Origin of the sequence: Streptomyces sp. NBC_00440, assembly GCF_036014215.1 — a bacterium.
Classification (GTDB): Bacteria; Actinomycetota; Actinomycetes; order Streptomycetales; family Streptomycetaceae; genus Streptomyces.
Genome location: NZ_CP107921.1, coordinates 3082672 through 3313357, shown reverse-complemented (window position 1 = coordinate 3313357; position 230686 = coordinate 3082672). Strand labels below are relative to the sequence as shown.

At 70.4% G+C, this 230686-nt stretch carries 201 protein-coding genes, 3 tRNA genes, 6 pseudogenes and 2 riboswitches (2 of these 212 running past the window's edge); of the genes and pseudogenes, 119 read left to right on the top strand and 91 right to left on the bottom strand.

Translation table 11 applies throughout. The features are described from left to right. Positions 1-24 carry the final stretch of an NB-ARC domain-containing protein gene (locus OHB13_RS14790; RefSeq protein ID WP_328377409.1) on the top strand. It extends 2535 nt beyond the left edge of the window, so only the last 24 of its 2559 coding nucleotides appear in the window; its start codon lies beyond the left edge, outside the window; it ends in the stop codon at positions 22-24. Positions 25-427: 403 nt separating this feature from the next. On the opposite strand, the gene OHB13_RS14785 is transcribed toward OHB13_RS14790, so the two are convergent. After that, the gene (locus tag OHB13_RS14785) at positions 428-637 is read right to left on the bottom strand and encodes an e9imm peptide (RefSeq protein WP_328377408.1); all 210 of its coding nucleotides are present in this window, start codon (positions 635-637) and stop codon (positions 428-430) included. Between the two features lie 20 nt (positions 638-657). Continuing rightward, on the bottom strand, positions 658-1113 hold the full coding sequence (locus OHB13_RS14780) for an NUDIX hydrolase (protein WP_328377407.1): 456 nt from the start codon (positions 1111-1113) through the stop codon (positions 658-660). Positions 1114-1143: 30 nt separating this feature from the next. Here OHB13_RS14780 and OHB13_RS14775 point away from each other — a divergent pair, with 30 nt between their 5' ends. From OHB13_RS14775 to OHB13_RS14725, 11 genes are all read left to right on the top strand, one after another. Further along, complete coding sequence (locus OHB13_RS14775) at positions 1144-1923, top strand: GntR family transcriptional regulator (RefSeq protein WP_328380290.1); 780 nt, start codon at positions 1144-1146, stop codon at positions 1921-1923. A gap of 135 nt (positions 1924-2058) precedes the next feature. Further along, the gene (locus tag OHB13_RS14770) at positions 2059-2403 is read left to right on the top strand and encodes an SCO3933 family regulatory protein (protein ID WP_328377406.1); all 345 of its coding nucleotides are present in this window, start codon (positions 2059-2061) and stop codon (positions 2401-2403) included. Between the two features lie 2 nt (positions 2404-2405). After that, positions 2406-3764, top strand: a complete 1359-nt coding sequence (locus tag OHB13_RS14765; RefSeq protein WP_328377405.1) for an FtsK/SpoIIIE domain-containing protein — start codon at positions 2406-2408, stop codon at positions 3762-3764. 86 nt (positions 3765-3850) lie between these two features. Further along, on the top strand, positions 3851-4558 hold the full coding sequence (locus tag OHB13_RS14760; protein ID WP_328377404.1) for a DUF2637 domain-containing protein: 708 nt from the start codon (positions 3851-3853) through the stop codon (positions 4556-4558). Positions 4559-4576: 18 nt separating this feature from the next. Further along, the gene (locus tag OHB13_RS14755) at positions 4577-4753 is read left to right on the top strand and encodes a hypothetical protein (protein WP_328377403.1); all 177 of its coding nucleotides are present in this window, start codon (positions 4577-4579) and stop codon (positions 4751-4753) included. Positions 4754-4756: 3 nt separating this feature from the next. Then, a complete protein-coding gene (locus OHB13_RS14750) occupies positions 4757-4948 on the top strand; it encodes a mobile element transfer protein (RefSeq protein WP_328377402.1) in 192 nt (63 codons plus the stop codon). A gap of 20 nt (positions 4949-4968) precedes the next feature. Further along, on the top strand, positions 4969-5127 hold the full coding sequence (locus OHB13_RS14745) for a hypothetical protein (protein ID WP_328377401.1): 159 nt from the start codon (positions 4969-4971) through the stop codon (positions 5125-5127). 11 nt (positions 5128-5138) lie between these two features. Next, entirely contained in the window at positions 5139-5465 is a 327-nt protein-coding gene (locus OHB13_RS14740) for a SpdD-like protein (RefSeq protein WP_328377400.1), read from the top strand. Between the two features lie 120 nt (positions 5466-5585). Further along, positions 5586-6977 (top strand): replication initiator protein RepSA, encoded by a 1392-nt coding sequence (gene repSA, locus OHB13_RS14735; protein ID WP_328380289.1) that lies wholly within the window; start codon positions 5586-5588, stop codon positions 6975-6977. Further along, positions 6974-7162, top strand: coding sequence for a helix-turn-helix domain-containing protein (locus tag OHB13_RS14730; RefSeq protein WP_328377399.1), 189 nt, complete (start codon positions 6974-6976; stop codon positions 7160-7162). Before repSA ends, OHB13_RS14730 begins: the two co-directional genes overlap by 4 nt. Further along, positions 7162-8313: a tyrosine-type recombinase/integrase gene (locus OHB13_RS14725; RefSeq protein ID WP_328377398.1), complete on the top strand. Its 1152-nt coding sequence runs from the start codon at positions 7162-7164 to the stop codon at positions 8311-8313. Before OHB13_RS14730 ends, OHB13_RS14725 begins: the two co-directional genes overlap by 1 nt. Before the next feature lie 76 nt (positions 8314-8389). Here the strand turns inward: OHB13_RS14725 and OHB13_RS14720 are convergent. Both OHB13_RS14720 and OHB13_RS14715 read right to left on the bottom strand, forming a co-directional pair. Continuing rightward, positions 8390-8465 (bottom strand) — tRNA-Arg (locus OHB13_RS14720). A 235-nt stretch (positions 8466-8700) separates the two neighbouring features. Next, positions 8701-9627: an RNA polymerase sigma factor SigF gene (locus tag OHB13_RS14715; protein ID WP_266855986.1), complete on the bottom strand. Its 927-nt coding sequence runs from the start codon at positions 9625-9627 to the stop codon at positions 8701-8703. Between the two features lie 354 nt (positions 9628-9981). Between OHB13_RS14715 and OHB13_RS14710 the strand changes: the two genes are divergently transcribed. Both OHB13_RS14710 and OHB13_RS14705 read left to right on the top strand, forming a co-directional pair. Next, positions 9982-10428: an ATP-binding protein gene (locus tag OHB13_RS14710; RefSeq protein ID WP_328377397.1), complete on the top strand. Its 447-nt coding sequence runs from the start codon at positions 9982-9984 to the stop codon at positions 10426-10428. 133 nt (positions 10429-10561) lie between these two features. Next, positions 10562-12382 carry a class I adenylate-forming enzyme family protein gene (locus OHB13_RS14705; RefSeq protein ID WP_328377396.1) on the top strand — a complete coding sequence of 607 codons (1821 nt, stop codon included), beginning with the start codon at positions 10562-10564 and terminating at the stop codon, positions 12380-12382. A 92-nt stretch (positions 12383-12474) separates the two neighbouring features. Here OHB13_RS14705 and OHB13_RS14700 read toward each other — a convergent pair whose 3' ends face one another. After that, on the bottom strand, positions 12475-13818 hold the full coding sequence (locus OHB13_RS14700; RefSeq protein WP_266855990.1) for a M6 family metalloprotease domain-containing protein: 1344 nt from the start codon (positions 13816-13818) through the stop codon (positions 12475-12477). Positions 13819-14144: 326 nt separating this feature from the next. Here OHB13_RS14700 and OHB13_RS14695 point away from each other — a divergent pair, with 326 nt between their 5' ends. Next, complete coding sequence (locus OHB13_RS14695) at positions 14145-14783, top strand: TetR/AcrR family transcriptional regulator (RefSeq protein ID WP_266855992.1); 639 nt, start codon at positions 14145-14147, stop codon at positions 14781-14783. A gap of 351 nt (positions 14784-15134) precedes the next feature. Beyond that, on the top strand, positions 15135-16664 hold the full coding sequence (locus tag OHB13_RS14690; RefSeq protein WP_328377395.1) for an MFS transporter: 1530 nt from the start codon (positions 15135-15137) through the stop codon (positions 16662-16664). A 145-nt stretch (positions 16665-16809) separates the two neighbouring features. On the opposite strand, the gene OHB13_RS14685 is transcribed toward OHB13_RS14690, so the two are convergent. Then, positions 16810-17325 (bottom strand): MarR family winged helix-turn-helix transcriptional regulator, encoded by a 516-nt coding sequence (locus OHB13_RS14685; RefSeq protein WP_266855995.1) that lies wholly within the window; start codon positions 17323-17325, stop codon positions 16810-16812. A 91-nt stretch (positions 17326-17416) separates the two neighbouring features. Here OHB13_RS14685 and OHB13_RS14680 point away from each other — a divergent pair, with 91 nt between their 5' ends. Next, the gene (locus OHB13_RS14680; RefSeq protein WP_328377394.1) at positions 17417-18196 is read left to right on the top strand and encodes a dioxygenase family protein; all 780 of its coding nucleotides are present in this window, start codon (positions 17417-17419) and stop codon (positions 18194-18196) included. Between the two features lie 184 nt (positions 18197-18380). On the opposite strand, the gene OHB13_RS14675 is transcribed toward OHB13_RS14680, so the two are convergent. After that, positions 18381-18908 (bottom strand): GNAT family N-acetyltransferase, encoded by a 528-nt coding sequence (locus OHB13_RS14675; protein WP_266855999.1) that lies wholly within the window; start codon positions 18906-18908, stop codon positions 18381-18383. Between the two features lie 183 nt (positions 18909-19091). On the opposite strand from OHB13_RS14675, the gene OHB13_RS14670 reads away from it, so the two are divergent. Next, complete coding sequence (locus tag OHB13_RS14670) at positions 19092-20072, top strand: sigma-70 family RNA polymerase sigma factor (RefSeq protein ID WP_328377393.1); 981 nt, start codon at positions 19092-19094, stop codon at positions 20070-20072. A gap of 147 nt (positions 20073-20219) precedes the next feature. Here OHB13_RS14670 and OHB13_RS14665 read toward each other — a convergent pair whose 3' ends face one another. After that, positions 20220-21719, bottom strand: a complete 1500-nt coding sequence (locus OHB13_RS14665; RefSeq protein ID WP_328380288.1) for an MFS transporter — start codon at positions 21717-21719, stop codon at positions 20220-20222. A 239-nt stretch (positions 21720-21958) separates the two neighbouring features. Here OHB13_RS14665 and OHB13_RS14660 point away from each other — a divergent pair, with 239 nt between their 5' ends. Then, positions 21959-22942, top strand: a complete 984-nt coding sequence (locus OHB13_RS14660) for a helix-turn-helix transcriptional regulator (RefSeq protein ID WP_266856022.1) — start codon at positions 21959-21961, stop codon at positions 22940-22942. A 194-nt stretch (positions 22943-23136) separates the two neighbouring features. On the opposite strand, the gene OHB13_RS14655 is transcribed toward OHB13_RS14660, so the two are convergent. Both OHB13_RS14655 and OHB13_RS14650 read right to left on the bottom strand, forming a co-directional pair. Then, a complete protein-coding gene (locus OHB13_RS14655; protein ID WP_266856024.1) occupies positions 23137-23883 on the bottom strand; it encodes a DUF6227 family protein in 747 nt (248 codons plus the stop codon). Between the two features lie 157 nt (positions 23884-24040). After that, positions 24041-25258 (bottom strand): P1 family peptidase, encoded by a 1218-nt coding sequence (locus tag OHB13_RS14650; RefSeq protein ID WP_328377392.1) that lies wholly within the window; start codon positions 25256-25258, stop codon positions 24041-24043. Positions 25259-25554: 296 nt separating this feature from the next. Here OHB13_RS14650 and OHB13_RS14645 point away from each other — a divergent pair. The 4 genes and pseudogenes from OHB13_RS14645 to OHB13_RS14630 form a co-directional block, all read left to right on the top strand. Then, positions 25555-25704: pseudogene (locus tag OHB13_RS14645) on the top strand (MFS transporter); the annotation flags it as partial. Further along, a pseudogene (locus OHB13_RS14640) lies at positions 25694-26266 on the top strand (ubiquinol-cytochrome c reductase iron-sulfur subunit); the annotation flags it as partial. The pseudogenes OHB13_RS14645 and OHB13_RS14640, both read left to right, overlap by 11 nt. Continuing rightward, positions 26263-26685: a DUF6755 family protein gene (locus tag OHB13_RS14635; RefSeq protein ID WP_328377391.1), complete on the top strand. Its 423-nt coding sequence runs from the start codon at positions 26263-26265 to the stop codon at positions 26683-26685. The pseudogene OHB13_RS14640 and the gene OHB13_RS14635, both read left to right, overlap by 4 nt. 90 nt (positions 26686-26775) lie before the next feature. Beyond that, a complete protein-coding gene (locus tag OHB13_RS14630) occupies positions 26776-27045 on the top strand; it encodes a hypothetical protein (protein ID WP_328377390.1) in 270 nt (89 codons plus the stop codon). Between the two features lie 176 nt (positions 27046-27221). Here the strand turns inward: OHB13_RS14630 and OHB13_RS14625 are convergent, their stop codons facing one another. Beyond that, positions 27222-27845 (bottom strand): RcpC/CpaB family pilus assembly protein, encoded by a 624-nt coding sequence (locus OHB13_RS14625; RefSeq protein WP_328377389.1) that lies wholly within the window; start codon positions 27843-27845, stop codon positions 27222-27224. A gap of 410 nt (positions 27846-28255) precedes the next feature. Here OHB13_RS14625 and OHB13_RS14620 point away from each other — a divergent pair, with 410 nt between their 5' ends. Then, entirely contained in the window at positions 28256-29032 is a 777-nt protein-coding gene (locus OHB13_RS14620; RefSeq protein ID WP_328377388.1) for an alpha/beta hydrolase, read from the top strand. Positions 29033-29181: 149 nt separating this feature from the next. Here the strand turns inward: OHB13_RS14620 and OHB13_RS14615 are convergent, their stop codons facing one another. The 4 genes and pseudogenes from OHB13_RS14615 to OHB13_RS14600 form a co-directional block, all read right to left on the bottom strand. Further along, positions 29182-30066 carry an S-methyl-5'-thioadenosine phosphorylase gene (locus OHB13_RS14615; RefSeq protein WP_266856034.1) on the bottom strand — a complete coding sequence of 295 codons (885 nt, stop codon included), beginning with the start codon at positions 30064-30066 and terminating at the stop codon, positions 29182-29184. A 98-nt stretch (positions 30067-30164) separates the two neighbouring features. Beyond that, positions 30165-30545 carry an FmdB family zinc ribbon protein gene (locus tag OHB13_RS14610; RefSeq protein WP_266856036.1) on the bottom strand — a complete coding sequence of 127 codons (381 nt, stop codon included), beginning with the start codon at positions 30543-30545 and terminating at the stop codon, positions 30165-30167. A 225-nt stretch (positions 30546-30770) separates the two neighbouring features. Continuing rightward, positions 30771-31991: pseudogene (locus OHB13_RS14605) on the bottom strand (MFS transporter); the annotation flags it as partial. Between the two features lie 245 nt (positions 31992-32236). Beyond that, positions 32237-33748, bottom strand: coding sequence for a potassium/proton antiporter (locus OHB13_RS14600; RefSeq protein WP_266861003.1), 1512 nt, complete (start codon positions 33746-33748; stop codon positions 32237-32239). Positions 33749-33937: 189 nt separating this feature from the next. On the opposite strand from OHB13_RS14600, the gene OHB13_RS14595 reads away from it, so the two are divergent. Continuing rightward, a complete protein-coding gene (locus OHB13_RS14595; RefSeq protein ID WP_328377387.1) occupies positions 33938-36694 on the top strand; it encodes a penicillin acylase family protein in 2757 nt (918 codons plus the stop codon). A gap of 78 nt (positions 36695-36772) precedes the next feature. Here OHB13_RS14595 and OHB13_RS14590 read toward each other — a convergent pair whose 3' ends face one another. Beyond that, on the bottom strand, positions 36773-37366 hold the full coding sequence (locus OHB13_RS14590; protein ID WP_328377386.1) for a 5-formyltetrahydrofolate cyclo-ligase: 594 nt from the start codon (positions 37364-37366) through the stop codon (positions 36773-36775). Between the two features lie 94 nt (positions 37367-37460). Between OHB13_RS14590 and galU the strand changes: the two genes are divergently transcribed. The 10 genes from galU (at position 37461) to OHB13_RS14535 (ending at position 46773) form a co-directional block, all read left to right on the top strand. Next, on the top strand, positions 37461-38363 hold the full coding sequence (gene galU / locus OHB13_RS14585; protein WP_266856041.1) for a UTP--glucose-1-phosphate uridylyltransferase GalU: 903 nt from the start codon (positions 37461-37463) through the stop codon (positions 38361-38363). Positions 38364-38366: 3 nt separating this feature from the next. Beyond that, positions 38367-39671 (top strand): molybdotransferase-like divisome protein Glp, encoded by a 1305-nt coding sequence (gene glp / locus OHB13_RS14580; protein WP_328377385.1) that lies wholly within the window; start codon positions 38367-38369, stop codon positions 39669-39671. Positions 39672-39731: 60 nt separating this feature from the next. Next, a complete protein-coding gene (gene moaC / locus OHB13_RS14575) occupies positions 39732-40232 on the top strand; it encodes a cyclic pyranopterin monophosphate synthase MoaC (RefSeq protein WP_266856045.1) in 501 nt (166 codons plus the stop codon). Beyond that, complete coding sequence (locus OHB13_RS14570; protein ID WP_328377384.1) at positions 40229-40756, top strand: MogA/MoaB family molybdenum cofactor biosynthesis protein; 528 nt, start codon at positions 40229-40231, stop codon at positions 40754-40756. Before moaC ends, OHB13_RS14570 begins: the two co-directional genes overlap by 4 nt. 17 nt (positions 40757-40773) lie before the next feature. Beyond that, on the top strand, positions 40774-41385 hold the full coding sequence (locus OHB13_RS14565) for a GNAT family N-acetyltransferase (protein ID WP_266856049.1): 612 nt from the start codon (positions 40774-40776) through the stop codon (positions 41383-41385). Positions 41386-41617: 232 nt separating this feature from the next. Continuing rightward, positions 41618-42682: a divisome protein SepX/GlpR gene (sepX, locus tag OHB13_RS14560; RefSeq protein WP_328377383.1), complete on the top strand. Its 1065-nt coding sequence runs from the start codon at positions 41618-41620 to the stop codon at positions 42680-42682. 84 nt (positions 42683-42766) lie between these two features. Then, positions 42767-42840: transfer RNA gene (locus OHB13_RS14555), tRNA-Ala, on the top strand. Between the two features lie 688 nt (positions 42841-43528). Then, a complete protein-coding gene (locus OHB13_RS14550; protein ID WP_328377382.1) occupies positions 43529-44587 on the top strand; it encodes a TauD/TfdA dioxygenase family protein in 1059 nt (352 codons plus the stop codon). A 389-nt stretch (positions 44588-44976) separates the two neighbouring features. Continuing rightward, positions 44977-45879 carry a hypothetical protein gene (locus tag OHB13_RS14540; RefSeq protein WP_266856055.1) on the top strand — a complete coding sequence of 301 codons (903 nt, stop codon included), beginning with the start codon at positions 44977-44979 and terminating at the stop codon, positions 45877-45879. A 78-nt stretch (positions 45880-45957) separates the two neighbouring features. Then, entirely contained in the window at positions 45958-46773 is an 816-nt protein-coding gene (locus OHB13_RS14535; protein WP_401602506.1) for an SAM-dependent methyltransferase, read from the top strand. A gap of 33 nt (positions 46774-46806) precedes the next feature. Here the strand turns inward: OHB13_RS14535 and OHB13_RS14530 are convergent, their stop codons facing one another. Next, on the bottom strand, positions 46807-47301 hold the full coding sequence (locus tag OHB13_RS14530) for a GNAT family N-acetyltransferase (RefSeq protein WP_328377381.1): 495 nt from the start codon (positions 47299-47301) through the stop codon (positions 46807-46809). 91 nt (positions 47302-47392) lie between these two features. On the opposite strand from OHB13_RS14530, the gene OHB13_RS14525 reads away from it, so the two are divergent. Continuing rightward, positions 47393-48196, top strand: a complete 804-nt coding sequence (locus OHB13_RS14525) for an exodeoxyribonuclease III (RefSeq protein WP_266856059.1) — start codon at positions 47393-47395, stop codon at positions 48194-48196. 85 nt (positions 48197-48281) lie between these two features. Here the strand turns inward: OHB13_RS14525 and OHB13_RS14520 are convergent, their stop codons facing one another. Both OHB13_RS14520 and OHB13_RS14515 read right to left on the bottom strand, forming a co-directional pair. Beyond that, positions 48282-49241 (bottom strand): calcium-binding protein, encoded by a 960-nt coding sequence (locus OHB13_RS14520; protein ID WP_328377380.1) that lies wholly within the window; start codon positions 49239-49241, stop codon positions 48282-48284. Positions 49242-49439: 198 nt separating this feature from the next. Then, positions 49440-50138, bottom strand: coding sequence for a MerR family transcriptional regulator (locus tag OHB13_RS14515; RefSeq protein ID WP_405912496.1), 699 nt, complete (start codon positions 50136-50138; stop codon positions 49440-49442). Positions 50139-50268: 130 nt separating this feature from the next. Between OHB13_RS14515 and OHB13_RS14510 the strand changes: the two genes are divergently transcribed. The 4 genes from OHB13_RS14510 to OHB13_RS14495 all read left to right on the top strand — a co-directional run bounded on the left by OHB13_RS14510 (position 50269) and on the right by OHB13_RS14495 (position 53984). After that, the gene (locus tag OHB13_RS14510; protein WP_328377379.1) at positions 50269-51885 is read left to right on the top strand and encodes a flavin-containing monooxygenase; all 1617 of its coding nucleotides are present in this window, start codon (positions 50269-50271) and stop codon (positions 51883-51885) included. Next, complete coding sequence (locus tag OHB13_RS14505) at positions 51882-52799, top strand: alpha/beta fold hydrolase (RefSeq protein ID WP_328377378.1); 918 nt, start codon at positions 51882-51884, stop codon at positions 52797-52799. Before OHB13_RS14510 ends, OHB13_RS14505 begins: the two co-directional genes overlap by 4 nt. Then, on the top strand, positions 52796-53677 hold the full coding sequence (locus tag OHB13_RS14500) for an SDR family oxidoreductase (protein WP_328377377.1): 882 nt from the start codon (positions 52796-52798) through the stop codon (positions 53675-53677). Before OHB13_RS14505 ends, OHB13_RS14500 begins: the two co-directional genes overlap by 4 nt. A gap of 94 nt (positions 53678-53771) precedes the next feature. Then, positions 53772-53984, top strand: coding sequence for a hypothetical protein (locus OHB13_RS14495; RefSeq protein WP_328377376.1), 213 nt, complete (start codon positions 53772-53774; stop codon positions 53982-53984). Positions 53985-54260: 276 nt separating this feature from the next. Here the strand turns inward: OHB13_RS14495 and OHB13_RS14490 are convergent, their stop codons facing one another. After that, positions 54261-57629: a S41 family peptidase gene (locus OHB13_RS14490; RefSeq protein ID WP_328377375.1), complete on the bottom strand. Its 3369-nt coding sequence runs from the start codon at positions 57627-57629 to the stop codon at positions 54261-54263. A 261-nt stretch (positions 57630-57890) separates the two neighbouring features. On the opposite strand from OHB13_RS14490, the gene OHB13_RS14485 reads away from it, so the two are divergent. Both OHB13_RS14485 and OHB13_RS14480 read left to right on the top strand, forming a co-directional pair. Continuing rightward, positions 57891-58484, top strand: a complete 594-nt coding sequence (locus tag OHB13_RS14485; protein WP_266856073.1) for a TetR/AcrR family transcriptional regulator — start codon at positions 57891-57893, stop codon at positions 58482-58484. Between the two features lie 147 nt (positions 58485-58631). Further along, entirely contained in the window at positions 58632-60827 is a 2196-nt protein-coding gene (locus OHB13_RS14480) for an MMPL family transporter (protein WP_328377374.1), read from the top strand. A 25-nt stretch (positions 60828-60852) separates the two neighbouring features. Here the strand turns inward: OHB13_RS14480 and OHB13_RS14475 are convergent, their stop codons facing one another. Then, positions 60853-61305 carry an SsgA family sporulation/cell division regulator gene (locus OHB13_RS14475; RefSeq protein ID WP_328377373.1) on the bottom strand — a complete coding sequence of 151 codons (453 nt, stop codon included), beginning with the start codon at positions 61303-61305 and terminating at the stop codon, positions 60853-60855. A 230-nt stretch (positions 61306-61535) separates the two neighbouring features. On the opposite strand from OHB13_RS14475, the gene OHB13_RS14470 reads away from it, so the two are divergent. Genes OHB13_RS14470 through OHB13_RS14460 form a run of 3 tightly spaced genes read left to right on the top strand, consistent with a single transcriptional unit; the run spans position 61536 to position 64121 of the window. Continuing rightward, positions 61536-62603, top strand: a complete 1068-nt coding sequence (locus OHB13_RS14470) for an energy-coupling factor ABC transporter permease (RefSeq protein ID WP_328377372.1) — start codon at positions 61536-61538, stop codon at positions 62601-62603. A gap of 1 nt (position 62604) precedes the next feature. Then, a complete protein-coding gene (cbiQ, locus tag OHB13_RS14465; RefSeq protein WP_266856079.1) occupies positions 62605-63366 on the top strand; it encodes a cobalt ECF transporter T component CbiQ in 762 nt (253 codons plus the stop codon). Further along, complete coding sequence (locus OHB13_RS14460; protein ID WP_328377371.1) at positions 63354-64121, top strand: energy-coupling factor ABC transporter ATP-binding protein; 768 nt, start codon at positions 63354-63356, stop codon at positions 64119-64121. The genes cbiQ and OHB13_RS14460 overlap by 13 nt, the downstream gene beginning before the upstream one ends. 74 nt (positions 64122-64195) lie before the next feature. Here OHB13_RS14460 and OHB13_RS14455 read toward each other — a convergent pair whose 3' ends face one another. Next, on the bottom strand, positions 64196-65428 hold the full coding sequence (locus OHB13_RS14455; RefSeq protein ID WP_328377370.1) for an MFS transporter: 1233 nt from the start codon (positions 65426-65428) through the stop codon (positions 64196-64198). Between the two features lie 335 nt (positions 65429-65763). Between OHB13_RS14455 and OHB13_RS14450 the strand changes: the two genes are divergently transcribed. Both OHB13_RS14450 and OHB13_RS14445 read left to right on the top strand, forming a co-directional pair. Beyond that, positions 65764-66921, top strand: a complete 1158-nt coding sequence (locus OHB13_RS14450) for a serine hydrolase domain-containing protein (RefSeq protein ID WP_266861008.1) — start codon at positions 65764-65766, stop codon at positions 66919-66921. 7 nt (positions 66922-66928) lie between these two features. Next, positions 66929-67708, top strand: coding sequence for an SDR family NAD(P)-dependent oxidoreductase (locus OHB13_RS14445; protein WP_266856084.1), 780 nt, complete (start codon positions 66929-66931; stop codon positions 67706-67708). Positions 67709-67920: 212 nt separating this feature from the next. Here the strand turns inward: OHB13_RS14445 and OHB13_RS14440 are convergent, their stop codons facing one another. Further along, positions 67921-69108 (bottom strand): S53 family peptidase, encoded by a 1188-nt coding sequence (locus tag OHB13_RS14440; protein WP_266856085.1) that lies wholly within the window; start codon positions 69106-69108, stop codon positions 67921-67923. Between the two features lie 317 nt (positions 69109-69425). Between OHB13_RS14440 and OHB13_RS14435 the strand changes: the two genes are divergently transcribed. After that, on the top strand, positions 69426-70238 hold the full coding sequence (locus tag OHB13_RS14435) for a TrmB family transcriptional regulator (RefSeq protein WP_266856086.1): 813 nt from the start codon (positions 69426-69428) through the stop codon (positions 70236-70238). A gap of 27 nt (positions 70239-70265) precedes the next feature. Here the strand turns inward: OHB13_RS14435 and OHB13_RS14430 are convergent, their stop codons facing one another. Beyond that, on the bottom strand, positions 70266-71645 hold the full coding sequence (locus OHB13_RS14430) for a chloride channel protein (protein WP_328377369.1): 1380 nt from the start codon (positions 71643-71645) through the stop codon (positions 70266-70268). 143 nt (positions 71646-71788) lie between these two features. Between OHB13_RS14430 and OHB13_RS14425 the strand changes: the two genes are divergently transcribed. After that, complete coding sequence (locus OHB13_RS14425; protein ID WP_328377368.1) at positions 71789-72898, top strand: NAD(P)/FAD-dependent oxidoreductase; 1110 nt, start codon at positions 71789-71791, stop codon at positions 72896-72898. A 34-nt stretch (positions 72899-72932) separates the two neighbouring features. On the opposite strand, the gene OHB13_RS14420 is transcribed toward OHB13_RS14425, so the two are convergent. The 4 genes from OHB13_RS14420 to OHB13_RS14405 form a co-directional block, all read right to left on the bottom strand. Beyond that, a complete protein-coding gene (locus OHB13_RS14420) occupies positions 72933-73295 on the bottom strand; it encodes a VOC family protein (RefSeq protein ID WP_328377367.1) in 363 nt (120 codons plus the stop codon). A gap of 99 nt (positions 73296-73394) precedes the next feature. Next, the gene (locus OHB13_RS14415) at positions 73395-74588 is read right to left on the bottom strand and encodes an acyl-CoA dehydrogenase family protein (RefSeq protein WP_328377366.1); all 1194 of its coding nucleotides are present in this window, start codon (positions 74586-74588) and stop codon (positions 73395-73397) included. Positions 74589-74664: 76 nt separating this feature from the next. Continuing rightward, the gene (locus OHB13_RS14410) at positions 74665-74889 is read right to left on the bottom strand and encodes a DUF397 domain-containing protein (RefSeq protein WP_328377365.1); all 225 of its coding nucleotides are present in this window, start codon (positions 74887-74889) and stop codon (positions 74665-74667) included. Next, a complete protein-coding gene (locus OHB13_RS14405; protein WP_328377364.1) occupies positions 74876-75700 on the bottom strand; it encodes a helix-turn-helix domain-containing protein in 825 nt (274 codons plus the stop codon). The genes OHB13_RS14410 and OHB13_RS14405 overlap by 14 nt, the downstream gene beginning before the upstream one ends. A 172-nt stretch (positions 75701-75872) precedes the next feature. On the opposite strand from OHB13_RS14405, the gene OHB13_RS14400 reads away from it, so the two are divergent. The 5 genes from OHB13_RS14400 (at position 75873) to OHB13_RS14380 (ending at position 78725) form a co-directional block, all read left to right on the top strand. After that, on the top strand, positions 75873-76151 hold the full coding sequence (locus OHB13_RS14400) for a hypothetical protein (RefSeq protein WP_266856098.1): 279 nt from the start codon (positions 75873-75875) through the stop codon (positions 76149-76151). Continuing rightward, positions 76151-76585 carry an ATP-binding protein gene (locus tag OHB13_RS14395; RefSeq protein ID WP_328377363.1) on the top strand — a complete coding sequence of 145 codons (435 nt, stop codon included), beginning with the start codon at positions 76151-76153 and terminating at the stop codon, positions 76583-76585. The genes OHB13_RS14400 and OHB13_RS14395 overlap by 1 nt, the downstream gene beginning before the upstream one ends. Positions 76586-76731: 146 nt before the next feature. Then, a complete protein-coding gene (locus tag OHB13_RS14390) occupies positions 76732-77508 on the top strand; it encodes an SDR family oxidoreductase (protein ID WP_266856102.1) in 777 nt (258 codons plus the stop codon). 23 nt (positions 77509-77531) lie between these two features. Continuing rightward, the gene (locus OHB13_RS14385) at positions 77532-77984 is read left to right on the top strand and encodes an SRPBCC family protein (protein ID WP_328377362.1); all 453 of its coding nucleotides are present in this window, start codon (positions 77532-77534) and stop codon (positions 77982-77984) included. 180 nt (positions 77985-78164) lie between these two features. Further along, positions 78165-78725: a DinB family protein gene (locus OHB13_RS14380; protein WP_328377361.1), complete on the top strand. Its 561-nt coding sequence runs from the start codon at positions 78165-78167 to the stop codon at positions 78723-78725. A gap of 325 nt (positions 78726-79050) precedes the next feature. Here OHB13_RS14380 and OHB13_RS14375 read toward each other — a convergent pair whose 3' ends face one another. Beyond that, positions 79051-79602, bottom strand: a complete 552-nt coding sequence (locus OHB13_RS14375) for a TetR/AcrR family transcriptional regulator (RefSeq protein WP_328377360.1) — start codon at positions 79600-79602, stop codon at positions 79051-79053. A 110-nt stretch (positions 79603-79712) separates the two neighbouring features. Between OHB13_RS14375 and OHB13_RS14370 the strand changes: the two genes are divergently transcribed. After that, positions 79713-80702, top strand: a complete 990-nt coding sequence (locus OHB13_RS14370) for an amidohydrolase family protein (RefSeq protein ID WP_328377359.1) — start codon at positions 79713-79715, stop codon at positions 80700-80702. A gap of 15 nt (positions 80703-80717) precedes the next feature. Here OHB13_RS14370 and OHB13_RS14365 read toward each other — a convergent pair whose 3' ends face one another. Continuing rightward, positions 80718-81641: an NAD(P)-dependent oxidoreductase gene (locus OHB13_RS14365; RefSeq protein ID WP_328377358.1), complete on the bottom strand. Its 924-nt coding sequence runs from the start codon at positions 81639-81641 to the stop codon at positions 80718-80720. A 214-nt stretch (positions 81642-81855) separates the two neighbouring features. On the opposite strand from OHB13_RS14365, the gene OHB13_RS14360 reads away from it, so the two are divergent. Beyond that, positions 81856-83241 carry an MFS transporter gene (locus tag OHB13_RS14360; RefSeq protein ID WP_328377357.1) on the top strand — a complete coding sequence of 462 codons (1386 nt, stop codon included), beginning with the start codon at positions 81856-81858 and terminating at the stop codon, positions 83239-83241. 71 nt (positions 83242-83312) lie between these two features. Here OHB13_RS14360 and OHB13_RS14355 read toward each other — a convergent pair whose 3' ends face one another. The 5 genes from OHB13_RS14355 to OHB13_RS14335 all read right to left on the bottom strand — a co-directional run bounded on the left by OHB13_RS14355 (position 83313) and on the right by OHB13_RS14335 (position 88436). Next, positions 83313-84035, bottom strand: coding sequence for a FadR/GntR family transcriptional regulator (locus tag OHB13_RS14355; RefSeq protein WP_328377356.1), 723 nt, complete (start codon positions 84033-84035; stop codon positions 83313-83315). 38 nt (positions 84036-84073) lie between these two features. Next, complete coding sequence (locus tag OHB13_RS14350; protein ID WP_266861010.1) at positions 84074-84694, bottom strand: bifunctional 4-hydroxy-2-oxoglutarate aldolase/2-dehydro-3-deoxy-phosphogluconate aldolase; 621 nt, start codon at positions 84692-84694, stop codon at positions 84074-84076. A 70-nt stretch (positions 84695-84764) separates the two neighbouring features. Next, the gene (locus tag OHB13_RS14345; RefSeq protein ID WP_328377355.1) at positions 84765-85745 is read right to left on the bottom strand and encodes a sugar kinase; all 981 of its coding nucleotides are present in this window, start codon (positions 85743-85745) and stop codon (positions 84765-84767) included. Beyond that, complete coding sequence (locus OHB13_RS14340) at positions 85742-86704, bottom strand: dihydrodipicolinate synthase family protein (RefSeq protein WP_328377354.1); 963 nt, start codon at positions 86702-86704, stop codon at positions 85742-85744. The genes OHB13_RS14345 and OHB13_RS14340 overlap by 4 nt, the downstream gene beginning before the upstream one ends. A 13-nt stretch (positions 86705-86717) precedes the next feature. Next, positions 86718-88436: an IlvD/Edd family dehydratase gene (locus OHB13_RS14335; RefSeq protein ID WP_266856121.1), complete on the bottom strand. Its 1719-nt coding sequence runs from the start codon at positions 88434-88436 to the stop codon at positions 86718-86720. 173 nt (positions 88437-88609) lie between these two features. Between OHB13_RS14335 and OHB13_RS14330 the strand changes: the two genes are divergently transcribed. Continuing rightward, positions 88610-89995 carry an MFS transporter gene (locus tag OHB13_RS14330; protein ID WP_328377353.1) on the top strand — a complete coding sequence of 462 codons (1386 nt, stop codon included), beginning with the start codon at positions 88610-88612 and terminating at the stop codon, positions 89993-89995. Between the two features lie 71 nt (positions 89996-90066). Here the strand turns inward: OHB13_RS14330 and OHB13_RS14325 are convergent, their stop codons facing one another. From OHB13_RS14325 to OHB13_RS14315, 3 genes are all read right to left on the bottom strand, one after another. Then, complete coding sequence (locus OHB13_RS14325; RefSeq protein ID WP_266856125.1) at positions 90067-90915, bottom strand: EamA family transporter; 849 nt, start codon at positions 90913-90915, stop codon at positions 90067-90069. 192 nt (positions 90916-91107) lie between these two features. After that, positions 91108-92787: a penicillin-binding transpeptidase domain-containing protein gene (locus OHB13_RS14320; RefSeq protein ID WP_328377352.1), complete on the bottom strand. Its 1680-nt coding sequence runs from the start codon at positions 92785-92787 to the stop codon at positions 91108-91110. 177 nt (positions 92788-92964) lie between these two features. Continuing rightward, positions 92965-94734: a dolichyl-phosphate-mannose--protein mannosyltransferase gene (locus OHB13_RS14315; protein ID WP_328377351.1), complete on the bottom strand. Its 1770-nt coding sequence runs from the start codon at positions 94732-94734 to the stop codon at positions 92965-92967. A gap of 61 nt (positions 94735-94795) precedes the next feature. Between OHB13_RS14315 and rsmI the strand changes: the two genes are divergently transcribed. From rsmI to OHB13_RS14270, 9 genes are all read left to right on the top strand, one after another. Beyond that, positions 94796-95692, top strand: a complete 897-nt coding sequence (rsmI, locus tag OHB13_RS14310) for a 16S rRNA (cytidine(1402)-2'-O)-methyltransferase (protein WP_328377350.1) — start codon at positions 94796-94798, stop codon at positions 95690-95692. 165 nt (positions 95693-95857) lie between these two features. After that, entirely contained in the window at positions 95858-96295 is a 438-nt protein-coding gene (locus OHB13_RS14305; RefSeq protein ID WP_328377349.1) for a hypothetical protein, read from the top strand. Positions 96296-96381: 86 nt separating this feature from the next. Further along, on the top strand, positions 96382-97266 hold the full coding sequence (locus OHB13_RS14300) for a TatD family hydrolase (RefSeq protein WP_328377348.1): 885 nt from the start codon (positions 96382-96384) through the stop codon (positions 97264-97266). 89 nt (positions 97267-97355) lie between these two features. Continuing rightward, on the top strand, positions 97356-98303 hold the full coding sequence (gene rsmA / locus OHB13_RS14295; RefSeq protein WP_328377347.1) for a 16S rRNA (adenine(1518)-N(6)/adenine(1519)-N(6))-dimethyltransferase RsmA: 948 nt from the start codon (positions 97356-97358) through the stop codon (positions 98301-98303). Next, positions 98300-99247 carry a 4-(cytidine 5'-diphospho)-2-C-methyl-D-erythritol kinase gene (locus OHB13_RS14290; protein ID WP_328377346.1) on the top strand — a complete coding sequence of 316 codons (948 nt, stop codon included), beginning with the start codon at positions 98300-98302 and terminating at the stop codon, positions 99245-99247. Before rsmA ends, OHB13_RS14290 begins: the two co-directional genes overlap by 4 nt. Positions 99248-99570: 323 nt before the next feature. After that, complete coding sequence (locus OHB13_RS14285) at positions 99571-101379, top strand: ABC-F family ATP-binding cassette domain-containing protein (RefSeq protein WP_328377345.1); 1809 nt, start codon at positions 99571-99573, stop codon at positions 101377-101379. A 230-nt stretch (positions 101380-101609) separates the two neighbouring features. Next, positions 101610-103469, top strand: a complete 1860-nt coding sequence (locus OHB13_RS14280) for an outer membrane protein assembly factor BamB family protein (protein ID WP_328377344.1) — start codon at positions 101610-101612, stop codon at positions 103467-103469. Between the two features lie 43 nt (positions 103470-103512). Then, complete coding sequence (locus OHB13_RS14275) at positions 103513-105429, top strand: outer membrane protein assembly factor BamB family protein (RefSeq protein ID WP_328377343.1); 1917 nt, start codon at positions 103513-103515, stop codon at positions 105427-105429. 209 nt (positions 105430-105638) lie between these two features. Beyond that, positions 105639-106349 carry a response regulator transcription factor gene (locus OHB13_RS14270; protein WP_328377342.1) on the top strand — a complete coding sequence of 237 codons (711 nt, stop codon included), beginning with the start codon at positions 105639-105641 and terminating at the stop codon, positions 106347-106349. A gap of 51 nt (positions 106350-106400) precedes the next feature. On the opposite strand, the gene OHB13_RS14265 is transcribed toward OHB13_RS14270, so the two are convergent. Both OHB13_RS14265 and OHB13_RS14260 read right to left on the bottom strand, forming a co-directional pair. Next, positions 106401-106697 carry a hypothetical protein gene (locus OHB13_RS14265; RefSeq protein ID WP_266856151.1) on the bottom strand — a complete coding sequence of 99 codons (297 nt, stop codon included), beginning with the start codon at positions 106695-106697 and terminating at the stop codon, positions 106401-106403. Positions 106698-106712: 15 nt separating this feature from the next. After that, the gene (locus OHB13_RS14260; RefSeq protein WP_266856152.1) at positions 106713-108383 is read right to left on the bottom strand and encodes a sodium:solute symporter family protein; all 1671 of its coding nucleotides are present in this window, start codon (positions 108381-108383) and stop codon (positions 106713-106715) included. 219 nt (positions 108384-108602) lie between these two features. On the opposite strand from OHB13_RS14260, the gene galT reads away from it, so the two are divergent. The 7 genes from galT to OHB13_RS14225 all read left to right on the top strand — a co-directional run bounded on the left by galT (position 108603) and on the right by OHB13_RS14225 (position 121974). Continuing rightward, positions 108603-109688: a galactose-1-phosphate uridylyltransferase gene (gene galT / locus OHB13_RS14255; RefSeq protein ID WP_328377341.1), complete on the top strand. Its 1086-nt coding sequence runs from the start codon at positions 108603-108605 to the stop codon at positions 109686-109688. Beyond that, positions 109685-110710, top strand: coding sequence for a UDP-glucose 4-epimerase GalE (galE, locus tag OHB13_RS14250; RefSeq protein ID WP_328377340.1), 1026 nt, complete (start codon positions 109685-109687; stop codon positions 110708-110710). The genes galT and galE overlap by 4 nt, the downstream gene beginning before the upstream one ends. 3 nt (positions 110711-110713) lie before the next feature. After that, positions 110714-111844, top strand: coding sequence for a galactokinase (gene galK, locus OHB13_RS14245; RefSeq protein WP_328377339.1), 1131 nt, complete (start codon positions 110714-110716; stop codon positions 111842-111844). Between the two features lie 345 nt (positions 111845-112189). Next, entirely contained in the window at positions 112190-116416 is a 4227-nt protein-coding gene (locus tag OHB13_RS14240; RefSeq protein ID WP_328377338.1) for a hypothetical protein, read from the top strand. Further along, positions 116413-119937: a hypothetical protein gene (locus OHB13_RS14235; protein ID WP_328377337.1), complete on the top strand. Its 3525-nt coding sequence runs from the start codon at positions 116413-116415 to the stop codon at positions 119935-119937. Before OHB13_RS14240 ends, OHB13_RS14235 begins: the two co-directional genes overlap by 4 nt. 27 nt (positions 119938-119964) lie before the next feature. Then, positions 119965-121005, top strand: a complete 1041-nt coding sequence (locus tag OHB13_RS14230; protein ID WP_328377336.1) for a hypothetical protein — start codon at positions 119965-119967, stop codon at positions 121003-121005. A 189-nt stretch (positions 121006-121194) separates the two neighbouring features. Continuing rightward, positions 121195-121974: a response regulator transcription factor gene (locus tag OHB13_RS14225; protein ID WP_328377335.1), complete on the top strand. Its 780-nt coding sequence runs from the start codon at positions 121195-121197 to the stop codon at positions 121972-121974. Here the strand turns inward: OHB13_RS14225 and OHB13_RS14220 are convergent. Next, complete coding sequence (locus OHB13_RS14220) at positions 121933-122430, bottom strand: MarR family winged helix-turn-helix transcriptional regulator (RefSeq protein WP_266856167.1); 498 nt, start codon at positions 122428-122430, stop codon at positions 121933-121935. The two genes, OHB13_RS14225 and OHB13_RS14220, sit on opposite strands and share 42 nt — an antisense overlap. 103 nt (positions 122431-122533) lie before the next feature. Between OHB13_RS14220 and OHB13_RS14215 the strand changes: the two genes are divergently transcribed. Continuing rightward, positions 122534-123322, top strand: a complete 789-nt coding sequence (locus OHB13_RS14215; protein ID WP_328377334.1) for a trans-aconitate 2-methyltransferase — start codon at positions 122534-122536, stop codon at positions 123320-123322. After that, the gene (locus tag OHB13_RS14210) at positions 123319-123681 is read left to right on the top strand and encodes a VOC family protein (protein ID WP_328377333.1); all 363 of its coding nucleotides are present in this window, start codon (positions 123319-123321) and stop codon (positions 123679-123681) included. The genes OHB13_RS14215 and OHB13_RS14210 overlap by 4 nt, the downstream gene beginning before the upstream one ends. A gap of 57 nt (positions 123682-123738) precedes the next feature. On the opposite strand, the gene speB is transcribed toward OHB13_RS14210, so the two are convergent. The 4 genes from speB to OHB13_RS14190 all read right to left on the bottom strand — a co-directional run bounded on the left by speB (position 123739) and on the right by OHB13_RS14190 (position 129094). After that, positions 123739-124722 carry an agmatinase gene (speB, locus tag OHB13_RS14205; RefSeq protein ID WP_266856173.1) on the bottom strand — a complete coding sequence of 328 codons (984 nt, stop codon included), beginning with the start codon at positions 124720-124722 and terminating at the stop codon, positions 123739-123741. A 70-nt stretch (positions 124723-124792) separates the two neighbouring features. Further along, the gene (locus OHB13_RS14200) at positions 124793-126256 is read right to left on the bottom strand and encodes a purine-cytosine permease family protein (RefSeq protein WP_266856175.1); all 1464 of its coding nucleotides are present in this window, start codon (positions 126254-126256) and stop codon (positions 124793-124795) included. A 118-nt stretch (positions 126257-126374) separates the two neighbouring features. Further along, positions 126375-127628, bottom strand: a complete 1254-nt coding sequence (locus tag OHB13_RS14195) for a D-arabinono-1,4-lactone oxidase (RefSeq protein ID WP_266856177.1) — start codon at positions 127626-127628, stop codon at positions 126375-126377. Further along, positions 127625-129094: an aldehyde dehydrogenase family protein gene (locus OHB13_RS14190; protein WP_328377332.1), complete on the bottom strand. Its 1470-nt coding sequence runs from the start codon at positions 129092-129094 to the stop codon at positions 127625-127627. The genes OHB13_RS14195 and OHB13_RS14190 overlap by 4 nt, the downstream gene beginning before the upstream one ends. A gap of 300 nt (positions 129095-129394) precedes the next feature. Here OHB13_RS14190 and OHB13_RS14185 point away from each other — a divergent pair, with 300 nt between their 5' ends. The 6 genes from OHB13_RS14185 to OHB13_RS14160 all read left to right on the top strand — a co-directional run bounded on the left by OHB13_RS14185 (position 129395) and on the right by OHB13_RS14160 (position 138037). After that, complete coding sequence (locus OHB13_RS14185; RefSeq protein WP_328377331.1) at positions 129395-130972, top strand: PucR family transcriptional regulator; 1578 nt, start codon at positions 129395-129397, stop codon at positions 130970-130972. A gap of 289 nt (positions 130973-131261) precedes the next feature. Next, positions 131262-131357: riboswitch (glycine riboswitch) on the top strand. A 151-nt stretch (positions 131358-131508) separates the two neighbouring features. Further along, the gene (gene gcvP / locus OHB13_RS14180; protein ID WP_328377330.1) at positions 131509-134370 is read left to right on the top strand and encodes an aminomethyl-transferring glycine dehydrogenase; all 2862 of its coding nucleotides are present in this window, start codon (positions 131509-131511) and stop codon (positions 134368-134370) included. 27 nt (positions 134371-134397) lie between these two features. Next, positions 134398-135225 (top strand): glycine cleavage system protein T, encoded by an 828-nt coding sequence (locus OHB13_RS14175; RefSeq protein ID WP_328377329.1) that lies wholly within the window; start codon positions 134398-134400, stop codon positions 135223-135225. Beyond that, entirely contained in the window at positions 135222-135596 is a 375-nt protein-coding gene (gcvH, locus tag OHB13_RS14170) for a glycine cleavage system protein GcvH (RefSeq protein WP_328377328.1), read from the top strand. Before OHB13_RS14175 ends, gcvH begins: the two co-directional genes overlap by 4 nt. 1 nt (position 135597) lies before the next feature. After that, complete coding sequence (gene lipA / locus OHB13_RS14165; protein ID WP_328377327.1) at positions 135598-136560, top strand: lipoyl synthase; 963 nt, start codon at positions 135598-135600, stop codon at positions 136558-136560. A 94-nt stretch (positions 136561-136654) separates the two neighbouring features. After that, positions 136655-138037, top strand: a complete 1383-nt coding sequence (locus tag OHB13_RS14160) for an L-serine ammonia-lyase (RefSeq protein ID WP_328377326.1) — start codon at positions 136655-136657, stop codon at positions 138035-138037. 88 nt (positions 138038-138125) lie between these two features. Here the strand turns inward: OHB13_RS14160 and OHB13_RS14155 are convergent, their stop codons facing one another. The 3 genes from OHB13_RS14155 to OHB13_RS14145 all read right to left on the bottom strand — a co-directional run bounded on the left by OHB13_RS14155 (position 138126) and on the right by OHB13_RS14145 (position 140509). Continuing rightward, on the bottom strand, positions 138126-138728 hold the full coding sequence (locus OHB13_RS14155) for a Uma2 family endonuclease (RefSeq protein WP_328377325.1): 603 nt from the start codon (positions 138726-138728) through the stop codon (positions 138126-138128). A gap of 111 nt (positions 138729-138839) precedes the next feature. Then, the gene (locus tag OHB13_RS14150) at positions 138840-139529 is read right to left on the bottom strand and encodes a TetR/AcrR family transcriptional regulator (RefSeq protein WP_266856195.1); all 690 of its coding nucleotides are present in this window, start codon (positions 139527-139529) and stop codon (positions 138840-138842) included. Then, a complete protein-coding gene (locus tag OHB13_RS14145) occupies positions 139526-140509 on the bottom strand; it encodes an acyl-CoA desaturase (protein WP_266856197.1) in 984 nt (327 codons plus the stop codon). The genes OHB13_RS14150 and OHB13_RS14145 overlap by 4 nt, the downstream gene beginning before the upstream one ends. 245 nt (positions 140510-140754) lie before the next feature. On the opposite strand from OHB13_RS14145, the gene ppc reads away from it, so the two are divergent. Further along, a complete protein-coding gene (gene ppc / locus OHB13_RS14140; protein WP_266856199.1) occupies positions 140755-143490 on the top strand; it encodes a phosphoenolpyruvate carboxylase in 2736 nt (911 codons plus the stop codon). A gap of 66 nt (positions 143491-143556) precedes the next feature. Here the strand turns inward: ppc and OHB13_RS14135 are convergent, their stop codons facing one another. From OHB13_RS14135 to OHB13_RS14110, 6 genes are all read right to left on the bottom strand, one after another. Next, a complete protein-coding gene (locus OHB13_RS14135; protein WP_266856201.1) occupies positions 143557-144021 on the bottom strand; it encodes a hypothetical protein in 465 nt (154 codons plus the stop codon). Between the two features lie 81 nt (positions 144022-144102). Then, positions 144103-144699 carry an aminoacyl-tRNA hydrolase gene (gene pth / locus OHB13_RS14130; RefSeq protein ID WP_266856203.1) on the bottom strand — a complete coding sequence of 199 codons (597 nt, stop codon included), beginning with the start codon at positions 144697-144699 and terminating at the stop codon, positions 144103-144105. 192 nt (positions 144700-144891) lie between these two features. Next, positions 144892-145482 carry a 50S ribosomal protein L25/general stress protein Ctc gene (locus tag OHB13_RS14125; protein ID WP_327297172.1) on the bottom strand — a complete coding sequence of 197 codons (591 nt, stop codon included), beginning with the start codon at positions 145480-145482 and terminating at the stop codon, positions 144892-144894. Between the two features lie 178 nt (positions 145483-145660). Further along, positions 145661-146638, bottom strand: coding sequence for a ribose-phosphate diphosphokinase (locus OHB13_RS14120; RefSeq protein ID WP_164266846.1), 978 nt, complete (start codon positions 146636-146638; stop codon positions 145661-145663). Between the two features lie 139 nt (positions 146639-146777). Continuing rightward, entirely contained in the window at positions 146778-148271 is a 1494-nt protein-coding gene (gene glmU / locus OHB13_RS14115) for a bifunctional UDP-N-acetylglucosamine diphosphorylase/glucosamine-1-phosphate N-acetyltransferase GlmU (RefSeq protein WP_266856209.1), read from the bottom strand. Positions 148272-148488: 217 nt separating this feature from the next. Beyond that, on the bottom strand, positions 148489-149331 hold the full coding sequence (locus tag OHB13_RS14110) for a hypothetical protein (protein WP_443062999.1): 843 nt from the start codon (positions 149329-149331) through the stop codon (positions 148489-148491). A 152-nt stretch (positions 149332-149483) separates the two neighbouring features. On the opposite strand from OHB13_RS14110, the gene OHB13_RS14105 reads away from it, so the two are divergent. Then, the gene (locus OHB13_RS14105; protein ID WP_266856213.1) at positions 149484-150803 is read left to right on the top strand and encodes a sensor histidine kinase; all 1320 of its coding nucleotides are present in this window, start codon (positions 149484-149486) and stop codon (positions 150801-150803) included. 60 nt (positions 150804-150863) lie between these two features. Here the strand turns inward: OHB13_RS14105 and OHB13_RS14100 are convergent, their stop codons facing one another. Both OHB13_RS14100 and OHB13_RS14095 read right to left on the bottom strand, forming a co-directional pair. After that, a complete protein-coding gene (locus tag OHB13_RS14100; RefSeq protein ID WP_266856215.1) occupies positions 150864-151382 on the bottom strand; it encodes an SUKH-3 domain-containing protein in 519 nt (172 codons plus the stop codon). A 10-nt stretch (positions 151383-151392) separates the two neighbouring features. Next, positions 151393-151953: a YwqJ-related putative deaminase gene (locus tag OHB13_RS14095; RefSeq protein ID WP_266856217.1), complete on the bottom strand. Its 561-nt coding sequence runs from the start codon at positions 151951-151953 to the stop codon at positions 151393-151395. A 263-nt stretch (positions 151954-152216) separates the two neighbouring features. Between OHB13_RS14095 and OHB13_RS14090 the strand changes: the two genes are divergently transcribed. The 3 genes from OHB13_RS14090 to OHB13_RS14080 all read left to right on the top strand — a co-directional run bounded on the left by OHB13_RS14090 (position 152217) and on the right by OHB13_RS14080 (position 157292). Continuing rightward, positions 152217-153200: an SMI1/KNR4 family protein gene (locus tag OHB13_RS14090; RefSeq protein WP_266856219.1), complete on the top strand. Its 984-nt coding sequence runs from the start codon at positions 152217-152219 to the stop codon at positions 153198-153200. Between the two features lie 7 nt (positions 153201-153207). Continuing rightward, entirely contained in the window at positions 153208-156003 is a 2796-nt protein-coding gene (locus OHB13_RS14085; protein WP_328377323.1) for an SUKH-4 family immunity protein, read from the top strand. Positions 156004-156395: 392 nt separating this feature from the next. Continuing rightward, positions 156396-157292 (top strand): cellulose-binding protein, encoded by an 897-nt coding sequence (locus OHB13_RS14080; RefSeq protein ID WP_328377322.1) that lies wholly within the window; start codon positions 156396-156398, stop codon positions 157290-157292. 58 nt (positions 157293-157350) lie between these two features. Here the strand turns inward: OHB13_RS14080 and OHB13_RS14075 are convergent, their stop codons facing one another. Then, positions 157351-157494, bottom strand: coding sequence for a hypothetical protein (locus OHB13_RS14075; protein WP_328377321.1), 144 nt, complete (start codon positions 157492-157494; stop codon positions 157351-157353). Beyond that, positions 157494-157634, bottom strand: a complete 141-nt coding sequence (locus OHB13_RS14070; RefSeq protein ID WP_328377320.1) for a hypothetical protein — start codon at positions 157632-157634, stop codon at positions 157494-157496. The genes OHB13_RS14075 and OHB13_RS14070 overlap by 1 nt, the downstream gene beginning before the upstream one ends. A 349-nt stretch (positions 157635-157983) precedes the next feature. Between OHB13_RS14070 and OHB13_RS14065 the strand changes: the two genes are divergently transcribed. After that, positions 157984-158772 (top strand): ABC transporter ATP-binding protein, encoded by a 789-nt coding sequence (locus OHB13_RS14065; RefSeq protein ID WP_328377319.1) that lies wholly within the window; start codon positions 157984-157986, stop codon positions 158770-158772. Then, a complete protein-coding gene (locus OHB13_RS14060; protein WP_328377318.1) occupies positions 158769-161342 on the top strand; it encodes an ABC transporter permease in 2574 nt (857 codons plus the stop codon). The genes OHB13_RS14065 and OHB13_RS14060 overlap by 4 nt, the downstream gene beginning before the upstream one ends. 187 nt (positions 161343-161529) lie before the next feature. Here OHB13_RS14060 and OHB13_RS14055 read toward each other — a convergent pair whose 3' ends face one another. Next, positions 161530-161976: a hypothetical protein gene (locus OHB13_RS14055; RefSeq protein WP_328377317.1), complete on the bottom strand. Its 447-nt coding sequence runs from the start codon at positions 161974-161976 to the stop codon at positions 161530-161532. Next, the gene (locus OHB13_RS14050) at positions 161969-162460 is read right to left on the bottom strand and encodes a SigE family RNA polymerase sigma factor (RefSeq protein ID WP_328377316.1); all 492 of its coding nucleotides are present in this window, start codon (positions 162458-162460) and stop codon (positions 161969-161971) included. Before OHB13_RS14050 ends, OHB13_RS14055 begins: the two co-directional genes overlap by 8 nt. Positions 162461-162751: 291 nt before the next feature. Here OHB13_RS14050 and mfd point away from each other — a divergent pair, with 291 nt between their 5' ends. From mfd to OHB13_RS14035, 3 genes are all read left to right on the top strand, one after another. Further along, positions 162752-166291 carry a transcription-repair coupling factor gene (gene mfd / locus OHB13_RS14045; RefSeq protein WP_328377315.1) on the top strand — a complete coding sequence of 1180 codons (3540 nt, stop codon included), beginning with the start codon at positions 162752-162754 and terminating at the stop codon, positions 166289-166291. A gap of 155 nt (positions 166292-166446) precedes the next feature. Then, on the top strand, positions 166447-168747 hold the full coding sequence (locus tag OHB13_RS14040; protein ID WP_328377314.1) for an MMPL family transporter: 2301 nt from the start codon (positions 166447-166449) through the stop codon (positions 168745-168747). A 52-nt stretch (positions 168748-168799) separates the two neighbouring features. Continuing rightward, positions 168800-169483: an HNH endonuclease family protein gene (locus OHB13_RS14035; RefSeq protein ID WP_328377313.1), complete on the top strand. Its 684-nt coding sequence runs from the start codon at positions 168800-168802 to the stop codon at positions 169481-169483. 55 nt (positions 169484-169538) lie between these two features. Here OHB13_RS14035 and OHB13_RS14030 read toward each other — a convergent pair whose 3' ends face one another. The 8 genes from OHB13_RS14030 to OHB13_RS13995 all read right to left on the bottom strand — a co-directional run bounded on the left by OHB13_RS14030 (position 169539) and on the right by OHB13_RS13995 (position 180281). Further along, complete coding sequence (locus OHB13_RS14030; RefSeq protein WP_266861012.1) at positions 169539-170699, bottom strand: MFS transporter; 1161 nt, start codon at positions 170697-170699, stop codon at positions 169539-169541. 58 nt (positions 170700-170757) lie between these two features. Next, positions 170758-171252, bottom strand: coding sequence for a GNAT family N-acetyltransferase (locus tag OHB13_RS14025; RefSeq protein ID WP_266856241.1), 495 nt, complete (start codon positions 171250-171252; stop codon positions 170758-170760). Continuing rightward, complete coding sequence (locus OHB13_RS14020; protein WP_328377312.1) at positions 171249-172499, bottom strand: type III PLP-dependent enzyme; 1251 nt, start codon at positions 172497-172499, stop codon at positions 171249-171251. Before OHB13_RS14020 ends, OHB13_RS14025 begins: the two co-directional genes overlap by 4 nt. Next, positions 172489-173796 carry a DUF6271 family protein gene (locus tag OHB13_RS14015; protein ID WP_328377311.1) on the bottom strand — a complete coding sequence of 436 codons (1308 nt, stop codon included), beginning with the start codon at positions 173794-173796 and terminating at the stop codon, positions 172489-172491. The genes OHB13_RS14020 and OHB13_RS14015 overlap by 11 nt, the downstream gene beginning before the upstream one ends. Further along, the gene (locus tag OHB13_RS14010; RefSeq protein WP_328377310.1) at positions 173778-174842 is read right to left on the bottom strand and encodes a phytanoyl-CoA dioxygenase family protein; all 1065 of its coding nucleotides are present in this window, start codon (positions 174840-174842) and stop codon (positions 173778-173780) included. Before OHB13_RS14010 ends, OHB13_RS14015 begins: the two co-directional genes overlap by 19 nt. 372 nt (positions 174843-175214) lie before the next feature. Further along, entirely contained in the window at positions 175215-176717 is a 1503-nt protein-coding gene (locus tag OHB13_RS14005) for a glycoside hydrolase family 3 protein (RefSeq protein WP_328377309.1), read from the bottom strand. 193 nt (positions 176718-176910) lie between these two features. Further along, positions 176911-178647 (bottom strand): thiamine pyrophosphate-dependent enzyme, encoded by a 1737-nt coding sequence (locus OHB13_RS14000; RefSeq protein WP_328377308.1) that lies wholly within the window; start codon positions 178645-178647, stop codon positions 176911-176913. A gap of 74 nt (positions 178648-178721) precedes the next feature. Further along, complete coding sequence (locus OHB13_RS13995) at positions 178722-180281, bottom strand: FMN-binding glutamate synthase family protein (RefSeq protein WP_266856253.1); 1560 nt, start codon at positions 180279-180281, stop codon at positions 178722-178724. A gap of 279 nt (positions 180282-180560) precedes the next feature. On the opposite strand from OHB13_RS13995, the gene OHB13_RS13990 reads away from it, so the two are divergent. From OHB13_RS13990 to OHB13_RS13960, 7 genes are all read left to right on the top strand, one after another. After that, positions 180561-180749 carry a hypothetical protein gene (locus OHB13_RS13990; RefSeq protein ID WP_328377307.1) on the top strand — a complete coding sequence of 63 codons (189 nt, stop codon included), beginning with the start codon at positions 180561-180563 and terminating at the stop codon, positions 180747-180749. 10 nt (positions 180750-180759) lie between these two features. Then, positions 180760-181446: a hypothetical protein gene (locus tag OHB13_RS13985; RefSeq protein ID WP_328377306.1), complete on the top strand. Its 687-nt coding sequence runs from the start codon at positions 180760-180762 to the stop codon at positions 181444-181446. Positions 181447-181490: 44 nt separating this feature from the next. Then, positions 181491-182558, top strand: a complete 1068-nt coding sequence (locus OHB13_RS13980; RefSeq protein ID WP_328377305.1) for a DUF6895 family protein — start codon at positions 181491-181493, stop codon at positions 182556-182558. Beyond that, positions 182555-183583: a DUF6895 family protein gene (locus OHB13_RS13975; RefSeq protein ID WP_328377304.1), complete on the top strand. Its 1029-nt coding sequence runs from the start codon at positions 182555-182557 to the stop codon at positions 183581-183583. The genes OHB13_RS13980 and OHB13_RS13975 overlap by 4 nt, the downstream gene beginning before the upstream one ends. Continuing rightward, a complete protein-coding gene (locus OHB13_RS13970) occupies positions 183580-184632 on the top strand; it encodes a serine hydrolase domain-containing protein (RefSeq protein ID WP_328377303.1) in 1053 nt (350 codons plus the stop codon). The genes OHB13_RS13975 and OHB13_RS13970 overlap by 4 nt, the downstream gene beginning before the upstream one ends. Before the next feature lie 38 nt (positions 184633-184670). After that, a complete protein-coding gene (locus tag OHB13_RS13965; RefSeq protein WP_328377302.1) occupies positions 184671-184907 on the top strand; it encodes a hypothetical protein in 237 nt (78 codons plus the stop codon). A 525-nt stretch (positions 184908-185432) separates the two neighbouring features. After that, positions 185433-185687 carry a winged helix-turn-helix domain-containing protein gene (locus OHB13_RS13960; RefSeq protein ID WP_328377301.1) on the top strand — a complete coding sequence of 85 codons (255 nt, stop codon included), beginning with the start codon at positions 185433-185435 and terminating at the stop codon, positions 185685-185687. 51 nt (positions 185688-185738) lie between these two features. Here the strand turns inward: OHB13_RS13960 and OHB13_RS13955 are convergent, their stop codons facing one another. Next, a complete protein-coding gene (locus tag OHB13_RS13955; protein WP_328377300.1) occupies positions 185739-186689 on the bottom strand; it encodes a class I SAM-dependent methyltransferase in 951 nt (316 codons plus the stop codon). 183 nt (positions 186690-186872) lie between these two features. Beyond that, complete coding sequence (locus tag OHB13_RS13950; protein WP_328377299.1) at positions 186873-189380, bottom strand: YfhO family protein; 2508 nt, start codon at positions 189378-189380, stop codon at positions 186873-186875. Positions 189381-189498: 118 nt separating this feature from the next. Here OHB13_RS13950 and OHB13_RS13945 point away from each other — a divergent pair, with 118 nt between their 5' ends. From OHB13_RS13945 to OHB13_RS13900, 10 genes are all read left to right on the top strand, one after another. Further along, positions 189499-189951, top strand: a complete 453-nt coding sequence (locus tag OHB13_RS13945; RefSeq protein ID WP_266856268.1) for a GtrA family protein — start codon at positions 189499-189501, stop codon at positions 189949-189951. Between the two features lie 113 nt (positions 189952-190064). Then, positions 190065-190736 (top strand): SurA N-terminal domain-containing protein, encoded by a 672-nt coding sequence (locus tag OHB13_RS13940; RefSeq protein WP_266856270.1) that lies wholly within the window; start codon positions 190065-190067, stop codon positions 190734-190736. A gap of 9 nt (positions 190737-190745) precedes the next feature. Then, positions 190746-191822: a nucleoside triphosphate pyrophosphohydrolase gene (locus OHB13_RS13935; RefSeq protein WP_328377298.1), complete on the top strand. Its 1077-nt coding sequence runs from the start codon at positions 190746-190748 to the stop codon at positions 191820-191822. A 49-nt stretch (positions 191823-191871) separates the two neighbouring features. Further along, the gene (locus OHB13_RS13930) at positions 191872-193137 is read left to right on the top strand and encodes a cytochrome P450 family protein (RefSeq protein WP_328377297.1); all 1266 of its coding nucleotides are present in this window, start codon (positions 191872-191874) and stop codon (positions 193135-193137) included. 136 nt (positions 193138-193273) lie between these two features. Then, positions 193274-194344 (top strand): LysM peptidoglycan-binding domain-containing protein, encoded by a 1071-nt coding sequence (locus tag OHB13_RS13925; RefSeq protein ID WP_328377296.1) that lies wholly within the window; start codon positions 193274-193276, stop codon positions 194342-194344. Between the two features lie 256 nt (positions 194345-194600). Continuing rightward, a riboswitch (cyclic di-AMP (ydaO/yuaA leader) is annotated at positions 194601-194787 on the top strand. A gap of 3 nt (positions 194788-194790) precedes the next feature. Then, positions 194791-195501 (top strand): transglycosylase family protein, encoded by a 711-nt coding sequence (locus OHB13_RS13920; protein WP_266856276.1) that lies wholly within the window; start codon positions 194791-194793, stop codon positions 195499-195501. 286 nt (positions 195502-195787) lie between these two features. Then, positions 195788-197077, top strand: a complete 1290-nt coding sequence (gene eno / locus OHB13_RS13915) for a phosphopyruvate hydratase (RefSeq protein ID WP_164260962.1) — start codon at positions 195788-195790, stop codon at positions 197075-197077. Between the two features lie 140 nt (positions 197078-197217). Continuing rightward, positions 197218-197694, top strand: a complete 477-nt coding sequence (locus OHB13_RS13910) for an FtsB family cell division protein (RefSeq protein WP_266856281.1) — start codon at positions 197218-197220, stop codon at positions 197692-197694. 168 nt (positions 197695-197862) lie between these two features. Next, a complete protein-coding gene (locus OHB13_RS13905) occupies positions 197863-198411 on the top strand; it encodes a DUF501 domain-containing protein (protein WP_266856283.1) in 549 nt (182 codons plus the stop codon). 58 nt (positions 198412-198469) lie between these two features. Continuing rightward, the gene (locus tag OHB13_RS13900; RefSeq protein ID WP_328377295.1) at positions 198470-199399 is read left to right on the top strand and encodes a Ppx/GppA phosphatase family protein; all 930 of its coding nucleotides are present in this window, start codon (positions 198470-198472) and stop codon (positions 199397-199399) included. 18 nt (positions 199400-199417) lie between these two features. Here OHB13_RS13900 and OHB13_RS13895 read toward each other — a convergent pair. Together OHB13_RS13895 and OHB13_RS13890 are read right to left on the bottom strand one after the other, a co-directional pair. Continuing rightward, positions 199418-199671: pseudogene (locus tag OHB13_RS13895) on the bottom strand (type II toxin-antitoxin system RelE family toxin). Further along, positions 199649-199732, bottom strand: a pseudogene (locus tag OHB13_RS13890) (type II toxin-antitoxin system Phd/YefM family antitoxin); the annotation flags it as partial. The pseudogenes OHB13_RS13895 and OHB13_RS13890, both read right to left, overlap by 23 nt. Before the next feature lie 493 nt (positions 199733-200225). On the opposite strand from OHB13_RS13890, the gene OHB13_RS13885 reads away from it, so the two are divergent. Together OHB13_RS13885 and OHB13_RS13880 are read left to right on the top strand one after the other, a co-directional pair. After that, positions 200226-201623, top strand: a complete 1398-nt coding sequence (locus OHB13_RS13885; RefSeq protein WP_266856287.1) for an NAD(P)/FAD-dependent oxidoreductase — start codon at positions 200226-200228, stop codon at positions 201621-201623. 205 nt (positions 201624-201828) lie between these two features. Then, positions 201829-203124: an SAM-dependent methyltransferase gene (locus OHB13_RS13880; protein ID WP_266856289.1), complete on the top strand. Its 1296-nt coding sequence runs from the start codon at positions 201829-201831 to the stop codon at positions 203122-203124. 131 nt (positions 203125-203255) lie between these two features. On the opposite strand, the gene OHB13_RS13875 is transcribed toward OHB13_RS13880, so the two are convergent. Both OHB13_RS13875 and OHB13_RS13870 read right to left on the bottom strand, forming a co-directional pair. Continuing rightward, a complete protein-coding gene (locus tag OHB13_RS13875) occupies positions 203256-205781 on the bottom strand; it encodes an ABC transporter permease (RefSeq protein WP_328377294.1) in 2526 nt (841 codons plus the stop codon). Between the two features lie 97 nt (positions 205782-205878). Continuing rightward, positions 205879-206649: an ABC transporter ATP-binding protein gene (locus OHB13_RS13870; RefSeq protein WP_266856293.1), complete on the bottom strand. Its 771-nt coding sequence runs from the start codon at positions 206647-206649 to the stop codon at positions 205879-205881. Between the two features lie 399 nt (positions 206650-207048). Between OHB13_RS13870 and OHB13_RS13865 the strand changes: the two genes are divergently transcribed. Both OHB13_RS13865 and OHB13_RS13860 read left to right on the top strand, forming a co-directional pair. Continuing rightward, positions 207049-207131 (top strand) — tRNA-Leu (locus OHB13_RS13865). Between the two features lie 128 nt (positions 207132-207259). After that, positions 207260-208141: a Bax inhibitor-1/YccA family protein gene (locus tag OHB13_RS13860; protein ID WP_328377293.1), complete on the top strand. Its 882-nt coding sequence runs from the start codon at positions 207260-207262 to the stop codon at positions 208139-208141. Positions 208142-208277: 136 nt separating this feature from the next. Here the strand turns inward: OHB13_RS13860 and OHB13_RS13855 are convergent, their stop codons facing one another. After that, positions 208278-208508, bottom strand: coding sequence for a DUF4287 domain-containing protein (locus OHB13_RS13855; protein WP_266856297.1), 231 nt, complete (start codon positions 208506-208508; stop codon positions 208278-208280). Between the two features lie 110 nt (positions 208509-208618). Between OHB13_RS13855 and OHB13_RS13850 the strand changes: the two genes are divergently transcribed. Further along, the gene (locus tag OHB13_RS13850) at positions 208619-208936 is read left to right on the top strand and encodes a hypothetical protein (RefSeq protein ID WP_266856299.1); all 318 of its coding nucleotides are present in this window, start codon (positions 208619-208621) and stop codon (positions 208934-208936) included. Between the two features lie 127 nt (positions 208937-209063). Here OHB13_RS13850 and OHB13_RS13845 read toward each other — a convergent pair whose 3' ends face one another. The 3 genes and pseudogenes from OHB13_RS13845 to OHB13_RS13835 form a co-directional block, all read right to left on the bottom strand. Beyond that, on the bottom strand, positions 209064-209915 hold the full coding sequence (locus OHB13_RS13845) for a hypothetical protein (RefSeq protein WP_266856301.1): 852 nt from the start codon (positions 209913-209915) through the stop codon (positions 209064-209066). Between the two features lie 473 nt (positions 209916-210388). Further along, positions 210389-211609: an acetyl-CoA C-acetyltransferase gene (locus tag OHB13_RS13840; protein ID WP_266856303.1), complete on the bottom strand. Its 1221-nt coding sequence runs from the start codon at positions 211607-211609 to the stop codon at positions 210389-210391. Positions 211610-212036: 427 nt separating this feature from the next. Beyond that, a pseudogene (locus OHB13_RS13835) lies at positions 212037-213002 on the bottom strand (SGNH/GDSL hydrolase family protein); the annotation flags it as partial. Positions 213003-213134: 132 nt separating this feature from the next. Here OHB13_RS13835 and OHB13_RS13830 point away from each other — a divergent pair. Continuing rightward, positions 213135-214526 (top strand): cystathionine beta-synthase, encoded by a 1392-nt coding sequence (locus tag OHB13_RS13830; protein ID WP_266861018.1) that lies wholly within the window; start codon positions 213135-213137, stop codon positions 214524-214526. Positions 214527-214924: 398 nt separating this feature from the next. On the opposite strand, the gene OHB13_RS13825 is transcribed toward OHB13_RS13830, so the two are convergent. The 4 genes from OHB13_RS13825 to OHB13_RS13810 form a co-directional block, all read right to left on the bottom strand. Then, the gene (locus OHB13_RS13825) at positions 214925-215359 is read right to left on the bottom strand and encodes a hypothetical protein (protein ID WP_266856305.1); all 435 of its coding nucleotides are present in this window, start codon (positions 215357-215359) and stop codon (positions 214925-214927) included. A 95-nt stretch (positions 215360-215454) separates the two neighbouring features. Continuing rightward, positions 215455-216876, bottom strand: coding sequence for a purine-cytosine permease family protein (locus tag OHB13_RS13820; RefSeq protein WP_266856307.1), 1422 nt, complete (start codon positions 216874-216876; stop codon positions 215455-215457). A 159-nt stretch (positions 216877-217035) separates the two neighbouring features. Then, on the bottom strand, positions 217036-217539 hold the full coding sequence (locus OHB13_RS13815) for a cysteine dioxygenase (protein WP_328377292.1): 504 nt from the start codon (positions 217537-217539) through the stop codon (positions 217036-217038). Then, positions 217536-218432, bottom strand: a complete 897-nt coding sequence (locus OHB13_RS13810) for an amidohydrolase (RefSeq protein WP_328377291.1) — start codon at positions 218430-218432, stop codon at positions 217536-217538. Before OHB13_RS13810 ends, OHB13_RS13815 begins: the two co-directional genes overlap by 4 nt. A gap of 206 nt (positions 218433-218638) precedes the next feature. On the opposite strand from OHB13_RS13810, the gene OHB13_RS13805 reads away from it, so the two are divergent. Continuing rightward, positions 218639-219655: a LacI family DNA-binding transcriptional regulator gene (locus tag OHB13_RS13805; protein WP_266856314.1), complete on the top strand. Its 1017-nt coding sequence runs from the start codon at positions 218639-218641 to the stop codon at positions 219653-219655. 148 nt (positions 219656-219803) lie between these two features. On the opposite strand, the gene OHB13_RS13800 is transcribed toward OHB13_RS13805, so the two are convergent. The 4 genes from OHB13_RS13800 to OHB13_RS13785 are packed head-to-tail and all read right to left on the bottom strand — an operon-like array spanning position 219804 to position 223274. Continuing rightward, positions 219804-220733 (bottom strand): ABC transporter substrate-binding protein, encoded by a 930-nt coding sequence (locus OHB13_RS13800; RefSeq protein WP_328377290.1) that lies wholly within the window; start codon positions 220731-220733, stop codon positions 219804-219806. A 16-nt stretch (positions 220734-220749) separates the two neighbouring features. Beyond that, positions 220750-221421 (bottom strand): ABC transporter permease, encoded by a 672-nt coding sequence (locus tag OHB13_RS13795; protein ID WP_266856318.1) that lies wholly within the window; start codon positions 221419-221421, stop codon positions 220750-220752. A 3-nt stretch (positions 221422-221424) separates the two neighbouring features. Further along, the gene (locus tag OHB13_RS13790; protein ID WP_328377289.1) at positions 221425-222084 is read right to left on the bottom strand and encodes an ABC transporter permease; all 660 of its coding nucleotides are present in this window, start codon (positions 222082-222084) and stop codon (positions 221425-221427) included. Beyond that, positions 222081-223274 carry an ABC transporter ATP-binding protein gene (locus OHB13_RS13785; protein WP_328377288.1) on the bottom strand — a complete coding sequence of 398 codons (1194 nt, stop codon included), beginning with the start codon at positions 223272-223274 and terminating at the stop codon, positions 222081-222083. The genes OHB13_RS13790 and OHB13_RS13785 overlap by 4 nt, the downstream gene beginning before the upstream one ends. 141 nt (positions 223275-223415) lie before the next feature. Between OHB13_RS13785 and OHB13_RS13780 the strand changes: the two genes are divergently transcribed. From OHB13_RS13780 to OHB13_RS13770, 3 genes are all read left to right on the top strand, one after another. Then, the gene (locus OHB13_RS13780; RefSeq protein ID WP_406072377.1) at positions 223416-224942 is read left to right on the top strand and encodes an aromatic amino acid ammonia-lyase; all 1527 of its coding nucleotides are present in this window, start codon (positions 223416-223418) and stop codon (positions 224940-224942) included. A 173-nt stretch (positions 224943-225115) separates the two neighbouring features. Then, positions 225116-225952: a MurR/RpiR family transcriptional regulator gene (locus tag OHB13_RS13775; protein ID WP_266856324.1), complete on the top strand. Its 837-nt coding sequence runs from the start codon at positions 225116-225118 to the stop codon at positions 225950-225952. A gap of 216 nt (positions 225953-226168) precedes the next feature. Beyond that, entirely contained in the window at positions 226169-226708 is a 540-nt protein-coding gene (locus OHB13_RS13770; protein ID WP_328380287.1) for a hypothetical protein, read from the top strand. A 30-nt stretch (positions 226709-226738) separates the two neighbouring features. Here the strand turns inward: OHB13_RS13770 and OHB13_RS13765 are convergent, their stop codons facing one another. From OHB13_RS13765 to OHB13_RS13745, 5 genes are all read right to left on the bottom strand, one after another. Continuing rightward, entirely contained in the window at positions 226739-227113 is a 375-nt protein-coding gene (locus tag OHB13_RS13765; protein ID WP_266856326.1) for a hypothetical protein, read from the bottom strand. A gap of 122 nt (positions 227114-227235) precedes the next feature. After that, complete coding sequence (locus OHB13_RS13760) at positions 227236-227658, bottom strand: roadblock/LC7 domain-containing protein (RefSeq protein ID WP_266856328.1); 423 nt, start codon at positions 227656-227658, stop codon at positions 227236-227238. Between the two features lie 38 nt (positions 227659-227696). Then, positions 227697-228449, bottom strand: a complete 753-nt coding sequence (locus OHB13_RS13755; protein ID WP_328377286.1) for a transcriptional regulator — start codon at positions 228447-228449, stop codon at positions 227697-227699. 77 nt (positions 228450-228526) lie between these two features. Beyond that, positions 228527-228955: a hypothetical protein gene (locus tag OHB13_RS13750; protein WP_328377285.1), complete on the bottom strand. Its 429-nt coding sequence runs from the start codon at positions 228953-228955 to the stop codon at positions 228527-228529. A 176-nt stretch (positions 228956-229131) separates the two neighbouring features. Further along, complete coding sequence (locus tag OHB13_RS13745) at positions 229132-230559, bottom strand: diaminopimelate decarboxylase (protein ID WP_328377284.1); 1428 nt, start codon at positions 230557-230559, stop codon at positions 229132-229134. A 119-nt stretch (positions 230560-230678) separates the two neighbouring features. On the opposite strand from OHB13_RS13745, the gene hutU reads away from it, so the two are divergent. Continuing rightward, positions 230679-230686, top strand: partial view of a urocanate hydratase gene (gene hutU, locus OHB13_RS13740; protein ID WP_328377283.1) — the 5' portion only. The gene runs 1657 nt beyond the window's last position; the window shows 8 of its 1665 coding nt (coding positions 1-8); its start codon is at positions 230679-230681; its stop codon lies off the right edge, out of view.

Genomic DNA, 230686 nt, shown 5'->3' with positions numbered 1-230686 from the left:
ACCGCTCTAAGATGGCTAGGTTAGGCATGGGGGGCGGCTCCGAGGTGCCCACGGAGGTCGGCGGAGCGGGTTTGGCCGGTGTCCTGCCCGGTTTGGGGTCGAGCATGATCAGGGGGCCGTACGCTGGCCGGCAACTCGGGCAGGCTGTGATCCTGCCCGGAATTTGAACGAGTGGCCCCCTGGTCTTGCTCGACGCGGGACCCGAACCGGGGAGGTGGCTAAAGCCGTGGAGCCGACCGCCCCAGCCACAGCGGGTTTCCCCACCTTCTGCCCGCAGCACGCAGCGCGCCGCCGGGCGCGGCCAGCCGTGGCGCAGACAGGAGGCAGGCCGCGCCCGGCGGCGCGCGCCCGCGCCGTGCGCGGGCCTTGATGAAGTAGAGAAACTCTTACCGCACCAGTCACTCACGTGACTTGGGTGCCCCAGTTCTCAGAGGGCGATCGGCCTGTATGCCAACGCCCGGTCGACAACCCTCTCCGCCGGCAGGTTCGGATTGAAGTCCCAGAAGATGTAGTCGGCGACGTGGGGACACGCCAATCCACGCGCCAACGCGTCGAGCAGCTCGTCTGCCCCCGCCTCGGTCGCGATGTCGGCTTCCATGAGGCGCCGTGCCAGTCGGACTGCTTCCTCGCGGCTCATTCTCCGCACCGGCTCCGCGCTCACGGGGTCGTGATCAGTCGGCGCCCGTCATGGCTACGTACGTGCGGCCCTGCCCCGTCGAGCGCGTCCAGAAGGCGGATCGCGTAGACCTCGGCCATGCACTCCTGGACCTCTTCCGGGGTGAGCCAGGCGACGGCCGTGGACTCGTCCGAGGTTCGCTCGTATCCACCTGACGGCTTGCAGCGGAAGACCAGGGCGACGATGCCGCGGATGGTGTTCTTGTAGACGCCGGTCAGCTCGTCGACCTCGACGTGGATGCCGGTCTCCTCCAGGACTTCCCGGGCGACGCCCGCTTCTGGTGACTCGTCCAGTTCGAGCACTCCTCCGGGAAGCTCCCACGTTCCGTTGTCCGCTCGGCGGATCGCCAGGAGGCGCCCGTCCTCGCGTACGACCACTCCCGCGACGGACACGGAGTGCAGTGGCGTTGACTGGGGATCGCGGACGCTGTTACTCATCTACAGGAGCATAGGAGAGTGAGTAGGACTGTGGGAACTCCCGTAGGAGGTGGCCGGTCCGTACCTCGGTACGTTCAGATCGCCGATGAGATCGTGCAGCAGATCCGGGCCGGTGTCCTCAAGCCCGGGGATCTCGTGCCCAGCGAGTCGGAGCTGGTAGAGCGCTACGGCGTGTCCGGGGGCACGATCCGCAAGGCGATGGCGGAGGTGCGGGCGAGCGGGCTGGTGGACACCCGGCACGGGAAGGGCTCGATCGTGAAGGACCGGCCGCCCGTACGGTTGCGGTCCTCCGACCGTTTCCGGGCCTCCCACCGCCGCGGGGGCAAGGCGGCGTACCTGGCGGAGTCGGAGAAGTCCGGGGCGACCGCGAAGGTGAGCGTCCTCTTCATCGGGCCGACGGAAGCGCCCGAGGAGATCGCCGAGCGGCTCGGGGTCGACGCCGGTACGCAGGTGCTCGCGCGGCGGCGGCTGTACTTCCGCAACGGGGTGCCCGTCGAGACCGCCACCTCCTACCTGCCGTGGGATGTCGTGAAGGACATCCCGGAGCTGTTCGCCGAGAACCCCGGCCCCGGCGGCATCTACGCCCGCCTGGAGGGCGACGGCCACACCTTCGCCGAGTTCGTGGAGACGCTCCAGGCGCGGCCGGCGACCAAGGCCGAGTCGTCCGAACTGGCCCTGAGCTCTGGTGCACCCGTCATCCATCTGGTCCGGGACGCGGTGACGGAGGAGGGGCGGGTCGTGGAGGTCTGCGACACCCTCATGGCCGCTGACCAGTTCGTTTTCAGCTACCGAATCCCCGCCGCCGACTGACGCTCGCTCAACTTCTCGCAGCCCGCCGTGATTTCTTCTCGCGGCGGGTTGACTCATGTATAGGAGTCGGGCACTCTTCTTCATGTCACTCATGTACATAAGTGAAGGAGTTCAGGACTTTCACAGGAGTAGCTCATGCGTCAGATCCCCGTCGACACGTCCACCGCGATGATGATGGTCGCTCAGCCGCCGGCCCCGAAGATCGCGAACCGCCAGACCGGCGAGGTCGCCACCGACCGCGAGACCGGCACCACCCTGATGACCGTCGACGTCATGTTCGTCATGGACGGCAACGCTGAGATCCTCAGCCTGACCGTGCCCCAGACCGGCGTCTCCAGCGAGCTGACGATGGGCACCCCGGTCGCCCTGACCGGTGTCGTCGCCCGCCCGTGGGAGAACGAGTTCAACGGCCAGAAGCGGCACGGCATCAGCTTCCGGGCGGTCGCCGTGACCTCGCTCTCCGACTCGAAGGCGGCCTGATCATGACCGCCTGGGCGGTCGCCTTAAGCCTCGTCATCACGGTCGCGCTGTTGCTGCGGTGGCAGCGTCCGGCCTGGTACTGGATGACCTTCGGTGTGCTGCTCGCGGTGATGCGAGTCCTGATCCGGTACGTGTCGGTCACGGACGCGTGCGGGCTGACCGTCCCGCCTTCACGCTGGCGCCTGGCACTGGCACGTATGACGAACCGGCCGGTCCCTGAGTCCCGGGCGCCCAGGATTCTGCGGCTGTGGCCGACCCGTACCGGGCTGGTGATGCGAGTCAAACTCCGTCCCGGTCAGGACGCGTTCGACTTCTCCGCCGCGTCCGACCGGCTGCGGCACTCGTGGGTCATGCAGAACGTCACCGCCCGGGAAGTCCGCTCGGGAGTGGTGGAACTGCGGATGACCGGCTACGACGTTCTCAAGCGCGTGCGGATGCCCGCCCATGCTGCCGGGGGCGGGGTGATGCGGGTCCCGGTCGCTGTGCGGGAGGACGGGGAGGTCTACTGCCGCGACTACCGCCAGACCCCGCACGCGCTGAACGTCGGCGCCACTCAGTCCGGCAAGTCCGTCTACCAACGCAATCTCGTGGCCGGCCTCGCGGCGCTGGACGTCGCCCTCGTCGGGATCGACTGCAAGCAAGGTGTGGAACTCGCTCCGCTGGCACGCCGGTTCACTGCCCTGGCCGACAACCCCGACACCGCAGCGGAGCTCCTGGATGCGCTGGTCGGACACATGGAGGAGGTCTACCAGACCATCCGCCGCGAACAACGGCTGAGCGCGGACGTGCCGGACGCAGAGGTAACCGCCGACATCTGGGACCTGCCCGACCACCTCCGGCCCACCCCGATCGTGCTGCTGGTCGATGAAGTCGCCGAACTCGCCCTGTTCGCCACGAAGGAGGAAGAGAAGCGCCGCGACCGGATCATCACCTCCCTCATCCGGCTCGCCCAGCTCGGCCGCGCCGCCGGGATCTACCTGGAGATATGTGGCCAGCGCTTCGGCTCCGAACTCGGCAAGGGCATCACGATGCTCCGCGCCCAGCTCACCGCCCGCACGGCCCACCGCGTCAACGACGAGACCTCGGCGAACATGGCCTTCGGCGATATCGCCCCGGACGCCGTCCTCGCCACCATCCAGATCCGCACCGACCGCCCCGGCACCGCCGTCGCCGGTGACTCCTCCGGCGGCTGGGTCCGCATCCGCACCCCGCACCTCACCCTCCGGCGGGCCGTGAACATCGCGAACCACCACGCGCACCGCACCCCGGAGATCCCCGCGCTGAGCGCCTTCCGCCCGGTGCTGCCGAGCCTCGCCAAGACCCCCGCCTCGGCGGTCGAATCCGCGTCGGCCCCGGCCTGACACACCCCTGGCCCATCCGGCTGGCGTGACCGCCTCACGCCACGTCCCTACCCCTCCCATGCCCGAAACCGGAAGGAGGTCCCGCGATGCGCCCCACACTCCGCCCGGACGCCGTCCTCGTACAGGCCGTGATCGCCGGTTCCCTGTCCTTCGCCCACCTGCACGACCTGGCCGGGGCCGCCGGACAAGCGGGCTGGAAGGCGTGGGCCTACCCGGTCTCCGTCGACCTGCTCCTCGTCGCCGCGTGGAGCCGCCTTCGCACCCTGCGCGCCGCCGGCGCCCCCGCCCGCTCGGCCTGGACGTGGTTCACCATCGCCCTGGCCGCGTCACTCGGCGCGAACGTTGCCACCGCGGGCCTGCTCGACCTCGACCACGTCCCGGGCTGGCTGCGCATCCTCGTCGCCGGATGGCCCGCCCTCGCGTTCCTCGGCGGCACACTCCTCGTCCACACCGCCACGGGCCAGGCAGACGGGGAACCCCTTGCGGAGGAATCCGCCGCGGACGACGCCGAACCCTCGGCAGGCAGCACCGACGTCGAGCGGGAGCCCGCCGCCGACTCCACCCCGGCCCCGGCTCTGCCGGCCGTCGAACCGGTACCGGAGCCGGACGCGCCTCCCGAGCCAACACCCGCGCCCGCTGCCGTGACCGTGCCCCCCGCCTTGGTCGCCCATGCCCGCAAGGTCGCCGACGACCACCACGCCCGCACCGGTACGCCGATCGACCCCGGCACCCTGCGCGCCCGCCTCGGTGTCCCGCCCTCGATGGCCGATGCCATCGCCGCCCAACTCGCCTGACGGACAAGGAGACCGACCATGCGCAACTCAACCCTGCACGCCCTGGAGCGCGCCGCCGAACTGACCCGCGACAACCGCCTCGTCGACGCCGTGGCCACCGCAGAACGAGTGATCGCCACCGCCGACGAGTTCGAGTCGGACGAGATCCGCCAGTGGCTCGACGACCACGCCGCCGACTTCACCAGGGAGGTCTGAGCGATGCCCGCACGCGACCACTTCCACTCCGTCATGCGGATCGGACCCGTGCAGCTCGGCACCCACCGCGACCGGCGGGGACGCACCAAGCACGCCGCCGCGTGCACGGCCGACGGCTGCGGCTGGTCCGCCGAGTACACCAGCGCGTCCGCCGCCCAACTCGCCGCCCGCACACACCGCTGCGGCGCCCGCTGACCTCGTAGGAGACCCGCCCCATGCACGTCCCGCTCTGGCTCGCGCTGATCGTCGTCGGCGCCCTCGGTATCAAGCTCGTCCGCCCGCCCTGGTGGCTCGTCGCCGTGGTCCTCCTCGGCGGCTACCTCCTCGCCGACAGCGTCCTCGCCCCGCTCATCGACAACGTCATCAACAAGTAGGGAGACAGCCCATGTTCCGCTCACGCATCCCCGTCAACCCGCTGCCGACCGGCCTCGTCACCCCGCCCCTCCGGACGACCACGACCGCCGACATCCAGCCCGCGCCCCACCACAACACCCCGGCGCCCGTCGCCTCCGCGACCCATGTCCAGGCCCCGGCCGTCCGCCTCACACCGGCCGGTCTCGTCACCGTCGTCGCCGGTGGGACCGGGCTCGTCCTGGTCGTCGGGACGGTCCTCGTCTCTTTGCTCCTGGCCGTCGCCGTGAGCGCCGCCTCGATCGCGGTCTGCGCCGTGGTCCTGCGCTCGCTCCTCAACGGCGGTCGACGCCAGCGCTGACCGGCCCCCGGGCGGCCTCAACCGCCAAGTCTCGTTCGCCCGGGAGCCGCGTCCCCTGCCCGATCCGCAGAACTCGATTCGCAGAAACCGACCCACAGACCTCGCAAGGAACACCCCATGATGACCGACACCGCATCCGCCGCGGGCCTGGACCCGGTCACCCTGACCGACGCACTCCGGGTGGCCGGCGCTCCGGGCTTCGACCGCTGGCAGGAACAGATTCACCGTACGAGCGGCTGCTCCCAGCCCATCCACCTCACCGGCTGGACCCTCACCCGGGACAAGGCGACCGGCGAGACCCTCCACCGCTACTCCACCGCCACCGAGCCGGGCGGGCGGCTCCGCCTCGCCTGCGGCAACCGCCGCGCCTCCCGCTGCCCGGCCTGCGCCTGGACCTACGCCGGAGACACCTACCACCTCATCCGCGCCGGACTCGCTGGAGACGATCGCCGCGACATCCCCGCCGACGTCCGCGACCACCCCCGCGTCTTCCTCACCCTCACCGCTCCGTCCTTCGGCCCTGTCCACAACCGCCCCGGAGTTCGGCCCTGCCGCTGCGGCGCCCACCACACCGACGACGACCCGGCCCTCGGCACACCACTCGACCCGGGCACCTACGACTACGCGTGCGCCGTGCTCTTCAACAACCACGCCGGGCAGCTCTGGCAACGCTTCACCACGCGCCTCCGTCGCGAGATCGCTGCCCACGCCGGGCTGTCGCAGCGGGAGTTGAAGGCAGCCGTCCGGCTCTCGTACGGGAAGGTGGCCGAGTTCCAGAAGCGCGGCGCCCTCCACTTCCACGCCGTGGTCCGCCTCGACGGCCCGGACGGCCCCGACACCGCGCCCCCGCCCTGGGCCACCACCGAACTCCTCACCCGCGCCATCCAGGCCGCCGCCGCCCACCCGTACACGACTGTCACCGTCCCCGCCGCCGGAGACCAGCCCGCCCGCCGGCTGCGCTGGGGCACCCAGCTCGACATCCGGCCCGTGAAGGCGTTCGGAGACGGCTCCGACATCACGGAACAGGCAGTCGCGTCCTACATCGCCAAGTACGCCACCAAGGCCGCCGAGACCACCGGCAGCCTCGACCGCCGCATCGGCAACCGGGAAGCTCTCGTGCTCCTCGGCGTCCCCGACCACCCCCGGCGCCTCGTCGAAGCCTGCTTCGACCTGAACCCGCTCTACCCCGACCGGCGTCTGACGGCCTGGGCCCACATGCTCGGCTTCCGCGGGCACTTCTCCACCAAGTCCCGCCGTTACTCGACCACCCTCGGCGACCTCCGCCGTACGCGCGCCGAGTATCGGGCCGCCGAGGAACGCACCGCCCGCGGCCTCGACACCTTTAAGCCGGACACGGTCCTCGTCCTCGCCTCCTGGCAGTACGCAGGACAGGGCCACACCCCCGGCGAAGCCGCCCTCGCCGCCTCCATCGCCCGCGACATCCGCCTCAACCGCGAAACCGCCCGCGAAGCCCTACGTGACCAACGCGCCCTGGAAGGAGCCACCGCATGACCACCGCCACCGCCGAACTGCTCACCGTGCCGGAGGTCATGGCACGGCTCCGGGTCGGACGCTCCACGGTCTACGACCTCATCCGCTCGCGCCAACTGTCCTCGATCACCATCGGGCGATCTCGGCGCATTCCCGCCGACGCCGTGAGGGACTTCATCGTCGACCAGATCGAGGAGGCGGCCTGATGGCCACCCAGCGCAAGCGCAACCCCAACGGCGCCGGCACCATCACCCAGCGCAAGGACGGCCGCTACCAGGCCGCCGTCTACGTCCTCCAGCCCGACGGCACCCGCGCCCGCAAGTTCGCCTACGGCAAGACCTGGACCGAGTGCGACACCAAGCGCCGGGAACTGCTCACCAAGGTGGATCACGGCGTGCCCGTGACCACCCGCTCGGCGAAGTTGTCCGAGTGGCTCCCGTACTGGCTGGGCAACGTGGTCAAGCCACGGCGGAAGCTCAGCACGTACGACAAGTACGAGTCGCACGTCCGCCTGTACCTGGTGCCCATGCTCGGCACCAAGCGGCTCGAATCCCTCGGCGTCACCGACGTCCGGCGCTTCCTCGTCCGCCTGGAGGAACAGACCACCGCGGCGACGGCCAAGGAGGCGCATCGTGTTCTGCGGTCGGCGCTCTCCTCCGCATGCCGCGAGGAGCTGATCACGCGCAACGTCGCGAAGCTCGTCGAGCCGCCTCAGAACAAGGCGCGGGAGCTGAGCCCGTGGACCCTGGACGAGACGCTCGACTTCCTCGCCGCGGCCCGTGAGGACCCGCTCTACGCGGCATTTGTGCTCGCTATCGCGATGGGCCTTCGGCGGGGTGAGTTGATCGGGCTCCGCTGGTCGGACGTCGACCTCGACAGCCGCGTCCTCTACGTGCGGCAGCAGACCCAGCGGCGCCGTGGGGTTCTCTACGATGACGATCCCAAGAGCCGTCGCCGTCGAACCGTTCCGCTGCCCGCGCTGTGCATCGCCCCGTTGCGCTGGCACCGGATGCGTCAGGCGGCTGCACGCGTCAAGGCGGGGGAGGGGTGGCAGGACTCCGACTATGTCTTCACCACCCGTACCGGTCACCAGGTCGAGCCGAGGAATGTCTACCGCTCCTTCACCCGCGTCGCCCAGTCCGCCGGGCTGCGCGTGGTCCGGCTGCACGACGCCCGCCACGGAACGGCGACGCTCCTCACGGCGGCCGGAGTCGCGCCCCGGGTGGTGATGGAGATCCTTGGCCACAGTCAGATCAGCATGACCATGGACGTGTATACGCACGTTGTGCAGGACACGCAGCGCGAGGCCATCAGCCACATGGACCGGCTGCTCAATAGGCGTCCCGGTCGTCAGTGACCGTGCCCGTTGATGTCAAAAGTAGATGTCAAAGGCCCCTCACCTACGGATTTCCGTAAGTGAGGGGCCTTTGACCTGGTGCCCCCGGCAGGATTCGAACCTGCGACACCCGCTTTAGGAGAGCGGTGCTCTATCCCCTGAGCTACGAAGGCGAGCCGTCAGCCACTGACCGACCCCGACAGGGTACCGGATGCGGAGTCGGCGGGTCTTGTGCGTCCTGCCTTCGCCGTCCGCGGCCCGTTCAGTGGCGGGGCCGGGGCGGTGAGGGGGACGCCACTGGGCCCTCCGGGTGGGGTGGGCCCAGTGTGCGGTGCGTGGTGTGCCCGGGGCTCGGGGCTGGTGGCGACCGGGTGCACCACACACCGCTGTGCGGATCGTGGGTGCGGGTTACTCCTCGACCAGCATTCCGCTGCGCAGGCTCTTCAGGATGCGCGACAGGAGGCGGGAGACGTGCATCTGGGAGATGCCCAGCTTCTCGCCGATCTGGGACTGGGTCAGCTCCTCGCCGAAGCGCATCTCCACGATGCGGCGTTCGCGGCTGTCCAGCTTGCTCAGCAGCGGTGCCAGGGCGTGCAGGTCCTCGACCGTCTCCATCGCCGGGTCGGCCTCGCCCAGGACGTCGGCGAAGGTGCGGCCGCTCTTGGTGGCCTGGCCGTCGCCGGTCGACTCGTTGGGCATGTCCAGCGAACCGGCGGTGTAGCCGTTGCTCGCGACGATGCCTTCGACGATCTCCTCCTCGGTGAGCTGGAGGTGCCTGGCGAGTTCGGCGACGGTCGGATCGCGGTCGAGCTCGACCGCCAACTTTTCCTTCCCCTTGGCGATCTCGACCCGCAACTCCTGCAGCCTGCGCGGGACATGGACCGCCCAGCTGGTGTCACGGAAGAAGCGCTTGATCTCGCCGACGATGTAAGGAACAGCAAATGTGGTGAATTCAACTTCGCGAGACAGATCGAACCGGTCGATGGCCTTGATGAGACCGATCGTGCCGACCTGGTTGATGTCTTCCATCTCGCCGCTGCCGCGGTGACGGAAGCGGCTCGCCGCGAACCTCACCAGCGAAAGGTTCATTTCAATAAGGGTGTTGCGGGCGTACTGGTATTCGTGCGTGCCCTCTTCGAGGACCTGGAGCTGGTCGAAAAAGATTTTGGAAAGCGCTCGTGCGTCCTTCGGTGCGACCTTCCCCGCATCCTCGATCCAGGGGAGATCTCCCACCTCCGGCGGCGCCGGTGCGGCAGCGGTAAGTGCCGGCTCGGCAGATACCGGCTCAGCAGGTGCCGACTCAGTCGTGGCGGCATGAGCGAATGTCTGCGTCATGTCTTTCAGCCTCCCCAAGTAGCGGACCCCGTTCAATGTCCGCTCCTGCCCGGAGGCCGAGGTTTCAATCCCCTCAGGGCAGGAGCGGAGAAGGGTGTGGTGGTTTGTCCGTGTATCTCCCTTAGGTCGGCCCCAGGTTCGCTTCGCGTCTGTCTCGTTCGCTGCCCCCCCGGTGCCGTCGTGCCTCAGGCGGCTGGGGTCTCTGGTTCCCTGCCCTTTCTGCTCCATGCGTGTTCCTGCATGTGAGTGAATGGCGGGCATTTCCGCTGGATCCTCTCGGCTGGGGTAAGCGCGCAGCTACACGGAGATCAACAGACGCGCCAAGAAGGGCGCTTCTATAGGCGGGTGAGTCATATGCATCAGGTGCATCAGGAATTCGGCGAGCGGAGCCTCGGTGTCGGTGTCGGTGTCGACGTCGATGGCCGTCAGTCCGTCGACTGGATCTGTCAGCCGCGTCTCGCGGCCGATGCCCGGGAGGCTGCCTTCAGGTTTCTCGCCGGGCTGCATCCCGCGCCGCCCGCGCACGTGTCGCAGAATCTGGTCCTCTTGGTCTCCGAACTCGTCACCAACGCCCTGCGTCATGCCGGAGGCGTGACCGTCCTGCGGCTCAGGGCCGACCGGTGCAGTGTCGAAGTCGCCGTCGTGGATCCCAGCCCGGCCCATCCGCAGGACCGCACCCCCGACCTGGCCGGGCGTAACGGTGGGTTCGGCTGGCCGATGGTCCAGCGGCTCGCCCGTACCGTTGCCGTGCGCAACGAGGTCGGCGGCGGGAAGGCGGTCTGCGCCACCCTGACGCGGTGACGCGGTGACGCGGTGACGCGGATTTCCTTTGGGCGGTGGGGCGCTGGAGGCCGGGGTGTGCTTCTTCTTGACCCGGTGCAGATGCGGGCATAGCGTCCCAGGGGACTGAGCAAGCGCTTAGAGAGGGACTTCAGTGCCGCAGACCGAGCCCCCCACTGCTTCGCACGACCCCGCCGCCCAAGCCGTCCCTGCTCCTGCTTCCGGCCCCGGCCCCGCCGCCGTCGAAGCCACGCTGTGTGCTCCCGGCGCCCCCTTCGCCGTGGTCGCCGCGGAGGACGGTTCTCCGGTGTACGCGAGTGGGCCCCGCACCCTGCGGGAGTTCGTCGAAGCCGTCTGGGCCTTCGGGGACCAGCCGTTCCTCGTCGCCGAGAGCGGCACGTACACCTATGGCGAGTTCTTCGCGGCCGCCTCCGCGCTCGCCCGGCGGTTCGTGGACATGTACGGGCTCCTGCCGGGTGACCGTGCGGTGGTCGCGATGCGGAACCATCCCGAGTGGCAGATCGCCTTCTGGGCCGCCGAGTTGGCCGGGCTCGTCGCCGTACCGCTCAACGCCTGGTGGACCGAGGACGAGTTCACGTACGCCCTGGACGACTGCCGGCCCCGTGTGCTGCTGGTCGACGGTGAACGGCTGGGGCGGGTCCTGCCGTGGGCCGAGCGACAGCGGGCGGAGCCGGACGGGGACGCCGGGCCGTGGATCGTCGCCTTCCACCACGACGGAAGCGGAACCGGAAGCGAGACCGGAACCGAGACAGGAACCGAGACCGCGTACGAGCGTTTTGAGCGCTACGACGAGCTGCCCGCCGCCGACCCCGCGCTCGGTCCGCCCGACGTGGAGGTCCGCCCCGAGGACGACGCCACGATCATCTACACCTCGGGCACCACAGGCCGTCCCAAGGGCGCGGTGGCGACGCATCTGGCGCAGGTCGGCGCCATGATGAACCCCCTCTACCACGCTGCCGCCTCCGCACTGGCGCGCGGCACGGTTCCCGGTCAGGGGCCCGCGCCGGTGGCACTGATGACCTTCCCCTTCTTCCATGTGGCCGCCTTCACCAGCGTTTACGCGGCGATGTCCGCCGGCGGCACCCTCGTCCTGATGCGGAAGTGGGACGCGGAGAAGGCCCTGACCGCCATCCGTGCGCATGGCGTCACGTTCTACGCGGGCGTGCCCGCCACCGCGCTGCAACTGCTCGACGCGGCCGAGCGCAGCGGCGACGGCCTGGAGAGTCTGGTCATGCTCAGCACCGGAGGTGCCGCCGCCCCGCCCGATCTTGTACGCACGGTCGTGGCCCGGCACGGCGGGCGGATCGAGCCCCGGAACGGATATGGGCTGACGGAGACCTGCGGCGGCGTACTGGCGAACTTCGGAGCCGAGTACCGCGCCCACCCGGAGAGCGTCGGCCGCCCGACGCCCGCCACCGAGGTGCGCATCGCGGACCGGTCGGGCCGGGCGCTGGGCGACGGCGACATCGGTGAGCTGTGGCTGCGCGGGCAGGCGCTCGTCCGCGGGTACTGGAACGCCCCCGAGGCCACCGCGGCCGCCTTCCAGGACGGCTGGTTCAGGACCGGGGACCTCGCGACCGTCCACGAGGGGCGGGTCAACGTCGTGGACCGGATCAAGGACATGGTCGTCAGGGGCGGCGAGAACGTGTACTGCGTCGAGGTGGAGGCCGCTCTGCACGCGCATCCCGATGTGCTCGACGCGGCCGTGCTCGGGGTCGCGCACCCGGTCCTCGGCGAGGAGGTCGCCGCCGTGGTGCAGCTGCGGGACGGCAGCGAGGCCACGCCTGACGTGCTCCGGGCGCATGTCGGGGAGACGCTGGCCGCTTTCAAGGTCCCCGCGTATGTCTTCGCACGGGCGGAGCCGCTGCCGCGCAACGCGACGGGCAAGGTGCTCAAGCGCGAGCTGCGCGGGCCCGTCCAGGAGCAGGTGTCGCAGGTGTCGCGGGCGGACTGAACCGCCGCGAAGGGGGGGGGCTGGGGGACCGGTCGGTCAGGTACGGCGGGGCGCGTCAGGAACGTCAGGCGCGTAGGTGCGTCAGGTGCGCGTCAGGAGCGGGTGATGCGTACCCGGTAGTCCCCGGACTTGTCCTTGCCGGTGATCTTGATGATGATCCCGTGCGCCGCGTCGGTGAAGGTCTGGCCCACCGTGTACGGGGCGTCCGACAGTTCGGCCTGCACATTGGCGCGCAGGGTGCAGCCGCCGCTGTCCGGGGTGCTGTCCCGGACGGAGACCGGGCCCTGGCCGGTGTCGACGTCGCCGTCGACGCGGTAGACGAGTACCCCCGGACGGCACACCGCGTCGTCGTTGCCCGCCCGGGTCCTGACCTCGACCACATAGGCGGCGGACTCGGACATCGGGATCACCGCCAGCTTGGTGCCGCCGCGCTCCTCCAGCGGGGAGAGCGCCGCCTCGTGGGTGCCGGGCGTCGACGCGCAGCTGACCTGGTTGTCGTCCAGCCAGCCGAGCTTCCACTTGTGCCAGCCCAGCATGTCGTTGTTGGCCCCCCAGTCCTCGGACATGATGTCCCAGTGCCCGACCGAGCCGCCGCCGCTGGAGGTGTAGAGGTCGGGGAGGCCGAAGGTGTGGCCGTTCTCGTGCGGCAGGACGCGGTAGCCGGTGCGGTCGTACGAACCCGATCCGTCGTCCTGACGGCTGTAGATGAACGACATGTTGGAGAGCTTGACGCCGTCCGCGACGGGCGCCTCGTCGTTGCCGGAGAACGTCACCGAGAGCACGGTGTCCAGCGCGGAAGGGCCCGCGTTCGGGGTGGCCAGCACGTTGATCAGGTCGTACTTGCGGAAATCCACCTGCCGGTCGGCGGCCTTCGCGATGTCCTGGGCGAGCCGCCGGTAGCCCGGCTGGTAGGGGGAGCCCCGCTGTATTCCGTACGAGCTGAACGGCGACGGCATCCGCAGCCAGCGCTTGACGGGGGCCTCGGGGTGGTAGTTGAGCCGCCCGTAGGAGCTCGTGCGGTACCAGTTCGAGGTCTGCGGGAAGAACTCGCCGTACCGCTTCATCGCGGGCTCGGACCCATGCGCGTCCGGGAAGTCGACCATGAGCGTGAGGGCGTGGATGGACCCGGTCGAGCGGGCGTAGCCCGGTGCGGTGGGCAGTCCCTCGGACATCTGGACGCCCAGCGCCCCGCCGATCCGGCACGGGCCGAGCGATACGGCGGAGTCGGCGCGTACGGCGAGCCGGCCGGTGGTGGCCGCGGGGCCGCCCGGCGGGGTCCGCTGGATCAGGGTGGTGCTGCCCGAGGTCAGCGCGGCCAGTGCGAGCGCGGCCAGGGTGACGACGGCCAGCGGACGGCGGGGGGAACGTATCCGGTAGCGGGGGGTCTGTGAACGGCCTGAGGGGCTGCCGCTCGACCTGGGGCGGGTCTGATGCATGCCTTCGCCTTCGGGCCGCGGCAGCCGACGGTTCCGAGCTGCACTCGTTCGATCACCCTGTGTCGGGCGCGGCGAGGGCGCGCGCTGGGTGGGCCGATCGTGGACATTCCGGGCGCTTGGGGCGTGATGCAGGTCACACGTGGCGCGGGAAATAACTGGGGACCGTTTCCCCGTTTGAACCGGTGTCACAGCGAACCGGGGACACCCTCCCCGGTTACGGGAACCAGAACTGTCCGGGAACGAACCGGAACCGTCCGCGATCGATCGGGGACGGGGATGGATCGGCAGAAACAGACCGGGATATCGGGAAAGGGAAGGGAAGCGCCGTGGAAACCGCCACCGCCGTCCGGCCGCGCACCAGGGCCGACGCCCTGCGCAACCGGGAGCGGATCGTGTCGGCCGCGCGTGAGATGTTCGTGGAGTACGGGCCGGATGTGCCGCTCGACGAGATCGCCCGCCGGGCCGGCGTCGGCAACGCCACGCTCTACCGCAACTTCCCCGACCGGATCGAACTCTTCCGGCATGTGGTTCTCTCCGTCATGGCCCGCGTCGCGGACCAGGTGGAGGCGGCCATCGCCGAAGAACCCGACAGTTTCGCCGCTCTCCGTCGTTTTGTGCACGCGGCGGCCGAAGAGAAGATCGGTGCGCTCTGCCCGATGCTCTCGGACGGCTTCGACCGCGCGGACACGGAGATCATGGCGGCGCGCGACCGGCTCTCGGAGTCCGTGGAGGACCTCATGGGCCGTGCGCGCGAGGAAGGGCAACTGCGCTCCGACGTCGCCGTCGGGGATCTGTTCGTCGCCCTCTCCCAGCTCACCCGGCCACTGCCGGGCGCGGGCTGCCTGGGTCTCGACCGCTTCGTCCACCGGCATCTGCAGCTGTTCCTCGACGGGCTTCAGGCCTCGGCGCGGACGGTACTTCCTGGGTCACCGGCGACTCTTGAAGACCTGCGTCGGCCGTCGTAACGCAGCCGTAATGCCCGGGCCCCACGCTTGAACACACGCTGAACACCAGCTTGAACACCCGCTAGAACACGCGCTTGAACACACCGAAGCCTGCACGCCGTTTGAACACGATGCTCGATCTCGACGTTTGATCACGACGCCTGAACAGGACGCCCGATGCACGCCTGACCTCGATGCCCGACGCCCGCGTACGCCGCTGAAGCGCACGCCCGGAGCGCACACCCGCTAGACGTACACCCGTTGAACGCCCACGCGTTGAACGCGCACCCGCGAGGCGCACGCCCGCGGGGGCTCTCTCGACTTCCGTTCTGACCTCTCCGCACCTAGGTGGCTACCACCATGTCAACATCCATGTCGAAAACTCCCGACATATCACTCCCTGATCCCAATCGCTGGAAAGCGCTCGTCTTCATCGCCCTGGCGCAGCTGATGGTGGTGCTCGACGCGACGATCGTGAACATCGCGCTGCCGCACGCCCAGGTCGACCTGGGCATCTCGGACGCCAACAAGCAGTGGGTCATCACGGCCTACGCCCTCGCCTTCGGCGGGCTCCTGCTCTTCGGCGGCCGCATCGGCGACCTGTGGGGCCGTAAGCGGGCCTTCGTCATCGGGCTGCTCGGCTTCGCCGCGGCGTCCGCCGTCGGCGGTGCCGCCGCCAACGAGGCGATGCTGCTCACCTCCCGCGCCGCGCAGGGCGTCTTCGGCGCGCTGCTCGCACCGGCCGCCCTGTCGCTGCTCGCCGTGACCTTCACCGATGCCAAGGAGCGCGCCAAGGCGTTCGGCATCTTCGGAGCCATCGCCGGTGGTGGTGGCGCCGTGGGCCTGCTGCTCGGCGGATTCCTCACCGAGTACCTGGACTGGCGCTGGACGTTCTTCGTGAACATCCCGTTCGCCGCTGTCGCCGCGCTCGGTGCGTACTTCGTGATCCGTGAGTCCGCGGGCGGCCGCAACCGTTCGCCGCTGGACATCCCCGGTGTCCTGCTCTCCACGACGGGTCTGGTCTCGCTGGTGTACGGCTTCACACGCGCCGCGTCCGACGGCTGGTCCGACCCGGTCACGATCGGCCTGTTCGTCGCCACCGTCGTCCTGCTCGGTGCGTTCGTCGCCGTCGAGTCGAAGGTCAAGGCCCCGCTGCTGCCGCTGCGCGTGGTCGCCGACCGCAACCGCGGTGGCATCTACGCCTCGCTCGGCCTGGCCATCATCGGGATGTTCGGTCTCTTCCTCTTCCTGACGTACTACCTCCAGGTCGTGCAGGGCTACTCCTCGGTCAGGACCGGCTTCGCCTTCCTGCCGATGGTCGCCGCCATGGTCACGGGCTCCACGCAGATCGGCGCCCGGCTGATGACCCGGGTGCCCGCCCGGTTCCTGATGGGTCCCGGCTTCGCCGTCGCGGCTGTCGGGATGCTGCTGCTGACCCGTATCGAGGTCGGTTCCTCGTACGCCACGGTGATCCTGCCGGGCGTGGTGCTGCTGGGCCTCGGCATGGGTACGGCGTTCATGCCCGCCATGTCGCTCGCCACGCACGGCATCGCACCGCGTGACGCGGGTGTCGCGTCGGCGATGGTCAACACCTCGCAGCAGGTGGGTGGCGCGATCGGTACGGCGCTGCTCAACACGATCGCCGCCTCCGCCACCACCGCGTACCTCGTGGGGCACGCGGCGGCCGGCGGCAACCCGAAGCTGATCCAGGCCCAGGCGCTGGTGCACGGCTACACGAACGCGATCTGGGTGGCGGTCGGCATCCTCGCGATCGCCTCGGCGATCGCGCTGACGTTCATCAACGCCGGTCGCCCCTCGGTCACTCCGACGGCATCGGGCTCCGGTTCCGGGGACTCCGGCGCGGTCGAGGACGAGGTGCGGATCCCGGTGATCGCGCACTGAGCCAGGTCGTCGCCCGGCGCGGGAGGTCTGATCCGGCGCGGGAGGTCTGACCCGGTACGGAAGGTCGTCCGACCCCGTACGGGAGGTCTGATCCGGTACGGAAAGTCTGCCCTGGTTTCGCAGGCGCGTCTCAGCAGTGGAGGCGTCAGCGGAGCCAGGGCAGATCCGCGTCCTCGCCCTGTGGCTGGAGTCCTTCGGCCATCACCCGCATGATCTCGCCGAGCTGGCCGATCTGTTCGGGCGAGAGCCGGTCGAACAGTGCCTGCCGTACGGCATCGACATGGCCGGGTGCGGTCCGCTCCAGCACCTTCGTACCGGCGGGCGTCAGGACCGCGTTCTGGCCGCGCTTGTCGGACGGGCAGTCCTCGCGGCGCACCCAGCCGTTCCGCTCCAGCCGTGCTATCGCGTGCGAGAGCCGGGAGCGGGTGATCTTCGCGTCCATCGCCAGCTCGGTCATCCGCATCCGCCGCCGGGGCGCCTGGGAGAGCTTCACGAGGAGCCCGTAGTAGATGTGCGGCATCCCGGCGTCCCGCTGCAACTGGCGGTCGAGGTGATCCTCCAGGAGCGTGGTGGCATGGAGGTACGCGCGCCAGATGCGCTGCTCCTCGTCGCTGAGCCAGCGCGGTTCGTCAGGGGGCGGTGCCGAGGTCATGTGCTCCACTGTACGACTCTTTCTTGAATATTAAACTAGATGCGGCTAAGGTCTGGTCCCGAGTAAGTGCTTGAGACTTCAATTAATGGAGTTGTCGCCCATGACCGCCATCGCCCCCGAACGTATGCCCGCCCTCTATCTCTCCCATGGCGCGCCACCGCTCGCCGATGATCCGGTCTGGCCGGGCCAGCTCGCCGACTGGTCCGCCGGTCTGCCACGCCCCAAGGCCATTCTGATGGTCTCCGCGCACTGGGAGGATGCCCCGCTGGCGCTCGGTGCGACCGAGACAGTCCCCCTTGTTCATGACTTCTGGGGATTTCCCGAGCGGTACTACGCGGTGCGGTACGACGCTCCCGGTGCGCCCCTGCTGGCCGAGAACGTAAGGAAGTTGCTGCGCGGCGCCGGTCATCCGGTCCAGGGCGTCCCGGACCGGGGCCTCGACCACGGTGCGTACGTCCCGCTGGTCGAGATGTTCCCGGACGCCGGCATACCCGTACTCCAGATCTCCATGCCGACGCTCGACCCGCGGAAGCTGATGGACATCGGGCGCAGGCTCGCCCCGCTGCGGGACGAAGGCGTGCTGATCGTCGGCAGCGGCTTCTTCACCCACAACCTGGCCGCGCTGCGGCACGAGGGCGTCCCCGGCTGGTCCGCCGAGTTCGACGCCTGGGGGCGGGAGGCGATGGCGGCGCAGGACATCGACGCGCTGCTCGACTTCGAGCACAAGTCCCCGTCCGGGCGGCTCGCCCATCCCCGTACCGAGCACTTCGCGCCGCTGTTCGTGACGCTCGGGGCGGCGGGGGACGGGCTGGAGAGCCGGCGCGACGTGATCGACGGCTTCTGGATGGGGCTGGCGAAGCGGTCGGTGCAGTTCGGGTAGGGGCTGCCGGCCGGGATCGGGGTGTGGTGGCAGGGGCCGGGCGCGGCCCGCGTCGAGAGCCTGCCCGGCCGTTGAGAGTGCTCGGCCGTCGAGAGCCTGCCCTGCCGGGGTGCCTCCGGCCGGCCCGGTTCCCGCCCGCCGGGGTTCCTCGGGAGGTAGCCCGGTTCCTGCCCGCCGGGCCGGGCTACCTCCCGCCGAGTTCCTTCTCGTACCAGGCGACGTCGTGGTACACGCCGAACTTCCGGCCGACCTCGCGGTACGTGCCCACCGGCGTGAAGCCGAAGCGGGCGTGCAGTGCGGCGGATGCCTCGTTGGGCATGGTGATGCCGGCGTACGCCCGGTGGACGTCCTCGTCGGCCAGCGCCTCGAACAGCGCCTTGTAGAGCATCGTGCCGATTCCGCGCCCCGCTGTGCCGGGGGCGCAGTACACGGTCACCTCGACGGACGTGGCGTACGCGGCCTTCGGCCGGAATGCGCTGCTGGTTGCGTACCCCAGAATCCGGGCAGACGGTACCTCCTGCGCAACCAGCAGCCGGTGTGGGCCGTCTTCAGGGTGGGAGAGCAGCCACGGACGGCGTTCCTCGGGGGTGAAGACATTCGTGTCAAATGTGATCGCAGTCTCACGGACGTAGTGGTTGTAAAGGTCGGTGAGGTCCTGGAGATCCGCCTCCTTGCCAGGCCTGACCTGCATTTCCGTACCCTGCGCAGGCATCCGGTCTCCCTTGGTGGCCGGACAGGGTACTGCATGATCACTAAAAACAGAGCGCGTCATGGGAATTCTGTCCGGATTCCAGTCGTTGTTTCCATCAGATGCAGGACACCGGAGAGGGTGTTCCGCACCACACCGAGCCACTGATTCGCGACCTCATCACGTTACTCACGTTAGGGAGCACGCATGGCAACCCGTGCCGTCGCCCGTCGATCCGACCGGGCAAGCAGCGTTCGCGCCGTAGGCGGGGAGATCGCCGACCGCGACCTGGTCGGCATGTACCTCGACGAAATCGCACGTACGCCACTGCTCGACGCCGAAAAAGAGGTCGAGCTGTCCCAGACCATCGAGGCCGGGGTGTACGCCCAGCAGGTTCTTGACGGTTCCGTGCAGAGTGAGGCGGGTGGGGCCTCGCATGAGGAGCTGGAGGCGCTGGTTGCCGCCGGGGAGCGCGCCAAGGACGTCTTCATCCGGTCCAACCTGCGGCTGGTCGTCGCTGTGGCCCGCCGCTATCCGCGAGCCGGTCTGCCGCTGCTCGACCTGATCCAGGAGGGCAACGCGGGTCTGGTGCGCGCGGTCGAGAAGTTCGACTACGCCAAGGGCTTCAAGTTCTCCACGTATGCGACCTGGTGGATCCGGCAGGCCATCACCCGGTCGATAGCCGATCAGTCGCGCACCATCCGGCTCCCTGTCCACCTGGTGGAGGAGCTGGGCCGGATCCGCCGTGTCCAGCGCGAGTTCAACCGCGAGCACGGCCGCGACCCGGAGCACGAGGAGATCGCCGCCGAGCTGGACGCCAAGCCGCAGCGTGTGAGCGATGTGCTGGACTGGGCCCGCGACCCGGTCAGTCTGAACATGCCGGTGGACGACCAGGGCGAGACGCAGTTCGGTGACCTCCTGGAGGACACGTCGGCGGTGTCGCCCGAGCAGTCCGTGATGACGCTGCTGCGCAGCGAGGAGCTCGACGAACTGATCGGCAGGCTCGATCACCGCACCGCTTCGATCATCAAGATGCGCTTCGGTATCGACGACGGCCGGGAGCGGACGCTGACCGAGGTCGGCAAGGAGCACGGGCTGACACGTGAGCGGATCCGCCAGATCGAGAAGCACGCGCTGCTCGAACTGAAGAAGATGGCCGACGACGTGGGCTTCGACGCGGCGGCGTGAGCTGCCCGCCCGCACGCCTGCCCGCACCGTCACGCTGTCACTTGTTGGATGTCCGATCGCCGGACAGCGCCTGCTGTGGCGCCGTCCGGCGATCGGTTGGACCCGGGCCGACTCATGCCGGCCCGGGTCGTGTCGGCGGCTGTTCGCTCAGACGCTGAGCGCCGGTTCCGCTGAGGCCGGTTCCCCGAGGGGCCCGCCCGCGTCGGAGTCCGTGTAGAGGTCGTCCCCCTTGATGCCCGGGGTGGTGTCCGCGCCGATGTCCTTTCCGCTGCCCGCGGGCGCCCGCTTCGGCAGGGCGAACATCAGCAGGAAGATCACACCGAGCACCCCGACCACCCACCACAGCGAGTGCATGAACGCGTGGACGAAGGCGGGCCCGGTCGCACTCGGTGCCGGCCGGTCGCTGATCGAGCCGAAGAACACCACGGACACCAGACCGAGCCCCAGCGCATTGCCCATTTGCTGAACGGTGTTGATCAGCCCGGAGGCCGACCCGGCGTGTTCCTTCGGGACGTCCGCGAGCACCGCGTCCGTCAGCGGCGCGACGATCAGCCCCATGCCGATCCCCATGACCACCAGCGGCAGCGCCATCTGCCAGGACGCGATCGCCGTCCCGTACCGGTCCGCCTCCCAGATGTAGAGCAGCAGTCCGGCCGCCATCAGCAGCGCGCCCGTCTGGAGCACCTTGCGGCCGAAGCGCGGCACCAGCTTCTGTACGGAGATACCGGCGGCAGCCGAGACCGCGACCGAGAACGGGATCCCCGTGGTCCCGGCCCGCAGCGCGCTCCAGCCGAGGCCGATCTGCATGTACAGCGTCCAGACCAGGAAGAAGATGCCCAGCGCCACACCGAACGTGGCCTGTACCGCGATACCGGCCGCGAAGCTCTTCACCTTGAACAGCTCCAGCTCGACCAGCGGCGAACCGTCCTTCCGCGCCTTCACCCGCTCGTACGCGACCAGCCCGCCGAACACCACGACGCTGCCCGCCATCAAGACGTAACCCCAGACCGGCCAGCCCAGCTCACGGCCGCGCGTCAGCGGATAGAGCAGCATCAGCAGGCCCACCACGACGAGCAGCACACCGACGATGTCCAGCCGGAGGGCCTTCGGGGCCTTGGACTCGCTGATGAACCTGCGCCCGAGCAGCAGCCCGATCAGCCCGACCGGCAGGTTGATCAGGAAGATCGGGCGCCACTCCAGACCGGCGATGTTCCACTCGGTGAGCAGCGCGCCGAGCAGCGGGCCGGAGACCGCGCCCAGGCCGATGACCGCGCCGAACAGCCCGAAAACCTTGCCGCGCTCCTCCGCCGGGAAGGTGGCGTGCACGATCGAGAGCACCTGCGGCACCATCAGCGCCGCCATCGCGCCCTGCAGGATGCGTGAGGCGACCAGCATTTCGGGGCTGGCCGCGAAGCCGCACAGTGCGGAGGCCAGCGTGAAGCCGCCTATCCCGATGAGGAAGAGCTTCTTGCGGCCGTGGATGTCGCCGAGCCGGCCGCCCGTGATCAGCCCGGCGGCGAAGGCGAGCGCGTAGCCGGCGGTGATCCACTGGATCTGGCCGAACGAGGCGCCGGTGTCCTTCTGGATGGACGGGATCGCGATGTTGACGATCGTGACGTCGACAAGGTCCATGAAGGCCGCCGTCATCACGATGGCGAGAGCGAACCATCGGCGGCGGTCCGCCCTGAGGACGGCCTGCGCGGCCTGTGCGGCTTGCCCGGCCTGTGTGGCGTGCGCGGCCTGCGCCGTCTGCGGGTGCCGTACGTCCGGCGCATCCTCTGCAACCGGTGCATCCTGCGCGGTGGGCTGGGGTGTTGAGGTCATGCGGGGAAGTTAGGCGGCATATAGGTCAACCTGTGTCCCAGTTCCCGGGCATCCTGACTGCCATGACGGACACTCCGGTACGGCTGCTGCACCTTCTCTCGCTGCTCCAGACTCCGCGCGAATGGCCCGGCGGTGAACTCGCCGAGCGCCTCGACGTCAGCAGGCGCACGGTCCGGCGCGACATCGACCGGCTGCGCGACCTCGGCTATCCGGTCCAGGCCACGATGGGGGCCGAGGGCGGCTACCGGCTGGTGGCGGGCAAGGCCATGCCTCCGCTGGTCCTCGACGACGAAGAGGCGGTGGCCATCGCGGTCGGGCTGCGCGCCGGGGCCGGGCACGCGGTCGAGGGTATCGAGGAGGCCTCCGTACGGGCCCTGGCCAAGCTGGAACAGGTGCTGCCGTCCAGGCTGCGCCACCGGGTCGCCACCCTCCAGGCCGCGACGATCCCGCTGACCAGCGGCGACGGCGCGACGGTCGACCCGGGCACGCTGACGGTGATCGCGGGCGCGGCCACTGGGCCCGAGCGGCTGCGCTTCGGCTACCGCGCGGGGAACGGTACGGAGACGAAGCGGCTGGTCGAGCCGTACCGGCTGGTCTCCACCGGGCGCCGCTGGTACCTGGTGGCGTACGACATCGACCGCGAGGACTGGCGTACGTTCCGGGTCGACCGGGTGAGCCGGCCGTTCGCGACCGGGGCGCGGTTCGTCCCGCGTGAGCTGCCGGTGGGTGACGCGGCGGAGTTCGTCAGCCAGTCCCTTTCACGGCGCCAGCTCTCGGTGGATCTCGACGTCACTTTCGAGGCCCCGGCCCAGTACGTGGCGGCCCGGCTGCCCAACGGGATGGGCGCGCCCGAAGTGCTGGACGAACGGCGCTGCCGGCTCAGGGCGCCGGTGGCGGACTCGCTGGAGTGGCTGGGGCTGCGGCTCGCGGTGGTGGACGCGGAGTTCACCGTGCACCACCCGCCCGAGCTGGTGGACTACCTGGCGGAGCTGGGGGCCCGACTGGGCCGTGCGGCGGGAGCAGGGGGCCGGCCGACGACTGGGTGAGCGGGGATGCTGAGCGAGGGGCCGGACACCCGGGCACCCGGGGACGCCGAAGGGCTGGGGCTCACGGTGCTGGGGCTCACCGAGCTGGGCTTACGGTGTCGGGGCCTGCGGTGCTGGGGGTTGCGGTGCTCGGCTTACAGTGCTGGGGCCTGCGGAGCCGCCGTGGTGCGGGGCTCGGCGGAGTTCGGCGGGGCTCAGCGCACGCGGGCGCGGAGCTCCATCGCCGCGCGGGCCTCGCTCTGTGACGCGTACACCTCGCACATATGGCGTCCGTCAGGCGTCGCCGTGTGCTCGACCTCCCAGAGGCTGATCTCCCGGCCGTCGAGCAGCAGAAAAGCGTGCTCGTAGAGGGTGAAGGCCGCTGGGCCGACGCTCTCGAACCGGCACTGGCTGCCGAGGGCCTGGCTGATCTGGTGGGCGAACGCCGAACGCAGCAGCCGGGCGACGTCCTCACCGGGGCAGTCCGGGTTCTCCGCGCGGCGCAGCACCCGGCGGGCGTGGTCGGCCGACCGGTCGGCCGCATACGTCCTGGCCACCGCGGGCGGCGGCGCCGACTGGAGCGCCGTGAGGATCCCGAGATCGTCCTCCGGGTCGTCGTCGGGGAACATCGCGGCGGCGTCCGCCCCGCGGATCCGGGTCACGGCGAGTCTGGCCTCCGCCTCGCCCGGATACAGCTCGTACTTCGGGCCCTCACCCGTACCCGTCTCGTACACCAGCTCCCACAGCGCCAGATCGGTGCCGTCGGAGAGGAGGAACGTGTGCCGGTACGTCTCGCGGTGCAGCCCGGCGCCCGAGCTGTGGTGCGAGGAGTGCAGCGCTGTGCTGTGCGCCAGCGCGAAGCCGAGCCGCTCGACGGTGGCGTCGGGCAGCTCGAAAGCGTTCAGTGCGCGGCCGAGGAGTCGCGCGAGGTGCTCCTCGGTCGTCTCATGCGAATGGCTCAAGGTCTCTCCAGGCCGTCGCGGCAAGTCATGGGGTCGGAACTCAACGTAGTCCCTGGGTCTGACAACGTGGCCTTCGTTCGGCAAAACGAAGGGGGCGTGCGGAAAGTTCCCGGGCGCCCCGCCAACTCACTTGTCCGGTAAGTCAGTAGATGCTGTGTCAGTTCGGATCGGTTCCCGCCCCCGTCCCGTACAGATCGCGGTGGGCCGGGAACCATCCGCCGGGGCCGTCCACCGATTCCGCTGCCCGGACGGCGCGCACCACGGCCCGGCTCAGTGCGTCGGCGCCCGCGGCCAGTACTTCGTTGAGGACACCCAGGTCGGGGCGGTGCCCTGTGCCGGTGGCAAGTGCGAAGACGGTATCGCCGTCGTGCAGGAGGTGGACGGGCCGCACGGCACGCGCGAGGCCGTCGTGCGCCGTGCCGGCCAGCTTCTGCGCCTGGGCGCGGGTGAGTTCGGCGTCGGTGGCCACGACGGCGATCGTGGTGTTCAGCGGGGGGCGCGCATTGCGCTCGCGCGCCAGAGCCAGCTGCCGCTGCGCCTCCTCGTGAACGGCGGCGGTGGGGTATTCGGGCCGCCCCTGACCGTACTCGCCGTAGAGCACGCCCGTCAGCGGATCGACCGGCGAGCCCACCGAGTTGACCACGGCGAGGGCGCCCACGGTGACGCCCGACGCAAGCGTGATGCTCGCCGAGCCGACGCCACCCTTGAGTCCGCCGGCCACCGCACCCGTACCGGCGCCGACGCTGCCCTGTTCGACCGGTGTGCCCGGTGCCGTGTCCGCCGCGGCTTCCACGGCCGCGCGTCCGGTCGACGCGTCCGGCCTGGCCCGCCAGTCGCCGCCGCGGCCCAGATCGAAGACGCACGCGGCGGGTACGACCGGGACGACCTGGGCGGGGTCGGGCCCGACCTGGAAGCCGCGGCCCTGCCCCTCCAGCCAGGCCATCACGCCGGATGCGGAGTCCAGCCCGTACGCGCTGCCGCCCGTCAGGACGACGGCGTCCACGCGCTGCACCAGGTTCCGTGGATCGAGGGCGTCCGTCTCCCGGGTGCCGGGGCCGCCGCCGCGTACATCCACTGCGGCGACCGCCCCGCCCGGCGGAGCCAGGACGACCGTGGTGCCACTCAGCGCACGCTCCCCGGCGACCCGTGCGTGTCCGACCCGGAGGCCGTCCACATCGGTGAGCGAGTCCGAGCCGGAGCCCGAGTCGGAGTCCGAGTCGGAGTCCGAGCCAGGCCCAGGGGCGGGTGCAGGCCCAGGGGCGGAGCTTGAGTTCGCGGGCGGGTGTGCGGGTGTGCCGTGCGGGGCCGGGTTGTGCGAGCCGGCTGTGCGGGTCGCGTCAGCAGGGCGCTCTGACGGGGTGTCTGCTGCGGTCATGCCCCCATGGGACCACTGCTGCCTGTGATGTGTGAGGTGACGTCCCTTGTTCTGCCCGCCGTTGCCCCTGCCCCGTTGCCCTTGCCCCTGCTGTCATTGCGTTGTCCCTTCGCCCCCCCCGTAATGGCCGGGTCGGCATCTGACGGAAATGCCTCACCCACCTGCGACACGAAAAAGGCACAAAAAGGACATCACCGACTACGGTGGCGCAGTGACCGAGCAGCCTTCCGCCCCGCCACGCCGCCGCGCTCCGACCCCGTACGACCGGTCCCCGTACGCGAGGCCTCCGGAAAAACATGATCTCCGGACACGCCGTCTCCGTACGGGCGACGGCCGCGGGCACCGTGGTCTCGCTCCTGCTCATCGTGGCCATCGTGCTGGGCAGCCGCTTCCTGCGAGACTTCGACTCGGCCCTGCTGCCGTACGCCGTCGCCAGCGTCTTCCTCCACCACGCGCCGCGACTATCTGCGGATCGTCACCACCGTCTCCGGGGGCCTCGCCGTCGGCGGCCTCGGTGTCGCCGGGGGAGTGCTGAAGCGGCACGGCGACAGCGAGACCGCCCCCACCCCCAGGAAGGTCACCGACCGGTTGCTGCCCGGTGAGTCCGTTGCCTTCCGCTTTCCCGGCGACGAGGACCGTGCCGTGGCCGTACGTCTCGCGGACGGCACCCTCGCCGGCTACTCCGCCGTCTGCACGCACCTCGCCTGCGCCGTTCTGTGGCGCAAGGACCGCGGTGCCGAGGGGGAGCTCTACTGCCCCTGCCACGAGGGTGCCTTCGACGCCCGGACCGGTGAGGTCACCGCCGGTCCGCCCCCTCGGGGACTGCCCCTGGTGCTCCTCGTGGAGAGAGATGACGGCAGTGCCTGGGCTCTTGCCACCGCCCGCTCCGGTGAGGACATCAAGCACGCGGTGTGCCGGTAGTTCAAGGACTCGGAGCCGGAGTCGACCGCGCGGATCGGTTGTCCCGGTGCGACGGGGGCGACACGCGAGAGAGGGGAGCAGACATGAGCGACCAGCCACCGCAGCCCGAACCACCGCAGCCTGAACCATCGCGGTCCGAACCACCGCAGCCCGTGCCACCCCGCCCCGAGTACCGGCCGGGCAGTGTTGAGCCCCGTCTCAACCGGCTGCTCGCCGAACGGTATCCGCAGATCCGCGCCACCAGCGGGTACGGCGACCCGCGGATCCGGCACACCGGCCCCGGCCCCGGCGCGGGGAGCGAACAGGAGTCTGAACGCTCCTCCAAGCTGACCGCCCGGCTCGTCCTGGCGATGACGGTCGTGATCGGCCAGCTCTGGGCGCTCACGATCACCGTCAACGAGTGGATGGAGGGAAACACGGGCACCGCATGGTGGGGCGCCGGTTTCCTCTGTCTGTCGTTTCTGGTGGTACTCGGGCTCTGGCGCCTCGACCCGAAGGACCGGTGAGGGGCAGGGCGGGCGACGGGCCACACCTGGCACAGGCCCTGGTGGGGGCAGGCGGAGCCGTACGGCAGCCGGGCGCCGTACCCTTGCCGTATGAGCACTGCCCCCGCTTCCGGCCCCGGCCCCCGTGACGACGAGGACCGCGACCCCGCGGCCCCCTCCGGCGCGACGCCACCGGAGTCCGGGCCGAAGCCCACGCCCACGCCGGTGTCCAAACCGGTGTCCAAGCTGGTCTTCGACGATCCGCTCGACCAGCAGTCCCCGGACGACACGGACCACGGCTGGGGCGACCGGCCGTCCGGCGGGAGCAGTGCGTCGGATCTGGCCCGCTTCCTCGACGAGAAGCCGCCGCACCACATCTGACCCGCCCCTGGGCGCACCGGAAGCGGAACGCTCCGCTCCGCCACCTGAGGCGCTGCGCCACCACGAAGCTGTCCAATTACCCCACTCCCGCAGGGGATATGACTGGGCATCCGTGCTGTTCGGCTCACGGTTCAGCACAGCCGGCGCAGGCTTCAGCACTGGATTCAGCACAGCGTTCAGCACAGGGTCACCGCCAGTTTGGACGTGGCTCCGGCGCCTGCCAGCGCGGTCGCCGTCGAGCGGGGCACAGTGAGCACGACGAGCGCTCCGGCGTCGGGGGAGGCGTCGTCCGAGGCGCCCGCATCCGGCACGTCGGCCACCCGTACCCCCGTCGCGACCACCCGCGCCGCTCGGGCGCTTCCCGGCGGACCTGACCCCGCCGAAGCGCCGTCGGCTGTGGCATCACCGGCCGAGGCAGCACCGATCGCGATGACATCGACGTGGTCGCCGGGGGCCAGCAGCCGTACGGTCGCCGCGTCGGCAATCCGTACCGGCGCGGACACCGGAGCCGACACCGGAGTTGCGCGGTCCGAGGCCGCAGGGGCGCCCGGCGCACGGCCCCGCCCGTCCGCAGCGTCGGCCCGGGGCTCCGCCCGGACGGCAATAGACGGCTCCCCGCCCCCGACGTCGCGAGGTGCCCAGGCGGCCAGGGCAGCAGCCGCGAGAACCAGCCCCGCCACCACCGTCCGGTGCCATCGACCCAGAGCCCGCCGGATACGGTGCCGTCCCGGGCGCACCCGCAGCGGGGCGAACTGCGGCACTCCGCGCGGCTCGGGCGCGGATACGACAGGTACGGGCATGGGGATCATGGCAACCACCGCCTGGTCAGAGGAGTCCGTGGCGAACTCCTCCCACGATCCGGCGTTCCGCGACATCCTGCTGAGAGCTGTGGATTACTCGCGAGTTGTGGACAACCCGTTGCCCCGCCGACCCGTTGCCCCGCGCTCATACCCCTGGCGGGAAGGGGCGGAAAGGAGCGGGAAAGGGCGGAAAAAAAGGGGTGGGTTGAACCGCGATCGGGCTGCTAGCTTTCAGTCGACCGCGACACCGGCCCGACGCGACATCGTCGGACCGAGACACCGTCCCGAGGAGGTGAGACCCATGAACGCCGTATCCACGTGGGTGCTCCCCCTCCCGTCACGGTCAGGCGATTGACGCAGGTGTCGCCGGGAGCGCCACGACAACAAGGCACTCCCGAAAGGCAACACTTATGCGATCTCTACAGTTCACCGCCGAGTCGTCACGGAACGGCCTGCTCGAACGCGACTTCACCGTCCCCGGAGTCCCCGGCGTCCCCGGCGTCCTCTGGTCGCCGGCCTCCGCCCCCGCCGAGCCCGCGCCCCTGATCCTGATGGCCCACGGCGGCGGCAACCACAAGAAGCATCCCGCGATGTCCGGCCGCGCCCAGCGCGTGGTGACCGGCTGCGGCTTCCACGTCGCCGTCATCGACGCGCCCGGTCACGGCGACCGGCCCCGCACGGCGCACGACGAGGAAGAAGTCGCCGAGCTGTTCCGGGCCAGGGCGGCGGGCGAGCCGGAAGGCCCGATCGTCGTGCGCTACAACGACCACCTGGCTCAGCTCGCCGTACCCGAGTACCGGGCGACCCTGGATGCCCTCCAGGAACTCCCGGAGATCGGCGCCGGCGGTCCCGTCGGTTTCTGGGGCATCAACATGGGCACCGCGATCGGCGTACCGCTGGTGGCGGTCGAACCCAGGATCACAGCCGCGGTATTCGGCCAGCACTGGCCCGATGTCCTTGCCGAGAAGGCGAAGCGGATCACCGTCCCGATCGAGTTCGACCTGCAGTGGGATGACGAGCACATCTCGCGCGAGGAAGGTCTCGCGCTGTTCGACGCCTTCGCCTCGAAGGAGAAGTCGTTGCACGTGAACTCGGGCAAGCACAAGGAGCTGCCCAGGTTCGAGGCAGACAGCGCGGTCCGGTTCTTCGCCCGGCACCTCGGCGGCGCAGTCACCGCACCGCCCTGATCCGAGCGGTTGCGGGCGCCGGGCCGGCCGGCCCGGCGCCGCGCAGCCTCGGCGGGCATCTCCTCGGATGCCCGCCGTCCTCACCACTCGGCGCCCACGCACTCGGCGCCCACGCACTCAGGGCCATTCCCCTCAGCCGGCCCCACCCTTCAGGGCAGCGTGATCCCCGGGTCGACCCCGTCCAGCGCACGCGCACAGTGGCACGCCTTCGACTGCTCCGCAGGCAGCCCGGCCACCGCGTCGAAGAGCACCGTGCGCAGCCGGTCCACATTGGCGGCGAAGACCCTCAGCACCTCGTCGTGGGAGACGCCCTCCCCTGCCTCGGCCCCCGCGTCCAGGTCCGTGACCAGCGTCATCGACGTGTAGCAGAGCCCCAGTTCACGGGCGAGGACCGCCTCGGGGTGCCCGGTCATGCCCACCACGGACCAGCCCATCGCCGCATGCCAGCGCGACTCGGCCCTGGTCGAGAACCGCGGCCCCTCGATGATGACCAGAGTCCCGCCGTCCACCGGCTCCCACTCCTGCCCGCGCGCCGCCGCGAGGGCGGCCTTGCGGCCGGCGGAGCAGTACGGGTCGGCCAGCGACACGTGCACCACGTTCGGGATGCTGCCGTCCGGCAGCGCCTGACCGTCGTAGTACGTCTGCGTGCGTGCCTTCGTACGGTCCACCATCTGGTCCGGTACGAGCAGCGTCCCCGGCCCGTACTCCGGCCGCAGCCCGCCCACCGCGCACGGGCCGAGCACCTGCCGTACGCCCACGGACCGCAACGCCCAGAGGTTCGCCCGGTAGTTGATGAGGTGCGGGGGCAGATGGTGGCCGCGCCCGTGCCGGGGGAGGAACGCCACCCGGCGCCCGGCGATCTCACCGAGGAAGAGGGAGTCGCTCGGCTTCCCGTACGGGGTGTCCACCGCGACCTCGGTCACGTCCTCCAGGAAGGAGTAGAAGCCGGAGCCGCCGATGACCCCGATGTCCGCCGTGGGGGCCGCGGTGTCTCCCGCGGTTGCCTGGTCTGCCGAGTTCGCCACATTCACCATGCCGGTCACACTATCCGGGGTTCCGGACGGGCCCGGGCCACTCCGGACATGCCGGAAACCCCACCGTCGGACGACGGCAGGGTTCCGGGAAACCGGTATCAGGCGGCGGAGCTGCCGCTGGAGGAGCTGCTCGACGAGGACGCCGACGATGCCGAGCCGCCGGACTTCGAGGCACCGGCCTTCGCGTCGGAGCCCGAGGAGCCGGACGAGCTCGAAGAGCCGGACGAACCCGAAGACGAGTCCGACGAGGACGACGACGAACCGGCGGGCTTGGAAGACGCCGCCGTGCTGCTCGACGAGGAGCCGCGGCTGTCGTTCCGGTAGAAACCCGAACCCTTGAAGACAATGCCGACCGCCGAGAACACCTTCTTCAGGCGTCCATCGCAGCTCGGGCATACGGTCAGGGCGTCATCGGTGAACTTCTGCACCGCCTCAAGGCCCTGGCTGCATTCGGTGCACTGGTACTGATAGGTCGGCACTTGCTCCTCCTGGCACTCTCACTCAGTGAGTGCTAACGACGTTCTATAGTGACGTATTCCGCTGGATCAGTCCACTGAGACCGGCACTCGGTGACCCATCCCACGCCCTGCGCCACGCTTGATGCCACGGCCTGCGCCCCGCGCGGTGTCGTATTCCGGGCCCGCTTCCGAGCCCTGTTCCGTGCCCTGCTCGGTGTCCTTCTCCGTGCCCTGTTCCGTGCCAGGTCCCGCGTCGCGGGGTGTCAGCCGCGACCGCAGCGCCAGCAGGGTGAGCAGTGCCAGTACGGTCCCGCCCATCGGCACCAGGAATCCGGCGCTGGAGCTGAACGAGTCGGTCAGCTCGCCCGCCACCGATACGGCCGCGGCCTGTCCCAGTGCCACCGAACCGGTCAGCCAGGTGAAGGCCTCGGTGCGCGCCGAAGCCGGCACCAGGGTGTCCACCAGGGTGTATCCGCTGATCAGCGCGGGTGCGATGCAGAGTCCGACCAGCAGTCCGAGTCCCGCTACGAGCGGCACCGTGTGCATCGCCCAGAGCCCGGACGCGGTGACGGCCAGCGCGGTGTACGCGACCAGCAGCCGGGACTTCGGCGCGATCTTCCAGGCGATGGCCCCGCAGACGATGCCCGCGAGCATGTTGCCGGCGGCGAAGACCCCGTACAGCACGCCGTTCACACCGGGCCGGCCGATCTCCTCGGCGAACGCGGTCAGTGAGACCTGCATACCGCCGAACACCGCGCCGATCCCGAGGAACGCCACGGCGAGCACCCGTACGCCCGGCACCGACAGCGCGGAGATGTGCCGCTCGGAGGTGTGGCTGTTGTCACGTACCCGGACGGACGGCTGGGTCCGGCGCTGCGCCGCGAAGACGAGGCCGCCGATCAGGGTCAGCGCGGCCTCGGTGATCAGCCCGGCCGCCGGGTGGATCCCGGTGCACAGTGCGGTCGTCAGCACCGGGCCGATGACGAAGGTGAACTCGTCCGTCACCGATTCGAAGGCGGCGGCCGTCGACATGAGGGGCGAGCCCTCCAGTTTCGCGGCCCAGCGGGCCCGGACCATCGGGCCGACCTGCGGTACCGACGCACCGGTCGGCACAGCGGCGATGAACAGCGCCCACAGCGGCGCGCCCGCCATCGCGAGCACCGTCAGGGTGATCACTGAAGCGGCGTGCACGAGGACACCGGGGAACAGCACGGCGCGCTGCCCGAGCCGGTCGGCGAGCTTGCCGCTCTGCGGCGCGAACAGCGCCATGGAGACACCCGTCACAGCGGCGACGATGCCTGCGTTTCCGTACGAGCCCGTCGTGTGCTGCACCAGCAGCACGATGCCGATGGTCAGCATCGCGAAGGGCTGCCGCGCGGCGAAACCGGGCAGCAGGAACGTCCATGCGCCAGGTGTGCGCAACAACTGCCCGTACCCCGGACGGGTCTCGGAGACCGTGGACACCACGGCCTAGCCTTTCTGCCGCCTGGTAGCACTCCCCTTGGTGTACAGGCATACGAAGGCATGCGTACGGGAGCTGCCGAGAGCTGTCCTCTTGCGCGGAACTGCGGTAGGCCGGGCCGTTTCGTCGTGCGGAACTCCTGCGCGGATACCGCGCACGCACCGCGACGGGGGGTGCCTCGACCGCCATACGGTCGCGCCAGCTCTGCATCAGGCAGAGTTGGTCGATCAGGTCAATCAAGTCAATCGGGTCAAGCCGATCGGTTCATGGTACCGCTACTCGCGAGCCATCCCGCCAGCTTGCCTCCCTGGCCGATCGCCCGCAGCCGTGCTTCGGCGGCGTCGCGCACCGGATTGGTCGCCACCACGAGCAGTTCGTCCCCGCGCCGCAGCACCGTCGAGGGCTGCGGTACGAAGCTCGTGCCGTCCCGGACGACCAGGGTGACGGCGGCGCCCTTGGGCAGCCGCAGCTCGCCGACCTCGACGCCGTGCATCCGGGACTTCTCCGGGATCGCCACCGACAGCAGATGCCCGCGCAGCCGCTCCAGGGGCGCCGATTCGATGCCCAGGTCCGCCGCGGCGTCGGCGCCGTCGCCGAGGCTGAGCTTCCTGGCCAGCCAGGGGAGCGTCGGCCCCTGCACCAGTGTGTAGACGACGACGAGCACGAAGACGATGTTGAAGACCCGGGAGCTGCCGTCGATGCCGGACACCATCGGGATGGTCGCCAGGATGATGGGGACGGCTCCGCGCAGCCCGGCCCACGACATCAGGGTCTGCTCCTGCCAGGGCACCCGGAACGGTGCCAGGCTCAGCAGTACGGAGACCGGCCGCGCCACCATCGTCAGGACCAGGCCCACGATCACCGCGGGCCAGAAGTCGCTGCCCAGCTCGTGGGGGCTCACCAGCAGTCCGAGCAGGACGAACATGCCGATCTGGGCGATCCAGCCGAGACCCTCGGCGAACCCGCGGGTGGCCGGCCAGTGCGGCAGCTTGGCGTTGCCGAGCAGCATCGCGGCGAGGTAGACGGCGAGGAAGCCACTGCCGTGCGCGATGGCGCCGGCCGCGTACGCCGTGATCGCGATGGCCATCACGGCGATCGGGTAGAGGCCGGAGGCGGGCAGCGCGACATGGCGCAGCCCCCACGATCCGAGCCAGCCGACGGCGAGGCCGATCGAGGCGCCGATCGCCAGCTCCAGGGCGATCTTGCCGATCAGTACGTACCAGTGGTCGACAGGACCGGCCGTCGAGAACGCGATGACCAGGATCACCACCGGGGCGTCGTTGAAGCCGGACTCGGCCTCCAGTACACCCGTGATCCGGGCCGGCAGGGGCACCTTGCGCAGAACGGAGAAGACGGCGGCGGCGTCGGTGGACGACACCACGGCGCCGATGATCAGGGCCTGGCGCCATTCGAGACCGACCAGGTAGTGCGCGCCGGCGGCGGTGATCCCCACGCTCACCGCGACGCCGGCCGTCGACAGCACGACGGCCATCGGCAGGACCGGTTTGATCTCTTTCCACTTGGTGCCCAGGCCGCCCTCGGTCAGGATCACGACCAGCGCGGCGTAGCCGATCACCTGGGTCATCTCGACGTTGTCGAACTTGACGTTGAAGATGCCGTCCTGGCCTATCGCCATCCCGATGCCGAGATACAGCAGCAGGCTGGGGAGGCCGCTGCGCGACGAGATGCGCACGGCGGCCACGGCGATCAGCAGGACGAGTGAGCAGATCAGCAGGAGCTCGTTGAGATGGTGGACAGTCAGTGGCCGTTCCTTCCCTCGTACGCTGCAAGTACTTCGTTACCCTACCTAATCCTTGACGCTTCCTTGACGCTTCGCTTACTTGTGCGATGCCGCTGGGGATACCGCGTCCGTAACGCACAGGCGCTGCGCCTATGGTTGCTCCAGCGCTCCGTCGGACCTACAGACCACCCTGCCCCTCGAAGGACAGCGATGCCCGCCGCCACCACCACAGCCGTCCCTTCCGGCACGAAATCCGGCACGAAATCCCGTAAGAAGAAAGGGCGTCGCGCCAGGCTGATCGTGATCGTCGTGGTGCTGGCGCTCGTTGCGGGCATCGGGTACGGGTCGTACTGGGGCGTGAGCACCGTGCGGGCGTCCCTTCCGCAGACGACCGGTGAGATCAAGGTCCCCGGCCTCTCGGGCAACGTCGACGTCAAGCGGGACAGCTACGGCGTACCGCAGATCTACGCGGACACCGACGCCGACCTCTTCCGCGCGCAGGGCTACGTCCAGGCCCAGGACCGTTTCTACGAGATGGACGTCCGGCGCCACATGACATCCGGCCGGCTCTCCGAGATGTTCGGATCGAGCCAGGTCAAGACCGACTCCTTCCTGCGCACGCTCGGCTGGCACCGGGTCGCGCAGAAGGAGTACGACACCAAGCTGTCGCCGGAGACGAAGAAGAACCTCCAGGCGTACTCGGCCGGGGTCAACGCGTATCTGAAGGGCAAGGACGGCAAGCAGATCTCCGTCGAGTACGCGGCCCTGAACCTCACCAACGACTACAAGCCCGAAGCGTGGACGCCCGTCGACTCGGTGGCCTGGCTCAAGGCGATGGCCTGGGACCTGCGCGGCAACATGCAGGACGAGATCGACCGTTCGCTGATGACCTCGCGGCTGAGCGCCCAGCAGATCAGTGACCTGTACCCGTCCTACCCGTACAGCCGGAACAAGCCGATCGTGCAGCAGGGCGGCATCGACCCGGTCACCGGGAAGTTCGACCAGGACGCGAACCCGGGCGGCACCGTGGGTGGTTCGGACACCGCGACCGGCGCGGTCCAGGGCATGCAGTCGCAGCTCTCCTCGCTCTCGGACACCCTGGACAAGATCCCGACGCTGCTCGGCCCGAGCGGCAGCGGCATCGGCTCCAACTCCTGGGTGGTCTCCGGGGACCTGACGACCACCGGCAAACCGCTGCTGGCCAACGACCCGCACCTGGCGCCGCAACTGCCGTCCCTCTGGTACCAGATGGGCCTGCACTGCCGGACCATCTCCAGCAGCTGCCACTACGACGTCGCGGGCTACACCTTCTCCGGCATGCCGGGCGTGGTCATCGGGCACAACCAGGACATCTCCTGGGGCTTCACCAACCTCGGCGCCGATGTCACCGACCTCTACCTGGAGAAGGTCACCGACAACGGCTATCTGTACGACGGCGAGGAGAAGCCCTTCACGACCCGCCAGGAGACGATCAAGGTCGCCGGCGGGAAGTCGCGGCAGATCGTCGTACGGGAGACGAACAACGGCCCGCTGGTCTCCGACCGGGACACCGAACTGGCGAAGGTCGGCCAGAAGGCGCCCGTGACCTCGGCGGCACCGGACCGCGGCGACGGCTACGCGGTGGCCCTCAAGTGGACCGCGCTCCAGCCGGGCAATTCCATGGACGCGGTCTTCGACCTGGACAAGGCCAAGGACTGGTCCGGGTTCCGGGCCGCCGCCAAGAACTTCGACGTCCCCTCGCAGAACCTGATCTACGCCGACACCAAGGGCAACATCGGCTACCAGGCGCCCGGCTCCATCCCGATCCGCTCCAAGGGCGACGACGGCACGATGCCCGCTCCGGGCTGGGACCCCAAGTACGCCTGGAAGGGCACGATCCCCTTCGATCAGCTGCCCTACGAGTACAACCCGAAGCGCGGCTACATCGTCACCGCCAACCAGGCCGTGATCGACCCGAAGAAGTATCCGTACCTGATCACCGAGGACTGGGGCTACGGCACCCGCAGCCGGCGGATCACCGACCTCATCGAGTCGAAGACCAGGGACGGCGGGAAGATCTCGACCGAGGACATGCAGAAGATGCAGCTGGACAACAGCAGCGAGATCGCCAAGCTGCTGACCCCGATGCTGCTGAAGCTGAACATCAAGGACCCGTACGTCCGCCAGGCGCAGAAGCTCCTCGAAGGCTGGGACTACACCCAGGAGTCGGACTCGGCGGCGGCCGCGTACTTCAACGCGGTCTGGCGCAACATCCTCAAGCTCGCCTTCGGCAACAAGCTGCCCAAGGAGCTGCGGGTCGAGGGTCAGTGCCTCAATGTGCCGCCCGCCGACAGCGCTTCGGGTCCTGCCGACAAACAGGACAAGCTGGTACGGGAGTGCGGCGAGCGCTCGGCCGACTCGGCGCAGCCGGACGGCGGCGACCGCTGGTTCGAGGTCGTGCGCAAGCTGCTCGACAAGCCGGACAGCGACTGGTGGAAGACGCCGAAGACCCGTCTGGACAAGCCCACCCACAACCGTGACGAGCTGCTCGGGCGGGCCATGAAGGACGCCCGCTGGGAGCTGACCGCCAAGCTCGGCAAGGACGTCGACACCTGGAACTGGGGCCGGCTGCACCAGCTGATGCTCACCAACCAGACGCTCGGCACCGACGGCCCCGGCATCCTCAAGTGGCTGCTCAACCGCGGCCCGTTCAACCTGGGCGGCGGCGAGGCAGCGGTCGACGCCACCGGCTGGAACGCGGCCGGCGGGTACGGCGTCGTCTGGGTCCCCTCGATGCGGATGGTCGTGAACCTCAAGGACCTCGACAGGTCGCAGTGGATCAACCTGACCGGGGAGTCGGGGCACGCGTACAGCGCGCACTACACCGACCAGGAAGGCAAGTGGGCCAACGGCGATCTGCTCGGCTGGTCGTTCAGCAAGGCCGCCGTGGACAGGAGCACGGTCGACACCCTGGTGCTCAAGCCGTGACGCGGGCGCGCCGGCTGTGACGTGAGGCGCCGGTCGCGCAGGGACAGCTGCGCGCCGGCGCTTGCCGGAGCCTCCGGTTCATGCGCCGAAGCGGCGGACTCCTTCCGGGGTCACCACTGCCTGTACGGGGTGGTCGTGCGGTTCCTCAGGGACCCGTGCGACCACCTCGTCGCCGTACAGCAGCACCACCAGGGCGGGGTGCGCGTCCGCCCGTGCGAGCCGGGCGAGGACCCGGTCGTAGCTGCCGCCGCCGCGCCCCAGCCGCATCCCCCGTCCGTCGACGGCCAGCCCTGGCAGCAGAACGGCGTCCGCGTCGAGCACCGCGTCCACGCCGAGCCGTGCGCCGTCCGGCTCACGGAGCCCGCGCCCGGCGGGCACCAGCGAGTCCGCGCCCTCGTACGCGCCCCAGTCGAGGTCGTTGTCGGGCAGCAGCACCGGAAGCAGCACCCGGACCCCGCGGGCGCGCAGCGCGTCCAGGAGCGGGCGGGTGCCCGGCTCGCGGCCGACCGAGACATACGCCGCGACCGTGCGCGCCCGCGCCAGCTCCGGGAGCGCGACGGCGTGCCCGGCGAGAACCGCGGCGGCCGATTGCACGTCCTCAGTGGACAGGAGGGCTCGCGCGGCCAGGAGTTGCTGCCGCAGGGACGCTTTGTCGAAGTTTGCGGGCACCATGGGAAGTTCGCAATCCTCTCGTAACCTCGGGTATGAGGATCTATTAACCGGAGCATCATCTTCCGCCTCGAAGTCAGCGGATATGGTGCTACGTATGACTCAGTTGCCACCCAGGATCAGCAAGGCTGTCATTCCGGCAGCGGGCCTCGGCACCCGGTTCCTGCCGGCCACCAAGGCCACTCCCAAAGAGATGCTGCCCGTGGTGGACAAACCAGCCATCCAGTACGTCGTCGAGGAGGCCGTCTCGGCCGGTCTCTCCGACGTACTCATGATCACCGGTCGGAACAAGCGTCCGCTGGAGGACCACTTCGACCGCAACTACGAGCTGGAGTCGGCGCTCACCCGCAAGGGCGACGCCGAGAAGCTGGCCAGGGTCCAGGAGTCCAGCGACCTCGCGACCATGCACTACGTACGCCAGGGCGACCCCAGGGGACTGGGCCACGCCGTCCTGTGCGCGGCCCCGCACGTCGGTGACCAGCCCTTCGCGGTCCTCCTCGGCGACGACCTGATCGACCCGCGCGACCCGCTGCTGGCACGCATGGTGGAGATCCAGGAGCGCGAGGGCGGCAGTGTGGTCGCCCTCATGGAGGTCGAGCCGGCCCAGATCCACCTGTACGGCTGCGCGGCCGTCGAGCCGACCGGAGAGTCGGACGTGGTCAAGGTCACCGACCTGGTGGAGAAGCCCGCGGTGGCCGACGCCCCCAGCAACCTCGCGATCATCGGCCGTTACGTCCTGGACCCCGCGGTCTTCGACATACTGCGCAAGACCGAGCCCGGCCGCGGCAACGAGATCCAGCTCACCGACGCCCTCCAGCAGCTCGCCCACGACGAGAAGGCGGGCGGCCCGGTCCACGGTGTCGTCTTCAAGGGGCGCCGCTATGACACCGGCGACCGGGGCGACTATCTGCGTGCCATTGTCAGACTCGCGTGCGAACGTGAGGACCTGGGCCCGGACTTCAAGGCCTGGCTTCGCCGTTATGTCACCGAGGAGATGTAGCACGTGAGCAACACCCCGATCTGGTCGGTGGACGAGCATCTGGACGACATCCTCGCGGCCGTCCGCCCCCTCGAACCGATCGAGCTGCAACTGCCGGACGCGCAGGGCTGCGTCCTCTTCGAGGACGTCACGGTCGAGATCTCGCTGCCGCCCTTCGACAACAGCTCGATGGACGGGTACGCGGTCCGTACGGTCGATGTCGAGGGTGCGAGCGAGGAGTTCCCCGCTGTCCTCACGGTCATCGGGGACGTGGCGGCCGGGATGGCCGAACTGCCCACGGTGGGGCCGGGCGAGGCCGCCCGCATCATGACGGGCGCGCCGCTGCCGCCCGGCGCACAGGCCGTCGTTCCGGTCGAGTGGACCGACGGCGGCACCGGCGGGGGAGCGGCCACCACCATGCGGGCCGCGAGCGGCGCACCCGAGGGCGCGAGCGGCGAAGTCCGGGTGTACCGCCAGGCCGGGCCGGGCGAGCACGTCCGCGAGTGCGGCAGCGACGTCCGCTCCGGCGACCTCGCGCTCGAAGCGGGCACGGTGCTCGGCCCGCCGCAGATCGGGCTGCTCGCCGCGATCGGCCGGGGCTCCGTGCGGGTACGCCCGCGTCCGCGCGTCGTCGTGATGTCGACCGGCAGCGAGCTGACCCAGCCGGGCGAGGTGCTCGCCGAGGGGCAGATCTACGACTCCAACAGCTTCGCCCTGGCCGCGGCGGCCCGGGACGCGGGCGCCATCTCGTACCGCGTCGGAGCGGTCACCGACGACGCCGACGCGCTGCGCGCCACCATCGAGGACCAGCTGGTCAGGGCCGACCTCCTGGTCACCACCGGTGGCGTCAGCGTCGGCGCGTACGACGTGGTGAAGGAGGCGCTGTCGTCCGTCGGCGACGAGGACGAGCACGGCAGCGGTATCGACTTCCGCAAGCTGGCGATGCAGCCGGGCAAGCCCCAGGGCTTCGGCTCGATCGGCCCCGACCACACCCCGCTGCTCGCCCTCCCCGGCAACCCGGTCTCCAGCTATGTCTCGTTCGAGTTGTTCGTGCGCCCCGCGATCCGCGCCCTGATGGGCATGAAGAACGTCAGTCGTCCGACGGTGCGCGCCACCCTGGAGACCGGCAAGGCGATCAGCTCGCCCGCCGGACGGCGCCAGTTCCTGCGCGGCCGGTACGACGCGGAGAAGGGAACCGTCGCCACCGTCGGGGGTTCCGGCTCGCATCTGATCGCGGCTCTCGCTCACGCCGACTGCCTGCTCGTCATCCCCGAGGAGACCGTCGTGGCCGAGTCCGGCACGGAGCTCGAAGTGGTCCTCCTGGGGTGAGGGCGGCGCCGTGGCGGTACCGTGTCTGACCACACAGGCCAGACCGGGAGCACCACAGCAATGAGTAAGCAGCAAGGGCTCACGCACATCGATGAGGTGGGTGCGGCCCGCATGGTCGACGTCTCGGAGAAGGACGTCACCGCACGCACCGCACGCGCGAGCGGTCGGGTTCTCGTCTCGCCGCGCGTCGTGGAACTGCTCAGGGGCGAGGGAGTCCCCAAGGGAGACGCCCTGGCCACCGCCCGGATCGCGGGCATCATGGGAGCCAAGCGCACCCCCGATCTGATCCCGCTGTGCCACCCGCTCGCGGTCTCCGGGGTGAAGCTCGGCCTGACCGTCGCCGACGACGCGGTCGAGATCCTCGCCACGGTGAAGACCACCGACAGGACCGGCGTCGAGATGGAGGCGCTGACGGCCGTCACGGTCGCCGCGCTCACCGTGATCGACATGGTGAAGGCGGTCGACAAGGGCGCGGTCATCACCGACGTCCGGGTCGAGGAGAAGACGGGCGGCAAGTCCGGCACGTACCGCCGCCCGGACCCGGAGGGGACCGGAGCATGAGTACCCCGACCACCCCGCCCACGGCACGGGCGTACACCGCACTCGTGGTGACAGCGTCGAACCGCGCGTCGGCCGGCGTCTACGCGGACCGGGGCGGCCCGCTCATCGCCGGGGCGCTCACCGGACTCGGCTTCACGGTCGAAGGACCGCAGGTCGTCCCGGACGGAGACCCGGTCGAGCAGGCGCTGCGCGCCGGGGTGGCGGCGGCGTACGACGTCATCGTCACCACCGGCGGTACGGGCATCTCGCCCACCGACCGCACCCCCGACGCGACCCTGCGCGTCCTCGACCGCGAGATCCCGGGCATCGCGGAGGCGATCCGTGCCGAAGGCCTGGCCAAGGTCCCGGCCGCCGCACTCTCACGGGGCGTCGCCGGGCTGGCCGGCACGACCCTCGTCGTCAACCTCCCCGGCTCCACCGGCGGGGTCCGCGACGGACTCGCCGTACTCGGACGGCTGCTGGTGCACGCCGTGGACCAGATCCGGGGCGGCGACCACCCCAGACCCGCCGGGAGCATGAGCTGAACCTCTCACCGTGGCCCGTGGAACTGGCAGAAGGCCCCGTCGCCCTGCGCCCCATAAAACTGCGGGACCAGAAGGTCTGGCGCGAGGTGAACCGGCGCAACCGCGACTGGCTGCGCCCCTGGGAGGCGACCGTTCCGCCGCCCGCACCGGGCGGCCCGGTCGCGCAGCGCCCCACCTACCGGCAGATGGTCCGCCATCTGCGCTCGGAGGCGCACGCCGGGCGGATGCTGCCGTTCGTGATCGAGTACCAGGGGCGGCTCGTCGGGCAGCTGACCGTGGCCGGGATCACCTGGGGCTCGATGTGCTCGGGCCATGTCGGTTACTGGGTCGACCGGGAGGTCGCCGGGCGGGGTGTCATGCCGACCGCGGTGGCGCTCGCCGTCGACCACTGTTTCCGTACCGTCGGGATGCACCGCATGGAGGTCTGCATTCGCCCGGAGAACGAACCGAGCCGGCGGGTCGTGGAGAAACTCGGATTCCGCGAGGAGGGGCTGCGGCCGCGTTATCTGCACATCGACGGGGGCTGGCGTGACCATCTGGTCTTCGCGCTGACCGCCGAAGAAGTCCCTGACGGGCTGCTCAACAGGTGGCGCCGGGCGCGTCCGGGGACGACACCGAAGCGGCCGTGAGTCTGTTCGCAAGCTGCCCGGGAGTGTTCCTGGCAGCTTGTCAGAAGACCCCGTAAATAAAATAAGTGTTCGAAATTGGCGCCCAATCGGGCATCATCCGTAGTGAACACGCCCACATTCGGAGACTGTTGATCCGAACAATCACAAAAAAAGTTCGAGATATCAGCCGGATCGTGCGACACACCGGGCCAATTGGCAGATGGCCCCATGCGGACCCCTCTACGGTGTGAGGGTGAGCAGCAGTGGCCTCATCTACGCAGTCATCGTCGGGGCCTGGGCCGCCTACTTGGTGCCGATGTGGCTCCGCAGGCAGGACGAGCTGAACGAGGCCCGTCCGACGGAACGCTTCAGCACCGCCATCCGGCTGCTGTCCGGACGGGCGGGAATGGAGCGCCGGTACGCCAGGGAGCTTCAGGAGCGCGCAGCCGGTGAGGGTGTTCCCGACGATGCGGTGCCGGACAGTGCGACGGATTCCCCGAGTTCCGTCGACGTCCGGTCTTTCGCCATGTCCTCGGAGGGCCCGGACGTGCCCGTGGCCCACCAGGAGCGGCCCGCTCCGAAGGCGCGCCGTGCCGGGCCCGCCGACGGCCCGGCCGCCGAGCGCGCCCGGCGCCTGAAGGTACTCGCGCGCCGCAGACGCACCACCGTGCTGCTCTTCATGGCGTTCACCCTCGGCGCGATCGTCGCCGCGGTCGGCGGCCTGGGGCTCCTCTGGGCGCCCGCCGCGCCCGCCGTGCTGCTGAGCACGTACATCGTGTACCTGCGGACCCAGGAGCGGCGCCGCTTCGCCTTCACGATGGACCGGCGCAGGGCCGAGGCTGCCGCACAGCGGCTGCGCGAGAACCGCCCCCGCCGCCCCGGCGCGGGTGCGGCCGAGCAGCGCGCCGACACCGACGCGCGCCACCCCGAGCCCGAGCCCGCCCCGGCCGTCTCCGCGCAGGAGGCCGGCCGCCGCGCCCTGGTCGAGCAGACGGACCACGCGGAGTGGGTCGACCAGCAGCGTGAGCGCGGCCGGGGCCGGGGCGACAGCTGGGAGCCCGTCCCGGTGCCGCTGCCGACGTACGTCACCGCCCCGGTCGCACCCCGCGCGCCGGGCAGTATCGACCTCGGCGCCCCTGACACCTGGAGCTCGGCCCGCTCGTCCAGCGTGCCCGAGCCGGCGTCCGACGAGACCCCGGACCCCGCCCCCGCCGAGGACCGGAAGAACCCGGCGGCCCGGCGCCCCCGCGAGCGCGGGCGCACGCCGCTCTTCGACCAGTACGAGGACGAGGACCGGCCGCGCGCGGCCAATGAGTGACCGGCCGGGACCGGCCTCCGTGACCAGCGGGGGAGCGGATTTCCGAGCACCCCGGCCGGGGTGCTAAAGTTTCACTCGTTGCAAGGGCCTGTGGCGCAGTCTGGTAGCGCACCTCGTTCGCATCGAGGGGGTCTGGGGTTCAAATCCCCACAGGTCCACCGCAAGGACCGTCTCCGGGTTCGTCCCGGAGCGGTTCATGAAATCCCGGTCAGACGGTTTCCGTCCGGCCGGGATTTCGTCGTTTCCACGGCCCTGCGGTCGCAACGTTACGGCGGCATGAATTCGCCCCGCCGCTGGGGACCCGGTTCGCGACGGCGCGCGCACCTCGCCCGGCCTGGTGAAAAGCCGCTGCTCAGAGGCGATTTCACGGTGCGATGGCGGTGCTGCCGCAGGCCCCGCGCAGACGCCGGTTCAACCGCTCCCGCGCACCGTCCGGCAGGCGGAGGGCCATTGACGCGGACGGAAGGGCGCTGGAAATCTCCGGGTCATGTTCGCGACGGCCGTTCCCGACGCGTGGCCCGCCCACGCCGCCCGCTCCGCTGTGCGGGCGGCGTGTCCGGACCGCTGTCGCTGTACCGCCGTCTGACCGGACGCCCGGCCGCGTCGCCCCGTAGGCCCTCAAGGCCGTGGGCCCATCGCCCCGTAGGCCCCGTAGTTCCGCAGGCCTCATGGCCCCAGGTGCCGGCTCCACGGTCAGGCGGCCGCGATTCGCTCCCGACGCCGCAGTCCCCGTACGGCTCTCTGCCCTGTGCCGCCCCGGCTCCGCCGACGGCCTTATTACGTCCTCTCCAGGATCAATCAAGGATCAATCACCGGACGATCCTGGCTTCCGAAGGGAATCCCGCCATGTCCTCGGCAACCACCGCCGCTGCTTCCGCCTCCGCCACCGACAGGCCCGCCATCGACAGGCCCGCCACCGAGAAGCCCCACGCCGGGAAGTCCGGCGCGGATGAGGTCACCGTCCAGAAGCTCGGCGGCCGTATCGGCGCTGTCATCTCCGGGGTGCGCCTCGGAGGCGACCTCGACCCGGTGACCGTCACCGCTGTCCGGGACGCGCTGCTGGCCAACAAGGTCGTCTTCTTCCGTGGCCAGGACCACCTGGACGAGGACAGCCACGAGGCGTTCGGCCGGCTCCTCGGCACCCCGGTCGCACACCCCACCGTCCCGTCCGCCGACGGGCGCTACTCGCTCGGCATCGACTCCGACCACGGCGGCCGGGCCAACCAGTGGCACACCGACGTCACCTTCGTCCCCGCCTACCCGGCCTTCTCGATCCTGCGTGCTGTCGTCATCCCGCCCTACGGCGGCAACACCCTGTGGGCCAGCACCGCGGCGGCCTACGCCGGGCTTCCCGAGCCGCTGCGCACCCTCGCCGACACACTGCGCGCGGTCCACTCCAACGACTACGACTATGTGGCCGTGCGCCCCGACGCCCGGCCCGAGGCACTCGCCCAGTACCAGAAGGTGTTCACATCGACGAAGTTCCTCACCGAGCACCCGGTGGTGCGCGTCCACCCCGAGACCGGCGAACGCGTGCTGCTCCTCGGCAACTTCGTGCAGCGCATCAGCGGTCTGACCGGCCGCGACTCCCGCGCCCTCGTCGACCTGTTCCAGTCGCACATCGAGCGTCCGGAGAACACCGTGCGCTGGCAGTGGCAGACCGGTGACGTCGCCATCTGGGACAACCGCGCCACCCAGCACTACGGGGTCGACGACTCCGACGAGCACACGCGCAAGCTCCGCCGCGTCACCATCGACGGGGACGTCCCGGTCGGTGTCGACGGCCGCCCGTCCACCCTCATCAGTCCCGAGGAGGTGCCCGACCCGGCCTTCGGTATCGCATCAGGCGCATCAGGTGTATCAGGCGCATCCGGCACCCGGGTGCCGGAGACGGCCGGCGCATGAGCGGCTCCGCCGGGCGACCCCGCAGGTGATCGGGGGCGAAGGGGCGGGGGGTACGGGCTCGCGTCACTGCCCGAGCCCGTACTCCACAGCCGGCCGACGTCCGAGGCGCAGTCGCCCACGATTCGGCCTTCGCCCAGTGGATCCAGCTGTGCGTTCTCTCCGGTGAACTCGCCCCGCTCCCAACGGCGTTGATAGAGTCGCTCGCTCTCGGCCCGGTCGTCGGTGTCGCCCGCCGCCGGCTCGCGGTATCGACGACGTCGATCTCGGCGAGGCCGCCCGGATCCTTCCGGAGCGGTATCTGGCTGTCGCCGGCCCCGTGACACGGGCCCCGGCAGTCCCGGACCCCTGATACGTGCCCTCCACCGGGAGAGCCACGAGGAGAGCGCACTGTGCGCCGCACCATCGCCACCCAGCCCTTCGATGTGGAAGCGCTGCTGCCGGAGCTGGCCGGGCTCGCCCGGGGGACCACGCTGCTGTATCCGAGGCGCGGTGAACCGGGCGTCCACGACAGCTCCGTCGGCGGTCCCCTGCTCTGGCCGGCCGCCGAGCCGTGGCCGCGCTGTGCGGATCCCGGGCACTGGAAGCCGCTGCGCACCCCGACCGAGGTCGTCGGGCCCGACCCCGTGGCGATGGTGCCGGTCGTGCAGCTGTACGCACGCGACGTGCCCGAACTGCCCTTTCCCGAGGGCCGGGACCTGCTCCAGGTGACGTGGTGCGCACTGATCCACGACGACGGGCCCGCGACCGTACGGCCGAAGCTGTACTGGCGCAGCGAGCGGGAGACCGTCACGGGCGGGGTGCTCGCAGACCGGCCGCTGCCGTACGAGTGCGACGAGGAGTTCACGCCCCGTCCCTGCACGGTGAGTCCGACGCGCGTGGTCGAGTACCCGAACTCCGACCTGCCGGCGGCTCTCGCGGCCGAACTTGGCGGACGGTTCGACCAGATCGAGGAGGAACTCGGCTGCTCGTACTACGACGTGGCCACCGTCCTGCAGACGAAGGTCGCCGGATACCCGTGCTGGACCCGGCGGCCCGCCTGGCCCCGGTGTTCCTGCGGCCGGCGGATGGAGCACCTGCTCAGCATCACGGCATCGGAACCGGCGGGCGGGCGCTGGCTGCCGCTCGACGAGCACCGGCCCGGCAGCCGCGAGCCGTTCCTGCGGTCGGACGCCGACCCGGCCGTCGTGGACGACATCGGGCACCACATGGTGATGGGGGGCCTCGGCGGTGTGTACCTCTTCGTCTGTACGGCCTGCCCCGGGATGCCGTACGCCCACCGCTACGACTGCTGACGGGGCGCGCCGCCGGGCGGCCCCGACTACCGTGGGGGCCCAGTGAGCCCAGCGATTCGAACATCCGAGGAGCGTTCCGTGACCGCCGGCAGTGACAGACCCCTGAGTGACACGCCCCTGACCGACAGGCCTCTGGTCGACACCAGCAGACCCCACCCGGCGCGCGTCTACGACTGGCTCCTGGGCGGCAAGGACAACTACCCGGTCGATCAGCAGGTCGGCGAGAAGCTGCCGCCGGAGGCGCGCGCCAACGCGGCGCGGAACCGGGCCTTCATGCACCGTGCGGCGGCCTGGCTGGCGGGGAACGGTGTGGACCAGTTCCTCGACGTCGGTACGGGCATCCCGACCGCGCCCAACCTGCACCAGGTGGTCCAGACGATCACGCCCACCGCCCGGGTCGTCTACGCGGACAACGACCCGATCGTGCTGCGCCACGCGGAGGCCCTGCTGATCAGCAGCCCGGAGGGTGCCACCGACTACATCCACGCCGATGTGCGCGAGCCGGAGCTGATTCTCGACCGCGCCCGTGAACTGCTGGACTTCGAGCGGCCGGTCGCCCTGTCGCTCATCGCGCTGATGCACTTCCTGCCCGACGACCAGGATCCGTACGGCATCACCCGCACCCTGGTGGACGCGCTGCCGTCCGGCAGCTGTCTGGCCCTCTCGCACGGTACGGCGGACCAGCATCCGGAGCTGGAGGACGAGACCAGGACGGCGTACCGCAAGGGCGCCATCTCGCTGCGGATGCGCACCCGGGAGGAGGTCGAGCCGTTCTTCGACGGGCTCGATCTCGTCGCGCCGGGGCTGGTGACCGCGACCGAGTGGTACCAGGACGGGCCCGCGCCGGAGAAGGAGCGGAGCGGGTTCTACGTGGGGGTCGCCCGGAAGCGCTGAGCTACCGGCGGCGGCGCTGTGCGGGGGCGCGGGTCACCCGGCGGGCGGGGTGAGCGGCTTCGCGAAGCAGCGGCTGGTCTCGTACTCCCGGTAGTGGCCGAACTTCGAGCAGGGCGCGTAGCCGCTCGACGTGTACAGCGCTATCGCCTCGGGCTGCCGGTTGCCGGTCTCCAGCACCATGCGGGTCCGGCCCGCCGCACGGGCGCTCTCCTCCAGGGCGGCGAGGATCCGGCGGGCCAGACCCAGCCCGCGCGCCTCGCGGACCACGTACATCCGCTTCAGCTCGGCGTCTCCCGCCGAGTACCCCTGATCCCCGGCCTCGTCCTGGTCCCGCCAGCCGCCGGTGGCCACCGGACTGTCGTTCTCGTCGTACGCCAGGAGGTAGAGCCCGGCGGGCGGGTCGAACATCGTGGCGTCGAGCGGGGTGATGTCGCCGTCGTCGCCGTAGCGCTCGACGTATTCGAGCTGGACCTGGTCGTTGAGCTTGACCGCGTCGGGGTGGTCGTAACGGACCGGTCGTATATTCATGCATTACATAGTACATCTATGCGGCAATCGGAGTCGGGGACCGGAGGCCAGGGGTCAGGGGTCAGGGACCGGAGGCCGGTAAAGTGCCCTGATGCTCACTGTGACAACCGTAAACGTGAACGGGCTGCGCGCCGCCGCCAAGAAGGGCTTCGTGGAGTGGCTGGCGGGGACCGACGCCGATGTGATCTGCCTCCAGGAGGTACGGGCCGAGCCCCAGCAGCTGACCGATGAGGTCCGCGAGCCGGAGGGCTGGTTCACCGTGCACGCCCCGGCGGCCGCCAAGGGGCGCGCGGGTGTCTCGCTGTACTCCCGGCGTGAGCCGGAGCGGGTGCAGATCGGATTCGGCAGCGCGGAGTTCGACGGCAGCGGGCGGTACGCCGAGATCGACCTCCCCGGTGTGACGGTCGCAAGCCTGTATCTGCCGTCGGGCGAGGTCGGCACGGAGCGGCAGGACGAGAAGCTGCGGTTCATGGCGGAGTTCCTGCCGTACCTCCAGGGGCTCAGGAAGCGGGCGGCGGCCGACGGCCGGGAGGTCGTGGTCTGCGGCGACTGGAACATCGCCCACCAGGAGGCCGACCTCAAGAACTGGAAGGGCAACAAGAAGAACTCCGGCTTCCTGCCCGAGGAGCGGGAGTGGCTGACGAGTGTCTTCGCCGGGGACGGCGCGGCCTACGTCGACGTGGTGCGCGGGCTGCACCCGGATGTGGAGGGCCCCTACTCGTGGTGGTCCTACCGGGGACGGGCCTTCGACAATGACTCCGGCTGGCGCATCGACTATCAGGTGGCGACCCCGGGGCTGGCCGCGAAGGCGGTCAAGGCGTGGGTCGAGCGGGCCGCCACGCACGACGAGCGGTGGAGCGACCACGCGCCGGTGACGGCGGTGTACGAGCTGTAGGGCGCGGCGGCGACGGCCCCGCCCGGCTGCCGACGGAACGGCAGACGGGACGGGGCCGGGCTCCCTCGGCCCGCCGGGGCGGGGCTCAGTCCTGGTGGACGACGTTCGTACCGGGGCCGCCCGAGAGTGTGTCCTTGCCGGGGCCGCCGTACAGCTCGTCGTTGCCGCTGTTGCCGTACAGGGTGTCGTCCCCGCTTTCGCCGTACAGGATGTCGTCACCCTTGCCGCCGTACAGGAAGTCGTTCCCCGTACCGCCGTAGAGCCGGTCGTTGCCGTCGTCGCCGGAGAGGTTCTGGTTGCCCGCGCCGCCGTGGATCACGTCGTCGCCTGCGCCGCCCGTCACGGAGCTCCCGTCGCCGTCCGCGTAGATCGTGTCGTCGTCCGCGCCGCCCTGCACGACGGCCCCGCCGCCCGCGGCGTGCACCGTGTCGGCGCCGTCGCCGCCGAGTACCACCGCGTCGGCGCCCACCGTGAGGTCGTCGTCGCCCGTGCCGCCGATGACCGAGTTGCCGTCGACTTCACCGGTGTCGGTCACTCTGTCCGCGCCTGCGCCGAGGTCGACCGAGGCGAAGTTGCAGGTCTGGCCGGTGGCGTTGTCGTAGGTGAGGACATCGTTGCCGTCACCGAGTTCGATCCGCAGGCTCGCGTACGGGTCCTGGCTGTCCACCGTGGTGACCGTGCAGCGGATCTTCGTCCGGTCCGCGCTGTCCGGGTACGCGCATCCGGCCCCGGCGTCGATCGGGACGGTGTCGTCGATGACGTAGGTGATGTCAGCGGAGCCGTCGGCCTTCGACGCGGTGACGGCCGCCTGGTTGGTCTGGCCCGCTGCGGCGGTGTAGCGGATGGTCCGCCCGGTGTCGTCGAGTCCGGCGCTCGCCGCCGGGGTGGCGGCGCCGGCCGGGCCGGTGAGGAGGAGGGGAGCGGTGAGGCCGGCGCCGATGGCCAGCGTCAGGGCCGATACGGCGCGTACCGTCCGGCGGCGGGTGAGGCGGGTGAGGTGGCTGGGTCGGGTGGGCTGGGTGAACTGAGCGGGCTGGGTGGGCACTTCGTGGCCTCCGTGCGCGGTGGGTGGTTCTGACGTCCCACAGGTGACGGGTTGGGCTGCCCGGTGGTTGCCCTGCGCGGAGGAGGCCCGTTCGGCCGCGCGTATGCCATCTGGCCTGCGGTGATGGGGAATTGGATCGCGGCCGTACAGCTGGTCGTCGGACACTCGTCGACGAGAGTTCATGCCGGGTAACGGCGGCTACTCCGCCTCCGGGTCGCTCTTCTCCGCCCGTATCCGCCGGTCCACCGACATCGAGAGCTCCGCCTCCACCACGTCCTTCGCCAGTGGCCGGACCCGTTCCATCGCGCTCGCGAAGTCCTCGTCCTTCAGATGGGTGTGGACCAGGGTGGAGAAGAGCTCCGTGAGGGCTTCGGTGTGCTTGCGGACCTCGTGGCCCGCCGCCAGGACCGAGGCCAGCGGGACGCCCTGGCGTACCAGGGCCGCCGAAACGTCCAGCAGGCGGCGGCTGATGTGGATGATGTCGTCGCCGTCCGTGGCGAGATAACCGAGGTCCAGGGCGGATGCCAGGTTCTCCGCCGTGACCTCGCCCTCGAAGTAGTCCGCGAGCTGCTCCGGAGTGAGCCGGACCGGCTCCTCCTCCGTCCAGGCCGGCGGCTCGGTGGCGGCCAGGCCCAGCAGCTGGCCGACGTCCCGGCCGCTCTCGAAGGCGGTGGCGAGATCCGCGATGCCGCTGAGCGTGTGGCCGCGCTCCAGCAGGGCGGAGATCGTGCGCAGCCGGGCCAGGTGGTGCTCGTCGTACCAGGCGATGCGGCCCTCGCGGCGCGGTGGCGGGATCAGCTTGCGTTCGCGGTAGAAGCGCAGGGTGCGCACGGTGATCCCGGCCGCTTCGGCCAGCTCCTCCATGCGGTACTCGCGCCCCGTTCTTTCCTCTGCCACGGCGGAAGCCTATGCGGTACCGGCGCGAACTTTCCTGGGCCTGCCCCCTACCCATGAGTACGAAGCTGCTCTACTCTCCAACAGTGCCAGTGATTACTGGCAGAGTCAGGGCACTGCGGGAGGCGGCAGCATGGCCGAACACGAGCACGTACGAGTGGCGGTGATCGGATCCGGATTCGGTGGCCTGGGGGCCGCCGTCCGGCTGCGCCGCGAGGGGATAACCGACTTCGTCGTCCTGGAGCGGGCCGGTTCGGTCGGCGGGACCTGGCGCGACAACAGCTATCCGGGGTGCGCCTGCGACGTGCCGTCCCACCTCTACTCGTTCTCCTTCGCCCCCAACCCCGACTGGCCGCGCACGTTCTCCGGCCAGCCGCACATCCGGGCCTATCTGGAGAACGTCGCCGACACCTTCGGGCTGCGGCCGCACATCCGCCTCGACCACGAGGTGCGGAAGATGCGCTGGGACTCCGGCGAGCTGCGCTGGGAGATCGAGACCGCGCAGGGGACGCTCACCGCCGACGTGGTCGTCTCGGCGACGGGGCCGCTCTCCGACCCGAAGCTGCCCGATGTCCCGGGACTCGACTCGTTCGAGGGCAAGGTCTTCCACTCCGCGCAGTGGGACCACGGCTACGACCTGCGCGGCAAGCGCGTCGCGATGATCGGGACCGGCGCGTCCGCGATCCAGATCGTGCCCGCGATCCAGCCCGAGGCCGGGCGGCTCACCCTCTTCCAGCGCACCCCGCCGTGGGTCATGCCCCGGATGGACCGCGCCATAAGCGGTGCCGAGCGGTGGCTGCACGGGAAGGTGCCCTTCACCGCCGCCGCCCGCAGGCGGCTGTTGTGGAGCATACGAGAGCTCCAGGTCAGCGCCTTCACCAAGCGCCCCAACGAGCTCGGTCTGATCGAGTCGATAGGCAGGGCCAACATCGGCCGGTCGATCAAGGACCCGGCGCTGCGGGCCAAGTTGACGCCCTCGTACCGGATCGGGTGCAAGCGCATCCTGCTCTCCAGCTCGTACTACCCGGCGCTCGCGCAGCCCAATGTGGACGTCGTGGCGTCCGGGCTCCAGGAGATCAGGGGAAATACGCTGGTGGCGTCCGACGGAACCGAGACCGAGGCGGATGTGATCATCTTCGGGACCGGTTTCCATGTGACGGACATGCCGATCGCGGACCGGGTGGTGGGCGCCGACGGTGCCACGCTCGCGGAGTCGTGGAAGGACGGGATGCAGTCGCTGCGCGGTGCGACTGCGGCCGGGTTCCCCAACTGGATGACGATCATCGGCCCGAACACCGGTCTCGGGAACTCCTCGATGATCCTGATGATCGAGTCCCAGCTGAGCTATCTCGCGGACTACATGCGGCAGTTGAACATCCTGGGCGGACGCGTCGCGCTCGATCCCCGGCCGGCTGCGGTGGACGCGTGGAACGTGCGCGTCCAGGAGCGGATGAAGCGGACCGTCTGGAACACCGGCGGCTGCACCAGCTGGTACCTCGACGCCAACGGGCGCAACACCACGATCTGGCCGGGGACGACCGCCGAGTTCCGCAAGGCCACGCGCGGGGTGGACCTCGGCGAGTACGCGGTCGTACGGGCCGGGGCCGACCGGCCGCTGGTACGCCAGCGGACCGGCGACCACGACCGCGTCACCGAGCGCGAGCGCGGGACTGCCGATGAGCAGGGCCGCGCCGCCGGCCAGGGGCGAACCGGTGACCAGGGCCGCGCCGCCGACCGGGAGTCGGTGTGAGCGGCGTCGGAGCGCGGGAACTGATCGCCGTCTCCGCGGACGGCGCGCGGATCCATGTCGAGGTGTACGGGCCCGACGGCGCCCCCGCCGTGGTGCTCTCGCACGGCTGGACCTGCTCGACCCGGTTCTGGGACGCCCAGATCAGCGAGCTCGCGGGGGATCACCGGGTAGTGGTGTACGACCAGCGCGGGCACGGGCGTACGCCCGGCGCGGACCTGCGCGGCTACACCACGGACCTCCTGGCCGACGACCTGGAGGCGGTGCTCGCCGCCACTCTCGCCCCGGGTGAACGGGCGGTGCTCGGCGGCCACTCCATGGGCGGGATGACCATGATGGCGGCCTCGGGGCGGCCCCGGTTCCGGGAGCACGCGGCGGCGGTGCTGCTGTGCAGTACGGGCAGCTCGCGGCTGATCGCCGAGTCGACAGTGGTGCCACTGCGGGCCGGACGGCTGCGGACCCGGCTGACGGGCGCGGTGCTCGGGGCGCGCGCCCCGTTCGGGCCGGTCACGCCCGTATCGAAGCGGATCCTCAAGTACGTGACGATGGGCCCCGGTTCGGCCCCGGACCGGGTGGCCGCCTGCGCGCGCATCGTGCACGCCTGCCCCCGGGCCGCGCGGGTGGCCTGGTCGCATGTGCTCGCCGGGCTCGATCTGGATGCGGGCGTACGGGAGTTGGACGTACCCACCGCAGTGGTCGCCGGGACGGCGGACCGGCTCACCCCGGTGGTGCACGCACGGGCGCTGGCCGCCGCGCTGCCGCACTGCACCGGACTCACCGAGCTGGTGGGCGTCGGGCACATGACACCGGTGGAAGCCCCCGAAGCGGTCGGCGCGTTGCTGCGCGAACTGGCCGCCGCACATGTACCGGTGGACCTGGCCACCGGCAGGCGAACGGACAAGGAGAAGGCCGTATGAGCAGGAACAGCCTGGAGGGCCAGGTCGCGGTCGTCACGGGAGCCGCGCGCGGGGTCGGCGAGCTGCTGGCCCGCAAGCTCTCGGCGCGCGGCGCGAAGGTGGCGCTGGTCGGCCTGGAGCCGGACGAACTGAAGGCGGTCTCCGGGCGGCTGCACACCGAGAGCGCGCACTGGTACGCCGACGTCACCGACCACGAGGCGATGGCGGCTGTCGCGCGGGAGGTCAAGGCGCACTTCGGCAAGGTCGACATCGTCGTGGCCAACGCCGGGGTGGCGTCCGGCGGGCCCTTCGTGGACTCGGACCCCGAGGCGTGGCGGCGGGTCATCGAGGTCAATCTGGTGGGCGGGGCGGTGACCGCGCGGGCGTTCCTGCCGGTGCTGATGGAGAGCCGCGGGTACTTCCTGCAGATCGCGTCGCTGGCCGCGATCACGCCCGCGCCGATGATGTCGGCGTACTGCGCGTCCAAGTCGGGTGTCGAGGCCTTCGCGCACTGCCTGCGGGCCGAGGTCGGCTACAAGGGTGTGCGGGTGGGGGTCGGCTATCTGTCCTGGACGGACACGGACATGGTGCGCGGGGCCGACGAGGACGACGTGATGCGGGAGTTGCGCCAGCGGCTGCCGTGGCCGAGCAACCGCACCTATCCGCTGGGCCCGGCCGTCGACCGGATCGTGGCCGGGGTCGAGCGGCGGTCCTCGCACGTGTACGCGCAGTGGTGGCTGCGCGGGATGCAGTCCGTACGCGGGTATCTGCCGGCGCTGATCGGCACGGTCGGCCAGCGCGAGATGCGGCGCTTCGAGCCGCGGCTCGCCGGGGTCAGTAGGGGCCTTGTGGGCGCCGGCGGGGTGGCGGACGAGAAGGCGCGCACGGAGCGTAACTGATCGAAATGCGGCGAATGTTCCCTCGTGTAAGTCTGGTCGAGGCCTGGAGGGCACAGCTCTCCATCCCCTCACACTTCACTTGGGAGTGAACCTCATGGGTATGAAGGACCAGTTCAAGGACAAGGCGCAGCAGCTCGCCGACCAGGGCAAGCAGTCGAAGGGCGGTGCGCAGGACGAGGCTTCGGAGCGGATGGCCCGGCCTGAGGACGAGGCCCGTGCGGGCGAGCGCGGTGGGAGCACGGGGGACCGGGCGCGGGAGCGGGGCCAGGACGCGGCGGACCAGGTCCGGGACCAGTTCGACTCCTGAACGCCTGGTCCGTGAGAGGGCGCGTCTCCCTTCCGGGGGGCGCGCCTTTCGCGTGGCGGTGCTGTGTGTATGCGGGCGCCGTGTGCACGGGGGCGCTGCCCCCGGGCCCCCGGTCCTCAAGCGCCGGACGGGCTTGAATGACGTCCTCAAGCGCCGGCCGGGCTTGGATTTTGCCCACCTTCGGTGTGATCTGCATGGTGCTCGCAGGTTGAGCCGAGCGCAGCAAGATCAAGCGCGTCCGGCGTGACGGCGATGAGCGCGTCCCCGCAGGCGCCCCTACCGTGGCGGCAGTTCCGGGCGCCTCTTGTCCGGGACCTCCGTGTAGTCCGGTGGTTCCGCCGCCGGTCTGGCCGCCAGTAGGTCGAGCGCTGTCCAGACCGCGTCGTCCAGTTGGCCGTGGCGGCCCTCCGCCCAGTTCAGCGGGGTGCGCAGGGCCTCGATGTCCGGGTCCACGCCGTGGTTCTCGACCGACCAGCCGTACGTGTCGAACCAGGCCGCGTTCATCGGGACCGTGATCACCGTGCCGTCGCCGAGGCGGTGCCGGCCGGTCATGCCGACCACGCCGCCCCAGGTGCGCTGGCCGACCACCGGGCCGATTCCGAGCAGCCGGAACGCCGCTGTGATCATGTCGCCGTCGGACGAGGTGGCCTCGTCGGCGAGGGCGACCACCGGGCCCCGGGGCGCGTTCGACGCGTACGAGACGGGCTGGGCGTCGCGGGTGAGGTCCCAGCCGAGGATCGTACGGGTGAGCTTCTCGACCACCAGCTCGCTGATGTGACCGCCCGCGTTGCCCCGTACGTCCACGATCAGTGCGGGGCGGGACACCTCCAGGCGCAGATCGCGGTTGAACTGGGCCCAGCCCGAACCGCCCATGTCGGGGATGTGCAGATAGCCGCACCGGCCGTCGCTCAACTCCCGTACGACAGCACGCCGTTTGGCCACCCAGTCCTGGTAGCGCAGCGGGCGCTCGTCGATCAGCGGGACCACCGCGACCCGGCGGGAGCCGCCCTCCCGGCCGGCCGGGTTGAACGTCAGCTCGACCGTGGTGCCGCCCGCCGCAGCGAGCAGTGGGTACGGGCCCGTGAGCGGGTCCACCGGGCGGCCGTCGACATGGGTCAGTACGGCACCCTCGCGGATGCCCGTACCGGCGAGCGGGGAGCGCGCCTTGGAGTCCGACGAGTCGCCGGGCAGGATGCGCTTGACCACCCAGGCGCCGTCCCGGCACACCAGGTTCGCGCCCAGCAGGCCCATCACCCGCTGGTAGTGCGGCGGTCCCTCATTGCGGCGGGCGGCGGTGACGTACGCGTGCGAGGTGCCCAGCTCGCCCAGGACCTCGCGGAGCAGATCGGCGAACTCGTCGGGGGACGCGACCCGTTCGACCAGCGGGCGGTACTGCGCCAGGATCGCCGACCAGTCGATGCCGCACATGTGCGGCTCCCAGAAGTAGGCGGGGATGATGCGTCCCGCTTCGTCGAACGCCCCGCGCCACTCCGACGGCGGGTCGACGTCGTGCAGGATGCGGCGCGGGTCGAGATAGGCCGTGGTGTCGTTGTCGCCGGGCTCGGTGGCGGGGACCGCGCGCAGCTCGCCCAGGTCCATGACCACCAGCCTGCTGCCGTCGCCGCTGATCGCGAACCAGTCCAGGTGGTCGACCAGTTCGGCCTTGCGGGCCCTGGCGATGGCGAAGTGTTCGAGTGTGGGGCGGCCCGAGGTGTCCGCCGGGTTGACGAAGGTCTCGCCGAGCGCGCCCGAGATGGGCCAGCGCAGCCAGACGAGGCCGCCGCCGCTGACCGGGCAGAGCGAGGAGTACTTCGACGCGGGCACCGGGAACGGCGTGACCCGGCTCTCCAGCCCCTCGATCTCGACCAGCACCTTGCTGCCGTCCGCGCTGTCCCCCGGATCGTCCGCCGGGTCGAGACCGCCCGCCGCGGGGCGCCCTTCGGGGGAGAGCGCGAAGGGCGAGGGTGTCGTGGAGGTAAGCGGTACGAGGTAGGGGCGGCAGCCCAGCGGGAACGACAGGTCGCCGGTGTGGACGTCGTACACCGGGTCGAAACCGCGCCAGGACAGGAACGCCAGATAGCGGCCGTCGCTGGTGAAGACCGGGTTCTCGTCCTCGAAACGGCCGTTGGTGACGTCGACGACGGTGGGCGACATCGGCCCGGCGATCTTCGCCATCTTGATCTGCCGCAGCGAGCGGCCGACCCCGGGGTGCGACCAGGTCAGCCAGGTGCCGTCGGGGGAGAAGGCCAGATCGCGCACCGGGCCGTTGAGGGAACGGATCAGCTCCGTGACCGCACCGGCCGGCCGCTGGTCCCCGGGCTGCTTCGCGGTCTCCTCCGGCGCTTCCCCGCCCGCTGTTTCACCGTCCGGGGCGGTACCCAGGACTTCGTCCGGTACGTCGTCGGCGACCGTGAGGAGCAGCAGCCGCCCGTCGTGCGAGGCGATGGCCAGCTGCTCGCCTTCGGGGTCCGAGACCATCTCCTGGACGCGGCCCAGCTCGCCCGCGGCGAACCGCCGGGGCGGCAGGTCGCCGCTGGCGCGTGGCATGTACGCGATCTCGACGGCGTCCTCGCCCTCCGCGTCCGTGACGTACGCGATCCGTCCCGCGCTGCCGAGCCTTTCGGGGAGGCGGACCCGTACTCCCGGGGTGTCCGTGATGGTGCGGGCCGGGCCGTCGCGGTGGGTGAGCCAGTACAGGCTGCCGCGCACGACGACCGCGCTCGCCCGGCCCGTCTCGTCCACGGACAGGCCGTCGACGTTGGTGGACGCCGGGACCTGGTAGGCGCGCCGCCCGGTGCGCGGGCTGCCGATGCGGACCTCCAGCTTGCGCGGCACCGCGCCGGGCGACAGGTCGTCGGCCAGCCAGATGTCGCCCGCGCACTGGTAGACCACTCGGTGGCCGTCGGTGGACGCGTTCCTCGCGTACCAGCTGTCGTGGTCGGTGTGGCGGCGCAGATCCGTGCCGTCCGGCAGACAGGAGTAGAGGTTGCCGATGCCCTCGTGGTCGGAGAGGAAGGCGACTCGGCCCTCGACCAGCATCGGGCAGGCCAGATGCCCCTCGATCCCGGCGAGCAGCCGCTCGCCGTGCAGCCAGAGGCGGCCGGTGGCGCCGCCCCGGTAGCGCTTCCAGGCGGCCGGTTCGTGCGGCGGCGTGCCGGTGAGCAGGAGCGTGCGGCGCTCGCCGGCCACGTCACCGATCGCGATGTCATGGACCGGGCCCCAGGGCAGCTTGGCTCCCGGTGAGCCATCGGTGGCCACCGTGTAGGCCCAGCTGAAGTGCGAGAACGGCTGGTTGTGCGAGGCCACGGCCAGGATGTCGCCCTCCGGCGTCCAGCCGCGTACCCGGGTGTCGAGCGAGCCCCAGTACGTCAGCCGCCGGGACGGGCCGCCGTCCACGGGGGCCAGATGGATCTCCGGGTCGAGGCTGCGCCAGGACGTGTACGCGATGTGCCCGCCGTCGGGGGAGAACCGCGGCTGGCCCACCCGGGTCCGGTCGGCGGTGATCCGCCAGGCGCGCTCGGGGCGCCCGGCGCCGCCGTCGATGGGCGCGACCCAGAGATCGTCCTCGGTCACGAAGCACAGCAGATCGCCCTGGAGGTTCGGGAAGCGGAGGTACGCGGCGTCTCCCACATCGGCTTGGCTCACCCCTCAATGCTTTCCGCGCTGAGGAGGCCCGGCAACTCGTGGCGCCGCCCCTCCGGCCACCGGCACCTCCCGTGCGGCGGGTGGCACGTGTCATGCCGCCTCTCGTGCCGCCTCCTGTGCCGCTTCTCATCCCGCTTCTCATCCCGCTTCTTATACCGGTCCGACAAGCGTGATCGAGTCCACAAGCGAAACGTTGTCGTTTCGCTCGGGCCCGGCGTACCGTCGTGGTGTACGAAACCGTTTCGCTCGGGAAGGCCGGGGATGGCAAGCAGACTGACGCCGGAGCGCGAGAGTGAGCTGTACGCGGCCACCCTCGATCTGCTGCGTGAGGTCGGCTACGAAGCCCTGACCATGGACGCCGTCGCCGCCCGTACGCGGTCCAGCAAGGCCACCCTCTACCGCCAGTGGGGGAGCAAGCCGAAACTGGTCGTCAGGGCGTTGCGGCACAACAAGCCTGTCCGTATCGACCAGGTCGACACCGGTTCCCTGCGCGGGGACTTCCAGGTCATGGTGGCCCGCGAGGACGACTGCGAGATGGAGCGGAACTCCGCCCTGATGCGGGGTCTGATGCATGCCGTGCATGAGAACCCGGATCTCTTCCAGGCCCTGCGCGAGCTGCTGATCGAACCCGAGGTGACCGGGCTCAACCGCATGTTGTACCGCGCGGTGCAGCGTGGCGAGATCAGCGCGGGCAACCCCGCGCTGCATTTTGTCCCGCACATGATGGTCGGCGCCTTCGTCGCCCGTCAGCTACTGGAGGAGCAGCCTGTCGACCAGGCATTCCTCTCCCGTTATCTGGACGCCGTGGTACTCCCCGCTCTCGGCGCCCAGCCACCGATCACGGTCACTCCGTGATCCGTATCAACGACCGGTGTTCACCATGACCACCATCTGAGCCATCGCCTGACACACCTGAACATCTCTCCACCTGACACGCCGCTCTCGTCGTCGGGCTGGTTCCTTACGCCCTTTTTCCACCCGACCTGACCGGGAGACGCCCTCGTGGCCACGTACCTCTACAAGCTCGGACGGTTCGCCTTCCGGCGCCGCCGTTATGTCGCCCTGGTGTGGGTGGCGCTGCTGGCGCTCGCCGGCTTCGGCGCCTCCTCAGCGGCCACCGCGACCGCAAGCTCCTTCTCGATACCCGGCACGGAGGCCCAGAAGGCCTTCGACCTGCTGGGGCAGCGGTTCCCCGGGCAGAGCGCCGACGGCGCCACCGCCCGGGTCGTCTTCAAGGCCCCGTCCGGCGAGAAGATGACATCCGCGGCGAACAAGGCCGAGGTCAAGAAGGTCGAGGGGGAGCTGAGCTCCGGCTCGCACCAGATCTCTTCGGTGACGGACCCCTACCAGGCGAAGGCCGTCTCCAAGGACGGCAGCACCGTCTACGTCCAGGTGTCCTACAAGGTCAGCTCGATGGAGCTGACCGACCAGGCCAAGGACTCGCTCCAGAGCACCGTGGACAAGGCGCAGCACAACGGGTACACGGTGGAGGTCGGCGGTGACGCGCTCCAGGCCATGCCGGAGACCGGCCCCGGCGAGATCATCGGTGTCGTGCTCGCCGCGATCGTGCTCATCGTGACGTTCGGCTCGCTGATCGCCGCGGGGCTCCCGCTGCTCACCGCCCTCATCGGCGTCGGTATCGGTGTCTCGACGATCACGGCGCTGGCCAATGTGCTGGACCTGGGCAACACCACATCGACGCTGGCGATGATGATCGGCCTCGCGGTCGGTATCGACTACGCGCTGTTCATCGTCTCCCGCTTCCGCGCGGAACTCGCCGAGGGCAGGGAACCCCAGGAGGCCGCGGGCCGGGCGGTCGGAACGGCCGGTTCGGCGGTGGTCTTCGCCGGGCTCACCGTGGTCATCGCCCTGGTCGGCTTGGCCGTCGTGAACATTCCGATGCTCTCCAAGATGGGCTTCGCTGCGGCCGGTACGGTCGTGATCGCCGTCCTCATCGCGCTCACCCTCATCCCCGCGCTGCTCGGCTTCGCCGGAAAGCGCGTGGTGGGACGCAAGGCCCGCAAGAACCCGCCGGTGCCGGGCGCCGAGGTCAAGGCCAACGGCGGCACCCGCTGGGCGCGCGTCGTGCTGCGCCGCCCCGTTCTGGTGCTGCTCGTCGGTGTGATCGGCCTGGGCGCCATCGCCATCCCGGCCGCCTCACTGCAGATGGGCCTGCCCGACGACGGGGCGCAGCCCACCAACACCACCCAGCGCCGTGCGTACGACCTGCTCTCCGACGGCTTCGGCCCCGGGTTCAACGGTCCGCTGACGACGGTCGTCGACGTCAAGGGCGTCAGCGGCGGTACGGCAGCGGTCGACGAGGTGCACCAGAAGATCGCCAAGCTCGACGGCGTGGTCTCGGTGGCGAAGCCGTTCTACAACAAGGCGCACGACACCGCGACGATCAGCGTCATCCCCAAGGACCGGCCCTCGTCGGTCAAGACCGAGGACCTGGTCCACTCCATCCGTGACGCGGGTGCGCAGGTCAAGTCCGAGACCGGTGCCACGGTGCTGGTCACCGGCGCGACCGCGATGAACATCGACTTCTCGCAGAAGATGAACGACGCGCTGGTCCCGTATCTGGCGCTCGTCGTCGGGCTCGCGTTCCTGCTCCTGATGGTGGTCTTCCGCTCGGTGCTGGTGCCGCTCAAGGCGGCGCTCGGCTTCCTGCTCTCGGTGGTCGCCGCCCTGGGCGCGGTCGTCGCGGTCTTCCAGTGGGGCTGGCTCGGCTCGCTCTTCGGCGTCCAGCAGACCGGCCCGATCATGTCGATGATGCCGATCTTCATGGTGGGTGTGGTCTTCGGTCTCGCGATGGACTACGAGGTCTTCCTGGTCACCCGGATGCGGGAGGCGTACGTGCACGGGGAGAGCCCCGGGCAGGCCGTCGTCACCGGCTTCAAGCACGGGGCGCGCGTGGTCACCGCAGCCGCCGTCATCATGATCGCGGTCTTCTCCGGCTTCATCGGAGCCAGTGACTCGATGATCAAGATGATCGGCTTCGGCCTTGCCATCGCGGTCTTCTTCGACGCCTTCGTCGTACGGATGGCCATCGTGCCCGCCGTCCTGGCGCTGCTCGGCAGGCGGGCGTGGTGGCTGCCGCGCTGGCTGGACCGGGCGCTGCCGAATGTGGACGTCGAGGGCGAGGGCCTGAACAAGCACATCGAGGAGCGGACACAGCGGGAGCTGATCGACGCATAGGTCTTCCCGGGAAGACCTGTCCGGCTCAGGTCCGCAGCGGCCCTCCATGCCCCACGGCATGGGGGGCCTCCTGCTGCTCCTGCGGTGCGTCCTCGCGGAGTGCTTCCCTGCGGGCGGCCCGCTCGGCCCGTTCGGTTTCCTGGGGGACCGCCGCGTGGGTCCTGCGCAGGAACCGGATCAGCGGCGCGTTGTCGAACTGCACCACCGCCACCCCGTCCGCCGCCGAGTAGAACTCAAGGACCACCTGGGCCCGCCCGCACGGCCAGATCCCGATGTCGCCGGAGCGCCGGGGCGTCCGCAGCCCCGATTCGAGCAGCTCTCTGGCGAAGACCCATTCGCGGCCGCCGGGGAAGAGGAAGCGCACGGCGCCGGGGTCGCCCTCGGGGTCGTACTGGAGCGCGACGTAGACCACCGACCACTGGCCGGGGACGTCCGTCACCACATGACCTCGTACGGGCACCTCGACGGCGGGGGACATGAGCGCTCCCTTGATCAGTGGTCCAGCGATCCGGTGACATGCGCACACGGGTAACCTTCTGGGCCTATTTGTCATCTAATGTCCCATATTTTGACAGGGATGCCACCGCTCGGCCACCGCTGTGCCGCCGCAGCTGGGACTGAGGCGCTCTTGCGAACCATTCGCAACAAGGCTCTATCATCGAACGGTTCACCACCGCCGGTGCGCCATCGCGAGGAGAGAGTCACCACATGCATGTCCCCGACGGATTCATCAACGCCCCCGTATCGGCGGTGACCGGTGTAATCGCCGCGGGCGCGATCGCCGTGAGCCTCCGGGGCGCGCGCCGTGAGCTGGACGAGCGGACCGCGCCGCTCGCCGGCCTGGTCGCCGCGTTCATCTTCTCCGTGCAGATGCTGAACTTCCCCGTCGCCGCCGGCACCAGCGGCCATCTGCTGGGCGGCGCGCTCGCCGCGATCCTGGTCGGCCCGTACACCGGGGTGCTCTGTGTCTCCGTCGTCCTGCTGATGCAGGGCATCCTCTTCGCCGACGGCGGGCTCACCGCCCTCGGGGTGAACATCACGGACATGGCCATCGTGACGACCGTCGTCGCGTACGCCGTCTTCCGCGGTCTGGTCAAGGTGCTGCCCCGCCGCCGCAGTTCGGTCACCGCCGCTTCTTTCGTCGCCGCGCTGCTCTCCGTACCGTGCGCGGCGCTCGCCTTCACCGCGATGTACGCACTCGGCGGCACCACCGATGTCCCGGTCGGCAAGGTGCTGACCGCGATGGTCGGTGTCCATGTCCTCATCGGCATCGGCGAGGCCGCGATCACCGCACTCACCGTGGGCGCCGTGATCGCCGTCCGCCCCGACCTGGTCTACGGCGCCCGCGGACTGACCGCGCCGCTCAAGCTCCGGGTGGGCGGCGAACTCATCGACGCGCCCGCGGCCGAGCCGGTCCCGGCCGCCGCCCGGTCCGCCCGGTCCGCCCGGTCCACCCGCAGGATCTGGGGCATCGGGCTGATCACCGCCCTCGTACTGGCCGGGTTCGTCTCCTTCTACGCGTCCGCCAGCCCCGACGGCCTGGAGAAGGTCGCCCACGACAAGGGCATCGACGCCAAGGAGCAGCCGCACCGCACCGGGGACTCCCCGCTCGCCGGGTACGGCGTCAAGGACATCTCCGACGCCCGGCTCTCCGGCGGTCTCGCCGGGCTGATCGGGGTCGGCGCCACGGTCGTCGTGGGCAGCGGTGTCTTCTGGGCGGTCCGCCGCCGCCGTACGCAGGCCGCCCCGGCCGGCCCGAGCGCGGAAGCCGTCTGACATGGGCGCCGGTCACGCGCACAAGCTCTACCGGCACGGCCACTCCCCGGTCCACGACCTGCCGCCGCACTGCAAGCTCGCCGCCGTCTTCACCTTCGTGCTCGTGGTGGTCTCCACCCCGCGCGAGGCGATGTGGGCGTTCGCGCTGTACGCGGTGCTGCTCGCGGGGGTGACCGCCGTGGCCCGCATCCCGGCCGGGTTCCTCCTCAAGCGGCTGCTCATCGAGATCCCGTTCGTGGCCTTCGCGGTGCTCATGCCGTTCGTCGTCCCCGGCGACCAGGTCCACGTCCTGGGCCTCTCGGTCAGCGAGCCCGGACTCTGGGGCGCCTGGAACGTCCTGGCCAAGGGCACGCTCGGCGTCGCCGCGTCCGTACTCCTCGCGTCCACCACCGAACTGCGCTCGCTGCTCCTCGGGCTCCAGCGGCTGAAACTCCCGCCGATGCTGGTGCAGATCGCGTCCTTCATGATCCGGTACGGCGACGTGATCACCGACGAGATGCGCCGGATGTCGATCGCCCGCCGCTCACGCGGCTTCGAGGCACGCGGCGTACGGCAGTGGGGGGTGCTCGGCAAGTCGGCCGGGGCGCTCTTCATCCGCTCCTACGAACGGGGCGAGCGCGTACATCTGGCCATGGTCAGCCGGGGATACACCGGGACCATGCCGGTCATCGACGAAGTGACGGCGTCGGGAGCGCAGTGGCGGTCCGCCGCGGCACTCCCCGTCGCCGCGCTCTGCGTCTGTCTGCTGGGATGGACCCTGTGACTACGACCCGCACCGCGCCGCCCTCCCTTGAGATCGCCGGCCTCGCGTACGCCTACCCCGACGGCCACCAGGCGCTCTTCGGGGTCGACCTGGCCGTCGAGCGCGGCCAGCGGGTCGCCCTGCTCGGGCCCAACGGCGCGGGCAAGACCACGCTCGTCCTCCATCTCAACGGCATCCTCACCGGCGGCGCCGGCACGGTCTCGGTGGCCGGGCTGCCGGTCGCCAAGGCCAACCTCGCGGAGATCCGGCGCCGCGTCGGCATCGTCTTCCAGGACCCCGACGACCAGCTGTTCATGCCGACGGTCCGCGAGGACGTCGCCTTCGGGCCGGCCGCCGCCGGGCTGCGCGGGCCTGAGCTGGAGGCGCGGGTCGCCGCGGCGCTCACCCAGGTCGGCATGGAGTCCTACGCGGACCGGCCCCCGCACCACCTCTCGTACGGCCAGCGCCGCCGTGTCGCGGTCGCGACCGTCCTCGCGATGGAGCCGGAGATCCTGGTCCTGGACGAGCCCTCGTCCAACCTCGACCCGGCATCCCGCCGTGAACTCGCCGACATCCTGCGGTCGTTGGAGGTGACGGTGCTGATGGTGACGCACGACCTGCCGTACGCGCTGGAGCTGTGCCCGCGCGCCGTGGTGCTCAGCGACGGCGTGATCGTCGGCGACGGGGCGACCGGCGACATCCTCGCGGACGAGGCGCTGATGCAGGCGCACCGGCTTGAGCTGCCGTTCGGCTTCAACCCGCGCGCGGCGGTCTGAGCAGAGGGCCTGTCTCGGGGCCGGACACCTGCTCTGAGCAGATGGCCTGGCCGCGCCGGACAGACCCGCGGCGATCAGGTGCCGCCGCCCTCCCCCGTACGCCGTCCGGCCGCCAGGCTCACCAGTACGGCGAGGGCCAGCAGCGCCACCGCGCAGCTGAACACCTCCCCGGCCGGCCGCAGGCTGGAGGCGTGGATCAGTACGCCGACGCCGATCGAGGGGACGGCGAGCATCGTGTACAGGATCGCGAAGAACGTCGACACCGCGGCGCCCCGGTGCTCCGGATCGCTGCGGGTGGTGATGGTACCGAGTCCGTAGCCGATGGCGATACCGGTCGCCAGACCGTTCACCGCGGCGCCGACGATCAGCGGGGCCAGGGTCTCGGTGACCATGGCCGTCGCGATGAGCGCCGCCGCGGCGATCAGCCCCACACAGGCCACGGTCAGCGCCGGCCCGGACCCGATCCGGCGGATCAGCAGCTGACCCAGCGCGGTGCAGACGAACGCGGTGAAGACGACGGCCCCGGTGAGCGTGTGATCGGTGTCGTGCAGCACGTCACCGAGGAACAGCCCGGTCACGGCGGTGAGCACCCCGAGCACCGCGAAGCCCGTCCCGGTGACCATCGCCGACCGCAGGAAGTCCGAACGGATCTCCGCCGGGACGTGCAGCGGCTGGAACCGGAAGGTGAATCCGGTGCGGTGGCGCGCGGTCTCCGGGGTGAGCGCGAGACCGGCGAGGGCGAGCGCCGCGAGAACGAGCGAGACGACCCACGGTGTACGCAGCGGGGAGGGCGCCGTATCGGCCAGCACCCCGGCGAGCAGCGGGCCGCAGGCCAGCCCGCCCATGTTGGCGAAGAGCGCCACCGTGGCGGGGCGCACCCTGCCGTCGGGCGGCATCAGCTCGGTGAGCGCGGCCGTGCCGGCGCCGGTCACCAGCGCCGCAGAGAAACCGGAGAGCACCCGTCCGAACAGCAGGACCGGCACATCCCCGGCGATCAGGAAGACCACGGCTGCGCAGACGGAGAGCAGGGTCGCCGCCATCAGGACCGGGCGGCGCCCGATCTGGTCCGACAGGCGCCCGAAGGTCAGGAGCCCGACGACCACCCCGATCGCGTAGACGGCGAAGATCACGGTGACCATGATGGGCGTGAAGCTGAAGTCGTTCTCGTACAGCGGGTACAGGGGAGTGGGCACGGTGGTCCCCACCATGGTGATCCAGAAGGCGAAGGCCACCACGGGCGCCGCGAACCGCGGGGTGCCGCCCGGCTTCCCTGCCGGGGAGGCCACACGGTCGGATGGAGTCGGCATGGCGGGACCTGCTTTCCTGCTCTGGCTCTTTTCCTGCTCGGTGCTTCTTCTGCTCGGTGCTTTTCCTGCTCCGGGCTTCCGTGCTCGGGGCTCCCCTGCTCGGGACTTTCCCGGTCCGGGCTTTCCTGTCCGGGGCTCGCACGCTCATTCGCAAGATCGTCCGGCTTCACGGACTCTAGGCCTCCGTCCCGCCACGGGGATCCCGCCACAGGGGTGCCCACCCCTCCGGTCACACGGAAGACCCACCCCCCGGCACTGACCGGCAGGCCGCACCCGCACCATGGACCTTGTACGCCAGTCCGGGCGTACTGCTAGATGTGTGGGAGCGCGACGTGGTGGACGTCCAGGGCACAGTGGCGGACGGATTCGAGGCGGTCCGGGACGCCTTCATACGGAACTTCACACACCGTGCGGAGCGCGGCGCGGCCGTCACCGTCTACCGAGACGGTCACAAGGTCGTCGACCTCTGGGCCGGTACGAAGGACGTGGACGGCGCCGAGCCCTGGGCCCTGGACACCGCCCAGGTCGTCAGGTCCGCGACCAAGGGGGTGGCCGCCGCCGTCCCGCTGCTCCTGCACCAGCGCGGCCAGCTGGACCTCGACGCCCCGGTCTCCACGTACTGGCCGGAGTTCAAGGCGGGCGGCAAGGAACGCGCCCTCGTCCGGCACTTCCTGGCCCACCGCACCGGCGTCCCCCTCATCGACAGCCCCCTCACCCCCGCCGAGGCCATCGACGGGGTGTCGGGCCCGCGCGCCGTCGCCGCCCAGCAGGCCGTCTGGGAGCCGGGCACCGAGCACGGCTACCACGCGCAGACGTACAGCTGGCTGCTGAGCGAACTCGTCCGGCGGGTCACCGGCCGCACCATCGGCCGCTGGATCGCCGAGGAGATCGCCCGCCCCCTCGACATCGACTTCTGGGTCGGCCTGCCCGCCGAGGAGGCGCACCGCGTCGGCCGGATCGGCAGCGTCGCCGCGCCGCCGGTCGGCAGTGGCCTCAAGCTCAAGCCGAAGCGGTCCGTCAGCGAGGCGTACCAGGACCCCTCCTCGCTGACCAGTCGCGCCTTCGGCGCCATCGAGCCGTTCCCCGACGAGAACGACCCCGCCTACCGCGCCGCCGAACTCCCGGGCTCCGGCGGCATTTCCACCGCCCGCGCGCTGGCCCGTGTCTATGCCGCGATGATCGGTCACGTCGACAACGGCAACCGCCTCTTCGCCCCCGCCACCCTCGCCCTGGCCCGCAGCGAGGAGTCGTCGGGCCCGGACCGCGTGCTCGTCGTCAACACCCGCTTCGGCCTCGGCTTCATGCTGCACGGCCCGTCGGCCCCGCTGCTCGGCCCCGGCTCGTTCGGGCACCCCGGCCGGGGCGGCTCGCTCGGTTTCGCCGACCCCGAGTCCGGGGTCGCGCTGGGGTATGTGACCAATGCGCTCCAGAAGGGCGTCACCGCCGATCCGCGCGCCCAGGCCCTGGTCAGGGCGGTGCGCTCGGCGACATGATCGCCGTATGGATATCACGAGGCGGTTCGAGGGTTACGCGGTCCTGATCACCGGAGCGGGAAGGGGAATCGGCGCGGCCACCGCCCGCCGCTTCACCGACGAGGGCGCCCGCGTCCTGGTCACCGACCTGGACGGCGGCCGCGCGGAGAAGACCGCGGCGGCGCTGCCGGGCGCGCTGCCGTTCACCTGCGATGTCACCGACCGGTCCGCCGTGGAGGCGGCCGTGGCGTACGCGGTGGGGGAGTTCGGCGCACTCGACGTCCTGGTCAACAACGCGTACGCCTGCTCGCCCGACGCCCCGCTCTTCGAGGACGAGGACGACGAGTCCTGGCACCGCGATCTGGACGCGACGCTCAGTGGCGCGTTCCGTGTCTCGCGCGCCGCCATGCCGCATCTCGCTGCGGCGGGCGGCCGGGGCGCCATCGTCAGCGTCGGCTCGGTCAACGGTGCCCAGGACTTCGGCAACCACGCGTACAGCGCGGCGAAGGCGGGCCTGACGAGCCTGACCCGCACCCTCGCCGGCCACGCGGCGCCGCGCGGGGTCCGGGTCAACCTGGTGGCGCCGGGCACGATCCACACGGACGTATGGGCGGCGCGCGGGGTGGAGGCGACCCTCGAACAGGCCGCGAAGCACTACCCGTTGGGCCGGGTCGGGGTGCCGGAGGACATCGCGGCGGCGATCGCGTTCCTGGCGTCGCGGGACGCCGCGTGGATCACCGGGGTGACGCTGCCGGTGGACGGCGGCCTGCTCAGCAGCAACCTGGGGCTGCGCAACTCGCTGGGCTGAGCCGCGGTGGGATCAGCCGGGGCGGGCTGAGCCGGGGCGGAACGAGCCGGGCCGGTCGGGCGGGCGCCGGCGCGGGCCTCGCCCCGGGTTCGGACAGGACAGCGGGCCCGGACGGGATTACCGGTCCGGGCCCGCTGCGTTCGCGGTGCGGTGTTCACGTCGCCGTGGTCACCGCGTGGCCCTCGCGTGCGCGCAGAGCCGGGTGGTGCGGGTTACTTGGTGAAGGCCGCGGTGCCGTTCGGCGTACCGAGACCGGTCGGGCCGTCGTAGCCCTTGCCCGCCTTGCACAGGTAGTCGCTGCACGACCCGTTGGCCCCGGTGGTGACGTCGTTGAGGGAGCCGGTGTGGGCGTACGGGTACGAGGCGGGGGTGTCACTCGCGCCGGGGGCGCCGGCGAGAGCGTAGACGCCCGCGATGAACGGCGAAGCGGCGCTGGTGCCGCCGTAGACGTTCCAGCCGCTGGCCTGGTAGGTGTCGTAGACCGCGAGGCCGGTGGCCGGGTCGGCGACGGACGACACGTCAGCGACGGCGCGCTTGGCGCAGTTGGCGTCCTTCTGCCAGGACGGCTTCGCGTCGTACTGCGAGCAGCCCGAGCCTGCTCCCTCGCCGCCCGCGCTGGTGCCCCAGACGGACTCGGACCAGCCACGCGTGCTGCTGTCCTTCTTGAGCGAGGTGCCGCCGACCGCGGTGACGTACTGCGAGGCGGCCGGGTACTCGACGCCGTAGCCGCTGTCACCGGAGCTCACGGTGATGGCGACGCCGGGGTGCTTGAAGTACTGGTCGTCCGACTGCGTGTCGCTGGCGTCCTCACCGCCGCCGTAGCTGTTGGAGACGTACTTGGCACCCTGCTTGACGGCCTGGTTCACGGCCGCGCCGAGGTCGTCCATGCTGGCGGAGTTGGCCTCGACGAGCAGGATGTGGCACTGCGGGCAGGCCGAGCTGACCATGTCGACGTCGAGGGAGATCTCTCCGGCCCAGCCGGCGTCGGGTGCCGGGTAGTTGGAGCTGCCGTCCTGGTCGATCTTCTTGAAGCAGCCGTTGTCGGTGGTGCAGGCGGGCAGACCGTACTGGGACCGGTAACTGCCCAGGTCCGCCTCGGCGTTGGGGTCGTCGTTGGCGTCGACGATCGCGACCGTCTGGCCCGAGCCGCCGTCCTTGGGGAGGTTGTAGGCGGACTGCAGGTCGCTGGGGCCGAAGCCGGAGGGGGCGGCGTTGTGGCCGAGCGACTTCTGCTGCTTGATGTCGGTGCGGGCCACGGCGTTGCACGCCATGTAGCCGGGCTTGGTCGGCTGTGAGCAGAGCCGGTGCGTGTGCACCGTCGATGCCGGTGCCGCGGAGCCCGTCGTCGCGAACGCGGACGTCTGGGAGGCGGCGAGGAGGCCGCCGGATATGAGTGCCACTGCTGACAACAGGGCCGGTGCGCCGCGACGCAACAGGCCGTTTCGATGAGACTGCAAGGAGCTGCCCTCCGTGGGGGGTTGGGTGTCCGAACGGACATCCGGGGGCATTCGTGTCAAGTGCATGACAACGCACATGACGAGGAATTCATCCGGACAGAACGTCGCGGATCCTGAGGGTGGCGCTGTTCGCTCGACTACTGCCACCCCGTTGAGTGGTGGCTAATAGAAAGCTATTCAACTGCTTGCCCAAGTGGCTACCGGGCGTTGGTAAAGCCTTTCCCTCGACCCGTGCCCCTTGGCATATACCTTGTCTTGCCATGGAGTTGGAAGAAGGACCGATCAGCGATCTGGTGGCGCTCGGCTTGGCCCGGTACGAGGCACGTGTCTATCTCGGCCTCATCAGGCGTGATTCGTACACGGCCGCCGAGGTGGCCCGCGAGGCGGACGTACCGCGCCAGCGGGTTTACGACGTCCTGGACGCACTGGTACGGCGTCGGCTGGTCACCACCCACCCCGGGCGGGTCGCCACATATTCCGCCGTCACCCCGGAGCTGGCCGTGGCCCGCCTGATGGCTCTTCAACGCGAGTCCGTGGACCGGTTGGAGCGGGTCTCGGAGGGGCTGGCCGCCGTGCTGCAGCCGCTCTGGTCCGACGGGCGGGTGCACACCGACCCGCTGGACTACATCGAGATCCTGCGCGACCCGAAGGCGATCGCCGAACGCTTCGCCGACATCCAGCAGCAGGCCCAGCACGAGCTGTTGACCTTCTGCAAGCCCCCCTTCGTCGCGCCCGAGGAGAACACCGAAGGAATCAAGGTCGTCCGCCGGCTGCACCGGGCGGGCGGCACGGTCCGTGCCATCTACCTCGACGACGCGCTGGACAATCCCGGGACCGTGGAGCACATACGGCGCTTCGCCGACGCGGGGGAGCAGGCCCGCTTCACCCCCGAACTGCCGCTGAAGCTGGTTGTCGCCGACTCTTCTCTGGTGCTGTGCGACATGCCCGACCCGGTGGCCGGCGCGGGCTCCACCACCACCTTGTTCATCGAGCACCCGGCGCTCGCGGGATGCCTGCGACTGGCGTTTCTGACGGTCTGGGAGGGCGCCAAGGAGCACCGCCGGCCGGCCTGAAGCTTTGCTGACCGTGGCCCCGTCGGGTCAGGCGGCCGAGGGCGAGGACGGGGCCGCCGCCGGGGTGCCCGCCCGGGTGGCCTCGCCCTCCACCGGCGGCGGGTTGAGCCGTGCCGACACGACATGGCAGACCACCACCGCCACGATCACCAGCGGCATGACAGTGAGGCCGTCATGTCCCAGCAGCAGCGTGGCCAGCAGTACGGAGGTCATCGGCAGCCGGAGCAGGGCCACCGACATCGCACCCATCCCCATCGCGGCAGCCGAGACGAACGGCAGCCCCGGAAGATGCGACAGCGCGATCCCGCCCGCGGCGCCGAGGAACAGCGCCGGGAAGATCGGGCCGCCGCGGAAGGCCGCCAGCGACACGCAGTACGCGAGGGACTTGCAGGCGAGGAGCAGCACCAGTGCGCCGAGGGAGTACGAGGTGGTGCTGAGCAGGAGGTGCGGCAGCGCGCTCTGCCCGGAGAACAGCACGTCGGACGTTGCCTTGCCGGACCCTTCGGCGTACGCGATGGCCAGCCCCGCCACGGCCAGGCCGATCACCGGTGTCCACACCATCCGCCGCCGGTTCACGCCCGGTTGCAGCCGCAGCGCCATGCGGCGGACCCCCGCACCGAGGGTCGCGGCGGCGATCCCGATCACCAGCGCGTAGCCGAACTGGGCGATGTCGGGGCGCTCCACATGGGGCAGGTTCGGGATGACGAGCGTTCCGGCGCCGACACCGGCCCAGGTGCCGAGCCCGGTGAAGATCAGCGAGCCGATCCCGGCGGCCAGCAGCCCGGGTACGAGCACGATCCCGAGCATCGGCCCGCCGAGCCCGGAAGCCTCCATCAGCAGAAAGGCCCCCACCAGCGGCGAACCCAGCAGCGCACTGATGGCGGCGAAGCTGCCGGCCGCCGCCACGAGTCCCTGCTCCCTCGCGGTGGAGCCGGGCCGCAGCAGCCGGAACCCGTAGAGGGCGACACCGCCACCCAGCGCGATCATGGGCGCCTCCGGCCCGATGACCGCACCGAACGCGAGGGAGGCGACGGCGGCCAGCAGGATGCCGGGCAGCTCGGCGGCGGGTGCGGCGCCCTTGGTCTTGAGCCCTTCGGCGGGCTGATGACCGCCGTTGCCCGGCAGATACCGCACGGTCAACGCGACCAGCAGCCCGGCGATGACGAGCATGGGCACCGGCCACCAGACAGGAACGCTGTCAAGCCCGAGCCCGTGGGGCAGGTCGGTGAAGACGGCCTCCTGGAGGTAGTGGACGGCTTCCAGAAAGCCGTAGGCACCGGCCGAGAGCACGACACCGAAGAGCCCGGTGACGACGAGGAGCAGGTGATAGCCCCTGCTCCGCAACGGCCCGAACGGATCGGCGAGCAGGGCGGCTTGCTGGTCTGCGGCTGGCTCGTCCGCTGACATCAGAGCGTCTCCTCAGGGCTGCTGCCCGGGCTCTCCGGGACGGGTCGACTGCCTGACGATAATGCCAGCAAAGAGGATATTTCCGGGTATTAACGAGCTGCTGGGCCGAGCGGCTCGGCGCGCGCATCCCTAGGATCGGATCCATGGAGCGACCTGAACGTGTTGCTGTCATCGGAGTGGGCATCCTCGGAGCCTGCGTGGGCTGGAACCTGTCCCGGCAAGGCGTCAGGGTGGTCTTCATCGACGCGGGCCGGCCGGGCGAATCCGTCACCAACTGGTCTTTCTCGTGGGTCAACGCCAGCAACAAGACCGCGCGCAGGTCCTACTTCGACCTGAACGTCGCAGGCATGGCGGCGTACCGGGACCTTGCCGGGACCATCGGGCCGGACTCGTGGTGGCATCCCAGCGGCCACCTGCGCTGGGCGGACGATGCCGCAGCGGAGACGAAGCTCCTGAAAACAGCCGAACTGCTGACCGGCTGGGACTACCGGGTCGAGGTGTCCACGGGGGCAGAGGTGCGCCGCCGCCTCGAACCCGCTCTCACGCTGCCCGGCGAGGTTCCGGTTGCTTTCTACCCCGACGAAGCCTGGGTGCACGGCCGTCATCTCGTCGGCCGCCTGGTCGGCCGGGCCGTCGCATCGGGCGCCGAGCTCCGGTCCGGCACGGCCGTCCGTGACATCGGCACCGGCGCCGACGGGAGCGTCAGGACGGTCGCTCTGTCCGACGGGAGCTGTCTCGACGTCGACGCCGTCGTGAACGCGGCAGGTCCCCGCGCCTCCCACGTCGCCGGGTTCGTCGCACGGGACTTGCCGATGCGCCACGAACCCGGCGCCGTCACCCGGATCAGCTGTGCCCACGTCCCGGTCCGCCGGGCCATGCACGCGCCGCACATCGAGATCCGCCCTGACGGAGACGCTTCGGTGGTCCTCCACAGCCGCGAGATCGACGCACTCATCGACACCGGCGAGGAGCCGGCGGAACTCGCCCGGCTGCTCCACGAATCGGCGCGGCACGTCGTTCCCGAGCTGGGCAACTCCCGCATCACCGAGACCCGGATCTCCAACCGGCCCATCCCGGCCGACGGATTCCCTTCAGTGGGAGCGGTGCCGTCGGTGCCGGGCTACTACGAGGCGGTTACCCACAGCGGCATCACGCTCGGCCCGGTCATCGGCCGGCTGCTCGCTTCGGAGATCGTCAGCGGGAAGAGAGAGGCGATGCTGGCGGACTTCCGCCCGGAGCGGTTTTCCCTGTGACGGCCCAGCGGCGCACGGGTGCCCTCAGCGGGAGTCAGAATCCGTCGATGCCGATCACGTTGCCGAACGGGTCGGTGAGCTGTGCGATCTTCCGGCCTGTGCCGTCGCCGAGGTCGAGCGGGCCGCGGTGGTGGGTGCAGCCGGCGTCCAGGAGGCGCTGGCGTACGGCGGCGACATCGTCGACGGCCCAGTACGGCACGGGGCTGCCGCCGCGCCGGTTGCGCTTCTCATCCAGGGGGTGGAAGCCGAACTCGACCCCGGCGACGTCGAGCCAGGCGAAGACGGCGTCGCCGTCGATGTCGAGGTGGACCTCGGTCTGAAGGACGCTGCCCCACCAGTGAGCGGACTTCTCCGGGTCTTCGGCGAAGATCATGATGGCGCGAATGCCGTTGAACACTGGTGTCTCCGTCGGTTCACTGGTCCGGGCAGACCATCGGCAAGCTGGTCCTCGCCGTACGTTGATCAATGGGCTGTTCCGCAGTGGGCTGATACGGCCTCAGAAGCGGAAGATCGTTGAGAGGGGCGGGATTTCACCGGTCACCTCGAACATGCCGACGTAGACGTTCTTGGCATCGATGGGGTCGTGCGAGGCGAACGTGCGGGCGTTGCGCCAGAAGCGGTCGAGCCGGTACGCGTTCGAGGTGCTGCGTGCTCCGGTCACCTCGTGCATACTTCCGGCTGCCTCAAGGGACGCTTCCACGCAGGCGACCTTGGCGCGGAAGCACTCCACCGAGGTAACGGCAACGTTGTCGTCGGCGGCGGCCTCGATCCGGTCGGCCGCGGCGAACAGCAGCGCACGGGATGCGGCCAGCCGGCTCGACAGATCGCCGACCCTCCGCAGGATCAGGGGGTCCTCGGCCGCGGTGGCGTACTGGGGGAGCGCGCCGCGCTTCATCGTGCGGACGTACTGGATCAGGGCGTCGAGGGCGCCGTCGCCGATGCCCTGCATCAGGCCGGAGTGCAGGAGCATCACCGCGCCGAGGAATGCCGGGGACGGCGTGTGCGCGGCATAGTGCCAGCCGTCGGGTACGAAGACGTCGTGATAGGTGATCGTCTGGCTGCGCGTGCCGCGCTGGCCCATGTTGTCCCAGTCGCCGTGCAGTTCGACGTCGGGGTGGCCCAGTTCCACCAGGACGTGATGCGGGCCGGGCTGCTCTCCGTGCAGGACGCATCCGACGTTGGCGATCCCGAGGCCGCCACTGTTGGTGTTGAAGGACTTGGTCCCGCTGAGGATCACGCCGCCGTCCACGGGCCGGGCGGTGACCTTGCCGTTCACGCCCGTCTCGGCGTTGGACGCGACGAGCCTCAGGCCCTTGTTCAGCAGCCGGTCGGCCAGCTCCTTGCGGGTCTCCTCGGGCAGGGCGCTGCTCTCGTCGAAGATCTCGCGGCTGACGAGTCCGGTGGTGGCCCAGTTCTGGCCGGTGGGGCCGTCCCCGGCGCTGATCTCAGCGATGGCACGGGTGAAAGCGCCGATCCCGCCGAGTGCCGTCCCGTCCCACAGACCGCCGTAGGCGGCGGGTACGAGTATGCGGGCGGCGCCCATCTCCGAGAGGAGCGCCAGGTTGTCCGAGGGATCGGTGTTGTCCCGGTCGCTCCGGAGCCCGGTGTCGGCGAGGTCCTGGCGCCGTGCGTGGATGGCTGAGAGGAGCGTAGGTATGTCGTGGGGCGCGGTGGATTCGGCGGCCGTCATGTATGCACCTCTCCGGGAGGGAACAGAGCAAGACCGAACACCCTGACAACCGGGTCCCGGGCCAGGGCTGTTCGCGTTACGGGGTGATGCGCCCATTCTTCACCGCGGAGACGAACGCGGTCCAGCCTTCGGCGGGGAATGCGAGGACCGGGCCGTGGGGGTTCTTGGAGTCGCGGACGGGGATGTCGGGGTATCCGTCGGCCACTTCGAGGCAGTCGTTCTGTTCGGTGCCGCTGTAGCTGGACTTGCGCCACCCTCGCAGGAACGTGACGTCTGTTACGACCTGCTCACTTCGTCGCATGTGCGTGCTCCTCCGCTACAGCCCTCACCAGGGCCAGTGAATCTGTGTGTGGCAGTGCATCGCTCAGAGCCAGATCGTAAGCCGTCTGACATTCGCGGACCAACGCCGGATCGTCCATCAGATGTCCCGTGCGCATGCTCTCCGTGTAGGCAACCGGTGGGGCATCAGCGAATTTCATCAGGTAGAGCATTCCTTCCGCGAGTGCATGGCAGCCGACGCTGAACGGCAGGACATGCAGTCGTAGACGTCCGGCTTCCGCCATGTCCGCGATCTTGTGGAGCTGGTCGGCCATGACCTTCGGACCACCCACCCTCCGGCGGAGCGCCGACTCGTCGAGCAGGCACCAAAATACGGGCCTCGACGGCTTTTCGAGCAACGCAGCCCGGGCTCGGCGGATGACAACAGCCTTGTCCAGCTCTTTGTTGTCATGGTTGGGCGCGTGCTCGCGGAAGACCGCGCGCGAATACTCCTCGGTCTGGAGCAAGCCGGGGATGAGTGAGGCCGAATAGTGACGGATTTCGGCTGTCAGCTGCTCCAACTCCGCTACGGGCGCGAAGTACTGGGTGAACTTCGTGTCGAGGTCCTCCAGCCAACGGGCGAAGAATCCGTCCGTCCCCAGTACGCGGTCCAGGCGCTGCGCGTCGTCCGGGGTCGGCAGGCGGCGCCCCGCCTCCCAGTGACTGATCAGCGTCGGGGAGCAGACCACCCCCTCGCTCACCGCTTCCTGTGTCAGCCCGGCGGCGATGCGCCGGATCCTCAGTTCCTCGCCGTACTTCTGCCGGATCGAGCGCGACTTGGGTGCTCCGGACACGGGACCAACTCCTGTACTTGAAGCTCGCGTTGTCAGGTCGAAACCCCTAGAAGCGTAGCGACGCAAGCCACAGGCTGTGAGTTATTCGTCACAGTGCGACAGGAACGCACGGGACCCCCGCGACCGCAGCAACGGTCCGGGGGCGTGGCCAACGCCAAGCAGGAGCGTCAACATGCCTAAGTTTATTGCCCGTCTCGTCGGCCCGGTGGTCCGATTCCTGAATCTGTCGGCCAGGCGGCGGCCCGCCCCGCCGCCCCCGATCGTGGTCCGTCGGCGCCGTCTCCTCGTATGCCGGGCGTATCTGCCACTCGGTCACCAACTCCGTCCCAATCTCGGCTCGTTCTCCGCCCTGGCGTACGAGCGGCTGGAGTACAGCCGGATCGCGTGGTTCGACCTGCACGGCGTCGAGGTCGGGCCGCCCTGCCCGCTGCACGGTGTGGTGGTGCGGTGATGGAACGGACCGTCAGGAACGCCGAGAGCGCAGTCGTACGGCGGTGGAGCCGGCACCCCGCCTGTGTCGCTCGGGCGCGTACGGAACTCCGTACCGCGCTGGAGGGCTGGGGCCTCGCGCCGCTCACGGACGCGGCTTCGCTCGTCCTCTCCGAGCTGCTGACCAATGCCGGGCGGCATGCCGTGGTCTCACCAGGGCGGGAGATCGAAACCCGCTTCCTGCTGGACGAGCGCGGACGCGGCATCCGTATCGAGGTGCACGATGCGTCGTCCGTGCCTCCCCGCATGGCCGATCCGGACCAGGACGCGGTCGGCGGGCGGGGCCTGTGCCTGGTGGACGCGGTCGCCGACGCCTGGGGATTCGGCGAGCGGGTCGGCCCCGGCAAGGTCGTCTGGGCGGAGTGCGCTCTGAGGGAGGGGGGCGCGTCCCGCTGAAGCGGCCGGTTGCCCGGAGTGAGGCGCCGCTGTCCCATCGTGCGGGACCCCATCGCGAGGAACCCAGCCGTAAGGCGTCCGCCTTAATGGTTCGTGTACGTTGGTGAGGCAGTCGCCTTACTTCTGGGCACGCGAAGGAGCGAACCATGTCCCGTACCTATCTGGTCACCGGAGCCTCCTCCGGCATAGGCAAGGCCACCGCGGCCCTCCTGCGTACGCGGGGGCACACCGTCATCGGGGCTGATCTCAAGGACAGCGACATCTCCGCCGACCTGTCCACGGCCGAAGGCCGGGCCGTACTGGTCAGCCGGGCCCGGGAGCTGAGCGGCGGGCGTCTCGACGCCGTCATCGCCTGCGCCGGCGTCGCACAGCCCGATCCGCTCACCATCAAGATCAATTACTTCGGCGCCGTGGCCACGCTGGAGGGGCTGCGCCCGCTGCTGGCCGCCGGTACCGATCCGAGGGCCCTGGTCATCAGCTCGATCGACTCCGTCCACCCGACCGACTCCGCGATCGTGGACGCAGCCCTCACCGGTGACGAGGAGGCGGCGGTGGTCGCTTCCCGGGCGGCCGTCGACCGAGGGGAAGGGCAGCTCGTCTACTCCTCCTCCAAGGCCGCGGTCTCCCGCTGGATCCGGCGTGCGGCCATCACCGACGACTGGGCCGGGGCGGGTATCCCGCTCAACGCTGTCGGCCCCGGCGTGATCGTCACGCCGATGACCCAGCCGATGCTCGACGACCCCGCCATGCGGAAACTCGTCGAGCAGAGCGTGCCGATGCCGTTGCACGGCTACGCCCGCCCCGAGCAGATCGCCCCGCTGATCGACTGGCTGACCTCGCCCGAGAACACCCATGTGACCGGACAGGTCGTCTTCGTCGACGGCGGTGCCGACGCGGTCCTGCGCGGCGACCGCACATGGTGACCGCCCGTGACGAGGAGACATCCATGACATCCATGACCCCCCGGACGCTGGAGCGTTCCACCGTGCTCGCGGCCACCCCCGACCAGGTGTGGGCGGCCATCGGCGACTTCGGCGGCCTCGCCGACTGGCACCCGTACATACAGCCGTCCACCATCGAGGACGACGCCGACCCCGGAGTCCCCGGTGCCGTACGGGTCTTCTCGGTCGACGGCGAGATCGTCGCCCGTGAGCGCCTGGTGGCCCGCGACGCCGACGCCCGGTGGTACCGCTACGTCCTGCTGGCCCCGGTGATGCTGCCGGTCGGCGAGTTCGTGGCGACGCTCGCCGTGCACCCGCACGCCGACGGCGCCGAGGTCCGGTGGTCCGCCGATTACCAGGGCGCGGACGAGGTGGTGCCGCAAGTGGAGTCGATCTTCGGTGACGGCACGTACGGTGCCGGTCTCGACGCCCTGCGGAAGCGCTTCTCCGAGGGCTGAGCCGGTGGCTCCCGCTCACCGCGGTCTGCGCGTACGGAAGGCGCGCCGCGGTGAGTTGCCTTCCCCTTCCTCTCTGTTCTTCTCATCTCGGTTCTTCGCCATATAGGCCAGTAGATGACCGACATGGCCTCTAGCGTGGTTCTTGGCCGAAGGAACAGGGACAACGGAAGGCAGAACTCCATGACCGTCAACGAGCCGACCAACCAGCAGGACCCGGCAGAGGCGCCCGCTGCGACGGGGGAGAGTGCCGACCTGTTGGAGGCGCTGGCCAAGCAGCGGCACTTCCTGCGCTTCACCACCCGCGACCTCACGGACGAGCAGGCCGGGCTGCGCACCACCGCGAGCGAACTGTGCCTGGGCGGCCTCATCAAGCATGTCACCGCAGTTGAGCAGGGCTGGGCGGCCTTCATCCTGGAAGGCCCTTCGTCGATGCCCGACTTCACCAAGATGACCGAGGCGGACTTCGCCCGGCGGGCCGACCAGTTCAAGATGCTGCCCGGTGAAACGCTGGCCGGTGTCCTGGCCGAGTACGCCGATGTGGCCCGCCGGACCGACGAGTTGGTCGCCAAGCTGGCCGATCTGAACGCCAGTCACCCGCTGCCGAAGGCTCCGTGGTTCGAGGCCGACGCGCAGTGGTCGGCCCGCCGGGTGGTGCTCCACATCATTGCCGAGACCGCCCAGCACGCCGGCCACGCCGACATCATCCGCGAGACCCTGGACGGCGGGAAGAGCATGGGCTGATCGGGGGTTGAGGACGGTCCGGACCCGGGGCTGTCGCGAGGATCTGTGTCGCGAAGATCTCGGGTCCTGCCGTGGAACGGCACCTCGTGCGGGGCATGGATTGGCGGAAGAAGCCGCCTTGACCTGCACCAACGGGCAACCTGCCGGGCGGCGGACGCGTCTGACAAGAAAACGCCGGTCGTGGAGAGAAGGACGCTGTGGACGAGTTCCTGGTGAGCGCATTCGGGTGGTTTGCTCGCGGTGCGGGGCTTTCCCTCGACTACCTGAGCCAGCGTCCCGGCCTGGGGGCACTCTCCGGCATGTTCCAACGCGGCCGCCAGACCCCTTAGGGCTCGGTACGGGGCTCGTGCGACAGGGCGGCGATCCAGGCGTTGGCCGCGTTGGCGAGCGACTCCCGGGGGATGTTCTCGAAGGCCCGGAGCTTGAGGAAATGGCGGGCGATCGTGAGCCCGAGGATGCTGCTGACGGCCATCGCGGCCCTCAGCTCGGCGTCCTCGCCTTCGAATGAGCCCTTGAGGTTGTCGACCCGCTCCCCGAGGAAGTCCCGCATGGACGCTTCCGCCTCCGGGACTGTCAGCATCGAGCGGACGAGCGCCCGGGTCTCCGGAGGGAGTTCGCCCATGCGGACATCGAGGACATCGAAGAGGTGGTCCGAGGCCGCCTGCTGGTCGTCATCCGGAAGCTGGACGGCGATCGTGAAGAGGGACGCCTTCGAGCCGTAGTGCTGCATGACGAGCGATGCGTGCACTCCGGCCCGGTCCGCGATGGACCGGATCGTCGCGCCCTCGAAGCCGCGAAGAGCGAACTCCTCCTGGGCGGCTTCGAGTATCCGTTGTGCCGTCTCAGCTCGTTTCGCGTCCCTCGTCTTCCCGGTCATGCCCTCCACTATACGAGCGTTTAGCGAGCGTGTTACCGTCTTCGCTAAACGTCTGTTTAGTGGACCTGTGTCAGATACTTTCAGGTGCTTTCAGGTACGGAGGCTCGGTCGTGGCAGTCATCGGCATCGAAGAACACTGGACGACGCCGCAGCTGGCGGCGGCACTGAAGGCACTTCCCGAGGAGGACCGGGACGACAGCCTGGCGTTCAACGAGATGGGCGACAACCTTGAGCGCCTGGAAGACATCGGTGAAGCGCGCATCGCGGCCATGGACGCACTGGGCATCGACATGCAGGTCCTCTCGCTGGCGCCTCCTGCGACAGGTCCGCTCGCTCCGGCCGATGCGGTCTCGCTCAGCAGGGACACCAACGACTTCGCCGCAGAGGCGGTCCGCCGTCACCCGGCCCGTCTTCGGGCGATGTCGACGTTGCCGATGGCCGATCCGGCTGCCGTCGCCGGAGAGCTCGAACGCGCCGCGGGCCTCGGGTTCGTGGGCGCCATGGTCTACGGACGGACGGGCGGGACCGCGCTCGATGATCCTTGCTATGACGACCTGTTCGCGACCGCCGCGGCCCTCGGCCAGCCGATCTTCATCCATCCGCAGATTCCGTCGCGAACCGTCCGGGACGCGGCCTATGCGGGCTTCGACCCGATGACCTCCCTCGCCCTGTCCACTTTCAGCTGGGGATGGCACATCGAGGCGGCCCTCGCCGCGTTGCGTCTCATCACCAGGGGCATCTTCGACCGCCACCCCGGCCTGCAGATCGTCCTCGGCCACTGGGGCGAGCTGCTGCTGTTCTGGAGTGACCGCACCGACAGCCTGTCCCGCATCGCGGGCCTTCAGCGGAAAGCGTCCGAATACATCCGTACGAACGTGCACATCACCAGCTCCGGGATGCTCAACCCCGCACTGCTGCGCCATGCCCTGGCGGCCACCACCGTCGACCGGCTGCTGTTCTCCACGGACTACCCGTTCCACCGGCCGGGCGTGACGGACGTCCAGAAGTTCCTCGCGGAGTTCGAAACCGACGAGGACCGGGACAAGTTCACCGCCGGCAACGCGCGGAAACTCTTCCGAATCGACAGCCCCGACGCCTGACAGGGCGAGACCGCGTCAGAAGCCCCGGGCGGGTGTGACCGCGCCCGCCAGCGGGCGGCCCGCGGCGAATCCGGCGACGTTGGCCTCGACCCGTTCCGCGAGCCCACGCCAGTACGAGGAGCGCGGGTTGGCGCAGTGCGGGGTGATCAGGGCGTTCTCCAGGTCCCACAACTCATGCCCCGCGGGAAGTGGTTCGGGGTCGGTGACATCCAGTGCCGCTCCGCCGATCGTGCCGTTCTTCAGCGCGTCCACCAGGTCGGCGGTGACGACCAGCCCGCCCCTGGCGACATTGACCAGCCAGGCGTCCCGGCGCATCAGGGCGAACTCGGCCGCCCCGAACATCCCACGGGTGTCAGGGGTCGTGGGCGCCGCGGCCACCACGAAGTCCGCGTCGGCAAGTACCTCGCGGAAGGCGGCGCGCGCCACTGTCCGCTCCGCGCCCGGGACCGCGCCGCTGTCGGACACGGCCAGGATCCGGCAGCCGAACGGCTCCAGGAGCCGGATCAGCGAGCGGCCTATGCCGCCGCAGCCGACAACGGCGACGGTTGAGCCCGCGAACTCCCGGGTGCGGCCGTCGCCCCACTCGCGGGACCGGGCCAGCCGGTGCAGCCCGCGCGCGGCGGCCAGCATCAGCGCGAGAGCGTGCTCCGCGACGGCCTCCCCGTACGAACCGGTGGCCGCCGTGAAGACGGGCTGCGCCCGGATGACCCCGGCGTCCGCCCAGCGCTCCACCCCCGCGTGGGGCAACTGCACCCAGCGGATGCCTTCGTGGATCATGCCGTCGACCTCGGCCGGGTCGTCGTTGCCGAAGTAGACGATGGCTTCGGCCTCCGCCAGGGGCACGACCCGGCCGCCCCCGGCCCGTACCGCTTCGAGCAGTACGGGCACGGGGTCGGGGCCTACGTGAACGGCGGGCGCGGCGCAGGCGGGGGTGGTCATCGTGAACCTCCAGGGGGTCGCGGAGAAGTCCGTCTTCGTCTCTGGTTCCCCTGTCGGCTCCGTGTGCACCCGGCCATTGACAGGGGCGAGCCATGCCCACACCATTGGGCCTATCATAGCACCATTGAAATCCGGTGTGCATGAGGCGCACCTGCCTTCAGCGCGGCGCACGTTGCACATATCGCACACCGGCAGACCGGACGGAGGGGGACCGATGAGCCCCGATCAGGACAGCGTCGTCGGCAGGGGCGATGACGGCGGCCTGGAGCGCGACACCATGAACCGGGTGGCCAGGAGGCTGATGCCGCTGATCGTCATCTGCTATCTCGTCGCGTACATCGACCGTTCCAACCTCTCCGTCGCCGCCCTGACGATGAACGACGCGATCGGTCTGACAGCAGCCCAGTTCGGCCTGGGCGCCAGTCTGTTCTTCGCCACCTACGTCGTCTTCGAGGTGCCCAGCAATGTGCTTCTCGCCAAGCTCGGCGCCCGCCGCTGGATAGCCCGCATCATGATTTCGTGGGGCATCGTCTCCGGTTGTATGGCCCTGGTCGGGGGCGCGCACTCCTTCTACCTCGTACGGCTGTTCCTCGGCGCCGCCGAGGCGGGTTTCACGCCAGGCGTCATCTGGTACCTCACCCGCTGGTTCCCGGCCAGTCACCGGGGCCGCGCGATGGGCCGCTTCTATGTGGGCGCCGCGCTCGCCACGGTCATCGGCTCCCCGCTCAGTGGCCTGGTCCTGAAGATGGACGGTGTGCTCAACACCCCGGGCTGGAAGTGGCTGTTCGTGGTCGAGGCAGTGCCCGCCGTGCTGCTCGGGTTCATCGTCCTGAAGTCACTGACCGACACCCCGGAGGACGCCGCGTGGCTGCCCGAGCGCAACCGGCGGTGGCTCACCGGCCGGCTCGCCCAGGAGCGGGCGGAGATCGCGGGGCGGCGCTCGGTCTCCGTGCGTGAGGCGCTCACCAGCCCCGGAGTGCTGCTGCTCGCCCTCTTCTTCTTCCTGTACTCGTTCGACAGCATCGGCCTGACCCTGTGGATGCCGCAGGTGATCCAGGGCGGCTTCGGGGACCCGAGCGACTTCGTGACCGCTCTGCTCACCGCGGTCCCCTATGCCCTGGCCGTGGTCGCCATGGTGATCGTCGCGCGCTCCGTCGACCGGCGGGGGAAGCACGCGCTTCACATGGCCGTACCGATGGCCGTCTCGGGCGTACTGCTCGTCGCGAGTGTGGCGGCGGGACCCGGAGTGCCCGGCTTCGCACTCCTCGCGCTCTCCACGGGAGCGGCCTGGGCCGCGGTGCCCGCGCTGTGGGGGAGCGCGACGGCCTTCATGACCGGCGTCGCGGCGGCGGCCGGGGTCGCTTTCATCAATGCCTTCGCCAATGTCGCGGGGCTGGCCGTCACCCCGCTGATCGGTGTCATCAAGGACGCCACCGGATCGTTCGACGCACCCCTGCTCGTGATCGCCGGGGCGATGCTGCTGGGCGCCGTGGTGGCGATCGTGTCCGGGCGCTTCACCGCACCGGGCCGGCTGGCCGCCGAGACGGCGAAAACCACCGGCGACGGTGCGGCGCCGGTGGCCGTGCGGCCCGAGGGGTGAGTCAGCCGGCCGGGAGCTGAACCGGCCGGGAGCTGAACCGGCCGACGGACTGAACCAGCCCGGGAGCTGAATCAGCCGCCCAAGGCGCAGGCCGAGCCGCCCTCAAGGAGCTGCTCGACCTCGCTGCGGGCGGCCTCCACGACCGTGCTCACCGCGAGGGCCGCATCGGTGGCGCGGCCCTCGGCGATGGCGTCGGCGATCTCCTGGTGCCGGCGCACCGACGCCATGTCCACCTGCTCGGGCATCAGCAGCAACTCACGCCGTGCCACCAGGAGTTCTTCGGTGACCTCGGAGAGCTGGGCGAACATGCCGTTGCCCGACGCGGTGAGCAGCGCCCGGTGGAACGCCGCGTCAGCTGCGATGAACCCCTTGCTGTCACCCGCCTGGGCAGCGCCCGCCATCGCCTGCGCGTGGGCGCTCAGGGCACGCCGGGCCTCCTCGCCTGCGGCCGTCGCGGCGAGCGCGGCCGCCGACGGCTCCACCGCGGCCCGCAGTTCGGCCAGTTCGCGCAGCTGGGTCTCACGGCGCGGGGATGCCAGGCGCCAGCGGATGACCTGGGGGTCGTACAGATTCCAGTCGGTCATCGGCCGTACGGTGATGCCCACCCGGGGACGGCTGGTGACGACCCGCTTCGACTCCAGGACCCGGACGGCCTCGCGGGCCACGGTGCGGGAGACGCCGTACCGCTCCTGTACGTCCTCCAGGCGCAGCACCTCGCCCGCCCGGATCTCGTCCGCCGCGAGCGACTGGCCGATCCGGTCGACCACCTGGCCGTGCAGGCCCTGAAGCTCCACGTCGTTCCCCGTCTGCCGATGCGTCTGGTCCGGTGTGGTCAGCGGGCTGCCGCCAGGCGGCCCAGCAGGGTGGTGACCCGCTCGCCCGCCGCCTGTGCGCCGCCCGAGGTCAGTGCCGAGCCCATGCCGCAGGCGACGGCGCCGGCCGCGATCCACTCCGGTGCGTTCTCGATTGTCACACCTCCGGTGGGGATCACGGGGGCCTGGGGCAGTGCGGCCCGGACATCGCGCAGCCAGGACGGGGGCACGGCCGACGCGGGGAAGAGCTTCAGCGCGTCAGCGCCCTCCTCCAGGGCCCGCACCATCTCGGTCGGGGTGGCCACACCGGGGAAGACGGGCACGCCGTAGCGGTGTCCCGTACGGATCACCTCCGGGTGGAGGCTGGGCGAGACCAGGAACCGGGCACCTGCTTCCACGGCCGCCCGCGCCGCGGCCGCGTCGAGCACGGTGCCCGCTCCGATCAGGGCGCCGGGGCGCCGGCCGGTCAGCTGCGCCACCGCGCGCAGGGCGCCCGGGGTGGTGAGGGCGATCTCCACGGCGTGCAGCCCGGCGTCCAGTACGGCGTCGGCCGCGGCGACGGCCTCCTCGGGGCCCGGGGTGCGGACGATGCCGAAGACGCGCTGGGCCGTGACGGCCCGGACGGTCTCCCAGCGGTACATGTGATCCATGACGGTGCTCCTGGCGAGAAGGGGACGGACTGGCGGGAGAAGGGGGGAGGGAAGAGGGGCGTCAGCGGTGGACGGTCTCGGCGCCGTCGGTGAACGCGGCGAGTGCCCGGTCCAGACCCGTCCGGTCGGGCAGCCCGTCGGTGTCGGTGGCGCACTGCACGACCAGCGCCGCGACGGCGGCCGCCGTGCGCAGGCACACGTCGTACGGTTCGGCGCGCAGCACCCCGGAGAGGAACCCCGCGGCGAACGCGTCGCCAGCGCCCACCGGGTCGGTCACCGGGACCCGGAAGGCCGGCTGCTGCCAGTGCCCGTCCCCGGTCAGGCAGGAGGCCGACTTGTCGCGGTGCTTGACCACCACGGCCCGCGCCCCGGCGGCCAGCAGCCGCCGCGGGGCCGGCCCGCCGAGCAGTTCCAGCTCGTCCTCGCCCGCGAGGACCAGATCCGCCCGTTCCAGGAGCGGTGCGACGACCTCGCGCCACCGTTCCGGACTGCCGAGCTTCAGCCGTACGTTGGGGTCGAAGGAGACGGTCGCCCCCGCCTCGTGGGCCAGTTCGAACAGCCGCAGTGTGGCGAGGTGCGCGGAGTCCGAGAGCATCGGGGTGATGCCGGTGAGGTGGACGATCGCGGCGCCGCCCAGCAGGTCCGGGGTCAGCCCGTCGGGCGCGAGGCGCGAAGCGGCGGAGCCCGCCCGGTGGTACTGCACATCGATCGCCCTGGCCGGGTGGCTGTCGCGCAGCAGCAGACCGGTGGGCGCCCCGGGGTCGGTCACCGCGTACGAGGTGTCGATGCCGTCGGCACGCAGCTGGGCCAGCACGGCCCGCCCCGACGGGTCGTCGCCGACCCGGCCGAGCCAGCGCACCGGGTGCCCGAGCCGGGCCAGGCCGGCCGCGACATTGGACTCCGCGCCCGCGACCGAGCGGCGGAAGGCGGTGGCCCGCTCCAGCGGGGTGCCGGGCTCGGCGACCATCAGCAGCATCGCCTCGCCGCAGGTGACGACAGCGGGGCCGGCCGTCGCACCCGCTCCTGCACCGGGGCCGGTCATCGCGCCAACTCCGGCAGCAGACCGGTGAACTCCGGCAGCAGATCGGCGAACTCCGCGCAGAAACGGTCGATCATGCGCAGCTCCTCCTGGTCGAGGCGGTATCCGGGGGCGCGGCAGTGCGCCGAGCCGAACCAGCCCCGGCGCACCGAGATCTCCTTCTCCGCGGCGACGATCAGCTCGACGCTCTGCATCCAGTACGAGAGGTACGGGGTCATCCGGGTGTGCAGGGCGACGCAGCCGTCCTCGTCGCCCGCCTCCCAGCGGCGCCACAGCTCGACGTACAGCTCGGTGAAGGAACACCCGGGCTGCACGCCGACCGCGCCGCGCCGCAGTGCGTCGGGCAGCTGGAGTCCCGCGTAGCCCACCAGCGCCGGCAGTGGCCGCGTCCCCGCCGCGAGAGCCGCGATGAGCCGGCCCGGCGGCGCCGATTCGACCTTCACCCAGCGCAGGTTGGCGTGCTCGGCTGCGAGCTGGTGGAGCGTCGGGGCGTCCAGCGCGGTACCGGTCTGCGCGGGCGCGTACTGCACGACGACCGGCAGCGGGTCCACTGCGGCGAGCACGGCCCGTACATGGGTCAGTACGGCTTCGCGCGAGGGGCCGAGAAAGTGCGGCGGCAGCACATTGAGCGCATCGGCGCCGCGCTCGGCGGCCGACTCGGCCTGCGCGACCGCATGCCGGGTCGCGTGGTCGGGCACGGACACGATCGCGGCGACACCGGGCTCCTCGCGGGTGCGGTCGAGCAGCATCCCGGTGAGCAACTCCCGTTCTCCGTCGTCGAGTTTGTGGAACTCGCTCGCGAAGCCGGGGAACATCACCGAGCTGACGCCGGTGGCCAGCACCCGGTCGACGACGGTCGTGAAGCCCTCCGGGTCCAGATCGCCGTTGTCGCGGAAGGGCACTTCGAGCACGGGCGAGACGCCGCGGACCAGTGCCTCGGTGTTCTTGGGTGTGTCGGTCATGGCGGACAGCTCCTCAGAAGGCCTGGCGCGGCGGGGCGGAGTCGGTCGAGCCGACCAGGAAGTCCAGGTCGACGCCGGTGTCGGCCTGCGTGACGTGCTGGGTGTAGAGGTACGTCCAGCCGCGCTCGACGGGCGGCTTCGGCGCCGTCCACCCGCTCCTGCGCCGTGCCAGCTCGGCATCGTCCACCAGGACGTCGAGACGACGGCCCGGGACATCGAGACAGACCTGGTCGCCGGTCCGTACGAACGCGAGCGGGCCGCCGACGGCTGCTTCTGGCGCCACGTGCAGCACACAGGTGCCGAAGGCGGTCCCGGACATCCGGGCATCGGAGATACGGACCATGTCGCGCACGCCCGCGTCGAGCAGCTTCTTCGGCAGTGCGAGGTTGCCCACCTCCGGCATACCGGGGTAACCCCGGGGGCCGGTGTTGCGGACGACCAGGACGGTGTCGGCCGTGACATCGAGATCCGGGTCCTCGACGACGTCCAGGTACTCCTCCAGTGAGTCGAAGACCAGAGCGGGACCGGTATGGCTGAGCAGCCGCGGCTCGGCTGCGGACTGTTTGATGACGGCCCCGTCCGGGGCGAGATTGCCGTGCAGCACGGCCGTCCCGCTGCCCGCGGGCAGCACCGGATTGCCGAAGGAGCGGATGACCTCGCGGTCGTACACCTCGACGCCTTCGCAGTTCTCCAGGAGAGAGCGGCCGGTGACGGTGACCGTGTCGCGGTGGAGGTGTTCGCGCAGATCGTTGATGAGGGCGGGCAGGCCACCCGCGTACGCGAACTCCTCCATCAGGAAGCGGCCGGACGGCATCAGGTCGATCAGCAGCGGCAGTTCTGCGCCCAGCCGGTCGAAGTCGTCGAGGCTGAGCGGCACGCCGAGCCGTCCCGCGATGGCGAGCAGATGCACGACGGCATTGGTGGAACCGCCGATGGCCGCGTTGACGCGGATGGCGTTCTCGAATGCGTTGCGCGTCATGATCCGCTGGGGGGTGAGGCCGCTCGTCGCCAGCTCGACGGCGCGGGCGCCGGTCTCCTCGGCGAGCGTGCCGCGCCGGGCGTCGACCGCGGGCAGACCCGAGCCGCCCGGCACCATCATGCCCAGGGCCTCGGCCAGACAGGCCATGGTGGATGCGGTGCCCATGGTCATGCAGTGACCGGCCGAGCGGTTCAGCGAGGACTCGAACTCGGTGAACTCCTCCTGGGTGATCGTCCCGGCCCGCAGCTCCTCGGTCATCCGCCAGATGTCCGTGCCCGAGCCCACGTTGCGGCCCTTGAAGCGGCCGTTGAGCATCGGGCCGCCGGTGAAGACCATCGAGGGCACGCCCGCGCTGGCCGCGCCCATCAGCGCGGCCGGCGTCGTCTTGTCGCAGCCGGTGAGCAGGACGACGGCGTCGATCGGGTTGGCCCGGATCTGCTCCTCTATCTCCATCGCGGCCAGGTTGCGGTAGAGCATGGAGGTCGGACGCAGGAACGGCTCCCCGAGCGACATCGCGGGGAATTCGAGGGGGAACCCGCCGGCCTGGAGCACTCCGCGCTTCACCGCGTCCGCGAGGAGCTGGAGATGCCCGTTGCAGGGCGTCAGCTCGGAGAAGGTGTTGCAGATGCCGATGACCGGCCTGCCGTCGAAGTTGTGGCCGCCGCGCCCCATGGCCCGCAGGTGATGGCGCGAGATGAAGCCGTTCTTGCCGCCGTCCCCGAACCAGGCGCGGCTGCGCAGCTGCGGTGCCATGTGGTGGTCCCTTCAGTGCCGTCATCTATGCGGTGGAGCTGACCCAGCCGTTCTGTGACCTAGTCGTGTCGTGCCCGCCCTTAATGGTGCTATCAAATCACGATACGGTCCATGCGTGTCCCGAGGACGCACCGAAAGGGTCAATGATGATCGCCACACCCGGGAGGAACGCCATGGAGACCGGCCCAGAATCCGGCATGGAGACCGGCTCAGAGCCCGGCATGGAGACCGGCTCAGAGCCCGGTACGGAGACCGGCACGATGAAGGCGGTGACCTGGCGGCTGATGCCGTTCCTGGTCCTGCTCTATCTGGTCGCCTATGTGGACCGCTCGAACATCGGCTTCGCCAAGCTGACGCTCCAGAACGAACTGGGGCTGTCCAATGCCGCGTTCACCCTCGGCCAGGTGGGATTCTTCGTCGCCTACGCGATCTTCGAGGTGCCCAGCAATATCTTCCTGGAACGGTTCGGGGCCCGCCGCTGGTTCACCCGCATCCTGATCAGCTGGGGCCTGGTCACCGCCCTCACCGCGCTGGTCAGCACCGGCTGGCAGTTCTACACCGCCCGGTTCCTGCTGGGCGCGGCCGAGGCCGGCTTCTATCCGGGCGTCCTCTACTTCCTGACCAAGTGGTACCCGTACCGCTACCGCGCCCGGATGACGGGCTGGTTCATGATGTCCACACCGCTCGCCTTCATCATCGGCAATCCGCTGATGGGCGCACTCGGCGGCCTCGACGGCGTGCTCGGCATCAAGGGCTGGCAGTGGATCTTCATCGCCACCGGTGTTCCCGCGGTGCTCCTCGGCTTCCTCACCTTGCGGGTCCTGCCCGACGGCCCCGAGCGGGTCGGCTGGCTCAAGGACGGCGAGAAGAAGTGGATCGCCGACGAACTGGCTGTCGAGAGCAGCACGCTGGGCGGCACCCATGAATCCCCGCTGAGGACCCTCCGCGACAAGCGCGTGGTCCTGATGTCCCTGTACTTCCTGTGTTTCCCGCTCGGTGCGTACGGACTCAGCTTCTGGCTGCCGACGATCGTGGACGGCTTCGGCGGGCTGTCCGGGACGGCCGTCGGCTTCGTCACGGCCATCCCGTACGTCTTCGTGGCCATCGGCCTGTACGTCGTTCCCAAGCTCGCCGACCGCAGCGGCTCCCGCTACCCGTGGATCGCCGGTAGCGCGGCGGTCGGCGCCGTCGGACTCGCGGGCTCCGCGCTGGTCCCGGCGGGCGACCATGTGCTCCAGATGGCCTTCATCAGCCTCGCCGCGATGTGTATCTTCGCCGGTCAGCCGGTGCTCTGGTCACTGCCGTCGCGGTTCCTGACCGGGGTGCAGGCCGCCTCCGGCATCGCCATGATCAACGCGGTCGGCAACCTGGGCGGTGGATTCGGCCCGATGGGAATCGGTGTGATCGTGGACCGCACCGGGTCCGCGGTGGCCGGACTGTGGTTCCTGGTGGCCGCGATGGTGGTGGCCGCGGTGGCGACGTACGGCATCAAGCGGCTGATCGAGAACGGCAGGGTCGTCGACCACGTGCCGGACGTGCCGGTGGAGAGCGGGCTGTAGCCGAGGAGGCTCAGGCCGTGTCCGCCGGTGCGCGCCCGGCGCGCGGTCGGGCATGAACCGCCGGACAGCCCCTAAGCCGCCGTATGCAGCATCAGCCCGATACCGACCACCATCAGACCGGCCGCCGCGATCCTCGGCGCCCCGAACTTCTCCTTGAAGAAGAGCGCGCCGATCGCCGCGCCCACGATGATCGACGACTCCCGCAGCGCGGCGATCGGGGCGAGCGGGGCGCGGGTCTGGGCCCACAGGACCAGCCCGTACGCGACCACCGACATCGCGCCGCCGACCAGCCCGGTGGCGGCGTACGGGCGTAGCTGGGCGGCCAGTTGGCCACGGCGCCGGTACAGCGCGTACGCCGGGATGGCGATTCCCTCCAGGATCATCAGCCAGGCGATATAGCCCAGCGAGGAGCCGGAGTCGCGGACACCGACGCCGTCGACTGTGGTGTACGAGGCGATGGCCAGGCCGGTGGCGAGGGCCGCGATGATCGCCGGCCACTGCGGGCGGGACCCCTTCAGGCCCCAGAGGGCCACCCCGACGAGTCCGGCGCAGGCGACCGCCACCCCCGCCAACTGCCAGCCGTTCGGGATCTCATGGACGAAGACCGCGGCCAGCACGGTCACCACGAGCGGCGCCGTGCCGCGCGCGATCGGGTACATCTGGCCGAAGTCGCCGAGGGTGAACGACCGCATCAGCAGCAGCATGTACGTGACGTGCAGCGCGGCCGAGACCAGCAGGAACGGCCACGCTGCGGCGGCCGGGAAGGGGACGAACAGCGCGCCCAGCACCCCGACCAGCAGCCCGCCCCCGGAGATCAGCGCGAAGGAGACCAGCTGATCCTTGATGTGGTGGGCGATGGCGTTCCAGCTGGCGTGCGTTATCGCCGCGATGACGACGGCGAGGATGACCGTGGGGGTCACGCGGCGGACTCCAGGACATCGGTGGGGGCGGCGCCCGGGTACTCCGCTGGTTCGCGCAGCGCATCGGCGAACCGGGGACTGACAGTGGGTTCGGAAGTACTCATGGCCCGTAACGCTAACGTCCGGTGTAGGTACCACGCGAACCCGTTAACGGCCCCCGGCTGCTGCCCCCCCAGGAGCCCGCCGCCAGAACTAGGAGCCCGCTGCGAGCACCGCCGCGACCACCGGACCCGCGGCGTCCCCGCCGTGGCCGCCGGACTGGACGACCGCTGCGGCGGCCAGGTCGTTGCTGAATCCGGCGAACCAGCTGTTGGACTTGCCCTGGGCGTCGACCTCCGCGGAGCCGGTCTTGGCGCCCTTGTACCCGCCGACCCCGGACATCGCCACGGTGCCCGTCCCGTACCCAGCCGTCGCCGTCGTGTGCATCATGTCGCGCAGCTGCTGTGCGGTGTTGGCGGGCAGGGGCTGCGCGGTGGCCGTGTCCCCGGCGCGCAGTGAGCCGGGCACGATCACCGGCTGGTGGAACGCGCCGTTGCGGGCGGTCGCGGTGACGGACGCCATGTTGAGCGGGTTCATCTGGACCAGCCCCTGACCGATCATCGCCGCCGCGGTGTTGGGGCCTGTCGTCTTCGGAACGCTGCCGTCGAAGGTCGGGATGCCGACGTTCCACTCCGAGCCGATGCCGAAGTACTTCTTCGCCGTGTCCGGCAGGGCGGTGTCCGCGATACCGCGGTCATTCAGCTTCCCGACCGGCTTGATGAAGGCGGTGTTGCAGGAGCGGGCGAAGCTCTGCTCCATGGTGCCGTTGGCTATGGAGAAGTTGTCCAGATTGTGGAACGTCTGGCCCTGCCAGGTGACCGACTCCGGGCAGAGGATGGGGCTCTTCTCGGCGGCCAGGCCGTTGTTGATGAGCATCGTGGCGGTCATGATCTTCATCGTGGAGCCGGGGGCGAGCTTGCCCTGCGTCGCCGCGTTGAAAGCGTCGTCACGGTTGTTGGCGACCGCGCGTATCTCACCGGTGCTCGCCTTGACCGCCACCACCGAGGACTCGCTGAACTTCTTCACCGCCGTCTCGGCCGCCGCCTGTGCACCCGCGTCGAGCGTGGTGTGCAGCAGCGCCGGGGTGCCTTTGGAGAGGGTCAGCAGGGTCTTGGCGGGAGCAGGGCTGTCCGAGGAGGCCGTGCCGTCCGAGGAGTCGGCGGCCCCGATGTACGTCTCGATGCCCGGTTTGCCGCCCGCCTTGTCACCGTACTTCTGCCGCAGCGCGTCGAGCACCGGCCCGAGGGAGGGGTACTTCTCCTTCGTCAGCTCGGCGCCGTTGTGGTCGACGGCCTTGATGGGCGCCGACTCCGCCTCGCCCGTGGTGAGCGTCTCGCCCTTCTTCAGGTCCGGATGGATCACCGACGGGTCCCAGTCCACCAGCGCCCGGCCGGTCGTCAGCCCCCGTACGACGCTCAGCGACGACGTGTACGACCAGGGCTTGGTCTTCCCCTCGTACGAGATGGTGGCCTTCACCGTGAACGGCACCTTCGCACCCGATGCCGCGCCGGGCGTCAGGGTCACTCTGGTGACGTGCGCGTCCGCGCGGTAACCGGCCAGCAGCGGCTGCGAGTCCGCCGCGTTGTTGGTCAGCTGCGACGCCTTGTCCGCGTCGCCCTTCGCCCAGGCGGCGAGGAAGTCCTTCGCCGCACCGCTGATCTCGTCCGCGGTCGGCGGGCCGGTGCGGGCGGGCGCGGCCTGGGCCGTATCCGTGGAGCCGCCGCCGTCCGAACTGTTCAGCCCGTTCCAGATGTTGTACGCGCCGTAGCCGACCCCACCGGCCACCACCACGAACGCCCCGCCCACGATGCCTATCTTTACCCCGTTGCGCACTGCCGCGTCCCCTCCCCAGGAGCCTCTTGGGACATGTCTCTTTGAACATGTTCAAGAGAGTTACGTCCAGCAGCGTACGGGACCCGGGTGGCCCCGGGGGCGTCGTTACCCGACCGGGACCATGGGGCGCACCACAGGGGGGAGTTGCCGGAAACGGGGGGGGGTCCGGACCCGGCATCAGATCCAGGTACTCAGCCACATCCGGTTGTTCCACTGGCTCAGCGGGATCGCGTCCCCGGTGAACAGCGGCCAGAAGTAGATGAAGTTCCACACGATCAGCAGCACCAGCACACCCGCGCCGATCGCACCCACCGCCCTGCGCCGCTCGCTCGACCCGGGCGGCCCCAGGATCGCGCCGATCATCATGGCGACGGCCAGACACAGGAACGGCACGAAGACGACCGCGTAGAAGAAGAAGATCGTCCGCTGCTGGTACATGAACCACGGCAGATACCCGGCCGCGATCCCGCACGCGATGGCCCCGGCCCGCCAGTCCCGGCGGAAGGCCCAGCGCCACAGGATGTACAGGACAGCGAAGCACGCCGCCCACCAGAGCAGCGGGGTGCCGATCGCCAGCACCTCACGGGCGCAGCTCTCGGTGCCCTGCGGGCAGCCGTCGACGCCCGGCTTCGGGGACTCGTAGAAGTAAGAGACGGGGCGGCCCACCACGAGCCAGCTCCACGGGTTCGACTGGTACTGGTGCCCCTCGGTCAGATTGACGTGGAAGCTGTAGACCTCGGCCTCGTAGTGCCAGAAGCTGCGCAGCGACGCCGGGACCCAGCTCATGTCGAACTGCGGCAGGTGGACCGTGCCGAGCACCGGCAGCTTGACGTGGTCGGGGGAGAGCCCGGCGCGCTGGTTCGCCCAGTCGCGGAAGTACCCGCCCTTGGTCACGAACCAGCCGGTCCAGGACAGCATGTACGTCACCACGGCGACCGGCACCGTCGAGACGAAGGCCGGCAGCACGTCGTGGCGCAGGACGGCCCGGTACGGGCGGACGGCGCCCGCGGTGCGGCGGGCGCCCACGTCCCAGAGCACCGTCATCACCGCGAAGAAGACCAGGACGTAGAGGCCGTTCCACTTGGTCGCGGCCGACAGGCCGAGCAGCACACCGGCAAGGATCCGCCAGGGCCGCGGACCCAGCCGCAGCGTGCTCGCGACACCGCTGTCGGGCCGCAGCCCGCCCTCCTCGCCCACCGGAAGGGCCTCCGCGAGCCGGGCCCGGCTTCTGTCCCGGTCGATCAGCAGCGCCCCGAAGGCCGCCACGACGAAGAACATCACGATGAGGTCGAGCAGCGAGGTGCGGCTCATCACGAAGTGCAGTCCGTCGACCGTCAGCAGCGCTCCGGCCAGGCACCCCAGGAACGTCGAGCGCAGCAGCCGCCTGCCGATCCGGCAGATCATCAGCACCGAGAGCGTGCCGAGCAGCGCGGTCATGAAGCGCCAGCCGAACGGAGTGAACCCGAAGAAGTGCTCGCCGATCCCGATGAGCCACTTGCCCATCGGAGGGTGCACCACATAGCCGGGGTCGGACGGCACCGAGACGTGCGAGGGGTTGGCCAGGATCGCGTTGTTGATGTTGTCCGGCCAGTGGCCCTCGTACCCCTGGTGGATCAGCGCCCAGGCGTCCTTCGCGTAATACGTCTCATCGAATATCACGGCGTGCGGGCTGCCGAGATGCCAGAACCGCAGCACCCCGGCGACCAGCGTGACCAGCAGCGGACCGCCCCAGGCCGACCAGCGCAGCAGCCGCTCCGCGAAAGCGGGGGAGAAGCCGAGCACGCGCCACAGCTGCGGGCCGGGCGAGGCGTAGGGCGGCACCAGTCGCTCGCGCAGGCCCGTCTCGCGCGGGCCCCCGTACCCGAACCGGCGCAGCCTGCGCCCCCAGGCGGGCGGCTGTTCCCCGGCGTCGTGGCCCTTCAGGGCTTGAGGCGCTGTACTCGTCACCGCGCCATCGTAGGGAACCCGACTGTGAGAGTGGTGTGCACGGGGCTGGGAGAATGGAGTCGTGACAGGAATGCTGGTACTCGCAGGGACCCCCATTGGTGACGTGTCGGACGCGCCGCCCCGGCTCGCCGAGGAACTGGCGACGGCTGATGTCGTCGCCGCCGAGGACACCCGGCGGCTGCGCCGGCTGACCCAGGCGCTCGGCGTCCAGACCACGGGACGCGTCGTCTCGTACTTCGAGGGCAATGAGACGGCCCGCACCCCGGAGCTGGTCGAGGCGCTGACCGGTGGCGCTCGGGTGCTGCTGGTCACGGACGCCGGGATGCCGTCGGTCTCCGACCCCGGCTACCGGCTGGTCGCCGCGTGTGTGGAGCAGGACATCAAGGTCACGGCGGTCCCCGGCCCGTCCGCGGTGCTGACCGCGCTGGCGCTCTCCGGGCTGCCCGTGGACCGCTTCTGCTTCGAGGGCTTCCTGCCGCGCAAGGCGGGCGAGCGTCTTGGCAGGCTCCGGGAGGTCGCGGCCGAACGCAGGACGCTGGTGTACTTCGAGGCCCCGCACCGGCTGGACGACACCCTCGCAGCGATGGCGGAGGTCTTCGGCGACGACCGCAGGGCGGCGGTCTGCCGTGAGCTGACCAAGACGTACGAGGAAGTGAAGCGCGGGCCGCTGAAGGCGCTCGCCGAGTGGGCGGCGGACGGCGTACGGGGCGAGATCACGGTCGTGGTCGAGGGCGCCCCCGACACCGGGCCGCAGGAGCTCGACCCCGCTGAGCTGGTGCGCAGGGTGCAGGTGCGCGAGGAGGCGGGGGAGCGGCGCAAGGAGGCCATCGCCGCGGTCGCCGCCGACGCGGGGCTGCCGAAGCGGGAGGTGTTCGACGCGGTGGTCGCGGCCAAGAACGCGGCCCGCACGGCGCCCGGCGGCGGTCCTGTGCCACCGGGAGGCAAAGGACCCGCGTGATTGGCAAAGCGGGCAACGTGATCACGGGCCCTTTGGCCACGAGCAGGCCAAAACCGGTCCAATAGTAGGCAGCACCTGATGCATTCCGGGAGCCGGAGGCGTCCACTGGGAAGTGGGACGGAATCGCCCCACGGAAGGCTTGTCCGTCGGACAAGAGGAGCTGGCATGAGTGAGATAGTTGAAAGCACCGCCCATGAGGCGTATTCCTTCGCCTGTATGCGGTGTGGCCATGGCTGGGAGCAGTCGTACGATATTGAGCACCACGTCGGCGCTTCCGGTGAGGCCTTTGTTGTATACCGGGCCGACGGAGAGCGTGTGCCCTCGCCCCTTTCCGATCCGAACTGTATGAACTGCGGCGGCCACGTCGTACGCATCATGAGGTCCGGTCGGGTCTCATCGGTACAGAATCTGCTCCATTACTCGGACAGCGTCACGTCCGTGCCGGCCGGAGCCGTCACGTCCGGGGCTGACCGGGGCACCGCACACCGGGGGGCCGGGTCCGCGGCGGCCGCCGCGACCGTGGGCGGGGCGACCCCCGCACCCGGCGAGCGCCACCACTGGCAGCTCCGGGACCTGCTGCACCCCTTCCATCGCGGCGAGTAGGCCGCTGCCACCGCGGCTCGGTCCCGCGCGCGGCGGCCCTCCCCCAGCCCCGGTGGGCTGGGAGGTGCCCCCATAGGATCGGGCCCATGAGCAAGGACACCGCCCCGCCGCTGCCCGCACCGCTCGCCGTGCCGGTGGCCGACTCGCACACCCATCTGGACATGCAGGACACCACCGTGGACGAGGCCCTGGCCAGGGCCTCGTCGGTCGGAGTGACCACGGTGATCCAGGTGGGATGCGACCTGAAGGGATCCCGCTGGGCGGCCGAGACGGCCGCCGCGTACGAGAACGTGCACGCGGCGGTCGCCCTGCACCCGAACGAAGCGCCCCGCATCGTGCTCGGCGATCCTGAGGGAAACCGGTCGCCGCAGGGGGCGCGCGCCGCCGGCGGCGACAGCGCCCTCGACGATGCGCTCGGCGAGATCGACCGGCTGGCCGGGCTCCCGCAGGTGCGGGCCGTCGGTGAGACCGGCCTCGACCACTTCCGTACGGGACCGGATGGCGTGGCTGCCCAGGAACGCTCGTTCCGGGCGCACATCGAGATGGCGAAAAGGCACGGCAAGGCGCTGGTTATTCACGACCGCGAGGCCCATGCCGACGTACTCCGCATTCTGGCGGAGGAAGGGGCTCCGGACCGCACCGTATTCCACTGCTATTCCGGTGATGCCGAAATGGCCGAAGTCTGCGCGGACCGGGGCTATTTCATGTCCTTCGCGGGAAACATGACCTTCAAGAACGCCCAGCCGCTGCGTGACGCACTCGCCGTCGCCCCGCTGGAACTCGTCCTTGTGGAAACGGACGCACCTTTTCTTACCCCCGCCCCCTATCGGGGAAGGCCGAATGCGCCGTATCTCATTCCGGTGACGGTCCGGGCAATGGCGGCGGTACGGAACATCGGCGAGGACGAACTGGCCGCCGCGATCATGGCCAACACGGTCCGGGCGTTCGGCCTGGACGGCGACACCGTGTGAGACCGGCGCGCGCGGGTGCGAGTGGGGTGCGAACGGGGTGCGCGCCCAGCGCGCGCCCCGGGCCCTCCGCACGGCCGTAGGCTTGACGGGTGAGCAGCACTGAACCCGAGGTATCCGAACCCGCGGCCTCCGAAGTCTCCGACGCCCTGCTGGGCCCCGCCGACATCCGTGAACTGGCCACCGCGCTCGGCGTACGCCCGACCAAGCAGCGCGGCCAGAACTTCGTCATCGACGCCAACACCGTGCGCAGGATTGTCCGGACCGCCGAGGTGACCAGGGACGACGTGGTCGTGGAGGTCGGACCCGGCCTCGGTTCGCTGACCCTGGCGCTCCTCGAAGCGGCCGACCGGCTGGTCGCCGTCGAGATCGACGACGTGCTGGCGGGTGCGCTGCCCGCGACGGTCGAGGCCAGGCTGCCCGCCCGCGCCGACCGCTTCACGCTCGTCCACTCCGACGCGATGCAGGTCACCGAACTCCCCGGCCCGCCGCCCACGGCGCTGGTCGCGAACCTCCCGTACAACGTGGCGGTCCCGGTCCTGCTGACGATGCTGGCCCGGTTCCCCTCGATCGAGCGGACGCTGGTGATGGTCCAGGCGGAGGTCGCCGACCGGCTCGCGGCCGAACCCGGCAGCAAGGTGTACGGGGTGCCCTCGGTCAAGGCCAACTGGTACGCGCAAGTCAAGCGGGCCGGATCCATCGGCCGCAATGTGTTCTGGCCCGCACCGAACGTCGACTCGGGCCTGGTGTCGATGGTCCGGCGCACCGAACCGGTCGCGACCACGGCCACCAAGGAAGAGGTCTTCGCGGTCGTCGACGCGGCGTTCGCACAGCGCCGCAAGACCCTCCGTGCCGCGCTGGCCGGCTGGGCGGGGTCGGCGCCGGCGGCCGAGGCCGCGCTGGTCGCCGCCGGGATCTCGCCGCAGGCGCGCGGGGAGTCGCTGACGGTGGAGGAGTTCGCCCGGATCGCGGAGGGCAAGCCGGCCGCGCAGGGCAAGCCGGCCGCGCAGGACAAGCCGGCCGCGGAGGGCACGGCATGACGGTCCACGAAGGTACGGTCCACGAAGGTACGGGCCACAGCAGTACGGGAAGTACCGCGGGCGTCACCGTCCGCGTCCCCGCCAAGGTCAACGTCCAGCTCGCGGTGGGCGGTGCGCGCCCCGACGGCTTCCACGATCTGGCCAATGTCTTCCTCGCGGTGTCGCTCTACGACGAGGTCACCGTCGCCCCGGCCGACACCTTGCGCATCACCTGCACCGGCCCCGGCGCCGACCTGGTCCCGCTGGACCGTACGAACCTGGCGGCGCGGGCGGCCGAAGTGCTCGCGGCCCGGCGCGGTATCGAGCCCCGTGTGCACATTCACATCGACAAGGACATCCCCGTCGCGGGCGGCATGGCGGGCGGCAGCGCGGACGGCGCGGGCGCCCTGCTGGCCTGTGACGCGCTCTGGTCCACGGGCGCCTCGCGCGACGAACTCCTCGGCATGTGCGCCGAGTTGGGCAGTGATGTGCCCTTCAGTCTGGTCGGCGGAGCGGCGCTCGGCACCGGCCGGGGCGAGCGGCTGACGCCCCTGGAGGTGGGTGGCGCGTTCCACTGGGTGTTCGCGATGGCCGACGGAGGGCTCTCCACCCCGACGGTCTTCCGCGAGTTCGACCGCCTCACCCCGGACGCCGACCCGCCGCAGGCGTCACCGGCGCTGATCGACGCGCTGCGCACCGGCGACACGGTGGCCCTGGCGGGCGCCCTGGCCAACGACCTCCAGCCGGCGGCGCTCTCCCTGCGCCCGTCCCTGGCGGACACACTCGCAGCGGGTACGGCGGCCGGCGCACTGGCCGCACTGGTCTCCGGCTCCGGCCCGACGACGGCGTTCCTGGCGAAGGACGCGGACGCGGCGGAGCGGATCGCGGCGGAGCTCCTGGAGTCGGGAACGTGCAGGTCGGCGCGGGTCGCGGCGTCGGGGGTGGCGGGGGCGACGGTCCTCTGAGCCGCCCGGAACCGGCTCCACAGGGGGACGGAAGCGACAGAGGGGGATGGAAGCGACAGGGGGGGGCGGAAGCGACCGGAAACCGCCCTGGCTCCCGATCTGAAGAGGCCGGTCAGCGCCCGTAGTCGTAGCGGCAGGCGCCGATCCTGACCTCGTCGTCGACCACCTTGTAGATCAGCCGGTGCTCTCCAGCGACTCGTACTCGACCAGGGCCACCAGCACGACCGGATCGTGCCCGGCCCGGGGACGAGGAGGTGTCGCAAAGAGCCCGCCCGCGGCGCCGTACCCTGGGAGATCGATCTACCCCCGTCCCAGGAGCGTCAATGGCCGTCAACCTCGTCAATGTCGAGGCCGTCAGCAAGGTCTACGGCACCCGTGCCCTGCTGGACGGTGTCTCACTCGGCGTCTCCGAGGGCGACCGTATCGGCGTCGTCGGCCGCAACGGAGACGGCAAGACGACCCTCATCCGGATGCTCGCCCGTCTTGAGGAGCCCGACAGCGGGCGGGTCACCCACAACGGCGGCCTGCGCAGCGGTGTCCTCACCCAGCACGACTCCCTCGATCCGCAGGCCACCGTCCGGCACGAGGTCATCGGTGACCTCGCCGACCACGAGTGGGCGGGCAACGCCAAGATCAGGGACGTGCTGACCGGCCTGTTCGGCGGGCTCGACCTGCCCGGATTCGCCCAGGGCCTGGACACCGTCATCGCCCCGCTCTCCGGCGGTGAGCGCCGCCGGATCGCGCTGGCGAAGCTGCTCATCGCCGAGCAGGACCTGATCGTGCTCGACGAGCCCACCAACCACCTCGACGTCGAGGGCATCTCCTGGCTCGCGGGACACCTCCGCGCCCGCCGCTCCGCGCTCGTCGTCGTCACCCACGACCGCTGGTTCCTGGACCAGGTGTGCACCCGGATGTGGGACGTCCAGCGCGGCGCGGTCCACGAGTACGAGGGCGGCTACAGCGACTACGTCTTCGCGCGCGCCGAGCGCGAACGCATCGCGGCCACCGAGGAGTCCAAGCGGCAGAACCTGATGCGCAAGGAGCTGGCCTGGCTGCGGCGCGGCGCCCCCGCCCGTACGTCCAAGCCCCGCTACCGCATCGAGGCCGCCAACGAACTGATCGCCGACGTGCCGCCGCCGCGCGACACCTCCGAGCTGATGAAGTTCGCCAACGCACGGCTCGGCAAGACCGTCTTCGAGCTGGAGGACGTCACCGTCCGGGCCGGCGACAAGCTGCTGCTCCAGCACCTGACCTGGCAGCTCGGTCCCGGCGACCGGATCGGCCTGGTCGGGGTCAACGGCGCGGGCAAGACCTCGCTGCTGCGGGCGCTGGCGGAGGCGGCCCGTACCCAGGGCGACGCCCAGCCCGCCGCCGGGAAGGTCGTCGTCGGGAAGACCGTCAAGCTCGCCTACCTCTCGCAGGAGGTCGCCGAACTCAAGCCCACCCTGCGGGTGCTTGAGGCGGTGCAGCAGGTACGGGACCGGGTCGACCTCGGCAAGGGCCGCGAGATGACCGCGGGTCAGCTCTGCGAGCAGTTCGGTTTCTCCAAGGAGAAGCAGTGGACGCCGGTCGGCGACCTGTCCGGCGGTGAGCGGCGGCGCCTGCAGATTCTGCGGCTGCTGATGGACGAGCCCAACGTCCTGTTCCTCGACGAACCGACGAACGACCTGGACATCGAGACCCTGACCCAGCTGGAGGACCTCCTCGACGGCTGGCCGGGCTCGATGATCGTGATCTCGCACGACCGGTTCTTCATCGAACGCACCACGGACCGCGTCTTCGCACTGCTCGGCGACGCGAGCCTGCGGATGCTGCCGCGCGGTGTCGACGAGTATCTGGAGCGCCGCCGGAAGGTGGTCGACGCCCAGACCCCGGCCGCCGTGCAGGCCGTGGCCAAGGAGGCCCCCGGTGCGGTGTCCGCCAAGGACGGCCGCGCCGCGAAGAAGGAACTCCAGAAGATCGAGCGGCAGCTGGACAAGTTCTCCGACCGGGAGAGCAAGCTGCACGCACAGATCACCGAGAACGCCACAGACTTCGGGAAAGTGGCCGAACTGGACGCCGAGCTGAGGGAACTGGCCGGTCAGCGCGAAGAGTTGGAGATGCGCTGGCTGGAGCTCGCCGAAGACGCGTAGGTCCGCCGCGCGGGCCGCGTAACGGAGGCATTACAGCCCGGTTCTCCCTTGGGCACAGGGGCGGACCGGGCCCTCTCACGCCGTTCTTCGGGTGATAGAAAGAACTCCCGCTCGACTGACGTTGATGTGTGGGATCCACACCCGATTCGCTCCATTCCGACGGCCATGGCTGCCGGAATTGCGGGGGAGGCCGGTCGGGCAGTGGACCCCGCGTAAAGAGGTATGTGCTGATGACTCAGCCGCCCGACCAGCAGCCGCCGCAGGGCGGTTTCGGGGCCCCGCAGGACCCTCCACCGGGTGGTTTCGGCGCTCCGCCGCCGCCCGCCCAGCCGCCGCAGATGCCGCCGCCGCCCCAGGCGCCGCCGGGGCAGCCGTCCACACCGCCGCAGGGCCAGCCGCAGGGACCGCCGTCCGGGCCGCAGCCCGGTTACGGATATCCCCAGCAGGCCCCCCAGCAGCCGCAGTCCGGCCCTTACGGCCAGCCGCAGCAGCCCGGCCCGTACGGCCAGCAGCCGCAGCAGCCCGGACCGTACGGCCAGCCCCAGCAGCCCGGTCCGTACGGACAGCAGCCGCCGCAGGGCCCGTACGGCCAGCAGCAGGGCCCCTACGGCTACCCGCAGCAGCAGTACCCGGGTGCGCCGGTCCCGCCGCAGGGCGGGGGCAAGAACCCCTTCAAGGGCAAGCCCGGCGTCATCATCGGCGCGGCCGTCGCGGCACTGCTCGTCGTCGGTGCCGGTGTCTTCTTCGCCGTCGGCGGTGGTGACGGCGGCGACAAGAAGCCGGTCGCGAGCGACAGCAAGAACACCGACGGCAAGCCGTCCGTGTCCCCGAGCGTCGACCAGGGCGACGGAAACGGCGACGGGCGCTCCAGCGACGACAACCTCAACGCCGGACGCAAGCCCGGCGAGGACAAGGTCCTCTGGCTCCAGACCAACGACGTCGCGCTGCCGCAGGACGGCGCCCAGAACTACGGCATGTGGTTCTCCGGCGATGTCGTCGTCCGCGCGATGTACAAGAAGGTCACCGCGTACGGGGTGAACGACGGCAAGGAGAAGTGGAGCGTGCCGACGCCGCACGCGATCTGCGCGGCGCCCCGCCAGACCACTCCCGACGGCAAGATCGTCATCGCGTACAAGAGCAACGACACCGACAGGGCCGACTGCAACCAGATGCAGGTCATCAACCTGAAGACGGGCAAGCCCGGCTGGAAGAAGCCCATCCCGAAGGAGGGCGCCTTCGACATCATGAGCTCCCTGGAGCTGACGATCGCGGGCGACACCGTGACCGCCAGCCGGATGGGGCCCTCCAGCGCCTTCTCGGTCAGCGACGGGCACAAGATCTTCGGGAGCATGCAGGGCGCGTGCCAGCCCGACGCGTTCGCGGGCGGCGCCAAGCTGATCGCGGTCGAGTCGTGCACCAAGAACAGCCAGCCGGACGCGACCGAGCAGGTGCAGGAGCTCGACCCGTCGACCGGCAAGTCCAAGTGGACGTTCCCGCTCCCCGCGGGCTGGCAGGTCAAGAAGGTCTACTCGCTCGACCCGCTGGTCATCTACTCGACCAACGAGAAGAAGAAGTCCTGGAACATCTCCGTCCTCAAGAGCAACGGAACCCGGCGCTCCCAGCTGACCACGAAGGACAGCTTCCAGCCCGAGTGCGGTCTGTCGATCATCGACCGTGACCTCCAGGGCTGTGTTGGCACGGCGGCCGACGCCAACACGCTGTATCTGCCGACCGAGGTGAAGAGCGGCGCGAACGACGTGGTCGCGTTCGACCTGAACACCGGCAAGGAGAAGTGGCGGGTCCCCTCGGGCAGCGACCGTACGATGCTGCCGCTGCGGATGGACGGCTCCAACCTCATCGCGTACAAGGAGCCCTCGTACGACGGGGGCGGCGCGGTCGTCAGCATCCCGTCGACGGGCGGCAAGGCGAGTGTGCTCCTCCAGAACCCGGAGTCGACGTCCACCATCGAGAACTCCTTCTTCTCGAAGCTGGTCGACTACCGGGACGGCCGGTTCTTCCTGATGTCGGGCCAGGTCAGGGGCAAGAAGGGCGACACCACCGAGAAGACGATGCTGGTCTTCGGCAAGTGAGCTGTCCCCGGATCCCCAACTCCCCCTCAGCGAAGGCATAACGATGACTCAGCCGCCACAGCCACCACAGCCGCCTCAGCCTCCCAACGGACCGCCGCAGGGAGGGTACGGCGCGTCCAAGCAGTCCCCGGCAGGCGGATACGGCGCCCCGACCCCGCCCCCCAACAACCCGCCCGGCAACACCCCGCCCCCCAACACCCCGCCCGGCAGCGCCCCTTCGGTCCCGCCGCAGATGCCGCCCCAGGCACCGCAGATGCCGCCGGCACCGCAGTCCCCGCCGCCCGCTGGCCCGCCCGCCGGTCCGCCGCAGGCCGGTCCGCCGCAGGGTGGCCCGGTGTACGGCTACCCGCATCCGCAGCAGCCCGCCCAGCCCGGCTACGGCTATCCGCAGCAGCAGCCCGGCGGCCCCGCGTACGGCTTCCCGCAACAGCAGCAGCCCGGCGTACCGGCGCAGCAGCAGTACGCGACGCAGCCCATGCCGCCGCAGCGCGGCAGCCTGGGAGGCGGCGCGGGCGGCGGGAAGTTCGGCATCGACGCGAAGATCATCACGGCCGCGGTCGTCGCGATCGTGCTGATCGTCGGTGCGGGCTTCGTCTACTCGTCCAGCAAGGGCGACAAGGAGCCCAACGTGTCGAGCGCGGGCCCGACGGGCGGCGGCGACAAGAACGGCACGGACACCGCCAAGGGCGCGGGCGGCAAGGAGAAGGTGCCAGCGAACACCAACTCCAAGGTGCTCTTCCAGATGCCGGCCCCGAAGGTCAGCGACGTCACCGGCGTCAACGGCTCCTGGACCACCGACAAGCTGTACGTGAAGTCCGGCGTCAACGCGGTCTACGGCTATGACGCGGTCACGGGAAGCCAGGTCTGGAAGCTTCCGCTGCCGGGCCCGCTCTGCGCCGCGACGAGCCACGTCAGCAAGGACGACAAGACGGCCATCGCCTTCCAGCCGAAGGTGCCGACGAAGGCCAAGCAGTTCTGGGGCTGCTCGGAGGTCGCCGCGCTCGACCTCGACAGCGGCAAGCTCCTCTGGCAGAAGTCGTACAAGGACGGCGACGGCAAGGTCAGCGTCGACGAGGTCACCCTCGGCGGCGACACCGTCGCCACCGGCAGCACCAACGGCGGCGCCGCCTGGGGCCTGGAGAAGGGCGAGGTGCGCTGGCTGCCCAAGGTCAGCACCGACCAGTGCGAGGACGCCGGATACGGCGGCGGCGCCACCACCCTGGTCGCCGTCCGCAAGTGCGGCGACTACGACAGCCCGCAGGTCAGCGTTCAGAACCTGAACCCGAAGACAGGCGCGCCGATCTCCTCGTACAAGATGCCGTCGGGTGTCGAGTACGCCCACATCGTCTCCACCGACCCCCTGGTCGTGGCCGCCGACGTCGGTGACACCGCGGGCGACGGCAGCGGCATCTCGGACTACTTCTCCATCGACGCGAAGACCGGCAAGCTGCGCGCCCGGATCCCGGCCGACGCGGACAAGTACGCCGGCAAGTGCGACAGCACCACGGTCGAGCAGTGCAACGACCTGGTCGTCGGCGACGACCGGCTGTACGTGCCGACGGAGCAGCACGACGGCGTCGGCGACGCGATCGGCCAGACCAACGAGATCGTCGCCTTCGACCTGGCCACCGGCAAGCCGGTCCCGGGGCGTGCGGACGCGGGCGCCGGCTACTCGGCCTACCCCGTACGGATGGACGGCTCCAACGTCATCGCGTACAAGACGGGTCCGTACAACAAGGGCGGCCAGGTCGTCTCGATCAACGGCTCCACCCTCAAGCAGACGCTGCTGATGAGCAACCCGGGCCAGGAGTCGGTCCGCGGGGCCGAGTCCAGCTTCCTGGCGGACAGCGCGGAGATCCGGTTCACCGACGGCCGGCTCTATCTGGCCGACGACACACTCAGCGACTACACGTCCGACTCGGAGAAGCACTACCTGGCCATCGCGTTCGGCACCAGCTGACCGCAGCGGCCCGGGGCTCTTCCCGGACACCCGATGGGGGCGCCACCCGGTGACGGGCGGCGCCCCCATCGTCGTGCGCCGGGCGCCTTCCGGCGGCAACAGACCCTCGCACTATGCCCGTCCGGGGCGCGCGGCACCGGACAAGCGTGTAACTTGCCGGGGCAGGAAAGCCGGGCCCGCTCCCGGCGGGGGAACAGGGGGACTGCTCCATGGGCGTGCGGTTGATGGTGGTCGACGACCACCGACTGCTCGCCGAGGCACTCGCCTCGGCGCTGAGACTCCGCGGGCACCGGGTGCTCGCGGCGGCCGCGCCCACCGGGGGCGCGGCCGACCTCGTGGTGAGCCGGGCGCCCGACGTCTGCCTGTTCGGGACGGCCGCGCCCGCCGAGCCAGGGGTGTTCGACCCGGTCGCGCGGATCAGGAGGGAACGGCCGCAGGTGGCCGTGGTGGTGCTGGGTCCTGTGCCCAACTCACCCGGTATCGCAGCCGCGTTCGCCGCGGGCGCCGCCGGCTACGTACGCCACGACGAGCGCATCGAGGGGGTCGAGCGGGCCATGGCGCAGGCGTGCGCGGGGGAGACCGCGGTCGCGCCGCAGCTGCTGCAGGCCGTCTTCACCGAGCTGCTCAACCCGGTGGCGCAGCCCGACGACGAGGGGCAGCGGCTGCTGGGTCTGCTCACCCCGCGCGAGGCCGAGGTACTGGCCCGGATCGCGGAGGGCGAGGACACCCGGCTGATCGCCGCCGGGATGTGTATCGCGCCGAGCACCGCCCGTACGCATGTGCAGCGGGTCCTGGTGAAGCTCGGCGTCGGCTCCCGCCTTGAGGCGGCCGCGCTCGCGGCCCGCACCGGGCTGCTCGACCACGCGGCGGCGCGGGGGCTACTGACCGGGATACCGAAGGGGCCGGACCCACGGGAGTGAAGTCCGGCCCCTCGGAAGGCCGTTGCGGAATCTCCCGCAACGGCCCATGGCCTACGGCGTCTTCTGCTCGGCCGGTGTGGCATCCGGTGTGGGCGGCGCCACCGGGCGCAGCCACAGCCAGACCAGGAAGAACAGGCCGAGTGCGAGCATCGCGAGCCCGGTCCAGAGGTTGATGTTGATCCCCTGGGCCTTCTTCAGATCCGCGTCGGACGCGGTGAACCCGGCGATCGTCACGATGATCCCGTAGACCACGAACAGTCCGCCGATGATGCGCCGGATGTCGAAGAGGCGGGCCGCCGTCGCGGACTTCTGCTCCAGTTCGGAGACTTCGTTCTGCATTTCAGACATGGTGGGTGCCTCCGATCAGAGCGAGTAGGGCAGGTAGCAGAGGGCCGCGAGGACGATCGCGCCCCAGCCGAGCAGGGCCGGCTTGCGGTACCAGGCGTCGTCGCCCTCGGCCGGCACCTCCGGCGCGTCCGGCGACTCCGTTCCGTATACCAGACCGGCCAGTTCGGCCACCGGCTTGGGTGCGGTGAAGAGCGTGACGAGCACCATGACGACCGCACCGGCGACGAAGCCGACGATCGCCGAGACGAAGTTGGCGCCCTGGTCGGTCGGGATGTCGATGATGCCCTGCTTGTAGATCCAGAAGTAGTTGATCATCGCGGCGCTGGTACCGGCGAGCAGGCCCCACACACCGGACTTCATCGAGGCGCGCTTCCAGAACATACCGATGATGAAGACCACGAACAGCGGGACGTTGAAGAAGGAGAAGAGCGTCTGGAGGTAGCTCATGATGTTGGAGAAGCTGGCGGCGATGAAGGCCGTGCCGATGGAGGCCAGCACACCGACCGCGGTGATCATCCGTCCGAAGCGCAGGTAGTACGCGTCGGGCTTGTCCTTCTTCACGTACCGCGCCCAGATGTCCGTCGTGAAGACGGTGTTGAACGAGGAGACGTTGGCGGCCATACCGGCCATGAAGGCGGCCAGCAGACCGGTCACCGCGATGCCGAGCACACCGTTGGGCAGCAGTTCCTGCATCAGCAGCGGGATCGCGTCGTTGTACGTGAGGTCCGAGCCGGGGGTGCCGATCTTCGGGGCGATGACGGCGGCGACCAGGCCGGGGATCATCACGAGGAAGACGATGAACATCTTCGGGAAGGCGGCGATCAGCGGGGTGCGCTGGGCGGCCGAGAGGTTCTTCGCGGAGAGAGCGCGCTGCACCTCGGCGAAGTTCGTCGTCCAGTAGCCGAAGGAGAGCACGAAGCCAAGGCCCAGGATGATCGTCAGCCAGTTCGCGCCGAGCGGGTTCGCGTGGCCGATCGAGGTGCCGCCCCAGGCGGTCATGAAGTCATGGCCGTGGCTCTTGGTGAGGGTGTTGGAGAGGCCGTCCCAGCCGCCGACCCGCTTGAGGCCGAGGATGGTGAGCGGTATCAGCGCGGCGAGGATGACGAAGAACTGGAGCACTTCGTTGTAGATCGCCGACGAGAGCCCGCCGATGGTGATGTAGACGAGGACGAAGAGGCCGGCGACGACGATCGCGACCCACTGCGGCCAGCCCAGGAGCGCCTCCACGACGATCGACAGGGCGTAGAGGTTCACGCCCGCGATGAGGATCGCCGAGAAGGCGAAGAGTATGGAGCTCAGCAGGTGCGCCGACTTGTCGAAGCGGTGCAGCAGGAACTCCGGTACGGAGCGCACCTTCGACTTGTAGTAGAAGGGCATCATCACCAGGCCGAGGAAGACCATGGCGGGGATGGCGCCGATCCAGTACCAGTGGACGACGGCCACACCGTACTGCGCGCCGGTCGCCGCCATGCCGAGGATCTCGGTGGCGCCGAGGTTGGCGGCGACAAAGGCCAGGCCGGTGACCCAGGCGGGCAGTGAACGGCCCGACAGGAAGAAGTCCAGGCTCGTCTTCACGCTCGCTCTGGCGGCGAATCCGATGCCCAGGACCACGATGAAGTAGATCGCCAGAATCGTGTAGTCGAGCCCGTTCGTGGGGAGCCGGAGTCCGGCAGCCAGGTATTGCATGAGTACTCGCTTCGTTGCCAGAACTTTTCCGCTGCGGAACCTACGCTCCCGTGTTCAAAAAATGAACACTTGGCTGGTGTTCTTTGTTTGATTGTGATCGGGCTGGTTGGTATGTCCTGATGAAAGCGCTTGCTCCTGCTCCATTGACTGTTCTGTTGACTTGTGGTTTGTTGTGTGCGGTTCTGTTTGGGTAGGTAGCAGTGGGCGAGGAGCGCCAGAGTGAAGAAGACATCGACCCGTCTCGCCGACGGTCGTGAGCTGCTCTACTACGACGGCCGGGACGACGTGGTCCGCGACGCCGTGGACCGGCGCCCCCTCGGCCCTGTCGCCACCGCGTCCGAGATCCGCACCGACCCGCTGCTCGGCGACGCGGTCGCCGTCTCCTCGCACCGCCAGGAACGCACCTATCACCCGCCGGCCGACGAGTGCCCGCTCTGCCCCTCGCGCGACGGACGGCTCAGCGAGATCCCGGACTCGGAGTACGACGTCGCCGTCTTCGAGAACCGCTTCCCCTCGCTCGCCGGGGACTCCGGCCGCTGCGAGGTCGTCTGCTTCACCTCCGACCACGACGCCTCCTTCGCCGACCTCACCCCCGAACAGGCCGCCCTGGTCCTGGAGGCCTGGACCGACAGGACCGCGGAGCTTGCCGAACTCCCTGCGGTCAAGCAGGTGTTCTGCTTCGAGAACCGCGGCGCCGAGATCGGCGTGACCCTCGGTCACCCGCACGGCCAGATCTACGGCTACCCCTTCGTCACCCCGCGCACCGCACTGATGCTGCGCTCCGCCGACGCGTTCCAGGAGAGCAGCGGCGGCCGGAACCTCTTCGACGAGACCGTGGCACGCGAAGTGGCCGACGGCTCCCGGGTGGTGCTGGAAGGTGAACACTGGGTCGCGTTCGTCCCGTACGCCGCGCACTGGCCGTACGAGGTGCACCTCTACCCGAAGCAGCGCGTCCCCGACCTGCGCTTCCTCGGCGACGAGGCGCGCACAGAGTTTCCACAGATGTATCTGGAACTGTTGAGGCGCTTCGACCGGATCTTCGACGGGCCGGGCGGCGGGAAGGAAGGGGCGGGTGAGCCTCCGACGCCGTACATCTCCGCCATCCACCAGGCGCCCTTCGGTGAGCTGGAGGGATACGGCATCAACCGGGACGAATTCGCCCTGCATCTTGAGCTTTTCACCATTCGCCGCACTTCGGGCAAGCTGAAGTTCCTCGCGGGTTCCGAGTCGGGCATGAACGTCTTCGTGAATGACGTGCCGCCGGAGACCGCGGCCGAGCGACTGCGAGAGGTAGCGAGCAAGTGAGCAAGAAGTATCTGGTCACCGGTGGCGCGGGATACGTCGGCAGTGTCGTGGCCGCCCATCTCCTGGAGGCCGGTCATGAGGTGACCGTGCTCGACGACCTCTCCACCGGCTTCCGGGTGTCCGTCCCCGAGGGCGCCGCGTTCATCGAGGGCCGCATCCAGGACGCCGCCCGGTGGCTCGACTCCTCGTACGACGGGGTGCTGCACTTCGCCGCGTCCTCGCAGGTCGGCGAGTCGGTCGTCAACCCCGAGAAGTACTGGCTGAACAACGTCGGCGGCACCACCGCACTGCTCGCCGCGATGCGGTCCGCCGGCGTCCGCACCCTGGTGTTCTCCTCCACGGCCGCGACCTACGGCGAGCCCGACACCGTACCGATCAGGGAGAGCGCCCCCACCGCGCCGACCAACCCGTACGGCGCGACCAAGCTCGCCGTCGACCACATGATCAGCGGTGAGTGCGCGGCGCACGGCCTGGCCGCGGCCAGCCTCCGGTACTTCAACGTCGCGGGCGCCTACAAGACGTACGGCGAGCGCCACGACCCCGAGTCGCACCTCATCCCGCTGGTGCTCCAGGTCGCCCAGGGCAGCCGGGACGCCATCTCGGTGTACGGCGACGACTACCCCACCCCGGACGGCACCTGCGTCCGCGACTACATCCATGTCGCCGACCTCGCGGAGGCGCACCTGCTCGCCCTGGACGCGGCCACCGCGGGCGAGCACCTGATCTGCAACCTCGGCAACGGCAGCGGGTTCTCGGTCCGCGAGGTCATCGAGACCGTACGCAAGGTCACCGGCCACCCCGTCCCCGAGCAGGCAGCGGGCCGCCGCGCGGGCGACCCGGCCGCGCTCGTCGCCTCAGCCGACACCGCGCGCGAGCGGCTCGGCTGGACCCCCTCGCGCTCCGACCTGGCCGGGATCGTCTCCGACGCCTGGGCCTTCGCGCAGAACACCGCGCAGAACACCCGCACATCCGCTCAGACAGTGTTGTCCGACAGTGTTGTCCGACCCCAGGGGAGTTGCTGAGGAATGAGTTTCGAGGAGCTGTACGGCGGTGCCCCCGAGGGCACCTGGGCCGCGCCCGGCCGCGTCAACCTCATCGGTGAGTACACCGACTTCAACGACGGCTTCGTCATGCCGCTCGCCCTGCCGCACACCGCCGTCGCCCAGGTCTCCCGACGCACCGACGGCGTACTGCGGCTGTACTCGGCGGACATCGAGGGCGGCATCGTCCAGCTCCGCACCGACGAACTCGAACCGCTCACCAACACCAGCTGGGCGGCCTACCCGGCGGGCATCGTCTGGGCGCTGCGCGAGGCGGGCCACCCGGTGACGGGCGCCGACATCCACCTCAGCTCCACGGTCCCCACCGGCGCCGGACTCTCCTCGTCCGCAGCCCTGGAGGTCGTCACCGCGCTCGCCCTCAACGACCTGTACGAACTGGGCCTGGACTGCGGCCAGTTGGCGCTGATCGCGCAGCGCGCCGAGAACGCCTTCGTCGGAGTGCCCTGCGGCGTCATGGACCAGACGGCGTCGGCCTGCTGCGCCGAGGGCCACGCGCTGCACCTCGACTGCCGGGACCACTCGGTCCGGCAGGTCCCCTTCGACCTGGCGGCGCAGGGGCTGCGGCTGCTCGTCGTGGACACCAGGGTCAAGCACGCCCTGGGCGACGGCGCGTACGCGGAACGGCGCGCGGGCTGCGAGGAGGGCGCCCGGATCCTGGGCGTCCCCGCGCTGCGCGACGTGCCGTACGAGCAGCTGGCCGGCGCGCTGGCGAAGCTCTCCGATCCGAAGGTGCGCGGTTACATCCGCCATGTCGTATCGGACAACCACCGGGTGGCGCGTACGGTCGCGCTGCTCGACGCGGGCGACGTACGCGGCGTCGGGCCGATCCTCACCGACGGCCACGCCTCGCTCCGCGACGACCTGCTGGTCTCCTGCGACGAGCTGGACCTGGTGGTGGCATCGGCGAACGCGGGCGGCGCGCTGGGTGCGCGGATGACCGGCGGCGGGTTCGGCGGTTCGGTGATCGTGCTGGTCGAGGAGGTGCACGCGGAGGCGGTGGCCAAGGCGGTGACCGAGGCGTTCGCCGCGGCCGGGCACACGGAGCCGCGGATCTTCACGGCCACGGCATCGGCGGGTGCGCGCCGGCTGTCCTGAGGTACGCCTGTTGAGCTGAGAAGCCGTATTCCTCCCGGTCCACGTCAACGGCGGCGCCTTCACCACGGGCCGGCGCATGCCGCCCGGCGCGGCAACCCCACCCAGATGCGGGCCGCGCCCCCCGGTGCAATGGTGGGGTGAGACCGGAAGTGCGGGTGACGGGGGAATCTCAAGGCCGGGACGGCACGCGTCGCCGTGCGTCGCCGACGACGACGCCGCGGGCTCCGGTCTCGCCGCACCGTAACGGGGCACGCACCCCGCGCACCGGTTTTCGCCGCTGCGCGGGGACACAAGCCAACCCTCCCTCTTCCATCCCGATGCCGCACATAAGTGCGAGGAGGAGCTGTGAGCACACCCTCCGACGTCAGACTTGCCAACACCACGGCCCTGTCGGGGGGTGACCAACTGCTCGATGTCTTCTACCGGGCGGACGACGCCTCCCTCCACCACTGGCAGTACGCCCAGGGCAGTTGGCAGTTCGAGAACATGGGCGGTCGCCTGCTGTCAGCTCCGGTCGGCATGGCGCTGCGGCCCGACTCCCTGCACCTGTTCGTCACCGAGCTGGACAACGACCTGAACCACGGCCTCTACAGCCGTACCTCAGCCGAGGGTTTCTGGGAGCCTGAGGAGATCGAAGTCAGCTGGGTCAGTCACGATCCGGTGGTCCTGCCGATTACGACGGACCGATACGAGCTGTTCTCCGCCTCGGTCGAGGGTGCGTTGCGGCATTGGAGCTTCTCGCCGGGCACCCGGTCGCACAGGGCCGACATCGTGGGCGTCGGAGCAGAACTCGGCGCGGTCTCGCGCACCCCCAACCTGCTCGACGTGTTCTACCCCGGCGACTCCGGGACACTGCAGCGCTCCACCTTCTCCGGTCTGGTGACCGACGACGCGCAGGCGTGGACCGCTCCGGTCGACATGGGAGGGCAGCTGGCGGGAGCGCCGGCTGTCGCGTCCTTCGGACCGGAGCGCCTCGACATCATCGGGCGTCAGCCGGACGGACGGTGGGTGCACTGGGGCTGGAACGGCGGACGGTGGTTCGGGCCGGAGAACAACGCCGCAGGCCAACTTGCCTGCGACCCGGTCGCCGTGACCCGCGTGCCGGAGCACGTCGACGTCTTCGCCCGTGACACGGACGGGTTCCCGGTGCACTGGCGCTTCAACTCCGGTTCGCAGGTGTGGGAGGGGCCGGAGCGTCTCGGATCGGACCAGATCCTGGGATGTCCCAGCGTGGTGTCGTGGGGCCCGGACCGGCTCGACGTCTTCGCCCGCTCGGCTGCGGGCCCGCTGCTGCACTGGTGGTCATCGGACGCGGTCACCTGGGGTTCGGAGCAGCTGGATGCCTCACTCCTGCCGGCGCGCCCGCCTCCCCCGGGGCCTCGGCTACCCGATGCTCAGTTCCTTCTGGTGCGGCCCGATGACCTGGTCATTCTGGGAGTGCGGTTCTCCGGGTTCCAGCAGCAGGCGAGCCGCACAGGCGGCGGAACCGAACTCGTTTCCATGGATGACAACGCACGGCTGGTGCTCACCTTTCCGCCCCAGCACATCGGCGAACAGACCTGGCCTGCGATCGGCGGCCCCCAGGACCTCAGCGAGGGGCGCCTGGCAGGGCCCAGCCAGCTGGCGTTCTCGGTGCCGGCCGGCACCGTCGTCACCCCCACAGCCGAGCGGGTGCTCGATGTGTGCACCGCGCTGGCCCGCTCGGACGGCCAGTGGACGCCCGACGACTCGGCCGTCGAACTGCCGTGGCGGCTGCTGTCGGCGCCGGAGAGCCGCGACAGCGCGGCAGGCGTCGTATCCGACCACCGCTCGCAACCTGTCGCCACCGACGTCGGCGCCGTCGGGCTCTGGCGCAGCCGCCTGATGGCGGTCGGCCGGGCCGACGACGGTTCGGACGTGGGGCTCGCCCTGCGCCCCCTCGACGTCGAACTCGCGTCCCACACAGACGAGTTCACGGCGCCCCTGTCGGTCGCGGAGCGGCTGACCATCGCACAGCAGGGCGACCCCGCGGCAACGCAGCGGCTGGAGTTGAGCTCTCTCGGCGGCTCTTTGACGGTCCACCAGCAGTGGGAAACCTTCGGCTGGGACCACGAAGCGGTGCTCGGCCGCGACGAAGTGGTCCGTACCGTGCAGCATGGCGTGCTGTTCCCGCTGGGGCATCGCGCCCAGTACGAGCGGATCACCCGCCGCGTCGTGGACCCCGGCTCCGGTATGCCCGCCGAGCTGGTCACGCAGCAGATCCTCACCGTCACCGAGCCGGTCAGACACGCCCCCAGCGATCCCCAGGCCGCCCGCGCGTTCCCTTTCTCCGACGTGGAGATCACCACCCTGCGGTTCACGGACCTCGAAGCCGACTGGCACACCGTCGACCGCACGGCCTCCGACGTCGAAGAACTGGAGCAGGAACTCGCGCAGGCGGACTACAAGATGAGGACTCTCAAGGCACGGATCTACGGCGGGGACATGGGCTGGCAGCCGGGCACGCCGACAGCCGAGGACATGGCGCCCGGCAGCAGCGACGCGGCCGACTACCTCAGCCAGATCGTCACGACCGACCAGCTCAACGCGGAGATCCAGGCTGCTGAGCAGCACCCGGCAACGCGTCCCGTGCCGCTGTACTTCTGGCCGCTCAGGCAGACCGGCGACGAGAGCGAGCCCATACGCTTCCCCGTCCGGTGCCAAGGCGCCGCCGGAGAGGTGCACTTCGAACTGCCACTGGTCTTCTACGCCGATGTGCGGTTCCCCCGGGGATCGGGGTACCCGGCGTTCACCTCGTTGCGGGATTTCTCCGCACAGTGCGAGGTGATCCGTGCCTACGAGAGCTCCCTCCAGGGCATCGTCGAACTCCCCGGCGTCACGGTCGACCTCATCGGCGCCGCCACACCGGCCCCGGGGGACCTGCACGAGGTTCACGCCCTCCACATCGCCGGCGTTCCGGACCCCGTCGAGGACACCTTCCGGCCCCGGCTCGGGACGCCGGATCCCGACCCCTACGCGCTGCCGCCGGCCGCGACGACGGCTACGGAAACCGCCGCCGCCCAGGCCTGGGGCGTCCGCGTCGGCATGCCCGCCCTGCGCACCATCATGAGCGACGCGCCCCAGCCTCCGGCGGTCCTGGCGCAGTACGCGAAGGACACCGCCCTGTCCTACTCCAAGGACTACCTGGCGCAGGGAAGCGATGCGGTGGACGCCGTGCTGGAGGTGGCCGGAGGCACACTGCCGATCACGTTCTCGGGCGTCGCCGACCGCTCGGGCGGACTGGTGACGCCCGATCTGGTCGCCGACGGAATCTCCCGCAAGCACGGGCCCGTCCAGCTGGCCGGGCTGACCACGTCCGACCCCAAGGACGTCCTCGCGGACGGCGCCACCCTGCTCGGGTTCGACCTGCGGGACGTGGTCTCGGGACTGACTGGTCCTCCACAGATCCTCTCGGACCTCACCCACACGCCACCGACGACCAAGATGACCTGGGGCGACCTCACGCTGCAGGACAAGCCCCCGTTCAAAGGCGGACCCCAGTCGACACTGGAACTCACCGTGGAGCGTTCGGCGGACAGCGTCACGACCACGTGCGACGTGACGGACTTCGACCTGGAGATGCCCCCGGGCGCGGCTGCGCTGCTCACGCTGCACTTCGAGGAGCTGAAGTACAGCCAGGTCGCGGGGAAGGCACCCGACCTGGCCGTGAACCACGTGACCGCCGCCTTCGAGGGCCAACTCCTGCTCCTGCAGAAGCTCCAGGAAGCCGTGGACCTCGACAAGGCCGGTCCGGACATCCGAGTCACCGGGACGGACATCGTCGCGAGCTACCAACTCCCCGTACCTCCGGTGGAGACGGGTGTCTTCGTGATGGACGGGATGGTTTTCCGGGCCGCGGTTCTCGTGCCCTTCGACGGGCGGCCCGTCTCGGTGATGCTGGGCTTCGCCAGCCGCGAGCACCCGTTCACCTTGAGCGTGTTGGCCTTCGGCGGGGGCGGCTACGTCGAGCTGGAGATGGACAAGTCGGGGCTGCGGAGGCTGGAGGCGTCGCTGGACTTCGGGGCGGTCGTCGGCGTGGACTTCGGCGTCGCCCGGGGCGAGGTGCACGCCATGGGGGGTGTGCGCTACGAGTTGGCCGACGGAGAGGCCAAGTTGAGCGGGTTCTTCCGCATCGGTGGAACAGTCGAGGTGCTGGGCCTGATCTCCGTGTCCGTGGAACTGGTGGTGACTCTGGCCTACGACGACACCACCAACGTGCTGTCCGGCCGGGCCACCCTCGTGATCGACATCGATCTCACCCTGTACTCCGACTCGGTGGAGCTGGACAGCGGGGTGTGGGTCCTCGCAGGTGATCCGAACGCCGCGCACCCCGCCCCGCCTCCCCTGCCACCGTCCAGGCCCGTGGCCGGCGAACCCGGAGGGCTGCGCCCGCCGGGCGGAGCGTTCACCGAGCCGCCGACGCAGGCACGTGCCGCGGACGCGCCGAACGCGGAGGACGCCGATCCGGCATCCCTGGCCGCTTCGTGGACGGCCTATCGAGCCGCCTTCGCCCCCACCCCGACGGACGCACTCACCGACCGGAGGACCCCATGAGTCGACTGCTGTGGATCGCGGTGCCCGGCGGTGCGGTCACCGACGGGCAGGCCACCCTGCGCATCCTGATCGTCCCGCAGCTGACCGAGGGCACGCTCAAGGACAACGGGCTGGCGGACTGGCCGGCGGTGCTGGGCCACGCGGAGCTCTCGGTGGAGGTGCGCCAGCCCGACGGCAGCGGCAGTGAGGTGCCGTACACGCTGGTGAGCAGCGGCAGTTCGGACGTGTGGCAGCAGTTCTTCAGCGCCGTCGACGTACGGGGCTGGCAGCAGCCGCCGGCCTATGACCCGCCCACCGTCGAACCCTCCACGGTGCAGCACGACAACATCCGGAAGACGTATGCCACTTCCGCCAAGGCCGTCGCCACACCCGACGTCGTCCACGACCAACTGGCGTCCTGGCACGTCGGCTCCCCCGACGGGGTCGCCTCGAACGGCGCTCCTTCGCCGCCGCCGCGCACGGGGCGGAGCGACGTGGACTTCCACCGCGCCGTCGCCATGCTGCGCGAGCACCCGGCCGTCCTGCGCGAGCTCGGCCTGATCGTGGAACTCACCCTCGGCACCGGCGACAAGGGCCTGCCGCCCGCCACCCCGACCGCCCCGGGCGCCGTCCGGGTCCGTTGGCCCGCCTCGACGATCGCTCCCGAGGTGGTCTCGCCGTGGACGGCCTACGAACTCGACAGCGGACTGTTCCTGCCCGCGTCGACCGCGACGATCAGCTCAGGCCTGGTCGACCTGGACGTGAAGGACCCGGCCGGGAATCCGCGTTGGCAGGTGGCCACCGTGGACATCGACGGTGCCGTGAGCCGGCTGCGGGACGCCGCACGCACCTACGCAACGGACAGGACGGACGGGCAGACCCCGCCGGCCAACGACGCGACGCTTCCCGCCCTGCGATCGGCGGGGCTGCTGCTCATGCGGCGCGACCGGGCCGAGCACTTCGCCGCGCGCTCCGACGCGGCGCGGGCCAACGCGGCGCGCGACGACCTCAGCGACGGGCCCCCGTTGACCGCGGACGACCTGGTGCTCGGATACCGGATGGACGTCAGGCTCCATGGGGCCGGTGACTCGCTGTCACTGTGCCGGCGGAACGCAACGTACTTCCTCAACAAGAACCCGATCGGTCCGCAGCAACTTGAGGAAGGGCATGTGAAGGCCAACGCCGCCATCCGCGACGAGCGCACCGGCGAGCTGCGCGCCGACGAGGTCGTCAGCCGCTGGAGCGGCTGGAGCCTGGCGGTGCCGCGCCCGGCCCTGGGCGCACCCCTGCCCCCGGCCCCGAACCCCGCACCGGCCCTTCCCTTCGACTTCTCATGGCAGTTCGAACCCGTGCCGGGGTCGCTGCCTGAGTTGCGCTTCAACACGTCGTACAGTGTGCGGCTGCGCGTCGCCGACATCGCCGGGGGCGGTCTGGAACACGATGACCCCGCCGCAGACCGCTGCTTCAGCGACTTGACGCCGTACGCCCGCCATGAGCCGCTCCCGGCACCGCAGATTCCACCCCCCGACGGCCTCGTGGTCACCGGGGCGGACGGGAAGCCGGTCGTCCACCCGGACGCGCTGGGCCCCGGAGGCAGCATCGACCAGTTGGTCATCCGCAGTGATCTCGGAGCGACCTCCTACGTGGACAATGCCGAACGCACGCTCCTGCCACCGCGCACCACCGTCGATCTGGCCGAGCAGCACGGCAGACTCGACGGATCGGACGAGGAGACGACGGGCCTGGTGCAGCGGGCCGTGCAGGCGGACGGCCCGGGACTGCCGGAACCGCTCGCCGCCGGCGTGGCCGTGTACTTCGTACGCGAACAGCCCACCGGGCAGGACGACCAGATGACGGACACGAGGGACTGGAGCGGCATATGGCCGGACTTCGCCGCCAAGTCACTCCGCTTGGTCCCGGGCGCCGCCGGCAGCGATCCTGAACTGCGCTGGGCCAATGACGATGGTTTGCTGGCCCTGGCCCCCGGACGACAGGTCACCGTCGAGCTGGCCTCGTACCTGAAGCTGCAGGACCTCGACAACTTCGTGATCAAGAACTGGCTCTCCGACTCGTCGGTCCCGGATCCGCCCGGCGACCACGATTCGCCCGAATCGGCGGTCCTCAACGGCCGCCACCCGATGGTCACCCCACCCCATGTCGTGACCCTGGTCCACGCGGTACGGCATCCGCTGCAGGCGCCGGACGGCCACCTCGTCCCCGTACGCAACGAAGGAGATCCCTTCGCCGTGCTGGCACACGACCAGGCGCCGTTGCTCTCCCTCGATGCGGGGAGCACAGCACAGCTCGACATCGTCGCCTCCTGGCAGGAGGTGAACGACAGCACCGCCCCGCAGCAGTTGTCCCAGGGGCTCCCCTCGCTGGCGATCGGCCGTCGCGACTCCGAACTCGCCACGATCAGGCACGAGTTCGGCGACACGCGACACCGGAGGGTGAGCTACACCATGACCGCCGTCACCAGGTTCCGGCAGTTCTTCGCGGCTGAGGAACCCGACGACGCCTTCGTCAGGACGCAGACCCTGGGGCCGGTGAGTGTGCCGAGTTCGGCCCGGCCGGTACCGCCCCGGGTCCTCTCGGTGCGCCCCGCTTTCCTGTGGGAAGGTGAGGTGCCCGACCAATGGGACGTGGTCGAACGGACCAGGCTCGGAGACAGGCTGCGGGTCGAGCTCGCCCGCCCCTGGTTCACGACCGGGGAGGGCGAACGGCTCGCCCTGGTCGTGTGCCCCGACGCGGCCGGCGCCGGCGATCCCGTGCTGACGGTCCCGGAGTTGCTGACCTGCACGGCCAGAGATCCGCTGTGGTCCACGCCGGGACCGTCCGGGATCGTGCGGACCTCGTCGTGCGTCACACAGGCAGCCGGGGCCAGGAGCGTCCACCCCGCCGGCCGGCCCGACCTCGACGTGGACGTGGTGGGGTTCCCGGTGGCGGAGGAAGGCGGGCACTGGTTCAGCGATGTGGTCCTGCCGGGAGTGGCCGCGGCCTCGTACAGCCCGTTCGTGCAACTGGCCCTGGCCCGCTACCAGGAGGAGAGCCTGGCGGGGCTGGAGCTGTCCACGGTGGTGCGCACGTCCCTGGTGCAGCTCCTGCCCGACCGGACCCTACGGCTCGAACGCGGCCCCGACGGAGTCCTGGTGACGCTCTCGGGCCTCGCTCCCCAAGGCCCTGCAGCCAACCGGGTCATCGCCACGCTGGAGGCGTACACCGAGCAACCGGGCGCGGGAGCTGACTCCGTCCAGCTCACCTCGCTGGCGGCGGACCCCGGTACGGCGGGCCTGCCGGCCTGGACGCGCGTCCCGGGATGCCAGGTCGAGGGAACACTGAACGAGACACTCACGCCGCTGCCCCCCGCGCCTGCCGGTCCGCAGACCGGGACGCCCTCGCGCGATCCGGGGGCCGGGCGGCTGCGGGTGGTCGTACGCGAGGTGGAGAGCATTCCCGCCGACCGCACGGACATCGACGTCTCCGTCGAACTGACCGAACGCACGGTCTTCGTGGACGCCATCCCCCTTCCCGTGAACGTCTGACCCTCGGACACCAGGAGGAGAACAGCCATGGCCACTGTCACCACTTTGGTCGCCGCAACCGTCACCGGAATGAGCGAAGCCAACGGCCTGAACGCCACAGGTTCCGTCGTGGGCCAGGAAGACACCGTCTTCGCCTACGTCTGGAACCCCACCCAGCCCAACGGCACGATCGGAACACCGACCCAGCTGCCGGCGCTGCCGACAGTAGGTGCGCCCGGGAAGGCGCGGGCCCGCTCGATCAACGCCAACGGGGTGATCTGCGGAGAGTCCGAAGGGCTCGACGCCTCCGGAAACCCGGTCACCCGCGCTGTCCTGTGGACCTCGGCGGGGATCCAGGACTTGGGGACCCTCATTCCCGACCCCGGCAATCCCGGGTTCTTCGTCGGAAACAGCCGAGCCCTCCACATCAACGACAACGGCCAGATCGTGGGGGCTTCGGATTCCGCGACGGGTGCAGAGCACGCCTTCCTCTTCGATCCCACAACGGCGTCCATGACTGATCTGGGCGCCCTGGTCCTTGCCGGGGCGTCCGGAACGACCGATACGAGCCGGGCCACGAGCATCAACAGCCAGGGTGACGTCGTGGGCGTCAGCAACTCCCTGGACACGAGCGGAACCCCGGTCGAGCGCGCCTTCCTCAGCACGGCGGGATCGGGCTTCCTGGCGGATCTCGGTACTCTGCTCCCCGACCCCGCCAATCCGGGCAGCTTCCTCGGCAACAGCAGCGCGTTCGGGATCAACGACAACGGCACGATCATCGGAACCTCGGACGGTGGAGGCGGGCTCACCGGCGTAACCCGGTTCTTCAGCGGGTCGCCTCCCGCGCCGGTGATCCCTAGCGACAGCGCAGGATCCGATGTGGGTCCCAACGACGACATCGTGGGGTCCATCGGCAGCCCCGCCGTGGGCTTCACGGAGAACAACACCAGCGGCCTGGTCGATCTCACCACTCTCGCCGCCACTGCCGGCATGACGGTCGACAACGGCACAGGCGTCAGCGCGTCGGGCCAGATCACCGCGAGCGCGACCGTCGGCGGCTCCAGCGTCGGAATCCTCATCACGCCCTGACACGGCCGCCCGACCGCGATCCATCACGGATCGAGCTGGCAGAGGGAGCCGGGCCGGAAGTCCTGAGGTACGCGGCCACCAATACCCGTCACCCACCGGTGTTCGCCAATCACCGGACGCGCCCGATGTACGCCCGTACGCTGAATCAGAGTCACCGGTGGGGGCCGGTGCGCGGGCGTGGGGGTACCTATGGGTCATATCCGTGTTCTCGTCGTCGACGACCACCGCATCTTCGCCGAATCGCTCGCCGCGGCCCTCGCCGCCGAACCCGACGTGGAGGTCACCGCCGCGGGCAGCGGACCGGCCGCGCTGCGCTGTCTGGACCGGGCCGCGGCGGACGGGCGCGCCTTCGACGTGCTGCTCGTCGACGCCGACCTCGGGGTCACCGCGGGGTGGGGCGCCCGCCCGGCGGTCGTCCCCGCCGCAGGGGAGAGCGCCCCGGCGGACGGCATCTCGCTGGCCGCCGCGGTGCGCGCGGCCCGGCCCGCGCTGCGCACCGTCGTCCTCGCGGTGCGGGACGACCCGCGCCGGGCCGCGCTGGCCCTGCGGACCGGGGCTTCGGGGTGGGTCGCCAAGGACTGTTCGCTGCAGCGCCTGCTCGCGGTGGTCCGGGGTGTCCTGCGGGACGAGACCCATCTGCCGCCCGCCCTGCTCACCGGTGTCGTACGGGAGCTGACCGCGGCCCACCGGCACCGCTCCGAGGGTGAGGTGCTGGTCGAGGCGCTGACGCCCAGGGAGCGCGAGGTGCTGCGGTGCATGGTCGCGGGCCTGGGGCGCAAGGCGGTGGCGGAGCGGCTCTTCCTCTCCCCGCACACCGTCCGTACCCATATGCAGAACGTGCTGGGGAAGCTGGGTGTGCACTCCACACTGGCCGCGGTCGCCCTGGCGAGACGGGCAGGCGTGGGGCCTGCCGAGCCGGTACAGCCCCTAGCCGGGGATGTTGTCGAACGGGGCAGTCAACTGGCGTAGCAGGCTGGCCAGTTCGCCCCGCTGGGTGCGGGAGAGCTCGGCGAGCAGGGCGCGCTCCTGGGCGAGCAGTCCGGCCAGTGCCTGGTCGGCCCGGTCGCGCCCCTCGGCGGTGAGCCGGACCAGCACCCCGCGCCGGTCGCTGGGGTCGGGCAGCCGCTCGACGAGGCCCTTGGTGGCGAGCCGGTCGATGCGGTTGGTCATGGTGCCCGACGTGACCAGGGTCTGGGTCAGCAGCTGCCCGGGGGAGAGCTGGTACGGGTCGCCCGCGCGGCGCAGTGATGTCAGGACGTCGAACTCCCACGGCTCCAGGCTGTGCTCGGAGAACGCGAGCCGGCGGGCGCGGTCGAGGTGGCGTGCCAGCCTGGACACCCGGCTGAGGACCTCAAGTGGTTCCACGTCGAGGTCGGGGCGCTCACGGCGCCACGCAGCTACCAGCCGGTCGACCTCATCCTCCATGTGGATCAGTGTAGAGGGTCTGTCGACATGAAGTCTCTTGGTATCAACTATCTCGGGAACAACTATCTTGACATCAAGAGATTTTCGGGGGAATGCTGGTTCCATGACCGCACCCACCTGGGATCCGCAGCAGTACCTGCGCCACGCGGACCACCGCACCCGCCCCTTCCACGACCTCCTCAGCCGCATCCCCGGCACCCCGGCCACCATCGCCGACCTCGGCTGCGGCGCCGGGAACGTCACCGCCCTGCTCGCCGACCGCTGGCCGGACGCCCGGATCACCGGCTTCGACAACTCCCCGCAGATGCTGGAACAGGCCCAGCGGTACGCGGGGCCCAGGCTCGGCTTCGCCCACGCCGACGCCGCCACCTGGACCCCCGCGGTCCCGTACGACCTGCTCGTCTCCAACGCCCTGCTCCAGTGGGTCCCCGGCCACGCGGACCGCTTCGCCGACTGGCTGGACGGCCTCGCCCCCGGCGGCACCTTCGCCTTCCAGGTGCCCGGCAACTTCACCGCCCCCAGCCACACCCTCCTCGCCGCGCTGCGCGAATCCCCGCGCTGGAAGTCCCGGCTCTCCGGCGTCGGCGACCGCGCCGGAGCCGTCCTGGAACCCGCCGGATACCTCTCCCGCCTCACGGACCTCGGCTGCACCGCGGACGTCTGGGAGACCACCTACCTTCAGCTCCTCACCGGCGAGGACCCGGTCCTCGACTGGGTCAAGGGCACCGCTCTGCGCCCCGTCCTCACCGCGCTCGCCGAGGACGAGGGGGCCGCGGCGGCCTTCCTCACCGAATACCGCGACCTGCTCCGCGAGGCGTACCCGCCGGGCCCGCACGGCACGGTCTTCCCGTTCCGCCGCATCTTCGCCGTCGCCCGCAGGGGGAACCAGTGATCACTGCTCTCGACCACGTACAGCTGGGCGCCCCGCCCGGTACGGAGGACGAACTCCGCGCGTACTACACAGGAGTGCTCGGCATGACGGAGATCCCCAAGCCCCCGGTGCTCGCCGTCCGGGGAGGCTGCTGGTTCCAGTCGGGCCAGGTACAGCTGCACCTCGGTATGGAAGAGGGCCACCGCCCCTCGGCGAAGGCGCACCCGGCGCTGCGCGTCACCGGTATCGAGGCGTACGGGCAGTTGCTGGAATCCCGGGGCGCGAAGATCACCTGGGACACCGACCTGCCGGGCCACCGCCGGTTCTACTCGTGGGACCCGGCGGGAAACAGGATCGAGTTCCTGGAGCCGGTGGCCTGACCCGGCCGCCCCGGCCCGGCTGCCCGGACGGCCGGGCAGCTCAGTGCCCTGAGCCGCTCACTGGCCGGCGCCGCCCGGCGTGGGACCGGAGTGGGTCTTCGACATGAGGGTCACCAGGTCGAAGGCCACCGTGGCTGCCGCCAGGCACGTGATCTCGGCATGGTCGTAGGCCGGCGCGGTCTCGACCACGTCGCCTCCGATCATGTTCAGTCCCTGCAACCGGCGCAGGAGGTGCAGCAGTTCGCGGCCGGTGAAGCCGCCCATCTCCGGTGTGCCCGTGCCCGGCGCGAACGCGGGGTCGAGCACGTCGATGTCGACCGACACGTAGACCGGGGCATCGCCCACCCGCCGGCGCACCGCGTCCGCCGCTCCGTCGATGCCGAGCACGTCGAGATCACCGGCGCGGATCACCCGGAACCCGAGCTTGGCGTCCTCGACGAGGTCGAGCCGGTCGTAGATGGGCCCGCGGATGCCGAGGTGGATCGACTTGTCCTGGGCGAGCAGGCCCTCCTCGGCGGCGCGACGGAACACGGTGCCGTGCGTCGTGGGAGCGTCGAAATAGGTGTCCCAGGTGTCGAGGTGCGCGTCGAAGTGGACCAGGGCGATCGGTCCGTGCTGCTGGTGGGCCGCCCGGAGCAGCGGCAGAGCCACCGTGTGGTCCCCGCCGAGCGCCACGATGCGCCGGTTCCTGTTCCCGGCGACGTCACGGGCGAAGCCCTCGATCGAGCGGAGCGCGGAGGTGGTGTCGTACGGGGTGCACGGCACGTCACCCGCATCGACGACCTGGACCTGCTCCAGCGGGGCGACATCGAGGTCGACGTGGAACCGCGGCCGAAGGTGCCGTGACGCCTGACGGATCCCCATCGGACCGAAGCGGGCACCGGGGCGGTACGACGTACCGCCGTCGAACGGGACGCCCAACAGCGCGATGTCGTAGTCGGAGACGTCCCTGATCTCCGGGACGCGGGCGAAGGTTCCACGACCCGCGAACCGGGGCACCTGGGTGGCGTCGAGCGCGCCCATGGGGGTGAAGTCGGTCATGCTGTCTTCTCCTGTCGTGCTGGGGGGTGGGTGGGCTGCTGCAGGCCCATGAGGATCGGCCGGACAGGCCCTAGTCGAGCGCCGCCAGTTCCACGTCCGTGTCGAAGGCGGGAGGGTCCTCCACCGCCGATTTCCTGGCCTGGTACCGCTTCATCACGAGGTAGTAGACGGGTGACGCGACGACCAGGCCGACGCACCACGAGATGTCGACACCGCCGAGCTTCGCGCCGAGGGGACCCGTGTAGATGGTCGTGACGAGGAACGGCACCTGCACCGCGGCGCCGACGAGGTAACACAGGACCGCCGGCCAGTTGATCCGGCCGTAGCGGCCGCCGTCGGCCTTGAAGAAGTCCTCGACCACGTAGTCGCCGTGGCGCACCAGGTAGTAGTCGACGAGGTTCACCGCGGTCCATGGGACCAGGGCGCTGAGCAGCAGGACGATGAAGTTGTTGTAGCTCGCCAGGAAGCCCTTCTCGCCGAGGAGGGCGATGGCCAGCGCGATCCCGCAGAGCACCGCGGCCACGACGGCGCGCTCGCGAGCCCGGGCGGACCAGCGGGGAGCGAAGGTCTGCGCGACGGTGATCGTCGACAGGGTGCTGCAGTAGAGATTCATGGCGTTGGTCGCCGCGATCCCCACGGTGAAGACGACGACGATCGGGACGGCGAAGACGCCGGTGAGCTTCGTGAGACCCGCGATCACATCCGCACCGGGCAGCGCAAGACCGACGGAGGCACCGAGCAGCATCGGCAGGATGGAGCCGATGGTGCTGCCCCAGTAACTCATCCAGAAGGCCGGCTTCGCGCCGGTGCCGGCCGGCATGTAGCGCGAGTAGTCCGAGACGTACGGCGCGTACGCGATCTGCCACACGGCGGCTGCCGACACCGTGCCCATGAACCCTGCGAGCGTGGCGCCGCCGGTACCGAAGAAGTCGTGCGGCAGCGGGTGCACGAACAGGACCCACACAAAAGCGAGTGCCAGCATCGCTCCCGAAAGGTAGGTCATGATCCGGGTGTAGGCGTGGATGAGCCGGTAGCCGTAGATGGTCGCGATCAGGCTCGCGACCGCGATGATGGTGATGCCGCCCTTGGTACTGATCGGCGTGATGGTCGCCAGAGACTGCCCGCCGAACACCAGGTTCGCCACGAACCAGCCGATGTACATCACGATGACGACCAGGATGATCAGCACGGACCCGTAGGAGCCGAACTGGCCTCGGGTCTGCACCATTTGCGGGATGCCGAGGGTCGGGCCCTGTGCGGAGTGCAGCGCCATGAAGACCGCGCCGATCAGGTTCCCGACGACGACACCCAGCACCGCGGTCCAGAGCGGCTGACCGAAGAGCGTGGTCGACAGTCCACCGGTGACGATGGACAGCACCATGATGTTCGATCCGAACCAGATCGTGAACAGGTCGCGGTTCGTGCCGTGGCGCTCGCTGTCAGGGATCGGCTGGATGGTTGCCGACTCAATGGTCTTCGCCGAGTCGTGGTGAGGTTCAGATGTCCCACTGCGAGGTTCAGATGTCCCGCTCATTGCTCTGTCCTTCCGAAGCAAGGTCCATGACCTGCCGGCGCAGCTGCCGAAAACCGGTGTGGGGAGCGGCCGTTGACGTGAGCCACGACCAGGGATCCCGGTGTGCGCGCGGTGCGGATCACCCGAGCAGCGGGCGCAGGTGATCGTTGAGAAAGAGACCCCTGGGGTCGAACTGCTTGCGGATACCGATGAATCTGTCGAGCTCGGGAAACATCTGCTCCATACGAGCCCGGGTCGTGAAATGCAGCTTTCCCCAGTGGGGACGGGCGTTGTACGGCTGCAGGACGGCATCGACGTCGGAGAGGTAACCCCAGTAGTCGGTGCCGGCCGTGACGGTGATGGTGATCACCGTGTTGTCCCGCTTGTACTGCTGCGAGAGGTAGGCGTCGTCGGCGGCCACCCAGCGCACCTCGACGGGGTAGGTCTCGTTCGGGTACTTCCGGTGGATGAGTTCGCGGATCTCGCGGAAGGCGTCGAGCCCCTGCTCACGAGGTACGAAGTACTCCAGCTCGTTGAAGATGCGCCCGAAGCCGTCGGGGTAGATCCGGTAGGACCGGTCGGCACGGTGGCCCTCGGTGGTGTCGATGCCCTCCGGCTCACGGATCTCCGCGAGGTCGTACACCTTGGTGTACGCGCGGTCCGCCATGGGCCGGCCGGCCGGCGTGGGCAGCTCGAAGAGCTCGGCTCCTCCATCTGTCGGGCACCAGAGGAACGAGAAGTGCCGGTGGGCGTCGGGGTTGACGTCCCAGCCGCTGATCAGCTCGTCGACGTGCGGGTAGGTGATCGTCTCGCGCAGGTGGTACTTGGGCGACACTTCGAGCTCCACCTCGATGACGACGCCCAGCGAGCCCAGCGACACCTGTGCGGCGCGGAGCACGTCGAGGTCGTCCTCACCGATCTCCACCACATCGCCGTTCCCGTCGATGAGCCGGACATAGCGGACCGCTGCCGAGAAACTCGCGAGACCGGATCCCGAGCCGTGGGTGCCGGTGGCGATCGCACCGGCGATGGTCTGCTTGTCGATGTCCCCCTGGTTGGACAGTGCCAGTCCGGCCTCCCAGAGCGCATCGCCGAAGGCACTGATCGGGGTACCGGCCAGGGCCCGGGCCCGCCGCCGGGTCACATCCGTGCCGGTCACGCCGGAGAGATGCTTGAGGCTCAGCAGCAGGCCGCCGGTCTGCACCAGCGGTGTACTTGAGTGCCCGGTGCCGGCGACCCGGACGCTTAGCCCCTCGGCGATCGCCCGGCGTACGACAGCCAGCAACTCGGCCTCGTTCGACGGCTCGGCGTACTGGGCCGGGCTGAAGACCTGGTTCTCTCCCCAGTTCTGCCAGACGATTCCGCGCTTGAGGCCGGTGCGGATGCCGCTCATCGTGCGTCGGCCCCTTCGCGTCCATCGGCCGCCGGGGCTTCCGGGCGTGACCGGTTCACCATCACGTGCTTGGTGCGGGAGTAGTCGTCGAGTGCGTAGGCCGACAGGTCCCGGCCGTAGCCCGACGCCTTGAAGCCGCCCCAGGGCATCTCGGTCGCGAACGTCAGATGGTCGTTGACCCACACCGTGCCGAAGTCGAGCTGCCGCGGCAGGTCGGCGGCGCGTCGCGCGTTCTCCGTCCACACCGATGCCGACAGGCCGTACGGCGTCGCATTGGCCGCCGTGACCGCGGCCTGCTCATCGGTGAACGTCTCGACGGTGACGACGGGACCGAAGATCTCCTCCTTCGTGCACTCGGCGCCGGCCGGCACGTCCACGAGAACCGTCGGAGGAAAGAACCATCCGGGCCCCTCGGGGGCGTGGCCGCCGATCGCCGCACGCGCGCCTTCCGCGACCGCGCGCTCCACGAAGCCGGCAACGGTCCGGTGGTGCGCCTCGGACACGACGGGGCCCATCTCCACCTGGTCGCCGGCGGCGGGGTCACCCACCACGAGCGTCCCGGCCCGTTCGACGAGCGCGTCGACGAAGTCGGCCGCCACCGACTCATGGACCAGAACGCGACAGGCGGCGCCACAGTCCTGGCCGCTGTTGCCGAAACCGGCGAAGCGCAGGGTCTCGGCAACAGCCGCGATGTCGGCATCGGGGAAGACCACGACCGCGGCCTTGCCGCCGAGCTCCAGGTGCACCCGCTTCACCGAGTCGGAAGCCGCCCGTGCGACGGCCTGGCCGCTGCGCACCGAGCCGGTGACCGAGATCATCGCGACCTGGGGGTGCCTGGCCAGCGCCTCACCCACGACAGCCCCTTCGCCCGTGACGACGTTGAGCACTCCCGGCGGCAGTACGTCGGCGAGGAGTCCGGCGAGACGGAGCGAGGTCAGGGGCGTGGCCTCGGACGGCTTGAGCACACAGGTGTTGCCGGCCGCCAGGATCGGCGCGATCTTCCAGAGCCCGGTCAGCAACGGGTAGTTCCATGGCGTGATGGCGGCGACCACCCCCACCGGCTCGCGGACGATCATCGACGTCCGGCCCTCGGCGTACTCACCGGCGCTGAGGCTGAGCTGCGCACGGACGGCGCCCGCCATGAACTGCATGGTGTCGATCGACCCGTCGACGTCCTCGCGCGCGAGCCACAGCGGCTTGCCGGTGTTCACCGACTCAAGGGCAGCGAGCTCCTCCCGGTGCGCCTCCATCACCGACGCGGCCTTGAGCAGGAGACCTGCCCGGTCCTTGGGGGTCAGAGCCCGCCAGGTGAGGAAGGCGGCCTGGGCCGCTTGCACGGCCGCGTCGACGTCCTCCGCGGTGCCCCGGAGGACTTGGCTGATCCGGCAACCGGTGGCGGGGTTGTACACCGGGATGGCATCGACGCTCGCCCCCGAGGTGGAGACACCGTTGATGAAGTGCTTCATGGGTGCAAGCAGCTCCGGGGGAACCGGCGCCGGAGCGTCCGGTGAGGGACGGACCAGATGAGTCCCATTCGTGGTGTGCAGAGCCAGAGACATGGACGAAACCTTTCTGCAGGTGCTGACCCCACCCGGCAGGTGAGGCCTTGCCCACGATGGTGCGCGCCACCGCGCTCATGAGCTCTGCTCAATCCGTCAAAGCGATGACATCGGATTTGTGCAGACGCACAGTCCTGTGGACTGGCTGCGCCTGCCACTTCTGTACAAATAGGTGATAACGATCGCCGGGTGAACTACCGTCCTGGCATGACGATCACCGTTGCAGAACTGCTGGAGATGCCGCACCTGCGGCTCCGTCTCCTGTCCGGCCGGGACGGGCTGCAACGGGAGGTCAGCTGGACGCACACCTCCGACCTGCCTGAGCCGTGGCAGTGGCTGACGGGCGGGGAGCTGCTGATGACCAACGGCATGTCGTTTCCGAAGACGGCCGGTGAGCAGGAGGAACTCCTGAGGCGGCTGATGGGAGCGGGCGCCAGCGCTCTCGCCATCGGCGAGAAGATGTACTGCCCACCGCTCACCGCGCGGTTCACCGAGGTCAGCGAGTCACTCTCGCTCCCGGTGCTTCTGGTGGACTATCCGATGCCGTTCATCGCGATTTCCCGCGCGGTGGCAGCCGCCAACCTGCTGGAACAGTCGGACCGGCTGATCCGGACCGAGCGAATATATTACGCACTGCAACGCGCGGTCACCGAAAAACGTAAGCCGTCCCAGCTGGCCACCGCGTTGTCGCAGCAGTTGGGCTGTGCGCTGCATGTGTGCCACCGCGAGTCCGCCGAACCGTGGTTTCCCGACAGCCCCGGACTCGACGAGAGGCTTCGCCAGGCCCTGTCGCAGGCCCACCTCGGTTCCCGGCAGGTCAGCGCCGGGGCGTTCGTCACGTATCTGGGCGACGGCCGGGAGATGCGGCTGGCGGACATTCCCACCCAGCCCGGTGCCGTGCTCGTCCTGGTCTCCGACGGGCAGAGCGTGCTCGACGCCATCCTCATGCAGCACGCCGCGACCGTGATCGCCCTGGAGATGTCCCAGGCCCTGGTGGACCTGGAGCACCGCCGGCGGCAAGGTGCCGAGTTCCTGGCCCGGCTCATCGACGGCAGCGCCGAGCCCAGGGGCGGTCGCAGCCAACTCCTCGAAGCCGGGATCGATCCGGCGTCCGCGGTCCTGTACGCCGTCTCATCCGACGACAGCGCCCGGCTGCGTGAAGTGCACGTCGCTCTGTGGCGCAACGGGGTTCCGCATCTGGTCGTGCACCGCTCCGGGGTGCTCTACCTGCTGGCGCACGACAAGGAGAGGGTGCTGCGCATCGTCCATTCCCACGTCGGTCCCTCCGCGTCGGTGGGGGTGAGCAGCCCGGTCAAGACCATGGACCGCATCCCCGAGGCGGCACGGGAGGCACGCTGGGCGAGCCAGTCGGCCGAGCACAACAAGACGCCTACCTTCCGCTACGGGGAGGCCACGCCGTTCCTCGGTGTTTCCGGCATCGACGACGCGATGGCACTCGTCGACCGTGTGCTCGGGCGGCTCCTGGAGCATGAGTCCAAGCACCGGGGCGAACTCCTGCCCACCCTGGAGAGCTTCTTCGACCATCAGCGCTCCTGGCAGAAGACGGCGAATGCCTTGCATGTGCACCGGCAGACAGTGCTCTACCGGATCCGCAAGGTCGAAGACATCACCGGGCTCAACCTCGACCGCACCCGGGACATCGCCGAGCTGTGGCTTGCCCTGCAAGCGCGTTCGATGCTGCCGGGCGCCGCTGAACCGGAAGGCACCGGCAGGAACGCACATCGCGCTCGGGGGAGTGATGACAGGGCCGGGGACGACCGATGATCCCGGAACGGGGGGCACTTGACGGCCGCGTGGCGAGCTCGTATGTTCCTCGCAAGATCCGGCCATCCGCCGGCAACTCTCCGGCGGACTCCGGAAGAGCAGACGCTCAGGCGTCTCGCCCAGGGTGCGGGCCGCGGAATCGCGGCGAAGCTCTCAGGACCGTTCGGCACATGAGAAGTGACGAAGGATCCCGTCGCCGGCCCCGTGCTCGCATCCGCAAACCGCACCTCACCGCACCTCACTTCACCTGACCTTTCGGTCAGGCCCGACAACTCCACATCGTGCCGTTCGAACCGAAGCGGGAGAGCCCTCGCCCATCCTTGGCGAGGCGCCGAAGGAGCAACCTTCCCCAGAATCTCTCAGGCCCAACTACCGCTTCGGTGAGGCAACTCTGGAAAGTCAGGACCGCGTGTCCTGCGCCCACGGTGCAAACCGCCCGACCCGGCGGTGAAGCTCTCAGGTACCGATGACAGAGCGGGGAGGTCACCCATCCACGGCGCCGCTTCCGCGGTGCCCTCATGAGGGAGCCTCCCGCCATGACCTCACCCGGTGCCTCCGCGTCCGGAGAGTTCGCCACCCGTCACATCGGTGTCAGCGAAACCGACCAGGCCAAGATGCTGGCCGAAGTCGGTTACCCGACACTGGCCGGCCTCATGGACGCGGCCGTTCCGGGCGGCATCCGGAACACCTCCGAACTGAACCTGCCCGCCGCCGCCACCGAGGCGGAGGCACGCGCCGAACTGCAGGAGATGGCGAGCAGGAATACCGCGGCCGTCCCGATGATCGGCCTCGGCTACCACGCGACCACCACGCCCGCGGTGATCCGGCGCAACGTGCTGGAGGACCCGGCGTGGTACACCGCCTACACGCCGTACCAGCCGGAGATCAGCCAGGGGCGGCTCGAAGCGCTGATCAACTTCCAGACCATGGTCGGCGACCTCACCGGGCTGCCGACCGCCAACGCGTCGCTGCTCGACGAAGGCACCGCCGTCGCCGAAGCCGTCACCGTCATGCGCCGCGCCGTACGCGGAGTCCGCCCCCGCGTCCTGGTCGACCGCGACACCCTGCCGCAGACCCTCGACGTCCTGCGCACGCGCGCCGCCGCGGTCGGCATCGAGGTCGTCGGGATCGATGTCGACGAGCCGCTGCCCGATGGGGACTTCTTCGGAGTGGTGCTGTCCTACCCGGGCTGCTCGGGCGCCGTCCGCGACCTGCGCGAGGTGACCGCTGCGGCACGGGCCCGCGGGGCGCTGGTCACCGTGACCGCCGACCTGCTGGCGCTCACCCTGCTCGTGCCACCGGGTGAGTTCGGCGCCGACATCGCCGTGGGCTCGTCCCAGCGGTTCGGTGTCCCGCTGTTCTACGGCGGGCCGCACGCCGGCTACATCGCCGTCCGCGCAGGGCTGGAACGTCATGTGCCCGGCCGGCTCGTGGGCGTGTCCGTGGACAGCGCGGGCCGGCCGGCGTACCGGCTCGCCCTGCAGACCCGAGAGCAGCACATCCGGCGCGACAAGGCGACGTCCAACATCTGTACCGCGCAGGTGCTGCTGGCCGTGGTCGCATCGATGTACGCCGTCCACCACGGCCCCGAAGGCCTGGCCGAGATCGCCCGGCGAACGCACCGGCACGCCACGCTCATTGCCGCCGGGCTGCGGACGGCCGGGATCACGGTGGTGCACCGCGCGATCTTCGACACCCTGCTGGTACGGGTCGACGGCCGCGCCGAAGAGGTCGTCGCGGCTGCGCACGGCAAGGGCCTGCGGCTGCGGCTGGTGGACGGCGACCACGTCGGCGTCTCCTGCTCCGAGGTCACGACCGAGGACCATGTCCGCCTCGTACTCGACGCGTTCGGCCGGTCCGGGGGCGACCAGGACGAGCCGGCGGCCGACGCTCCGGTGACGATTCCGCCGGGACTGCGCCGTACCTCCCCCTTCCTCACCCATCCCGTCTTCCACCAGCACCGCTCCGAAACCGCGATGCTTCGCTACCTGCGCAAGCTCTCGGGCCGTGACTTCGCGCTGGACCGCGGCATGATCCCGCTCGGGTCCTGCACGATGAAGCTCAACGCGACCACAGAGATGGAACCGGTCAGTTGGCCCGGCTTCGCGGACCTGCACCCGTTCGCGCCGGTCACCGACGCGGCCGGGTACCTGACCCTCATCGGGCAGCTGGAGACATGGCTGGCCGAGGTCACCGGCTACGCCAAGGTCTCCGTCCAGCCGAACGCCGGATCACAGGGCGAACTCGCGGGCCTGCTGGCGATCCGCGGCTACCACGGCAGCAACGGCCAGGCCGGACGCGACGTGTGCCTGATACCGGCAAGCGCCCACGGCACCAACGCGGCGTCCGCCGTCATGGCCGGGATGCGTGTGGTCGTGGTGGCATCACGGCCCGACGGCACGGTCGACCTCGACGACCTCAAGGCGAAGTGCGCCGAGCACGCCGAAGCCCTGGCCGCGATCATGGTGACGTACCCCTCGACGCACGGTGTCTACGAGGAGAGCATCACCCGGCTGTGCGAGCTGGTGCACGAGCACGGCGGACAGGTGTACGTCGACGGGGCCAATCTCAACGCGCTGCTCGGCGTCGCCAAGCCCGGTGAGTTCGGTGGCGACGTGTCCCACCTCAACCTGCACAAGACGTTCTGCATCCCGCACGGCGGCGGCGGGCCGGGCGTCGGCCCGGTCGCGGTGGCCGAGCACCTCGCGCCGTACCTGCCCACGCACCGGCTGCACCCCGACACCGGGAGCCGGGCAGGGACCGGACCGGTGAGCGCCGCACCGTTCGGCAGCGCCGGCATCCTGCCGATCCCGTGGGCCTACATCCGGATGATGGGCGGGGAAGGGCTGACCAGGGCGACACAGACAGCCGTGCTGAGCGCCAACTACGTCGCCCGCCGGCTCGCGCAGCACTTCCCCGTCCTGTACGCCGGGGAGGACGGCCTCGTCGCACACGAGTGCATCCTCGACGTACGCCCGATCACCGCTGCGACGGGTGTGACGGTCGACGACATCGCCAAGCGGCTCATCGACTACGGCTTCCACGCGCCGACGATGAGTTTCCCGGTCGCCGGCACGCTGATGGTCGAGCCGACGGAAAGCGAAAGCCTGGCGGAGCTGGACCGCTTCTGCGAGGCGATGATCGCGATCCGCGCGGAGACCGACCTGGTGGACAAGGGCGTCTGGACCCTTGACGGGTCCCCGCTGCGACAGGCACCGCACACCGCGGCCGCGCTCGCCGGTCGGTGGACCCACGCCTACTCGCGCGAACGGGCCGTCTTCCCGGCGGGCGTCACACCGGACAAGTACTGGCCGCCGGTCGGCCGGATCGACCAGGCACACGGCGACCGGAACCTGGTCTGTTCCTGCCCGTCCCCCGAGTCGTTCGAGTCGATCTGACCGGTCACGGTCCGAGGGGAAACCACCATGTCCACCCTGTCCAAGAAGTCACCACTGCACGACGTCCACACGGAGCTCGGTGCGCGGTTCACCGACGTCGCCGGCTGGTCCATGCCGCTGTGCTACGCCTCCGGACCGGCTGAGCACCACGCCGTACGGACCACCGCCGGAATCTTCGACCTCACCCACCTGGGCGAGATCGAACTGTCCGGCCCCGAGGCGGGCCGGGCCCTCGACCACGCCCTGGCCGGGGAACCGTCGAAGACCGCCGTCGGCCGCACCAGCAGCTCCACGCTGGTCCACGAGACCGGCGCAGTACTCGACGACCTCCTCGTCCACCGCCTGGCCGGGCAGCGATACCTCGTCGTGGCCAACGCCGCCAACACCCTGATCGTGCTCTCCAGCCTGCGTGACCGGATCGACGGCTACGCCGCCACGATCCGGGACGCGTCCGGCGACTGGGCACTGATCGCGGTCCCGGGCCCGAAGTCGCCGGAGATCGTCAGCGAACTGGCCGACGTCGACGTGCCGTTGCTGCGGTACGACGCGATCGGACCGGCACGGCTGGCGGACCACGACGTGCTGCTCGCCCGCACCGGCCGCACCGGCGAGGACGGCCTGGAGATCTACTGCCGCCCCCAGGACGCGGTGCCCCTCTGGCGGGCCGTCAGCGCGGCGGGCGCGGAACACGGCCTGGTCCCGTGCGGCCTGGCCTGCCGCGACACGCTGCGCCGTGAGGCCGGCCTGCCGCTGTACGGCAGGGAACTCACCGTCCGCACCACGCTGTTCGACCCAGGACCCGGCCGCCCTTCCACCGCCGCCGGGCCTGACCATTTCCGGAGGGAACAACCATGAACCTGCCCACCGACCTCATGTACACCAGCGACCACGAGTGGATCGCGACCGACGGTGACCTGTCGACCGTCGGGGTCACCGCCCACGCCGCCGACGCGCTCGGCGACGTCGTCTACCTCGACCTGCCCGCCGTCGGCGCGACGGTCAAGGCCGGCGACGTGTGCGGAGAGATCGAGTCGACCAAGTCGGTGAGCGACCTGTACGCGCCGGCCGACGGCGAGATCGTCGAGATCAACGAAGACGCGGTCGCTGACCCCGGCCGGGTCAACGCCACCCCTTTCGGGGCAGGTTGGCTGTTCCGGATGCGGATCACCGGCTCGCCGGACCTGCTGGACGCCGCCGCCTACGCGGCCCTCACCGCAGGAGCCTGAGATGTCCGTACCGGACCTCGGCCCTCCCGCTTCCCCCGACGGCCGCAGGCTGCTCCGTCTTGAGGTGCGGAACAGCCGGACCCCCATCGAGCGCAAGCCCGAGTGGGTCAGGACCCGGGCCAGGATGGGGCCCGAGTACACGAAGATGCGAGCCCTGGTGGAGTCCGATGGGCTGCACACGGTCTGCCAGGAGGCGGGCTGTCCCAACATCTACGAATGCTGGGAGGACCGCGAGGCCACCTTCCTCATCGGCGGCGACCAGTGCACCCGGCGCTGCGACTTCTGCCAGATCGACACCGGCAAGCCCCGGCCCCTGGACCGGGACGAGCCGCGCCGGGTGGCGGAGTCCGTGGCCGCGATGGGGCTGAGGTACGCCACCATCACCGGGGTGGCCCGCGACGACCTGCCCGACGGGGGTGCCTGGCTGTACGCCGAGACGGTCCGGCAGATCCGCGCACTGAACCCCGACACCGGGGTGGAGAACCTGGTCCCGGACTTCAACGGTGTCCCCGAACTGCTCACCAAGGTCTTCGAGTCCCGTCCGGAGGTGCTGGCGCACAACGTGGAGACGGTGCCACGGATCTTCAAACGGATCCGGCCCGCGTTCCGCTACGACCGGTCGCTCGGTGTGCTCACCGCGGCACGGGAGGCCGGGCTGGTCACCAAGTCGAACCTGATCCTGGGCATGGGCGAGACCCGGGACGAGATCTCGACCGCGTTGCGGGACCTGCACGACGCCGGATGCGACCTGATCACCATCACCCAGTACCTGCGGCCCTCCGTACGGCACCACCCGGTGGAGCGGTGGGTCAGGCCCGAGGAGTTCGCCGAGCTCAGGGAAGAAGCCGAGGAGACCGGCTTCGCCGGAGTGATGTCCGGCCCCCTGGTCCGCTCCTCCTACCGCGCCGGACGGCTCTACCGGCAAGCACGCGACAGGAAGCACCGGCAGGACCCGGCCGGCTGAACACCGCTGACGACGCTGCGCGGGGGCCACGCCCACGTCGCACCTGCATCCCTTTCCCTCCGCCCACCCTTCACCTTCCACAGGAGGCACCGCCATGCCCATCTCCGTCTTCGATCTCTTCTCCATCGGCATCGGCCCCTCCAGCTCACACACGGTGGGCCCGATGCGGGCCGCCCGGATGTTCGTCGGCCGGCTGAAGGAGGACGGTCTGCTCGCGCAGACGGCCTCGGTGCGGGCGGAACTCTTCGGCTCGCTCGGCGCCACCGGCCACGGCCACGGCACACCCAAGGCCGTACTGCTGGGCCTGGAAGGCCACGAGCCGCACACCGTGGACGTGGACAGCGCCGACGAGGAGGTCACCCGGATCCGTACCGCCCGGCGCCTGCGGCTGCTGGGCACCGACCTCGGCGACGCCCACGAGATCGCCTTCGACCCCGACACCCAGCTGGTGCTGCACCGCCGCCGCTCCCTGCCCCACCACGCCAACGGCATGACCCTCTCCGCCCACGACCACGGCGGGCCACCGCTGCTCGACAAGACCTACTACTCGGTCGGCGGCGGCTTCGTCGTCGACGAGGACGCGGTCGGCGAAAACCGGATCAAGCTCGACGACACCGAGCTCAAGCACCCCTTCCACACCGGCGACGAACTGCTGCGCCGCTCCCGCGAGACCGGTTTGTCGATCTCCGCCCTGATGCTGGAGAACGAGAAGGCCTGGCGCACCGAGGACGAGATCCGCACCGGCCTGCTGGAGATCTGGCGCGTCATGCAGGCCTGCGTGGCACGCGGCCTGTCCCGCGAGGGCATCCTGCCCGGCGGGCTGAAGGTCCGCCGCCGCGCGACCACGTCCGCCCGCGCGCTGCACGCCGAGGGCGACGCGGCCGGCCGGGCCATGGAGTGGGTCACCCTGTACGCCATGGCGGTCAACGAGGAGAACGCCGCCGGCGGCCGGGTCGTCACCGCCCCGACCAACGGCGCGGCCGGCATCATCCCGGCCGTCCTGCACTACTACCGCACCTTCGTGCCCGGCGCCGACGACGACGGCACCGTGCGGTTCCTGCTGGCGGCCGCGGCGATCGGCATGCTGTTCAAGGAGAACGCCTCGATCTCCGGGGCCGAGGTGGGCTGCCAGGGCGAGGTCGGCTCAGCCTGCTCGATGGCCGCCGGCGCCCTGGCCGAGGTGCTCGGCGGCTCCCCGGAGCAGGTGGAGAACGCCGCGGAGATCGGCATGGAGCACAACCTGGGGCTGACCTGCGACCCGGTCGGCGGTCTGGTGCAGATCCCCTGCATCGAGCGGAACGGAATGGCCGCGGTCAAGGCGATCACCGCCGCACGGATGGCGCTGCGCGGCGACGGCCGGCACCACGTGTCCCTCGACAAGGTCATCAAGACCATGAAGGAGACCGGCGCGGACATGAAGATCAAGTACAAGGAGACGGCGCGAGGCGGGCTCGCGGTCAACGTCATCGACTGCTGACGCGGACGGACCGCCCCAGCGGGGGGTGCGTAGTCCGGTGCAGCCGAGCGGAATGCCACTGCCCCGGCACAGCTGACCAGCCTTGCGGCTACAACTGCGTGAGAGCGTCCGTCGTGATGTCGATGCCCAGGTCGTACGGGACACCGAGCTTGAGCTGGTCGTGGTGAATACCGGTCAGCGCGTACGCCTTGGTCACCGGGTCGAGCTCGTACACCCGCACCACCGGATGCCGGCTCTCGCCGGTCATCTCCACCAGCCAGAAGTGCTCGATACCGGCGGCCGCGTACTCGCGTGGCTTCGTGTCGCGGTCACGGGCCTCCGAGTCGGGGGAGACGACCTCGACGGCGAGCAGAACATCCGCGGCTTCGAAGCTGGTCTGCTCCGGACCGGTGACTGCACTGGCCCGGATGACGGAGATATCGGGCTCGGGACCATTGCGGCGGTCCAGGACGACCGTCATCTCCCGGCGGACCTTCAGGTGCCCGGGCACTGTGCTGCGCAGGCCGGTCATCAGGAGATCGATCATGCGGCTGTGGAAAATCCGCTGTGGACTCACGAAAACAAGGCTCCCGTCGAGCAGCTCGGTGTGCGGCGGGAGGCCGGGCAGCGTGAACAGGTCGTCCACGGTGTATCCGTCCTGGGGCGGCACGGGCCAGCGGAAGCTGTGCCCGGCGAGCGGCTCGGCGGTCATGGTTCCTCCCATAGGCGGAATTCTCGGCCTGCGCCACCACGGTAGCGGCCGAAAACCACATGAGTCATCACAACGGGTGACGCCACGGCCTTCGCACCACGGCCGGAACCGTCACCCCTTCCGGTGGCCTATCAGCCGCGGCTTCGGCTCCAGACCGTCCAGACCGTGCCACGCCAGGTTCACCAGATGCGCCGCCACCTCCGCCTTCGGCGGCTTGCGGACGTCCAGCCACCACTGGCCCGTCAGCGCCACCATGCCGACCAGCGCCTGCGCGTACAGCGGCGCCAGCTTCGGGTCGAAGCCGCGCGCCTTGAACTCCATCCCCAGGATGTCCTCCACCTGGGTGGCGATATCGCTGATCAGCGATGCGAACGTCCCCGTCGACTGCGCCACCGGCGAGTCCCGCACCAGGATGCGGAAACCGTCCGTGTACTCCTCGATGTAATCCAGCAGCGCGAAAGCCGCCTGCTCGCACAGCTCACGCGGATGGCCGGCCGTCAGCGAACCCGTCACCAGATCCAGCAGCTGACGCATCTCCCGGTCGACCACCACCGCGTACAGGCCCTCCTTGCCGCCGAAGTGCTCGTACACCACCGGCTTGGAGACCCCGGCCTTCGCCGCGATCTCCTCCACCGACGTGCCCTCGAACCCCTTCGCGGCGAAGAGGGTGCGGCCGATGTCCAGCAGCTGCTCGCGGCGTTCCTTCCCGGTCATACGGACCCGGCGCGCACGCCGGGCCGCGGGCGGGCGGTTCTTGCCACCGCTGGTACTGCTGCCTTCGATCGCCACGTCTGTCATCATGCCGTTTCTGTGAGCGCGCTCTTGCGCCGTGCATCGATCCGGGAAGCCGACGGCCAGCGCACATCGGTCGCCCAGCCCAGCTGCTCGCACCAGCGGATCAGACGCGCACTGGAATCCAGCTGGCCCCGCAGGACACCGTGCCGGGCGGACGTCGGGTCCGCGTGGTGCAGGTTGTGCCAGGACTCCCCGCAGGACAGGATCGCCAGCCACCACACATTGCCCGAGCGGTCACGCGACTTGAACGGCCGCCTGCCCACCGCGTGACAGATCGAGTTGATCGACCAGGTCACATGGTGGAGCAGCGCCACCCGGACCAGCGAACCCCAGAAGAACGCCGTGAAAGCGCCCCACCACGACATCGTCACCAGACCGCCCACCAGCGGCGGAATCGCCAGCGACACAGCCGTCCAGTAGATGAAGTTCCGCGAGATCCAGCGGATCGCCGGGTCCTTGATCAGATCCGGGGCGTACTTGTGCTGTGGCGTCTGCTCCTCGTCGAACATCCAGGCCATGTGCGCCCACCACAACCCCTTGAGCAGGGCAGGGAAGGTCTCGCCGTAACGCCACGGAGAGTGCGGGTCACCCTCCGCGTCGGAGAACTTGTGGTGCTTGCGGTGATCGGCCACCCAGCGGACCAGCGGCCCCTCGACCGCCAGCGAACCCATCATCGCCAGCACGAGACGCAGCGGACGGTTCGCCTTGAAGGCGCCATGCGTGAAATACCGGTGGAAACCGATCGTGATGCCATGGCAACCGACGTAATACATCACCACGAGCAGACCCAGATCGAGCCAGCTCACACCGCCCCAGCTCCAGGCCAGCGGCACCGCCGCGACCAGAGCGAGAAACGGCACGATGATGAAGAGCAGCAGACCGAACTGCTCGACGGAGCCTTTGCTGTCCCCGCCCAGCGTCGCGCGGGGGACTACAGGTCCGGTCGGGGTCTGGGCGTCATCGATCAGATCGGGACCAATGGTCATAAGGGACGTCCCCCGTGGGGTGAGGAATGCGGCTGATGCCCGGCTACGGTTCCGTAACCTACGGCCTCGTAAGTATGTCAGCGAGCAGCCTCGCGGCAAGAGGGCTGTGGACGCCCCGGCGAGCCGGACAACCGGACACCTATCCTGTGTGCGTGTCGTCGGACAGCGCGGTCCGTTCTGTGACTTCTGGGAATGACACCCAGACCCCTTTGCCAGTCGTGCCAACACTGCAAGGAGCCGCACCTGTGAGCAGTGCCGACCTGAACTCCACCCCGACCGCCAGCCCCGAGCTGCGCGCCGACATCCGCCGCCTCGGTGATCTGCTGGGCGAGACCCTCGTACGCCAGGAGGGCCCCGAACTCCTCGAACTGGTCGAGCGCGTCCGCGCCCTCACCCGCGAGGACGGCGAAGCAGCAGCCGAGCTGCTCGGAGACACCGGCCTGGAGACCGCAGCCAAGCTGGTGCGTGCCTTCTCCACCTACTTCCACCTGGCGAACGTCACCGAGCAGGTGCACCGTGGCCGCGAGATGCGCGCCGTGCGGGCCGCCGAGGGCGGGCTCCTCGCCCGCACCGCCGACCGGCTCAAGGACGCCGACCCCGACCACCTGCGCGAGACCGTACGCAACCTCAACGTACGGCCCGTCTTCACCGCGCACCCCACCGAAGCCGCACGGCGCTCCGTACTCAACAAGCTGCGCCGCATCGCCGAGCTTCTGGAAACCCCCGTCATCGAGGCCGACCGGCGCCGCCACGACCTGCGGCTCGCCGAAAGCATCGACCTCATCTGGCAGACCGACGAACTGCGCGTCGTACGGCCCGAACCCGCGGACGAAGCGCGCAACGCGATCTACTACCTTGACGAACTCCACGCAGGCGCCGTCGGCGACGTCCTGGAGGACCTCGCGGCCGAACTCGAACGCGTCGGCGTCGAACTGCCCGCCGGCACCCGCCCCCTGAGCTTCGGCACCTGGATCGGCGGCGACCGCGACGGCAACCCCAACGTCACCCCCGCCGTCACCTGGGACGTGCTGATCCTCCAGCACGAACACGGCATCACCGACGCCATCGACCTCGTCGACTACCTCCGCGGCCTGCTCTCCAACTCCATCCGCTACACCGGCGCCACCCAGGAACTCCTCGACTCCCTCCAGCTCGACCTGGAACGCCTCCCCGAGATCAGCCCCCGCTACAAGCGCCTCAACTCCGAAGAGCCCTACCGGCTCAAGGCCACCTGCATCCGGCAGAAGCTCGTCAACACCCGCGAACGCCTCGCCAAGGGCACCCCGCACCGCGTCGGCCGCGACTACCTCGGCACCGCCGAACTCCTCAGCGACCTCACCCTCATCCAGGCCTCGCTCCGCGACCACCGCGGCGGACTCTTCGCCGACGGCCGGATGGACCGCACCATCCGCACCCTCGCCGCGTTCGGCCTCCAGCTCGCCACCATGGACGTACGCGAACACGCCGACGCCCACCACCACGCCCTCGGCCAGCTCTTCGACCGGCTCGGCGAAGAATCCTGGCGCTACGCCGACATGCCCCGCGAATACCGGCAGAAGCTCCTCGCCAAGGAGCTCAGGTCCCGGCGCCCACTCGCCCCCAGCCCCGCCCCGCTCGACGCGGCAGGCGAGAAGACACTCGGCGTCTTCCACACCATCAAGCAGGCCTTCGAACGCTTCGGCCCCGAAGTCATCGAGTCCTACATCATCTCGATGTGCCAGGGCGCCGACGACGTCTTCGCCGCCGCCGTACTCGCCCGCGAAGCCGGACTCATCGACCTGCACGGCGGCTGGGCCAAGATCGGCATCGTGCCGCTCCTGGAAACCACCGACGAACTGCGCGCAGCCGACGTCATCCTCGACGAAATGCTCGCCGACCCCTCCTACCGGCGCCTCGTCTCCCTGCGCGGCGACGTCCAGGAGGTCATGCTCGGCTACTCCGACTCCTCCAAGTTCGGCGGCATCACCACCAGCCAGTGGGAGATCCACCGCGCCCAGCGCCGGCTGCGCGACGTCGCCCACCGCTACGGCGTACGGCTGCGGCTCTTCCACGGCCGCGGCGGCACTGTCGGCCGCGGCGGCGGCCCCTCCCACGACGCGATCCTCGCCCAGCCCTGGGGCACCCTCGAAGGCGAGATCAAGGTCACCGAACAGGGCGAGGTCATCTCCGACAAGTACCTCGTGCCGTCCCTTGCCCGCGAGAACCTCGAACTGACCGTCGCCGCCACCCTCCAGGCATCCGCCCTGCACACCGCGCCCCGCCAGTCCGACGAATCACTCGCCCGCTGGGACGCCGCCATGGACGTCGTCTCCGACGCCGCGCACGCCGCGTACCGCAAGCTGGTCGAGGACCCGGACCTGCCGACGTACTTCCTCGCCTCCACGCCGGTCGACCAGCTCGCCGATATGCACCTCGGCTCCCGGCCCTCCCGTCGCCCGGGATCGGGCGTCTCGCTCGACGGCCTCCGCGCCATCCCCTGGGTCTTCGGCTGGACCCAGTCCCGGCAGATCGTGCCCGGCTGGTACGGCGTCGGCTCCGGCCTCAAGGCGCTGCGCGAGACCGGACTCGACACCGTCCTGGATGAAATGCACGAAAAGTGGCACTTCTTCCGGAACTTCATCTCCAACGTCGAGATGACCCTCGCCAAGACCGACCTGCGGATCGCCAAGCACTACGTCGACACCCTCGTGCCCGACGAACTCAAGCACGTCTACGCCGACATCGAGGCCGAACACGAACTGACCGTCCGGGAAGTACTGCGCATCACCGGCGGCCAGAAGCTGCTCGACTCACACCCGGTGCTCCAGCAGACCTTCGGTATCCGCGACGCCTACCTGGACCCGATCTCCTACCTCCAGGTCTCCCTGCTCGCCCGCCAGCGGGCAGCGGCCGAACGCGGCGAGGAGGCGGACCCGACACTCGCACGGGCCCTGCTGCTCACCGTGAACGGCGTCGCGGCGGGGCTCCGCAACACGGGGTGACCTCCGGCCGGGACCGGGGGGCCCGGGCGCGCACGTCGCGCCGGGCCCCCCGGTCCCGGGGACTGCTCACAGCGCGACGAACGCCGCCACCAGCAGCCCCGCGCCCGCCGCCCCCACCGCCCACGCCGTACGTGTCATCCGCAGCCCGCCCCCGATCACCAGCGCCGCCAGCAGCAGCGCGCCGCCCAGCGGCACCCACGCGTGCAGCCCCCCGGCCCAGCCCGTCCTGATCGCCTCATGGCTGCCCGGACGGACCACCACCGGCAGCCGCTCGCCCTTCTCCGCCGCCGTCGACTTGTCGATGACCAGCCCGCTGTGCGCAGCCGAACCGGCCGCCGGCACAAACGGCCCCGAACACGTGTCACCCGCACACGAGGCCACCGTCAGAGTCCCGTGGTCACGGCCCTTCGCAAGAATCACATGCTGCGCCGTCCCCCACGACGACCAGAAACCGGCCACCAGGATCAGCACCGCGACACAGCCCATCGCTGCCCGGCACGCGTACAGCAGGACGCCACGACTCCGCTTCATGGGGCGCGATCCTTGGCCATAGGACCACGCCAGGTCAACCCATCAGGGAACCCGGCAGCACCAGCCGCACAAGGAGCAGCCTCAGGAGTTGTACGTGGTCTGCGCCCGGTCGAGGCCCTCGATGATCAGCGCCTCCACCGCGTCCGCCGCCCGGTCCACGAAGTACCCCAGCTCCTTGCGCTCGGCCGACGAGAAATCCTTCAGCACGAAGTCGGCGACCTGCATCCGGCCCGGCGGACGGCCGATACCGAACCGGACCCGGTGGTAGTCCGGACCCAGCGACTTGGTCATCGACTTCAGACCGTTGTGGCCGTTGTCCCCGCCACCCAGCTTGAGCCGCAGCGTCCCGTAATCGATGTCCAGCTCGTCATGGACGGCGACGATGTTCGCCGTCCCCACCTTGTAGAAATCGCGCAGCGCCGTGACCGGGCCACCCGAGAGATTCATGTACGACATCGGCTTGGCCAGCACCACCCGCCGGCCGGCCGGCCCCGGCGGCCCCAGCCGGCCCTCCACGACCTGGGCGCGGGCCTTGTGCGCCTTGAACCGGCCCCCGATGCGCTCGGCGAGCAGATCGGCCACCATGAAGCCCACGTTGTGGCGGTTGGCCGCATAGTCGGGGCCTGGATTGCCGAGGCCCACGACGAGCCAGGGAGCGGTCGGGTCGGGCGTCGTCATCTGCACGTCTCCATCTGCACGTGTCCGGCCACCTGTTGAGCCGGCAGGCCGGTGAAGCCGGTGAACAGCCAGCCGCCGCCCGCACCTTGCGGCACGGACGGCGGTTTCGGACACACTCCGGGACTCACTCCGGGAACTCCGGGACAACAGGACCCCGGGCCGCCGGAACAGTCGGCGGAATCAGCGCGAGGCTCAGGCCTCGGCGCCCTCGGCCGCCTCGGCGGTCTCCGCAGCCGGCTCCTCGGCCTGCGCGGACACGACCTGGATGACCACCGCGTCCTCGTCGGTCGCGAGAGTCGTGCCGGACGGCAGCGGAACATCCTTGGCCAGGATCGAGTCGCCCGCGTCCATGCCCGCGACCGAGACGGTGACCGACTCGGGGATGTGGGTGGCCTCGGCCTCGACGGTCAGGGTGTTCAGCACGTACTCCAGCAGGTTGGCGCCCGGCGCCAGGTCGCCCTCGGCGTGCACCGAGACCTCGACCGTGACCTTCTCGCCCAGCTTGACCGCGAGCAGGTCGACGTGGGTCAGGTTGCGCTTGATGGCGTCACGCTGGATCGCCTTCGGGATGACCAGCTCGGTGCGGCCCTCGATGTCCAGACGGAGCAGCGCGTTGGCGGTCTTGAGCGCCATCATGAGCTCGTGGCCCGGGAGGGTGATGTGCACGGTGTCGGCGCCGTGGCCGTAGATGACCGCGGGAACCTTGTTCTCGCGACGGATCTGGCGGGCAGCGCCCTTGCCGAACTCGGTACGGACTTCAGCGGTGAGCTTGACCTCAGCCATGTGGCACTCCTCGGAGGTGACGAAAACGGATGGGTCACCCGGCCACGTATCGCGGCCTGCTACGAAGAGCGCGTCGATAACGGAGTCCCGTACCCATGAGTACGGCCTCCCTCGCCGAGCAACTCCGTGAGTCTACCCGGCGGGGAGGCCGTCCCAGAAATCGATCTTCAGGCCGCTGTTACGCCTGCTCCTCGAAGAGGCTGGTGACCGAGCCGTCCTCGAAGACCTCACGCACCGCGCGGGCGATCGTCGGCGCCATCGAGAGCACCGTGATCTTGTCGAGCTCCAGGTTGTCCGGGTCCGGCAGCGTGTTCGTGAAGACGAACTCGCTCACCTTGGAGTTCTTCAGACGGTCCGCGGCCGGGCCGGAGAGCACACCGTGCGTCGCCGTCACGATGACGTCCTCGGCGCCGTTCGCGAACAGCGCGTCCGCGGCGGCACAGATCGTGCCACCGGTGTCGATCATGTCGTCGACCAGGACACAGACGCGGCCCTTCACCTCACCCACGACCTCGTGCACGGTGACCTGGTTGGCGACGTCCTTGTCACGGCGCTTGTGCACGATGGCCAGCGGCGCACCCAGCCGGTCGCACCAGCGGTCGGCCACACGCACCCGGCCGGCGTCCGGGGAGACGATGGTCAGCTTCGAACGGTCCACCTTGGCGCCCACGTAGTCCGCCAGTATCGGCAGCGCGAACAGGTGGTCCACCGGGCCGTCGAAGAAGCCCTGGATCTGGTCCGTGTGCAGATCGACCGTGAGGATACGGTCCGCACCCGCGGTCTTCATCAGGTCCGCGATCAGCCGGGCCGAGATCGGCTCACGGCCGCGGTGCTTCTTGTCCTGCCGCGCGTAACCGTAGAACGGCACGATCACGGTGATGCTCCTGGCCGAGGCCCGCTTCAGAGCGTCGATCATGATCAGCTGTTCCATGATCCACTGGTTGATGGGAGCCGTGTGGCTCTGCATCAGGAAGCAGTCGGCGCCACGGGCCGACTCCTGGAAGCGGACGTAGATCTCGCCGTTCGCGAAGTCGAAAGCCTTAGTCGGCACCAGGTCGACCCCCAGCTGGGACGCGACCTCCTCGGCCAGCTCGGGGTGGGCGCGGCCGGAGAAGAGCATCAGCTTCTTCTCGCCGGTCGTCTTGATCCCGGTCACAGCACAGTCTCCTCAGACGTGTTGATCGCTGCTGGGCGAGCCAGCCGGCGGTATGTACGGGGGCGTATCCCGGAGTCCCGGCCCGTAAGCCGAGCATGCGTCTATCACGGTACGCGCAGATGAACGCACGTGTTTCCGGTCAGCTTTCGTCACGGGGCTGATCAGAGGCGGCCTGAGCGGCCCGCGCGGCAGCACTTCCCGGCCGCTTCCTGGCCACCCAACCGTCGATATTCCTTTGCTGGCCCCGGGCGACGGCCAGCGCACCGGCCGGCACGCTCTTCGTGATCACGGAGCCCGCAGCGGTGTAGACACCGTCCCCGACCGTGATGGGAGCCACAAACATGTTGTCCGAACCGGTCCGGCAGTGCGACCCGATCGTTGTGTGGTGTTTGTCCTGTCCGTCATAGTTCACGAAGACACTCGCCGCACCGATGTTGCTGAACTCACCGATCGTCGCGTCACCGACATACGACAGATGCGGCACCTTCGAACCCTCGCCGATCGTGGCGTTCTTCGTCTCCACATACGTCCCGATCTTGCCCCGCGTACCGAGCCGCGTACCGGGCCGCAGATAGGCGTACGGGCCCACCGTCGCGCGCTCCCCGACCTCCGCACCGTCCGCCACCGTGTTGTCCACCCGGGCATACGCACCCACCACGGTGTCCTTCAGCCGCGAGTTGGGCCCGACCTCCGCACCCTCCGCGAGATGCGTCGTACCCAGCAGCTGCGTACCGGGATGGATCACCGAATCCGGCTCGAACGTCACCAGCACATCGACGAAAACCGACGCGGGATCGATCACACTCACACCGGCGAGCATCGCCCGCTCAAGCAGCCGGGCATTGAGCAGCGCACGCGCCTGCGCCAGCTGCACCCGGTTGTTGATCCCGACGATCTCCCGGTGGTCACCGGCCACCGACGCCCCGACCCGGTGACCGGCCGTCCGCAGGATGCCGAGCACATCGGTCAGATACTCCTCGCCCTGGCTGTTGTCGGTGCGCACCTTGCCCAGGGCCTCCGCCAGCAGCCGCCCGTCGAAGGCGAACACCCCCGAGTTGATCTCCCGGATCGCCAACTCCGCCTCGGAAGCGTCCTTGTGCTCGACGATCGAGATCACCGCGCCGGTGGCGTGGTCGCGCACGATCCGCCCGTACCCGGTGGCGTCGGGGACCTCCGCGGTCAGCACGGTGACGGCGTTGCCGTCGGTGGTGTGCGTGGCGGCGAGCGCCGCCAGGGTCGCCCCGGTGAGCAGCGGGGTGTCGCCGCAGACGACGAGAACGGTGCCTTCGGGGGACGCGCCCAGCTCTTCGAGGGCGGTACGGACGGCGTGCCCGGTGCCGTTCTGTTCGAGCTGCACGGCGGTCCGTACGTTCGCGTCGGTCTCGGCGAGATGCGCCTGGACCTTCTCGCGCTCGTGCCCGACGACCACGACGAGCTGCTCCGGCTCCAGCTCACGGGAGGCGGCGACGACATGCCCGACGAGCGAGCGCCCGCTGACCTCGTGCAGGACCTTCGGCGTGGCCGACTTCATCCGGGTGCCCGCACCGGCCGCGAGCACGACGACGGCGGCGACCGAGGGAGCCTCTCCCCCTGTTCGCGCGGATCCGAGACCTTGGGGGGGATTGGCGCTCACGGTGGTGCCCTTCGGGTGCGGGTGGGTGGATATCCGCAGAATACCGGGGGGCCGGGGGGTGGAAATGGGGGCGGGGCTTGACCAGGTAGGTCAAGCCCCGCGTTGCCGCTCCCCCACCAGGATTTGAACCTGGACATACGAGACCAAAACTCGCAGTGCTGCCTGATTACACCATGGGGGAATATATCGAGCTAAACCGGACATCGGGTCGGGTCGCTCAATTGCCATCCAACACTATGCCGTACCACCAGCCCTCGATGCGACGGTATAGGTCAGCGCTTTGGTTCACGCGGACCATCAGGCGGCCCTGATAATGCTCACCGATGTTCTTGCGGTTGGTCAGCGGGTTGTGCTTCTTGATGCTCGTCTTGCCGAACGAGCCGATCCCGCCCACCACATCGGCCCAGTACCGCTCGGCTGCGGAGGTGTCGGCCGTCTCGTGAATGTGTACGTGGAACTTCAGGTTGTCCGGATCGACTTTCAGCAGGCGCAGCCACGCGAGGAAGACCTTGATCATGTGGGGGTCGCTGTTGATGAAGACCACCCGCTCCTGGGGTCGATGAGGCTTGCTCTTGGTCCCTTCTGCCCAGTAGAGCGCGGTCCCCACAATCATTAGCTCCCGTTCGGACAGGGTGCCGATTTCCTCCGTGGCGGCTCGCTTGGTCCGCCGGCGCTCCACCTCGCGCCGCTGGAGCGTGACCTCCCAGCCGCGCTTCGCGATCGCCGACGCGTCCTCGCGGGTGCGTCGCGGTGGCTTCGGCAGATCCCGTACCCACAGCGAGATCGAACTCTTCGAGCACCCCAGCTCCACCTGTATCTGGTCGTACGTCATGCCCTGCCGTCGGAGTTCGCGGGCCTCTGCCCGCAGGTCGTCCTTCGCGTTCGGGCGCCTGGTCCAGTCAGGGGCGGGCTCGCCGTCCAGCAGGCGGTTCAGGATGTCGTTGTTGTCGACGAAGAGCCGGTCGCGGATCTGGCGGCGGCTGAGCCCCTCGCGGCGCAGCGCGATGGCCTGTTCGCGCAGTCCTTCGAAGTCGGAGTACTTGCTGTTTTTGTTGCGGATACCGGTCACAGAATCAGCATCGTCCGGAATGCGGACGTCTGGTTCGAATGTCTGCTCGATTCACTGGATCGAGTGATCCGGGCGTATTGCGCGTAACCTCCCACATCGAAATTCGTGGGGCAGGGGGTGCGCCCGCCCGTACGCTGGTTGCCATGACCGCAACGGGGGCGCACGACGCCACGGCCACGGGGCTGACCGCCCGTGGCTGGTGGTGGTGGGAACGGCGGCGCAGTGCCGTGCTGGATGTGGGGCTGGGTGTTGTCTCGGCTCTTGAGTGTGCGTTGGAGGGTGTCGATTTCTCCGGGCAGGCCGGGCTTCCCGTGCCGTTCGGGGTGGTGTTCGGGCTGTTGGCCGGATTCGTACTGGTGCTTCGGCGGCGGTGGCCGATCGCGGTGGTGCTGGTGTCGATCGCCACCACGCCCGCCCAGATGGGTTTCCTGATGGGCATCGTCGGGCTCTACACGCTCGCCGCGTCCGATGTGCCGCGTCGGCTGACCGGTGCGCTGACGGTGATGGCGACGCTCGGCACGCTCATCGTGACGTTCGTGCGGCTGCGGCACGGCATGGGGGCCGAGGACGGCAGTCCGGGATCGCAGTTCGTCGTGCTCGGATCCGTCTTCATGTCGCTGGGGCTGACGGCCCCGCCCGTGCTGCTGGGGCTGTACACCGGGGCGCGCCGCCGGCTCATGGAGAGTCTGCGGGAGCGGGCGGACAGTCTGGAGCGTGAGCTGTCGCTGCTGGCGGACCGGGCCGAGGAGCGGGCCGAGTGGGCGCGTACGGAGGAGCGGACGCGGATCGCGCGGGAGATGCACGATGTGGTCGCGCACCGGGTGAGTCTGATGGTGGTGCATGCGGCGGCTCTGCAGGCGGTGGCGTTGAAGGATCCGGCGAAGGCGTCGAAGAACGCGGCGCTGGTGGGGGACATGGGGCGGCAGGCGCTGACCGAGTTGCGGGAGATGCTCGGGGTGCTGCGTTCCGGTGAGCCGGTGAGGGCTCCGGCGGCGGTGCCGCTGGCGGCGGTCGGGGTGGCTGCTGCGGCGGCTGCTGCGGCAGCGGTGGAGGACGGGCCGTGCCTGGATGAGCTGGATGTGCTCGTGGGGCAGTCGCGGGCGGCGGGGATGGTGGTGGAGCTGCTGGTGGAGGGTGTGGCCGGACCGTACGACGCGCTGGTGGAGCAGACGGCGTACCGGGTGGTGCAGGAGGCGCTGACGAATGTGCACAAGCACGCTGCCGGGGCGAAGACCCGGGTGCGGCTGGCGCATCGGACAGCCGAGGTCGCTCTGCAGATCGAGAACGGTCCTTCGGACGCGGGTGCGGCCGATGCGGGGCTGCCCAGCGGGGGGAACGGGCTGCTGGGGATGCGGGAGCGGGTGACCGCGCTGGGCGGGGTGTTCGTGTCGGGGCCCACGGAGGCCGGGGGGTTCCGGGTGTCGGCGGTGTTGCCGGAGCAGCGGCCGGCCGGACAGAGCTGAGCTGACCGGACCTCACCGGACCTGACCTGACCTGACGGGGGCCCTCTGTCGCCGCTTCCGTTACCCCGAGCCCAGTCTGACTGCCTGGAGTCCGGTGATGAGGGTGACGAGGCCCTGGTCGATGTCGTGGCCGAGGTACCAGTCGCCGGTGTGGTCGATGCTGTAGATGCGGCCTTCGGAGTCGATGGCGAGCAGTGCCCGGCCGTCTCCTTCGTCGCCGAGCGGGGCGATCTCGGTGTCGAGTGCGCGGCCCAGGTCGGCGAGGGTGCGGGCGAGGTGCAGGCCGCTGAGCGGGTCGATCAGGACCGGGGCGGGTGCTGTCTGGCGGCCGGGTGCGGGGCCGGTGATGCGCAGTCCGCCGAATTCGGCCCAGGCTTCGACGGCCGCGGGGAAGACCGCGTGCTGGTGGCCGGCGGGTGAGACGTGGGCGCGCAGGGTGTCGGCCCACTGTTCGGCGCCCCGGATGTCCCAGCGGCCGGGCAGCCAGCCCGCTTCGCGCAGCGCGGCGTCCACGGTGTCGGGGAAGCGGGTGCTGGGGACGGCGGGTGCGTCCGGCGCGTCCTGCGGGTGCGGCGGCATCGGCGGTGGTTCAGCCCTTCTCGGTGGTGGGGTCGACTGCGCGTACGCCGAAGTGGGCGAGCATCGCCGTACAGGAGCGGCAGGGCGGTGCGTAGCTGCCGTGGAGGGGGTCGCCGTCCTCGCGGATGTGGCGGGCGGTGACTTTGGCGTGTTTGAGGGTGCGGCGGGCTTCGCCGTTGGTGAGGGGTTTGCGGGAGGCCCGTTTGGAGCGGGTGCCTTCTACGGCGGTGAGGTGGCGGGAGAGCAGGATCGCTTCGGGGCAGCGTCCGGTGAATCGTTCGCGCTGGCCGCTGGTGAGGGTGGTGAGGAAGTCGTGGACCAGCGGGTGGAGTGTGGGGGGCTGGTCGGCCTTGCCCGCGGTGGAGGTGAGGGTGTCGGCGCCGCGGACGGAGAGTGCCGCGGCGACTGTGGGGAGGATGCCGTCTCTGCGGTGGAGGAGTTCGGGCGGGCGGGTTTCCGTACTGCTCCAGCGCAGACGTGGGTCGCCGGCCGGCCCGGTCTGCGGTGACGGCGCTCCGGTCTGCGGTGACGGCACTGTGTGTGGTGTGTGCGGTGTCTGTGCGGTGTGCATGGTTGTGCTGCCCCTCCCACCCCCGCGGCGGCTGCCGCCGGTGTTGCGCCCCCGTGTTGCGGGGTCAGCCTGCCAAATGGGGCGCCGGGTGGGGAAGCTGGGGCCTGTGATCGGCGTGGTGTGTCGGCTGCGGGTCACTCGAACGTGACCGTCCGTTACGTCGGTGCGCGGGGTGCCCGACAGTGCGGTGACGGGGCGGGACCGCCTCTTGCACCACCGCATAGGCTGTCGTTCCACGCCATTCGCAGCAGGGGGCAACCGCCATGACGACAGGTCGGCTCGGGCAGCAAGCCGCGCCACCGAACGCGGCTTATGCCGGGCAGCTCGTGAGCTTCCCGGACCCGGTCCGGGCCGCGCGCCACCCCCGTGGGGTGCGGGTGGACGGGAACGGCTTCCCGGATTTCTCGCCGTACGCGCGCGCGGCCGCGGAGATCGCGGAACCCCCGGAGGGGTTCGGCGTCGACGAGTTGCGGCTGACGGACTATGTGTCGGCCAATGCCGCGCTGGCGGCCTCGGGGCACGAGCTGTGGGACACGATCCCGGCCGTTGCCACGCCGCACGGCTGGACCTGGCACCACGTGCCCGGTGCGCGCCGTCTGGAACTCGTACCGGTCGAGGTCAAGGCGCTGTTGCGGCATCACGGCGGGCTGGCGACGGCGGCCGTCGACCAGAACAAGCGGGGTACGCGTCCGCTGCAGGACACCCGGCCGGTCCATTTCGGGCTGCCCAGGGGTGCGGTGGCGGTCGGCGAGCAGCTGGTTCTGGCCGCTGAGGAGGATCTCGGGTACCGGCTGCCTGCCGCGTACCGGTCGTTCCTGAAGGCGGCGGGCGGCTGTGCGCCGGTCGGGACCGCGCTGGACGCGGAGTTGGGCCTGCTGGTGGACCAGCCGTTCTTCACGGTGCGCGACGAGGCCGCTGTCAATGACCTGGTGTACGTGAACAAGTGTCTGCGGGACCATCTGACGAAGGACTATCTGGGCGTGGGTTTCGTCCAGGGCGGGATCGTCGCCGTGAAGGTGAAGGGCGGCGCTGTCGGCACGGTCTGGTTCTGTGCGTACGACGATGCCAGGGACCAGGACGCGTGGCCGCCGGCGGAGCGGGTGGAGCGGTTGCTGCTGCCGTGCGGTGAGGATTTCGATGCGTTCCTGGAGCGGCTCGCGGGGAATCCGCCGGAGCTGGAGACAGTGGCGAACCTGATGGTGGACGGCGGCTTCGCGCAGGCCGTCCCGGTCTCGGCCGAGGGGTGAAGAGCCGATGGTGACCTTTGCGCAGGCGCAGGAGCGCGCGGAAGAGTGGGTCAACGGGGACGTGGCCGCGTATCAGCACCGTGAGGTGCGGGTACGGGAGTTCGACCTCGGTTTCGTGGTGTGGGCGGAGGACCGCGCGGAGGGCCCTTCGGGTGGTGGCGGCCGTCAGAGGCTGGTGATCGCGCGGGACGGCGGTGAGGCGACGCTGTGGCCCGGGCTGCCGGTCGGCGAGGTGGTGCGGCGGTACGAGGAGGAGTACGGGGTGACGGGCGATGCGCCTGCGGCGCCGGAGCCGCCGCAGCGGATCGATCTGAACCAGACGTCGTTCCTGCTGACTCCGCCGGAGTGGCTGCAGGACGCGGCGGACAAGCTGGGGATTCCTGACCGGCGGTCGGGGTCCGGGGCTGGATCCGGGGATGGTGCGGGTGCTGGTGCGCCTGCTGCGGGGGGCAGTTGGGGTACGTCGGGTGGGAGCCCGTCGGCCGGCGGCGGTGCGTCGCCTTCCTGGCCGGGAGCAGGCGCGGGCGTGGGCGCGGGTGCGTCGGCAGGGTCCGACGTGTCCGGTGGTTCCAGTGCGTCCGGTGGTGCCGGCGGGGGCCATGCGCCCGCAGCCGGTGCGGGCGTCCCGGCGGACGGGACCCCGTGGGCCGGGACCGACACCAATGCGGCGCCGGGTGGTCCGGACGGTTCGGTTCCGCTGCCCGGGACCGTGTTCGCGCCGCCGCTGGCCGGTTCGGACGACGAGGGTGCCCCGCCGCCCGGTGTGGCGCCCGAGGCCAAGACGGCGCTGATGTCCGGTGGCAGCGGGCTGCCGAGGACGACCATCGCGCCCGCGCTGAGCGGACCCCAGCAGCAGCCCCAGCCGCCGCAGCAGCCCCAGCCGCCGCAGCAGCCTCAGCCGCCGCAGTTCCCGCAGCCCTCGCCGCTGCCTCAGCAGCCGTCGATGGGGGGTCAGCAGCCGCCGCAGTCGTTGCCGCAGCCCCCGTCGCAGACGCCGCCGGGTCCGGGTGCGCCTCTGCCGCCCGCCGCCGGTCAGGTTCCGGGCCAGGGCCCCGCTGCCGGCCCCGGTGCCGGTGACATCGCCGACGCCGCGACCAGCAAGGCCACCGCGCCCCCGCGGTCGGCGCGAGGCAGTGGTGTGACCACGCCGCCCCCGCCCGGCGCCCCGGGCACCCCGGGTGCGCGGCCCGATGCTGCTCCGCCGCTGCCGCCGGGTGTTCCGGCCGGTGGTTACGTACGTACGCAGCTGGTCTCGCACCTCGGCCCCGAGGGCCCGCAGCCGCCCGGACCGCCCGGTGCGTCCGGTGCCCCGGGTGCGCCGCAGACTCCCGGTCAGCAGCCGCCCGGTCAGCCCGGCGTGCCGCAGCCGCCCGTGCCGCCGACGCCTCCGCCGCCCGGCGGAAGTACCGGTGGGGGCTCCGGTGGCGATGTGCACCAGGCGGCGACGATGCTGGCGGGTCCGAGTCTGGGCGGCCAGGGCAGTCTCGGTGGTCGCGGTCCCGGGGGCCAGGGCGGTCTCGGCGGTGCCAGGCCTGCCGGTCCGCCCGGTGCGCCGCAGCCGCCGGGTCCGCCCGGTGTGCCCGGTGCGGGTGTGCCGCAGCCGCCCGGTCCGCCGGGCCGGCCCGGTCAGGCCGCTCCGCCGACGCCTCCGCCGCCCGGTGGGAGCATCGGTGGCGATGTGCACCACGCGGCCACCATGCTGGCCGGCCCCGGGGGCACGCCGCCGCCCGGCCGGATTCCGCCTCCCGGTCCTGCGCAGCCGCCCGGTCCCGTGCCGCCGCCGCAGGGTGCCGCGTACGGGTATCCGCAGCAGCCCCCCGGTGGGCTGCCGACGGTGGGCCCCGGCTATCAGGCCGTGCTGCGCTACCGCGCGCAGGACGGTTCGGAGCAGCAGCTCATCCGCCGTTCCGCGCCCGGCACCCCGCACCCCGAGTGGCAGATGCTGCACGAGCTGCGGGCCATGAACGTGCCGCCGCAGCAGGTCATCGAGCTGCACACGGAGCTGGAGTCGTGCGAGCTGCCGGGTGGGTACTGTGCGCGGATGATCCGGGAGACCTGGCCGCAGGTCCGGATCACCAGCGTCGCCCCGTACGGCAAGGATCACGCCAGCCGCCAGCAGGGGATGCAGCATCTGCTGACCCATCAGGGCGAGTTGCACCAGGTCGCGGACGGTCCGGCGCGGCCGGCGCCGGTGCGGGCCCCGCTGCCGGCGGTGCAGCCGGCGCCGCCGGTCCCGCCGCAGGGTGTCGCGCACGAACTGGCGCAGGCCTTCGGGCCGCAGGGCGTCTTCCGTTTCGACCAGCGGGCCGTGTCCCGCCAGGGTGTGCCGGAGGCCGTGGCGCAGACGCTGGTGTGGGCGGGGCTGCCGGTCGATTTCGGCCCGTTCTTCTGGGCGCAGGCGGTGCCGGGCCAGCCGGTGCCGACGCTGGCCGAGCTGGCCGCGCAGCGCCAGGTGCAGCCCGCGTCCGACGCGGGGTCGTATCTGGTGATGGGCTCCGACTTCGGGCGGGCGATCTGTGTGCAGTACGGCACGGCGAACATCGTGGCCGTGCCGGTGGAGGCGGGTCCTGGCGGCCGTCCGGTGGCGCCGCAGTTCGTGAACTCCGGGCTGCCCGAGTTCGTACGGTCGCTGGCGCTGCTGGGCCGGATGTGGCGGCTGCGCTTCGGCCTCACCCCGGAGCAGGCCGGCCGGTGGACGGTCGACTTCCAGGCGCAGTTGCTGATGCTGGATCCGGCGGCGCTCGGTTCGCCGGAGAGCTGGTGGTCGGTCCTGCTGGAGCAGATGTGGGACGGGCTGCTCTGACGTAATCCCTGGCACGGCCCCCGCACGCCGGAGGAGGCGCCCGACCGCGAGCCGCGGCCGGGCGCCTCTGCTGTGTGTGCGCACGCGTGGGGTTGCCCGGGGGTCCGTCCGTACGTCAGGTCTGTCCGTACACCAGGTCCGTCCTTACGCCGGGGTCTGTCCGTACGGCGCGGTTTGTCCGTACGCGCGGACCGTCCGTACGCGCGGTCCATGGGGTCCGAAATCAGCCGTCCCGGACGGCGATGCCGACTTCCTGCGCCGAGTGACGCATCCTGGGTGGATGGGATGGGCGGAGTGTCGCGGTATGGGCACTTCGCGATGATCTACCAAGATGTGCGCCGGGACGCGTGGGGCGGCCCGTCGCACGTCGTGTGGGAAGAGGGGCTTGAAGGATGAGTTCAGCAGCGGTGTCACCTCATGGCTTCACGGGCGTGCGGGGTCGTGGGTACCGGCCCGAGCAGGTCGACCGGTTCGTCGCGGAACTCTCGGACGACCGCGACGGTGCCTGGGAGCGCGCGGCGCGGCTGACCGTCCTCACCAAGGAGATGGAGGCCACGTCCGCCGCGCTGGCCGAGCAGGTGGCCGGGCTCGCCCCGCAGACGTACGAGACGTTGGGGGAGCGGGCCCGGACGCTGATCACGCTGGTCACTGAGGAGGCTGCCGGGCTGCGCGGCGAGGCGCTGGCGGTGGCCCAGCAGCTCCATGACGAGGCGGGCGTGGTGGAACGGGGGCTGCGGGACGCGGCGCGGGCGGACGCGGACGCGGCGCTGGCCGCGGCCGAGGCGCACGCCCAGCAGGTGCTGGCGGCCGCGCAGGGCACGTCCGACGAGCTGCGGATCGGTTCGCGCAAGGACGCGAAGCAGTGGCGCGGTGAGGCGCTGGGCGTGCTGCGGGAGATGCGGGAGCGCACGGCGGCTGCGCTGGCGGAGCTGGAGAAGGAGCACGGCGAGCGCGCCGATGCGGCTGAGCGTGAACTGGCCGCCAGGGAGGCCGACTTCGATGCCCGTCATGCGGATCTGATCGCCCGGGCCGAGGCCCGTCTGGCGGAGGCGCGGCGGGCGCTGTCGGTGACGGAGGAGTCGGCGCGGCACGGCCAGGAGGATGCGGAGGCGCAGGCGGCGGAGCTGGTTGCGCACGCCCGGGCCCGCGCGGAGCGCACAGCACGGGAGGCGGATCGGGTCCTGCGCGAGAACGGCGAGGCGCAGGACGAGCTGCGGGCGCACATGTCCCATGTGAGGAGCAGCCTGGCCTCACTGACGGGAAGGGCCCCGGCGACAGAGGGCAGCTGACCGACGGACGGCCCTGCCCTCCCGCCGCGACAGAGGGCAGGGCGGCAGACGCGGCCGGTCAGGGGCGGGTGAAGAGTTCGTCGGCCACGCCGGCCGTCCAGGCCCGGTCCAGCCGGCCGGCGAGCGTGGTGAGGTCCGTGCAGGCGGTGACGCGGGCCCGTGCCGCGGGGGAGACGGCGAGGCCGCGCCGTTCAAGCACCATCAGTACCGCCCCTGCCTGCGCCTCCGCGCGGCCTTCTTCGCGTCCCTCTTCCAGTCCTTCTTCGCGCCCTTCTTCGCGGCCTTCCTCGCGGACCTGCTGCGCGCGGCGAGTCCTGCCCGTCCCCGGGTTGACGTCACCACGTCCCCACCCCCGCAGACGCGTTCCCCGTACACCTTTTCCGGCCGGGTGGCCGCCTCTTGCGTCTCCAGCGGTGTCAGGGTTCAGCCTTCCCTGAGACGCCGTGTTCCCAGGGGTGGAAACCCCCTAGGGGCCGACCCCTGCTTACGGCCGGGGCGCGTTCGTCCGGCCGGAGGAGGTGGCGAGGTGGGCTGGTCCTTAGCGTTTGTTTATGGCCGCCCGCAGTGGTGGGGGTGGGGAAAACCCCAGGGCGGATGCGGCTACGTGCACCAGTGTGCCGCGCACTCCGGATCGACAGACTTCAACCATGCCTGCTGACAAGCAAGGCAAGACCGACATAGGAGACTTACCGTGACAACGGCTGTGACCATTCCCAGGCACGGGGGTACTGGAGGGCGTACGGCCGTTGCCGTGCGAGCGCGGCAGGTCGTCAAGGCGTACGGATCGGGCGAGACCCGGGTCGTCGCGCTCGACCACGTCGATGTGGACATCGCCCGCGGCCAGTTCACCGCGATCATGGGCCCTTCGGGCTCCGGCAAGTCGACGCTGATGCACTGCCTCGCCGGCCTCGACACCGTGAGCAGCGGCCAGATCTATCTGGACGAGACCGAGATCACCGGGCTCAAGGACAAGAAGCTCACCCAGCTGCGCCGGGACCGTATCGGCTTCATCTTCCAGGCGTTCAACCTGCTGCCCACGCTCAACGCCATCGAGAACATCACGCTGCCGATGGACATCGCGGGCCGCAGGCCGGACGCGCAGTGGCTGCGGCAGGTGGTGGAGACCGTCGGGCTCGCGGACCGGCTCAAGCACCGGCCGACGCAGCTCTCCGGCGGTCAGCAGCAGCGGGTCGCCGTGGCGCGTGCCCTGGCCGCGCAGCCCGAGATCATCTTCGGTGACGAGCCGACCGGGAACCTCGACTCCCGTGCGGGGGCCGAGGTGCTGGGCTTCCTGCGCAAGTCGGTCTCCGAGCTGGGCCAGACCATCGTCATGGTCACGCACGACCCGGTGGCCGCCTCGTACGCGGACCGGGTGCTCTACCTCGCGGACGGCAGGATCGTGGACGAGATGTACGGCCCGACGGCCGACCAGGTCCTCGACCGGATGAAGGACTTCGACGCGCGCGGGCGGACGTCATGACCGTCTGGAAGACCTCGATGCGCAACTTCTTCGCGCACAAGGGGCGGATGGCGCTCTCCGCAGTCGCCGTCCTGCTGTCGGTCGGCTTCGTGTGCGGCACGCTCGTCTTCACCGACACCATGAACACCACGTTCGACAAGCTCTTCGCGGCCACCGCGTCGGACGTCACGGTCAGCCCCAAGTCCGTCAAGGGCGCCGACAACAGCACCCAGAACGGCAAGCCGGACTCGCTGCCCGCCTCCGCGGTGCGGCAGGTCGAGAAGGCCGACGGGGTGCGGTCGGCGCAGGGCGGCGTCAGCAGCATGAGCGTGACGGTCGTCAACGGCCACAACAAGGACGTGGGTTCCAGCAACGGCGCCCCGACGATCGCCGGCAACTGGACGCCCAACGAGACCAAGTCGATGGAGATCAGCTCCGGCCACGCGCCGCGCGGTCCCACCGAGGTGATGGTCGACGCGGACACCGCGAAGAAGCACCACCTCAAGCTGGGTGACGAGCTGCGCACGATCACCGTCAGCGGTGACATCAGGGCCCGGATATCCGGTATCGCCACCTTCAAGGTGACCAACCCGGGCGCGGCCGTCGTGTACTTCGACACCGCCACCGCGCAGCACGAACTGCTGGGCGGCCCCGGCCTCTTCACGAACATCTCCGTCAACGCCGAGCCCGGTGTGAGCGATGCCCGGCTGAAGCAGAACGTGGAAGCGGTGCTGCACGGCCCGTACAAGTTCGAGACGCAGAAGGAGAACGCGGACGCCAACCGCTCGGAGGTCGGCTCGTTCCTCGACGTCATGAAGTACGCGATGCTCGGCTTCGCCGGAATCGCCTTCCTCGTCGGCATCTTCCTGATCATCAACACCTTCTCGATGCTGGTCGCCCAGCGCACCCGTGAGATCGGCCTGATGCGGGCGCTCGGTTCCAGCCGCAAGCAGGTCAACCGCTCGGTACTGGTCGAGGCGCTGCTGCTCGGTGTCTTCGGCTCGGTCCTCGGGGTCGGTGCCGGTGTCGGCCTCGCGGTCGGGCTGATGAAGGTGATGAGTTCCGTGGGCATGGACCTGTCCACGGAGGATCTGACGGTCAAGTGGACGACTCCGGTCGTCGGCATGCTGCTCGGTGTCATCGTGACGATCGTCGCCGCGTACGTTCCGGCCCGCCGGGCCGGGAAGATCTCCCCGATGGCCGCGCTGCGGGACTCCGGTATGCCCGCAGACGGCAGCGCCGGCCGGATCAGGGCGGCGATCGGCCTGGTGCTCACCGGAGGCGGTGCGGCGGCGCTGCTCGCCGCGGCCGCCGCGAACAAGTCGGGGCAGGGTTCGCTCTACCTCGGCCTGGGTGTGGTCCTCACGCTCATCGGCTTCGTGGTCATCGGCCCGCTCCTCGCGGGTGTGGTGGTCCGGGGGATCAGCACGGTCGTGCTGCGGATCTTCGGCCCGGTCGGGCGGATGGCCGAGCGCAACGCGCTGCGCAACCCGCGGCGTACGGGAGCGACGGGCGCCGCGCTGATGATCGGGCTCGCGCTGGTGGCCTGTCTCTCGGTCGTCGGCTCGTCGATGGTGGCCTCGGCCACCGATGAGCTCGACAGGTCGGTCGGCGCGGACTTCATCATCCAGAGCGGCAGCGGCCAGCTGATCGTGCCGCAGGCCCAGAAGGCCCTGGAAGCGGCGCCGGGCATCGAGCACGTCACCAACTACAAGGCGGTCGACTCCCGGCTGACCGGGCCCGACGGGAAGAGCGAGGACCAGTCGGTCATCGCGGCCGACCCGACGTACGCACAGGACCTGCGGCGCGAGACCGTCTCGGGTGACCTCTCGGCTGCGTACGGCAAGGACGCCATGTCGGTCGGTGACGCCTACGCCAAGAAGCACCACATCAAGGTCGGCGACACCATGTCCGTCGCGTTCAGGGGCGGCCGGACGGCGAAGCTGAAGATCGCGGCCATCACCTCGGACGACACGAACGTCGACAAGGGCGCGATGTATCTGAACATCACGACGGCCGCGCGGTACGTGCCCGCCGACAGGATGCCGCCGAACGTCATCATGTTCGCCAAGGCCAAGGACGGCCAGGAGAAGGCCGCCTACGCCGGGCTGAAGAAGTCCCTGGCCAAGTACCCGCAGTACAAGGTGCAGGACCAGACCGACTTCAAGCAGGACCTGAAGGACCAGATCGGGCAGCTGCTCAACATCGTCTACGGGCTGCTGGCGCTGGCGATCATCGTCGCGGTGCTCGGTGTGGTGAACACGCTGGCCCTGTCGGTCGTCGAGCGGACCAGGGAGATCGGCCTGATGCGGGCGATCGGCCTCTCGCGCCGGCAGCTGCGCCGGATGATCCGGCTGGAGTCGGTGGTCATCGCGCTCTTCGGTGCGCTGCTCGGTCTGGGGCTCGGGATGGGCTGGGGCACGTCGGCCCAGAAGATCCTCGCCCTGGAGGGCATGGGGGTCCTGGAGATCCCGTGGTCGACGATCATCACGGTCTTCGTCGCCTCGGCGTTCGTGGGCCTGTTCGCCGCCCTGATCCCGGCGTTCCGGGCGGGCCGGATGAACGTACTGAACGCGATCGCGACCGACTGACTGACTGACCGACGCGGTGCGTTTCTGTTCACTCCACGGCTCGGTACGCATGACTGTCCGGGATGACCGGGCCCGCTGACCGGGGGTACGGGGGACGACGGGGGTACGGGGGAAGATCCAGCCCCGGTTGACGCCAGGTGCGTCGGCCGGGGCTGGGTCGTGTCCACCGCCACGAGCGGGCCTGCTGTCACCAGGTGGGCGGGGGCGACCACCCGGGCGTGGTGGCCGGGGCGGTGGGCGTCGTCCCCAGCGTGCTGGCGGGCGTGGCGTCCTCCGATCCGGAGGGTGAGGCCGAGCCGGACCCCATGGACGGGCCCGGGCGCTCGCCGACCGCGGAGTGCCGGGGGCTCGGCGGCGCAGCGGGGAGTGCGGGAGCGCTGGGCTGGAGCTGCAGCACGGCCGCCACGACCCCGCTCGCCAGGACGCACACGGTGCCGGCGGCGGCCGACGCCAGGACCCGGCGCCTGCGTCCGGCGCCCCGCGCCGAGACATACGCGGCCGGTGCGGGGGTGGCTCTCCGGCCCGCCGATTCGGCGGCCTGCTTCATCGCACGGGCGAGGGCGAGGTCGGACCTGTGAGCGGCTGCACGGCCCGGCCCGTTCTCGTACGCGGGCTGGTACTCGGTCTCAGACACCGTGTTCCTCCTCGGAGAGATGCGGCGCGAGCGAGGCGCGGGCGCGGGAGAGATGGGTCTTGACGGTTCCCGCCGATATGCCCGTCTCGGCGGCCACCTGCTCGACGGTGAGGTCGCACACGTAGTGCAGGACCGCCACCCGCCGCTGCCGCTCGGTCAGCTGCCGCAGTGCGGAGACCATGGCCACGGTGCCCGGATCGGGCTCGGGCACCGTCGCGGGGCGGGCGTCGCTGTGGCGGCGCCAGGCCTCGGCGCTCCGGCCCCGCCTGCGCCAGCGGCTCACCGCGAGCCGCCAGGCCACGGTCCGTATCCACGCCTCGGGGCCCGCGTCCCGGTACAGCGCGGAGCGCCGGCCCCAGGCCCGTACGAACGCCTCCTGCACCACGTCCTGGGCCTCATGGAGGTCGCCGGTCATCAGGTAGACCTGTCCCACCAGCTGTTTCGCGGAGTGAGCGTAGAACTCCTCGAACTCCTCGACGGTCATGCGGCTCCCAGGCGTGGACAGATCTCAGACGTGGACGGTCATCGGGCAGGACATCGGACAGGACAGTGGTCAGGACATGGGTCAGGGTCAGCGGGCGGGGCATCGGCAGGGCATCGGACCTGGACGGGTCTCATGGATGAATACGTCGGGGAGGCCGGTCCGGTTGACAGGGGACGCCGACTTCTTCGTGAAGTCGTACGCTGGAGAGCCCCCGGCCCGTAAGACGTGTCGGGCCCTTCGCGTTGCATACCGCACCACCCGCACCACCTCCCCGGACGGAAAGCGTTCTCCATGAGCCTGCACGGTCTGCTCGATGCCGCCATCTCGGACCCCGCGCTCGCCGAAGCGGTGAAGGCCGCGGGCGACGGGCACCGGATGCATGTCGATCTGGTCGGCCCGCCCGCCGCCCGGCCCTTCGCCGTCGCCGCGCTGGCCCGCGAGACCCGCCGTACGGTGCTGGCGGTGACCGCCACCGGCCGCGAGGCCGAGGACCTGGCGGCCGCCCTGCGCTCGCTCTTCCCGGCGGACCAGGAGGACGCGGTGGTGGAGTACCCGTCCTGGGAGACGCTGCCGCACGAGCGGCTCTCGCCCCGGTCCGACACGGTGGGGCGGCGGATCGCGGTGCTGCGCAGGCTGGCGCACCCGCGCTCCGACGACCCGTCCGCCGGTCCGGTCAGCGTGGTCGTCGCGCCGATCAGGTCCGTACTCCAGCCGCAGGTCAAGGGGCTCGGCGATCTGGAGCCCGTCGCACTGCGCCAGGGGGAGTCCGTCGATCTGGGCGAGATCACCGAGGCGCTGGCGGCCGCCGCGTACGCGCGGGTCGAACTGGTCGAGAAGCGCGGCGAGTTCGCCGTCAGGGGCGGCATCCTCGATGTGTTCCCGCCGACCGAGGAGCACCCCCTGCGGGTGGAGTTCTGGGGGGACGAGGTCGAGGAGATCCGTTACTTCAAGGTCGCGGACCAGCGCTCCCTGGAGATCGCCGAGCACGGGCTGTGGGCGCCGCCCTGCCGCGAGCTGCTGCTGACCGACGACGTACGGGAGCGGGCGGCCGCGCTGGCGCTGGCCCACCCCGAGCTGGGCGAGCTGCTCGACAAGATCGCCGAGGGGATCGCCGTCGAGGGCATGGAGTCCCTGGCTCCGGTCCTGGTCGACGACATGGAGCTGCTGATCGATGTGCTCCCCGCCGGTTCGATGGCCGTGGTCTGCGACCCGGAGCGGGTCCGGAGCCGGGCGGCCGACCTGGTGGCGACCTCGCAGGAGTTCCTCCAGGCGTCGTGGGCGGCCACGGCCGGGGGTGGGGACGCGCCGATCGATGTCGGCGCGGCCTCGCTCCGGGGGATCGCCGAGGTCCGCGACCATGCCCGTGAGCTGGGCATGATGTGGTGGGCGGTGAGCCCGTTCGCCGCCGACGAGGACATCGCCGACGACACGATCAAACTGGGGATGCACGCGCCGGAGACGTACCGGGGCGATACCGCGCGGGCCCTCGCCGACACCAAGGGCTGGATCGCCGACGGCTGGCGCACGGTGTATCTCACGGAGGGCCACGGTCCCGCGAGCCGTACGGTCGAGGTCCTGAGCGGCGAGGGCATCGCGGCCCGGCTCGACGCCGACCTGGCCGAGCTGACGCCCTCGGTCGTGCATGTATCGTGCGGCTCCATCGACCACGGGTTCATCGACCCGGCGATCAAGCTCGCGGTGCTCTCCGAGACCGACCTCACCGGCCAGCGCACCACGTCCAAGGACCTGGGCCGGATGCCGGTCAGGCGCCGGAAGTCCATCGACCCGCTGACGCTGGTGACGGGCGACTTCATCGTCCACGAGCAGCACGGCGTGGGCCGCTACATCGAGATGGTGCAGCGCACGGTGCAGGGCGCGACCCGTGAGTATCTGCTCGTCGAGTACGCCCCGGCCAAGCGCGGCCAGCCCGGCGACCGGCTGTACATCCCCACCGACCAGCTGGAGCAGGTCACCAAGTACGTGGGCGGTGAGGCCCCGACGCTGCACCGGCTCGGCGGCTCCGACTGGACGAAGACCAAGGCGCGCGCCAAGAAGGCGGTCAAGGAGATCGCCGGGGACCTCATCAAGCTCTACTCGGCGCGGATGGCGGCGCCCGGCCACTCCTTCGCCCAGGACACCCCCTGGCAGCGCGAGCTGGAGGACGCCTTCCCGTACGTGGAGACGCCCGACCAGCTCTCCACGATCGCCGAGGTCAAGGAGGACATGGAGAAGACGGTCCCGATGGACCGGCTGATCTGTGGCGACGTCGGCTACGGCAAGACCGAGATCGCGGTGCGCGCCGCGTTCAAGGCCGTCCAGGACGGCAAGCAGGTGGCGGTCCTGGTGCCGACGACCCTTCTCGTACAGCAGCACTTCGGCACGTTCACCGAGCGGTACGCGCAGTTCCCTGTGGTCGTCAGGGCGCTGAGCCGGTTCCAGTCGGACACCGAGGCGAAGGCGACCCTGGAGGGGCTGCGGGACGGCTCGGTCGACATGGTCATCGGCACGCACCGGCTCTTCTCGTCGGAGACGAAGTTCAAGGACCTCGGGCTTGTCATCGTGGACGAGGAGCAGCGGTTCGGTGTCGAGCACAAGGAGCAGCTGAAGAAGCTGCGCGCCAACGTCGATGTGCTGACGATGTCCGCGACGCCCATCCCCCGTACGCTCGAAATGGCCGTGACCGGTATCCGCGAGATGTCGACGATCACCACGCCCCCGGAGGAGCGGCACCCGGTGCTGACCTTCGTCGGGCCGTACGAGGAGAAGCAGATCGGCGCGGCCGTCCGCCGTGAACTGCTCCGCGAGGGGCAGGTGTTCTACATCCACAACCGGGTCGACTCGATCGACCGTGCCGCCGCCCGGCTGCGCGAGATCGTCCCGGAGGCGCGCATCCAGACCGCGCACGGGCAGATGGGCGAGAGCGCCCTTGAGCAGGTCGTGGTCGACTTCTGGGAGAAGAAGTTCGACGTGCTGGTGTCCACGACGATCGTGGAGTCCGGTATCGACATCGCGAACGCCAACACGCTGATCGTGGAGCGCGGCGACAACTTCGGCCTCTCCCAGCTGCACCAGCTGCGCGGCCGGGTCGGCCGTGGCCGCGACCGCGGGTACGCGTACTTCCTGTACCCGCCGGAGAAGCCGCTCACCGAGACCGCGCACGAGCGGCTCGCGACGATCGCCCAGCACACCGAGATGGGCGCGGGGATGTACGTCGCGATGAAGGACCTGGAGATCCGCGGCGCGGGCAACATGCTCGGCGGCGAGCAGTCCGGCCATATCGCGGGCGTCGGCTTCGACCTGTACATCCGGATGGTCGGCGAGGCGGTGGCCGACTACCGCACGGCGGTCGACGGGGGAGTCGAGGAGGAACAGCCCCTGGAGGTCAAGATCGAGCTGCCGGTCGACGCGCACGTCCCGCACGAGTACGCGCCCGGTGAGCGGCTGCGCCTCCAGGCCTACCGCTCGATCGCGTCCGCGACCACGGACGAGGACATCAGGGCGGTACGGGAGGAACTCACCGACCGGTACGGCAAGCTGCCCGAGCAGGTCGAGAACCTGCTGCTCGTGGCGGGCCTGCGGATGCTGGCGCGGGCCTGCGGGGTCGGCGAGATCGTCCTCCAGGGCTCCAACATCCGTTTCGCACCGGTGGAACTGAGGGAGTCCCAGGAGCTGCGCCTCAAGCGGCTCTACCCCCGTACGGTCATCAAGGCGGCGGCCCACCAGATCCTGGTCCCGCGCCCGACGGCCGGGAAGATCGGCGGGAAGCCGGTGGTGGGCCGCGAACTCCTGTCGTGGACCGGGGAGTTCCTGGCGTCGATCCTGGGGTCGTGAGGCGGGGCTGCGGCGTTCCGCGCGGCTTTCCACGCGGCGTTCTCCTGTGCGGGAGGCGCGCCCGACAGACGGTCAAACCGGTCATTATGCCCTGAAAAGCTATAATCACCGCATTTGTCTCGGCTGTCGGATCTCCGCACCCTCCAGGGGAACGCATGAGCGCGCAGAACGGTACGGACACGGGAGCGACGGCGGCGCCGGGTGCCGGTGCCCGGGCGGGCCAGCTGTACCGGCTCGGCGCGTGGTGCGCCCGCCACTTCGTCATCGTCATCGTGGCCTGGCTGGTCGCACTCGGCGCGCTGCACGCCCTCCAGGGCAGCTTCGGCGGCACGTACTCGGACGACTTCTCGCTGCCGGGTACGCAGTCGAACAACGGCGCCGAGGTGCTCAGCCGCCACGACCCGGCGGCGGGCGGGATCGGCGCGCAGGTGGTGCTGCACGACGGGCAGAAGGCCCTGACCGGCTTCCAGAGCCAGATCGACCAGACCGTCAGTTCGCTGCAGAAGCTCCCGCACGTCCTGTCGGCGGTGAACCCGCTGCCCGCCTCTTCCTCGTCACCGCCCACCGGTGCGCTGTCGTCCGACGGGAAGACCGGCTACATCACCGTCCGCTTCACCGCCAACCCCACCTCGTTCGGCACGTCGTACCTCCATGGTGTCGACTCCGCGGTGGAGCCGCTGCGGGCCGCGGGCGTCGAGGTCGAGTACGGCGGGCCGCTCGGGGAGCTGGCCCGGCCCAAGGCCACCGATCTGACCAGCGAGGCCATCGGGTTCGCGGTGGCCGTCGTCGTCCTGCTCGTCGGCTTCGGCAGCGTCATCGCCGCGGGGGTGCCGCTGGTCACCGCGCTGATCAGCGTCATCGTCGGGCTGAGCTGTCTGGCGCTGCTCGCCGCCGCGTTCACCTTCGCCAGTGTCTCGCCGACCCTCGCCACGATGATCGGGCTCGGCGTCGGGATCGACTACGCACTGTTCCTGATCACCCGTCACCGGCAGCAGCTCATCGACGGCGCCGACCCGGTCACCGCGGCGGGGCGGGCCGTAGCCACCAGCGGCCGGGCCGTCCTGGTCTCCGGCTGCACGGTCGTCGTCGCGCTGGCCGGGCTGTATGTGTCGCAGGTCGGTTTCATCGGCAAACTCGGGGTCGCGTCCGCCGTCACGGTCGTCACCGCGGTGGCCGGCGCGACCACCCTCGTACCGGCGCTGCTCGGGCTCGCGGGGCGCCGGATCGACCGCTACCGGGTACGGAAGCCGGTCGCCGAGGGCCGCGCCGCGCCGGGCACGGAACCGGCCGCGGGGCCCGCGGGCCGGGGCGGTGACGCTGACGCCCGTGGAGGTGGCGGCTGGCACCGCTACGCGCAGCGTGTCGAGCGCCGGCCGTGGTGGTTCCTGGTGACCGGAGTGGTGATCGCCGGGGTGCTGGCGATTCCGCTGTTCTCCATCCGGCTCGGGCACATCGGGGACGGCGCCGACCCCAGCAGCTTCACCGACCGGCGCGCGTACGACCTGATCGCCACCGGCTTCGGACCCGGCGCCAACGGCCCGCTGACCCTTGTCGTCGACCAGAGCAAGGTGCCGTCGGGCGACCGGTCCGCGCTGTCGGACAGCCTCAAGAAGGCGCTCACCGACGTCCCGGGCGCGGCGAGCGTCAGCAGCCTCACCCCCACGAGCGACGGCCAGGTGCTGACGGGCACCGCGGTCTCCCGCACCTCACCGCAGGACGCCGGGACCAGCACGCTGTTCAAGAACCTCCAGAACACCATCCTGCCCAACGCGGTGGCCGGCACCGCCGCCACGACCTATGTGACCGGCACGACCGCGGCCCAGCAGGACTTCCTCGACATCATCGCCGCCCGGCTCCCGCTCATCATCGCCGTCGTCGTCGCGGTCGCCTTCGTCATCATCCTGGTGGTGTTCCGCGGGCTGTTGGTGGCGCTCAAGGCCGCCGTGCTCAACCTCCTGTCCATCGCGGCGTCCTACGGGGTGGTCGTCGCCGTCTTCCAGTGGGGGTGGGGCGGCCCTTCGCTGGGCGTGCACGGGACGGTGCCGATCGAGAGCTACGTACCGATGATGATGTTCGCCATCGTCTTCGGGCTCTCCATGGACTACGAGGTCTTCCTGCTCGCCCGGGTGCACGAGGCCTGGGTGCGCACCCGCGACAGCAGGGGCAGCGTCGCGCACGGCCTGGAGATCACGGCGCGCGTCATCAGCTGCGCGGCGCTCATCATGGTCAGCGTCTTCGCCGCGTTCATCCTCAGCGACAACATCGTGGTCAAGATGCTCGGCCTCGGACTGGCCGTCAGCGTCCTCATCGACGCGACGGTCGTCCGGCTCCTGCTGGTCCCGGCGGTGATGACTCTGCTCGGCAGGAGCGCGTGGTGGATGCCGGGGTGGCTCGACAAGGTGCTGCCGCACATCGACACCGAGGGCGAGAACCCGGGGGCTGCGGCGGCCCGCTGAGCCGTATCTAGGATTGTGCGGTCCCGCCCCCTATCCATCAGGACGGCTCTCCTTGATACGTACGCGCTCCGCCCTCCCCGCAGTTGTGGCCGTCGCCGCCGCACTCGCCCTCGGCGGCTGCAAGGCCGGCTCCTCCGGTTCGTCCGGCGCTCCCGCCGGGAAGGCGCCGCACGGTTCCGCGCTCGCCGCCGCCGACGCCCTGACCGTCAAGGGGCGCGCGCCCAAGACCGGTTACGCGCGCAAGGAGTTCGGCAGCGCCTGGTCGGACACCGACCACAACCACTGCCCGACGAGGGACGACGTGCTGAAGCGCGATCTGCGCGACGTCCGGTACAAGAGCGGTGACTGCCAGGTCGCTTCGGGAACGCTGGCCAAGGACCCCTACACCGGGACGACCATCACGTTCGTGCGCGGTCACAGCAAGGTCGACATAGACCATGTCGTGGCGCTCTCCGACGCCTGGCAGAAGGGCGCGCAGCAGTGGGACAGGGCCAAGCGGACCGCCCTCGCGAACGATCCGCTGAACCTGCTGGCCGTCGACTCCTCCACCAACCGCAGCAAGGGCGACGGGGATACGGCGACCTGGCTGCCCGCGTACAAGCCGTCGCGGTGCGGCTATGTCGCACGGCAGGTGGCGGTGAAGAAGAAGTACGCGCTGTGGGTGACGAGCGCGGAGAAGAACGCGATGAAGCGGGTCCTCTCCGGCTGCCCGTCCGAGAAACTGCCCACCGGCTGACCCGGCCGCCTGGCTGACGCGGGGGCCGGCTGACGCAACCACCCGGCCCCCGGGGTCAGTTCTCGGCCACCGGCACCCAGCGGATCCGGGTCGCGCACACGGAGACCAGGAGGGCCGCGGCCGCCACGGCGCCCATGCCCCACACCAGGCTGCCGGCGTTCGCGATGAAACCGATCATCGCCGGTCCGGCCAGCAGGCCGACGGTCCCCATCGCGGCGACCAGTGCCAGCGCCTCCGGGCCCTGCCGCGCGGCGGCGACGTACACACAAGGCGTCACGGCCGCCACCCCCAGGCCGACGCAGGCGAACCCGACGAGTGCCGGGACCACGCCGCCGACCAGCAGGGCGACCGCGAGGCCCGCGCCCGCCAGCACGCTGCCGGTCAGCACGATCCGCCCGTCGCCCCAGCGGGTGCGCCAGCCGTCGGCGAAGATCCGGGCCAGCACCATCATGACCGAGACGACGGCGATGCCCAGCGGGGCCACCGAAGCCGCCGCCTTGAGCACGTCCTTCATATAGAGCGCCGACCAGTCGTTCATGGCGCCCTCGGTCACGGTGCCGAACGCCATCGCGCACCCCATCCACAGCGTCATGCGCGACGGTACGGAGAGCCGGCGCCGGGCCGTCTTCTCCGCCGGTTCCTGCCGCTGGTCCTCGGTCAGCAGCCCGGTCTGGGCGAACCCGACCAGCAGGAGCAGGATCACGGCCGCCACACCGAAGTGGACGGCCAGCGACGTGGTCAGCGTGTTCACACCTGACGCCAGCAGCGCCGCGCCCAGCGACCCGGCGCTGAACGTCGCGTGCAGTCTGGCCATGGCCGTACGCCCGTACGCGGTTTCGAGCGCGGCTCCCTGCGCGTTCATCGCCACGTTCAGACAGCCGACGGCGATTCCGTCGCAGCCCACGATGACCACGGCGACCGGGTAGTCGGGCACCGCGGCCAGCGCCAGCAGGAGCAGCCCGAGGCAGAGCGCGGACAGCGACGCGAGGCGGCGGGAGCCCAGGCGTCTCATCAGCACGGTGACGAGCGGGAAGGAGACCGCCGCACCCGCGCCGCAGGCCATCAGCAGCAGGCCCAGTTCCGCCTCGGTCAGATGGAGTTGTGTCTTGAGGGTGGGCAGCCGCGATGCCCAGGTGCCGTACTGGAAGCCCAGGAAGCAGAACAGCGCGGCGATCGCCACCTGCGCCCGGCGGAACGGATCGCGGACGCGGAGCAGGCCGGTCCGGTGCGGTGCGGCTCCGATGTCTTCACGGGTCGTGTCGTTGAGGCTCACGTCATACCGCCTTGGACATGTACACCGCGTTCGTCCCGTAACTCCCCGGGAGTGCGATGTCGCGATGGGCCGCGTATCCGTTCGCCGACCAGAAGGTCTCGCTGCCCGCGACGGAGATGAGGGAGATGCGCTCGTGCGTCGTCGACCTGGCGGTCGCCGTGAGGTGGTGCAGCAGACGCTTCGCCAGCCCTCTGCCGCGCAGTCGTTCGGCGATGACGAGATCGTGCAGATGCAGATTGGGCGAGCGGAAGACGGTCTTCTCCGGCCGGTTCAGGTCGGGGTACTGGAACAGCGGGTAGGGCATGGCCAGCAGATAGCCCGCTGTGCGGCGGTCGACGCGGAGCACGAAGCAGGTGGCCGGTGACGGACGGGCCCGGGACTCCAGCGCGGCCCGCCCTTCCGAGAGGGCGCTGTCGGTGTACGTACGGGCTTCCAGCTCCGTGATGCCGTTCCAGTCGTCGGCGGTGATGTTCCGTATCTGAACGTCCTGGCTCATGACGGCAGCCCCTTCGTGACCGGCGCACCGGGCCCGGTCGGCAGCCCGCGTATCACGGTGTACGGAAGCGGGCTGAAACCGTTGAAGCCCTGCGTCGTGTAACTGGTGGCGTAGGCGCCGGACGACAGGACCCAGACCGGGTCCCCCGACGCGACGGCCTCGGGGACCTGGACGAGGCGGTGCTGATGGGCGTAGGCGTCGTCGCTGTCGCAGGTGGGGCCCGCGACCACGGCCGGCACGGAGGGCGCTCCCGGGCGGGAGGGGAAGACCAGCCGGTACTGGAGCTGGTCCATCTCGTACAGGCCGTTGAACTTTCCGCAGCTCAGATACAGCCAGTGCTGACGTTCACCGTTCAGCTGCTCCCTCGTGGACAGCCGCGCCACATGGGCCCGGATGGCGCCGTGGTCGGCGACCAGATGGCGCCCCGGCTCCATGACGAAGTCCAGCGGGGTACCGGACACCGCCCGCAGCTGCCGCATACCCTCCCGGATCGCCGCGAAGATCTTGTCCAGCGGCGGATCCAGCGGTGTGCCCCGGCTGTCGAGATATCCGAGTGCGGGCAGCCCGCCGCCGAGATTGATGTGGTCGAGGTGAATCCCCCGGCCCCGCAGGGCCACCAGCACGCCGGCGAGGCTCGCGAACGCGCTCTCCCAGGCCTCGGCCGTCATCTGCTGGGAGCCGACGTGCACGGAGAGACCGGCAGGCGTCAGCCCCGCGTCCCGTGCCGTCTCCAGCACCCGTACGGCGTCGGTGCCCGAGCACCCGAACTTCTTGCTGAGCCCCCACAGCGCACCCTCGCCGCTGGTGGCCAGCCTGCAGAACACCCGGGCGCCGGGGGCACGGGCCGCGATGGCCGCCACGTCCTCCACGCTGTCGGTCGCGAAGTCCCGGATGCCGAGGCGGTAGGCGTCGGCGATGTTCCGGTCGGACTTGATGGTGTTGCCGTAGTGGATCCGGCCGACCGGCACTCCGGTCCTGATGGCCCGCTCGATCTCGTGGGGGCCCGCCGCGTCGAACCCGGCGCCCTGCTCCGCCAGACAGGCGAGCACTTCGTCCACCGGGCAGGCCTTCATCGCGAACCGGACGGCGACGCCCGGCAGTTCCCAGGTCAGCGTCTCGTACTGCTGTCGGATTCCGCCGAGATCGAAGATGATCCGGTCGTCGGAAGCGGCTGCCAGCGCTTCGTGCAAGGGGGTGCTCAGGGGGGTGTGGAGGTGGCTGGTGCTCTTGAAGTGCCTAGTGCTCATGGATGCCCGCTTCTCTGCTCACCCGTATCAGTGGTCCCCACGCCTGGATCAGCAGGGCGAAATCCTCCATGTCCTGCTGGACCTCGTTGAGCAGCCGGTCGCCGCGCGCCGCCAGCTCGTCCGCGAACTCGACGTATCTGCCACCGAGTTGACGGTAGGAACGGTCGAGACTGCGCAGCCGCTCCTCGTTCTCCTCCCGGTCCAGCCAGCAGCTCTCCCGTACGAGCTCGGCCACAGTGTCCGCGCGCGGGCGCAGCCGGTCGTCGAGCAGCGAGTCGCCGGCCTCCGCCATCCGCTCGTACACGGAGTTGAAATAGAGCATCGACAGGAAGAACTTCACCAACCGCAGCTGGTACGCCATGAATCCGGCGTCGGTGCGCCGCTCCCCGGTGTAGAAGTTCACGATGTGGCGGTTGTGCAGGACGCCGGGCAGTCCGGCGTCGTGGACCAGGTGCATCAGGAAGTAGTCGCTGCCGATGGTGTCGGTCGCGGGGGGCAGCGGCACGCTCTCGTACACGTCGCGGTGGAAGCTGATGTTGCACATGTCCACCCGCATGGGATCGACCAGGCCGACCGTCGAGTGATCGTGCGTGAACAGGTCGGTGCCCGCGCCCGTGAACGCCTCGGCGACCAGCTGTCGCCTGGCCTCGTCCGACCAAGCGCGCGGGGCCCACAGGCTGACGACGTCGTGGTAGACGGACGGGTCGAGCTGCTGGATCTCGCCGACGTCCACGGACAGTTCGCCCACGAAGGAGGCGCCCACCAGGGACACCGTCCGCTGCGCGTGAGCAGGGTCGAGGCGCGTCTCGGACACGCCGTCCACCGCGTCGAGGGCGCGCTTCCCGAGCGACATCAGCTCGTGGTGGACAGGGAACACCGGCTCGCCGTCCAGCGCCTGATAGGTGCTGTCCGAGTCCCTGCGGTGCAGCGAATCGCAGCCGAGCGCGGCCGCGATCAGGAAGGCGCGGTTCGTGCAGGCGCCGTACGAGACCCCGGAGGGCAGCATGAGGTCGAGCAGCAGATCGGGCTTGGCCACATCGGCCAGGCTGATCAAATGCCGCAGTAAGGACCGCTGTTCCGCTTCGTCCAGATGGTGCACGACCACCTGCGGTGTTCCGGTGGCCTCGCCGGCGACTTCCGCGTGCTCGGCGAAGTCCCGCTCGTCCGACGAGTCCAGGATCAGCAGATGCACTTCGACGTCGAAGTGCGCGGCCGCGTACCGCGCCTCGGCCCGCATCGCCGATATCGTCGCGGCGCACGCCCTGTTGGTGGGAAGGGTCAGACAGATTCGGTGCATGTCAGTTCTCCGGTTGACCGCTCGGCGTTCCGGCCGCCCCAGGATTCGAGTCCCAGAAGCCTGGCGCCGAGGTCGCTCAGTTCGGCGGCGCCGTACCTGAGGGATTCGTGCAGGACCGCGTCGCCGACCAGCGTCGTGTTCCAGTCCGGTGTGCTGAGACTGCGCCAGGATTCGATGCGGGACTTCCGCATCTCCTGGTGGGTCTCCAGCGCGGGCATCATCGAGAGGTACTGGACCGCTCGGACGCCGCTCTGTGAGATGTTGCGCGCCACACCGTGGGCGAGCAGACCGTTCCAGATCAGCAGATCGCCCGCCTTGAGTTCCGGCTGTACGACGGGGAACTCGGCGCGGTCGGTGCCGGGCCTGATCGGATCCCGGTCGGCGGGCTGGGTGATCTTCCACCGGTCGAACTGCCGGAACAGCTCGGGCGAGCACTGGAATCCGCCCCGCTCCGGTTCGGTGTCGTTCAGCGCGATGATGCCCTGGACGCGCTGGGGCAGCACGCTGAGCGTGGTGTCGACATCCCAGTGGAGCTCGATGTCGAACCCCTCGTCCGTGGGCGCGATCAGCGCGCGGTCACGGTTCTTGATGTTGGGCGGGTTCAGGTTGAGCCGGTCCAGGGTGACCCACAGTTCCTCGCAGTCCCACACGTCGGTGAACGCGTCGTGGACGCGCTGCGCCTGGCGGCTGTCCCAGATGAGCTGGTGGTGGTACGCCTCCACGAAACCGTAGATGTGCAGTTCGCGGTCCAGATCCGACCGGAACTCCCGGTCCGCGTACCAGGTGTCGGGCCGGTCCGGATCGAGCCCCTGGAAGTCCCAGGTGAAGTCCAGCAGGCGCTGCGCCGCGGCAGCCGGTATCGCCTCTTTCACGACGACGTAGCCGTAGGTCTGCCAGAAGGCGAAGTCCTCTTCCGACAGCACGCGCAGCGGCTGCGACTTCTTGATGTCCCGCAACGGTGTCTGCGCCAGGTACGACTCCCCGTCCGTACTGAAATAGGGGATGTCCGATGCGGCTCGATACAGATAGGGGTCGGACGTCGACATGCAACCACTCCAGGTATGAAGGTGCTGGTTCTGGTTCTGCTTCTCGTTCTGGACAGAGGGAAATCGAGCGCGGCCGTCCGGCGGCGCGTCACGCGCGGCCGGAGCCATGGGCCGGGCCGCGGGAAGGGCGCCGTCGGCGGGACCGTGGGTCCGGCGGGACGGCTGCGGGGGTGGGGAGTTCACCCGCGCGACGGCGGATGCGGCGGCGTTGCCGCGTACGCGCTCCGGGCCCGCACCGCACGGCGGGAGACAGTCCCGCGGGGCGGTGGGTGCCGGGGGGGTGTGCGGGTGGGACGTGGTCCTGCGGGTGGGGGTGGGTCGGTTGGGGCGTGGTGTCCGTACGGGGGTGGGTCGTTGGGGCGTCGGGTGCGGTCAGCCGGCCAGTACTTCGGCCGCGGCCACACCCGATGCGGTGGTGGCTCCGTAGGTCGTGATGTGCACCGCTCCCTGGGCCGCGGCGGCCGGCAGGCCCATCTCGATCACGACCGAGTCGGGCCGGGCGGTCAGCAGGTGCTTGAGGGAGTCCGTCATCCAGGTGTGCCGGCAGGCGTCCCGGACCACGACGACCAGCGGACGTTCGGTGGCAGGGTCCAGCGCGTACTGGTCGAGAACGGCCAGGTCCGCCGCCACGTCCTCCTCGTGGATCCCGACCGAGGTCGTGCCGGCCAGCCGCTCGCGCAGCGGGGCCGCGACGCCCCAGGGTGTCTCCTTGGCGATGGCGAGGTTCATCGTCGGGATGAGCTCCACGACGTGCGGCGCCGCGTCGAGCGGCAGGGACCCGCCGTCCGCCACGGTCAGGCGCAGCGCGCGCCGGGCGGCCGCGAAGCCGATGTCCGACTTGATCCGGTGCGGCGGCGTGGCGTGGAAGATGCCGTTCGACCAGGCCGAGAACTCCTCGACGCGTGCGGCCGCTTCTCTCAGCCGCTCCTCGGACAGCTCACCGTTGTGGACGGCGGACACCAGGGCCGCGCTCAGCAGGCCGACCACCTCCGGGTCGGCGCTCTCGCCGCCGACGCACACCGCGTCGGCGCCGCCCGCCACCGCGCGCACCGTGGCACCGTCGATGCCGTAGAGACCGCTGACGGCCCCCATCTCGATGGCGTCCGTGATGACCAGGCCGTCGAAGCCCATCTCCTTGCGCAGCAGGTCGACGAGGAGGCGCGGGCTCAGCGTGGCGGGGAGGTCGGCATCGTAGGCCGGCACGAGCAGATGACCGCTCATGACGGCCCGCACTCCGCTCTCCATGGCTGCGTGGAACGGCGGGAGCGCCTGCTCCCTGACGTCTTCGGCGGTCGCGTCGTAGCGGGGCAGCCCGAGATGGGAGTCCACCGCGGTGTCGCCGTGCCCGGGGAAGTGCTTGGCGCAGGCGGCCACTCCGGCGGACTGGAGACCGCGGATCCAGGCGCCGGTGTGCCGGGCCACCAGATCCGGGGTCGAGCCGAACGATCTGACACCGATGACCGGGTTGTTCGGATTCGAGTTGACGTCCGCGCTCGGTGCGTAGGTCAGGCTGATGCCGGCGGAGTGCAGCTCGTGGCCGATGTCCCGGCCGACCGCTTCCGTCAGGTCCGTGTCGTCGATCGCGCCCAGCGCCAGATTCCCCGGGCGGGTGCTGCCGGTCAGCGACTCGATCCTGGTGACGTCGCCGGCCTCCTCGTCGATGGCGATGATGAGGTCCGGGTTCTCCGCGCGCAGTTGCCGGGTGAGCCGGATCAGCTGACCCGGGTTGGCGATGTTGCGGGAGAAGAGAACAACGCTGGACAGTCCCTCACCGATCCGGCGGAGCAGCCAGGCCGGTGCCTCGGTGCCCTTGAAGCCAGGCTGGAGGATCTTGTAGGCGAGGTGCGTCAGTTCACTGCTTGGTGTGCTGGGCAAGGTCAGCCGGGCCTTCCTGGCGTGCCGATAGGGGACCGAGCCGCCATGTGCTTGGCCATGCGCTTGGTCCAGACCAATTGGATAGTGGCCTGGACCAGGCGTCACGTCAAGTGCCCTGATGGTGCGTGCTCGCCCCTGTTCGCCCGAAATGACATACCGTCAAGACCGGTCACATACCTGCCCGTAGGATGTGTTACTCGCCGTGCCCCCGAACGATCTCCTTCACCTTCGCCACCGCGAAGCCCCAGCCCTGTTCGACGGTCGGCTTGGCCGGTACGGCGATCTCGTCCGGGTTCGTCAGCACGTCCAGCAGGACGGGTCCCGGCGTGCTGAAGGCGCGCTGCACAGCGTCCTCCAGATCGGCGGGGTCGGTCACCCGGATCCCTGTGATGCCCATCGCGGTGGCGACGGCGGCGAAGTCCGGGTTGTCGAGCACCGTGCCGAACTCCGGCAGGCCCACCTGCTCCTGCTCCAGCTTCACCATGCCGAGCCGGCGGTTGTCGAACACCACGAGTTTTACCGGTAGTTCATTGGTCTTGAGCGTCATCAGATCGCCCAGCAGCATGCTCAGCCCGCCGTCACCGCAGAAGGCGACCACCTGCCGCTCCCGGTCCAGGCACTGTGCTCCGAGTGCGTGGGGCATGGCGTTGGCCATGGAGCCCAGGTTGTACGAGCCGAGCAGTCGCCGCGCCCCGCGCATCTCGACGAAGCGCGAGAGCCACACGGTGGCCATCCCGGTGTCGGAGGTGAAGACCGCGTCGTCCGCGGCGAGCCGGTCCACCGTGGCGGCCAGCGCCTCGGGCCGGACCCCGTGCTCCGGATTGTCCAGAGCCGAACGGGCCCGCCCGGCCGCCCTCTTGTCGTGCTCCGGGTCGGCGAGCGCGGCCTGGCCCTCGCGCCAGGTCTCGAAGTGCCTGCGGGCATGGTCCAGATGGCCGCGGTCGCGGTCGCTCCCGGCGCCGAGATGCTTGAGCAGGTCCCGCACGGTGGCGCCCACATCGCCGACCAGACCGGTCTCGACCGGGACACGCCGCCCTATGTGCGTGGGCTCGGTGTCCACCTGGATCACGGACTTTCCCTCCGGGTACCACTCCCGGTACGGGAAGTCGGTCCCCAGCAGCAACAGGGTGTCGGCGTCGTGCAGGGCCGAGGCGGCCGCGGGATTGCCGATCAGCCCGGTCTGTCCGACCTGGTACGGGTTGTCCGCGCCCTCGAAGCCCTCCTTCGCCTTGAGCGTGAGCACCATTGGCGCGGCGAGCCGGTCCGCCAGGGCCAGCACATCGGTGCGGGACGCGCGGGCGCCCTGGCCGACGAGCAGGGTGACGCGTCCGGCGCGGTCGAGCAGCCCCGCCGCCTCACGGGTGGCCGACTCCTCGGGCCGGGTCACCGCCGGGCCGATCGAGAAGCGGGCCCTGCGGTCGGTGCCCAGCTTCCGGTCCCCGATGTCGGCGGGCACGGTGAGCACGGCAACACCCTTGTGCCCGAGGGCGTTCCGGACGGCTGTCTCCAGCATCTGCGGCAGCTGGTCGGGCGAGGAGAGGGTCGCCCGGAAGACCGCCACATCGCTGAAGAGGGCGTCGTTGTCGACCTCCTGAAAGGCGTCGCTGCCGACGTCGGCCAACGGCACCTGCCCCGCGATCACCAGGACCGGTGTGCGGCTCTTGGCCGCGTCGTACAAGCCGTTCAGCAGATGGATGGAGCCCGGGCCGACGGTGCCCATGCAGACACCGAGGCGGCCGGAGAGCTGGGACTGGGCGCTCGCGGCGAAGGCCGCGGCCTCCTCGTGGCGACAGCCCACCCACTCCACGCCCTCGGTGGTACGGATGGCCTCGGTCACGGGATTGAGTGCGTCCCCGACGACGCCGAACACCTGGTGGACGTCCAGTTCGCGCAGGGCGTCCACGATGACACGGGCAACAGTACGGCTCACAGAAGCCTCCGGTTCGGACGGGCAGAGAGGGGGATCAGGGGCTGGTTCGGGGGATCGGAAGGGCTGAGGCTGTCTCAGACGGTGAAGCGGTCGGGGTCGGCGGCCCGCCAGTCGGCGGCCCAGGACTCGGGCGCCTCCGCGAGCAGCTGCCCGGGTGCCAGCCACTCGTACATCTCCTCGTACGAGCGCACGGTGAAAGGGTCTGTACGGCGCCGCAGCATGTGCGGGCGCAGGTCTGCCGGGTCCGCCACACCCATGCTGGCCATGATCTGCTGGGCGCTCGCCACGGTCGCGTGCTGGAAACGCTGGACTCGGAGCGTCTTGTCGCCGACGTGAAGCGCGCGGGCACGCCGGGGGTCCTGGGTGGTGACACCGGCGGGGCAGGTGTTGGTGTGGCAGCGCTGCGCCTGGATGCAGCCCACGGCGAACATCATCGCGCGCGCCGCGTTGCCGTAATCCGCGCCCTGCAGCAGCCGCTTGACCAGATCGGCGCCGGTGGCGATCTTGCCGCTGGCGCCGATCCTGATGCGGTCGCGCAGCCCGGTGCCGACGAGGGCGTTGTGCACGTCGAGCAGGCCGTCGGTGAGCGGGGTGCCGAGCTGGTCGGCGTATTCCAGCGGGGCCGCGCCGGTGCCGCCCTCGGCGCCGTCCACGATGATGAAGTCCGGTGCGGTGCCCTCTTCCAGCATGGCCTTGCACACGGCGAGGAACTGGCGCCGCGACCCGGGGCAGAGCTTGAATCCGGTGGGCTTGCCGCCGGACAGTTCCCGCATCTGCACGAGGAAGCGCACCAGTTCGCGGGGGGTGGAGAACTCCCGGTGGTACGGGGGTGAGATGACGGTCTCGCCCTGCGGCACTCCCCGTGCCCGGGCGATCTCCGCGTTCACCTTGGCCCCCGGCAGCACCCCGCCGATCCCCGGCTTGGCGCCCTGCGACAGCTTGAGCGACACGCACTTCACCTGATCGTGCGCCGCCTTGTCGGCGAACTCCTCCGGCTTGAACCCGCCGTCATCGGTGCGGCAGCCGAAGTACCCGGTGCCGATCTCCCAGACGAGGTCGCCGCCCGGCCGCAGATGGTATTCCGACAGGCCGCCCTCACCCGTGTCATGGGCGAAACCGCCTGCCGCGGCACCGCCGTTGAGCGCCAGGACCGCGTTCGCCGACAGGGAGCCGAAGCTCATCGCCGACACGTTCAGCAGCGCCATGTCGTACGGGCGGGTGCAGTCGGGCCCGCCGATCCGTACCCGGGGCGTGGTCTGCGGGACCGGGCAGGGCGCCATCGACGGCACAAGGGACTCGTAGCCCGTCTCGTAGACATCGCGCTCGGTCCCGAACGGCTCCTCGGCCGCGGTGCCCTTCGCGCGTTCGTAGACGATGCTGCGGGTGTCGCGGTCGAAGGGCCGCCCGTCGTAGTTCCGTTCCACGAAGTACTGCTGCAGCTCGGGGCGTACGCGCTCCAGAAGGTAGCGGGCGTGCCCGATGATCGGGTAGTTGCGCAGCACCGTGTGCCTGCGCTGGCTCAGGTCCCACACGCCGAGCGACCCGAGCAGGGCGAGTGGCACAGCGGCGGACAGCCACCACCACGAGACCCACCCGGCAGCTCCCCATGCGGCGAGAGCTGCAAGGACCGTCATACCGACACAGCCGATTCGTTTCACTCGGGACGGGTTGCCCGGTTCGGTTCTTCCACACCTCGGGAAACCCCCGGGGGCCCCTCAGCGACGTGTGCGATACGCCTCACCGGGCCTTCGGGCCGTCCGGGGTTCCTCCTGTGAACGCCATGGTCACCTCGCCGTTCACCATTCAATTGAAGCCTTGAGGACCGGGCTGCCTGGCTCCCTTTGCGTGCGTCCGCTTCCTGAGTTTGACTGAGACCGCAAGGAACGAATCCCCCTATAAGGATGGGAAGCGTCATGAACTCCACTGAACCGGTGACCGACCGCCTGGCAACCGACCTCGATGAGGATGTCGAGGCCGCGCTCAACCCGGGCGAGGCCGAAGGCGTCTTCCGTGACTCGCGTGAATGCGCGAGCCTGGCGCTTATCGGCGGAGCAGGCGCACTGCTGCTCTCGCCGCCGACTCCGCGCCCGAAGAAGGCGTAAGCAGTCGCACATGGACCAGTCAAGTGCGTCCTCCCGCATCGCGGGGGCTGTGCGTGACCTGGCGTCCGAGGTGGTCTTCGCTCTGCAGAGCGGAGACCACCTCTCCACGGTCTGCGGCGCCGCCGGAATCGGCGAGGACGACAGAACCGGGATCGCCGCGGTCAGGGTCATCGGGGCAGATCTGCTGCTGCCGAGCCTGCTGTACGGACGTGATCCGCACCCCGGTGACGTGGCGGTGCTCCAGCGTGCCGTGATCGACTTCCCGCCGCGCGCGGGCGCCCCGGCGGCGACCGCCTGGAGCCACTGGGCGATGGAGTCGGCGCTCGGCACGCCCCGGATGGGTGAGACGGTGGTGGAGCCCGACGCCGCGTGGCTCGAACAGGCCCCGTGGCAGGCGTTCACCCACCAGCTCTCCGTACTCGCGCCGCTCGCCCGGCCCGCTTCCGCCTCGGCGGTCAACCGGGTCGCGAGCCGCCGGCCGGCCGATGTGGCCCGCGGATTCGTCCGGGCCGTACGGCGCCGGGACTGGCTCCAGGCGGCCGGGGCCGGCCGCTGGCTGGCCACGCTCGACGGGGTGCCCGACACCCTGGGCCTGGCCGCCGGTCTGGACTTCGTCCAGCTCATGGGCGGTCAGGATCCCCGGGTGGCCCTCCATCTGCGCGCGGCCGGCCTGATCAGGTCGGGACAGGCGCGGTGACGGCCGCCCCGGAAGCGCGAACACAGGCCCCGGGCAACGGACTTGTGGACGGTATCGCGGGTGCCGCCCTGGGCTGGGTGCGGGAGAACCGCTCCGGGTTCGTGCTGCCCGACGACGTCCTCGAACCCCACACCGACGTCAACCGCACCATGAAGCCCCTGGGCGAACTGGCGCAGCTGTGCACCACGGTCCGCCGCCGCACCCGCCCCGACGACCCGCACCATGCGGCCGCCGCCGCTCTCGTACGGTTCGCCTGGGAGCAGGTCCGCGAGGGCGAACTGCTCCTCGACCTGGCCCGCAACGAGCCGTTCGCCACGTACCCCTTCGAGATCTACGCGGCCTTCGCCGGCGAAGGCCTGCGCCACGAGGGTTTCGAACGCCTCGCCTCCGTCGTCGCCACCACCCGGGGCTGGGCGCTCACCGAGCAGCACGCCAACCGCGAGCTGGGGCTGCTCAACTCCGAGCGGCGGATCGGTGTCCCCCCGCACACGGCGGCGGACCCGGTCCTGCGCCGCACCTGGCTCGGCGGGCTGCCCGAGCCGTGGACCTTCGAGCGGGCTTCCGGGTACGCCCTGACGCATGTGGTCTTCCACATCACCGACTGGGGCAACGCCCCGCACCGGATGCCTGATGACGTCGCCGGGTATCTCGGTACGTGGCTCCCGGCGTGGATCGACGGCTGCTTCGAGAACGGCCAGTGGGATCTGGGCGGCGAACTGCTCGCCGTCGCCGCCTGTCTGCCGGACCCGCCGCCGGTGGCGCTCGTGGAGACCTGGTGGCCGGTGCTCGCCGCCGTACAGGACGGCACGGGCGCGGTTCCGGAGACGGGCCCGCCGCTCGTACGGGGCGGGGGAGGGAGCCGGGCCGGCGGGCCGGGAGCCGGGGCCGCAGCCGAGCCCACCGAACCCACCGAGCCCACCGAAGCCCGTGAGGCTCCCCGTGAGTTCGTGAACTGCTACCACTCGACACTGGTCACGGCCTTCGCGGCCGCCCTGACCCTGGCCAGGACCAGCCCGGCGGACCCGGCCCCGGATCCCCGGCGGATCCCGGAGCCCGGCGTCGCAGGGCAGCGGCCGGACCTGGTCGGCCCACCGGACGGAGGCGCCGTATGAACGACAGCCGGCAGACGGAGAGCGGCGACGCGGACGGTGTGGGCGGCGGGACCCCAGCAGGCGCGGCAGCCGGTACCGGCACGGACGCGGGCACCGGCGCCGCCACCGGCATCCGGCAGATCCACGCTGTCGGATCCCGCGCCCTGGAGTGGCTGTACGCCCACCGGGACGGCTTCCGCCTGGAGGACGACCCGGACCCCGAGACCGGCGCATTGGACCGCTTCAAGCCGCTCGGCGAGCTGGCCCTCATCGGGAAGGTCATCTTCCGCGAGGGCGTCGCGGGCTCGCAGCAGGCCACGACCGCGCGCAAGCTGCTGGACCACGCCTGGCACGAGCTGCTGGCGTCCGGGGCCAGGCTCGCCGAGGGCCAGACCCACGAGCCGCTGTCGCCGGTGCCCTTCGAGGTCTACGTACCGTTCAAGGAGCTCGGTTACAGCAACCCGCAGGTCGAGGCCGCGGCCCGGCTCAACCACCGGCTCGTCAGCCGGCAGGTGATGGAAGTGCTGCCGGTCCGCCGGCTCGGGCTCTCCGCCATGGAGCGCCGCTTCGGTCTCCCGCCCGCCGTGCCGGAGGACGAGGCCGCTGCCCGCACCTGGCTCGCCCACCGCCCGGAGCCCTGGACGGTGGAGGGCCACATCGGCTACGACATCACGCACACGGTCTTCCACCTGACCGACTGGGGTGAGAACCCGTCCGGTCTGCCCCCGGCCGTCGCCGGCTATCTGGCCACCTGGCTGCCGGTCTGGCTGGACGACTGGCTCGACCTCGGACGGTGGGACCTGCTCGGCGAACTGCTCGTCGTGGACGCCTGCCTGCCGGAACCGACGCTGGACCCGGCGGCCTGGCGCGGCTTCGCAGCGGCCCAGCAGCCCGACGGCGCGATGCCCGTGCTGGGCCCGATGCCCGAGGGCGACGCGGAGCAGGTCTTCGATCTCGTCTACCACCCGACCCTGGTGGCGGCGTTCGCCTCCGCACTGGCGGTCTCCCGCGCCATGGCGGACCTGACCGCACCGGCCCCCTCATGACGGGACCGGCACCGGCACTCACGCGAACGGGGGCCGCGAGCCGGCTGGCCGCCGCCGCCCGGGCCGTCGACGCCCCGGGCATCGTCATCGCGGTGAGCCACCGTGGCCACCGCACGGTCCACTGCGGGGGCAGCGCCCCTCCGCCGGCCGTCCCGCGCGACCAGCAGCGGTACGAGATCGGTTCGGCGTCGAAGACGTTCACCGGACTCCTCCTCGCGGAACTCGTGGGCACCGGCCGCCTCTCCTACGACGACGTGGCGGCCCACCACCTGACGCCGGGCCGGACGCCGGAAACCGCCCCCCGGAACCCGGCGACCCTGCGGCACCTGATCACGCACACCGCCGGGCTGCCCGCGCTGCCGGCCGACTTCTACCCGCAGGCGGTCCGGCACTGGTCGACCGACCCGTACGGGGGCTACCCGGCCGAACGCGTCGTGGCCGCCTACCTCCGGGCCCGGCCCCGCCACCGCCCGGGCACCCGCTGGCACTACTCCAACTTCGGCGCATCGGTCCTGGGCCACACCCTCGCCGCCGCGACGGCCACCCCGTGGGAGGAGCTGATCGCCCACCACGTCCTGGCCCCGCTCGGCCTGACGGGCACCCGCCTGCACCCGGAGGGCGCGTACGGGCCGGGCGCCGACGCCACGGGGCACCGGCCGGACGGCAGCACTCCCGTACCGGGTCTGGTCATGGGCGGCTTCCAGCCCGCAGGCGCCGTACGAGCGACCCCCGGAGACCTCCTGACCTACCTGGAAGCACACCTGGACCCGGCAGGCAGCCCGCTGGGGACCGCCCTCCGTACGATCCGCCGCCCCGTGCTCCGCCGTGGGCTGGGGCACCGCCACCTCCACACGCTCACCTGGTTCCAACACCCCTCGCCGCAGGGCCCGTTGTACTTCCACGCGGGCGCCACCACCGGCCAGCAGGCCTTCCTCGGCTTCCGGCCCGCCACTCATACGGCGGTGGTGGCCGTGACCACCCGCCGTATCCGCCTCAGGGACACATTCATCGCGACGGCTTACGCACTGCTCAGTGAGGAGCCGGGCTGAGCCCCGACTGAGAATCCCACCCGCATACAGCCTTCTTGATGCAGTCGATGCAGTTGATGTACTCGATGCAGCTGCGGCTGCACTTGCAACAAATCCTGGAAGCGGGCCGGTTGAGGAACACCGGGATTCGGGTGATCGCGGCCGACCGCGAGGATCAAGCCGAAATGGCCGGTCCCTCCCATGCCGAAAATGGCCGATGGGCCGACGGCCGGACCCGCCTGGGGACGAGGTACCGGCTATCTGATTTCTGCTCGCAAAGAGATCCAGATCCTTGAGCCCGCTTTCGGATCATCCGTGTGCGAGCCCTTCCGCTCACGAATCGCTGGTCCCCATCGCCGGTTCCCTGGAGGCTTATTGGTGCTCGGGTGTCGGTAACCTCCACCATGCGGAGGTTACTTTCCGAACTTGCACCATCACGTGTAGTGTTTGGCGCGCCGCTGTCGACGCGGCCGCATTCCGTGAACGTCTGCTCTGCACGCCCCGATGGGAATGAGTAGCCAATGTCCACAGGCACTTTCACAGCACACGGTCCGAACAGGACTGGATGGCACACTGTGTCAGGTCGCCCGCCAACCGATCCGGCGGTGACCGTCGAACCGATTTCCCGCGGGCGATGGATGCTCGCGGCTCAGGGGTATGTCCCCGTCTCGGTGCGCCAGACATCCTCAGAGGTCCATCTCGTGTTTGCGCCCTCCCCGGAATCGGAGGCCATTCCCGGGTACATGGCTGAAAGAGCCGAATCGGCCGCACCCCCGGAATCCCTTACGGACCCCGTCCAAGTCGACCATGGTGCCCGCACGGTGCACGTAGCGGGGCGTCAACTCGAACTCCCCAAGCTGGAGTTCGACCTGCTGGCCTATTTCATTTCGCGGCCGCTCCACGTCCACGCACGCCATCAGCTCATCGCTGCGCTCTGGCCCGAATCAGCAGGCAGTGAGCGCACGGTGGACGTACATGTCGCCCGTCTGCGCCGGCGCCTCGGCCCGCAGTACCGAAAGGTCATCGCGACGGTCGTCGGCGTGGGCTACAAGTACGTTCCGGCCCTCGCGGGGTAGCGAAGGCCGGGCACGGAGGCTTGTGCCGGCGGCAGGCGCGGCGGCCCCCGGCTACCGGCCCTGCCCGCGCCGCCGCGCGGACGCCGACGCCCTGGTGAGGAACGGGGGCAGGACGTTCGCCGCGAACCGGTGCAGCGGTGGGTGGCTGCGGGGTGCCGTGCCCGGGCCGGCTGTGCGGGCTGTCGCGGTGCGCGAGGGCGCGCGATGGCGGGAGACGGGCTGTGGCGGGAGCTGGGCCTTCTTGCCGCTGATGCGGATGAGCGGTTCGCCCGCGACGGACTCCTCCCCGTGCCAGAGGTCCTTACGGGTCGCCAGCCAGGCCGCCAGCTCGGTACGCAGGGCGGTGGGGTCGCCCCAGGTCCCGTAGAGCTTGGTGCCGGTGATGCAGAGGACGTGCAGCCCCCCGCTGGTCACGGCCTGCCAGGCCGCTGCGGCGACGCCGGGGCAGTGCTCGGCGCGGAAGTCGTCCAGCACGACGACGCCGTACGGCTTCAGCGCGGCCCGGGCCGTCGCGATGTCCGCGTGGACGTGTTCGTACAGATGCGAGGCGTCGACATGTACGAAGCGGCAGCTGCCGTCGGCCACCTGGCCGGGCACCATCGATGACAGGCCCTGCAGGACGGTCGGCAACTCGTCGTGGAAGGACAGGTAGTTCGCCTCGAACGCCCGCCGGGTGAGCGTGGAGTACGACTTGGCCATCTCGGCGCCGTTCGCGGAGTCGTCGGCGGGGGCGTCGAACAGGTCGCAGACGGTGAAGCGTTCACCGGGGCGCAGATAGGAACCGGTGAAGATCGCGCTCTTCCCCAGATACGCACCCACTTCCAGCAGATCGCCCGCCTCGGCGAGGCCCTTCTGCCGGGTCAGGAGCCAGTCGAAGAGCAACTGGTCCGCCGCGAAGAACCACCCCTTCACCTCGTCCAGCCCGGCGGGGGCCGGAAGCTGCTCGGTGCCGTCCGAAGGCGTGCCGTCCGAAGGCGTTGCGCCGGGTGTGCTGCTGGTCATGAGGGATCCGTTCGGAGATCGCTGAACCCGCCAGTACGTGTGCGTCGGGCGCCGGACACGCCACGCTCCGGGTTCGGCGGGCCGCGCCGGTTGCCGGAGAGCCTGGTAGCTGCCGGTGTCGCCGCGGTGAGATCCACCCGTCCGCCCCGTGAATGGGCGGTGCAAGGTCCGGTCACCCTTCACTCAACCTGTTGTCCGCCTGGCAGAACTGACCACCGTGGCGACTCCGCTCCCCACAGCCGGTGTTGCGGCGGAGGGGGGCGATTCTGCGGCTGCCGTCGACGCAGCAGCTGCCCGTCCGGGTCCCCGGCGCCGCACCCTCCGTACGACCGCCGCCCCCACCAGCAGCGCCAGCGCCAGGCCCCCCACCGCCGACCCGATCCGCAGTCCGGGCGGGCGGAAAGTGCAGCTCACGGCTGTCGCGTTGCCGGTCAGGGGGACCGCTACCAGGCCCAGGTACGAGCGCGCCGGGTGGTCGGCCCCGTGGCCCGTGCGGCACTGCCAGCCGGAGATGCGGGGCATAGCGAATACCGCCGTTCCCCTGGACCCCGGCGGGAGCTGGGCCCGTACCGCGTCGTCCGTGACCCGCACCGATGTCGCGCCCGTCTCCGTCAGATGGCGTACCGCCGTGGCCAGTTCCGTGCGGGACAGGCAGCCCGTCCTGCCGTGCGGGTGCGGGGTGACGGCCACGCCGCCCGGCGCCCGGCCCATCGGCTGGAGTGCCGCGCGCCGGCCCCGCTGTCCGCCGCGCAGCTCCACCGGTTCGCCGCTGTCCAGCCGGACGAAGCCCGTGAAGTCCGGTGCCGAGTAGAAGACGTCGGTGCCGGCCGGGCACCTGTCCGCGTCTGTGTACACGTGTGCGCCCAGCAGCAGTTCCTGGTTCCGGAACGGGGAGCGTCCGAAGTGCGGTACCGGGCCCGGCGGCCGTACGGTCACCAGCGGAGGCGCGGCCTCCCGCGTCACCGTCACCGCTCCGGCGCCCTTCCGGCCCGGCGCCGACCGCACCCGCGCGCCCACCGAGAAGATCGCGTCCGTCACCGGGTTGTCCAGCGACTGCATACTCCGGCCCCGCGAGGTCCAGCCGGCCCCGAGCGCGGCCATCGTCCGGGTGTACGGGTCCGGCGTCATGCTGCTGTAGTACGAACCGCCCTCCCCGCCGACCAGCAACGGGTCGTTCCCGGTGGTCTGTTCACGCCCCGGGTCGGTGCGGTAGCGCGGCCAGTCGTCGGCCCCGGCGACCGCCGCCGCCTCCTCGTCCAGGTGGCGGCCCCAGGGCGCGTAGTCGTCGAGCCGGTGGATCTTGACCCGGTCCGCGTACGACGTCGTCGCGGCCGCCTGTCCCGCCTGCGCCCCCACCAGCAGCAGCGCGGCGACAACCGGCTGCCAGCGATGGGCCCGCACCCGCCCCGCCCTCCCCAGCAGCACAAGACCGCCCACCGCCGCGGCCAGGCCGAGACCGAGGAGCGGATACGTATATACAGTCACCGTCCGCGAGAAGGCCGCGAAGGACGCCCCCGCCGCGAGCACCGCCGCCCCGCCGGTCAGGGCCCGGCCGCCCGGCACCCCGTACGACAGCGCTGTCCAGGCCGCGATCACCAGCAGGCCGCTCAGGACGAACGTCTGCCGGTACGGGCTGCCGTTCGGTGTCGCGAACACATGCCAGATCAGATGCGTGGGCTTCCACTGCATCGACAGCGCGACCAGCACCACGAGCCCCGTCCACGCGGCCCGTTCCCGGCGCGGCACCGCCCGGTGGAAGGCCAGCGCGCAGACCAGCAGCAGGGTGCCCGTGCCGAGGAACAGCGCGGGCGTGGAGAAGCTGTAGGTGGCGGGGAGCGTGCGCGCGAACACATCCGTCCAGGAGGCGGGCGCGAAGTTCCGGGTCCAGCCCGGGTACGCGTGCCGGGTCCCGAGGAAGACCGTGAAGAGGAGCGGCGCGGCGAGGCCGATGCCGAGCAGGACCGTCCCGGCCGCCCGCAGCAGCACCCGGACCGGCCGGTGCGCCCCCGTCGTCTCCCCCTTCACCAGCAGCAGCCGGACCAGCAGCACCAGCGCCGCCCCGATCGTCGCCATGTACGCGGTGTAGAAGTTCGCGGTCCAGGCGAGCGCGACGACCACCGGCCCCAGCAGCGGTCTGCGCCCGCCCCGCACCCACTCGCCGACCAGGCACAGCAGCGGGAAGGCGACAAGGCCGTCCAGCCACATCAGGTTGTACGAGGCCTCCAGGACCGACCAGCCGCAGAGCGCGTACGACGCGCCGAGCAGCCCGGCCGCCCACCAGCGGCCGGGCCGCAGGGTGAGCAGCAGCGAGGTCATCGCCGCCGCGGCCGCCGCCATCTTGAGCAGCGTGACCAGATACACCGCGAGGTCGATCCGGTCCTTCGGGAAGGCCGCCACCAGCAGCGCGAACGGGCTGCTCAGATATGTCCCCAGGTCCGGCAGGAAGGACGTGCCGTACCCCGACTGCCAGTTGAGCAGCAGCCCGCCGTGCGCACTGCCGTGCAGCAGATCCTGGAGGTGGGCGTGGAAGGGGATGTACTGGTTGCCCAGGTCGCTGATGCTCCGGTGGCGCGGACCGTAGGGGTAGATACGGGCGGCGGCGTCCCCGGTGCACACGGCCAGTACGGTGAGCAGCGTGGCCAGTACGGTGGCGCGGAGACGGGGCGTCACTGCCGGACGGCGGGGTTTCATGCCCCGAATATGGCAGCGAATACGCGGAATTGGCCTGGAATATGGTGAATTCACTCAGCCGTCGCCGGGATTTCACCGAGGGCCGGGCAGGGCCGCCGGATCAGGAGCGCGTACGCAGATGAACACCGCACGGTTGGCCTCCACCGCGAAGCTGGGCCAGCTGGTCCGCTTCGCGCTCGTCGGCGTGGTGAACACCGGCACGTACTACGGCTGTTACCTGCTTCTGCTCACACGGCTCCCGTACCTCGCCGCGCACACCATCGCCTTCTGCCTCAGCATGGTCGGCTCCTTCTTCATGAACGCCCGGTTCACCTACCGGATCCGGCCGACCTGGCGGAAGTTCCTGCTCTTCCCGCTGACCAACGCGGCCAATTTCGCGATCACCACCGGCGGGGTGTACCTGCTGGTGGACGTGGCCCGCCTCAGCGCCGGCTACGCGCCACTGATCGCGGCGGCGGCAGCCATTCCGCTCACTTTTGTCATCTCGCGGACGATCATGCTCCGCCCCGACAACCGGGAAGCTCCTGAATCGTTGGTCGAACCAGTGGCCCCCGCCACGCCAAATGCCTAACATCGATCAACGCAAGGCCTTGTGCTCCCCACCCGTCGCCCGACCGCCACCCCTCACGGAGGCGCCGGGCGCCGCACCAAAGTTTGCACAGACTCGCCCGCCAGGAGGCTCCTTTGCACCGCCGCCGTCGCACTGCGCTCTCCGTATCCGCCGCGCTCGTCGCCGCAGCCCCGCTTCTCGCCGCCTGCGGCAGCCAGCCCCATCCGGGCGCCGCGGCCGTCGTGGGCAAGGACCGGATCACGGTCGCCGCCCTCCAGACGCAGGTGAACGACGTACGCGCCGCGCAGAACAAGTCCCCGCAGGCCGCCGAGCTGATCAGGAGCAGCAACAACCTCAGCGGCATGAAGCTCGGCAACATGATCTTCGACCGGGTGCTCGCGAAAGCAGCGGCGGACGCCGGGGCGAAAGTCACCCGCAAGGACATCCAGGACGCACGCGCCCAGCTGGTCAAGCAGGCGGGCAGCGAGCAGCGGCTCCAGCAGGTCTACCTCCAGCAGAACGGCATCGCCCCCGGCCAGATCGACCAGGCGCTCCAGGAGCAGGTCACCGCGTCGAAGCTGGCCGAGAAGCTGGGCGCGTCGCTCAGCACTCCGCAGGGCCAGAGCGCCGTGCTCCAGGCGATGATGAAGACGTCCAAGGCGATGGGCGTGGACGTCAATCCGCGTTACGGGGTCTGGGACGTCAAGAAGAGCCAGCTCGGTCCGTACAAGACGCCGTGGATCACCCAGGTCACCAAGGAACAGGCCGCACCGTCCGCCGGAACCGGAGTCAGTGCGGCGGGGTAGTTTCGACGGGTGACCGCTGAAAACACCCCTGATAACACCCCCGGCAACACCCGCGCCGCTGCCGCGCCCGCCCCCGCCGTCGTTCCCGAGGTGCTCGACGCGCCCGGCCGGGTCGTGCTGCTCACCACCAGCCACCGGGTCGCGCCGGGGCTGCTGTCCTGGCCGGCCTGGCAGCTGCTGCACACGGCGGACCGGGTGCTCTGTGTGGACACCGAGCACCCGCAGCTGCCGTATCTGCGTGAGGCGGGGGTGACCGTCGAGCACGCGGCGCCCGACGCGCACCAACTGGTCGAGGAGTGCGCGGGCGGCCGCACGGTCGTCGTCCTCCCGTCGGGCGAGGGCGACCAGCAGCTGACCGACGGTCTGGCCAGGCTCGCGGGCAGCGGCCGGGTGCGGATGCCGGACCTGGAGCTGCTGCCCGGCTCGTACGATCTGCCGGGCGCGCGCCTGCTCGACCTGGTGCAGGTGATGGACCGGGTACGGCGCGAGTGCCCGTGGACCTCCCAGCAGACCCACCGGGGGCTCGCCAAGTACCTGATCGAGGAGGCGTACGAACTCGTCGAGGCGATCGAGGACGGCGACCGGGGCGAACTGCGCGAGGAGCTGGGGGACGTCCTGCTCCAGGTCGTCTTCCACGCGCGGATCGCGCAGGAGGGCACCGGGGAAGAAGGGGACGAGCCCTTCTCGATCGACGACGTCGCGGGCGGCCTGGTCGAGAAGCTGATCCACCGCCACCCGCATGTGTTCGGCGACGAGACGGCGGAGACCGCCGATGACGTCCACGCCCACTGGAACCGCACCAAGGCGATCGAGAAGCAGCGGGAGTCGGTGACGGACGGCGTCCCGGTCGGTCAGCCGGCCCTCGCACTCGCGGCGAAACTGACCTCGCGGGTGCGCGGCTCGGAGCTCGACGTACCGCTGCCGGCAGGGGAGGGCGTCGGCTACCAGTTGCTCGCCCTGGCCGCGAGCGCGGAGGCGGCGGGCACGGACCCGGAGGCCGCGCTGCGCGCCGCGGCGCGGGCGTACCGGGACGCGATCCGGGCCGCGGAGAAGGCACAGCGCGGTACGGCTCCCGTCGAGGAGTGACCGACCGGGGCGCGGAGAGGGCGCAGGGCGGTACGGCTACCGTCGAGGAGTGACCGACAACAGCACCGCAGGCCCGGCCCCCACCCTTTTCACCTGGGAGTTCGCGACCGACCCGTACCCCGCGTACGCCTGGCTCCGCGAGAACGCGCCCGTCCACAGGACCGCGCTCCCGAGCGGGGTGGAGGCCTGGCTCGTGACGCGGTACGCGGACGCGCGGACGGCGCTCGCCGAGCCCCGGCTGTCGAAGAACCCCGCGCACCACGCGGAGTCCCCGCACGCCAAGGGCAAGACCGGCATTCCGGGGGAGCGCAAGGCGGAGCTGATGACGCATCTGCTGAACATCGACCCGCCGGACCACACCCGGCTGCGGCGTCTGGTCTCCAAGGCGTTCACCCCGCGCACCGTCGCGCTCTTCGCACCGCGCGTACAGGAGCTGACGGACCAGCTGATCGACGCCTTCGTGGCGAAGAGCGGAGAGCAGGGCACGGCCGACCTCATCCATGACTTCGCCTTTCCGCTCCCCATCTACGCCATCTGCGATCTGCTCGGCGTCCCCCGCGAGGACCAGGACGACTTCCGCGACTGGGCGGGCATGATGATCCGTCACGGCGGCGGACCGCGCGGCGGGGTCGCACGGTCGGTCAAGAAGATGCGGAACTACCTCGCCGAACTCATCCACCGCAAGCGGGAGAGCCCCGGCGACGACCTCATCTCCGGGCTCATCAGGGCGAGCGACCACGGCGAGCACCTGACCGAGAACGAAGCCGCGGCGATGGCGTTCATCCTGCTCTTCGCCGGGTTCGAGACGACGGTCAACCTCATCGGCAACGGTATGTACGCGCTGCTCCGCAATCCGGACCAGCGCGAGCGCCTGGAGGCGTCACTGGCGGCGGGGGAGACCGACCTCCTCGCCACCGGTGTGGAGGAACTCCTGCGCTACGACGGGCCGGTGGAGCTGGCGACCTGGCGGTTCGCCACCGAGGCGCTGACCCTGGGCGGGCAGTCCATCGCGGAGGGCGATCCCGTACTGGTCGTCCTGGCCGCGGCCGACCGCGATCCCGAGCGCTTCACCGAGCCCGACACGCTCGACCTCTCACGCACCGACAACCAGCATCTGGGGTACGGGCACGGCATCCACTACTGCCTCGGCGCGCCGCTCGCCCGGCTGGAGGCGCAGACCGCGCTCGCCACCCTGCTGCGCCGCCTGCCGGACCTGCGACTTGCGGCGGAACCTGGCGATTTGCGCTGGCGCGGCGGGCTCATCATGCGGGGATTGCGCACGCTTCCGGTGGAGTTCGATATCCCGCCCAACTGACGGCCTGACCAGTACATGGCTGACAGGGCGTCAAGAATGTGACTTTCATGTGATCTCCGCTGCATCGACTTGTGACTGGTGTTCGAGTGCGGCTACGTTCACCCCTCGACTCATCCGTCACACGGAAGGCCACCGCATGCGCACCGGGAACGGTCGGCACCGCCGCCCCCGTCAGGCTCCAGCTCTTGTCGTAGCGGCAGGAGTTACGGGCTCGGCCATCGCCCTTCCGCTGCTGGCGTCGACCGGCGCCCACGCTGCCGACGCCACGACCTGGGACCGGGTGGCGCTGTGCGAGAGCGGCGGCATCTGGAGCACCGACCTCGGCAACGGGCACTACGGCGGCCTCCAGTTCTCGCAGGCGACCTGGGACAAGTACGGAGGCGGGCAGTACGCGGCCCGCCCCGACCTGGCCAGCCGCTCCCAGCAGATAGCCGTGGCCAAGAAGGTGTACGCGGCCGAGGGTGCGACTCCCTGGGCCAGTTGTGCGGCCATCGCCGGGCTGACGAAGGACGACGCGGACAGCGCCTCCGTGGACCCGGGCTCCCCGGACACCGCGAGCCCGAGCCCCGCGAAGCCGACCGATTCCGCGAAGCCGAGCGATTCGGCCAAGCCGACCGGTTCCGCCAAGGACCCGGCGGGCGGGGACACGGACGCGGACGGTTCGAAGCAGACACCGTCGAAGCACGCGCCGTCGAAGCAGGCGAGTCCGAGCCCGTCCGATTCCCCTTCGGGCGCCCCGTCCTCCTCATCGGCCCCGTCATCCCCCACATCTGACCCCTCATCGGACACATCAGACTCTTCCGGCGATTCAGGCTCTTCGGGCACTTCGGGCACTTCGGGCACTTCTGGCCCCAGCGCATCCGCCACGCCCGGCCCCTCGGACTCGGCGGCACCCGCCGGTCCTGCTTCCGGTGACGCCCCGGGGGGCGGCAAGCACCGGGGCGGCGAGGCCACCGGTGGCTCCGGAGCGAGCCATGACGAGACCGGGCGGCACGCTTCACGCGGCGGGGAGGTGTCCCGCGATGACGCCCGTACGGACGGCAGCTACACCGTCCGCGCGGGTGACAATCTGTGGTCCATCGCGGAGGCGCACGATCTGCCCGGCGGATGGCCCGCGCTCTACGCGGCGAACCATCGGACCGTCGGAGGCGATCCGGACTTCATCGTTCCTGGCCAGAGCCTTGATCTCGACCGAAATCAGGGGTAGTTCGGACCTGTATGTCCGCTTCTGTTCGAGTGAGACATGGCTCTCGTCGGCGCTGCTGAATGTCCGGACTGTCCGCCCGGCGTACGCCGCACCTCACCTGCGGAAACAGGTCACGCGGGGTCGTAAACCAGGGATTTGCTCCCCGATGTTCATCTTTGAATATCGGGGGGTCCTGTGATTACGGTCAGACCGCTCGCACCGCGGGCCTCTTCGATCGCCACGCCGAATCCTGCCATCGGTCGAAGGGAAACAGTGACGCTAAGAAGCGCCGCAGGCAGGAGCGGGGGACCCAGGTAAGCGCCGGGGCCGGCCGTCCGTTCAGAGTCAGAGAACGGCACGAACCGGGACCGGCTTGGGGTGAAGCTGTGCGCTAGGCCGCGCAGCCGGGCAACTCATTGGCCCGAACCCGACAGCTCACCTCGTAGGCGTCGGTGAGGAGATTCTTCATGCTGTTTTCCAGCAAGTCCAAGCACCGTCGCCCCTCGAAGGCCGTCCGCGTCGCCACTCTCGCCGGTGTTGCCGGTGCCGCTGTGGCCGTACCGCTGATCGGGGCGACCTCGGCCTCCGCCGCTTCGGTCTCGACCTGGGACGCCGTCGCGCAGTGCGAGTCCGGTGGCAACTGGTCCACCAACACGGGCAACGGCTACTACGGCGGCCTCCAGTTCAACAACTCCAGCTGGGCCGCCGCCGGCGGTACGCAGTACGCCCCGCGTGCCGACCTCGCCACCAAGGGCCAGCAGATCGCCACCGCCGAGAAGCTTCTCGCCATGCAGGGTCCGGGCGCCTGGTCCTGCGCCGGTGCCGGCGGCCTGACCAGCGGCGGTCCGAGCCCGGACGTCTCCACCGGTTCGAACAGCGGCTCCTCCTCGTCGAGCGCCGACCAGCAGAGCAGCCACAGCGACCAGCAGGCCGCTTCGCGCAGCGAGGCCCGCACCAGTGCGCCGGCCGCCCCGAAGCACGCCGCTCCCCGGCACGCCGCTCCCGCCAAGATCCAGAAGGGTGACGGCGAGTACAAGGTCAAGGCCGGCGACACCCTCTCCACGATCGCCAAGGCCGAGCACGTCTCCGGTGGCTGGAAGAAGGTCTTCGACCTGAACAAGGACGTCGTGAAGGACGCCAACCTGATCTACCCCGGTCAGCAGCTCCACCTGAGCTGATATCAGCTCTCCCCAGCACCCCCGGCCCGGCGCGACTCCCCCGTACGCGCCGGGCCGGGGGTCTCTCCGCCGGAGCCGCGTCCCGGTTCCGTCCGGCGGCCCGGCGGGGGCGGTGAGGTGGTCACGGTCTGGTAAATTTGGTGACTTTCACACCGTCATACGATCTTTTGGGCCCTTTTTCGTCCCAGGGTCCGGGCGCCCTGCAGGCCTATGGCTCCGAGCCGGTTAGGCTCGTGCCGCAAGGCCAAAGAGACCCTGCGCCCATAGCGTCACATCCCAGAAGGAGATGCTAGTGCCGTCCATCGACGTCGTCGTAGCCCGGGAAATCCTGGACTCCCGAGGCAACCCCACGGTCGAGGTCGAGGTCGGCCTCGACGACGGCAGCACGGGCCGTGCCGCCGTCCCGTCCGGCGCCTCCACCGGTGCGTTCGAGGCCATCGAGCTCCGCGACGGTGACCCCAACCGTTACCAGGGCAAGGGCGTCGAGAAGGCAGTCCTCGCCGTCATCGAGCAGATCGGGCCGGAGCTCGTCGGCTACGACGCCACCGAGCAGCGCCTGATCGACCAGGCGATGTTCGACCTGGACGCGACGGAGAACAAGGGCTCGCTCGGCGCCAACGCCATCCTCGGCGTCTCGCTCGCCGTGGCACACGCCGCTTCCGAGGCTTCCGACCTCCCGCTCTTCCGCTACCTGGGCGGCCCGAACGCGCACCTACTGCCCGTTCCGATGATGAACATCCTGAACGGCGGGTCGCACGCCGACTCCAACGTCGACATCCAGGAGTTCATGATCGCGCCGATCGGCGCCGAGTCCTTCTCGGAGGCGCTGCGCTGGGGCGCCGAGGTTTACCACACCCTCAAGAAGGTCCTGAAGACCAAGGGCCTGTCGACCGGTCTCGGCGACGAGGGCGGCTTCGCGCCGAACCTGGAGTCGAACCGCGCCGCCCTCGACCTCATCCTTGAGGCCATCAAGGAGGCCGGCTACGCGCCGGGCAAGGACATCGCGCTCGCGCTCGACGTCGCCGCCTCCGAGTTCTACAAGGACGGCAAGTACGAGTTCGAGGGCAAGTCCCGCTCGGCCGCCGAGATGACCGAGTACTACGAGGAGCTCGTCGCCTCGTACCCGCTCGTCTCCATCGAGGACCCGCTGTACGAGGACGACTGGGACGGCTGGAAGGTCATCACCGACAAGCTGGGCGCCAAGGTCCAGATCGTCGGCGACGACCTCTTCGTCACCAACCCGGAGCGGCTGGCCCGCGGCATCGAGGAGGGCTCCGCCAACGCCCTGCTCGTCAAGGTCAACCAGATCGGTTCGCTGACCGAGACCCTGGACGCCGTCGAGCTCGCGCAGCGCAACGGCTTCAAGTGCATGATGTCGCACCGCTCCGGTGAGACCGAGGACGTCACCATCGCCGACCTCGCGGTCGCCGTGAACTGCGGCCAGATCAAGACCGGCGCCCCGGCCCGCTCGGACCGCGTCGCCAAGTACAACCAGCTGCTGCGCATCGAGGAGATCCTCGACGACGCCGCGGTCTACGCGGGCCGTTCGGCGTTCCCGCGCTTCCGCTCCAGCTGACACCGCCGCAGAGCTGACACCGCCGAAGAACTGAATAAAGCGCTGAATCAGCAGCAAAGGCGCAGCCACGCGCAGCCGTCCCCGTGCCCGGTCCCGTACCGTGTCCGGGGACGGACGTGCGTGTGTAACGGGGAGGCGGCATGGCAGGGAACCGGGACCGGTTCTCCACCGCGACCAGACTCAAGGTGCTCGGTGAGCAGACCGCGGCCCGTGTCTACCGCTCCCAGTCCAGGCGCCAGGCGCGCAGGCCCCGGCTCACCGGCCGGGCGGCGATACTGCTCATGGTGCTCTGCACCCTGGTGGTCGCGCTCGCGTATCCGATGCGGCAGTACGTCTCGCAGCGCGGCGACATCGCCGACCAGCGGCGCCAGGTGAGCGAGGCGAGGGCGCGTGTCGAGGAGCTGCGGGACGAGAAGGCCCGCCTCCAGGACAACGCGTACGTGGAGCGGCTGGCCCGTGAGCAACTGCACTACGTACGGCCGGGGGAGACCAACTACACGATGGTCGATCCCGACGCCCGCACCCGGCGCACCGCCGGCAAGGGCGCGGCGGACCGGCCCTGGTACTCGAACCTGTGGGACGGCGTGGACAGCGCGGACCGCACCAAGGCCCCCTAGGCGGGGCCGGCACCGGCCGTGCGCCCCACCGGCTGCTGCCGGCCACACGTCTCACAGCCACTCAGTTCACCGGCACTCAGTTCACAGCCACTCAGTTCACCGGCACTCAGTTCACAGCCACTCAGCTCACCGGCACTCACTTCACCAGCACTCAGATCCAAGGCAGGCATGGAAACGCCCCCTCCGCAGACCGACCGTACCGAGCCCACCGACGCGGACATCAGCGCGTTCAAGGAGCAGCTCGGCCGACCGCCCCGCGGGCTGCGCGCCATCGCGCACCGCTGCCCGTGCGGCAACCCCGACGTCGTCGAGACGGCCCCGCGTCTGGAGGACGGCACGCCGTTCCCGACGACGTACTACCTGACCTGCCCGCGTGCGGCCTCCGCGATCGGCACGCTGGAGGCGAACGGCGTCATGAAGGAGATGACCGAGCGCCTGCGCACCGACCCCGAACTGGCCGCCGCCTACCGGGCCGCGCACGAGGACTACATCGCCCGCCGCGACGCGATCGAGGTCCTGGAGGGCTTCCCGAGCGCGGGTGGGATGCCCGACCGGGTCAAGTGCCTGCATGTCCTGGTCGGTCATTCACTGGCCGCGGGGCCCGGCGTCAACCCGCTGGGGGACGAGGCGATCGCGATGCTGCCCGAGTGGTGGGCGAAGGGCCCGTGCGTGCCGCGGGCCCGCGACGGCGAGGGCTCCGCCCCGCTCGGCGACTGAAGAACCGGGCCGGGACCGGACCCCCACCCCCCTTTCACACATCCGTGAGGACACCCATATGACCCGCGTCGCTGCCATTGACTGCGGTACGAACTCCATCCGTCTGCTCGTCGCGGACGCCGACCCCGCCACCGGTGAACTCGTCGACCTGGACCGGCGGATGACCATCGTCCGGCTCGGCCAGGACGTCGACCGGACGGGCCGGCTCGCCCCCGAGGCGCTGGAGCGGACCTTCGCGGCCTGTACGGAGTACGCCGAGATCATCAAGGCCCATGGCGCCGAGCGTCTCCGCTTCGTCGCCACGTCCGCGTCCCGCGACGCCGAGAACCGGGACGAGTTCGTCAGCGGGGTGCGCGACATCCTCGGCGTCGAGCCCGAGGTGATCACCGGCGACCAGGAGGCCGAGTTCTCCTTCACCGGCGCGACGAAGGAACTGGCCGGTCAGGGCGGCGAGTACCTGGTGGTGGACATCGGCGGCGGCTCGACCGAGTTCGTCGTCGGGGACGAGAACGTCAAGGCGGCCCGCTCGGTGGACATCGGCTGCGTACGGCTCACCGAGCGGCACGTCCGCCACGACCCGCCGACGCTCGGCGAGATCACCGCGATGCGGGCCGACATCGACGCCGCGCTGGACGAGGCGGCGGAAACGGTCCCGCTGTCCGGGAACCGCACGCTCGTCGGTCTCGCCGGTTCGGTGACCACCGTCAGCGCCATCGCGCTGGGCCTCGACGCCTACGACTCGACGGCGATCCACCACTCACGGATCACCGCGGCGCAGGTCGGCGAGATCGCCGGAACCCTGCTGATCTCGTCCCACGACGAGCGTGCGGCGATCCCGGTGATGCATCCGGGGCGGGTCGACGTCATCGGTGCGGGAGCGATGATCCTGCACTCGGTCATGAAGCGGACCGGCGCCGGCGAGGTGGTCGTCAGCGAGCACGACATCCTCGACGGCATCGCGTGGAGCTGTGCGCGCGACGCCGAGTGACCTTGGTGCTGCCCGCTCTCAGATGTTGCGGTGGACGTCGCGCCGGTCGCCGACTTTGACGACGAGGATGATGAGTTCGCCGTCTTCGACCTGGTAGGCAGCCCGGTAGCTGCCGACTCGGAGCCGATAGAGGCCCGACGGGCCGGTGAGCTTCTTGATGTCGGCGTCCTCGCGGCCGGATCGTCACCGAGTGCGGTCAGCGCGGCCAGAATGCGCATGGCGGCAGGCCGGTCGATGGCTCGAAGGTGCCGTAGGCGTGCCACCCTCGGCACGGTTGATGTGGTCCGACAGGTGTGCGCGGGCTTCCCGCACGGTCACAGCGTTCTCAGCCATGAAGACGGTGTACGCGTAATTGTGTACACGCGCCTGGGGTGCGCCCGGGAGGCCGCTCGGGCGGCCGGGAAGCACGTCCGGGAGGCCGCTCAGGGGATGACGATGACAGCGTTGTCAGGCTTCTGGGGCGCGCCCGTGAGCCGTCCCGGCGGTCGGCCGCGAGAAAGTTCGTGAAGTTCTTCACAAGGAATTGGGGCCTGTCGGCCGAAGATCTGAGGACATCGGGCCCAGTCGGGTGCCCGTAGGTCTCTGTTCCGCGTATCGCGCACGGTGTCGTACGTGTTGCAGGGGGATGTCATCGGGCAGTGGTCCAGTCGGCGCGACGCCGTGAGGGCCAGCTCAAGTGGGGTGGACAACGTCCCCCGAGGTGTGTTGGTTCCCTTGCGGAGGAGTGACCTCCGTCATGTGAGCCGCGCAGTGTAGCAGAGGTGCCCTTCGACCTTGTGAAGGGGCGCACGAGGTACCCCCCCTCAGGAGGTGGATACTCGTTGCCATGAGCACCACGGAGCGTCCCAGGATCCTCGTAGTTGGAGGCGGGTACGTAGGCCTGTACGCAGCTCGACGCATTCTCAAGAAGATGCGCTACGGCGAAGCGACCGTCACGGTCGTGGACCCGCGCTCGTACATGACGTACCAGCCCTTCCTCCCCGAAGCTGCTGCCGGCAGCATCTCGCCCCGGCACGTCGTCGTCCCGCTGCGACGCGTGCTGCCGAAGGCCGAGATCCTCACCGGCCGAGTCACCACGATCGACCAGGACCGCAAGGTCGCCACGGTCGCGCCGCTCGTCGGCGAGGCCTACGAGCTGCCCTTCGACTACCTGGTCATCGCGCTCGGCGCGGTCTCCCGTACCTTCCCGATCCCCGGCCTCGCCGAGCAGGGCATCGGCATGAAGGGCGTCGAAGAGGCGATCGGTCTGCGCAACCACGTCCTTGAGCAGCTCGACAAGGCCGACTCGACGACCGACGAGGATGTCCGCCGCAAGGCGCTGACCTTCGTCTTCGTCGGCGGTGGCTTCGCGGGTGCGGAGACCATCGGCGAGGTCGAGGACATGGCCAGGGACGCCGCGAAGTACTACACCAACGTCAAGCGCGAGGACATGCGCTTCCTGCTGGTCGACGTGGCGGACAAGATCCTTCCCGAGGTCGGGCCGAAGCTCGGCGCGTACGGCAAGGAGCACCTGGAGTCCCGCGGGGTCGAGGTCTACCTCAAGACCGGCATGGACTCCTGCATCGACGGCCACGTGGTGCTGAACAACGGCCTGGAGGTCGACGCCAACACGCTCGTCTGGACCGCCGGCGTCAAGCCGAACCCGGTCCTGGCGCGTTACGGTCTGCCGCTCGGCCCCCGCGGCCACGTGGACACCTCGGAGAAGCTCCAGGTGCAGGGCACGGACTACATCTGGGCCGCGGGTGACAACGCGCAGGTCCCGGACATGGCCGCCCGCAAGGCCGGTGTCGAGAACGCCTGGTGCCCGCCGAACGCCCAGCACGCGCTGCGTCAGGCCAAGGTCCTCGGTGACAACGTCATCTCGGGTATGCGCGGCTTCCCGCAGGGCGACTACGAGCACGCCAACAAGGGTGCGGTGGCGGGCCTCGGCCTCCACAAGGGCGTCGCGATGATCGTCATGGGCAAGATGAAGATCAAGCTCAAGGGCCGTCTCGCCTGGTACATGCACCGTGGTTACCACGGCCTCGCGGTGCCGACCTGGAACCGCAAGATCCGCGTCGTCGCCGACTGGACGCTCGCGATGTTCCTCAAGCGCGAGGTCGTCTCGCTCGGCGCGATGGAGACTCCCCGCGAGGAGTTCTACGAGGCGGCCAAGCCGGCGCCCCGTCCCGCGGCGCCGAAGGCCGAAGCGGGCAAGTCCGACGCCGAGAAGGCCAAGGCCTGACTCGGTAGCACAGCAGGTTCGTTCAGGTCCGAGAGGCCGTCCGCCATCCGTGGTGCGGGCGGCCTCTTCGACGTACCGGGACAGATGTACATGTATCCACCACGGATTTTACGCTCCCGTTATGTGGTATTGGGACTGTGGCGGCGGGTGTTCGGTGTTTACCTACTGCTGAGCCTTTCCCATCTGTTGTACGGAGGTGTGCGCCATGGCCGACGCCGCGCTGCGGCTGACCACTCTCGCCGAGGAGCTTCTGGGAGCCCCGCTCCCGGTCCGCATCCGGGCCTGGGACGGCAGCGAGTCCGGGCCGCCGGGGACGCCCGTCCTGGTGATCCGTCACCGGCGCGCCCTGCGGCGGCTGTTGTGGAAGCCGGGGGAGCTCGGCCTCGCCCGCGCCTGGGTCGCCGGTGAGATCGACGTGGACGGCGATCTGTACGCGGCGCTCGACCTGCTGGCCGGGCTCATCTGGGAGCGCGACGACCCGGCGGAGCTCAAGAAGGCGCGCCTGCCGCTGTTCGACCCGAAGTTGCGGGCAGCCGCCCGCGGGCTCCTCGACATCGGCGGGCTGCTGCCCCCGCCACCCCCACCGGCTGAGGAGATCAGACGCCGCCGGGGCCCGGTCCACACCAAGCGCCGTGACCAGCAGGCCATCAGCCACCACTACGACGTCGGCAACGACTTCTACGAGCTGGTGCTCGGCCCGTCGATGGTTTACTCCTGCGCCTACTGGGCCGAGGACTCCACACTGGAGACCGCCCAGCGCGACAAGCTCGACCTGGTCTGCCGGAAGCTGGAGCTCCAGGAGGGGATGCGGCTGCTCGATGTCGGCTGCGGATGGGGCTCGATGGCCATCCACGCCGCCCGCGAGTACGGGGCCCGGGTCACCGGTGTCACCCTCTCCCGCGAGCAGGCCGCGTACGCGCGCAAGCGCATCGCCGAGGAGGGGCTGACGGACCGGATCGAGATCCGCGTCCAGGACTACCGGGACGTCAAGGACGGTCCTTACGACGCGATTTCGTCGATCGGGATGGCCGAGCACGTCGGCTCGGTCCGCTACCGGGAGTACGCGGACGATCTGTTCGCCCTGCTCAAGCCCGGCGGCCGGCTGCTCAACCACCAGATCGGCCGCCGCCCCGAGCGGGACGAATCGGCGTACGAGATCGACGCGTTCATCGACGCCTACGTCTTCCCGGACGGCGAGCTGTCGCCGGTCGGCCGGACCGTGGAGCTGCTTGAGGAAGCCGGTTTCGAGGCCCGCGACGTCGAGATGCTCCGTGAGCACTACGCGCTGACGCTCCGGGAGTGGGTGGCCAATCTGGAGGCGCGCTGGGCGGAGGCGGTCCGGCTGACGAGTCCGGGCCGGGCCCGGATCTGGCGGCTCTACATGGCCGCGTCCGCGCTCGCCTTCGAGAAGAACCGGATCGGCGTCAACCAGGTGCTGGCCGTGAAGACCCCGGAGAGCGGGGCCTCCGGGATGCCGCGCCGGGCCCGCGACTGGCGCTGAGGGCCGCGTACCCGCCCGGCCGGCGCCGGGCACACGCAAGGGAGGCCCGGGACACTGTCGATGTCCCGGGCCTCCCCGTCTGCGTATGACCCGCGCCGGGCGGGCTACTCCGCCAGCCCCGGCTGGTCCGGCTACTCCGTCTTGATCGCCGTCAGCATGTTCAGCCGCGCCGCGCTGCGGGCCGGCCAGAGCGAGGCCAGCACTCCGACGAACGCCGCGAGCACCAGGAAGATACCGATCCGACCCCACGGCATGACCAGCACGTAGTGCGGGATGTCCGACTTGATGGTCTGGCCGACCGCCCAGGCCAGGAAGGTTCCCAGCGCGATCCCGACCACCGCGCCGAAGAGCGAGATCACCACGGCCTCCAGCCGGATCATCCGCTTCACCTTGGCCCGGTCCAGGCCGATCGCCCGCAGCATCCCGATCTCCTGCTGCCGCTCGAAGACCGACATCGCCAGGGTGTTGACGACGCCGAGCACCGCGATGATCAGGGCCATCGCCAGCAGCCCGTACATGATGTTCAGGGTGGTGTTGATCATGCCGCCCATGGCGTTGCGGATGTCCTGCCGGCCCAGGACGGAGATGGCCGGGTTGCCGCCCATCGCGTCCACCAGGGCCTGCTCACCGGAGCCGCTGCCGCCGTCCGTCTTCACGTAGATCTGCGTGATGTCCTGCGTCTTCTCGTGCGGGGCGAGCACCGACGTGGGGGCCAGGACGGAGGAGACGAACTGGTTCTCCTTGAACACCGCGCCGACCGTCAGCGAGCCCTTCTTGTCGTCCAGGTACTTCGCGGACACCTTGCTGCCGGGCTTCCAGCCGTTCTTCTCCGCCGTCTTCTGCTCGACGGCGATCTGCCCCCTGGCGAGTGAGTCCAGTGAGCCCGAGACCACCGGGAGGTTGAGCACCTGCTGGATGTCGCCGGGCTTCACACTGGAGACCGACTCGTCACTGCCGTCGATGACGATCTGGGTGCCGCTCTGCGGGGAGACCGCGGTGACGCCCTTCGCCTTCTCCAGCGCGGTGACCGTGGAGGGCGTGAGCGACATGCCGTTGGCCATCTCGACCATGTAGTCGCCCTTGAAGTTGTCCGTGGTCATCCGGTCCACGGACTGGCCCACCGTGACACCGATCACCGAGAGTCCGGTGACCAGCGTCAGACCGATCGCCAGCGCGGAAGCGGTGGCCCCGGTGCGGCGCGGGTTACGGACCGCGTTCTGGCCCGCGAGCTTGCCCGACACCCCGAACACCCCGGTCAGCAGCGGTCGTACGAGCGCGATGACGGGACGGGAGAGCAGCGGGATCAGCACGATCACGCCGATCAGGGCGAGGAAGGCACCGGCCCCGATCATCATCCGGCCGCTGGAGCCGGCCGACGCACCGGCGACGATCACCGCGGCACCGGCCAGCGTGATGACGGCGCCGATCGAGTTCCGTACCACCAGGGACTTGGTCGTGGCGGGCAGATGCGCGCTGCCCATCGCCGCGACCGGCGGGATCTTCGCCGCCCTGCGGGCGGGCAGCCAGGCGGCGAGCATCGTGATCAGTACGCCGACGAGCAGCGCGATCAGTGCGGTGCTGGGCGACACGATCAGCGGGCCGCCGGGCACCTTCGCCCCGAACGAGCCCATCGCGGAGCGCAGCCCCACGGCCAGGCCGATACCGAGTCCGAAGCCGACCACGGAGGCGACCGTGCCGACCACCAGCGCCTCGGCGAGCACCGAGCGGGTGACCTGCTTACGGGATGCGCCGACGGCGCGCAGCAGGGCCAGCTCCTTGGTGCGCTGGGCGACCAGCATGGTGAAGGTGTTGGAGATCAGGAAGATCCCGACGAAGAGCGCGACCGCTGCGAAGCCGAGGAGCATCTGGCTCAGCCCCGACATCTCCCGCTCGATCTGCTTGGCCTGCTTGTCGGCGACCTGCTTGCCGGTCTGGGCGTCGGCGTTCTTCGGGAGGAGCGGCTTGACCTCGGAGAGGAGCTTCGCCTGGGAAGTGCCGGGAGTGGCCGCGATGTTGACGTCCTCGTACCAGCCGGGCTTCAGATAGAGCTTCTGCGTGACCGCGGTGTCGAAGAGGACCAGGCTGCCGCCGGCGCCGACCGCGCCGTCGTCGGTGGTGAAGATCCCGGCGAGGGTGTACTCGCGCACCGGCCCGTTCGTCGCGACCCGCACGGTGTCACCGACGTGGTAGCCGCCCTTGTCCGCGGTGTCCCGGTCCAGCGCGATCTGGCCGTCCCGTACCGGGCCCGAGCCGTCGGTGAACGCGTACTGGCCGTCCTTGCCCCCGGCGCCGGGGGAGAAGTTCCCGCCCTTGTTGGACCAGCCGTCGCCGATCAGCTTGCCCCGGTGGTCGGCGACACCGGCGAACCCGGAGACGCGGCCGGTGGCCGAGGCGACACCGTCCAGGCCGCGGATCCGGTCCAGGGTCTTCGTGCTGACTCCGGGGGCCTCCTTGGGGTTGTCCGAGTCGGAGTACGAGGTGACCGCGACAGCCACGTCGGAGTAGTTCTTGGCCGACTCGTTGCGGAAGGCGTGGCTGAGGGTGTCGGTGAAGACCAGGGTGCCGGAGACGAAGGCCACGCCGAGCAGCACGGCGAGGACGGTCATCAGCAGCCTGGCCTTGTGCGAGAGCACATTGCGCAGGGCGGTACGGAACATGGCGGGTGTCAGTCCTGAGGTGAGGAGCAGGCGGGGCGGGCGGAGTCGCCCGTACGGAGTGGGGCCGGCCGGGATGCGGACCCCGGCCGGGGCGGGGTCAGCTGGTACGGCCCCGGGCGTCGAACTCCTTCATCCGGTCCAGCACCGCGTCGGCGCTGGGCGACAGCATCTCGTCGACGATCCGGCCGTCGGCGAGGAAGATCACCCGGTCCGCGTAGGCGGCGGCCATCGCGTCATGGGTCACCATGACGACGGTCTGGCCCAGCTCCCGTACGGAGTTGCGCAGGAAGCCGAGCACCTCGGCGCCCGAGCGGGAGTCCAGGTTCCCGGTCGGCTCGTCGCCGAAGATGATCTCGGGCTGCGAGGCCAGCGCACGGGCCACGGCGACGCGCTGCTGCTGGCCGCCGGAGAGCTGGGTGGGCCGGTGGCTGAGCCGGTCCTTGAGCCCCACCATCTCGATGACGTTCGCCAGCCACGCCTTGTCGGGCTTGCGGCCCGCGATGTCCATCGGCAGCGTGATGTTCTCGGCCGCCGTCAGGGTGGGCAGCAGGTTGAAGGCCTGGAAGATGAAGCCGATCTTGTCCCGGCGCAACTGCGTGAGCTGCTTGTCCTTGAGGGTGCTCAGCTCGGTCTCACCGATGCGTACGGATCCCGATGTGAAGGTGTCGAGCCCCGCGACACAGTGCATCAGCGTCGACTTCCCGGAACCGGACGGGCCCATGATCGCGGTGAACTCGCCCTGCCGGAAGTCCACGGACACGCCGTCCAGGGCGACCACCTGGGTCTCCCCCTGGCCGTACACCTTGGAGAGGTCGGATGCGCGGGCGGCCACCGCGGTGGCGCGGCGGGCGGTGGTGGTCGAGGTCACGTGGGGCTCCTGTTCGGAACGGGATGCGGGGACCTCTTCATCCTTGCGGCCGCCCGGCGGCGAAACGTCCCTCCGCGTGCCCGTTCCCGTGGCCCTCTTGAGAGTGACCGGGAGGGCGCCGCCTCCTCCTCCGGTATGACACCGCCCCTGAGGCCGTCCCCCGCGGGTACCCCGGCCCGGCGGCCGGGCCGGGGCGGCGGGGCCGGTACGGCGACTTTCCGTCAATCCCGTACGCCCCGGTACGGGGCCGCCACCACATGTGGCATGTGCCGATGGCGCATCCACTGGCTGACGCACCTTCAGGCATCAATAAAATAAGACAACATCGGGTTAAGGGTCCGCTGTCCGGGCGGCGCGTCCGGATAGTCTCTGAAACGCGAATGCGGTGCCGCGCGTCTTGCCCGGATGGTGGAATGCAGACACGGCGAGCTTAAACCTCGCTGCCCCTCGGGGGCGTACCGGTTCAAGTCCGGTTCCGGGCACCTCGCCGGGCACCGGGCTCGGCCGGTGTCACGATCGCGGAAAGATCCTTCCCAGGCACTACGCCCTTCTCTTTGCTGTCCCATTACTCTGTTCACGAGGCCACGCACGGTGGCCACTGAGGAGTGAGATGAGGAGCAGCAACCCGGTCTTCTCGCGACGGGGCTTCAGCCGCGACAACGGCTACGCGGGGTTCAACTCGGCGCTGCTGGCCGGGGACCCCTCCGTAGCGGGCAACCCGTACGCGCAGAACCCGTCCGGCCAGAACGCGTACGCCAACCCGTACGCCGCCAATCCGTACGCGACCGACCCCAACGGCCCCCAGGCGCCCGCGCGCGCCGGCGCGATGACGATGGACGACGTCGTCTCGCGTACGGCCCTCACGCTCGGCACGGTCGCCGTCGGCGCCACGCTGGCCTGGGTGCTGCTGCCGGTCTCATCGACCAGCTACGGACTGGCCATCGGCTCCGCGCTGGTGGCCTTCGTCCTGGCGATGGTGCAGTCCTTCAAGCGCACGCCGACGCCCGCGCTGATCCTCGGCTACGCGTTCTTCGAGGGCATCTTCCTCGGCGTGCTCAGTGAGATGTACAACAGCCAGTGGTCGGGCGCGCCCTTCCAGGCGGTGCTGGGCACGATGGCGGTGTCGGCCGCGAGCCTGCTGGCGTACAAGCAGCGCTGGATCCGGGTCACCGCCCGGTACGCCCGCATCGGCATGACCATCGCCATGGCGTTCCTGATGGTGATGGTGGTCAATCTGCTGCTGGTCGCCTTCGGTGTCGCCGGTGACGGCGGGCTGCGCGACTTCGGTCCGCTCGGTGCGCTCGTCGGGGTGCTGGCGATCCTGATCGGCTGCTTCTTCCTGACGCTGGACTTCAAGCAGATCGAGGACGGCATCACCTATGGCGCCCCGCGCCAGGAGTCGTGGCTGGCGGCGTTCGGCCTGACCATGTCGCTCGTCTGGATCTATCTGGAGATGCTGCGGCTGGTCGCGATCTTCACCGGCAACGACTAGAGCGGCGTCAGTGAGCACCTGAGTGAGCATCTGAAGGGGCCCGTCCGGAAGTGTTCCGGACGGGCCCCTTCAGGTGTACTGGTGTGGTTGGAGCCGCTTGATACCGCTGTGCGGTGCCTCGGTGCCCGGAGGGTGCCTAGAGCAGCCGCCGCGCGGCTCGTCTCAGGTCGTACTCGTGGATGATCGCCTTGGCGTGGCCGTAGGCCAGGTGGTGTTCGGTCCTGAGCCAGCTGACCTTCTCGTCGAAGCGGACGAGGGTGGGGCCTTCGTCGACGGCGCGGAGCCAGTCGGACACTTCACGGCCGGTGCACTCGGGGATGCGGGAGAGCAGGTTGCGATGGGTCTCTTCGGAGAAGACTTGGGACATCGGCGCCTCCGGAGGCATTGCGCTGAGTCGGTATTGCTGTGCCTTCACTGCACCGTGCCTCAGCATCGGCCCGTTGGCAACAGTCCGGGGCGGGCGCGTAGGGTCGCGGCGTGCTCGATACGACGCCCCTCACCGCCGCCGCCGACCGCTTCGCCGACCGGCTGCGCTCCGCTCCGCAGAGCCGGCTCCAGCGCGGCGCCGCAGCCGTCGGGCTGGCGCTGGCCAGGGAACTGTCGTCGCGCGCGCAGCGCCTGGAGTCCCCGGACGCCGCCGTGCGGATCATGCCGGACGCCGGGCTGTTCGCCGTCGCCGACCAAGTCGCCGTCGCGGCACACGACTTGGCGGAGGAGCTGCGAACGGCCCCGTCCGTCGAGCTGGACGAGGCCGTGAAGTCGGTGGAGGCGGCCGAGGCCGGTTCGGGGCTGTGAGGGGCGCGAGGGGCCTTGCGGTGCTGGGCGTTACGGCCTTGGGCGGCTGCGGCGCTACGGAGACGGGCGCTGCGGCGAGGCCGTGATGCGGTCCGGTGTGACGCGTCCGGTGTGACGCGGTCCGGTCCTACAGCGACGCTATGACGCGGTCCGCGAGGATGTAGACGTTCTCCTCGCCGCAGGTGAAGGTCAGCGCGTACGCGCCGGAGATGCCGGAACCGCCCAGCAGGACCGGGTTGTCGCCCGCGCGCAGGGCCTCGGAGAGCCGCTCGGCGGTCTCGCGGTGGCCCGGCGTCATGCAGAGCGTGGTGCCGTCGGTGAAGACGTACACATCGAGCGTCCCGAGCGGGCCCGGACGGACGTCGGAGAGCGCGGTGCGGGTCTCGGCGAGCTCTTCGAGGCGGGTCACCATGCGCTCGTGCTCGGTCACCACGGGGGTCTGCACCGGGACGAAGTCGGGGTGCGAAGGGTGCCGGCGGCGGGCCGCGGCCAGTTCGGCGCTGTCGGCCGCGTACTCGTCGGGGCCCGGCTCGTCGTCCGCGTCGACGCCCGACTCGACGGCCGGTTCCAGCTCCGGGCCGAAGCCGGTCTCGAAGGCCGGGTCGACGCCGGTGAAGTCCGTCTGGCGCGGCAGGAAGAACGCGGCGTCCTCGCCGAGTCCGGCCAGGCCGCCCAGCAGGGACGGGGCGTCCGCCGCGTCGCGGGACTCCTGCGCGGCCCAGAAGGCGCGCGCCTCGGCCAGCTCGCGTTCACGTTCCTCGGCCAGCGCTTCCGCGACGGCCGCCCGTATCTCGGCCGCCGGGGTCTCACGCGCGGCCGGTACGGTCGCGCCCCGGGTGCTGCCGCCGGTGGCGCCGGCGAGGTCGTCACGCAGGGCGGCGATCTGGCGGCGGAGGCCGTGTGCGGCATGAAGGGACGCAGCGCCGACGGCCGTGGCGGTGGCCGTCGTCAGCAGCAGGGCAATCGACAAAGTGCTCACTGACTTACTCCCGGATTCAATCGGTCCCCGACTTCCTACATCAGCTTGTCGTGAGAGTGTGTCCGCTGTCAGTGCATTACGTCATGAATTGGACAGGTCTTTGGGCCCTGTTTTTCCCACTGATGCCGCTGTGACCTGCAGGAATGGAAGACCCTCAGGAGATAGGTCACATCCTGGGGGAGATTCGGTCACGACTGGGTGGCGAGAGGCTTGGACGGAGGGGAGTTGTGACAGTGGCGGCATCAATCGTGCCTCTCGGTAGCGGAGTTGCGAACGCCCCGACCCCTCCTGCGGGAGGGATCGGGGCGATTTGGCCGACGCAGCGTTATTCGGCGGACGCGCTGCGTGCGTGTCTGTGATTCCGCTGTGCAAGCACCGTGTGTTGCTGTGTTTCGCTGTGGATCCGCTGTGGATTCACGGGCTGACGGATTCCGTGACGCATTCCGTGACGGATTCCGGCGGGGGCTGCGGAATCAGCTCAGGCGCTCGATGACCATCGCCATGCCCTGGCCGCCGCCCACGCACATCGTCTCCAGGCCGAACTGCTTGTCGTGGAACTGCAGGCTGTTGATCAGCGTGCCGGTGATGCGCGCGCCCGTCATGCCGAAGGGGTGGCCGACGGCGATGGCGCCACCGTTCACGTTCACCTTGTCCAGGTCGAGGCCCAGGTCCCGGTAGGACGGGATGACCTGCGCGGCGAACGCCTCGTTCAGCTCGGCCAGGTCGATGTCGCCGATCGTCAGGCCCGCCCGCTTCAGCGCCTGCTTGGACGCCTCGACCGGTCCGTACCCCATGATCTCGGGGGAGAGGCCGGTGACACCGGTCGAGACGATCCGGGCCAGCGGGGTGAGGCCCAGCTCGCGCGCCTTGGTGTCACTCATGATCACCAGGGCCGCCGCGCCGTCGTTGAGCGGGCAGCAGTTGCCCGCGGTGATGCGGCCGTCGGGGCGGAAGACCGGCTTCAGGCCCTGTACGCCTTCGAGGGTCACGCCGGCGCGCGGGCCGTCGTCCGCGGAGACGACCGTGCCGTCGGGGAGCGTCACCGGGGTGATCTCGCGGGCCCAGAAGCCGTTCTTGATCGCTTCCTCGGCGAGGTTCTGCGACCGCACGCCGAACTCGTCCATGTCCTGCCGGGTGATTCCCTTGAGCCCCGCCAGGTTCTCGGCGGTCTGGCCCATCGCGATGTACGCGTCCGGCACGAGGCCGTCCTCGCGGGGGTCGTGCCAGGAGGCGCCCTCGCTCTTGGCCACGGCCTCGGTGCGCGCCTCGGCCTCGGCGAAGAGCGGGTTGTGGGTGTCGGGAAGGCTGTCGGAGTTGCCCTTCACGAACCGCGACACCATCTCGACACCGGCCGAGATGAAGACATCGCCCTCGCCCGCCTTGATGGCGTGCAGCGCCATCCGTGAGGTCTGGAGGGACGACGAGCAGTAGCGGGTGACCGTACAGCCGGGGAGGTGGTCCATCCCCATGGCCACGCTGACGATGCGGCCCAGGTTGTTGCCCTGCTCGCCGCCGGGCAGCCCGCAGCCCAGCATCAGGTCGTCGATGTCCCGGGGGTCCAGCTCGGGGACCTTGGCGAGGGCGGCCTGGATGATGGTGGCGGTGAGGTCGTCGGCGCGCAGGTCCTTCAGCGAACCCTTGAAGGCGCGGCCGATGGGGGAGCGGGCGGTTGAGACGATCACGGCTTCGGGCATCACGGCTCCATGAGGCTGAGAAAGCGGGCTGGCTGGGCGGTAGTGCTTGGTCCGGCGGCAGTTCTGGTCGGTCTGCGGGGCTGACTGGGAAGTTACCCGGACGTACCGCCGAGGTCACCGGAGAGGGTGTGTGATGCGGGACTCTTTTCTAAGCGACCGCTCAGGATGGTGGCGCGGGGGGCTGCGCAACCCCCGGCTCCCGGCCCGGCCCCGGGTCGGGAGCGACCGGCGGCCTGGGCCCGTGGCGGGGCTCCCCGGGTGGCGCGGCGTGGGCCGTTCCGGGCGGCTGGGTTTCGGACGACCGGGTTCCGGATGACCCAGTTCCGGGCGGCTGCTTTTCGGGCGGCCGGGTGTCGGACGACGGGGTGTGGGAGGGCTGGGTTTCGGACGACCGGGTGTCGGACGACTGCGTTTCGGAGGACTGCGTTTCGGAGGACTCCGGCAGGCGCCGCCGCCTGCGGTGCTTCAGCAGGGCCCAGGGCGCGCGGGCGCCCGTGACCTCGGTGCCCGCCTCGGACGCGGCGGCCGACGCGGCCTTGGCCACCGGCAGCATGTCCTCGTCGCGGGTGGCGTCCAGGTGATCGGTCTCCGGCCACAGGCCCAGTACCGCGCAGAGCGTGGGCAGCACCGCCATCGCGGCCGTCGCATACCCCTCGGCCGAGGGGTGGTAGTTGTCCGGGCCGAACAGCTCCCGGGGGTTCGCCGCGAACTCCGGGCCCAGCATCTCGCCGAGCGACACCGTCCGCCCGCCCTGTTCGACCACCCCGATCGTCTGGGCCGCCGCCAATTGCCGGGAGACCCGCCGGGCCAGCCACCGCAGCGGCTGGTAGACGGGCTCGACCGTGCCCAGGTCGGGGCAGGTCCCGACGACGACCTCGGCCCCCGCCGTCCGCAGCCTGCGGACCGAGGTCGCAAGATGGCGTACGGACTGCGTGGCCGGCATCCGGTGGGTCACGTCGTTCGCGCCGATCATGATCACGCAGACCTCGGGCAGTCGCGCGGGATCGGCGAGCACCAGCCCCACCTGCCGGTCCAGATCGTCCGACATCGCACCCGGCAGCGCGACGTTCCGCAGATCCACCGGCCGCTCGGCCACCGCGGCGAGACCGGAGGCCAGCAGCGCGGCCGGGGTCTGGCCCGCCCGCCATACGCCCTGGCCCGCCGCCGTCGAGTCGCCGAGCATCGCCAGCCGTAACGGCTCCAGGTGCCCCGTGCGGCCCGCGAACGCCAGCCCGTACCGCCCGTCCGCGCTCGGCGCCTGAGGGGCCCGCCCACCGCCCACGGAGCGTTTCGCCAGCTGGACCTCCGCCAGCACCACCCCCACCGCGGCCGCTCCTACCAGCCCGATGCTTCCGCCTCCGTACGCCGCGCCCGCGGCGATCCGTCGCGCCACCCTCGCCCTCGACACTGCCACCTCCTCATAACCGTACACGTGCCAGGCGGTGTCCGGCCGGCCAAGCCGCACATCACCTAACTGCCCGTACACCGGTGCTGCCCAATCTTGTCCAATACGCTGACCGCCATGGTGCAATTCCACGACTCGATGATCAGCCTCGTCGGCAACACCCCGTTGGTGAGGCTCAACAATGTGACCGAAGGGATCAGGGCGACCGTCCTGGCCAAGGTCGAATACTTCAACCCCGGCGGTTCTGTGAAGGACCGTATCGCCGTGCGCATGATCGAGGCGGCGGAGCAGAGCGGTGAGCTGCTGCCCGGCGGCACGATCGTGGAGCCGACCAGTGGGAACACTGGTGTCGGGCTGGCGATCGTGGCTCAGCAGAAGGGCTACAAGTGCATCTTCGTCTGCCCGGACAAGGTGTCAACGGACAAGATCAACGTGCTGCGGGCGTACGGGGCCGATGTCGTCGTCTGCCCCACCGCGGTCGACCCCGACCACCCCGACTCGTACTACAACGTCTCCGACCGCCTGGTCAGGGAAACCCCGGGTGCGTGGAAGCCCGACCAGTACAGCAACCCCAACAACCCGCGCTCGCACTACGAGACCACGGGCCCCGAGCTGTGGGAGCAGACGGAGGGGCGGATCACCCACTTCGTCGCGGGCGTCGGCACGGGCGGCACGATCAGCGGGACCGGCCGGTACCTCAAGGACGTGTCCGACGGCCGGGTCGAGGTCATCGGCGCCGACCCGGAGGGCTCCGTGTACTCGGGCGGCTCGGGGCGGCCCTATCTCGTCGAGGGCGTCGGTGAGGACTTCTGGCCTTCCGCGTACGACAGGACGGTGACCGACGGCATCGTCGCCGTGTCCGACAAGGACTCCTTCCAGATGACGCGCAGGCTCGCCAAGGAGGAGGGCCTGCTGGTCGGCGGCTCCTGCGGGATGGCGGTCGTGGCGGCGCTGCGGGTGGCCGAGGACCTCGGACCCGACGACATCGTCGTCGTGCTGCTGCCGGACAGCGGACGCGGCTACCTCTCGAAGATCTTCAACGACGAGTGGATGAACGACTACGGGTTCCTGGAGCAGCCCGGCACCGAGCCGCGCGTCTCCGATGTGCTGCTCGGCAAGGAGGACGGCATCCCTCACCTGGTGCATATGCACCCGGAGGAGACCGTCGGCGAAGCGATCGACGTGCTGCGCGAGTACGGCGTGTCCCAGATGCCCATCGTGAAGCCGGGGGCCGGGCACCCGGACGTGATGGCCGCCGAGGTCATCGGCTCGGTGGTGGAGCGCGAGCTGCTCGACGCGCTGTTCACCCAGCGGGCCTCGCTGGGCGACGCGCTGGAGAAGCACATGTCCTCGCCGCTTCCGCTGGTCGGCTCGGGCGAGCCGGTCGCCGACCTGATGGCCGTCCTGGGCAAGGCGGACGCGGCGATCGTGCTGGTGGAGGGGAAGCCGACGGGTGTGGTCAGCCGCCAGGACCTGCTGAGCTATCTGGCACGCAACGCCGAGGCCCGCTGAGGATCGCTGAGGGCCGCTGATCCGGTGGTCGCGGGCGGGATTCGCCCAAGTGGTACACGGGTGACACGCCCGCGCAGCACCGTCTTAACACTGCTGCGGCAGATTGGTGGGTGCCGGCAGGGAGACCCGCCGGCACCACGATCGGCGTCACGGACCTCCGGAGCGGCTCCCGGCCTCCAGGACGCCATGGACGCGGCACCCCGGCCCTGACCCGGACCCGCGTCCCTCGCGGGGACCGCTGTCGTCCCGGCCCCCGGTCCGCCGGGGGTGCGGCGGCCCCCGCGATCACCCTGCTACGGCGGCCACGGCGACCGGACCCGCGGTCAGCCCGACCTGCGGCAGTCCTCGCACGACCGGGCCAGTGTCAGCCCGGCCAGTGTCTGTCAGTCCGACCCGCGTCAGTCCTCCCAGTCGGATTCGGACGAGGACTTCGAGCGGTGACGCAGACCCTGGAACAGGCCGCCGTCGCGCGCGGCGTGGACCATGTTGACCCCCGCGATCCCCGCCCAGGTGACGATGAGGCCCGCCAGGCCCGCGTTGACCACGCCGATCGCGGACAGCGGGACGGCCAGGATCATCGTGACGATCCCGAACCCGAACCGCTCGCCGAACCCGCTCTCGGGCTGCTGCGGCCGGCTGCCGCCCCGGGCGACGACCATCTGCTGTTCGGCCATCTGCCGGCGCATCCGCCGGTCCACCGTGCTGTCGAGCCGCTGCTCGACCTTCTCCAGGAACGATTCGACCAGGGCCGAGTCGTAATCCTCGCCCAGGTCCCTGCGGGCGTGCAGGGCGGCGTCGAGTTCCTTCTTCAACTCCGGGTCGCTGGCTTCCATGGTGTCCACGGTACGAACCCGGAGCGCGGGGAGCAGTGGGGCTAACCCCCCAATTCAGTGGGGGTACTCCACCCACCCCGCCGTCCTGCCCCGCCCTACGGGGACGGCACCTGCTCCGGTACGGGCTCGGCGGCCGGCGCCAGGATGGTGGCCGCCGGGATGTGCGAGGTGTTCCGCCGCGCCAGGATCCAGTACAGCGCCGCCGGGACCACCAGCCCCACGATCCAGGAGATGTCGGCGCCGCCGAGGTGGCTGACCACCGGTCCGGTGTAGAAGGACGTGGCCAGGAAGGGGAACTGGGCCACCAGACCGATCCCGTAGACCACCAGGGCGTCCCAGCGCCAGGCGCCGTAGCGGCCCTTCGGGTCGGAGAGGGCCGGGATGTCGTAGCGCTCGCGGGAGACCAGGTAGTAGTCGACCAGGTTGATCGCGGACCACGGCGTGAAGAAGGCCAGCAGGAAGAGCAGGAAGTCCTTGAAGGAGTCGAGGAAGCTGTCCTTGCCGGCCAGGGCCACCACCGTGCCGGCGACCATGATGATCAGGATGTAGAGCGTGCGGCCGCGCGTGGTGAGGGTCTTCTGGCCGCGGAAGCCGCTGATGCTCGTCACCATCGACATGAAGCCGCCGTAGGTGTTGAGCACGTTGATCGTGAGCTTGCCCAGCGCGATGACGAAGTACAGGACCGAGGCCATCAGGCCGGTGCCGCCGAGGCCGACCACGTAACCGACCTGGCTGTTCAGGAAGGCGTCGCCCGCTGTGGCCGCCACCAGGACGCCGAAGGTCATCGACCACTGCGAGCCGAGCGTCGTGCCGCCGAGCGTCCACCAGAAGGTGGCGCGGCCGCTCGTCGTACGGGGCAGATAGCGCGAGTAGTCCGCCACGTACGGGCCGAACGCCAGCTGCCAGGAGGCCGAGAGCGAGACCGCGAGCAGGAACAGCGGGAACGAGAAGCTGTGGTCGTGCAGGACCGTGCCCAGGTCGATGCGGTCGAGCAGCCGGATACCCAGGTAGATGAAGGCGATGGCACAGATGACGCTCGCCACCCGGCCGAGCGTGTGGATGACCCGGTAGCCGATGACGGCCATCGCCGCGGTGATCACGGCGAAGATGACGATGCCCGGGGTGTCGCCGAGGTGGGTCAGCTTGCCCACCGCCTGGCCCGCCAGGACGGTGCCGCTGGCGAAGAACCCGACGTACATCAGGATCACCAGGGCCAGCGGGACCACCGCGCCCTTGACCCCGAACTGCGCACGGGACGAGATCATCTGGGGCAGTCCGAGCCGTGGGCCCTGCGCCGAGTGGAGGGCCATCACGGTCCCGCCGAGCAGATTGCCGAGCAGCAGCCCGACGATCGACCAGAGCGCGCCGCCGCCGAAGACCACGGCGAGCGCGCCGGTCACGACCGCGGTGATATGCAGGTTCGCGCCCACCCAGAGGGTGAACTGCGAGAAGGCGCTGCCGTGGCGCTCCTCGTCGGGGACGACATCGATCGACCGCTGTTCCACCAGGCCTGCCACTGGACGGCCTCCCTCTCACCACTGCGCTGTCATCACGGCGCTGCCATCGCTGGCCGGGTGTGTACCGACCGACGTTGTATCGATCTATGCAGAGTGTGCCGTGATGAATGGAAGGTCAATAGGTCCAGGCGAATTAGTGCAGGTTGGTTAGCTGATTCTTCAGGCGGCGGGACTGTCCATTGGGCGTAGTTCGTCCGCATATGAGACAGAAATCCGGCGCATCAGACCGTCGTCGCTGATGTCGTACTGGCCGAGCCGCCAGAGCGGTGGCGAGTACGCGTGGATCGAGACCGCGTCGTCCGTCGCCCCGGTCAGGCGGTGGATGTGGTCCGGACCGAAGCAGAAGGAGGCGTCCGCGCCGACGGCTGTCGCGAGGTGCTTGCCGCCGATGCGTGGATTCGACTCGGTCAGCACGCCCTGGACCACCCGGACCGCGCCGGACGAGATGTCGTGGTCGTGCCAGCCGGTGTCGTTCTGCCGGGTCCAGCAGAGCAGCCAGATGTCGACGTACTCGTCGCGGTGCAGCGAGGCGTAGTGCCGGTCGGTGTCCGAGAAGGCGACCTCGGCGCGCCAGAGCTCCGGACGGGTGGCCAAGTCATCGACCAGCGACCGGAGTTCACGCTTGTCGAGATTACGGTCGGGCAGCGCGGCGTCGTACGTCACGGGGTTGCTCCTTCCAGGAGGCGGGCGGGGTTGGCGGCGCGGAGCGCGTGGACGGCCGCTTCGGCGCCGAGGTCGGGGATCACTGGGCGGGCGTACGGACGGTCGCTGCCGGTCACGACCACGTCGATGCCGACCGCTCGGACCAGGGCGTCCACCGCCCGGGTGCCGTACGAGGAGGTCTCGTAGAAGGCGTTGGAATCGACCTGGCCCCGGCCGCCGCCCCGGGCCGCGAGCCGCTCGCCGTGCAGCGGGGCGAGGCCCGCGAGGGCGGCGAAGCAGACCCGGAGCCGGGGGTGGCGCGGCCGGCCGAACGCGCGGAAGGCGAACCAGGAGGCGTGCAGCTGCTGGACGTACGGCACCAGTGCGGGCCACCACGGCGGGGCGCCGGGGCCGCTGGGTGCGGCCGCGCCCGGATGGACGAAGAGCGGTTTGCCGGCGCGGGCGAGCGTGTCGAGCAGTGGCGCGCAGTGCGCCCAGCCGGCCTCGTCGAGCAGTGCGGTGGCGGGCAGTTGGAGTCCGGCGCACCCTCGGTCCAGAGTGCGGGCCAGTGCTTCGGGGTCCGGTACGACGAGTCCCGCCGACGCCCAGACGCCGAACGGTGCGGGGAGAGTCAGCGCGCCGTCGTGGAAGGCGGCCAGCAGCGGGTCCGCTTCGGCGGGCGGCAGATATTCGATACCGAGCGGGCTGGAGAGCGAGACGAGCGCCAGCCCGAGCCCGTCGGCATGGGCGAGCGCGGTGCGGGCCGCGATGTCGTGATCGGCAGGATCGACCGCGTACGGCGGCTCTCCTTGCAGGTGGAGCGTCCAGCCGTCGAGGTGCGGGGCGGTGGTGCGGGCGCGCAGCAGCTCGGTGAAGGCCGGTGGCCAGAGGTGCTGGTGGACGTCTACAAGCAAGATTCACCTTTGCGTTAAGCGGTTAACTGATGCGGTTAAGTGAAACGGTTAACGGAGTGGTGTGTCAAGGCTGGCTGTCAAGGCTGGGTGTATGGCTGGGTGTGCTGGGCCGGGGCCGGTCGGGCCGGGCGGGGCCGGGAAGACCCGGTCGCGGGTCTGCGCAATGGCACGGCGGACTGTCGGAGGTGGCCGGTAGGCTTCCCGTCATGGCCAGGCCGAGCAAGCGCACCACCCTCCGCGAGGTGGCAGAGGCCACCGGCCTCTCCACTGCCGCCGTCTCGTATGCCCTGCGTGGCAAGCAGGTCTCCAAGGAGACCGAGGAGCGGGTCCGCAAGGCCGCGGCCGAGCTGGGGTACGAGGCGGATCCCATCGCCCGCGCCCTCGCCAGCGGCCGTACGAGCATGGTCGGCGTCCTCGCGGGCGACCTCCAGGACCTCTGGCAGCAGCAGCTGATGGCGGCGATAGGGCGCGAACTCCTGGCGGGTGACCGCTATGCGCTGATCCTCGACGCGGGCGGCGATCCCGCACGGGAGCTGGTCCTCGCCAAGCAGCTCCGCGACCAGCGGGTGGACGGTCTGCTCGTCTCACCGGTCGACCCATCGGCCGAGGGCTGGTCGAAGATCGCCGAGGCGGTGCCGGTGGTCTCCATCGGTGACTCGCTCCAGCAGGCCAGGACCGCCGGGGAGGTGCTCTTCGACAACCGCGCCGGGATCGACGCGGTGCTGGCGTATCTGGGCGGGCTCGGGCACCGGCGCGTCACGGTGCTGACCCCGACGGGGCCCAGCACCCCCGACCGCCCCGCCGACGTCTATGTGCGCGAGGCGGCGGACCGGCTCGGTCTCGACGTCGAAGTGGTGCCGTGTGCCCAGGAGTTGGGCGAGGCGACCGGGGTCGCGCGCGGGGTGGTGGGCGGCCGCTCCACCGCGGTCTTCTGCTTCTCGGACTCGATCGCGTACGGCGTGTACGCGGCGGCCGCCGAAGCGGGCCTGGCGATCGGCCGGGACCTGTCGGTGGTCGGTTTCGACGACCACCCGGTCTCCCGGGTCCTGACGCCCGCGCTGACGACCCTGGACTGGGGCCTCGCGGAGATCGCGGCGGAGGCGGCGCGGCTGGCTGTGGCAGCGATCGAGGGGCGGCGGGTGCGGCGCAAGCGGATTCTGTGTGCGCCTCGGCTGGTGGAGCGCGGGTCCGCCGCGGGGGCGCTGCCCCCGGGCCCGGCTTGAGTGTGGCCTCGAACTTCCCCGGCTACCGCTGGGAGGCGCCACCAGGGCGGGCTTGAAAACCAAGCCCGTCCTGGGGGTCCCTCCGTACGAAGTCCGGGGGAGTTCGAGGACCGGGGGCCCGTGGGCGGCCCCCCCCAGCAACAGCCTGCTACGCCATCAGCCTGTGCTGCTTCAGCCACGCGTCCGCGACCCGGTCCGGGTCCTTCTTGTCCTTGTCCACCAGGCTGTTCAGCTTCGTCAGCTCGTCCGTCGTCAGCGCGTTGCCCAGCAGGGCCAGCGCCTTGCGGACCTTGCCGTCCGCCTTGCGGGCGGCGATCAGCGGGACGATGTGCTGCGCGGGCACCAGGTGCTTCGGGTCCTCCAGGACGACCCAGTGGTTCGCCGCGACATCCACATCCGTGGTGAAGACGTTGGCGACATCCACATCGCCCTTCTTCAGCGCGCCCTTGACCAGCGGGCCCGACGAGTCCAGTGCCTTGAACTCCTTGAACTCCACGCCGTACTGGTCCTTCAGGCCGACGACCCCCACGACCCGCTTCTGCATCTCGGCCGCCGCGCCGAACACCAGCTTGCCGTTGGCCTTCTTCAGGTCGGCGAGGGTCTTGAGTCCGTACTTGTCGGCCGTCTCACGGGTCACCGCGAAGCTGTCGCGGTCCTCGGCCGCCGCGTACGGCAGGACCTCCAGGCTCGCGGGCAGCACGGCGGCCAGCGCGTTCTGCATGGCGCCCGCCTCCGTCTCGGTGGCCTTCTTGTTCAGATAGAGCAGCAGACTGCCCTGGTATTCGGGGAGCAGATCGATGTCGCCCCCCTTCAGCGCGGGGACGATGATCTCACGGGAGCCCAGGTTCGGCTTGACCGTGGACTTGATGCCCGCGGCCTTGAGCGCCCCCGCGTAGAGGTAGCCGAGTATCTGGTTCTCGGTGAAGTTGGCGGTGCCGATGACCAGCCCGCCCGAGCTGCTTCCGGCGTCGCCGCCGGAGCCACCTCCGTTGAGGGACGTGATGCCGGACGAGCAGGCGGCGAGCATCGGCGCCGATGCGCCGGCCAGCAGGGCGGTGAGTGCGGTACGTCGGTTCATCTCGGGTCTCCAGAAGTCAGCGGGCGGTGTCGGGTCGGCCGCGCAGCAGCAGCCGCTGCACCCCGCCCAGGGCCAGGTCGGCGATGACGGCCAGGACGGCGACCAGCACCGCACCGCCGAGCACCTGTACCAGGTCGCGCTGGGCGAGCCCGTCGAACACGTACCGGCCCAGGCCGCCGAAGCTGACATAGGCGGCGATGGTGGCGGTGGCCACGACCTGCACGGTCGCCAGCCGGATGCCGGTCATGATCAGGGGCAGCGCGAGCGGGAGTTCGACCTGCCAGAGGACCTGGTGGCCGCGGAGCCCCACCCCCTTCGCCGCGTCCTTGACCTCCGGGTCGACGGCGGCCATGCCCGCGTACGTGTTGGTGATGATCACCGGCACGGCGAGGGCGACCAGTGAGACGTACACCGGCCAGATGGAGAGCCCGCCCGCGAGGAAGACCAGGGTCACCAGGCCGACGGTGGGCAGCGCGCGGCCGAACGACGCCAGGTTGACCGCGATGAACGCGCCGCGCCCGGTGTGGCCGATCAGCATTCCGATGGGGAGCGCGATGACGGCCGCGATGACGGTGGCGAGCAGCGAGTACTGCAGGTGCTCGACCAGCCGGTGCGCGATGCCTTCCTGGCCGGACCACTGGGCGGGGCTGGTCAGCCAGGACGCGAGGTTCTTGAGGAGTTCCAGCATGGGTCAGGCGCCCCTCTTCATGGAATGGCGCTGCCTGGTCCAGGGCGTGCACAGCCACTGGACGGTGACGAGCAGCGCGTCCGCCACCAGCGCGAGCAGCAGGGTCAGGATCACTCCGGCGACGACCGGGGTGGGGTAGTTGCGCTGGAAGCCGTCGGTGAAGAGCTGGCCGAGGCCGCCGTACCCGATGTAGCTGGCGACGCTCACCAGCGAGATCGACATCACTGTGGAGACCCGGATACCGGCCATGATCACCGGGAGCGCCAGCGGCAGTTCCACGGTGAGCAGGGTGCGCAGCGGCCGGGTGCCCATGGCGGTGGACGCCTCGCGCACCTTGGCGGGCACCGCGTCCAGGCCCTCGACGGTGTTCCGTACGAGCACCACCAGGGTGTACGCGGTCAGGCCGGTGATCGCCGTCGTCCGGGTGAGCCCGGTGATGGGCAGCAGCAGGACGAAGAAGGCCAGCGACGGGATCGTGTAGAGGATGTTGGAGATGCCGAGTACGAAGCCGCGCAGCGCCCGTACCCGGTGGGCGACGACCGCCAGCGGGAGCGCGATCAGCAGGCCGATGAGGACGGCGGGCACCGCGGTGGAGAGATGGTCAGCGGTCAAGTGCGCCATCTCGCCGGTGTGGTCGGGGAACCAGCCCCAGTCGACGGTCATGCGGCGGAACCGGTCTTCGTGACGTCGGTGGGACCGGTCTCCGTGGCGTTGGTGGTGCCGGTCGCCGCGGGGGTGTCTCCGGCGGCTCCCGCGCTCGTGTGGGCCTCGCCCGCACGGTCGTGTATCGCGTCGCGCGAGGTGACGCCGGTCAGTGCGCCGTCGGCGTCCACCCGGGCCACCAGACCGGCCGGGGACGAGACGGACTCGTTGAGCGCCGACAGCAGCGAGTCGGTGTCGCGCAGCGCCCGGACGGGCAGCAGCGGGGCGTCGCCCGCCGTCCCGGCCGCCGGTGCGGCGTCCGTGTCGAGCCAGCCGAGCGGCCTGTTGTCGGCGGATGCCACCAGCTGCCAGCGGCCCGAGCCCTTCCCCTGGGATATTCGCTCATCCATCCGCTCATCGGCGCGGACGACCGGGGCAGGGGTCTGGGGTATCCCCGCGAGGGTGGAGAGGGACAGCAGCTTCAGCCCGCGCTCGGCGCCCAGGAAGTCCGCCACGAAGTCGTCGGCGGGCCTGGCGAGCAGTTCGGCGGGCTCGGCGCACTGGACGAGATGGCCACCGGTACGGAAGACCGCGATGCGGTCGCCGAGCCGGACGGCCTCGTCTATGTCGTGGGTGACGAAGACGATGGTCTTGTTCAGGTCCTTCTGGAGCCGCAGCAGCTCGTCCTGGAGCTGGGTGCGGACCACCGGGTCCACCGCGCCGAACGGCTCGTCCATCAGCAGCACCGGCGGGTCGGCCGCGAGCGCGCGGGCCACCCCGACGCGCTGCTGCTGGCCGCCGGAGAGCTGGTGCGGATAGCGCTTGCCGGTGTCGGCGTTCAGCCCGACCGTCTCCAGGAGCTCCGCAGCACGGGCACGGGCCTTCTTGCGGCCCCAGCCGAGGAGCAGCGGGACGGTGGCCACGTTGTCCAGGATCGTCCGGTGCGGGAAGAGCCCGGACTGCTGGATGACGTACCCGATGCCGCGCCGCAGCTCGGCGGCGTCCGCTTCGAGGATGTCCTTGCCCGCGAGGCGGATCGTCCCCGACGACGGGTCGACCATGCGGTTGATCATGCGGAGAGTGGTGGTCTTGCCGCACCCGGACGATCCGACGAGGACCGTGATCTGCCCCTCCGGCATGTCCAGGTTGAGGTCGTGGACCGCGGTGGTGCCGTTCGGGAAGCGTTTGTGCACGGAGTCGAATTTGATCATCGGTCATCCCTTGCCCGGCTGCATATGGTCATGCAGAGTTCTCGGTGTCTGAATAATTTGTCAATGGGCTGCGCTGAAACTCTGGTGGTGCCGGTCCATGAGGCAAGACCGAATGTCGGGAAAAGGAGGCGTTCGCGCATGATGTCGTACCGCACGGTGGATACCGGGACCGGCAGCCCCCGGACCACCGGCAGCTCCCGGACCGGCAGCGCCTCGACCGGCATCGTGGTCCTCGACGGTGAGTCCCTTCCGGTCGCCGACGTGGTCCGGCTCGCCCGTGGCACGGCCAGGCCCGTACCCGGTACCGAGGCGATGAAGCGTGCCGAACAGTCGTGGGACGCGGCGCGTGAGCTCGCCGCGTCGGGTCGGGTGTACGGCCGTTCCACCGGTGTCGGCGCCAACCGTAACGAGTCGGTGCCGTCCGGCGCAGCCGCCGACCACGGGCTGCGGCTGCTGCGCTCGCACGCCGGGGCCATCGGGGATCCGCTGCCGGGCCAAGAGGTCAGGGCCATGCTCGCAGTACGCGCCAACCAGCTGCTCGCCGGAGGGGCCGGACTGCGGCCCACCGTCGTCACCGCGCTCTGCGAAGCCCTGGAGTCCGGCGCCCACCCCGTCGTCAACGAGTTCGGCTCGGTCGGGACCGGTGACATCGCGGCCCTCGCCCAGATGGGCCTCGCGCTGGCCGGCGAGCATCCCTGGCAGGGCGGCCCGCCGCCCGCCGCGCTGCGCCTCGACAACAACGACGCACTCGCCCTGATCAGCAGCAACGCCCTCACGCTCGGACAGGCCGCGCTCGCACTCGACGAGCTGCGCGCACTGGTCGACGCGACCCAGGTGGTGGCCGCGCTGTCGCTGCTCGCCGTGGACGGCTCCTTCGAGGCGTACGCGGAGCCGGTGCACGCGGCCCGTCCGCACCCCGGCTCGTACGCCGTCGCCGCCCGCAGCCGCCGACTGCTCGGCGCACCCGAGCGGCCCACCCCGCCGCTGGGCCGCATCCAGGACCCGTACGGCTTCCGCTGTGTCCCGCAGATCCACGGACCCGCCCAGGACGCGGCCGACCTGCTGGAACGCACCATCGCCGTCGAGATCAACGCGGCGGCCGAGAACCCGCTGATCCACGCGGAGGACATGGCGGCCTACCACCACGGCGGCTTCTACATGGCCCAGCTGGCCCTGGCGCTCGACCACTTCAGGCTGGCCCTCACCCAGACTGCCCGGCTCTCCACCTCCCGGCTCTCCGAGCTGAACGAACCCGGGTTCACCCGGCTCAGGCCCTTCCTCGCCGACGGCGAGGCGGCGTCGTCGGGTGTGATGATCCTGGAGTACGCGGCCGGAGCGGCACTCGGCGAGCTGAGCGCCCTGTCCGCGCCGGCCTCGCTCGGGCACGCGGTCCTCTCCCGCGGTGTCGAGGAACAGGCCAGCTTCGCCTCGATCGCGGCCCGGCAGGCGCTGCGGGCCGGACGCGCGTACCGCTATGTCGTGGGCTGTGAACTGGTCTCCGCCGTACGGGCGTTGCGCCAGCGCGAGCTGCGGATCGACCCGGACCTGCCGGTCGGCCGTGCCTTCGCCCTGGCGGACGAGGTGCTCGACCCGGACCACGCGGACCGGCCGCTCACCGACGACGTGGAGACGGCGGCCGCGCTGCTCGACCGGTTCCATGACCTCTGAGGGACCGGGCGGTTCAATGACCTCCGAGGGTCCGGGACCTGAGGGGCCGCCGAGGGACATCCGAGGGGCTTCCGAGGGTCCTCCGACGCGGGCGGTGCCCCGGAGCGGGCGCCCGGGAGGCGGGCGGTTCAATGAACTCTGATCTGGATGTGGAACTTGAGGGGGATGACGGCATGAGCGACAGCCCGGCCGCACGGCTGCAACAGCTCTTCGAAGGGCATCGGCTGACACCGACCCAGCGGCGCATCGCGCACTGCATGGTGCGGCAGGCCGCCGAGGCGCCTTTCCTCTCCTCCGTCGAACTGGCCGAACTGGCCGGGGTCAGCCAGCCGTCCGTCACCCGGTTCGCGGTGGCGCTCGGCTTCGACGGCTACCCGGCGCTGCGCCGGCACCTGCGGGAGGTCGCCCCGGCCGGACGTGAGGCGGACGACGACAGCCTCAACGAGTACCAGCAGGCCGTCCACTCCGAGATGGAGAATCTGCGCCGGCTCGCCGAGGTACTGGCCGATCCCTCACTGGTGGAGCGCGCCGGCCGGCTGCTCGCGCAGTCCCCGACGCTGCCGGTACTGGGGCTGCGCGCCGCCTCCTCGCAGGCCAGGGGGTTCGCGTACTTCGCCGCCAAGGTCCACCGGGATGTCCGGCTGCTCGACGAGGGCGGCACGATGCTGGCCGACCGCATCGACGCCTCGGTACGGGCGGGGGCCACGGTGCTGCTCTGCTTCGCGCTGCCGCGCCACCCGCGTGAGGTGGTCGAGGCGCTCGCGTACGCCCAGTCGGCCGGGCTGACCGTGGTGACGGTCGCCGACTCGGCCTTCGCGCCGGTCGCCCGGCACAGCGACATCCTGATCCCCGCGGCCGTCGGCACCGGCCTGGCCTTCGACACGGTGTGCGGGCCGATGCTGCTGGGGCGGGTGCTGCTTGAGGCGATGTGCGACGACCTGCCGGAGGCGCAGTCGCGCCTGGAGGAGTTCGACACACGGGCGGCGGCGCGGGGGCTGTTCGTGGAGTAGCTGTTCGTGGAGCGGCTGTTCGTGGCGTGGCCACGGGCTTCTCACGGCGTACTCAGAAACCGTCGCTAATCTCCGCTCGGTCCGGAGCAGGCGTGCGGAGGGAGTACGGACGTGGGGCGCGGCAGAGCGCAGACGCAGACACAGGTGCGGAAGCAGACGCAGGGGCAGGGTCAGGACCGGCGGCCGGAGCGGCCCGGGAAGGGCCGGCCGCGGACCGTGGCGAGGGTCGCGGTGCTGGTACGGGCCGGGGCCGCGCCGCTGTGGTGGCTGGGGCTGGTGGCCGCGGCCGCCGGGGCGCTGCTGCCGGGACTGACGGGGCGCAGGATCGGGCTCCTGGCCGGGGCCGCGCTCGCCCTGGTCACCTGCGCGCTGGTGGCCCTGGTCCGCAGGCGCCGGTTCGCCCATCTGTCGAAGTCGCCCTCGCGCGCGGGCCGTTCGGACTTCCTCCAGAACCGGGCCGTGACCGTACGGAACTGGCGGCGCGCCCACCGCTGGTGGCTGCTCGCGGCCTTCGCCGCGGCGCTCGGCTCGTCGTTCGCGCTTCCCGCCGCGGGCGGGCTGACCCTCGCCGGGGCGGGCGCCGGGCTCTGGCTCAAGGCGGTACGGCTCGGCCGTCGCGAACACGCGGACGACCTGCTCTTCTGGGTCCGTACCGACTGGATCGCGCGGGGCCCCGCGGGGAAGCCGGTCAAGGGCTACAGCTCGACGGGTGTCCTCGCGGGCGACGCCGCACCTGGCGGGGCGCGGCGTCGCTGACAGGGCCGCCGGGGTGTGGCAACGGCCGGGTCACACCTCCAGTTCGGCCTCGATCTTCTTCAGCTGGTGACGGGCCATCGCGAGGTTCGCCCGGGACTTGTCCAGCGCCAGATAGAGGAACAGGCCGTTGTTCCCGCGTCCCTTGAGCAGCCGGATCAGGTGGTACTGCTCGCCCAGGGTGATCAGGATGTCCTCGATCTCGTCCGTGAGGCCGAGGTGCTCCATGGTCCGCACCTTGGCACGGACCACATCCGTGTTCCCGGCTGCGGCCACGGCCAGATCGAGGTCCTTGCCGCCGCCGAGCGTGCCGAGGGCCATTCCGCTGGTGTAGTCGACGAGGGCCACGCCGATGGTGCCCTCGATCGAGCTCATCGCGTCCTTGAGTGCGGTTTCGGTGTTCGCCATGAGAGGCGCACTTCCCTTCTTCTGGTGGGTGGCAGAACGAGTGGTGTCCGAGTGGCTGGATTCCGATGCCGGGGTACGAGTACGAGCACGGGTGCGGGCGGCCCGGGAGCGGGGTGTGTCGGTCATGGGCTCTCCGGGCGTTGGCTGCCCGGGCGTGGGCTTTCCGGCCGGTCGAGGGCGCCGTCGACCAGTTCCCCGATCCGGGTGCTCGACCGGCGGGCCTCCAGATGCAGCCGGCCCACGTTGATGCGCGGCTGGGCGAGCAGGGTGAGCACCGCGGACGGCCCCGCCGCGTACGTCGCCACATAGCCGTGCTCGCCGCGGACCAGCAGCTCACGGAAGGCGCCCTGGCCCGTCGTCTCGGTCAGCCGCTGCGCGACACCGAGGGCCGCCGCGGTGAGCGCGGCGACGGACTCGCCCTCGGCCGACGTGGTGTCCTGCGCCAGCACCAGGCCGTCGGCGCTGGCCGCGAGAGCCCCGCTGATCAGGGGCACCCGGGCTCTCAACCGCCTCAGTTCTTCCAGCACTTCGGCCTCCGCGGACATCAGTTGTCTCCTCTCGGCGCGCTGCCGCAGAGCGCGGATCACAGCGTGGCCTCCAATGCGTCTCGCAGCCGGCGGAGCAGGGCGACATCCGGGTCCGGCGACACACCGGCGACCGCGTCGGCGTACCGGGCGGGAACCGCGGGCGCCTGCGGTACGGGTGCGCGCGGGGTCTCGACGGCGCCGGCGGCTGCCAGCCTGCGGACGTCGATGAGGGTGTGGAAGGCCGGGCGGCCCAGCGCCCTGGCGATGCCGGGCGGGGTGCGGACCCCGTCCACCAGGTCGAGCACGGCGCGCTGGCGCGGGGTGACCGGCGCGTCGGGGCGGCTCGGGGCCCGTACCACCGGGGCGGTGTCGATGTCGGGGTACGGCCAGAGCCGGTCGAGCAGTTCCCGGCGGCGGGCGGCCTCCCGCTCCACCGCTTCGGCCGGCACCGGGTGCACCGTGCCGATCCAGTGGCCGACGCCGTAACGGAAGCGGGTGGGGCCGCTGCTGGGGGCGAGGGCGAAGTACGCCGCGTCGTGCAGGGCGCCGAGGTGACAGATCTCCAGCTCGCCGTCGGCGACCTGGCCGCTCTCGACCAGGAACCGGCCGACCCGGCCGTGGGCCCCGGCGCGGTCCAGGGCCTGCCGCCACCCCTCGGGGCGCAGCCGTCCCGAGGTCGTCAGCAGGACGTCTATCCCGGGGGCGACCGGGCTCTCGGCGTGCACCACCTGGCCGTCGACCAGATAGAGCGTGCCGCGGTCACGCAGCAGGGCGCCGGTGGCACGTTCGCCCGCGAGGCGGACGAGCATGGGTGAGACGCCCGGGGGTCTGGCCGGAGGTCTGTCCGGCGGTCCGGTGCCGGGGCCTGTCGTGGTCGCGGCGGTCATCACAGCACCAGTCGCCCGGCCAGGTCCCGCAGCCGTAATCGGGCGAGCGCCAGATTGCCCTCGTCGCGATCGAGCCAGAGATGCAGGAAGACGCTGCTGTCGAAGGTCGTCTCGACGAAGCGCAGGATGTGGTAGCCGGTGCGGTTGGTGACGATGACGTCCTCGACCGGAAGTCCCTCACGCGGGGCGGGCGTTGAGGATTCCGGCAGCTCGCCGGTGGCTGCCGGGGCCGGGGCCGGGGCGAACGCGGGTTGTTCGGCGGCCATCCGGGCCAGCTCCGCGGTCTCGGCCGCGGTCGCCTCATGGTCGTTGTTCGGTGACTCGCCGATGGTTCCGAGTGCGAGTCCGCTGGTCCAGTCGACCACGGCGGCACCGAGGGAACCGGGCAGCCGCATGGCTTCCAGCAGACACTCGTCGATTCCGGGCACGCGGAACTCCCCTCCCAGCGTGGTGCGCGTGGCCGCGGGGGCGGCCGTGCAGCAGTGACGGCCAAGTTACGCAACGTTCAGCACTCTGAGGGGAGTTCTGGCATTTTCCAGCGGAACATGCGCGGCGGGATTAGGGTCTGCGTTCCGGCTGTGCTCGCGCCTTCGGCCGGTGCGTGTCAGAGCAGCGCGTCCGTGTGCGCCCCGCCCGACTCGGCGACGATCTCCGCCACGCTCTGCGCGTCCCGCACCGTCGCGAACCGGACACCCCGCGCGCCGGACGCGGTCTCGGCCGCCGCCCCCGCCGCGAACCCGTAAACCGCGGGCCTGGCAAGGCTGTTGTACGCGTAGTGGTGCGCGAAGTAGTACGCCCCGGTGTCCAGCACCGCCACGTAGTCCCCCTGCCCGAGCAGCGGCAGCTCCCGGTCCTCCGCCAGCAGGTCGCCCGCGAAGCAGGCGGGGCCCGCGATGTCCTGAGCGGTGACGGGGGCCGTACTGGGGCGGCCCTCACTGTCGTACGCGGCGATCCGCAGCGGCCAGGAAGCGGGCGCGTACACGGTGCGGGTGGCCACCTGGACCCCGGCGTGGGTGACCGCGATGGCCCGGCCGCCCGCCGACTTGGCGTACTCGACGCGGGCCAGGATCGTGCCGTGCTTGGCGAGCAGCGAGCGGCCGAACTCGGTGACCAGGCCGTAGCGGCCGTCGAGCAGGCCGGGCGCGGTCGCCTTGAGGAGCCGTGCGTACTCGGCGTACGTGGGGGTCTCGCCGTCCGACGAGAAGTTCACCGGGAGGCCGCCGCCGATGTCGATGGTGTCGATCTGCTGTCTGCCCGCCGCCGCGTTGATCTCCTCGGCCAGTTCGTGGACGGCCCGTACGCCCTCGGCCATGAGCTCCAGCGGTACGCCCTGTGAGCCCGAATGGGTGTGCAGCCGGTTCAGCCAGGGGCGGTCCAGGAAGGCGCGGACGACCCACTCGCGGGCGCCCTCGTCGCGCAGCGCCACCCCGAACTTGGAGGTCGCGGTGGCCGTCGACAGCGCGCCGATGGAGCCGGCGCCGGTCTGCGGATTGACGCGCAGGCCCAGCGGTGAGGCCGTCGGGGCCGACCGGACGAGGGCGTCGAGCCGGGCCAGCTCCTGCGGGTTGTCGGCGTTCACGGCGATCCCGATGGCGAGCGCCTCGCGCAGCTCGGCCGGGGTCTTGGCGGGGGAGTCCAGGACGGTATGCGCCGGGCGCACCCCCGCGGCGCGGGCCAGCGCCAGCTCACCCGGGCTCGCGACCTCCGCGCCGATGCCTTCATCGGCGAGCAGCCGCAGCACGGGGACGAGCGGGGCCGCCTTCACGGCGAAAGCGTGCAGAACGGAGGTACCCGGCGGGGTGACCTCCTCGAAGGCGGCCCGCAGGGCGGCCGCGCCGGAGCGGATGCCGTGGATGTCCAGGAGCCCGACGACGGGGCTCTCCGGCCCGGCGAGACCGGTCGCCACCGCGGCCCGTACGGCCTGCTCACGCCGTGCGACGGCACCCGTCTCGGAACCCGCACCGGAGCCCGTAGCCGAACCCGCACCGGAGCCCGTATCGGCGGCTGTTCCAGAACCCGTTTCAGAAGCCATGTGATCCAGCCAATCATCGACTGGGGCGGGGTGGGATGCCCGAGCGTATTGACTAGTTCTATTCATCTGGTCAAGATGTGAATAGAACGTGTAACAGTGTGGCATCGAGGAGGCAGACCATGTCAGG

Coding starts and splice junctions, on each gene's coding strand:
- OHB13_RS14785 (WP_328377408.1), bottom strand. CDS start 637: ATGAGCCGCGAGGAAGCAGTCCGACTGGCACGGCGCCTCATGGAAGCC.
- OHB13_RS14780 (WP_328377407.1), bottom strand. CDS start 1,113: ATGAGTAACAGCGTCCGCGATCCCCAGTCAACGCCACTGCACTCCGTG.
- OHB13_RS14770 (WP_328377406.1), top strand. CDS start 2,059: ATGCGTCAGATCCCCGTCGACACGTCCACCGCGATGATGATGGTCGCT.
- OHB13_RS14765 (WP_328377405.1), top strand. CDS start 2,406: ATGACCGCCTGGGCGGTCGCCTTAAGCCTCGTCATCACGGTCGCGCTG.
- OHB13_RS14760 (WP_328377404.1), top strand. CDS start 3,851: ATGCGCCCCACACTCCGCCCGGACGCCGTCCTCGTACAGGCCGTGATC.
- OHB13_RS14755 (WP_328377403.1), top strand. CDS start 4,577: ATGCGCAACTCAACCCTGCACGCCCTGGAGCGCGCCGCCGAACTGACC.
- OHB13_RS14750 (WP_328377402.1), top strand. CDS start 4,757: ATGCCCGCACGCGACCACTTCCACTCCGTCATGCGGATCGGACCCGTG.
- OHB13_RS14745 (WP_328377401.1), top strand. CDS start 4,969: ATGCACGTCCCGCTCTGGCTCGCGCTGATCGTCGTCGGCGCCCTCGGT.
- OHB13_RS14740 (WP_328377400.1), top strand. CDS start 5,139: ATGTTCCGCTCACGCATCCCCGTCAACCCGCTGCCGACCGGCCTCGTC.
- repSA (WP_328380289.1), top strand. CDS start 5,586: ATGACCGACACCGCATCCGCCGCGGGCCTGGACCCGGTCACCCTGACC.
- OHB13_RS14730 (WP_328377399.1), top strand. CDS start 6,974: ATGACCACCGCCACCGCCGAACTGCTCACCGTGCCGGAGGTCATGGCA.
- OHB13_RS14725 (WP_328377398.1), top strand. CDS start 7,162: ATGGCCACCCAGCGCAAGCGCAACCCCAACGGCGCCGGCACCATCACC.
- OHB13_RS14715 (WP_266855986.1), bottom strand. CDS start 9,627: ATGACGCAGACATTCGCTCATGCCGCCACGACTGAGTCGGCACCTGCT.
- OHB13_RS14710 (WP_328377397.1), top strand. CDS start 9,982: ATGCATCAGGTGCATCAGGAATTCGGCGAGCGGAGCCTCGGTGTCGGT.
- OHB13_RS14700 (WP_266855990.1), bottom strand. CDS start 13,818: ATGCATCAGACCCGCCCCAGGTCGAGCGGCAGCCCCTCAGGCCGTTCA.
- OHB13_RS14690 (WP_328377395.1), top strand. CDS start 15,135: ATGTCGAAAACTCCCGACATATCACTCCCTGATCCCAATCGCTGGAAA.
- OHB13_RS14680 (WP_328377394.1), top strand. CDS start 17,417: ATGACCGCCATCGCCCCCGAACGTATGCCCGCCCTCTATCTCTCCCAT.
- OHB13_RS14675 (WP_266855999.1), bottom strand. CDS start 18,908: ATGCCTGCGCAGGGTACGGAAATGCAGGTCAGGCCTGGCAAGGAGGCG.
- OHB13_RS14670 (WP_328377393.1), top strand. CDS start 19,092: ATGGCAACCCGTGCCGTCGCCCGTCGATCCGACCGGGCAAGCAGCGTT.
- OHB13_RS14665 (WP_328380288.1), bottom strand. CDS start 21,719: ATGACGGCGGCCTTCATGGACCTTGTCGACGTCACGATCGTCAACATC.
- OHB13_RS14660 (WP_266856022.1), top strand. CDS start 21,959: ATGACGGACACTCCGGTACGGCTGCTGCACCTTCTCTCGCTGCTCCAG.
- OHB13_RS14650 (WP_328377392.1), bottom strand. CDS start 25,258: ATGACCGCAGCAGACACCCCGTCAGAGCGCCCTGCTGACGCGACCCGC.
- OHB13_RS14635 (WP_328377391.1), top strand. CDS start 26,263: ATGAGCGACCAGCCACCGCAGCCCGAACCACCGCAGCCTGAACCATCG.
- OHB13_RS14630 (WP_328377390.1), top strand. CDS start 26,776: ATGAGCACTGCCCCCGCTTCCGGCCCCGGCCCCCGTGACGACGAGGAC.
- OHB13_RS14625 (WP_328377389.1), bottom strand. CDS start 27,845: ATGCCCGTACCTGTCGTATCCGCGCCCGAGCCGCGCGGAGTGCCGCAG.
- OHB13_RS14620 (WP_328377388.1), top strand. CDS start 28,256: ATGCGATCTCTACAGTTCACCGCCGAGTCGTCACGGAACGGCCTGCTC.
- OHB13_RS14615 (WP_266856034.1), bottom strand. CDS start 30,066: ATGGTGAATGTGGCGAACTCGGCAGACCAGGCAACCGCGGGAGACACC.
- OHB13_RS14595 (WP_328377387.1), top strand. CDS start 33,938: ATGCCCGCCGCCACCACCACAGCCGTCCCTTCCGGCACGAAATCCGGC.
- OHB13_RS14590 (WP_328377386.1), bottom strand. CDS start 37,366: ATGGTGCCCGCAAACTTCGACAAAGCGTCCCTGCGGCAGCAACTCCTG.
- galU (WP_266856041.1), top strand. CDS start 37,461: ATGACTCAGTTGCCACCCAGGATCAGCAAGGCTGTCATTCCGGCAGCG.
- moaC (WP_266856045.1), top strand. CDS start 39,732: ATGAGTAAGCAGCAAGGGCTCACGCACATCGATGAGGTGGGTGCGGCC.
- OHB13_RS14570 (WP_328377384.1), top strand. CDS start 40,229: ATGAGTACCCCGACCACCCCGCCCACGGCACGGGCGTACACCGCACTC.
- OHB13_RS14550 (WP_328377382.1), top strand. CDS start 43,529: ATGTCCTCGGCAACCACCGCCGCTGCTTCCGCCTCCGCCACCGACAGG.
- OHB13_RS14530 (WP_328377381.1), bottom strand. CDS start 47,301: ATGAATATACGACCGGTCCGTTACGACCACCCCGACGCGGTCAAGCTC.
- OHB13_RS14525 (WP_266856059.1), top strand. CDS start 47,393: ATGCTCACTGTGACAACCGTAAACGTGAACGGGCTGCGCGCCGCCGCC.
- OHB13_RS14510 (WP_328377379.1), top strand. CDS start 50,269: ATGGCCGAACACGAGCACGTACGAGTGGCGGTGATCGGATCCGGATTC.
- OHB13_RS14500 (WP_328377377.1), top strand. CDS start 52,796: ATGAGCAGGAACAGCCTGGAGGGCCAGGTCGCGGTCGTCACGGGAGCC.
- OHB13_RS14495 (WP_328377376.1), top strand. CDS start 53,772: ATGGGTATGAAGGACCAGTTCAAGGACAAGGCGCAGCAGCTCGCCGAC.
- OHB13_RS14485 (WP_266856073.1), top strand. CDS start 57,891: ATGGCAAGCAGACTGACGCCGGAGCGCGAGAGTGAGCTGTACGCGGCC.
- OHB13_RS14475 (WP_328377373.1), bottom strand. CDS start 61,305: ATGTCCCCCGCCGTCGAGGTGCCCGTACGAGGTCATGTGGTGACGGAC.
- OHB13_RS14470 (WP_328377372.1), top strand. CDS start 61,536: ATGCATGTCCCCGACGGATTCATCAACGCCCCCGTATCGGCGGTGACC.
- cbiQ (WP_266856079.1), top strand. CDS start 62,605: ATGGGCGCCGGTCACGCGCACAAGCTCTACCGGCACGGCCACTCCCCG.
- OHB13_RS14460 (WP_328377371.1), top strand. CDS start 63,354: ATGGACCCTGTGACTACGACCCGCACCGCGCCGCCCTCCCTTGAGATC.
- OHB13_RS14455 (WP_328377370.1), bottom strand. CDS start 65,428: ATGCCGACTCCATCCGACCGTGTGGCCTCCCCGGCAGGGAAGCCGGGC.
- OHB13_RS14445 (WP_266856084.1), top strand. CDS start 66,929: ATGGATATCACGAGGCGGTTCGAGGGTTACGCGGTCCTGATCACCGGA.
- OHB13_RS14435 (WP_266856086.1), top strand. CDS start 69,426: ATGGAGTTGGAAGAAGGACCGATCAGCGATCTGGTGGCGCTCGGCTTG.
- OHB13_RS14430 (WP_328377369.1), bottom strand. CDS start 71,645: ATGTCAGCGGACGAGCCAGCCGCAGACCAGCAAGCCGCCCTGCTCGCC.
- OHB13_RS14425 (WP_328377368.1), top strand. CDS start 71,789: ATGGAGCGACCTGAACGTGTTGCTGTCATCGGAGTGGGCATCCTCGGA.
- OHB13_RS14415 (WP_328377366.1), bottom strand. CDS start 74,588: ATGACGGCCGCCGAATCCACCGCGCCCCACGACATACCTACGCTCCTC.
- OHB13_RS14410 (WP_328377365.1), bottom strand. CDS start 74,889: ATGCGACGAAGTGAGCAGGTCGTAACAGACGTCACGTTCCTGCGAGGG.
- OHB13_RS14400 (WP_266856098.1), top strand. CDS start 75,873: ATGCCTAAGTTTATTGCCCGTCTCGTCGGCCCGGTGGTCCGATTCCTG.
- OHB13_RS14395 (WP_328377363.1), top strand. CDS start 76,151: ATGGAACGGACCGTCAGGAACGCCGAGAGCGCAGTCGTACGGCGGTGG.
- OHB13_RS14390 (WP_266856102.1), top strand. CDS start 76,732: ATGTCCCGTACCTATCTGGTCACCGGAGCCTCCTCCGGCATAGGCAAG.
- OHB13_RS14385 (WP_328377362.1), top strand. CDS start 77,532: ATGACATCCATGACCCCCCGGACGCTGGAGCGTTCCACCGTGCTCGCG.
- OHB13_RS14380 (WP_328377361.1), top strand. CDS start 78,165: ATGACCGTCAACGAGCCGACCAACCAGCAGGACCCGGCAGAGGCGCCC.
- OHB13_RS14375 (WP_328377360.1), bottom strand. CDS start 79,602: ATGACCGGGAAGACGAGGGACGCGAAACGAGCTGAGACGGCACAACGG.
- OHB13_RS14365 (WP_328377358.1), bottom strand. CDS start 81,641: ATGACCACCCCCGCCTGCGCCGCGCCCGCCGTTCACGTAGGCCCCGAC.
- OHB13_RS14360 (WP_328377357.1), top strand. CDS start 81,856: ATGAGCCCCGATCAGGACAGCGTCGTCGGCAGGGGCGATGACGGCGGC.
- OHB13_RS14350 (WP_266861010.1), bottom strand. CDS start 84,694: ATGTACCGCTGGGAGACCGTCCGGGCCGTCACGGCCCAGCGCGTCTTC.
- OHB13_RS14345 (WP_328377355.1), bottom strand. CDS start 85,745: ATGACCGGCCCCGGTGCAGGAGCGGGTGCGACGGCCGGCCCCGCTGTC.
- OHB13_RS14340 (WP_328377354.1), bottom strand. CDS start 86,704: ATGACCGACACACCCAAGAACACCGAGGCACTGGTCCGCGGCGTCTCG.
- OHB13_RS14335 (WP_266856121.1), bottom strand. CDS start 88,436: ATGGCACCGCAGCTGCGCAGCCGCGCCTGGTTCGGGGACGGCGGCAAG.
- OHB13_RS14330 (WP_328377353.1), top strand. CDS start 88,610: ATGGAGACCGGCCCAGAATCCGGCATGGAGACCGGCTCAGAGCCCGGC.
- OHB13_RS14305 (WP_328377349.1), top strand. CDS start 95,858: ATGAGTGAGATAGTTGAAAGCACCGCCCATGAGGCGTATTCCTTCGCC.
- OHB13_RS14300 (WP_328377348.1), top strand. CDS start 96,382: ATGAGCAAGGACACCGCCCCGCCGCTGCCCGCACCGCTCGCCGTGCCG.
- OHB13_RS14290 (WP_328377346.1), top strand. CDS start 98,300: ATGACGGTCCACGAAGGTACGGTCCACGAAGGTACGGGCCACAGCAGT.
- OHB13_RS14285 (WP_328377345.1), top strand. CDS start 99,571: ATGGCCGTCAACCTCGTCAATGTCGAGGCCGTCAGCAAGGTCTACGGC.
- OHB13_RS14280 (WP_328377344.1), top strand. CDS start 101,610: ATGACTCAGCCGCCCGACCAGCAGCCGCCGCAGGGCGGTTTCGGGGCC.
- OHB13_RS14275 (WP_328377343.1), top strand. CDS start 103,513: ATGACTCAGCCGCCACAGCCACCACAGCCGCCTCAGCCTCCCAACGGA.
- OHB13_RS14270 (WP_328377342.1), top strand. CDS start 105,639: ATGGGCGTGCGGTTGATGGTGGTCGACGACCACCGACTGCTCGCCGAG.
- OHB13_RS14265 (WP_266856151.1), bottom strand. CDS start 106,697: ATGTCTGAAATGCAGAACGAAGTCTCCGAACTGGAGCAGAAGTCCGCG.
- OHB13_RS14260 (WP_266856152.1), bottom strand. CDS start 108,383: ATGCAATACCTGGCTGCCGGACTCCGGCTCCCCACGAACGGGCTCGAC.
- galK (WP_328377339.1), top strand. CDS start 110,714: ATGAGTTTCGAGGAGCTGTACGGCGGTGCCCCCGAGGGCACCTGGGCC.
- OHB13_RS14235 (WP_328377337.1), top strand. CDS start 116,413: ATGAGTCGACTGCTGTGGATCGCGGTGCCCGGCGGTGCGGTCACCGAC.
- OHB13_RS14230 (WP_328377336.1), top strand. CDS start 119,965: ATGGCCACTGTCACCACTTTGGTCGCCGCAACCGTCACCGGAATGAGC.
- OHB13_RS14225 (WP_328377335.1), top strand. CDS start 121,195: ATGGGTCATATCCGTGTTCTCGTCGTCGACGACCACCGCATCTTCGCC.
- OHB13_RS14220 (WP_266856167.1), bottom strand. CDS start 122,430: ATGGAGGATGAGGTCGACCGGCTGGTAGCTGCGTGGCGCCGTGAGCGC.
- OHB13_RS14215 (WP_328377334.1), top strand. CDS start 122,534: ATGACCGCACCCACCTGGGATCCGCAGCAGTACCTGCGCCACGCGGAC.
- speB (WP_266856173.1), bottom strand. CDS start 124,722: ATGACCGACTTCACCCCCATGGGCGCGCTCGACGCCACCCAGGTGCCC.
- OHB13_RS14200 (WP_266856175.1), bottom strand. CDS start 126,256: ATGAGCGGGACATCTGAACCTCGCAGTGGGACATCTGAACCTCACCAC.
- OHB13_RS14195 (WP_266856177.1), bottom strand. CDS start 127,628: ATGAGCGGCATCCGCACCGGCCTCAAGCGCGGAATCGTCTGGCAGAAC.
- OHB13_RS14190 (WP_328377332.1), bottom strand. CDS start 129,094: ATGAAGCACTTCATCAACGGTGTCTCCACCTCGGGGGCGAGCGTCGAT.
- OHB13_RS14185 (WP_328377331.1), top strand. CDS start 129,395: ATGACGATCACCGTTGCAGAACTGCTGGAGATGCCGCACCTGCGGCTC.
- gcvP (WP_328377330.1), top strand. CDS start 131,509: ATGACCTCACCCGGTGCCTCCGCGTCCGGAGAGTTCGCCACCCGTCAC.
- OHB13_RS14175 (WP_328377329.1), top strand. CDS start 134,398: ATGTCCACCCTGTCCAAGAAGTCACCACTGCACGACGTCCACACGGAG.
- gcvH (WP_328377328.1), top strand. CDS start 135,222: ATGAACCTGCCCACCGACCTCATGTACACCAGCGACCACGAGTGGATC.
- lipA (WP_328377327.1), top strand. CDS start 135,598: ATGTCCGTACCGGACCTCGGCCCTCCCGCTTCCCCCGACGGCCGCAGG.
- OHB13_RS14160 (WP_328377326.1), top strand. CDS start 136,655: ATGCCCATCTCCGTCTTCGATCTCTTCTCCATCGGCATCGGCCCCTCC.
- OHB13_RS14155 (WP_328377325.1), bottom strand. CDS start 138,728: ATGACCGCCGAGCCGCTCGCCGGGCACAGCTTCCGCTGGCCCGTGCCG.
- OHB13_RS14150 (WP_266856195.1), bottom strand. CDS start 139,529: ATGATGACAGACGTGGCGATCGAAGGCAGCAGTACCAGCGGTGGCAAG.
- OHB13_RS14145 (WP_266856197.1), bottom strand. CDS start 140,509: ATGACCATTGGTCCCGATCTGATCGATGACGCCCAGACCCCGACCGGA.
- OHB13_RS14135 (WP_266856201.1), bottom strand. CDS start 144,021: ATGAAGCGGAGTCGTGGCGTCCTGCTGTACGCGTGCCGGGCAGCGATG.
- pth (WP_266856203.1), bottom strand. CDS start 144,699: ATGACGACGCCCGACCCGACCGCTCCCTGGCTCGTCGTGGGCCTCGGC.
- OHB13_RS14125 (WP_327297172.1), bottom strand. CDS start 145,482: ATGGCTGAGGTCAAGCTCACCGCTGAAGTCCGTACCGAGTTCGGCAAG.
- OHB13_RS14105 (WP_266856213.1), top strand. CDS start 149,484: ATGACCGCAACGGGGGCGCACGACGCCACGGCCACGGGGCTGACCGCC.
- OHB13_RS14100 (WP_266856215.1), bottom strand. CDS start 151,382: ATGCCGCCGCACCCGCAGGACGCGCCGGACGCACCCGCCGTCCCCAGC.
- OHB13_RS14095 (WP_266856217.1), bottom strand. CDS start 151,953: ATGCACACCGCACAGACACCGCACACACCACACACAGTGCCGTCACCG.
- OHB13_RS14090 (WP_266856219.1), top strand. CDS start 152,217: ATGACGACAGGTCGGCTCGGGCAGCAAGCCGCGCCACCGAACGCGGCT.
- OHB13_RS14085 (WP_328377323.1), top strand. CDS start 153,208: ATGGTGACCTTTGCGCAGGCGCAGGAGCGCGCGGAAGAGTGGGTCAAC.
- OHB13_RS14080 (WP_328377322.1), top strand. CDS start 156,396: ATGAGTTCAGCAGCGGTGTCACCTCATGGCTTCACGGGCGTGCGGGGT.
- OHB13_RS14075 (WP_328377321.1), bottom strand. CDS start 157,494: ATGGTGCTTGAACGGCGCGGCCTCGCCGTCTCCCCCGCGGCACGGGCC.
- OHB13_RS14060 (WP_328377318.1), top strand. CDS start 158,769: ATGACCGTCTGGAAGACCTCGATGCGCAACTTCTTCGCGCACAAGGGG.
- OHB13_RS14050 (WP_328377316.1), bottom strand. CDS start 162,460: ATGACCGTCGAGGAGTTCGAGGAGTTCTACGCTCACTCCGCGAAACAG.
- mfd (WP_328377315.1), top strand. CDS start 162,752: ATGAGCCTGCACGGTCTGCTCGATGCCGCCATCTCGGACCCCGCGCTC.
- OHB13_RS14040 (WP_328377314.1), top strand. CDS start 166,447: ATGAGCGCGCAGAACGGTACGGACACGGGAGCGACGGCGGCGCCGGGT.
- OHB13_RS14025 (WP_266856241.1), bottom strand. CDS start 171,252: ATGAGCCAGGACGTTCAGATACGGAACATCACCGCCGACGACTGGAAC.
- OHB13_RS14020 (WP_328377312.1), bottom strand. CDS start 172,499: ATGAGCACTAGGCACTTCAAGAGCACCAGCCACCTCCACACCCCCCTG.
- OHB13_RS14015 (WP_328377311.1), bottom strand. CDS start 173,796: ATGCACCGAATCTGTCTGACCCTTCCCACCAACAGGGCGTGCGCCGCG.
- OHB13_RS14010 (WP_328377310.1), bottom strand. CDS start 174,842: ATGTCGACGTCCGACCCCTATCTGTATCGAGCCGCATCGGACATCCCC.
- OHB13_RS13995 (WP_266856253.1), bottom strand. CDS start 180,281: ATGACGGTCCTTGCAGCTCTCGCCGCATGGGGAGCTGCCGGGTGGGTC.
- OHB13_RS13990 (WP_328377307.1), top strand. CDS start 180,561: ATGAACTCCACTGAACCGGTGACCGACCGCCTGGCAACCGACCTCGAT.
- OHB13_RS13985 (WP_328377306.1), top strand. CDS start 180,760: ATGGACCAGTCAAGTGCGTCCTCCCGCATCGCGGGGGCTGTGCGTGAC.
- OHB13_RS13975 (WP_328377304.1), top strand. CDS start 182,555: ATGAACGACAGCCGGCAGACGGAGAGCGGCGACGCGGACGGTGTGGGC.
- OHB13_RS13970 (WP_328377303.1), top strand. CDS start 183,580: ATGACGGGACCGGCACCGGCACTCACGCGAACGGGGGCCGCGAGCCGG.
- OHB13_RS13965 (WP_328377302.1), top strand. CDS start 184,671: ATGCAGTCGATGCAGTTGATGTACTCGATGCAGCTGCGGCTGCACTTG.
- OHB13_RS13955 (WP_328377300.1), bottom strand. CDS start 186,689: ATGACCAGCAGCACACCCGGCGCAACGCCTTCGGACGGCACGCCTTCG.
- OHB13_RS13950 (WP_328377299.1), bottom strand. CDS start 189,380: ATGAAACCCCGCCGTCCGGCAGTGACGCCCCGTCTCCGCGCCACCGTA.
- OHB13_RS13945 (WP_266856268.1), top strand. CDS start 189,499: ATGAACACCGCACGGTTGGCCTCCACCGCGAAGCTGGGCCAGCTGGTC.
- OHB13_RS13925 (WP_328377296.1), top strand. CDS start 193,274: ATGCGCACCGGGAACGGTCGGCACCGCCGCCCCCGTCAGGCTCCAGCT.
- OHB13_RS13920 (WP_266856276.1), top strand. CDS start 194,791: ATGCTGTTTTCCAGCAAGTCCAAGCACCGTCGCCCCTCGAAGGCCGTC.
- eno (WP_164260962.1), top strand. CDS start 195,788: ATGCTAGTGCCGTCCATCGACGTCGTCGTAGCCCGGGAAATCCTGGAC.
- OHB13_RS13910 (WP_266856281.1), top strand. CDS start 197,218: ATGGCAGGGAACCGGGACCGGTTCTCCACCGCGACCAGACTCAAGGTG.
- OHB13_RS13905 (WP_266856283.1), top strand. CDS start 197,863: ATGGAAACGCCCCCTCCGCAGACCGACCGTACCGAGCCCACCGACGCG.
- OHB13_RS13900 (WP_328377295.1), top strand. CDS start 198,470: ATGACCCGCGTCGCTGCCATTGACTGCGGTACGAACTCCATCCGTCTG.
- OHB13_RS13885 (WP_266856287.1), top strand. CDS start 200,226: ATGAGCACCACGGAGCGTCCCAGGATCCTCGTAGTTGGAGGCGGGTAC.
- OHB13_RS13880 (WP_266856289.1), top strand. CDS start 201,829: ATGGCCGACGCCGCGCTGCGGCTGACCACTCTCGCCGAGGAGCTTCTG.
- OHB13_RS13875 (WP_328377294.1), bottom strand. CDS start 205,781: ATGTTCCGTACCGCCCTGCGCAATGTGCTCTCGCACAAGGCCAGGCTG.
- OHB13_RS13860 (WP_328377293.1), top strand. CDS start 207,260: ATGAGGAGCAGCAACCCGGTCTTCTCGCGACGGGGCTTCAGCCGCGAC.
- OHB13_RS13855 (WP_266856297.1), bottom strand. CDS start 208,508: ATGTCCCAAGTCTTCTCCGAAGAGACCCATCGCAACCTGCTCTCCCGC.
- OHB13_RS13840 (WP_266856303.1), bottom strand. CDS start 211,609: ATGCCCGAAGCCGTGATCGTCTCAACCGCCCGCTCCCCCATCGGCCGC.
- OHB13_RS13825 (WP_266856305.1), bottom strand. CDS start 215,359: ATGGAAGCCAGCGACCCGGAGTTGAAGAAGGAACTCGACGCCGCCCTG.
- OHB13_RS13805 (WP_266856314.1), top strand. CDS start 218,639: ATGGCCAGGCCGAGCAAGCGCACCACCCTCCGCGAGGTGGCAGAGGCC.
- OHB13_RS13800 (WP_328377290.1), bottom strand. CDS start 220,733: ATGAACCGACGTACCGCACTCACCGCCCTGCTGGCCGGCGCATCGGCG.
- OHB13_RS13795 (WP_266856318.1), bottom strand. CDS start 221,421: ATGCTGGAACTCCTCAAGAACCTCGCGTCCTGGCTGACCAGCCCCGCC.
- OHB13_RS13790 (WP_328377289.1), bottom strand. CDS start 222,084: ATGACCGTCGACTGGGGCTGGTTCCCCGACCACACCGGCGAGATGGCG.
- OHB13_RS13785 (WP_328377288.1), bottom strand. CDS start 223,274: ATGATCAAATTCGACTCCGTGCACAAACGCTTCCCGAACGGCACCACC.
- OHB13_RS13780 (WP_406072377.1), top strand. CDS start 223,416: ATGTCGTACCGCACGGTGGATACCGGGACCGGCAGCCCCCGGACCACC.
- OHB13_RS13775 (WP_266856324.1), top strand. CDS start 225,116: ATGAGCGACAGCCCGGCCGCACGGCTGCAACAGCTCTTCGAAGGGCAT.
- OHB13_RS13765 (WP_266856326.1), bottom strand. CDS start 227,113: ATGGCGAACACCGAAACCGCACTCAAGGACGCGATGAGCTCGATCGAG.
- OHB13_RS13760 (WP_266856328.1), bottom strand. CDS start 227,658: ATGTCCGCGGAGGCCGAAGTGCTGGAAGAACTGAGGCGGTTGAGAGCC.
- OHB13_RS13755 (WP_328377286.1), bottom strand. CDS start 228,449: ATGCTCGTCCGCCTCGCGGGCGAACGTGCCACCGGCGCCCTGCTGCGT.
- OHB13_RS13745 (WP_328377284.1), bottom strand. CDS start 230,559: ATGGCTTCTGAAACGGGTTCTGGAACAGCCGCCGATACGGGCTCCGGT.